Raw genomic sequence first — 226,819 nt, 5'->3', positions numbered from 1 at the left:
CTCATGAGGGAACGGTCATCGAAGCCCTTCTGCAGGTTCTTCGCCTCGATCACGACGCCGCCCAGACGCGGACCCGGCGGAATGGAGATCTCATCGAAATCAAGCTTGCGCGTGCGGTCGGCCTCTGAAGCCATCTCTTCGTAGCGAGCCAGTCGCGCCTTGGACTTCGCTTGGCGTCCTTTGGAGTTGGAGCGCACCCAGTCGAGTTCTTCAGCCAGTCGCTTTGCGAGCTTGGCGTCCTTCTTTCCCTGTACGGCCAGACGCTCCGACTTCTTCTCGAGGTATGTCGAGTAGTTTCCCTCGTAGCCAATCAAACGACCGCGGTCGACTTCGGCGATCCATTCGGCGACGTTGTCAAGGAAGTACCGGTCGTGTGTGATCGCGATAACAGCGCCGGGATACTTTTGCAGATGCTGCTCAAGCCAGAGCACGCTCTCAGCGTCAAGGTGGTTGGTGGGCTCGTCAAGAAGCAGCAGATCAGGTTTCTGCAGAAGCAGCTTGGTCAGCGCTACACGACGCTTCTCACCACCTGATAGCGGCGCGATGGCTGCGTCGGCCGGGGGTGTGCGGAGCGCATCCATGGCCTGTTCGAGCTGCGAGTCGAGGTCCCAGGCGTCGGCCGCATCGATCTCTTCTTGAAGCGTTCCCATCTCTGCCAGGAGCGCATCGAAGTCTGCATCGGGGTCTGCCATCAGGGCGGAGATCTCATTGAATCGATTGAGCTTCGCCTTGATCGCGATCCCGTCTTGAATGTTCTCCAAGACAGTCTTGGATTCATCCAACTCCGGCTCCTGCAGGAGGATCCCGACGGTGAACCCGGGGCTCAGCTTCGCTTCGCCGTTGGACGGTGTGTCCATGCCTGCCATGATCTTCAGGATCGTCGACTTGCCGGCGCCGTTGGGTCCGACCATGCCGATCTTCGCACCAGGCAAGAACGCCATGGTGACATCATCGAGGATCAGCTTTTCTCCCACAGCTTTGCGGGCACGGACCATGGAGTAGATGTATTCAGCCATACGGTTTCTGCTCTCCTTGCGCTAGCGATGTCAGCGTCTCAGCCTACCGGGCTTGAGGCATGCGCGCCCTCGGTGTACTTCGCGCTACCAGTCGATGGAGCGCGTATCGCCGACCAGACACGTACCTTCATCGAGCCCTGGGAGAACCGCGGCGACTGGATCTCCAGTGGCGGGGCCCACCTGGCCGACCAGGCACTGGTCGCCCCACTTCACAGAGAACTGGATGCTCTCAGCGGGGTTGCCGACTGTCGAATAGTCCTCTGTCACTTCCATGTCGGCTTTCGCGAAGCCGACGGCAACGAGGGCGTCAACATACGCACGACCCGAGGCTTTGTCGGCGGAAGCCCACACCTCTTCTACGGTGAGCGCGAATACAGCCAGGTTCTGCTCGGCCGTACCATCCGCATCAAACGCGGGCACGGTCACCGTGGGCGTCGGTGTAGCTGCCGAGGTCACCGTGGCGCTCGCTGTGGGCGTTGGGGTTTCAATCGGTTCAGCCGGCGCACAACTAGCCAACGCGCACGCAAGCACAAGCGTGCCCAGGGAGCCAGACCACCGGCCACGGGTCGTAGCGGTCAGGGCAAACGCGGGTCGCTCGGGACGTCGATGCACCCAGCGATTCTAAGGGCAGACATCCCGAGCACCCCCTGTGAGTCAGACCGGCGCGTGAATACTCTCCTGTTCTGAAGCCGCGGTCGCTGCCGGCTCGTCGAGCACCCGCGCCTCGCCCGGAACCACTGTTGCCCAGGCCGATCCCGCCGACGCGTCTGCTGCCCATGCATCGCCATTCGGCTGTTCGGTGCCGGCATCGTCTCGCGCCGCGCGCGTGTAGACAGTGCTCCCCCACCGCAGATCGTGACCGACGGCATCGGCTTCGATATCCGCGGACATGCCTTTGCCTGTGGAAGACTCCCACGTTCGGAGCCGAAGGCGGCCGCTCACGATAACGGGATGTCCTTTGCGCAACGAAGCGAACACGTGCTCGCCCAATGTTCGAAACGCCGACACCTGGTACCAGTTGGTCTCGTCGTCAGTCCACTCGCCAGTCGCTTTGTCGCGGCGGCGTGCGGTCGTACCGACGCGAAAGCTCGTGACTGTGTCGCCGGTCGAGATCCGCCGTTGCTCGGGATCTGCGGCCAAGTTGCCCCTGATCGTGATGGTGTCTTGCATGCTGTGCTCCTTTCGCACCCGGGAAGGTCCGCGGGTCCGCCGGCGCCGCGTGCCCGTCGAGCGCCGGCGGTCAGATCAGAGTGCCGCACGCAGCGTTCTCGAGTGGCGCATGTTTGGGGGTGTGGGAACAACAGCGATGCCGCTCGCACTGGGGAGGATGAGTGAAACCCTCAGCGTGTGCGAGCGCTCACCACCCTTTAATGCTCTCGGAACGACGGCCAGTCGCTTCCGGGCGGCATGTGCGCATGGAGCGCACTCTTCGCGATCTCCATCGTTTCGTATGTGCCTGTAGCCGCATCGGCACCGGCGATCGTGACGGTGTAGCCGCTGCCGTCCTTGCGGATGCTCCCCGCAACTCCCGAGGCGCCGTACGCGATCCACAGAGCGTGGTGTGTGTCGGTGGTGCTCATCATCGAACTCCTTTCGAATACCGCTTTCTTGGAACGGTACGCCGGGTTCGCTCGCGGCGCTAGGGTTCGTTTGTGCGTGTCGCAACGCTGTAACCTAGAGTCACCTCTCCCTCCGTAGCTCAGGGGATAGAGCGAGCGGTTTCTACCCGCAAGGTCGGGGGTTCGATTCCTCCCGGGGGGGCAAAAAGTTCGAGTTCGTCATGGTTCACTGCATTGTCGGCGTTCGCCAATAGGCTGGAACCATGGCGGCAGGCTCAAAGAACGACCGACTCGTATGGATCGACTGCGAGATGACCGGTCTTGACCCCGATCTCGACGAACTCGTCGAGATCGCGGTGGTCATCACTGACTTCGATCTCAACGTGCTCGATGACGGCTTTCAGATTGTCATCAAGCCTGACGCGTCAGCACTCGAGAACATGAGTGACTTCGTCACGAAGATGCACGAAAAGTCAGGGCTGCTCAAGGAGATCCCCGACGGTGTGAGCCTAGGAGACGCAGAGTTTCAAGTGCTTGAGTACTTGCAGCGCTTCGTGCTGGAGGGCAAGTCGCCGATTGCAGGAAATACGATCGGCACCGATCGGATGTTCCTGGCTAAGTACATGCCCAGGGTGGACCGCTGGTTGCACTATCGCAGCATCGATGTGTCGAGCATCAAGGAGCTCTCGCAGCGTTGGTATCCGCGCAGCTACATCCACGCCCCTGTGAAAGACGGAGGCCATCGCGCCCTCGCCGACATCCTCGAGTCGATTCGCGAGCTCGCCTACTACCGCCAGGCTGTGTTCGTGGCAGAGCCGGGCCCGACAAGCGATGACGCAAAAGCTGCTGCGGCGGCAGCCGTGTCATCATTTGCCTCTCGAATGTGAGAGAATATTTCGGTTGCCCATTCCGGTGGGAAACATGGTGGGTATAGCTCAGTTGGTAGAGCGCGGCCTTGTGGTGGCCGATGTCGCGGGTTCGAGCCCCGTTACTCACCCCAAATGTCGGAGTTGCTGATGGAAATGGATGCAGCAGCTTTCGAACGACTGGTGATCGATGAGTTGGATCTTCTGCCCGACGATATGGTCGAAGGCTTGGACAACGTAATTTTCGTCGTCGAAGATCTCGCCGAAGACGGCAGCACTGATCTGTTGGGCCTGTACGACGGATGGGCGCTGACCGAGCGTGATCGCTATGGCATTGGCGAGCTTCCGGATCGGATCATCGTGTACCGTCAGGCACACCTAGCCGTCTGCGACGACGAGACCTCACTGCGCGACGAAGTGCACACGACGCTCGTGCATGAGATCGCTCACTTCTACGGGATTGATGACGCTCGCTTGCACGAACTGGGCTGGGCATAATGAATTCGCTCACCGCCCCCAACATCGCTGAAGAGTCTGATCTTCGCTCCGCGCGCGAACCACAGCGTCCCTGGCAAACGCTCGTCTGGGATGACCCCGTGAATCTGATGAACTATGTGACGCACGTATTTCGTACATACTTTGGCTACCCCAAGCCCGTGGCAGAGAAGCTGATGCTGGCCGTGCACAACGATGGTCACGCGATAGTCGCCGAGGGCGCCCGTGAGCAGATGGAGCTGCATGCCCAGGCGATGCATGACTACGGACTTTGGGCCACCGTGAGGCAGGCGCCGCAGTGACAAAGAAGATTGTGCTGGAATTTGCACGGATCGAAGCTGCCCACATCGCCGCGCTGACCGCTCAGTTCGCTGATTTGCTCTCCGAGCACCCCGAATCGCCACGGGATCCTGCCATCGCGCGCTTAGTGCCTGACGCGTATCGCGAAGATCCCGAAGCTGCACGAGAGTTTCGTGGACTCACCGAAGCAGATCTGCTCGACAGGCGCCGGGATGAAGCCGCCATCGTTCTGGCATCGCTCGAGAGTCTTGTCGGAACGAACACTCTCGCGACTCGGGACGATGACCCGGCGCTGCGGGAGACGGTCGCAGTGACTCTCAGCGCGACCGAAGCAGACGCGTGGTTGCGCACGCTCGCAGCTGTTCGTCTCGTTCTCGCTACCAGGCTGGGAGTCGCCATCAGCGACGAAGAGCGTGACGAAACTGACGCTCGCTTCGGGATCTATGACTGGGTGGGCTATCGGTTGCACGTCCTCGTGGATGCGATAGACGGATTGTCCGATCCCGAGCCTGAGTAGCGCGTTCGCTATGGCACGCGAACCACATGGGTGGCGAGGGACTCGGGGGCATCTACCGAGAGATGGAGCGCTTCTTGCCGCGCCCACCGCTCCCAATGCGGTCGGTAAAGCTCGCCATCACGTGCGAGCGCCCGCGCCCGCCTTGATGGCAACGGCGATTCAACCCACACGCGGATGTCGCCGAGCGACGCCGACTTCTCAGTCAGTAAGCCAGAGCCTTCGACGATGAGCGGAAGAGACGGATCCACAGCGTGTGCTTCGGCCGGTTCGGACCGCTCCCAGTCCCAGCGCTGCCAGACGCCGATCAGTCCCCGTGCATGCGGGCGAAGGACTTCTTCGGTGGCTGTCGACACACCATCGGCAAGTCCGTCCCACCCCGGATAGATGGAATCGAGCGCGACGAGTTGCACGCGTCCGGCTCGAGGCCATTGGGCAACGAGCGCTTCTGCGAGAGTGGATTTGCCGGCTCCACTGCGCCCATCGATCAAGATCGCGGGGTTGCTCGCGTCGACTGCCACGACGGCGATGAGAATCTGCTCAACGCCGTGCTGAATGGAACGTGCGAGAGCGTCCGGCCTACTTCTTGAGGATGCGGATGACACGAGTGAGCGAGTGACCTGCCACAAGAATGAGCGGAATGGCAACTACAGCGATCATCACAAGGTTCGGCTCGAAACGAAGATCGTCTCCGCGCCGAATGTACGCGCCGATGGGCACGGCGTATCCGCCACCGCCACCGCCACCATTGCCCGAGGAGTCCTCTCCCCCGCCAAACCCCGTCCAGGTGAGGGCAACGGGGATCATACGCACGCCCGCGACGTCCTGCTGCTCGCCATAGATGCTGCTGACGCCGAAAGTTGCCGACTGCTTGCCGAGTTCAAGTGCGATGTTAGGCATGAGGCTACGCTACCGCCACGAGGGCCAACTGCCCAGTCAAATCTGTCTATTTTTGCTCTGGCAATCGCGGATGCGACGGCACAGCGCCGCCACCGCGCGACTCGCCGAGCAGGGTGGCGCGAGTGATGGCTCCGCGACCAAAGCGCGCTGTGGCAGAATCCACGGCCCCCTCCACCCGCCGCCACTCCTCATCGTCGTCCCAGAGCGCGAGCGGTGAGGCGCCTGCCGGCTGAAGGCGTTCCCCCCTCACGCCCAGCAAGCGCACGGGCAGCGGTCGCGAAATCGAGGCGAAAAGTTCGTGGGCGGCATCACCGATTCTCTGCCCGACTGCGGTGGGCTCGGCCAAAGAGCGGGAGCGCGATACCGTGGTGAAGTCTGCGAAGCGCACCTTGATTGCGACTGTCGTCGCTTCCCAGCCGGAAACTCGCAGCCGAGTGCCCACTCGATCGGCCAGCCGGCGCAACTCCGTCCGCAAGATTGCCGGATCGGAGACGTCATCGTGAAACGTCTCTTCGTGCCCCACACTCTTCTCGACACGAGTCGTGTCGACGGAGCGAGGGTCAATACCGCGAGCCAGGTGCCAGAGCCGCTCCGCCATGGCCCCGCCGAGTGTGCGCTCCAAAACACTCGTCGGTGTGTCGAGAATGTCTCGCACAGTGTGGATGCCGCGCCCTGCCAGCGATTCGGCGGCCTTCGGGCCGACTCCCCACAGCGAGCGAGCTGAACGCGTCTGCAGGAATGCCGCTGTATCCGCTTCCGCGATGATGAGCAACCCGTCGGGTTTACTGATCGTCGAGGCCATCTTGGCAACGTGTTTTGTGGCGGCCACACCGATGCTGCACACGAGTCCCGTCTCGGCGCGAACTCGTCTTCGCAGTTCGATCGCGATTTCACCCGGGCTCCCCCAGAGCCGTCTCGCGCCTCGAACGTCGAGAAATGCCTCGTCGATCGACAGCGGCTCGACGAGCGGCGTGACGTCACGAAAGATCGCCATCACATGCGATGACAGCGCCCGGTATCGGTCGAAGTGCGGAGCCACGACAACAGCGCTGGGACACAGCCGCAAGGCTTGACTGACGGGCATCGCCGCCCGCACCCCGTACCTGCGCGCTTCGTACGAAGCGCTTGAGACGACAGACCGTCCTTCGGGCGCGCCGATGATGATCGGCTTGCCGACTAGAGACGGATCGTCCAGCTGTTCGACGGAGGCGTAGAAGGCGTCCATGTCGACGTGAAGAATGCCCGTGCCGGCATCGTTGGCTCCCGCGGGCGACACCACACGGCCCGAGCCGTCACCACGTCCCATGTTGCCTATCCTCTCGTGAGGCTACGACACTGACGTCGAAGCCTCACGAGGGTGCGGCTACTGAGCGGCGCGCTCGATGATGAGCTCACGCACGCGAGCAGCATCCGCCTGGCCCTTCATCGCCTTCATGACCGCACCGATGATCGCTCCCGCAGCTTGGACCTTGCCGTCACGAATCTTAGCGAGCACGTCGGGCTGTGCAGCAAGAGCCTCATCGATCGCCGCCAACAAGGCGGTGTCATCTGACACCACGGCCAAGCCGCGGGCGTCGACGACTTCCTGTGGGGTGCCCTCGCCAGCGACGACCCCCTCGAGCACCTGCCGCGCTAGTTTGTCGGTGAGCGTTCCCGCATCGACGAGCGACTGCAACGCCGCGACATCGGCGGGAGTCGCCAGCTCAGATGCTTCGCGGCCGGCTGCGTTCGCGAGGCGTGTCAGCTCGCCCGTCCACCACTTTCGCGCCGTTGCCGGCGTCGCGCCTGCGGCGACAGTCGCGGCGATCTCGGCGAGCAAACCACCGTTGGCCACGTCTTGGAACTCGAGATCTGTGAAGCCCCACTCCGCCTTGAGCCGTCGTCGACGCGCGGCTGGCGGCTCAGGAAGCGCGTTGCGCAACTCGTCGATCAGCTCAAGTGATGGTGCGACCGGGAGTAGATCCGGCTCGGGGAAGTATCGGTAGTCATCAGCATCGGATTTCGGACGACCGGGCGAGGTGGCGCCCGTGTCTTCGTGCCAGTGGCGCGTTTCTTGGGTGATCGTCCCGCCATCGGCGAGGATCGCCGCTTGGCGCTGAATCTCGTATCGCACGGCACGTTCAACGGAACGCATCGAGTTGACGTTCTTCGTTTCGGTGCGGGTACCGAGCTTCTCTTGCCCACGCGGACGAATCGACACGTTCGCGTCGCAACGCAAGTTTCCGCGCTCAAGCCGAGCCTCCGAGATGCCCAGCGACAGCACGATATCGCGGATCGTCGCGACGTAGGCTTTCGCGATCTCCGGTGCCCGGTGCTCTGCCCCGTAGATCGGCTTTGTGACGATCTCGACCAGCGGGACGCCGGCACGGTTGTAGTCGACGAGCGAGTACTCGGCGCCCTGGATGCGTCCGGTCGCGCCGCCCATGTGGGTGAGCTTTCCGGCGTCTTCTTCCATGTGCGCCCGCTCGATAGGCACCGTCACGACGGTGCCATCAGCGAGCTCGACATCCACCGAGCCTTCGAAGGCGATCGGCTCATCGTACTGGGATATCTGATAGTTTTTGCCCAGATCAGGATAGAAATAGTTCTTTCGAGCGAAACGACTCGAGGGGGCGATTGAGCAGCCAAGAGCCAGACCCAAGCTGATCGAGTACTTGACTGCTTCTGCGTTGACCGTGGGCATCGAGCCAGGCAATCCCATATCCACCGGCGCGACCAGAGTGTTGGGCGCCGCATCGTGGTTGTCGGAATGAGCCGGGTTCGCAGCACCCGAGAACATCTTGGTCTTGGTGTTGAGTTCAACGTGCACTTCGAAACCGAGTACCGGTTCGTACAGTTCCAGAGCTTTGTCGAAGTCCATCAGTTTGGCTTTAGCCATCAGAGCACGCCTCCTTCGCGTGCGAGCAGCTCGGGCGCGCGGTCAAGCAACGGCCCTCCCCATGAATCAACAAGTGTCGCCTCAAGCGCGGCGCCGACACGGTACAGACGTGCGTCCTGACGAGCAGGAGCGAGGAACTGAATACCCACGGGCAGGCCATCTTCTTCAGCGAGCCCCGATGGGATCGAGATTCCTGGAATACCGGCGAGGTTGGCCGGGATTGTCGTCAAGTCGTTGAGATACATCTGAAGCGGGTCGTCGATCTTCTCCCCGATGCGGAATGCTGTTGTCGGCGCCGATGGCGTCGCGATGACGTCAACCGAAGCGAATGCTGCATCGAAATCCTGCTGAATGAGCGTGCGCACTTTCTGTGCGGACCCGTAGTAGGCGTCGTAGTAGCCCGCTGACAGAGCGTAGGTGCCCAGAATGATGCGCCGCTTGACCTCGGGACCGAAACCCGCATCTCGAGTTGCAGCCATGACGTCCTCCACAGTTCCCCCAGGAACGTCCACCCGCATGCCGAAGCGCACCGAGTCGAACTTTGCGAGGTTGCTCGAGGCTTCAGCCGGGAGAATCAGATAGTAGGCGGCAACCGCATACTCGAAGTGCGGCGCACTGATCTCGACGATCTCGGCACCCTGCGCTTGCATGGTCGTCAGCGCGGCGCGGAAAGATGCAGACACGCCAGTCTGAAAGCCCGCATCCGCGAACTCTTTGATGACGCCGACCTTGAGCCCCTTGAGCACGTCGCCTCGCGCGCCCTCGCGGGCAGCGTCGGCGAATGAGGGCCATTTCTCGGAAATGGAGGTGGCATCGTGGGCGTCGTATCCGCCGATAACGTCGTGGAGGAGCCCCGCGTCGAGGACGTTGCGCGTGACGGGTCCGACCTGGTCAAGGCTCGATGCGAGCGCAATCGCTCCGTAGCGGCTTACTCCGCCGTAGGTGGGTTTGATGCCCACGGTGCCCGTGACGTGCGCGGGCTGACGAATTGAACCGCCGGTGTCGGAGCCAAGTGCCAGCGGGGCTTCGAATGCGGCTACGGCGGCAGCTGAGCCGCCCCCGGAGCCGCCGGGGATACGATCCAGATCCCACGGGTTGCGAGTCGGCCCGTAGGCGGAGAATTCCGTCGACGAGCCCATGGCGAACTCGTCCATGTTTGTCTTACCGAGCGGAACGAGACCCGCCGCGCGCGAGCGCGCCACGACCGTGGCATCGTACGGCGACATGTACCCCTCGAGGATCTTCGATCCGCTGGTGGAGGGCATATCGGTGGTGACGAGCACATCCTTGATCGCCAGCGGCACTCCGGCGAGGGCGCCAAGCGCTTCACCAGCCGCCCGGCGTCGGTCGATATCGGCAGCAATGTCGAGAGCGTGGTCGCTCACGTGCAGGAACGCATGAACGTCGCCATCGACTGCTGCGATGCGATCAAGGTGCGCCTGGGTCGCCTCAACGCTCGATACTTCGCGTGCGGCCAGCTTGTCTGCCAGCGCAGCGGCGCTGATCCTGGTCAAATCTGTCAAGGGAATTCCTTACTACTCTTCGCCGAGAATGGCGGTCACCCGGAATCGACCGTCAGCCGAGTCGGGAGCGTTCTGCAGCACCTGGGCGGAGGTGAGCAAGTCACCCACCTCATCGGCGCGAAACACGTTCTGCATCGGGATCGGGTGACTCGTCGCTTCGATGTCGGCAGTTGCGACCTCGGACACCTTCGCGATGTTGTCAACGATCGCGTCGAGCTGACCGGTAAGTTGCTCAACTTCTTCGTCGTTCAGTTGGATGCGGGCGAGCACACCGAGGTGCCGCACAAGTTCTGGGGTGATTTCAGACACCCGACAAGTGTAGGCGGTCACGCTCGCCCTCTCCCGTGGCGACCGACAGCGACAGTTAGGCTGGTCGACGTGACGACGACGTATGACCCGCCAAGACCATGGATCGCCAGCTACGCGGATGGTGTGCCCGCAGATCTGACCCCGGCTACCGGTTCTCTGGTGGATATCGTGAACGCGTCGGCGCGGGACTATCCAGAAGCGCCTGCACTGCAGTTCTTCGGGCGCGAGACGACCTACAGAGCTATGCATGACCAGATAGAGCGGGCTGCCGAAGGTTTGCGCGCGCGTGGCGTGAGCGCGGGAGATCCTGTCGCGTTGGTGCTGCCGAATTGCCCGCAGCACATTATTGCGTTCTACGCCATTCTTCGCGTGGGTGGCGTGGTGATCGAGCACAACCCGCTCTACACGCCTCGCGAGATGCGCAAGCAGTTCGAAGACCACGGCGCCAAACACGCCATCGTGTGGACCAAGGGCGTGAAGATAATTCAGGAGTTTCCCGAAGATCTCGCCGTTGCGAATCTCATCTCCGTCGACGTGACACACGCCATGCCGCTTGGCATGCGTCTTGCTCTTGCTCTCCCTATCCCCAAGATTCGAGAGTCTCGCGAAGCATTGACGGAGCGTGTGAACGGCACGACATCGTGGGAGAGCATTGTCGGCTCCCCTCCCCTATCGAGTGCGCACCCGATGCCTGAAACCGATGACCTCGCACTCATCCAATACACGAGTGGCACCACGGGAACGCCAAAAGGTGCCGCGCTCACCCATCGCAACCTGCTCTCCAACGCCGCCCAGGCTCAGGCTTGGGTGCCATCGATCACGCGCGGCGATGGATGCGTCGTCTACGCCGTATTGCCGATGTTCCACGCCTACGGATTGACGCTGTGTCTGACGTTTGCCATGTCTATGGGCGCGCGACTTGTGCTGTTCCCCAGGTTCGATCCCGACATGGTGCTCGCGGTGCAAAAGAAGCATCCCGCAACATTTTTGCCTCTCGTTCCCCCTATCGCCGATCGTCTGCTCAAAGCAGCTGAGGCGCAGGGCATTTCTCTCCAGGGCACAGAAGTGGCTATCTCGGGTGCGATGGCTCTTCCCCACGAGCTGGTTGTTCCGTTCGAAGAAGCATCGGGGGGCTTCCTCGTCGAGGGCTACGGGCTCAGCGAGTGCTCACCCGTGCTGATGGCAAACCCCGTCGCTGACAACCGAGTGCCTGGAACCGTCGGGCTGCCCCTGCCCGGCACTGAATGTCGGGTCGTCGACCCAGACGATCCCACCATCGACGTGCGCGCGGGTGAACGCGGTGAACTCATCGTGCGCGGCCCGCAGGTGTTCAGCGGGTACTACGGCAAGCCTGAAGAGACCCAGAAGGTGTTCGTTGATGGTTGGTTTCGCACCGGCGACATCGTTCAGATAGACGATGACGGGTTCGTGCGAATTGTCGATCGCATCAAGGAACTGATCATCACCGGCGGGTTCAACGTCGCCCCGACCGAGGTGGAGATCGCGTTGCGCCAGCACCCTCAGGTAGAGGACGCGGCCGTCGTGGGGCTGCCAAGCAGCCATTCCGGCGAAGAGGTCGCCGCGGCGATCGTCATCGCCCCGGGAACTGATATCGATGTCAGTGCGGTGCGTGAGTACGTGCGCAACATTCTCACGCCATACAAGGTTCCCCGGCAGATATTCATCGTGGATGAGCTGCCGAAGTCGCTCATCGGAAAGGTGTTGCGTCGCCAGGTGCGCGAGGAGCTGCTTCAACGCCTCGCAACGGGCTGATCACTCAGCGTCAAGTCCTGCGGGCCCTTGAGTGACCAGAGTGTGAAATTGCTCGGCATTCAGAATCCGCACCCCGAGCGCTTCCGCTTTCGCCAATTTGGATCCTGCCCCGGGTCCTGCTGCAACGAAGTCTGTCTTCTTCGACACGCTCGAACCCGCTTTTCCGCCCGCCTGGACAATCGCCTCTTGGGCCCCCTCTCGGGTGTACCCGTCGAGCGATCCGGTCGCCACAACGGTCATGCCCTCGAGCACACCGCCGCGCTGAGCAGCCGCTCCCGGCCCCGGATGCCCAGGAGTTGCCAGCTGTGCGCCGGCCCGTGACCACCGTTGGACGATCTCGCGGTGCCAATCGACCTCGAACCAGTCCAGCAGTGAGTCCGCGATGATCGCCCCTACTCCTTCGACCGCAGCAAGTTCTTCACGAGTTGCCTCGCGGATCTCCTCAATCGAGCCGAACCATCCTGCAAGCGCACGCGCAGCGACCGGCCCGACATGGCGAATGTTCAACGCAACCAGATAGCGCCAAAGCTCTTTCGTCTTCGCCTTCTCGAGTTCCGATAGAAGCGTGAGCGCTTGAGCTGAGGGGTGCAACACCAGGTGGTCTTTTCGCACGCCCGCGGCTCTCCGCTCAGCAGGGGTGGCGTTCTCCCAACCCGGTGGATAGGTGCGCTCCGTGCGTTGAAAGGGCGCACGCCGCACGGGCTCACCCGTACGGTCATCTATGCGCGGCTCGCCGGTCTCGGCATCACGCACCAGCACTTCGATGGGCACCAGCTGTTCAAGTGTGAGGTCAAACAACCCGGCTTCGGTTTCTAGCGGCGGAGACGTCGGCAGCGAGGGCTGAGTCAGCGCCGCCGCCGTCACTTCTCCGAGCGCTTCGATGTCTAGCGCTCCCCGAGACCCCACGTGCTCCACTCGCCCGCGCACTTGTGCGGGACACGTGCGAGTATTCGGACACCGCAGGTCGATATCGCCCTCTTTCGACGGAGCAAGCTCGGCGCCGCACTCGGGACAATGCGTGGGCATGACAAACGCTCGCTCAGTGCCATCGCGAAGCTCAACGACCGGCCCCAGAACCTCAGGAATCACGTCGCCCGCTTTGCGCAAGACGACGGTGTCGCCGATCAGAACGCCCTTGACCTTCACGACGTCTTGGTTGTGCAGTGTGGCTTGGCGTACGACGCTTCCGGCTACGCGCGCCGGCGCCATCATCGCAAACGGCGTTGCGCGCCCGGTACGCCCGACGGAGACGACGATGTCGAGCAGCTTCGTGTTCACTTGCTCTGGCGGGTACTTGTAGGCAATCGCCCACCGCGGCGCCCGGCTGGTGGCTCCGAGTTCGTCATGCAGCGCAAGTTCGTCGACCTTGACGACGACGCCGTCGATCTCGTGCTCCACATCGTGACGGTGCACTCCGTAGTGCGTCACGAACTCCAACACCCCATCGACCCCATCAGCGGTCTGAAAGTAAGGACTGGCTGGTAGGCCCCAGCCGCTCAGCAGCGCATACACCTCGCTCTGCGAATCGACCGTCGGCTCGGGCCACGCTCCGATGCCATGCACGAACAGCCGCAGCGAATTCACGCGCGCCACACCCGCCTCGTGCTCGAGGCCGGTCTTCTTGTCGAGCTGTTGGCGCAGTCCACCGCTGGCCGCGTTGCGGGGATTCGCGAACGCAGGAAACCGGCGCTCGGCACTGAGGCGTGCTTTGTCTTCGTCAAACGCTCGACTGCGACTACGAGCACGGCTCTCTTCGAACGCGCGATCTCGCATAGTCGCCTGCAGCGCATTGAGTCGCTCGAACTCCGCGACGGGAATGAACACCTCGCCGCGCACCTCAACGATGTCGGGATGACCGCTGCCGGCGAGCTGCTGTGGAATGCCCGCAACCCGCACAGCGTTGGCGGTGACGTCTTCTCCCACTCGCCCGTCGCCGCGGGTCGCCGCAGAGGTCAAAACGCCGTTCTCGTAGCGCAGGCTGATAGCGAGGCCGTCGATCTTCAATTCGTTGAGCCAGCGCACTGGACGACCCGCAGCCGACTGCGTCTTCACGCACCATTCGCGCAGCTCGTCAGCGGAGAACACGTTGTCGAGACTGAGCATCCGTTCCGAGTGCTCGACCGGATCGAAAAGGGTGCTTGTTGCGGCGCCGACACTGCGCGTAGGAGAATCCTGACCCTGCAATTCGGGGTATAGCTGTTCAAGAGAATGCAGGCGCGTCATCCAGCCGTCGTATGTCGCGTCGTCAACAATCTCAGCGTCATCGCCGTAATACGCATCTCGCGCACCGATCACCAGATCGGTGAGCCTGCGAGACTCGTCACGGGCGTCGTCGAGGTTCAGCGCATTGAGGTCGCTGTCGTCCTGCATCTCACGTGCCACCCAGCCAGTCTAGAGACGGCCACCGACATCACGCCGTTGCTGGCACCGCCGACACGGTGTGCGCAATCGTAAATTGGCCGACCACGCGCGTTCCGTCGTAGATAACCGCGGTTTGACCGGGTGCGACGCCCTCAAAAGGAGTGTCGGGAAGAACAGTGATGACGCCGCTATCGACGCGTGCGCGAGCGGGCACGGGGTCAGCGTGAGCCCTGATCTGAACCTCACAGTCGAAAGCGGTCTCGCTGGGCGCACGACCTGCCCAGGAATGCCGATCTCCTGAAATCTCACCGATCGCCAGCGCTTCCTTCGGGCCGACCACAACCGTGTTCGAGACCGGCCGGACTTCAAGCACGAAACGAGGCTTGCCGTCTGCGGCCGGAGTGCCCAGCGAAAGCCCGCGGCGCTGTCCTACCGTGAACGAGTGGGCGCCTTCGTGGCTGCCGACTACAGAACCGGAGCGGTCGACGATCTCGCCTGTGGCGGTCCCTACCTTCTCTGCAAGCCACCCTCGGGTGTCGCCGTCTGGAATGAAACAGATGTCGTGGCTATCTGGCTTCTGTGCAACGGTGAGCCCGCGCTCTGCGGCCTCGGCGCGAACGATCGCTTTCGAAGGGGTCGATCCCAGCGGAAAGTATGTGTGCGCAAGTTGCTCTGCGTTCAACACACCCAGCACGTACGACTGGTCCTTCGCAGCGTCTGACGCTCGGTGAAGCTCAAGCCCTTCAGGTCCGTCGATGAGGGTGGCGTAGTGACCGGTGCACACCGCGTCAAAACCGAGCTCGATCGCCCGCTCGAGCAAGGCCGCGAACTTGATCTTTTCATTGCACCGCATGCACGGGTTGGGCGTTCTGCCGGCGCGATACTCGTTGATGAAATCATCGATCACGTCGTCACGGAAGCGCTCCGAGAAGTCCCACACATAGAAGGGGATTCCCAGAAGATCGCTGGCACGGCGAGCGTCCATCGCGTCTTCGATCGTGCAACAGCCACGGCTTCCCGTGCGCAGCGTGCCACCAGCGCGCGACAGTGCCAAGTGCACACCGACGACTTCATGGCCAGCATCCACCGCCCGGGCCGCAGCAACCGCGGAATCAACTCCACCACTCATCGCCGCTAGAACACGCATTGGTCCAGTTTACGATCGCTCGGCTGTACGTGGGCCGGATGCTGCGCGGGCCCGTTCGACCGCTGCCGGCAAAACTCGCAACAGCGCGTCTATGTCGTCCTGGGTCGAGGTGCGTCCGAGGGTGAAACGGAGCACCTGGCGCGCCTGCACCGCGTCGCGACCAAGAGCGAGCACCACGTGTGACGGCTCTGGAACGCCCGCCTGACAAGCCGAGCCTGTCGACACCGAGACCTGCGCCTGGTCAAGCAAGAAGAGCAAGGTTTCACCGAACGCCCCGGGATACAAGAAGTGGGCGTTTCCGGGAAGCCTGTTCACCGGGTCGCCAAGCAGAGTCGCATCGGCCACCGACCCCAGCACGCCCTGGATCAGGTTGTCACGAAGCGCTTCCAAGCGCACCGCCTCTGCCTCGCGCTCAGCCACAGCAAGCTCGGCCGCGACAGCAAACGCTACCGCGCTCGCGACATCCTGGGTGCCAGCACGCAGGCCTCGTTGCTGCCCACCGCCGTGGAACAAGGGAGATACCTCGGCCTTGCGCGAAACGACGAGGGCGCCGATTCCTGTGGGTCCACCCACCTTGTGCGCTGACACGCTCAGCGCCACCAGCCCGCTACGGCCCTGTGCCCCGCCCCGCCACTGCCGAAACGAAACCGGCAAGTGACCGAACGCTGCGATCGCATCGAGGTGCAGCGGCACACCGGCCTCAGCCGCAACTTCGCTCAGCGCCACGGCGTCATTGACGGTGCCGACTTCATTGTTGGCTGCCAGCGCGGTCGCGAACGCGGCGCCTGGCAGCTGCCCGGCGAACGTCTCCGGCGCGACACGCCCAAGGGGATCGAGTGGCACCTCGCGCATGCCGGCGCCTTGATAGTCACGCAGCCACTGCGCAGCATCCACCGTCGAGTGGTGTTCGCCTTCGGGCATCACGAATCCGGTCGCGGCGGCACCACGGGTCCACCACAGCCCCTTCAACGCGAGGTTGACCGCCTCGGTGCCACCGGAGGTGAAGACGACCTCGATCGGTTCGCAGTCGATCGAGGCAGCCATGCGCTCGCGCGCCTCTTCGAGCACGCGCCGTGCGTTTTGCCCACTGCCATGAATAGACGAGGCGTTTCCGACGATCGCACTGGCCTCGAGCCATGCGTCACGTGCTTCAGGGCGCAACGGCGATGTCGCAGCATGGTCGAAATAGTGCGACACGCGTGATTCTCCGTCCTGTCGTAACGCGCTTGACTCAGGGCCTTACTACTGTAGAGCGCATGCCCCGCCCGAAGGCCATGTCGTCGTCCGATCCTCAGGACACAGCAGACAGCCCATCCTCAGCGCCCGTACCCGAAGCCCCTGCGCCCGCAGGCCTGCTTGACAGCAGCCTCGACAATCTGGGTGTCACGTACCAGGACGATGGCGGCACGATTCGCGTGTGGTCTGCGAACGCCGAAGACATCGAGCTGGTCATCTTCGACGACACGGATCTTGATTGGATCACCGACACCGTGACTTTGTCGCCAGTCGGCGGTGGAGTGTGGCAGGGAACCACGCCTTTGCTTCGGCCGGGGGCGAAGTACGCCCTCCGCGCCGACGGGCCGCACTCGGCCGGCAACACGTTCAACGACAGCTTTCTGCTCATCGACCCATACGCGCGCGGACTCGCTCCGAGCGGACACGGTGAGTGGCGCTCTGTGGCCGTCGATGGCGGGTTCGATTGGGGCGGCGTGCAAAAGCCCGCGATCCCCATGGACCGCACGGTGCTCTACGAAGGCCACATCAAGGGAATGACCAAGCGTCACCCTGATGTGCCAGCGGCCTTGCACGGCACATATGCGGGCCTGGCGCACCCCGCCATGATCGAACACTTCCGGAGCCTCGGTGTCACCAGCATCGAGCTGCTGCCGGTGCACGCGTTTGTGACAGAGCCACGCCTGCTGCAGCACGGACTCTCGAACTACTGGGGCTACAACACCCTCAACTTCTTCACTCCTCACGACCTGTACGCGACCGTGGAATCCCGCCAGAACGGCCCCGACGCGGTGCTTCGGGAGTTCAAGGGCATGGTGAAGCTTCTTCACGAAGCCGGACTCGAAGTAATTCTCGATGTGGTTTACAACCACACCTCGGAAGAAGGCCTGGGCGGCCCACGCACCAGCCTTCGCGGGCTTGACAACCGCTCGTACTACAGACAGCAAGAAGACGGGGCCTATATCGATGTGACGGGATGCGGAAACTCGGTGAACACCTCGACCGATGCCGCGGCGCGATTGATCCTGGACTCGCTGCGCTACTGGGCGAACGAAGTGCAGATCGACGGATTCCGATTCGACCTTGCCGCGACGCTCGGACGTGACGGCGCCCACACCTTCACTCCAGACCACCCGCTGCTGCGCACGATCATGGACGACCCCCAACTCGCAGGTGTCAAGAAGATCTCTGAGCCGTGGGACGTCGGGATGGGTGGCTGGCAGACCGGAAACTTCGGCGAAGGCTGGAGTGAGTGGAACGACCGATACCGCGATCGGGTGCGAAACTTCTGGCTCAGTGACGTGGACTATGCCCGACGCGCATCGACGTCGCCGGTGGGCATTGGCGGACTCGCCACGCGCCTTGCCGGCTCTTCGAATACTTTCAGTGCAGAGCGGGGTCCGATCGCGAGCATCAACTTCGTCACCGCTCACGACGGATTCACGCTGCGAGACCTGGTGTCGTACGACGTCAAGCACAACCTGGGAAACGGCGAGCAGAACCGCGATGGTGCCGACACCAACCGCTCCTTCAACCACGGTGCTGAGGGGCCCACAACCGACGAACGCATTCTGGCTACTCGTCGAAAAGCCATGCGAAATCTGCTCGGCACGCTCATGCTGTCTGCCGGTGTGCCGATGCTCAGCGCGGGCGATGAGTTCGGGCGCACGCAACGAGGCAACAACAACGCGTACTGCCATGACTCCGCATTGACCTGGCTCGCATGGGACCACGCGCCCTGGCAGAAAGAACTGTTCGCGCACGTGCAGACGCTCATTCGCCTGCGCAACGAGAACCCTGCGATCCGGCCAACCCGTTTCGCGCGGCTTGACGAGTTCACGCCTTCTGCGTCGGTGATGGAGTGGTACGACGAGTCCGGCGAAACGATGTCGGCCGAACGGTGGACGTCGCCGGCACACCGCACATTGCAGTACGTCGCGGCATCAACTCCAGAGAACGAGGACTTCAACCGGGTGCTGCTGATGATTCACGGCATCGAGACGCCTATTGACGTCACTCTGCCTGAGATCGAGGGCGTCACGCGGTATGTATCGCTCTGGTCGAGCGCTGATGAGGTTCCCGACGAGGACCACGCTGTTTTCGCCCCGAACGACGTGGTGCCGTTGGCAGGAACGTCGATGCGCTTCTTCCGCGCGGAATGAGATTTGTCACTGCACACGCCCCGACATGCCGCGCGGGAGAATTGATAGCGCGGTAGGTTCAAGACGTGGCCAGCAAAAAGCCTTCAGCGTCCCCCCGTCCATGGCGGAGCAACTCACATGTTCCTCTGCGCCCGGTTGTGCCGTGGCAGCAGAGCACCGATACACGTGCGAGCCGCATCCCCTTCGCCAAACCCGCACCCACGGTGCCGTGGGGCGACTACTCCCCTAGCGCCTTCGTCGGCGAGGTCGTTCCCTTTCGCGTGACCGCGTTTCGGGAGGGGCACGACATCATCGGCGTGCAACTGCGGCTGACCTCTCCTGCTGGGGAGGACTCGTTGCATCGGTTGCGTGCACTCGACAACGGCTTCGACGAGTGGCAAACAGAGGTCGCTCCGCTGGAAAGTGGCGTATGGAGCTATCGATTCGAATCCTTCACCGACGAGTTCGCTACGTGGAAACATGCCGCAGATCTGAAGATCTCTGCCGGCGTAGATGTCTCTCTGATGCGCACGATCGGTGCGTCGCTGTGCGAGAGCGCGGCTCGTGAAAAGGGCCGCCCCGCGGCCGTGCGTCGTTTGCTCACCAACGCGGCCAGCGTCTTGCTTTCTTCTGAGACGAGCGACGAGCAGGTTCTTGAGACCGTGCGAGACGAGAGCCTGGAGGCGGTGTTTCACGCTCGTCCGCTGATGTCGCTCGTGACCGTCGGCGAAACTTTCGAGCTCTTGGTCGAAAGGACGCTAGCGGGCGCAGGGGCGTGGTACGAGTTCTTCCCTCGTTCAGAGGGCGCACGGCAATTGAAGGATGGCTCGATCAAGAGCGGCACATTCCGCACTGCTATGAAGCGTCTGCCAGCAGTTGCGGCGATGGGATTCGACGTGCTCTATCTGCCGCCGATCCATCCCATCGGCACGATCAACCGCAAAGGTCGCAACAACACTCTCGACCCGGGGCCGACCGACCCCGGGTCTCCGTGGGCTATCGGGTCGGCTGCTGGCGGTCACGACGCTGTTCACCCCGACCTCGGCACCCTCGCTGATTTTCGAGCGTTTGTGCGCGCAGCGCGAAAAGAAGGCATCGAAGTGGCTCTGGATCTCGCGCTCCAAGCGGCACCCGATCACCCGTGGGTGGCAGAACACCCCGAGTGGTTCACGACACTGCCCGATGGCACGATCGCGTTTGCCGAGAACCCGCCGAAAAAGTACCAGGACATCTACCCGATCAACTTCGATAACGACCCGGAAGGCATCCGAGTCGAAGTTCTGCGAATCGTGCGCCATTGGATCGCTCAGGGTGTGTCCATCTTTCGCGTCGACAACCCCCACACCAAGCCACTCCAGTTTTGGGAGTGGCTGATCAAGACAGTGAACGCCGAGCATCCTGAAGTGATCTTCCTTGCCGAGGCGTTCACCCGGCCCGCCATCATGCAGTCGCTCGCGGCAGCGGGTTTCCAGCAGAGCTACACCTACTTCACGTGGCGCAATACGAAAGCGCAGCTCGAAGAATTTCTCGGGAGTTTCACCCGGGAAACGGCGGATTTCCTTCGGCCGAATCTCTTTGTGAACACGCCAGACATTCTCACGGAGTATCTGCAGTTCGGCGGTCGTCCTGCGTATCGAATTCGCGCAGCCATCGCCGCAACAGCTGGACCAACGTACGGCGTCTACGCGGGATACGAGCTCTATGAGAATGTTGCTCGACCCGGGGCCGAAGAGAACATCGACAACGAGAAGTACGAGTACAAGACGCGTGACTGGGAGGGGGCAGAAGAGCGTGGCGACTCGCTGGCGCCCTTCTTGCGTCAGCTCAACGAGATTCGCGCCTCGCACCCAGCCCTCGGCCAGCTGCGAAACGTAACGGTGCACTGGAGCGACGACGACGCCATCCTCGTCTACGTCAAGCATCTCGACGCCGCGTTCACACCGACCGGCGAGAGCGACACACTGATCATCGTGGTCAACACCGATCCCCACTCGGTTCGCGAAACGATGGTGCACCTCGACACCCAGGTTTGGGGGGTGACTCCCGGCGACCCGTACCAGGTGCGTGACCTGATCACGGGTGCTGAGTGGACGTGGTCAGACCATAATTTCGTTCGACTCGACGCTTTTCACGAACCGGTACATATCCTTCACGTCAGGGGTCTCGCATGATGCCATCACAACAACTCCTCGACACGGTCGCCACCGGCTCGCACCACGAGCCACACGCTGTGCTGGGGCTGCACCAGGGAGTGACCGATACGGGCGAAAGCGAGTGGGTTGTGCGCGTTCGCCGGCCACTCGCGAAGGGCGTTACTGCGGTGTTCCGCGATGGAAGCCGCACACCGCTGGAACACGTACGTGCGGGCATTTGGGAAGGCACCCACGCGGGCAAACCTGGGGCGTACGCCGTTGTTGCCACCTACGACGATGGTTCCACCCACACGGCAGAGGACCCCTACCGCTTCTCCCCCACGATCGGCGAGCTCGACCTGCATTTGATTGCCGAGGGCCGGCACGAGCAGCTGTGGGACGCGCTAGGAGCCCACGTGCGTGTGATCGATGAAACGCCCGGCGTATCTTTCACCGTATGGGCGCCCAACGCCCGTGCGGTACGCGTGGTCGGCGACTTCAACGGCTGGGACGGCCAAGGCCACGCGATGCGCTCTATGGGTGGCAGCGGCGTCTGGGAACTGTTCGTGCCCGACCTCGGCAGCGGCGCCAACTACAAATTCGAGATCTTGACCAGGTCGAGCCAATGGATCATGAAGGCTGACCCGATGGCACGGTTCGCAGAGATCCCTCCGGGCACGGCCTCGGTCGTCGAAGAGTCTTCCTACGAATGGAACGATGCTGCCTGGATGAAGACACGCGCGAAGACGACACCGACGACGTCGCCGATGTCGGTGTACGAAATCCATTTCGGATCGTGGCGTCAAGGGTTGTCATACCGCGATGCAGCAGATCAGCTCGTCGATTATGTATCGGCGCAGGGGTTCACTCATATCGAGTTCATGCCACTCGCTGAGCACCCGTTCGGTGGTTCTTGGGGTTACCAGGTCTCCGGCTATTACGCCGCCACCAGCCGATACGGAAGCACCGACGACCTTCGCTACCTGATCGACCGACTCCACCAGGCAGATATCGGCGTGATCATGGATTGGGTTCCCGGGCACTTTCCCAAAGACTCCTTCGCGCTAGGCAAGTTCGATGGTGAAGCGCTCTACGAGCACCCAGACCCTCGCCGCGGCGAGCATCGCGACTGGGGTACCTACATTTTCGACTACGGACGCAATGAGGTACGCAACTTCTTGGTTGCAAACGCATTGTTCTGGTTTGAAGAGTTTCATATCGATGGGCTGCGCGTTGACGCGGTCGCCTCGATGCTGTACTTGGATTACTCTCGCGAAGCAGGTGAATGGGAGCCTAATGTTCACGGCGGTCGCGAAAACCTCGAAGCGATTCATTTCTTGCAAGAGGTGAATGCGACCGCGTACAAGCGGTACCCCGGCATCTCGATGATCGCAGAAGAGTCCACAAGCTTTCCCGGCGTCACCGCACCCACCAACCACGCCGGACTCGGGTTCGGCTTCAAGTGGAACATGGGGTGGATGAACGATTCGCTCGAGTACATCAAGCGTGATCCGATGTACCGCGCTCACCACGAGGGCGAACTCTCCTTCTCATTCGTGTACGCGTTCAGCGAGAACTACATGTTGCCGATCAGTCACGACGAGGTCGTGCACGGAAAAGGCAGCCTTATCGGGCGAATGCCGGGTGATCATTGGCAGCAGTTGGCGAACGTGCGCGCCTACTTGGCGTACATGTGGGGCCACCCAGGCAAGCAATTGCTCTTCATGGGGCAGGAGTTCGGCCAGATCGCAGAGTGGTCTGAAAGTCGCTCGCTCGATTGGTGGATGCTTGATCAGCCCCCTCATGCCCAGCTGGCTGGCTTCGTCGCGACGCTCAACAGTGTCTACCGCGAGCAGGCGGCGCTGTGGTCTAGAGATAGCGATTCATCAGCGTTCACTCGTTTGGGTGCACCGCACTGGAACGCCAACGTCTCGGCGTTCGCGCGGCGCGACTGGCACGGCAACACGATCGTGGTCGTGTGCAACTTCGCTGGTACCCCCCAGAACGACTTCACTCTCGTGCTGCCCGAAACTGGTGTCTGGGACGAAATCCTCAACTCGGATGCTGCCGCGTACGGCGGTTCGGGGGTCGGCAATCTCGGCGTGGTCAACACCGACGATGACGGGACAGCTCACTTCACCTTGCCCCCGCTGGGCGTGCTGTGGCTGCGCCACAGCACGCAGAAGCATATTCCCTCGCCCACGCGCGGCTAGGCCCGTCAGCCGTCCGCAGAGGCTGCTAGAACAGCAGTGAGGCTAGTTTCCCGCGCGCGCGCAGGACGCGCGGGTCGTCGTCGCCGATGACACCGAACAGCTCAAGCAGGCGTTCGCGCACCACTGCCCGTTCGTCGTTGGGAAGCTGAGCAAAGAGTTCCAGCAATCGCCCAAAGGAATCCTCGACGTGGCCACCCGCCAGATCCAGGTCGGCAACAGCGAACTGAGCGGATGGGTCGAGCGGGTTGGCAGCAGCGATGGCACGCGCTTCTTGAAGATCGAGGCCCTGCACCCGATTGAGCAAACTCACCTGGGCAAGTCCCGCGCGAGCATCAGCATCGCGCGGATTCTCTGCGAGGGCTTTGGTGTAGGCCGCGATCGCGCGCGGGTAGTCGCCGGCTTCGATTGCGTCGTACGCTTCGGCGTGCAGCGGCGGCAAGGGCGGCGCCGGCGGCTCTTCTGCGGCATCGTCTGTCGAGGGCGCGTCGCTGACCGGAACGGATCCCGTCACCCCGTGCTGCTGCGCAAGCTGCAATAGCTGTGCGAACACGTCGCGGAGTTGTTGCTCGGAAACTGCGCCGTTGAAAAGCGGAACCGGCTGCCCGGCAACCAGGCCGACCACCATGGGGATTGACTGCGCGCGAAACGCTTGAGCCAGCTGCGGGTTGGCGTCGACGTCCACTTTGGCGAGCACCAGTTTGCCAGCGAGCTCGTTGACAACCTTCTCAAGCATCGGACTCAGTTGCTTGCTGGGCTCAGACCATTCCGCCCACAGATCAATGACAACCGGAACCGTGCGTGAAAGCTCGACCACTTCTTGGAAGCCGTCGTCCGTCGCGGTGAATACCAGCGACGGCGATGCAACGCTGCCGTCAGACGCCGTCGCGGCCGAATCAGCTGCTGGCGTCGCTGGTCGATTGCGAAGACTGGAAAGATCGACGGCACCGCGGAGGTTAGCGCCGGTCATGGGGTTGCTCAATTGATCACCTTTGCACCGAGTATGTCTGATCCGTATCCGAGCAAGCGGATCTTCTCTGTCGATCCCTGTCCCGGAACGTAGAAGAATACCTGATCCGAGTAGTCGGTAGAAAAGCCGGTTGCAGACTGATCTTCGCCCGTGAGTTCTTCCACCATCGGATTCCCAGACAGCTTGATGAATGCGTCTTCATTCGTCGGCTTCACCGAATCGTGCTCGGTGATCGTCACTGCGACAATGGCGCCACTTTCAAGCGTAGCGAGGGCGATCGGCTCGTCGGTGCCTGGCGTCGTGCTGAAAGTAAGCTCACCGGTAGTGGAACCAGTCTCGTTGAACGCTGCGAGGCGCTCTTCACGATCTGCTGCGATACTCACCCGGAGCGCGTCAGTCTCTGCGTCAAACAGACCGTAGTACTCGCTGTCTTCGTCATTGTTGATGACGTCGGAATACGCCGTGGCGAGATCTTCTGGCGCGATCAACAAGAACGGAGAGTCTGGTTGCACCTGTGCGGCACCGATATAGTCCGGGGCGAGATCGGGCATCAAAGTGGATGCTTCCAGTCGCGCGACATGCGAGATCTTGTATTCAGCCCACGGGTCAGCCTGGCTCATAACGACGATGGTGGCGAGCTTGCTGGCTTCGTCGTCGACAACAGCCATCACAGACCGAGGCCAGCCATCGTATGCCTGTGGAAGGAGGATCTCGAGGGGTTGGTTGAGGATGGGATCCGGCGTCGCCGTGTCTTCTAAGGCGTCTCGCAACACATAATTCGTCTCGCGTACCGCCAGCGCGGGGCCAGAGAGCCGCGTGGCGGCGAGATCAGCATCCATCGACTCATCTGCCTCAGCAACCGTGGTGGAGATCTCCGCCAAGATTCGCTCGGCCTGTGCTTTGGTCACCGCAGGCGGCTTCTGCCCTTCCGGAGCGACAACGGTCGCGGTGGGTGACGGCGTGCTCGCGGGGGTCAGCTGCGGCCAGGCATCAGCGGCGCAACCAGAGAACAGCAGGGCGGCAACGGCGACACCGGGGACAACGGCAAATGCGCGTCGTGATCCGGAGATCGAACGACGGGTGGGGGTGGAACTGATCACGCCCTTCTCCTCTGCTTCGATAGTGGCGACGTCGATGGGTTCGGTGACGGGTATCGGCAGCCCCTTTCGCCGTGGCCCGCGAGAGCGGCGAACATGGTTGATCCCAAGAATGTAGAGGAACACGCCGACGGTCATGAGAATCGCACCCAGCGCAATCAGCGGTCCTGCCAACGGGGTGCCGTTGCCGATCGGCCACGAGACTGAAATCGCCGACGGAGCTGGCAGCGTTCCATCGGCGGCGACGAGCACACTCATTTCTTCGGGCAACTGCAGTGAAGCAATCAGCAGGTCGCTCTGCTGAAACTCGTCCAACCACAGGTCAGATCCCGCCGGGCTTCTGCCGGCGATCACAACGCCCGTGTCAGGCTCTTGTTCAGGCACATCGGTCGCAACGGCATCTTCGGTGGCTTCCGGGGTCGCTGGCGCGTCGGTCGCTGGGGCGGATGCTTCGTCATCCTCAACAGCGGGCGGCACCGGTTCGACAAGAGAGACGTCGATCTCACCGGCGGCGTCGAGCGTGACGGAGTTGTAGGTGGTGTCGGCGAGCCAGGCTTGCATGTCTGCGGTGCGACCGTAGGCGGCGAAAATCTCGCCCTCCGCGTTGGCACGCAAAGTCTGCGACCCCGGAAGAGCGTTGAACACGGCACCGTCAATCAATACGAACGGAGCGTCTTCGGTGACACTGATCTCCGCTGTTTCGGTCGTCGGCCCTTGGAACACCGTTCGCTGGGCGATACCCGCGACAATCAGCACGGTTGCCAGCACGAATGCCACCACGGCCCAAACGAAACGCACGAAGAACACCTTTCCGGGGTAGTTGCAGAAGGCAACACACCTCCGACTCGACATTTCAGACTAGCGAACTACACCTGAGAGGCGACCCGGAGGTGTCATACACAAGCCTGAGCGTGTGCAGTGCGTATCCTGACCAAGAAGAACAATTGCAGACCTTGAAAGGAGTCCGGTGAAGCTGCACAATCCGTTCCGGACCGCGTTCGTCGCCACTTTGGGCGTTGGCCTCGGGCTCCTGCTCATCGGCAGCGTACAGACGCTGTCGACGATTCTGCTCTACGTTGGCACGGCGCTATTCCTCTCTCTAGGACTTGATCCCATCGTCGCCTGGCTCGAGCGAAGAAAACTGCCACGGTGGGCGGCAGTACTCATCACGATTCTTGGCGTGCTGGCAGCCTTCGCGGGCATCATTCTGATGATCGTGCCGGTGATCGTCGGGCAGATCAGCCAGCTCGTCACCCAGATACAACGACTAGTCGAGAACGGCACGTGGGACCCGATCCCGCAGCTCAAGGACTGGCTGCACACCACCTTTCCCACGCTGCTCGTCGACGATGTCTTCGAGTATCTCGAAGAGTGGCTTGCTGAACTCGATCTCGGTGAGATTGGAGGATCGATCGGTGGCGGCCTCCTCGCGGTGGGTGCAGCTGTCATCGCAGGGCTCGGCGGCGCATTCATCGTGCTGATTCTCACCATCTATTTCACGGCGTCCACCCCGCACCTCAAGAGCGCGGTATACCAAGCCGTCCCGGCCTCGAAGCGCCCGCGGTTTATAGATCTCAGCGAGCAAATCACTGCATCCGTGGGCTTCTACGTCATCGGTCAGCTTTCGCTAGGCGTGATCAACGGCGTTCTCAGCGTGATCTTCTTGAACATCATCGGCGCGCCCTTTCCTGCTGTGCTCGCCGTCATCGCCTTCTTCTTCTCACTAATTCCGCTCGTCGGCACGCTCACCGGCTCGACCATCATCGTGTTGACCTGTCTGATCCCGGGCCTGGGAAGCCCCACGGTCGCGCTCATTGCCGCGATCTACTACCTGATCTACATGCAGGTCGAGGCATACGTGCTCGCCCCCAGGATCATGGGGCGCGCAGTGTCGGTTCCGGGAGCAGTCGTTGTCATCGCGGCACTTGCTGGCGGTTCGCTGCTCGGCTTGCTCGGCGCGCTGGTGGCAATTCCCGTTGCGGCAAGCGTGCTGATCATCTACCGTCAGGTGCTGATCCCCCGCCAGAACGAACGCTAGCCAACCGTTTCGACGCCGTCTACTCGTCGTCGGGCCACTCGGTAGCGAGCGGCAACGCGTCGGGATTGACAGCGCCCACGATTTCGGTCAGCACGCGACGCGTTTGCGTTTCGCCGACCCACAGGTGCTTTCCCCCCTCGACGGCGATGAGGGTCGCCTCGGGCACGGGCGAAAAGCGCTGCACCGCCTCGGCAGGTCGCAGATAGTCGTCAAACTCGGGGATGAGCACGACCAGTGTTCGCGGGTCGCCTTTCCACGCCGCGACGTCTTCTTCCGTGGCGCGGTGCAACGGGGGTGATAGCAGAATCGCACCATTCACATCGTGATCGCGTCCGTACTTCAAAGCGATCTCGGTGCCGAAGGACCAGCCGACCAGCCAAGGATTGGGTAGCTCTCGTTCCCGCACGAAGTCCATTGCCGCGGCGAGATCGAATGCTTCTGCGCCGCCGCCATCGAATGCACCCTCACTGGTGCCGCGCGGTGATGTGGTGCCACGCGTGTTGAACCTCAATACCGCCAGATCGGCCAGTGCCGGCAATCGAGCGGCGGCCTTGCGCAGAATATGTGAATCCATGAACCCACCCGCCGTCGGCAGAGGATGAAGCGTTACCAGCGTGGCCACGGGTGCCCGGTCAACCGGCACGGCCAGTTCGCCGACCAGCGTCAATCCATCCAGCGTTTCGAACTCGATGTTCTCTCGCAGAGCGGGTAGGGCGAATGGCCCACGGATTTCCATCAGTTGATCCTCCAACAGGCTCTGTGCCAGTGTCTACGCGCTTCGAGGTCTGCCCTGTCGCCGAGCACGCCATCAGCACGCCACGCGACGATATGAGCTTCTGCCACCTGAATGCCGCGACCGCAACCCGGGCACGCATAGACTTTCTGCGCATTCTGAGCTGACACCGGCTGCACGGTCCACTCGCCTCCCCGCTTGCTCTCAGTGCGCTTGAATCCCGACAACATTCTCTGGAACGAGTCGTCGTCCCCTGGGTCCGGTCGACGTCGATTAGACCTCGGCATTCGATCAGAACCGGTCCGTCAACGCCGGCGTGCCCTGCAGGGAATGCGGGCTACCGAAATTGATCAGTGGAAGTAGCGAAGTCACAGTGACACAATTCTACCGACCCGCTCAGGAGCGAACGGTAGGGGCCAGCGCACTTATTCGACCGCGAGCATCACTTCGACAACCGCATCAAGCACGGCATCTACTTGAGCCTCACGATAGCCACCGCGTTGCATGCGAAAAGCTACGCCGCGCACCTGCTCAACCGTCACAGACTCGCCTGTCTGCAAGTACGTCGATAGCTTGTCTGCAACCAGGTCCACTTCTTCGACGCGATAGCCGTAGCGCAGCGCGCTGACGCGCGCGAAACGCGATCGCCGAGGGCGGGATAGCCGGTCTAAAACCACCTGGGCGGTTTCTCGGGTTTGGCCGACCCACTCCGAAACCCCACCGCGCGCGACTGCCGCTTCGCGTTCTCGCGCCGCGAAAGCGTCTTCGATGCGACCAAGCGCAGCATCCACTGCAGCGATCGAGTATCCACCTCTAACGAGCGGGAACGCCACCTGTCTGACCTCCGAAGACCCTATGGGCTCCTCCCCCTCTTCGAAGGCCACCCGCGCGCGAGAGATGAACGCGTCTACCTCTGCCGGGGCGTACCCCTTGGTGCGTCCGCGGGTAAGGGGAAAAGCAGACTCTTTGGTCTCTACAGTGGTCACAGCACCGCCAAAGGGGAGAAGAGGTAGTAAAGCCCGAGTGCTGCTGCCGTCGAGGGCAGAACCGAGTCGAGTCGGTCGAGGATTCCGCCGTGCCCTGGAAGCCATGAGCTCATGTCCTTGATCCCCAGATCGCGCTTGATCATTGACTCGCCAAGGTCGCCGAACGTCGCAGTAGCCAATATCACCAAACCGAAGATGAACCCGAACCACCATGGCAGACCGAGCATGAAGATCGAGATGAGCATCGCAATTCCCACGGCTGCGACCACAGCGCCAGCGAAGCCTTCCCAAGTCTTTTTGGGGCTGATCAAGGGCGCCATCGGGTGTTTTCCGAAGGTAAGACCCGCAGCATATGCGCCGGTGTCAGCGGCTACAACCACGCAGACGAAACCGAGAACCCACCATTCTCCGTGCTCTTGACGTACCAAGACCACACAGATGCTCGCCAGGAAGGGGGCGTACAACTGCACGAAACCAGACACCAACGCATCCGACAGCACGTCAGCGTAGGCGCGTCCGTCTCCCGCCGTCATCTGGGCGAAAAGTCGCCAAACGATGACCGTGGCGACCGCTATGAAAACCGCGATCCAGAGCATCCAAGAGTCGAAAAAGTAGCCTGTCAATATGAGCACGCTGCCCGCGACGAGCTGTGGGGCGACGTCGACCCGACGTCCGGAGCCATTCATGGCTCGCGACAGCTCGACGGTTCCGAGGATGCTCGCAGCAAGAGCGAAGATGACGAACAGGCTCTTGAAGAACAGCAGAGACCCGAGCAGCACGCCGCCGATCGCGAGAGCAATGACGATCGCGAGAATGAGGTTGCGACCAGTGCGTTCTTTGATGCGTTCGTTCGCTACTTCGAACTCAGCGCGGGCGTGAGCAACTTGGTTCTCAATCTCGCTGCGCGCGGCCCGAATCTGCGACTGCAGGTGCGCCGAAGAATCAGCGGCTACGCCCTCGCCAGGCGCAGTCGCCCGCCGCGGGTCCGTTCGCTGATTCGCTACCTCGTGAGGGGTGCTCTCGGGTTCCTGTTCCATCTGCCAATTCTCAGACTTCGAGAAGCTCAGCCTCTTTGCGTTTGAGCGACTCGTCAATGGCATCAACGTGCGCGCGCGTGAGCGCATCGAGCTCTTTCTCGGCCCGTACCAACTCGTCTTCGCCTACATCACTCTTCAGCGCGTCCAGGTCGTCCTTCGACTTGCGGCGGATTCCGCGCACGTGCACCTTCGCGTCTTCGGCTTTTCCACGCACGAGCTTGACGTACTCTTTGCGTCGCTCTTCCGTGAGCTCCGGCATCGAGATGCGAACAATGTTCCCATCGTTCGTCGGATTGGCCCCGAGATTCGGCATTTCTCGAATGGCCTGCTCGATCGCCTTGAGCGCCGATTTGTCGTAGGGCGTCACGATAATAGTGCGCGCTTCGGGGCTGTTCAACGAAGCCAACTGGGCCAGGGGCGTCGGGCTGCCGTAGTAGTCAACCAGCACCTTCTGAAACAGTTGGGGGTTCGCACGTCCGGTGCGCACCGTGGCGAAGTCCTCCTTTGCCGACTCAACGGCACGGTCCATGCGTGTTCCCGCATCGGTTAAGACGTCCGCAATCACTGTGTCTCCTTCACTGGGTGGGGCAGGCTAAGTCTACTGGGGGTGTCGGCTTTACGCCGTGACCCTGGTGCCTATCGGCTCGCCCAACAGCGCACGGGTGACGTTGCCAGCGGGCTCCATACCGAAGACTCGCATGTTCATCTTGTTGTCCATACAGAGGCTGAACGCGGTCGAATCCACCACTTTGAGGCCGCGTTGGAGCGCATCGAGGTACGTGATCTGATCGATCTTCGTCGCGGTGGCGTCCACCTTGGGGTCAGCGGTGTAGACACCGTCAACACCGTTCTTCGCCACCAGCACCTCAACGGCGTCAATCTCGAGCGCGCGCTGCGCTGCCACGGTGTCCGTAGAGAAATAGGGCAGCCCAGCGCCAGCACCGAAGATAACCACACGCCCCTTCTCGAGGTGTCGCTCGGCGCGGCGCGGGATGTACGGCTCCGCGACCTGGGTCATCTCGATCGCAGACTGAACACGAGTCGCTGCGCCAGCTTGCTCGAGAAAGTCTTGAAGCGCGAGGGCGTTCATCACCGTTCCCAGCATGCCCATGTAGTCAGCGCGTCCTCGATCCATTCCGCGCTGGCTCAGCTCTGCACCTCGGAAGAAGTTGCCGCCGCCTACCACGATGGCAATCTCAACACGATCTACCGCCTCTGCGATTTCACGGGCAATCTGGCCGACCACGTCGGGATTGACACCCAACTGGCCTCCGCCGAACGCTTCTCCAGAGAGCTTCAAAAGGACGCGTCGGCGTCCGCTCACTTCATTGATCACGGGGATCCTCTCGTTGACGACAACCTACAGAAGGGCATGAGAAAAGGCCCGCATCATGTGGTGATGCGGGCCTTTTCACGATGTTACGCGCCTACCTTGAAGCGGGCGAAGCCCGTCAAGGTGAGTCCGGCGTCCTGTGCCACCTTTGCAACGGACTGTTTGTTGTCCTTTGCATAGTCCTGGTCCAGAAGTGAAACCTGCTTGAAGAAGGCGTTGACGCGACCCTCGACAATCTTGGGAAGCGCCGCTTCGGGCTTTCCTTCGTTGCGCGAGATCTCAGTGACGATCTCACGCTCCTTGTCGACGTCAGCCGCGGGCACCTCGTCGCGCGAAAGGTACGACGGGTTGGCAAACGAGATGTGCTGAGCGATGCTGCGAGCCGTCTCGGTGTCGGTGCCCGTGTACGCAAGAACTACGCCCACCTGCGGAGGGAGGTCTTTGTTCGTGCGGTGAAGGTAGACCTCGAAGTTGTCGCCAACGAGAGTGCGCACGCGACGCAGCTCGACCTTTTCGCCAATGATCGCGGCTTCGTCGTCGATCAGCTGAGCAACGGTCTGCGAGCCAGCAGGAGCAGCAAGGGCTGCCTCGAGCGAGTCCGAAACGGCGGTCGCTGCGGCGTCTGCAACTTTGTCAGCCAGCGAGATGAAGCGGTCATTCTTTGCAACGAAGTCGGTCTCGCATGCGAGCTCGATCAGCGTAACCTTGCCATCCAACTCGCGAGCTGCAATCAAGCCCTCGCTCGTGGAACGGTCTGCACGCTTCGCGTTGCCCTTTGCGCCCTTGAGGCGCAGGATCTCTACTGCCTTCTCGACATCGCCGTCGGCCTCTTCGAGCGCCTTCTTCGTGTCGACCATTCCCGTGCCGAGCTGCTCGCGCAGCGCCTTGATGTCGGCGATCGTGAAGTTTGCCATGGGTAGTGGCTCCTTGGTTGTCGTGAGTGTGTGGATGCCTCGGCGAAGACAGCCATTTGGTTGTCTTCGCCGAGGTGGAATCTAAATGGGGCGCCGAATTACTCGGCAGCTACCTCTTCAGCCTTGGCCTCTTCGGCAGCCTCGGCAGGCGCTTCAGTAACCTCGGCAGCGGACTCAGCCGGGGCCTCAGCCTCTGCAGCGGCCTCGTCGGGAGATTCAGCTTCTGCAGTAGCCGGTGCTTCAGCAGTTTCTGTCGCAGCGGCGCCGTCTTCTGCAGGCTGCTCGAGCAGCGCGCGCTCCCAGTCGGCCAGTGGCTCAGCGTCAGCAGCTTCCTCGCTCGGCTGGTGGCGCTGGATCAGACCTTCAGCGGCCGCGTCGGCGATGATGCGCGTCAGCAGGCTGACCGAACGAATTGCGTCGTCGTTGCCCGGGATCGGGAACTGGAACTCGTCAGGGTCTGCGTTGGTGTCGAGGATGCCGATGACGGGGATGCCAAGCTTTGCTGCCTCGCTGATCGCAAGGTGCTCACGCTTTGCGTCGATGACCCAGATCGCCGAGGGGGTCTTCGACATGTTGCGAATTCCACCGAGTGACTTGTGAAGCTTGTCCAGCTCACGCTTCTTCAGCAAGAGCTCCTTCTTCGTGAAGCCACTTGCAGCGGGGTTCTCGTAGTCGAGCTCTTCGAGTTCCTTCATGCGAGCGAGACGCTTGGAAACGGTCTGGAAGTTGGTGAGCAGACCGCCGAGCCAGCGCTGGTTCACGTATGGCTGACCAACACGCGTGGCCTGTTCAGCGAGGACTTCCTGTGCCTGCTTCTTGGTGCCAACGAAGAGCACCGTGCCGCCGTGCGCGACGGTCTCCTTGACGAACTCGTACGCCTTGTCGATGTACGACAGCGACTGCTGGAGGTCGATGATGTGGATGCCCGAGCGCTCGGTAAGAATAAAGCGCTTCACCTTCGGGTTCCACCGGCGGGTCTGGTGTCCGAAGTGGACGCCGCTGTCGAGCAGCTGGCGAATGGTTACGACGGCCATGGCCGTCCTCCTGTTCTGGCGCACTGAGGCGCCTCTTGCGGTTGTGTGTTTCACCGATGGTGACCGGTGAGCCTAGTGCCCGGCACACGCCCGCTCACGGAAGATTCCGTGAGACCGTTGGGAGTAGTTGCCACGCGGCCCCCTCGCAGAGGGGCCGTTGCGCTGTGGGCACGCGTAGTCACCCTGACAAGCAAGGTGCTCGTTCAGTGTACCAGCACCGGCTCCTCCCCCGTGCGGCGCGGCGCGTGCTGCGAATAGAGTTTCACCTCGGTTCGCAGTGAGCTCGCCGCGAGGACGAATGATGTTCATGTGCACAACGATGAAGATCGCCACGTCGCTCCACATTCCTCACATTCCCCGAGTGCCGGACATCCCCGACGTTCGCGACGCTCGCGACGTTCGCGAAGAAGAGTTCGCTGGGCGCTCAGCCTGGCCATCGGTGTTCTGATGACACCGATATTGGCGGCGCCAGCAACTGCCTCCGCGCCATCCGCGCCAGAGCCGTCGTACGCGAACCGCTCCGCCAACGCTGTTTCTGACTCTGCCCCACGCGTGGAGTGGAATTGGCCGTTGGCCAGTTTCGAAGTCACGCGGCCGTTCGTTGCACCCTCCCACGAATACGCGGCCGGTCACCGCGGTGTCGACCTGCGCGCACTGGCGGACAACACCGTCTTAGCACCAGCAGATGGAAGGGTGGCGTTCGTGGGACACGTGGTCGACCGGGCCATCATCACGATTGACCACGGCGGGGGTTTGGTGACCACGCTAGAACCGGTGGCTTCAGACCTCAGTGCGGGCACCGACGTAGCTCGGCAAGAAGCTGTCGGCGAGCTCGCCGTCGGCGGGCACGCCGATCAGGGAGATCTGCACGTCGGTGTGAGATTGCATGGGCACTACATCAATCCCGCGGTGCTGGTCGGCGAAGTTCCACTCGCGGTGCTGCTTCCTTGCTGCTGAGAAATCCACGAATCGCGTGACTAGTCACGACGCATCTCGTTGCGTGAGCCGGAATCGTTCACATTCCCGATCTCTCGGCCGTCGACGTTGTTGTCGTCACCATTGATGACCACGGAGCCAACTATTCCGTCGATATCGACCTCGTTTCTTGAACCCGCGATATCGAGGCTGCCTAAGCTGGCCGCATCCACGCTGTTGGATTGGCCACTGATCGACACGGAACTGACGTCACCTGCATCCACATCGATCCGATCGCCGCGCATGACGATGGCCCTCGTTTCGGCTCCTTCGAGTTCGACCTCGAGGTCGTTGCCCTCGATCGTGATCTGAGGACATACTCCACGCAATTCGTACTCAGCTGCACTGTCGGCAACCGTTACCGCAGCACCAGCACAGTCCACCCGTTCGCGAACCGCGCGATCATCACCGTCGGTATCTGCGGAGTCATCGAGATCGTCGGTTTTGTCTCGGCCCGTGTAGGACTCTTCTTGACTACTGCCGTCGCCACTGTTCGGCGCAACTGGCGACTGTGTCGATGGTGCACACGCGACGAGACTCGTGACAGCAACGGTCAGAAAGATTGCGCCCAGTGGTGAACGTAGTTTCGGCATGCGCCCGACGCTAACGCACGCTTCAGCTGTCATGCACGGGGGTGTGCCAGCCGATAGCTTTCTGCTAAGCGCTCACTGGACACATGAGTGTATATCTGAGTCGTGCCCAGACTTGCGTGCCCGAGTATTTCTTGCACACTCCGTAGATCCGCTCCGCCATCGAGCAGATGGGTTGCCGCCGAATGACGCAGGGAGTGCGGTCCTGCCGCACCACCGACGTGCTCGCCAAGCGCACGTGACACCACGTCGTACATGGCCCTAGTCCCCATGCGTCCACCGCGAGCTCCTAAGAACAGCGCAGTCTCCGTGGGCGATCCCGCAGCTCGTGCGACGAGTGCAGGCCGGCCCCGCACAAGGTAGCTATCCACCGCACGCGCGGCCGCGCCGCCGTAAGGCACTACCCGCTCTTTGGAGCCCTTCCCCATTGCTCGAGCCGTGCGCTGGGTGCGGTCCAAGTCGCTTAGGTCAAGACGACACACCTCGGAGACACGCAGAGCTGCGCCGTAGAGCATTTCAACCAGGGCATGGTCGCGCAGCGCAATCGCGTCTCCCGACGACGCAGCGACCTGCATAGCGCTGAGTAACGTCGCCAGCGCATCTTGGGTCGCGATGCGCGGCAGCGAGCGACCGCGCTTGGGCGCTACCAACCGCAGACTCGGATCTCTCTCGATCAGTCCTTGCTCAACAGTCCAGGCAAAGAAACTCCGTGCTGCTGCTGTGCGGCGCGCGATGGTTGCCTTTGCATCGCCTCGTTTGGTCGCGACCCACAGCCACTCGCGAAGGGACTCAAGTTCGATCTCATTCAGCGAGCAATCGCCACTTGAGCGTGCGAGGTCTAGCAGATCCGATCGGTACGCTCGCGCGGTCGCGGGCGAGAGCCGTCGCACCTTGAGCAGATGCTCCACGAAAGCATCGGCCGCCTCGTTGAACTCCATCACTCAAGCATGCCCTCTGTCAGGTGCGCCCAGCCTGCTGCCTCACCGTGTCCTTCATCTTTCGCTGTTGCGTCGCCAACCGCGCGGGGATCGCTCCGCTTTTGCGTCGAGCGTCAGCATCCCGAGCGCGGCCTCGACTTCTTCGGGAATCATGCCCGCGCGCCTGGCGACGTCGGCTGTTTCACGCCAGACTCGCGCGCTGAGCGCGTCGAGAACTCTTGTGGTGTCGTCCGTACCAGCCAGGTCAAGCACTGCCGTCGCGTCGTCTGAAGCGCTCATACCAAGAAGTTCTCGAACATCGGAGGCACTTGTTACACACTGCGCACCGAACTCTCGAAACAGGCGGTGACATCCGGCCGAAGTCGCCGAAGTGATGGGGCCAGGAACCGCACCCAACGGGCGACACAGCTGCGCTGCATGGCCGGCCGTATTCAACGAACCGCTGCGCCATCCTGCTTCCACCACGACCGTGGCCGAAGCCAGCGCCGCAATTATGCGATTTCGCTGCAAGAATCGCCATTTTGTCGGCGCGGATCCCGGAGGCGTTTCGCTCGCGACCACGCCGGTTTCGGCAATTCGATCCAACAGCTGGGTGTGTCCCGCCGGGTACGACCGATCGACGCCACCCGCCATCAGCGCAATTGTGGTTCCGCCAGCGATCAGAGCTGCTCGATGCGCGGCGCCATCAATCCCATATGCGGCACCAGAAACGATGGCTACTCCCGACGCGGCAAGCTCCGAGGCAAGCTCCATCGCAACATGTTCGCCATAGGCTGTCGCAGCACGCGCGCCGACGATGGCGGCCTGCGGGACGGAAGAACGCAGCAGCGAGGGGGTGCCGCGCACCCAGAGGCAGATCGGAGCGTGCACGCCGAGGTCACCCAACTCGAGTGGCCATCCATCATCGCCAGGGACAACAAGCGCAATTCCCCTGCGTCGAGCCAGCGCGACGGTGTCGCTCACTGCCTGCTGTGACAGTCGCGGCAGCCATCGTCGCAACGCATCGCTGTGCGTCTTCTGGTCCAGCAGCGGCGAAAGGGCGTCATAACCGCCGCGCGCATCGGCAACGAGTCTGTCAAGGCCATCTGCCGCACCATAGGCATCGACGATGAGCCCGGCGATACCGTCGCCGGGCTCAGTGAGATGGTTCCACACGATCCGGGCCGCGTTCTCCCGCACCGAGTAGTCATCTTTGAGCTGGGTTCCCAGTCCCGCAACACTCTGATGTGCCAGATCAATGTCGAGGCAGAAGTCAGTCACAGCGCCATCCCCTTCTTCAGAAACAGAGCGCGGCCAATGTGATCGAGGCCGAGTTGCGCTTTGCCGTCGAGATCTGCCAACGTCCATGCCAAGCGCAACACCCGGTCAAACCCGCGAAGCGTGATGGCTCCCTTACGCAAAGCGACGTCTAGTGGCCGTCTCACTGTTGGCGACGGTGACCGTGGGCCGTCGCGAAGCCAGCTGCCGGGAATCTCAGCGTTGAGCTGCCACCGAGTGTCGATCAGCCGCTGCGCAGCCCGTGCCCGCGCTTCCGCGACACGAAGCCGCGCCTCTGACGTTGACACCGCGACGACTTCAGACCGTCGCTGAGCAACCGAGACACGAGCGAGCGTCAACTCGATATCGATGCGGTCGAGTAGCGGGCCCGAGAGCCGACCTAGATATCGTCGGATCGCGGCTGGCGGACAAGTGCAGTTTCCCCCGCGGATGCCATAGTCGCCACAGGGGCAGGGGTTCGTTGCCAACACGAGCTGAAACTTCGCGGGAAACTCGGCGCTCAAACCCGCTCGGTTGATTGTGATCGTTCCCGATTCCAACGGCTGGCGCAACGCGTCGAGCGCGCTTGCTTGAAACTCCCCCGCCTCATCGAGGAACAAGATGCCTTCGGTTGCCCGCGCGATCGCACCCGGGCGCACAATCCTCGAACCACCACCCACGAGCGCGGCGACACTCGCGCTATGGTGCGGAGCTTCAAAGGGCGCGTTCCTGTCGAGGTCGACGACCCGGGTGCCCGAGAGACTGCGAATGGAAGCAACTGCCAAGGCCGCTCGATCCCCGAGCGGCGGCAGGATCCCCGGCAGCCGGCGAGCCAGCATCGTCTTTCCCGCGCCCGGCGGTCCACACATCAGCAGGTGATGTCCACCGGCCGCCGCCGCGATAAGGGCGTTGACCGCATCGCGCTGACCGACGACATCCGTCAGGTCAGGGATCGTGTCCGTCGCAGCGGTGGAGTCAGACGCCGCAGCCAGTGTGATCGGCTCTTCGTCCGGCACGCAGACGTCGGCACCGTGCCATGACGCAACCTGAGCCAGGTTGATGGCCCCCAGAATCTCAACACCATCGACCAGTTGTGCTTCTTGCGTGTTCGCAAACGGTACGACGATGCGCTTGTGTCCAGCGCGCGCTGCCGCAAGAACCGCGGGCAGAATCCCTGGTATCGGACGCAATCTGCCATCCAAACCAAGCTCGCCCAAGTGCACGGTCGAAGCGACAGAGTCAGCATTCATCGCAATCTCGGTCGCCACAGCGACGGTGGCGATCGCCACATCGAAGCCGGAGCCGTGCTTCGGAAGACTGGCAGGCGACAGGTTGATTGTCAGCCGACGTCGTGGCAAAGCGAGATCACTGTTGGCACACGCGTTGTGAACTCTTTGCACCGCTTCAGCAAGCGCCTTGTCTGGCAACCCGATGATCTTGAAATCCGGGGTCTGGTTGGACAGGTCGGCCTCGATTTCGACTATCTCACCTTCGGCACCGACGAGGGCGACTGAGAGCGTACGCGCAACCTTCATACGACGTCCACGTCCTCAAGGTGTTCGAGGATCGCGGTCTCGGGGTTGGCTCCCGTGACCCCGATAGCGTCGATCCGCACATGCCTTCCTCGTGCCTGTTTTCGATGTTGGGCGGTCCAGGCGACGCTCAAACGCCACAGCCGAACGCGTTTCGCCGCATCAATCGCCTCGAAAGGGTGCCCGAATCGCTCGCTGCGACGGGTCTTCACCTCGACGATGACCAGCTCGTTCGCCCGAGCGACAACGAGATCAATCTCACCGGCCGCACAGCGCCAGTTGCGATCGAGTACGACGTAGCCGAGGCTCTGAAGATAGCGGGCGGCGCGGTCTTCGCCTGCACGCCCGAGGAGATCCTTTTCTGCCATAGGCAGATAATGGGCTCATCCGGAGGCTACGCTCCGACGAACGCTCCACGCCGTGCAGACGCGGCTGTCCCCGAACACTGGGGAGGAGCGCGTCAGATCAGTTGTCGAGCGAAAGTTCCTCAGGAAGCTGGAAGTCACGCCGCGTGAGCTCTTCAACATTGACATCTTTGAACGTCAGCACCCGCACCGCTTTCACAAAGCGATCGGCTCGGTAGATATCCCAGACCCACACATCTGACATCGAAATCTCGAAGTAGAAGTCGTGCTCGGTATCCTGGCGCACAACATTCACCTCGTTGGCGAGATAGAAGCGTCGCTCCGTCTCGATCACGTAAGCGAACTGCGCCACCACATCTCGGTACTCACGGTAGAGCGCAAGCTCAAGCTCACGGTCGTAGTCTTCGAATACCTCATCGTCCATGGTGCTTCTATCCTATGGCTCTCTTAGAACAACGTCGGCGCATCGCGAATCGACCACGATGCACGATGATGTCGGCTGAGTCCGTGCTCGCGAATTGCAGCGCGGTGGGCAAGGCTCGCATAGCCCTTGTTGCGGGCCCACACATAGGCGGGCGTTTCGTCATGCAATTCGATCATGAGGGCATCACGTTGAACTTTGGCGAGAACAGACGCTGCCGCCGCGGATGCGCAATCGCGATCTGCTTTGACAACGGGCTGGACGTGCAACCCCGCGCCGCCAGCCGGCGTGATGTAGTCGTAGTTGCCGTCGAGCAGCACAATCGCCTCTTCGGGCACAACACCGACCGTGCGCAGATCATCGAGTGCCCGCAGCGCGGCAAGACCCAGAGCGCGCATGATGCCGATCTGATCGATGTCAGCTGCGCTCGCCCATCCCACCGCACTCGCAGCGACCCAAGCCTCGGCTCGCGCAGCGACTTCGCCGCGGCGTGCTTCAGGAACCAGCTTCGAGTCCCTAAGGCCCTGCGGCACGCGTTTGCGTGAGCGAGGGGCATCGAGCACGACCGCGCCGACGGCGACCGGCCCGGCTAGTGCGCCTCTACCCACTTCATCACAGGCGATGACAAGGGAGTGCTCCTTGAGCAGCCGGCGTTCCATAGTGAGTCGAGGATCAATCACCGTCACTGAGCAGGTTCTCCGGTGTCCGTGGTGGCAGGGTTCTGCGGGTCGGCCACTCCGGCGAACTGTTCATGATGAAAGTCCAGCAGGCCAAATCGATCGAATGGCCAGGTAACCAGGAACGCACGCCCCACGACGTTGTCTACGGGCACGAAGCCCTTGCCTGGCTGATCAGTGTTGTACCTGGAGTCCTTCGAGCGGTAACGGTTGTCGCCGAGCACCCACAGGCTGTCGTCGGGAACGATCACATCAAACTCGTCACCCGACGCGGCAGCATCCACCGTCGGAGTCTTGATGTAGGCCGACTCGTCAATCGCCGTGCCGTTGACCGTGATCTGACCGACGCTGTTGCAGCAGACCACGTGATCGCCGGGAAGCCCGATCAATCGCTTCACCAGATGATCGTCGCTGTCTGGAGACGACAATCCGACGAGCGAAAGCATCCAATCGACGCCTTCGATGATCGGCGGTCGGGCGGCTTGCGTCGTCACAGGCAACCAGCCACCGGGATCTTCAAAGACCACGATATCGCCCCTTGAGTAGCCCGCGAATCGCGGTGTGATCTCATCTACCAAAATGCGGTCATTGACCTGCAGGGTGTTCTCCATCGACCCCGAAGGAATATAGAAAGAACGCACCACGAAGGTCTTGACTAGGAAAGAAACCAGAACAGCGATCAGGACGATGACGACCACATCACGAGCGAAAGTGAGCCAACCCCGCCGCCGCCGTCGCGACGAAATCTCAGCCCGCGAAGATTCGCCCACCGGGGTCGGCGCGGTCTTCTCGGTGGTCATCGCATTTTCCTTCGCCTCGCTCCGCCCATCGGAGCATCTGTCAAGGTTGCCACACTCCGTTGCGCGCGCAGGCATATATGCGACAAACAGAAAATACCCCGCACCGAAGGTGCGGGGTATTTATCAGAGAGCGAGTCAGCGAGAGAAACGCTTCTCCTTGATCTTCGCCTTCTTGCCGCGCAGGTCGCGCAGGTAGTACAGCTTCGCGCGGCGCACGTCGCCGAAGGTCACGACTTCAATGTGGTCGATGACGGGGCTGTGCACCGGGAAGGTACGCTCGACGCCAACCTGGAAGCTGATCTTGCGAACGGTGAAGGTCTCGCGAACGCCGTCACCCGAGCGACCGATAACAACGCCCTGGAAAACCTGGATACGTGAACGGTTGCCTTCGGTGATGTTTACGTGAACCTTGACAGTGTCGCCGGCGTTGAAGGTGGGGATGTCGGTACGCAGCGATGCTGCGTCGACCGAATCGAGGATCTGCATGATCGTATCTCTCTGCAGCCGCCACAGGTCGACTACGGGAAGGAATGGAAAGGAGTGCGGTGCCCCGAAGCCGCCGGTGTATCCAGGCGGCTTTGTTCCCCTGAGGCAGAAGCTGGTCAGGGCACGAAGATCTATTCTGCCATGGATACGGGTGCGGGCAAAACTAGCGTGATGCGGGCGGGTGCTCGTTTATGACGAACACCGCTTCGTCGGTGGACGCAGACTCGCGAGTCGGCTGAGCGGCCGGTCGTAGATAGGCAACGCCCTCCTCGGTGCGCAACACCATTCGCGCCGGCTGCGCTTCGCGCCACAACTGCCAAAGTTCGAGCCAGAAGAGCCCCACTGCGACGAAGATCGTGAGCACGAACACGGGTGCCCACCAAGCCTGCGCGTAGAAGCCAAGTGAAATGGTGAGGAGGTGCCAAATGGAGAACCCGAGCACATCCCACCATGACACCGCGTGTTGCGCTCTCACGGTGCCGCGGGCGCGGACCAGGAGAGTGAGAAGCAACTGGCCGACGAACACGGACGGTACTGCGATCAACAGAACCCACAGAAATGCCCAGCCTCCCGCGTTGAACACGCCCCAACCCACGAAGAGCCAAAGCGGCAACAAAAAGGCAGCGGGGATCAACCAGCTATAGAACGCCCTGCGCAACCACATAGGTCGATGGTACGCCCGCGCACCCGCGAGGCGCTATGCACCTATGCGGTCTGGGGCACTCTCCCAGCCATGACGCAATGCGTCCGACAGAATGGAAAAGACGAGAGGAGACGCAATGATCGAATTGCGCACGCCCACCGAGATCGATGCGATGCGGCCAGCAGGCAGGTTTGTGGCTGAAACGCTCGCAACCCTGCGCGAAGAAATCACGGTGGGAATGAATCTTCTTGCCATCGACCGACGCGCGCACGAGTTGATTCGCAAAGCAGGTGCAGAATCTTGCTACATCGACTACCACCCGTCCTTCGGCGCGAGCCCTTTTGGCAAGGTGATCTGCACATCGATCAACGACGCGGTCTTGCACGGACTGCCCTTCGACTACGCACTGCGCGACGGGGATCTTGTCTCCGTGGACTTTGCGGTGTCGGTCAACGGCTGGGTTGCCGATTCCGCACTTTCGTTCGTCGTGGGCACACCAAGGGATGAAGACCTCGCGCTGATCGACACCACCGAGCGCGCGCTTGATGCAGCGATTTCTGCCGCCATTGTCGGCAACCGCATCGGCGACATCTCAGCGGCGATCGCAGAAACTGCCCACGCCGACGGGTACTCGATCAACACCGACTTTGGTGGGCACGGTGTCGGCCGAGTCATGCACGGCGACCCTCACGTGCCCAATGACGGCCGCGCTGGTCGCGGATTCCCCTTGCGCGACGGGCTCGTTTTGGCGCTTGAGCCGTGGTTCCTGCAAACCACAGACAAGCTGGTCACTGATCCAGATGGCTGGACGCTTCGAAGCGCGGACGGAAGCCGCGGCGCACACTCTGAACACACCGTTGCCATCACTGACGCGGGTCCGATCGTCCTGACAGATCGCTCTGGCTTGGGCACGAACTGAACCAGGCCCCTCCCAGGAGCTACTCCCCGAGTAGGTCGGGACGGTTCTGAACCGTGCGCTGCATGCTCTGCTCGTGTCGCCATGTTGCGATTGCGCCGTGGTTGCCACTGAGCAGTACGGGTGGAACGTGCAAATCGCGCCAAACCGCGGGCTTGGTGTAGCTCGGATACTCGAGCAACCCGTCCGCCTCGTGCGACTCCTCGACGAGCGACATCGGATTTCCCACCACGCCCGGAATGAGTCGCGAGACTGCTTCGATGATGGCCATCGCCGCCACTTCCCCGCCGTTGAGAACGTAGTCGCCCAAGCTCACCAGACGTACGCGTCCCCGGGCGGCAAAGTGGTCGACAACGCGCTGGTCGATGCCCTCGTAGCGACCGCAGGCGAACACCAAATGGTCTTCGCCAGCCAGTTCACGAGCAAGGGGTTGAGAAAAGCGTTCACCCGCCGGCGATGGGACAAGCAAAACGGCCTCGGGCGAGAGCAATGAGTCGAGGGCCTCGCCCCACGGCTCGGGCTTCATCACCATCCCCGCGCCGCCCCCATAGGGGGTGTCATCGACAGTGTGATGGCGATCCTGAGTCCACTCACGAAGGTCGTGGACGTTTAGATTGAGGATGCCGCGATCGCGCGCCTTCCCGATGAGAGAAACGTTCAGAACATCGAAGAACGCCGGGAATATGGTGACGATATCAACGCGCATGATTCACGTCTCAGCTCTGGTCAGCTGGCGTCTCGGCTTCTTCGGAGCCCGAGTCGTCACTATCGACCAATTCTTCGAGCAAACCGGCTGGCGGAGTCAAGATGACACGTCCCTGCGAGACGTCCACCTCGGGAACGATCGCCCTGACGAACGGCACAAGGACCTCATCGTCACTCTCTGTGCGGATCACAAGAAGGTCCTGCGCGGGAAAGTGCTCTACGCGAATGACGCGGCCGATGATCTGACCGTCGCGAACTGCGTCGAGACCGACAAGCTGGTGGTCAAACCATGCGTCTTCCTCGACCGGCACGACCGCCGGGTCTTGATCGATCCACAAGATCGCCCTAATCAGCTCCTCGGCAGCGTCACGATCCTCGACACCTTCGAAGAAGGCGACGGCGTGCGAGTTCATCCAACGGAACTCTCGGACGGTGAGGGGCTTACCGTGCCACGGCGAAGATTCAGGGACCTGCAAAGTGAACACAGCGCCCGGGACGAAGCGTCCTTCAGGGTCATCCGTGTACAGCTCGAGTTTGATGGCGCCTTTGAGCCCGTGCGCCTTTACGAGGCGTCCAACACGCAGTTGAGTCTTTTCCCCGCCAGTCTCGCTGGGTGGGTCGCCTGCCACTTCAGTCATCGGCAACATCAACGCGGACACGCTGTCCGTCGGCGAGTGCGCCAATAAGAGTGCGCAGGGCTTTGGCCGTGCGGCCGCCGCGCCCGATCACGCGACCCCGGTCATCGGGGTGAACGTGTACCTCGAGCACGTCGCCTCGCGGCGAGGTGCTCGAGTCGATACGCACATCGCTCGGGTGATCAACAATCCCCTTGACGATGTGCTCGAGCGCGGCAGCCAGCAACGGAGTACTACTCTGCGTCAGTTGCGTCAGCGGCGGGAGCCTCGGCTTCAGCTTCGGCCGGAGCCTCAGCCTTCTTCTCAGCCTTCGGCTTGATAACTGACTTCTTTGACGCGTCGATGCTGAACTCTGGCTTCGGTTCGCGTGTCTTGACAGTCGACACTGCGTCCTTGTCACCCTTGAACTTGCCCCAGTCGCCGGTCAGCTTGAGCAACGCAGCAACCTGCTCGGTCGGCTGTGCGCCGACGTTGAGCCAGTACTGTGCACGCTCGGAGTCAACCTCGATGAACGAAGGCTCTTCGGTGGGGTGGTACTTGCCGATCTCTTCGATAACACGGCCATCGCGCTTGGTGCGCGAGTCGGCAACGACGATGCGGTAATACGGCGCGCGGATTTTGCCCAAGCGCTTGAGACGGATCTTGACAGCCACGATTCTCCTGAATGTGTCTAAAAGTGAACGAACTGATCGCCTGGAGCGTGGGGTGCACACCCGGCGGAAGCTCTGAGGAGGATCTCCCCTGCTGGATAGAGGGTCGAGCAGGTGATCCGACCCTCTATTCTGCCAGATGACGACGCTAGTCGCGAACTCAGCGTCGACACGCCGCTTCCTGCCGCATGTAGGTCATCCGCTACCGTTGGAACAGCACCACGATCACGCAACCCGTTGTACCCGCCGGGATGCCCAGCACTCGAAAGGCGCGCATGTCCAAATGGCTGTATCTGGTCGCAGCGATCGTGCTTGAAGTATCAGCGACGCTGTCGTTGCATCTGATGACAGAGCATGCCGCCTGGGTGATCGTGGTTGTGATCGGCTACGTGGGCGCGTTCATCAGTTTGGCGATGTTGCTGCGTGCTGGCGCCCCGATCGGACTGACCTACGGCGTATGGGCTGCGAGCGGCGTTGCACTCACCGCGGTGCTCGCCTACGCGCTCTTCGGTGATCCTCTTACGTGGATGATGTCGCTCGGGATCGTCGTCGTTATCGGTGGCGTTCTTCTCGTGGAGCTGGGCGCCGCTAGCTCAAAGCCCATGGAGCGGAGTGAATCACAATGATCTGGCTATTTCTCGCGGGCGCGATCATCTTCGAAGTGGCTGGAACGATGGCGTTGCGTGCTTCTGAGGGCCTACGCAAGCGCGTGTGGATTGCGCCGATCGTCGCGGCATATCTGCTTGCTTTCACGTTGCTCTTTCAATGTCTCAACGCGGGAATGCCCGTCGGCGTTGCTTACGGAATCTGGTCGGCGTGTGGCGTTGCGCTCACGGCTGTGTTGGCTCATTGGCTGTTCAAAGAGCCGTTCACCTGGATCATGGGTTTGGGCATCATCGCAATCGTTGGCGGCGTGCTGCTGATCGAACTCGGATCGCCGTAGCGAAAATCCGTCCCTGCCGTGCGAGGATGTCGCCATGACGGTGCCATTCGCGACATCAGAGCGCGCTTCGGTCGGGCTCGAGTGGGAAGTGATGCTCGCCGACGGCGCGACCGGAGATCTGGTCTCACGGGCGCCAGAGGTGCTTGAATCGCTCGAAGAAGCGAGCGCACTCGAGCGTTACACGGTGACTGGAGAGCTGCTCACCAACACCATCGAAGTCACCAGCGGCATCGGCGACACCGTCGCGGCCGCGGTCGACGACATCGCAGACTCGATCGGATTGGTCCGCACTTTCACCGACACACGGGGCATAGAGCTGCTCTGCGCTGGCAGTCACCCATTCGCCCAGTGGTATGACCAAGAGGTGAGCGATAAGAGTCGCTACCGCTCACTCATCGATAGGACCCAGTGGTGGGGACGAAACATGATGATCTGGGGCATCCACGTTCACGTCGGAGTTGAAGACGTGAACAAGGTGTTCCCCATCATTCGGGCGCTCTCTGCCTATCTTCCCCACTTTCAGGCGCTCTCTGCCTCAAGCCCTTTCTGGGCGGGCGATCGCACCGGATATGCCTCCAACCGCTCCCTCGTATTTCAACAACTGCCCACTGCGGGCTTGCCCTGGCCCCTCGAGAACTGGTCGCAGTTTGAGCACTACCTCGATGACATGGTGAGAACCGGCGTCATGGAGGACTCGACCGAGGTTCGTTGGGACATCCGGCCTGCTCCGCGGTGGGGAACGATCGAAGTTCGCGCGTGCGACGGAATGTCGACCTTGCCCGAGCTCGCCGCCGTCGCCGCGCTGGTGCAGGTTCTCGTCGAATACTTCTCACGGCAGCTCGATGAGGGCCGCACACTGTCGTACTTGCAGCCGTGGTTCGTGCGTGAGAACAAGTGGCGCGCGGCACGTTATGGACTAGACGCGCATGTGATCGTCGGGCAAGACGGGGCACAAATGCCCGTCAGAGAGCACCTTGTACAGATTCTGGACGAGATGGGTGACATCGCGAACGATCTGAAGTGCGCCCGAGAACTGCGGGGCATCGAATCCATCCTGACCAATGGCGCGAGCTACGAGCGTCAGTTGCGCGTGGCGGATGAAGCAGCCGGGGATCTGCGTCAAGTGGTGCAGCATCTCATTCGCGAGTTCCGTGCCGGGCCCACGTTGCGCGACCACCTGGCTTCTACCAACTAGGTATTCGCGCCAGTCGCGCGACTCCGGTTGCGCGGAGATGCTTGGCGGACCCGCCGAGTTCGTGGGACGAGCCTCAACCCTTGCCAAGCATCTTCTGGAGTTCTGCGAGATCAGCCTCGCTGGGCGCTGCTGACTTGCCGCCGAGGCCAAACCCCGTGCCTGTCGGCGACGCCGATGCGCTGGCAGCAATCCCGGCATTCTCAGCCGCGCGTTTTGCAGGATTCCCCGAGCGCGAGCCCTTCGCCTTCTGCTGCTTGCCGCGCTTTGCGGAAGCACCCGGGCGTGAACCAGGAACTGGGCCCATCCCGGGAATATTGGGCATGCCGCCCTTGGCGACGGTCTTCATCATTTTCGCCGCTTGATCAAAGCGCTGCACAAGCTGATTCACATCCGTGACGGTCATGCCAGAACCACGTGCGATGCGAAGGCGTCGCGACCCGTTGAGCACTTTGGGGTTTCGCCGCTCAACCACAGTCATCGAACGAATAATCGCCTCAGTGCGATCAATCTCACGTTCGTCAAAGTTGTCGAGCTGATCCTTCATGCCCCCCATGCCCGGGAGCATCCCGAGCATCTTCTTCATAGAGCCCATCTTCTTCATCTGCTGCATCTGCTCGAGAAAGTCTTCGAGAGTGAACGTCTCGCTGGCGAGCTTTTCGGCGACTTTCATCGCCTCGGCCTCATCGAACGTCTGCTGCGCCTGTTCGATCAGCGTGAGGATGTCACCAAGATCGAGGATGCGCGACGCCATACGGTCAGGGTGGAACGCCTCGACATCGTCGAGCCCTTCACCGTTCGAGGCGAAGATGATCGGCCGGCCAGTAACGGACGCTACGGAAAGTGCTGCGCCACCGCGAGCATCGCCATCGAGCTTGGATAGCACGACGCCCGTGAAGTCGACGCCATCCTGGAAGGCTTTGGCGGTACTGACGGCATCTTGGCCGATCATGGCATCGATGACGAACAAGACTTCGTCAGGATTGGTCGCCTTGCGGATATCGGCGGCTTGCTTCATGAGTTCCGCATCGACGCCGAGCCGTCCGGCGGTGTCGATGATCACGGTGTCGTACTGCTTCTGACGGGCGTACTCAACGCCCTCTTTTGACACGCGCACCGGGTCGCCGACACCGTTGCCGGGTTGCGGGGCGAAGATCGCCGCCCCAGCGCGTTCTGCGACAACCTGGAGCTGGTTTACCGCGTTGGGTCGCTGAAGGTCAGCTGCCACCAAGAGCGGCGTGTGGCCGTCCTTCTTCAGCATGCGAGCAAGCTTGCCGGCGAACGTGGTCTTTCCCGAGCCCTGGAGACCGGCGAGCATGATCACCGTCGGAGGTGTCTTGGCGAACTCGAGGCGGCGCTGTTGGCCACCGAGAATCGCAACAAGCTCTTCGTTGACGATCTGCACGACCTGCTGTGCTGGGTTCAAAGCCTTGCTGACTTCGTCGCCAAGTGCGCGTTCGCGAACCCTGGACGTGAAATCCTTCACAACGACCAAGGCGACGTCTGCATCGAGCAGGGCGCGACGGATCTCACGTACGGTTCCGTCGACGTCTGCGGGCGAGAGCTTGCCCTTCGTCCGCAGATTACGGAAGGTCTCGGTAAGACGGTCAGAAAGCGTGCCGAAAGTTGCCATGATTCGCCAATTCTACGCGAGCATGCGGGCTACCTCCGCTCATGTCATCCGTTGAGCGATATTGACGAGGCAGTATCGGCCGCGAGCATCATGAAGGCTGTGAGATCGCCGCGACCGGCACCGCCGCGGGCCCATGCGCCAATAGCCGCCAGAACTGCACCACCCCATGCTGCACCGACGATGTCGGCGGCGAGGCGGTCGGCTCCCCCGGCCACGAAACGGTCAGCCACCGCACGGGCGATTCGTGAACTGCGCAGCGCAGATTCGCGCTCCAGCTCGTCAGTGAGTTTCATTGCCCCCGAGTTCAAGATTGCCAGAGCAAGGCTGTCAGCAACGAAGTCCGCGCCGAGCACGGCGACCGCTGACCGTACCTGTTGTTCGGCATCCACATCGGATTGCTTTTCAAGCGACGCTTCCAGCACGAGCAACGATTCGTCGAACCCAGCCCACAAGATGTCTGACTTCGACGAGAAGTAGTTGAAGAAGCTCGATCTGCTCACGCCTGCACGCGACGCGACCGCGCCAATAGAGGTCGCCTCAAAGCCTCTTTCCAGGAACAACTCGCAGGCAGCCTCGGCGAGAATCTCACGTGACGAAGCCTTCGGCCTGCCGACGCGTGCGGAATAGGTTGTCACGTGAGCCACGCTAGCGGGGCTACTCCGCGCTTGTCACGGAAAGCACTTCGCCGTCAGATCCAAGATTCACAAGCAGAACGTCGTCGGTGGCGTCGGGGTCGAGCGCGTACTCAAGCACCGCGAACGGATCTGAACCGCCGTGCTCATCAGCGAGAATCGTCATGCTCATAAGCTGCAACGAACGGATCACGTCGATGTGGGTATCACCCGAGATGTCGACGAGAAGTTCTTCAAGCTCATCACCCATCGCATCTTGCTGCTGCAGGATGTACTCGGTGACCTCGCTGGTGCGATCGCTGAGTTCGTTGACCATCGCATTGCGCGCGCTGCGATCGATGTCTTCGATTCCCGAGATCAGCCCGGCGGCGACATCGAGCGCCGCTGCGGAAACATCGTCCTGCTCGGGAGCCGTGAGATCAACCGTCACTGACTGGTCGCCGATCTCGACGTTCTCTGACCAGAAGATGGATCCATCGGGACCGGATTCAAGGAGTCCAAAGTAGTCGTGCTCGATTGCCATAGGTCAATAGAACCAGCCTGCGTCGCCTCGCGGTAGTCCACACCGGGCGCGCCGCGCTTCCGTTTACGAGACTGTGACTCAGTCGACCAATGACGAGACGAACACGTGAGGCGTGAACCCGGTGAGGTCGTTGATGCCTTCGCCCTGCCCTAGAAGCTTTACCGGAATGCCCGTGCGCTCCTGAACGGCGAGAACAAAACCGCCCTTGGCGGATCCGTCGAGCTTGGTGATGGCCAGGCCTGTGACTCCCGCGTGCTCAAGAAAGGCCTCGGCTTGCATCACACCGTTCTGACCTGTGGTGGCGTCCAGCACCAGGATCACTTCGCTGATCGGGGCTTGCTTCTCAATCACACGACGAATCTTGGTGAGCTCATCCATCAGTCCACCCTTGTTATGCAAACGACCCGCCGTGTCGACCAGAACAATCTCCGTTGACGTCTGCTTGGCGTAGTCGATCGTCTGAAAAGCAACGGAGGCAGGGTCTTGACCCTCGTGCTGCGGCCTTACGATCGCCGCTCCCCCTCGCTCGGCCCAGGTAGCAAGCTGGTCAACTGCCGCTGCGCGAAAGGTGTCGGCCGCGCCGACGACAACGGAACGTCCGTAGCGCTGCAAGAACTTGGCGAACTTTCCGATCGTGGTCGTCTTGCCGACGCCGTTCACCCCTACTACCAGCACCACCGCGGGTCGTTCCGTGAGCTTCAGGGTCGAATCGAACTTGGCAAAGTGCTCTTCGAGAGTTTCCTTCAGCATCCGTTGCAGATCCCGCGGGTCAGTTGTGCGGAACTTCTCTACCTTCGCGCGAAGCTCGTCGATTACACGCTCTGAGATGTCAGGACCGAAATCAGCCGTGATGAGCGCTGTTTCGAGATCTTCCCACGTCGTTTCATCGATTGTGGGTTTGACGAACATGCCGCGCAGCGCGCGACCGAGCGACCAAGAACTCTCTGCCATAACTCCAGCCTACGGTGCCGCGATGGCGTGCCTAGGAGGCAGCACGATCAACGATGCGCTGACCGACGACTGCCGACACCCCGTCTTGCCGCATAGAAACGCCGTAGAGTGCGTCGGCGATCTCCATAGTGCGCTTCTGGTGAGTGATGACAATGAGCTGACTCGACTCACGCAACTGCTCGAAGACACCAAGCAGACGACCGAGGTTGGCATCGTCTAGTGCCGCCTCGACCTCGTCGAGAATATAGAACGGGCTCGGGCGAGCTTTGAAGATCGCAGTGAGCAAGGCGACCGCTGCAAGCGAGCGCTCGCCGCCTGAAAGCAGCGAGAGTCTCTCGATCTTCTTGCCCACAGGCCGCACCGATACCTCGATGCCAGTGGTGAGGGGCTCGTCAGGCTTAGTGAGTGAGATGCTTCCAGACCCGCCAGGAAAGAGAATCGGGAACACCTCGCCGAACGCCACCTTGGTGTCTTCGAACGCGGCCAGAAAGATGACCTGCATACGTTCGTCAAGTTCGTCGATGATCGTGACCAGGTCTTTTCGCGTCTGAGTGAGATCCGCGAGTTGCTCCGTCATGAACTTGTGACGCTGTTCAAGAGCGGAGAACTCTTCGAGGGCGAGCGGGTTCACTCGTCCCAAGCGGCCCAGCTTTCGCTCTGCCTCCTGCAGTCGCTTGCGCTGCTGGGCGCGGTCGTACACGATAGGCGCCGCATCAACCGGTTCGCTCTCATTGGCTTCGTGGGCCGTTGCGCTGTCGCTCGTGAGCACGCGGTCGGCGGGGATCAACTGGTCGGGCCCGTATTCCGAGATGAGAATGCTCTCTTCGAGACCAAGCTCGGAGCTCACCCGCTCGAGAAGACCGGTGACGTGGAGCTTCTTCTCATGGATCTGCAGTTCGAGTCCGTGCACGCTCTCAGTAAGCGATGCAAGCCGCTCTCTGAGGCTCGACTCCTGACGACGAAGCTCGGCGAGTTCATCGGTCACAGCTGTGCGTGCCGACTCAGCCGCGACCAGTTCGAGTCGCGCTTGTGCAACAGAGCGATCTACTGAATCGAGCACGGCGGGCAATGCGGCTGCAACACTCGCTGCTACCTCGCGCTGACCGCGTCGGATAATGGCACGTCGCGCAGCTTCCGCAGCCGCCTCACGCTCGCGCTCCCGCTGGCGCACCATGCCCGCCACACGTGCCTCTTCGGCACGGATGCGCTCGCGCAGGGTCTCCACGTCTAGGCGCGCACGCATCTCGGCATCACGGGCTTCTTCCAGAGCAGCGAGCATGGGCTCGCGCGCTGACGCATCGAGAATCGGCCGCGGCGCCTCAAGGGCTGCGTTCAGCTGCGATCGCGTTGAACGAGCTGCTGACTCCGCCTCCTCGACCGCGTTCACCGCCTGCGCCACCCCTGCCGCGAGGCGTTCGCACTCTGCCACGGCCGATTCGTGGCGAATAGTCGCCCGGTTGAGTTGCTCAGTGTGCGCCGCGAGGGCTGCGTCGTGCGAGCGAAGCGTTGCGAGAGCATTCTTGGTCGCTTGGCGAGCGTCGTCGTGTGACTGCGAAGCTTGTTGCAGCTCTGCACGCAAACGATCTGCAATCGCGGTGACTTCGTCCCGGCGTTGTGCAGCAGCATCCCGTTCCGCGGCAAGTTCAAGCCGGGAGCGTGACGCTCCCGCACCCGCTCGCAACGAGTTCGCCGTGTACACCTCGCCCGCACGGGTGACGATGGTCACTGCAGCCTCAGCATCGACTGTCGCGGCGGCAGCCCGTGCGCTCTCGAGATCATCGGCTACGACGACACGAGCGAGCAAACCCATAACGCCAGGCGGCGCCGTGACGACCTCAGCGGCCGCGATCGTCTTGATTACCGTGGGTATGCCCCTGGCCGGGGCCGAAGACTCGGCGATGACGATATCGACCACGCCTACGTCGGTGCCGTTCACTTCGCGGGCGAGAGCAAACGCCGAGTCGCGATCGTCAACGAGCAAGCCTTCAGCAAACGGACCGAGAACTGCTGCGATCGCCGCTTCGTAGCCCGAGCGGATGTGAACCGCGTCACCGACGAGTCCGCGAACACCCTGAGCGCCAGCGGCGATCATGTTCGAAGCGGCATTCTTCACTTCGAGTGCCCGGCCCAGCGCGGCTGTCTGCGCGGTTAGCGACTCACGCTCGCGTTCGGCCTTGTGCAGCTTCTCTCGCAACTCCGCCACCCGCGCTTCTGCATCGGTGGCCTCGCGCTGTGCCCGCTCGTATGCCTCAGCATGCTCGGCAGCCGAGCCTTGTGGCGCTGAGCTTGGGTCGATGTTATCCAGGTCTCGTTGCGCTTCAGTGCGTCTGAGCATCGCGGCGTCGAGAGCACGTTGCTGTCGATCAACGGCGGTCTGCACAGCAGACAAGGCAGAAGACGCGGCATCTGCGCGCCCGCGCAGGGTGGTCAGTTTCATGTCGTGAGCAGACACCATAGAACTCTGCTCGGCGATATCGACGTCGAGCGCATCGAGTTCTGCGCGGGCTCGCACAACCTCTCGCGAAGCTTCGGCCGCAGCATCCTGCGCCCCGCCCAATCCACCCGCGATCTCATCGATCTCTGCGCGGGCGTCATTGATCATCGCCTGCGAGATGGTGGTGAGCTCGTGACGATCGTCGTCTTCGGCCTCGCCGAGCAGAGCAAGACGCTGGCCAGCGAGCGAGTAGAGCCCCCTTAGCCGCTCCTGCACCCGCTCCAGCCCGAATGATACGCTCCGCGCGTTGTCGACGGCCTCGGAGCGTTGATCCGATTCGAGCTGCTCAATGCGACTTCTCGCGTTCTCAAGACGATCCTGCAACACGATCCGCTCCGCGTGACGCTCGTGCTCGCTCGCGGCATGACGGGCAAGCTCGGCACGCAGCGCCACCAGGTCATCCGCGAAAATTCGTGCCTTGGCATCGCGCACAACCGCCGCGATGGTCGCTGCTTCCCGAGCGATCTCGGCTTGCCTACCCAGCGGCTTCAACTGCCGCCGCAACTCACCAGCGAGATCACTCAGCCTGGTGAGATTCGCCTCCATCGCATCGAGTTTGCGCAGCGTCTTTTCTTTGCGGCGGCGGTGCTTCAAGATGCCCGCTGCTTCTTCTATGAAGCCGCGCCGGTCCTCCGGTGTCGCCTGCAGCACACTGTCGAGACGGCCCTGACCCACGATCACGTGCATCTCGCGGCCGAGGCCAGAGTCGCTCAACAGCTCCTGCACATCCAGCAGTCGACACGTGTCGCCGTTGATGGCGTACTCGCTCGAACCATTGCGAAACAGTGTGCGCTTTATCGATACTTCGGAATATTCGATCGGCAAAGCACCATCGCTGTTGTCAATCGTGAGCTGGACTTCTGCGCGACCCAATGGTCCTCGAGTGGAGGTGCCCGCAAAGATGACGTCTTCCATCTTGCCGCCGCGCAGAGTCTTCGCCCCCTGCTCGCCCATCACCCAGGCGAGGGCGTCGACAACGTTGGATTTTCCTGAACCGTTGGGGCCGACGATGCAGGTGACACCGGGCTCCAACGCGAAGGTGGTCGGCTGCGCAAACGACTTGAACCCTTTGAGCGTCAAGCTCTTTAGGTGCATATCGGGGTGCCCTCTCCTGACGATGGAACACGCCTACGGTACCGGACTGCGCCGCCAATGCGCGGCAGGCGTGCTGGTCGGTCGCAGCCCGCTTCGTCCACGACACTGCACCGCACAACTGTGAAGGGAACCTTGACCTACTCAAGGGGTCCGCGCTATTGTCCGAATCGCGTAGCAAGTTGAGCGAAAGGAGGTTCCCGGTGCACACAAACAGCATCTGCGTCGTCCCCACGTGGTTGATCACGCCATGCACTGCCGGAACCGGCTCCTTCGCGCGCGTGCAAAACAGGCGTAGTCACACCTCCAGCTGATCGAGCACAGGAGAACTCTGCCCTAAAAGGGGCATCGGCAGTTCCTTGTGCCGGTGGCTATCGTCGTTGCCTCACATCGGCGCGAAGCCAGTGCAAGCGATCTGCGCAAAGCCGTCGCAAGCACCCTCCCCCTCCTCCACACCGCATTTCGCGTCATTGCCGACGCACAAAGTAGAAGAAGGACTCATCATGCACAGCGCTCCCGGTGACATGCGTGTCACCTCAATCCCCGGGCCAAGTTTCCGGCCCCTTCACATTCCTCATGATCTAGCCAGCAGCGAAGCAAGCGACTTCATCGCGATGGTGCGCGTAAGGAACGCGATCTACCGTGAGAACTCAGGGCACGACGATGAAGCCGTCACCCCTGAACAATTGCTTCCGCACTATCGGCCAAACCCATACGAACTCATGAAGGCATGGGTGATCGTCGTCGGCGACGAGATAGTGGGGCGCGTCGGGATCGACCTACCGCTTGAAGAAGGCTCGGTTGTCGCGTTCTGGCTCATTGAAATTCTGCGCGCGCACTGGGGCCGCGGCATCGGTTCGGCCGCCCTCGTTCTCCTAGAGCAATACGCGCGCAGTCACGGACGAACAACGCTTCAATCCTGGGCAACTCACCCGCCCTGCGACGGCGCGACGCTGACGCCTCGAACAGGGTTCGGAACAATCCCCGAAGACCATGTCGCACGCTTCTACGCTCGACACGGCTATGCCCTCGAACAGGTGGAGCGCAACAGCGCTTTCGATATGACCGAACCGCTTGATCAGGTTGAGCGCCTTCTCACGCAATCACGAGCGGCAGCAAGCGACTACCGCGTGCTGCAATGGGACGCCCCTACCCCAGCCGATTGCATCGAAGGCTACGCGTGGATGAAGTCGCGCATGTCGACTGACATTCCGGCGGGCGCACTCGACTTCGACGAGGAGCGTTGGGATGCCGTGCGCATCACACAACACGACGAGCGCTACACGGCGGCTGGTAGCACGCTTCAGGTGACCGCCGCTCAGCACATTCGCACGGGCGAACTGTGCGCGTTCAACGAACTGATGATTCCCGAGGATCGCACGCTCGCCAGCCACCAAGAAGACACGCTCGTTCTCAAGGAGCATCGCGGGCACAAGCTCGGCACCCTGGTGAAGTGTGCGGGTTTGATTGAGTGGCGAGCACGAATGCCCCACTCTCCTCGCGTACTCACCTACAACGCCGAAGAGAATCGTCCGATGCTCGATATCAACGAAGCGATCGGATTCATACCGATCGCCTACGTGGGGGCCTGGAAGAAGGTGCTCGTTGGCAGTGCGGACAGTAGTGGCTCGAACGATTCGTGAAAGAGACTCTGACGATGGGTGTGCCGCAGCGCGGGCACGCCGCTCCGGTGCGGCCATAGGCGTTGAGCGAGTGCGCGAAGTAGCCAGCCTGTCCATTGACATTCACGTACTGGGCGTCGAAGCTCGTACCCCCTTCAACCAGAGCCCTTTCGAGCACTGATCTGACTTCCGCCAGCAGCGTGGTCACAGCGTGCTCCGACAGCGTCGAGGCGGGTTGCTCGGGATGAATCTCAGCGGCCCAGAGCGATTCATCGGCATAGATGTTTCCAATGCCGCTCACCACCCTCTGATCAAGCAGCACACGCTTGATCGCAGACTTCTTGCGCGAAAGAGAATCGCGAAACAGCGAGTCCGAGAACGCTGGATCGAGCGGATCCCGTGCGATGTGCAGAACCTGTTGCGGAATGGATGCTGCGGGCCAGCCGTATCCGCCGGCGGCCGAGTCGGGTGCTGCGACGAGTTCGTCGACGGCCAACGAGCCGAAGGTGCGTTGGTCGCAGAAGATCATGGCGAGCTCACCGTGCTCGGGATGCTCGAGGTTGAAGCGAACTCGTTCGTGCCGTTCTTGTGGGCTGCCGGCCGCACGAAGCAGAATCTGACCGCTCATACCCAAATGGCCGATGATCGCTTCATCGGGCACACGCCCAATTTCTGCAAGCGGAAACCATAGGAACTTCCCGCGCCGCACGGCAGCCGAGATCACGCGGTGGGTGATTGCACGTTCGAAATCGCTACCGCTACCCGTGTGACGGGTCAGTGCACGCTCGTCGAGCACATTCACGCCCGAAATCGTCGCGCCTGAAATCGCCGGAGCAAGACCGGCGCGAACGACTTCAACCTCGGGTAGCTCAGGCACGTGCGCTGAGCTCGCGCCATGCCCTTAGCGCCGCGGACATCTCTGCCTGCTTCTTGCTCGAACCGGTGCCTCGAGCTATGACCTCGCCAACCTCAACGGTGGCGGTGAAGCGGCGATCATGGTCGGGGCCCTGAGCTGCTACTGAGTAGACGGGGGCGCCACAAGCAGTACGCGCCGCAAGCTCCTGCAAACTCGTTTTCGGATCCATCGCAGCGCCATAGCGTTCCGGGTCAGCCAGCAACGGCTCGACGAGACGAAGCACAAGAGCAGTCGCCGCCTCAGCGCCCGCTGACAAATAGGCGGCGCCGAGGATTGCCTCGGTGGTATCGGCCAGAATCGAGTCCTTATCGCGACCGCCGGTCTGATCTTCGCCGCGTCCGAGCCTCAAGTACGCGCCGAGTCCAATACCTCGAGCGATCTCCGCCAGAGCGACCGTTGACACGACGCTCGCACGTCTCTTCGCGAGCGCACCCTCGTCGAGTTCCGGGTGTGCCGTGTACAGGCGCACCGTCACTGCTTGGCCGAGTACTGAGTCGCCAAGAAACTCCAGTCGCTCGTTATGAGGGGACTGGCCATTCTCGTAGGCCCAGGAACGGTGTGTCAGAGACAGCAACAGAAGCTCGGGGTCGATAACGACCCCGAGCTTCTGTGTGAGTTCTGCGAGCGACGAACGCTCGACCGCGACGTCAGTCACGTCTGTACGCCGAGCGGCGCTCAGACGTCGGCGACCTTGCGGCCCTTGTACTCGAGGAACAATTCCGTTCCCTGCGAGTCGGTGACGACCTTGGCCTGGTGCGGACGGCCGTAGACAACCTGTCCGTTTTCAACGGTCTTGGTCAGCGTGATGGGCGCCGCCTTCCACTGTGCGCGACGCGAACGAGTGTTGGAGCGGGAGACCTTCCGCTTCGGGGGGTTACCTGCCATGGCTAGCTCTCTTCTGTGTGATCAACGCCAGAGCGCGATGCTTTGTCGTCGTGGTCTTTGGAGTAGTCCTGGAGCGCGGCCCAACGAGGATCGAGGGGCTCACGCTGCTCTGTTTCGGTGCTAATGGTCAGTCGCTCGCCCGTATTCGGATCAAGTCCGGGGCAATCCGGCTGACACACCGGTTGAAACGGAAGCGACAGGACCATCGCATCCCTGACTAGAATTTCAAGATCCACGTGGTCGTCTTGAACCTCAAAGTCAGTTGCTTCATCTCCAGGGTACGCGAAAAGCTCCTGAAACTCGACTTCAACATGCTCTGCGATGTCTGTGAGACACCGACCACACTCTCCGACCGACTGCGCATCGGCAGTTCCGGTGACGAGAATCCCCTCGTGGACAGACTCTAAACGGCCGTCGACACGGACGATTTCTCCCTTAGGAAAGGAGACAAGCCCCTCACCCCACTGGGCCTCTGCGGGAACCTCCAGAGTGAAAACCCGCATCTCGCCGGGTTGATTGGTGATGTCGCGAACAGATAGCGCAAACGGGCCGGGACGATGTCTTCTCACGATCACCAATCGTAGCGGTGCACGACGAGCGACGACTGTGAACGCTCAGATGTTGCGGGCTCCAGTGTCGAGAAAGGCCGCGACCGCCGGCGGCACGAAAGGAGAGACGTCGCCACCGAGCGATGCAACCTGTCTGACCAGTGAACTCGAGACCATCGCGTGTGCCGGGTCGGGGAGCAGAAACACCGTCTCGATGTGCGCGAGATGCCTGTTGACGATGGCCATCGGCGTTTCGTATGCGACATCGACCTGCGAACGGATGCCCTTCACCAGCACACTTGCCCCGACGTCTGTCGCGTAATCAACGAGCAGCCCCATGCTCCACGAGGCGACAACCACCTTCGACTCAACGTCGCTGTCGGCAATCGACTGCTCAAGCAAAGACAGTCGCTGGGCGATCGGCAACATTGCTTCCTTGGCGGGATTGTGAACGACCAGCACGTGCAGTTCGTCATAGAGCGCGGCTGCGCGACGAATCACATCGAGGTGTCCGAGCGTCGGCGGGTCGAACGATCCGGGGACGACGGCAATCCGGCTGCTCATGCAGCCCAGCCTAGGTCAGTTCTTGGCGAGGGCTGCACGCTCTTCGGTACTCACCCGACGCTCGATGGCGGCAGCCAAGCCTGGATTCCGCACCAACGCAGGGTCGTCTAGCAGAAGCTGTTCGGCCAGGATTCGTGCTTGCGCGATGAGATCTGCATCTTTCGCGACACGCAGTAGACGCAGCGACGAGCGCGCCCCCGACTGGGTGCCTCCCAGCACGTCGCCTTCCCCGCGCAACTCGAGGTCTACTTCAGCGAGCAGGAAGCCATCGAGAGTCTCCGCGACCGCCTCGACGCGCTCTCTGGCGAGCGACCCCCGTGCGGACTCAGTGACGAGCAGGCAGAGACCCGGTACGCCGCCTCGACCAACACGCCCGCGCAGCTGATGCAGCTGCGACACACCAAATCTGTCGGCTTCGAGAATCACCATCGTGGAGGCATTCGCGACATCGACACCGACTTCAACCACCGTTGTTGCCACGACGACATCGATGTCGCCGCGCGCGAAAGCCTGCATGACGGCATCCTTCTCGTCGCTCGGCATCTTTCCGTGCAGGATCTGCACGCGAATGCTGCTGAACGCCGGATGCCGCGAAAGTAATTCCCCCACCTGCACGACACCCCAGCGTGTGCGAGGCGCCTGGCCACCGTCGTCAACAGGCCCTTCGGCGGGCTCCTCTTCGTCCGCGCGAGAGAGTGCCTCAGCATCGATCGCCGCGCACACAACGAACGCCTGGTGTCCTTTCCCGACTTCTTCGGCGATGCGCTCCCACACCCGTGCGAACCAGGCAGGCTTTTCGCCGATTGGCGCGACGTATGTATCGATGCCCGCCCGCCCCGGTGGCATTGTGCGGATCGTCGAGACGTCTAAATCTCCAAACACCGTCATCGCCACCGTTCTAGGGATGGGCGTCGCCGTCAGCACGAGCGCGTGCGGTGCCGTGCCCTTCGCACGCAACGCCTCGCGCTGGTCAACACCAAAACGGTGCTGTTCGTCAACGACCACCAGGCCAAGATCGGCGAACGTTGTCGATGCACTCAGTAGCGCGTGAGTACCTACCACGATGCGCGCCTGACCAGAAGCGACGCGGAGTGCGGCCTTTCGCCGCTCCGCAGCGGGCATTTGCCCTGTCAGCAGTGTGGGCATGAGCTCTGGCGCCAAACGAGTGCCGAGCATTCGCGCAATTGATCGCAGGTGCTGTGCAGCAAGCACCTCGGTCGGTGCGATCAAAGCTGACTGCCCGCCACTTTCAGCAACCTGCAGCATCGCGCGCAGTGCAACCAGCGTTTTTCCTGAACCGACCTCGCCTTGAACGAGCCGGTTCATCGGCCACGGCGCTTGAAGATCGTCGGCGATCGAATCACCCACCGCCACCTGATCGGGAGTACGTTCGAAAGGAAGCGCAGCGTCGAAATCTTCTAGTAAGGCGCCAGGTGCGCGGCTGGTCGCCGACATTGATCGAACGAACGCACGTTGCTGTAGCAGCGCCGTCTGCAGCACGAATGCCTCATGCATGCGCAGAGTCTCGAGAGCCGGCGCGATTTGCTCCTCGAAGTCTGGGCGATGGATGCGTTCGATCGCGGTGCGCGCGTCGAGGTAGCCTCCTCTTGCACGCACGTGCTCGGGCAACGGGTCGGCGATGTCACCGAGCCCATCAAGCACGAGCGCGACGATCTTGGCGATCTGCCACGAGGCGAGTGCGCTAGTCGCTGGATAGATGGGGATCGGCAGATGGGCGTTGGCCTCGGCAGTCATGCGCGCCGTCTCTTCGTCGTCGAAGAGCTCGTAGTCGGGGTGCGCGAGCTGTTTCGCCCCTCTGTACTCCCCCACCTTGCCGGCGAAGATTCCGCGGCGCCCCGGTGTCAGATTGTTCTTACGCCAACCCTGATTGAAGAAGGTCAGCGCGAGGTTTCCCTGTCCGTCGCTGATGATGACCTCGAGAATCGAGCCCTTGCGGTTTTGCATGCGGCGTTCACTGACCGTGCGCACCTCAGCAACGATAGTGACGGGCTCGCCAAGCGGCAGTAGAGCGATCTCGGTCAATTCACCGCGCTTCGCATAGCGCCGAGGGTAGTGCGCGAGCAAGTCTCCGACAGTGTGCATGGCGAACGCCCGCTCAAGCGCCTTCGCGGTCTTGCCTCCTAGCGCACCGTCAAGGCGCGAAGCAAGGCTCAAAGAAGACATGCCACGAGTCTATGAGCGAGCACTGACTGTGCACACACAGCCGGACGGCGTACGGTGGTCTGCGTGTTCCGATCCTTCATCGCCCGCGTTTACTGGGCTTGCAGCAGGTGGACGCTCTCCACCAATCCCGCCCCGACACAGCCGTCGATCTTGATCGGTGCACCGCATACCTCGAACTGGGACTTCGTCGTCATGTTGGCCATCACCTGGCGATTGAAGATTCGAACCCATTGGCTCGGCAAGGACAGTCTGTTCCGCGGTTGGCGCGGGCCCATCATGCGTGCGCTGGGCGGCATTCCGGTAGACAGAAGCAACCCACAGGGACTGGTCGCCGATATTGTTGCACGTCGCAAAGCGGGCGAGGTATTCAGCTTGGTGGTCACCCCCGAGGGAACACGTGGTGCGGGAAAGTACTGGAAGTCGGGCTTCTATCGGATCGCCCGCGAAGCCGATATGCCCGTCGTGCTTGGCTACGTCGATCGCACCACAATGACGAGCGGGCTCGGAGTTACCGTGAAACTCACGGGCGATGTCGTCGCCGACATGACGCGCGTGCGCGATTTCTACGCCGACAAGGCGGGAATGCGCCCGCAATTTCGCACCGAGCCGCGCCTCCGCGAAGAGGACATCGCGGCGCCGACCGCTGGCTAGGTGAGCCAGGTGACACGAATCATCGCCGGCCGCGCTGGCTCTTTATCGCTCGACGTTCCCGATGCCGGCACCCGGCCGACGAGCGACCGTGTGCGTGAGTCGCTGTTCGGTTCGCTCGAATCGTCTGATCTGCTGCGCTCGGCAACCGTTCTCGATTTGTATGCAGGATCGGGTGCTCTCGCGCTTGAAGCTCTGAGCCGCGGCGCCAGATCAGCAGTGCTGGTGGAGAAGGCGCCAAAGGCCGCCACCGTCGTTCAACGCAATGTCGATCGTGTACTCAAGTCGTTGGGTCAACATTCGACGGCGGTCGTTCATCGGCAATCCGCCGACATGTACCTACGCGGTGCCCAGGGGCCCTTCAGCCTCGTATTCGTTGATCCACCGTACGATCTTTCAGACGACGAACTCGGCGCGACGCTCGAGCTTCTTGTTCCGGCACTGACCGCCGACGCTTGCATCATCGTCGAGCGAGCATCCCGAAGCTCTCAGCCGAAGTGGCCTGCCGGCCTCGTCGCGACGCGCCATAAGCGCTACGGTGACACGACCATGTGGTGGGCCGTCACAGCCTGATCAGCCGCGTGTCGCGTCCCAGTCATTGTAGGGATCCCACCCGCCACGGCCAGTGAACGCTGCCCCGTCTACCAGCACCGCCGACGACGCGCGCGCGCAGACCACCCCAATGGCACGAAAGCCCTCAGGCAGCTCACTCCCATGCGCGAACGTCGCTAGCAATGCATGGTCTTCACCGCCAGTGAGCGCACTTGAGGCGTCGAGACCGAGCGAATCGCTTTGGATCGAAACCGACACGCCCGATGCCTCGGCCATCCGCGAAGCGTCCAGCACCAATCCGTCGGAAACATCCATCATGGCGGTGGCGCCGGCAGCGGCGGCGACCGGACCAAGGCTGACGGGTGGCTCGGGACGAAGTTGCGCGCTCAGATCCGCAGCCTCGGCATCGGAAAGCGAAGTCAGATCAACAGCGCACGGCACGCCCTCAGCATCCCGAAATCGATCGAACAACAGCGCCAGGCCACGACCTGCCGCGCCCAAGGTGCCCGCCACGGCGACAACATCGCCCACACGTGCTCCAGAACGCAAAACCGGCGGTTGCCCCTGCAACGAGCCGAGAGCAGTCACAGCGACAGTCAAAGTGTCTGACACGGTGAGGTCACCCCCTTCAACCGCGCATCCGGGCGCCACCGAGTCGCACGCCGCACGCAGCCCCGCCGCGAACTCCTCGATGAACGACATGGCCGTCTGCTCAGGCATGGCAAGAGCGACGAGCAACGCGGTGGGGGCGGCTCCCATGGCTGCAACATCAGAGAGGTTGACGACCGCTGACTTCCAGCCAAGGTCGAATCCGCTCGTCCACGCCAGACGAAAGTCAGGCCCGTGCACGAGCGTGTCGGTGGTGGCGACCACTCGCCCGTCTGGCATAGCCAGCACTGCTGCGTCATCTCCGGGACCAACAATTGCCCGCGAAGGGGGCAGCGCCGCGAGGATACGAGAGAGGATCTTCCCTTCGCTCATCTCGCCCACTGTCGGGTCAGCCGCACTCACCTCTCAACGGTAGCCTGGAGTTGTGTCTGGAGTTCGCCGTTTTTCCGCTGTAGCCGTATTGGGTATAGCGCTAGCACTCGCCACGGGATGCACAACCACGGTGCCGATGCAGCCTGCGGCGGATTCGAATAATCCCGCATGCGCCGAAGTGATGGTGCGACTTCCGGATTCGGTCGACAGCCAATCTCGCCGCTGGACCGACGCTCAAGCCACCGCTGCGTGGGGCGACCCGAGCAGCGTGCTCATGACGTGTGGTGTGACTCCCCCGGGCCCGTCGACGTTGCCGTGCCAGACCGTTGACGGCGTTGATTGGATCATCGACGACTCGGAAGCACCGCGCTACCGCGTGACCACTTTCGGCCGGACGCCAGCCGTCGAGGTCTACCTCGACAACGAAGTCGTCTCCAGCGCCACCGTGCTCGAACGGCTCTCAGGTGCGGTCGCGCAAATACCAAGCGAAGGCACGGGCTGCCTCGAGCGCGCTGAAGCCGGTAGCTGAGCGAGCTTGACTACGCCCGCGCCAGGGCCGTGTCGATCAGCTCAGAGATCAACTCGCGGTATGACAGCCCCGATGCAATCCAGCACTTGGGGAACATCGAGATCGGCGTGAATCCCGGCATCGTGTTGAGCTCATTCACATACAGGCCATCAGCCGCCAGAAAGAAGTCGACCCGGGCGAGTCCTCGCCCGTCCACCGCCTCGAACGCTTTGATGCCAAGCTGCTGCAATGAGCTGATCTCATCGTCAGTCAGATCAGCGGGGCACACCACCTGTGCACCGTCGCCGCCGAGATACTTTCCCTCGAAGTCGTAGAACTCCCGTGTGGTGAGCACGATCTCTCCCGGTAGCGACGCCTTGGCGGGTGCCCCGGCGCGACCTTCGAGAATGGCCACCTCGATTTCACGACCGACAATCGCAGACTCGATGAGTACCTTCTCGTCTTCGGCAAAAGCCTTCGAAAGCGCCTCATCGAGCTCGGACGGGTCATGCACCTTGGACACGCCCACGCTCGAACCCGCGCGAGCTGGCTTAACGAACGTCAGCTCCCCAAGCCGGGCCGCGTCAACGCGCACCTGATCGGGGTCTCGTTGCCACTGCCGCTTCGTGACGGTCACCCATGGCGAAACGGGCACACCCTCGGCTTCGAGCACGATCTTCATGAAGTGCTTATCCATGCAAAGCGCAGAATCGAGCACGCCGCCGCCCGCGTACGGGATTGACAGTGTGTCGAGGAAGCCTTGAACCGTGCCATCTTCACCATGAAGTCCGTGCAGAATCGGCAGCACGACGTCCACAGTGCCGACTTCCTCGAGTTCTCCGCTAGGGAGGCGCACGCGCAACGTTCGATCTGATCCGCCCTCGGGCCACACGACGCGCGTGCCATTATCGAGAACCTCAGGCAAATGGTCGGCATCGAGCGCGAACTTCTCGGGGTCGTCGTCTTCGAGAACGAAGACTCCTTCGCGCGTGATGCCAATCGGGATCACACGGAATCGATCACGGTCAATCGCTCGAAGCACTCCGCTCGCTGTTGCGGAACTGATCGAATGCTCGCTGGAGCGACCTCCAAAGAGCACCGCCACCGCCGGCCTGTCCATTCTGAGTCCTCTCGCCCGCGGGGGTGTCATCGTCAGTTGTAAGGTGAGGCGCGATATCGCGCGGGTTCATTGTTCCGTCGAGCACCATCTTGACCTGCTCGACGATCGGCATCTGTACGCCAACTTCACGGGCAAGTTGAAGAACGGGCGCGACCGAGGCGAGCCCCTCCGCCGTCTGATTCATCTGCTTGACGACGTCTTGAAAAGAGTAGCCTTGCCCGAGCAGACGCCCTGCCGTGTTGTTGCGACTGAGCGGCGATTGACACGTTGCGATCAAGTCGCCAAGACCAGCTAAACCCTGAAGAGTCTCTTGCTCTGCGCCCTGAGCAACCGCAAAGTCGGTCATCTCGACAAGGCCTCGAGTGATAATCGATGCCTTCGTATTCTCGCCGTAGCCGACGCCATCCACAATCCCGATGGCGACAGCGATGAGGTTCTTCAGCACTCCGCCAAACTCGGTGCCGATCACGTCGGTGTTCACGAACGTACGAAAGTACTTGTTGCGAGCACGTCGCGCGACCGCTTCTGCCGTCTCTTGACTGACCGAAGAAATCACGGCCGCGGTGGGCTGTTCGCGCGCGATCTCAAGCGCCAGGTTGGGCCCGGACGCTACCGCAATTCGTGCCGGATCGCAGTGCAGCTCCTGTTCAATGACTTGGCTCATCCGCAGGCCAGAACGGCGCTCAACGCCCTTCATCAGCGAGACCACCGGCACGCCAGTGCGAGACAGCAGCGGTCTGACCGCCTTCAAGTTCTCTCGCAGCGCTTGGCTGGGAACCGACAGATACACCTGTTCGGCACCATCAAGGGCCTCCGAGAGGTGATGTGTAGCCGACATCGCTCTGGGCAGGTTGATGCCAGGAAGGTATTGGCTATTGCGCTTCGCTTCTTGAATCTCGGTTGCCAGCTCTGGGCGCCGTGACCACATCACCACGTCTGCCCCACCGTCGGCGAGAATCTTTCCGAACGTGGTGCCCCAACTGCCGGCGCCAATCACCGCAATGCGGGGGCGCACAACCTCAGATCTACGACTCAAGGCGGCCCGTTTCCTGCTGACCGTGGGCGGCAGGGTTCCACCGCTGCGCGGGGGCTGGTTCTCCGCGAAGGCCGGAGAGCAGTTGCGCGACGTCGGCCATGATTGCGTCTGTCGCCGCACTCAGCTTGGCAGGCGTAGCGTCACCGCTGCGGTACTCACTGAGATCGACCGGGTCACCGATGACAACTTGAATTCTCCGACGCAATGGCCACAGGCGCAATTTGCCATACCGAGGCAGGATTTGCTGCGCCCCCCACTGCGCCATAGGAATCACGGGGATATCGCCGTCGAGTGCGAGTCGAGCTGCGCCCGTCTTGCCCCGCATAGGCCACAACTCGGGGTCTCGAGTAAGCGTGCCTTCGGGGTACACCACGACCCCGCGACCATGCCGAACTAGCATCTCCGTCGCGTCCAGTGTGTTGCGGGCTGACGCAGATGACGAATTGCGCGCGACCGGCACCATACCCGTCACGCTCAGTGCCCAACCCAAAACCGGAACCCGAAACAGACTCTCTTTGGCGAGAAACCTCGGCTCTCGGCCGACACGCCACACGGCAACGGCCACTGCGAGCGGATCGATCTCGGAGTAATGGTTGGGCGCGAGCACATAAGCACCCGTGCGCGGCATTTTGTGGCCGTCGATCACCTCGATCTTCATGATCACCCCGACGAGCGGCACGACGACGGCAGCGAGCGGCCAGAAGATGCTGAAGCGAAACTTCTCACCACGAGCGCGCTTGGGCGATTTGGAGACCATTGCCACCTCAGCCGATGACGTCGAAATCGGCGCCAAGCGTTTCGAGCTTGGTGAGAAACTTCTCGTACCCTCGACGGATGATGCCGACGTTGCGAACAACCGACTCACCCTCGGCAGCCAAGGCGGCGATCACGTAGCTGTAGCCGCCGCGAAGGTCAGGCACCTCGACATCGGCCGCGTGCAACGGCGTAGGACCGTTGATAACCGCCGCCTGCTCAAGTGCGCGTCGTGGAACACGTCGATCGGGGCTCGCGATGCCCTGGGGGTGGACAACGATATCGGCCCCCATCTGCACGAGCGCCTGAGTGAAGCCGAGACGGTTCTCGTACACCGTCTCGTGCACGATCGAAGTTCCGTGAGCCTGTGTCAGGGCGACGATGAGCGGCTGTTGCCAGTCGGTCATGAACCCGGGGTGCACGTCAGTCTCCACCACGACCGGCTTGATGTCGCCGTCACGACAGAACCGAATGCCATCTTCGTGAACGTCGAACCAGCCGCCGGCCTTGCGGAAAACATTCAAGAACGTGAGCATCTCTTGCTGTTTTGCACCGCCAACGAAAATGTCGCCATCTGTGGCGAGGGCAGCGCAGGCCCAGGATGCCGCTTCATTCCGATCGAATATGCAACGGTGATCGTAGCCTCGAAGAGAATCCACGCCCTCGATGAGGATGACGCGGTTGGGCTCGTACGAGATGATCGCACCCATCTTCTGCAACAGCGCGATCAGATCCATGATCTCTGGCTCGATTGCCGCATTGCGCAGTTCTGTGATGCCCTTCGCGCGAACTGCAGTGAGCAACACCTGCTCCGTCGCGCCGACGCTCGGGTAGGGAAGCTCAATTGACGCGCCCGTGAGACCGTTCGGAGCGGTGATGCGGATGCCCTCGTACGTCTTGTCTACGACAGCACCGAATGCGCGCAGCGCATCCATGTGGAAGTTGATCGGGCGGTCTCCGATTCGGCAACCGCCGAGGTCTGGAATGAGCGCTTCGCCGAGCAGATGAAGCAATGGTCCGCAGAAGAGGATGGGAATCCTTGAGGCACCCGCGTGCGCATCGATAGCTTCGAAGTGCGCCGAAACTGCGCCGGACGTATCGAAGTGAAGGGTGCCATCGTCGTTGGCATCGTCGTTGACTGTGACGCCGTGAACCTCGAGAAGAGATCGAACAACCTGAACGTCGCTGATGTCGGGAACGTCTCGCAGCGTGCTGGGCGTCTCGCCCAAGAGCGCGGCGACCATCGCCTTGGTAGCAAGATTCTTGGCGCCCTTGACTTCGACGCGCCCAGTCAGTGGTCGACCGCCGCGAATCGCGAGCACGTCGCCGGAGGCTTCTTTCTTCTCTCCTGCGGGAGTTTCTCCCTTAACGCTAAGAAGCGGCTTCATCCGGTGGACCTCACTTGTGTGTCTAGAGGGGTGGCTGGTGATCTATCGCTCTTGTAGAACGAGAGACCACAGGGTTAGCGAACGGGAAGTGTCCGCGGCCGCCACGCCTCGCGGCGCGCCTCAAACTGCGTGATCTTTTCTTGATTGCGCAGGGTGAGCCCGATGTCATCGAGCCCCTCGAGGAGCCGCCACCTAGTGTAATCATCGATCTCGAAAGACACGTGAAGATCGCCGATCGATGCTGTACGCGCTTCAAGATCCACTGTCATGCTGACGCCAGGGTTCGCGTCGATCGCAGCCCAGATGGCCTCGACCTCATCTTCGGTGATCACCCCGGTCACGAGCCCTTGCTTTCCCGAGTTTCCACGAAAAATGTCAGCGAATTTGGGACTGAGAACCACCTTGAAGCCGAAGTCACGCAGCGCCCACACTGCGTGTTCACGACTCGAACCGGTTCCGAAGTCCTGTCCAGCCACCAAGATACTGGCGCCCTTGAACACCTCTTGGTTCAGGACGAAATCGGGATCCTGTCTCCAGTTTGCAAACAGCGCGTCTTCAAAACCGGTCTTCGTGACCCGCTTGAGGTACACAGCCGGAATGATCTGATCGGTGTCAACGGCGCTGCGTCGCAACGGCGCTGCGATGCCGGTATGGGTGACGAACTTCTCCATCTCAAGCCTCCACTCGTGTGGGCAGATCACTCGGACTCGACAGCGTGCCGCGCACCGCAGTCGCTGCCGCGACCAGCGGTGATACCAGATGTGTGCGCCCGCCCTTGCCCTGACGGCCTTCAAAATTTCGATTGCTCGTAGATGCGCATCTCTCACCCGGTGCCAGCTGGTCGGGGTTCATGCCCAGACACATCGAGCATCCTGCAAAGCGCCACTCCGCGCCGAACGCAATGATGATCTTGTCCAGGCCCTCAGCTTCAGCCTCGAGCCGCACTCGTGCAGAGCCGGGGACGACCATTACTCGAACGCCCTCGGCTTTCGATCGGCCCTCAATGACAGAGGCGAAGGCGCGAAGATCCTCGATGCGGCTGTTGGTACATGACCCCATGAAGACCGCGTCTACGGGAACTTCCTTGAGCGGTGTGCCCGCCTCAAGCGCCATGTACTCGAGCGCTCGCTCGGCCGCCGCGCGCTCGTTGGGATCAGCAATCTCACTCGGAGTAGGCACGACGTCGCTGAGCGAAACGCCCTGACCGGGATTGGTGCCCCAAGTGACGAATGGCTCAAGTTCGGCTGCGTCGAAGAACACTTCAGCGTCATACACGGCGCCTTCGTCGCTGGGAAGGGTGCGCCAGTAAGAAACCGCATCGTCCCAGTCCTGGCCGACGGGCGCGTGCGGGCGACCCTTGACGTACTCGAAGGTGGTGTCGTCGGGAGCGACCATGCCCGCACGTGCGCCAGCCTCGATCGACATGTTGCACATGGTCATGCGCCCCTCCATCGAGAGCGAGCGAATGGCACTGCCACGAAACTCAAGCACATAGCCTTGACCGCCGTTGGCACCCAACCGTGCGATGATCGCGAGCACTACGTCTTTGGCCGTAACACCCGGCTTCAACTCGCCCTCGACAGTGATCGCCATGGTCTTGAACGGCTTGAGCGGCAGCGTCTGGGTAGCGAGAACATGCTCGACCTCACTCGTGCCGATACCGAACGCCATCGCGCCGAACGCGCCGTGAGTCGAGGTGTGCGAGTCGCCGCACACGACAGTCACTCCCGGCATCGTGAGGCCGAGTTGCGGGCCGACCACGTGTACGATCCCCTGCTCTTTGTCGCCCAGCGAGTGAAGGCGAACGCCGAACTCTTCCGCGTTGTTTCGCAGCGTATGGATCTGCGTTCGGCTGGTGAGATCAGCGATCGGCTTATCGATGTTCAGAGTCGGAGTGTTGTGGTCTTCAGTCGCGATCGTGAGATCGAGACGGCGCACGGGTCGGCCTTCCGCGCGCAACCCGTCGAACGCCTGCGGACTGGTGACTTCGTGCACCAGATGCAGGTCAATGTAGATGAGATCAGGTTGCCCGTTCTCGCCCTTCACGACCAGATGGTCGTCCCACACCTTCTCGGCGAGGGTACGGGGGCGATCTACCACGGCAGACGCATCAGAAATTGTCATTGCTCTATCTCCTCGGAAAGCGAATCAAGCCCGCGACGACACTCCGCGACGAGAGAGGCCTGGACTAGGACTCGTCGCGGCCGCTAAGGAGAAGTCGAGCGATCCGCACCCAGACAGGCTACCACCGCTCACACACCATCGATCGTGGGCGGCGTGCCCTTCTCTTCGACAACCGCGCCGGCGGCATCTTCCGGACTTGCTGCCCTGCTCTCGCGCGAAGCAGCGATGAGGCTCGCGATCGTTGCCACACCCATCGCGAGCACGATCACCACGAGCGACAGCCAGGTAGAGATCTCGGGAGCCCACGCGATCGGCTGCCCGCCATTGATGAACGGAAGCTCGTTGACGTGCATCGCGTGCAGCACCAACTTGACTCCGATAAAGGCCAGGATGAAAGCGATTCCATAGTGGAGGTAGCGCAGACGATCGAGCAGGTCGCCGAGCAGGAAATACAACTGGCGCAAGCCCATCAGCGCGAAGAGGTTTGCGGTGAAGACGATGAACGCACTTTGCGTTATTCCGAAAATCGCCGGGATCGAGTCGATGGCGAACAGCAGGTCAGTCACGCCGATCGCCACGAAGACGATGATCATCGGCGTCCACATCTTCTTTCCGCCTACGACCGTGCGGATCTTCGCACCGTCGTAGTGGTCACTGATGTCGATTGTGCGTCGAAGCGTGCGAACAATGAAGCTCTCGCGCTGCACATCGTCATCGTGGTCTCCGCCGGGAAATGCCTGACGGTACGCCGTCCAGACGAGAAACGCTCCGAAAATGTAGAAGACCCAACTGAACTCTTCAATGATTGCGGCGCCGGCCAGAATGAACAGCCCGCGCAGTATGAGCGCGATGATGATTCCCACCATCAGCACTTCTTGCTGGTACCGCCTCGGAACGGCGAACTGAGTCATGATCAGCACGAAGACGAACAGGTTGTCGATCGACAGGCTGTACTCCGTCAACCAGCCCGCGACGAACTGTCCCGCGAACTCAGCACCCGCAAAGATCCACATCAACCCCGCGAAGACGAGCGCGAGCACGATGTAGAAGACCACCCACAGGGTCGATTCCTTCGTCGACGGAATGTGGGGACGCTTGAGAATGAGCAGCAGATCGGCGATCAAGATCAGCGTGAGCACGATCAGCGAGCCAACTTCAAACCAAAGCGGAAGTTCCAGGTCCATACCGGGCCTTTCAAGAATGAGAGCGGGGGCGACAGAACGTCGAAAGTCTCTCCCCCGCACAGTTTCTGTGCGGTACGCGCCCGGGAAGCCAGAGCTCCCGTGATGACGAACGCGCGATTTCGGGATACTCCCTCTCGCTCGACCAGAATACAGGTCACCAGAACGAACTCTGACGTTTTGAGACGTTCGCTGGCAGCGCGACACTGAGAAGCTAAGAGACAATCAGGTGCAGCAGAGCTGCTCGCAGCCAGACGATGGGATGACATGACGGATCGGGCGGTGACAGACGACGCGACGCTCGTGGCGCAGGCCGCAGGTGGGAGCGATCTCGCCTTTCGGGCGCTCTATCGCGCCTACGTGCGACCCGTCTACTGGCTGGCACACCGCCTTCTGGGCGATACTGCCGATGCTGAAGATGTCACTCAGGAGACATTCCTGGTCGCGTGGCGCAAGCTGCCCGGCCTCGATCTTGCCAGTGATTCACTGTTGCCCTGGCTCGTGACAATCTGTCGCTTCCAAGCCGCAAATCGGATGCGACGCCAGCAGCGCGATCGACTTCACACCGCCGCGATGGTCGATGAGAGCCTTGCTGCCACGGTGAACATCGAACAGCAGGTCATCGATGCCGACTTCGCCTCACGGATCATGCGCGAAGTTGCGGACCTCAACCAGCTCGACCAAGACATCTTTCGGCTCTGTGCGACAGAGGGCCATTCGTATGAAGCAGCCGCCGCAGAGCTGGGTGTGACGCACGGTGTGGTGCGCAACCGTCTCTCCCGCCTCCGCACGCGTTTGCGAACCTCGATCGAGGAGACATCATGACCGACAAGCAAGATCGCGATACCTCGTCTGGAGCGAACGCCGACAGCCTGCCTGAACTCGGCGAGGAGCGCATCGACGCCATAGAACGAAACGTGTTCGCCGAGATCTCGCGGGCGCGCGTCGCTCAGCGTTCGCGCCGGAGCAAGTGGTGGATAGGTGGGGCGGCAGCAGCTGCTGTGGTAGTGGTAGCTGCCGTCATCGCGCCTAGCCTCGCGCCATTCGTCGGGGGCTCCTCGGACGACAGCACAGACAGTTCAACGATCGTGAGCGAGGGCCCCGCCCTCGAGTCGCGGGTTGAGGGCGCCGAGGTCGTGTCAGAAGATGCAGGCGGGCTCAGCAGCGAGATGAGCGATGAAGCACTAGCCCTGGAGAACGACACAGTCGGTGGATCAGCCGAGCGTGACATCATCACCTTCGCCTCCGCGACGGTCGTGGTCGAAGACGTGCCTGCTGGCGCCGCGGCTATCGCAGATGCTGCGAACGTGCGAGACGGCTATGTCGAGTCGATGAGTATCGGCCGCTCGGGCGATGCGTACACCGTTGACGAGAGCGGCATTGCGAACGAGTCCATGCCGTACCCATACGCCCCAGACGGGGCATGGATCACCGTGCGCGTGCCATCCGATGAGCTCGACGATCTCATCGGTGAGCTGTCTGAACTGGGCGAGGTGACCAGCTCAACCATCAATCGTCAGGACGTGACGAACCAAACGATCGATCTTCGCGCACGCATAGACGCCGCTCAGGCCTCGGTGGATCGGCTTGTCGAGTTGATGTCGGAAACGACAGACATCGCGGATCTCATTGCGGCCGAGAGCGCCTTGTCTGAACGCCAAGCGATGGTCGAGTCCTACCAACAGCAGCTGGAGTCAGTGGAGGGACAGATCGCGATGTCGACGCTCACCGTCACACTTCACTCAGAGTCGCAGCCCGTCGAGGCAGACCCTGCTGGCTTCACCGATGGAGTGACCGCCGGTTGGAATGGGCTCATCGCTACGCTCAACGGCATCGTGCTCGCGCTCGGTTTTCTGCTCCCTTGGTTGCTCGTGCTTGCGGCGCTCGGACTGATTATCTGGGCGACAGTCAGAACCTCGCGTGCCGCTCGGAGAAAGTCCAAATCAACGAGCGAATAGCCTCCGGCCTCTTGTGCGGAGTTGCTCCACCCTCTAGCGAAGCGCCGCGGCATCCCACCATTCGAGAACTCTCATGGCATAGAAGGTAAGCCATTTGGAGGGCTCACCTTCAGCAACATCCATCTCGAACCAAACACGACCCTTTTGGGTGCGCTCCTGTAGCCAAACTCCGTCGGGCCTTCGCCTGCTGCGAACGAGCTCAATCGCCTCAGTCATGCGTGGATCAGGCGCCGTAGCATCAAATAGTGCCGCTTTGCGGAAGTAGTCAGCCGCGTTCAGCACGCTATAGACCCAGAGGAACGGGTGAACGAGACGTGTGGCCCAGGGCCCAACCTGCTCCCCAGTAGAGAGACGTTTGAAGAGCGCCCGTTCGAGAAGGTATTCCTCGCCACCGCGACGGGCAGCTCGGGTTGCCGCTGTGCCGCCCGTTGCGATGTCGTAGGCGAGCAGACCCCGCAACGAACTGATCGTGGAGTGAAAAGAAGATCGCGTCGAGCCGTCGATCCATTCGCAGTTCCAACCACCGTCAGCAAGGCGATGCTCGACTAACCAATCGACAATTCCACCGATCTCTGCACCGAGCCAGACACCGTTTTCTATGGTGTACGCGTTGATGCAACAGTCGACTTCGCCGCCCCAATAGGGCAACTGTTCGTATTCCCATCGGCTGTTGGCCGCGAGTTTTTCTGCGGTGCCAGCAAGAACCACTGGGTCGAGGCCCCACTCACGCAGAAAGTTGAGCGACCATGTCGTGGCGGTCCAAGGCTGGCCTTCTTCGGCTTCAGCGGATGCTTCGTCAAAATCGGCATGGAAATACGCGCCGCCAGCCCATTGGCCGTCCTCATCTTGATGAGCGAGCATTCGAGCGCCAAATCCCTCGGTCGCGACTCGGTCTCGAGTCGCGTGCCATTCGTCCGGTGGCGATCGCACGAGATCTCGCTGAACTTGCCATTTGAGCGCTGGGTCAGAGTCCAGCAGCCATTCGAGAGTTTGCGTCTCGGTCATACTCGGCAGGCTACTCCCGGCTTCCGACGCTGGCCAGATGCCTGGGGTGCGATACCCGACTTCAGCTAAGAGGCGGCTTCAGCTCTTTTCGGCAATACCCACCCCGCTCGCGGAAAGTGGCAGGTGTACCCATTGGGGTACCTGAGCAAGTAGTCCTGGTGTTCGGGCTCCGCTTGCCAGAACTTTCCTGCGGGTTCGAGCGTCGTCACAGCCTTTGACGGCCACAGCCCCGAAGCATCGACATCGGCGATGGTCTCGCGCGCAATGCGTTCTTGTTCAGGCATCAGCGGGAAGATGGCAGAACGATAGCTTGAGCCGATGTCGTTGCCTTGCCGGTTGAGCGTCGAGGGATCGTGGATCTGAAAAAAGAAGGCCAGCACATCGCGATAGCTGGTCTTCGCAGGATCGAACACGATCTCCACCGCTTCGGCGTGTCCCGGGTGGTTGCGGTATGTGGCGTGATCGTTCTCGCCGCCGGTGTAGCCGACCCGCGTTTGCAAGATGCCGGGCTGTCGACGAATCAGGTCTTCCATGCCCCAGAAACAGCCGCCGGCAAGCACAGCAGTTTCTGTGCCCGGTATGCGCGTGATGGTTCCGTCGTCGGTCATGAGTCACTCCTGAGTGATCGTGGTGTTCGCGAACAATCGTATGTTCTGCGCTTACAAGATGAGAGAACGGATGCTACCGGGCTGGTGTTCCCGATGCAGCCGCGTTGGTGAGCAAACTCACAGCCGGCAGATCGGGCTCAGCCCAGCGACGGCCCGAGAGTCGACCGGGAGCGAGCCACTCCAGCGCATCGTGGTCGGTGCTCGCCACAGGAACGGCGTCGTTCAAGGCGGCACGCAGACATGTGAGGCGGATCGTGCGGCCAGACACCACGGTGTCGTTGGTGGTGAGATGACCAGAGATCGTGATGCCAACACCCAGTTCTTCACGAATTTCGCGAATCAGCGCCTGAGCTGGCGTCTCACCTTGCTCGATCTTGCCGCCAGGAAACTCCCATCTTCCGGCGGCAGAGCGCCCTTCTGCGCGACGGCAGACCAGTAGCATCCCCTCATGCTCAATCACGGCCGCGACGACCTCGAGAACGGGCAATGAGTCAGTCACACGGTCAGCTGCGCCAGGCTTCAGCCTGACAGCCCTACGAGTTCTGCGCTGCGCTCCCACAGCTGACGTGCGAGCTGATCATCTCGACTCAGGCGGTGCGAAGCCATCGGTCGATCGCGCTCGTAGTACTCCCCCGAGATCCAATCCTGCCCGGGGGTTCCCGTGGCAAGGAATGTGAGGCGCGACCCGCCGTCTTCAGTAGTTGTCATGAACCGGCGGGTGAGCGGATTGGTGTAGATAAAGCCGAAGAGTCCGCCTGATGACGATGCGAAGCTGGTGGCTACAACGCCGGGATGAAACGCCGCCGTCGACAAGCCGTCCTCAGCAGCTCGACGATCAAGTTCGCGGGTGAAGAGAATGTTGGCGAGCTTTGCGTTGCCATAGGCGACTCGACCTGAGTAATCGTGGTCTCCCTGCAGATCGTCGATGTCAAACTTCGAAAAGCGTTTGGCTGCGACGCTCGAGGTCTGAATCACACTGGCATTGCTCGCGATCAAATTCTCAAGCAAGAGGTTGGTGAGCAGGAATCCCGCGAGGTGATTGACCTGAAAGGTCTGCTCGAACCCGTCTTGGGTGAGCTTGCGGTCGCCGAAGATCCCCCCGGCATTGTTCGCCAGCACATCGATGCGCGGATAGGTCGTCGCCAAGTCCGCAGCGAGTTCACGCACCTGCTCAAGCTCTGCGTAGTCGGCGATATGAAACGGAGCGTTGATTTCACGCGCTATCGCTTCGGTCTTATTGCGAGAGCGCCCGACCAGCACGACTCGCTCGCCGTTGCCTGCAAGCTGTCGAGCGGCGGCCGCGCCGATACCGTCACTCGCGCCGGTGATGACAATCGTCTTTCGTTCGTCGCTCACGCGTGCACCGCTGACGCTAGTCGTGAGAGTTCCGCGCCGACCAGGCGCTGCGTCGTCCACTCGCTCATCGGCGCGGCGCCGATCGACCGATAGAACGCCACGGCTGGCTCGTTCCAGTCCAGCACAGTCCACTCCAATCGCGGATAGCCGCGTTCTTCGCATACTGCGGCGAGCGAGGCGATGAGCGACTTTCCGTAGCCGCGCCCTCGCTGGTTTTCATCAACATAGAGGTCTTCGAGCCAGATGCCATGCTTGCCGGTCCATGTTGAGTAGGTGAGGAACCAGATCGCGATTCCGACGATGACTTCTTCGCGCTCAATGACGTGGGCGAACGCTTTCGGCTCAGCCCCAAACAAGGTTTCGGTGAGGGCCGCTGCGGTGTTCTCGACCGCATCAGGCTCGCGTTCGTAGACAGCGAGGGCGGCGATGCACGCCAGAATTCCGGCTTCGTCACCAGCACGCGCTTCGCGCAAGACCGAACCATCAGTGAGAGTAATAGAAATCACACCATCGAGGCTATCCGTCAATTCGGCAGCGCGGCTCGTGGCCGTGCGAGACTCTACGCGCGAAAGATGTGTTCCGTCAGCGCGCGGCGAACCTCGTCGGCATGCTCAAGATGGGGACTGTGACCACAATTCTCTAGCGCGAGCTCAGTCACTTCTCCGCCGTTCTGGCGATAGACGTCAAGCACGTTCCTGGTTTGGGTCTTCATCTGCTGAGGTGGCGCGACCGCGTCACCGGGCCAGCCCGGGATGATGCCGGCCGCACCCAACTGATTCAGATCGAAGAACGAGCCGTCAGCGACGATCGCGTCATTCTCGCCGTGAATCCAGAGCACTGGAGGCTTCGAGTTCAGATCAACGATGCCCGATGTGTTGAAGACAGTCGGAGCCATTGTGTTGAGCACGCCCCTTGCGCCTGGTGCAAAGCCCGGCCAATTCTCCGAGGCTGTCGAATCACCCGGATAGTTGTCTTCCCCGGTCACGGTGGTGAGCATGGACTCGACCCACAGCTCTTCGTGCTGCGACTCGAATCCCGGGGCCACGTAGCTTGATCGGTAGACCGCGAGCGGCGAGGTGGGTTCGGATTCGGTACGGTCGCCGGCCGCAAGCCGTTCGACGAAGTCGGGGTTGGCACCGCCCCCGCCTGTGCCTGCGCCGTCGGCAGCCAGCAGCGTGCCGTCAAGCGCAGTGCCACCGAAACCAAAAGGCGAGACCGGTGCAATAAGTGTGACGCTCGCGACAAGGTCTGGGCGGTCAAGCATGAGTTGGGTGACAACGCCGCCTCCCATGCTCCAGCCGACGAGGTGCGCCGACGGAATGCCGAGCGCAGCCAGAACTGCAATCACGTCGTCAGAGAAGTCGCGCACTCCCCTAGACGCATCTACGGGGAGAGTTTCGCTCTCTCCAAAACCCCGAAGGTCGACAGCGAGCGCGCGCAGATCGTCGGGCAGTGAGAGCATCAACGGCTGCCAAAACAACGACGATGACACGTTGCCGTGTACGAACACCACAGTGCACTGTGGATCTTTACTCGTTGCTGGCCGTTCGAGCACATTCGCCGTGATTCTCGGAGTGGTCACGCGCGCCGCTTGGATTCCGGGCAGAAGGGTCTGGGTCATCTGTTGCTGCCGTTCTGTTGGTAGACATGACTACGGTGTCGGGTGTCGTTGTGTCCCCACTCAGTCCTTGAGACAGGTACCGCACCAGGCTACTGCGTGTGCAACGAAAAACGCCCAGCCAAAATGGCCGGGCGTTCTTCAATATTGGTGACCCCAGCGGGATTCGAACCCGCGTTACCGCCGTGAGAGGGCGGCGTACTAGGCCGCTATACGATGGGGCCGTACTTTACCGTGTCGCCTTTTCGGCAACCGTTCGATTATGCCATGTCTTTGGCGCGCCCTCCAAATCGAACTAGGCCTCGTTTCGTCATTTGCTCAACGAGCCTCCGAAGAGTTGACTCTCAGCATGCGAGTGACCAAGCACGAACACGCCACCCTGACTCTCGAGGCCGGTGGAAAGACGCTTGTTGTCGACCCCGGCAGTTTCACGTCTCCCCTGCTTGACCTCGATCACGTCATTGGAATCATCATCACCCATGAGCATCCGGATCATTGGACGCCCGAGCATCTGTCTCGAATCCTCACCGCATTCCCCCACATTCCAATCTTCGGTCCCGAAGGGGTCACACGAGCAGCCAGTGACTTCTCAATCACCACCGTGCACCCGGGCGATGTCATCGAAGTCGGTCCGTTCTCCCTCGAGTTCTTCGGTGGCAGGCACGCCGTCATCCATGAGTCGATACCGGTCATCGATAACGTCGGCGTGCTGGTGAACGATGAGTTCTACTACCCGGGTGATTCGTACGCCGTCCCCGTCGACAAGAAGGTGCAGTTGCTCGCGGCACCAGTCGGTGCTCCTTGGCTGAAGATCGGCGAAGCGATGGATTTCGTTCTTGCCGTTGCGCCGCGCCGCGCCTTTGCCACACACGATTGGACGCTCTCCGTCATCGGCAAGCAAATGGGCCGCACCCGGTTGAAGTGGGCCGCCGAACAAAACGGTGGGGAATTCATCACTCTTGAGCCGCTCGATAGTGCCGAGGCGTGACGCACCACGAATCACCACCTCGTTAGGGTCAGAAAGTGCCTGATAAGCCGCTCGCCGAGGTTGCAATAGATGTGCAGCTGGTGCGTTCGCTCGTAGCAAGTCAAACACAATCACAGATCCCAGGTTCGGCGACACTCCCCCTGCGCAAGGTGAGCGAGGGTTGGGATAACGACATCTGGAAGCTGGGCCACCATCTCGCCGTACGACTGCCGCGCCGCGCTCTCGCCGCACCACTGATCGAGCACGAGCACTTCGCCTTGCCACTCATTGCGCCAGCCCTCAACGCCGCGGGGTTAAGCACACCCCTCCCCCTGCACCGCGGCACGCCGTCAGCCGAGTACCCCTGGCCTTGGTCGGTTGTTCCGTGGCTCGCGGGAAGCTGCGCCCTCGACCAACCGCGATCCGCGCGCACCTCTTGGGCACCGCAGCTATCAAGAGCGCTGGTCGCGCTACACACGACTGCGCCTGCCCAGTGCCCTGCCAATCCGTTCCGCGGCGTGCCACTCACCAATCGCGATGACGCGGTAGCTTCCAGATTGGCAATGCTCGAAGCAACCGGAACGCTCACCGCTCGCGAGGCGACAGCAACCAAAATGATCTGGCAAAGCGGAAGGGATGCTGCACAGTGGCACGCGGCTCCGGTATGGGTGCATGGTGATTTGCATCCCGGAAATCTGCTCACGCTGAACGGCTCTCTGCACGCCATCATCGATTTCGGCGATGTCACCTCGGGCGATCCTGCGTATGATCTCGCGGCTGCCTGGCTCACCTTTGATCCGGTCGGACGCACTGCGTTCGTGGCTGCCACGAACGGTCGATACGACGCCGCGGCCTGGACGCGCGCCCGCGCCTGGGCAGTCGCAGTCGCCCTCATGTTGCTCGCCCACAGCGACGATAACCCTGCTTATGCCCGACTCGGTAGGGCTTCGCTAAGCCAGGCGCTCGCCGGTTAGCTCGACGAATGCCGCTTCGCCTCCCTGTTTCGAGAGTGGCGAAGCGGCATCGGTAGTTGAGCTACTCAGCGTCTAGATCTGTTTCAAGAAGTGCCACGAGGTCATCGAGTGCCTTTTCGGCGCCCTCACCCTCTGCCTTGAGCGTCACGACGGTGCCGTGAGACGCGCCAAGACCCATAAGCGAGAGGATGCTGCCCGCGTTGAGGTCGGGTCCCCCCTCTACGGCGATGGTCACCGGCACACCGGACTCTTGCACGGCCTTGACGAAAAGCTTGGCCGGTCGGGCGTGAAGCCCAGAACTACTTGCAATGGTTGCCTGACGTTGTGCCATTTGATTCTCCTTAGTTCAGACTGCCGCGACGGTCAGAGCCGGCTCGGTTTCGTTTACGGGCCGACGCACGGCCCACTTCTTGAGCGCGACGACAGCGAACGCACTCACCACAGTGCCAGCAATGATCGCAACAATGAAGCCCCAGAAGGGGTTGATTGCGAACCAAACGAACAAGCCACCGTGTGGTGCGAGCGACTGCACACCGAATGCCATGCTGAGCGCTCCGGTCACCGCACCGCCGAGCATTGAGGCTGGGATGACGCGAAGCGGATCAGCTGCTGCGAACGGAATAGCTCCCTCGCTGATGAACGCGGCACCTAACAGCCAGGCTGCCTTGCCATTCTCGCGCTCCACTTGCGGAAACAGCGGCCGAGCGAGAACTGTCGACGCGAGCGCCATCGCGAGCGGTGGCACCATCCCTGCGGCCATGACGGCCCCCATGATCAGATAAGGGGTGGTGTTCTGTGCGGATGCCTCTGCGAGGCCGGCAACAGCGAAGGCGTACGCAACCTTGTTAATCGGCCCACCCAGGTCGAAGCACATCATGAGGCCCAGCACCACACCCACCGCGATGATTCCAGAGGTACCGGCGAGGTTGTTCAGCCAGAGAGTGACCCACTCCATCAGGGTTGAGATCGGCCGGCCGAGGAACAAAATCATCAAGCCTGATGCGACGATCGACGCGAGCAACGGAATAATTACCACCGGCATGAGCCCTCGCAACCAACGCGGAACGCTCCAGGTGCCGATCCACCATGCCGTCACACCGGCGAGCAATCCGCCAACGATGCCACCGATAAAGCCGGCGTTCATCAGCACGGCAACAGCACCCGCAACGAAGCCGGGCGCAAGTCCAGGACGGTCAGCGATCGCGAAGGCGATGTAGCCGGCAAGCGCCGATACGAGGAAGCCCATCGACGTTGCGCCGATCATGAACATCACCGAGCCGAGGTACTGCCCCAGACCACCGTAGTCAGAGGTGATGTTCTCAGTCGGAAGATCCCACAGCGAGTTCTGCACGATCACGTTCGCGGCATTGTCGGTCACCTGATAGCCGCCGAGCAAGAACCCCAGCGCGATCAGAAGCCCGCCACCGGCTACGAACGGAATCATGTAACTCACCCCGGTGAGCAAAATTCGCTGGATCCGCAAGCCCCACGAGAGTGATTCGGCGGATGCTGTTTCAGACTGCGCATCGGCGGTGCCACTGACCCGTGCTGCGTTCGGATTATTGGCGGCTGCCACTGCCTCAGCGATCATCTCTTTCGGGTGTTCAATGCCGCGCTTCACTCCGGCACGAATCACAGGCTTTCCTGCGAAGCGCGCAAGACCTCTCACGTCGACGTCGGTGGCGAAAATGACCGCGTCCGCTGCGTCGATCTGATCTTGCGGGAGCGGCTGGTAGCCGCTGGAACCCTGTGGTTCAACGACAAGGTCAACACCCCCTTGCTTTCCCGCCGCTGTCAGCGCGTCGGCAGCCATAAAGGTGTGCGCAATTCCGGTGGCGCACGCAGTGACGGCAATAATGCGAGCAGGTCGAGAATCCACCATGAGACTCGAATCCGCCACGGATGCTGTCTCGCCATCGACGTGTGCGGCAGTGGCGGGCGCCGCTTCTGCGTCCATCTCGCCGATCGCAACACGAACGATCTGGACGACATCTTCGTTTGTCGTCGCAGCACGTAAGCCACTCGTGAACTCGTCTTGCATGAGGCTTCGAGCCAGCTTGGAAAGAACTGCTAAGTGCGCTTCAGCCGCATCAGCGGGGGCAGCGATCAGAAAAACAAGGTCAGCAGGTCCGTCGTCGGCACCAAACTCGATTCCTGGTTTGAGCCGAGCGAAGGCGAGCGACGCTTCGATGACGGCAGCACTCTTCGCGTGCGGAATAGCAATGCCGCCGGGAAGACCCGTTTCATCCTTCTGCTCACGAGTCCATGCGTCGGCGAACAGCGCCTCGGCATCATTCGCTCGGCCTTGCTCGGTCACGCGAGCTGCGAGAGCACGAATAACGGCAGCTTTGTCGTCTCCGAGGTTCTCGTCCAAGCTCACAAGCCCGGTAGTGATGGTGTGCGACACGGTGTCCTCCAGTTGTCGGCGGGGTTTTGGGTAGTTCAGGAATGGGTGGTGACGAATACGTCACCGGCGGGAAGGTCTGCGGGCGTCGGCGCCTGGGTACCGGGAAGGGATGCTGCCGCAGCGCCATAGCGAATGGCACTGCGCACGCAATCGTCGGGCGCAAGCCCCTGAGCGTGTGCAAGCACGTAGCCTGCAAGAGAGCTGTCCCCCGCACCGACTGTGCTGGCGACCCGGATGCGTGGAGCTTCGCCTACAAGGGCGCTCTCTCCGGTAACCAGCACGGCTCCACGCGAGCCAAGAGTTACCAGGGCGCTGGCCGCCCGAGCCGGCACCAGCTGTCTAGCGACGGCGATGACAGCATCGATGGAATCGTCATCAGCAAGTTCGATGCCGACGAGTTCTGCCAGCTCTTCATCGTTGGGTTTGATCAGATCGGGGGCTCCATGCTCGACAACCGTTCGGAGCGCGACTCCCGAAGTGTCAACGGCGATCAACGGCGAAGATTCGCCATGCGCCGCCCGCACGGCATTAATGACGACGACGTAAAAGTCGTCACCGACACCGGGTGGTAGCGAGCCTGCGAGCACCAGCCAGCTCGCACCCGCTGATGCTTCTACGACCGCTGCAATAATTGCTCGGGCATCGCTCGGCGAAAGAGCAGGGCCGGGGAGGTTTAGTTTCGTTGTGATCCCAGCGGGATCGGCAATAGTGATATTCGCCCGGGAGTGACCGACAATCGGAACCTCACAGACTGGCAAGGCCGATGCTCGAAGGATCGCACGATACGGATCGTCGATAGCGAGCGGTAGAACTGCACGAGTGGCGGCACCTGCAGCCGCAATCGAGCGCGCAACATTGATGCCCTTGCCTGCGGCGTCTTCTCGGGAAGAGAGAGCCGACTGCACCTCACCAGGTTGCAGTGCCCGTTCGAGAGTGATCGTCCGGTCAAGAGAGGGGTTTACCGTCAATGTCACGATCATGAGATCCAGACCTCCACGTCTGCGTCCGTCAGCGCTTGAGCAAGCGCAGCGCTGGGCACTGCGTCGGTCACCAGTACGTCGATGTCTTGTAGCCCCGCAAACCCCACCAACAGCTCGACGTCGAGCTTGTCGCGGTCTGCGACGACAACCACACGACGAGCCGCGCGAACAATAGCGCTCTTGACGGCAGCTTCATCGGGGTCTGGCGTGCTGAGTCCGAAGCCTGCAGAAATTCCGTTGGTGCCGATAAAGGCAATATCGGGCCGAAGCGACTCAATGGAGCGCACAGTGTCTGCACCAACGGCCGCACCCGTGACACCACGCACTCGACCGCCGATCAGTGTGAGTGCTGCGGACGGCGCCGTCGAGATTTCGTACGCGAGCGAGATTGCGTGGGTGACAACTTCAACAGACGGCGTGGCGAGTCGAGGTGCCAGTTGAGCCGCTACGGCAGCGGTCGTCGTGCCCGCGTCGAAGAAGACAGAGCCGCGAAACCCGTCACTGACGGCGTCTGCTGCGCGGCGACCAATCGCGAGCTTCGCTCCCGAGTGCCGATCACGACGTTCGCCGAGCGTCGGTTCTGCAGTGCTGACGCGATCAATCGCTACAGCTCCACCGTGTACTCGGCGCAGCGTGCCCGCTGATTCAAGTTGATCAAGATCACGGCGAATCGTCTCAGTGGTGACATCGAATCGAGCTGCCAGCTCGACGACGCTCACACTGCCGTCATCTTCGAGCAGTTGCCCGATCTGTTCTTGGCGCTCCGTTGCGTACACGTGAAACCCTTCTTTGGATTCCCACAGAGTACAACACGTTCCAACACAAAACAACAGATACAAAGAAACCGGTGCTTGGCGCCACAAGCTACCGACTACGTCTGTTCGTCCGAGGGTGACGTTGGCTCGACGCTCGGCCGCGCCTGTTTCACCCACACTGCAACTCCGTCGTCGTCCGCGAGCAGCCGGAGTGCAGAGCCGTCCGGAATCTCCGGCCCTGGGACCGGGACATCACGGCCCACCACCACATCAACGCTCGGGTCCAATCCTCCGGGGGCGCACGCTACCGCTTGAATACTCGATCGCGCGACGAGAATCATGCAGCTCTCACCCGTCGCGCTCATGGCAGTCCAGGCAGTCAGCTCACCCAGAGGCTCGTGACCCTGAATGCCAGACTCGCCCACACCCCAATCCATAATTTGGCGTGATAGTTCTTCAGGCAGCCGGTCATTGGTGGTTTCGAGAACAAGGTTCGCTCGAGGAACGGATGCTGAAACCAAGGCTCCGCCCGCGATACCGCCGAGCACTAACGACGCCAAGGCCACCAGCCAAAGTCGGCGAGCTCGTGGTGCCAGCACTGCGTCAGTTGGCGCATCGATCTCCGGCGGCCCTTGCGAGAGCGTCGGCGGTGACGGCTCCGGGACTGAACCACTTAGCCAAGCGGGTTCTCCTCCAGCAACAGCCCGATCGCTCGGTCGTTCTTGCTGCTCAAGTTCGCGTAAACGGTGTTGCGCATCGTCGTCGCCCCAGATGTCGGCGTCGGGACCATATGCGCGGCGCCGTAACGCTGCGAGGTCGCTCGCGTCCGTGGACGCGCGTGGGCCACCATCCATTCAGCCATTATGCGCACACACGGCGCGCACAAGGGGCGCGGGTCCGCGCGCGAGCAGAAGGCGGCGGCGGGGCTGGTCGCCGCGTAGCTTCCATCGACCAAACGAAAAACCCCCGCTGAGCGGGGGTTTTCTCGTGGCTGGGGTACCTGGACTCGAACCAAGAACAACGGTACCAGAAACCGCCGTGTTGCCAATTACACCATACCCCAAGGCTCTAACGCCGAGGTCTTGCCGAAGATCGAGTCTAGACGATTGTGGCGCTGCGAACAAACTGAGCCGGTTCGGTCATGACCGGTGGGCGACCAGCGCACCGAGCCGACGCAGAGTCTCTGCCTTGCCGAGCAACTCCATCGACTCAAACAACGGCGGCGAGATGCGGCGCCCGCTCAACGCAACACGCAACGGCCCGAACGCGATCCTCGGCTTCAGCTCTAGCCCCTCGATAAGAGCGGCAGACAGAGCAGATTGAACTGCGGCGGTCGTAAACTCGGTCTCGGGCACGAGCTCAAGCGCGCCTACCGATGCAACGAGCACCTCCCCCGCGTTGGCGGGCAGCGTCGCTAGCGCGTCCTCCGCGTAGGTGATGTCGCTCGTGAACAGGAAGCCTAGCAATCCTGGTGCGTCACCTAGCAGCTGCATTCGCTCCTGCACGAGCGGCGCAGCAGCCTGCAGCATCTCTTGCTGAGCAGCGGTCATCGGCTCGTCAACGACTCCGGCAGCGAGCAGATACGGCACTAACCGCGAAGCGAAGTCTGCCGGCTGAAGCATCCGAATGTGATCCCCGTTGATTGACTCGGCCTTCTTCTGATCGAATCGTGCGGGGTTGGGGTTGACGTCAACGATGTCAAATGACTCGATCAACTCTTCGAGCGAGAAAATGTCGCGGTCGGGCCCAATTGACCAGCCCAGTAGCGACAGGTAGTTCAACAGACCCTCGTGAATGAATCCCTTCTCGCGTTGCAGAAAAAGATCAGCCTTCGGGTCGCGCTTTGAGAGCTTTTTGTTTCCGACCTCGCCCAGTACCAGTGGCATGTGCGCGAAGCGGGGAATGAATGTGGTCACTCCCGCATCGACGAGTGCGCCATACAGCGCAAGTTGGCGAGCGGTGGAAGGCATCAGATCTTCGCCGCGAATGACGTGGGTGATACCCATAAGCGCGTCGTCGACCGGGTTTACGAACGGATAGAGCGGCACTCCGCCTGCTCGCACCAAGACGAAGTCGGGGAACGATCCGGCAGGAAAGGTCACTTCACCGCGAATCAAATCGTCGTAGGTCAGGTCTTCGTCGGGCACCTTGAGACGCCAAGCAGGTTCGCGCCCCTCAGCGCGGAACGCGGCCTTCTGCTCTTCGGTGAGCGTGCGGTCAAAGTTGTCGTACCCCAGCTGTTTTGCTCGACCAGCAGCCTCGTTGCGCGCGTCGATCTCGGCGGCTGTCGAATAGCTCTCGTAGACGGTCCCCGCAGCGACGAGCTTCTCGAGAACATCGCGGTAGAGGTCGTGGCGCTGCGACTGTCGATAGGGCTCGTGAGGGCCCCCCACTTCGACGCCTTCGTCCCAGTCGATCTTCAACCAGCGCAGCGCCTCAAGCAGCTGGTGGTAGCTCTCCTCGCTGTCGCGAGCAGCGTCGGTGTCTTCAATCCGAAAGACAAGCTTGCCGCCATTGTGCCTGGCAAAAGCCCAGTTGAAAAGCACCGTACGGATCAAGCCGACGTGCGGCAACCCCGTCGGTGACGGGCAGAAACGAACACGAATGTCGGCTCCGGCGGCGGTTGTCGTTCGGGTATCAGGTGTAGAAGACATCACCGCCTACTCTAGTTGTCCTCAGCCCCTGTTCCCTGGTCTTCCACGAGACGCGCAATGGCTTCAAGTGCCACGCGCACAGCGGGTACGCGATCGGCACCATGCGCTGTAACCACATGAATGGTTCGAGACTCTGCGGCTGGCAGCGGCCGAGTCACCACACCCGGCAACAGCGGAAACGACGCCACGGCCATGCGGGGCAGCGTCGCAACGCCAATGCCCTGCGCCACCAGCCCTTCGACGGCCACAGCGTTATCCGTCTCAAAAGCAATGGCGGGGCCGAAGCCTGCCCGTGCGCACAACTGAAGAAGATGGCCGCGGCATCGCGGACAACCGGCGATCCACCGTTCTGTCGACAGCGATGCGACGTCGACGCGCGCACGACGCGCCGCCGGGTGGCCTTGCGGGAGCACCGCCAGCAGTTCGTCCGAGCCAACCGTGCGCACCGAGAGGCCCCGTGCACTTGAGCCGTGCGGATCATCGCGGTCGCCTGGGTAACTGAAAGTCAGCGCGACGTCTGCGCGATCGTCTCGTACAGCGTCGACAGCCTCGGGTGGCTCGGCTTCGATGTAGGTGACGCTCACGCCCGCGTGCGAAGTCTCGAGCTCGGCGAGAAGGCGTGGCACGATCGTCGGCGAAGCCGAAGGGAAGCCAACGAGTCTCACACGACCGGATCGCAGGCCGCGAAGCTCTGCGATCTCTCCTGCCGCCGCATCCAATGCTGTGGTCACGGCGGGTGCGTGGCGGGCCAGAATTCGACCCGCTTCGGTGAGCCGCACGCTACGACCCACCCGCTCTACTATCGGCACCTCGAGGCGTTGCTCCAAACGCTTGAGTTGCTGACTGATGGCGGGCTGACTGTATCCGAGAGCGACCGCCGCGCCCGTGATCGAGCCCTCATCTGCGACCGCTTTGATCACGCGCAGCGCCTGAGCATCAAAATCGGGATCGTCGATGTTCACCATAGGCACACACTATGCCCGCGTTCATGCGCTTGGTCACATGACGCGAGGTTATTGATTACATGCAATACCTCCCGTAGACACGCAGTGTAGTTCGCGAGCACTGTAAGAGCATGAACTTCTCGACTGCGCAAACTGATACCGCTCAGCACGCGCGTCCGCTGTCGGTAGCAGATGCCCGCCGTCACTTCACGGGCGGTCGCGGCTATCTTGCAGCGTGCACGTCGGGGCTGCCGTCGCTAGGCACGCGGGCGGCTGTGATCGCTGATCTGGACGCTGCTTCCGGTGGCCACGTTGATCTCGGCGGATACTGCGCAACGGTTGAGAACTCACGGGCACTGTTCGGCAGACTGGTCGGCGTCGAAGCGAGTCGCGTCGCGATTGGCTCGCAGGTTTCGGTGACCACTGCCTTGCTGGCGGCCTCGTTGCCCGCGGGCGCCGAAGTGCTGGTCGCCGAAGGTGACTTCTCGTCGGTCGTGTTGCCTTTCGTGCACTCTCCGCACGTCCTGATCGTGCGCACCGCACCCCTGGAGTTGCTGGCCGAGGCAATTACTGACAACACCGCACTCGTCGTGTTCTCGGTCGTGCAGTCGTCTACCGGCGAAGTCGCCGACACGACCGCGATCGTTGCGGCCGCACGCGCCCACAACGCGCGCACCTTCTGCGACGCAACACAGGCGATCGGGTGGCTCAGGCTCGACGCCACGCAGTTCGATGCGCTGGTGTGCCACGCCTACAAATGGCTTTGCTCACCGCGCGGAGTGTCGTTTCTGACGGTCTCGCCAAGACTCGCTGCCGATATTCCCGCACTTTTTGCGGGTTGGTATGCGGGCGGTGACCCATGGTCGACATGCTACGGCGGCGAAGGTGACCTTGCTGACGACGCTAGCCGGTTCGATGTGTCACCAGCATGGCAAGCGTTCGTCGGCGCCGAGCCCGCACTCGAGCTATTCGCGTCGATCGATCCCGCCGAACTGTATGACTACACAACCGATCTCGCAGCAGCCTTTCGCCGACGCATGGCGCTGCCTGCGCCGGAGCGCCCGAGCGCAATCGTCACCTGGAGTGATCCGGACGGGGAGCAACTGAGCCAGCTGAATGCTGCTGGAATCACTGCCTCAGGCCGCGCCGGCCGCGCTCGCGTCGCCTTTCATGTGTTCAACGACATGACTGACGTCGCACTCGCTGCATCCGCGCTCGGTCGATAAGCAGCAACGATCGCCGGGCGCAGAGCGCCCTGAGCTTTGACCTGTCACGAGGTGGCTCATTCGGCAGTTTCGCGAAAACCGTGCTTGACTTTGTTTTCAAATCCCTGATATAAAACTAATCACATATGTGATTGTGCACATATCAACGGAGACAACAATGAAGTTTGAGAACGTATTACTCGGCCTACTCGGCACCAAGCCGTTCACCGGCTACGAGCTGATGAAGTGGCTAGACACTGAAGGTCAGTTCGTGCGCTCTAACACGCACCACAGCCAGATCTATCGCGAGCTCGGCAAAATGGTGCGCCATGGCTTGATCGAGTTTGAGGTTGACCCGCGTCCCGGACGCCCAGATGCCAAGGTCTATCGGATTACCGAGATCGGCCGCGAGGCGCTGCTCGAGTGGGCCCGCTCCCCTTACCTCCCCACGAGCCGGTTTCAGGATCCCGATTTTGTCGCGCGCTTCATGTTCACCGTCGCGCTCGATCTCGATGCGGCAATCGCCCAAATCGACGCCGAACTGATCTACCGGCGCAACCAGGTCGTCGTCGGCCGGGATCGGCCGCGCGGTTTGGTCGGAATCGCCCCGATTCCGGAATTCGACGCCGCAGTGTCGATGTGGGCCGGAGATCGAATGCACGGCTACGGCGCCGATTCGGTCGATCGATGGATGGACTGGCTCGAACAGATGCGCGTTGACCTGATCGCCCGCCGCGATTCGACCAGAGCCAGCACAGGGAAAAGGTCCGCATGAGCATCCTTGCTGAGCGCGGCGCCAGATCGTTCGTCCCCTAAACCCGCCAACAAATCTCCGACACCCGAAACCAATTCACGAAGGAGTGGAACATGACCACCGAACAACAGCCAGCGAGCGCGTCACCGCCCGCGCCGCCCACCCTTACCGCCGCCATCCGGCACGGTGACCTCGACAAGAAGGGCGGTGTACCGCGTCGCAAGACCAACCTGGTCGTGCTCGGCGGATCCATGGTCGTCGACGGCGGCGAAGGTTCCATGGCGACGACGCTATTTCCCGTCATCGCCGCAGCTCTCGGCCTTGCCACGAGCGCGCTCGGTGTACTCGCGGCGGTCGGCCGCATTGTCGGCGTCGTCGCCGGACCCGCATGGGTATTTCTCGCGAAGCGGTATGGCCGCAAGCTGATCCTCGCGATCGCTACCGGTTTCTGGGGCATCTGGGCGATCGCCGCTGGCCTCTCGCAGGACTTCACCCAGCTACTGATCCTCTACGGAATCATGGCCGCCGGGACAGCAGCAGCACACGCGATCGTGCCCGAGGTCATTGGTGACTCGTTCGAAGACAAGAAGCGCGGACAGGTCGTTGGGTGGCTTTACGGCGGCACCGCTGCGCTGGCTTCGCTTATGGCGCCACTGATCGGTCAGCTCGCAAATGTCGAAGACGGGTGGCGATACGGCTTCTTCGTCTTCGGAGCAATCAACGTTCTCTTCGGGGTTCTGATCCTGGTCTTCTACAAAGATCCGGGCACCGGAGGTGGCGAGGCGCAGCTGAAGACATTCACGCAGCAGGAGCGTGAGGCCGCATCCAAGATCACCTGGGCCAAAGTTCGCTCCCTCGTCACGATTCCCAGCTATCTGGTGCTGCTGGGCAGCCGGCTTCTTTCGAGCCACCTGCTCGTCGCCACTTTCGGCGTGGTGCTGCTGGTCAACGAGTACGGTTTTGACACGGCGCTTGCCGCAACCATCATGGCGCCCTTTGGTCTTGGCTACCTGCTCGGCACCTTCGTCGGCGGATTCGTCTCTGACGCACTCAACAAGCTGAGCCCCAACTACGGCCGGGTAGCAATGCTGCAGGTCGCGCAGGCGCTCTTCGCCGTCGCAGCGTTCTTCGCGACCCAGTTCGCCTACGGCGGCATCCTGCCGTACCTCGTGCTGTTCGCGGTCGTGGGGCTCATGCAGGGCTTGAACCCCGGCGTCAACCGTCCGCTTGTGATGGCCGTTGTGCCGCCGGAATTGCGCGCCGCCGCGTTCGCCATCTATGTCTCAGTGGTCGAGTCGCTCGGCTTTGCAGTGTGGACATTGACCGCGGGCTTCCTCGCCGACGAGGTAGGGCTTCAAGCTGTGCTGCTCTGGCTGGTCTGTGGCGTCATGCTCGTCAATGCCGTATTCCTTACGCTGCTGTACAAGCCATTCAAAAACGACAGGCTGGCACTCATCGCTGAGCTCGATGCTCGTCGCGACTCCATCCTCGAAGCCGAGGCACGCGGAACCTCGCCGAGCGTGTAACTGCGCTCGTAGATCAATACACGACGGTGGGCTCGGTCGATAGACCGGGCCCACCGTCGTGGTGGCTTTCGGATGCTGACGTCTACGCTGGCTGATACCCCTCAGGAGTCTCGATCATTACCTCGATTTCATCGACAGCAGGCCACCTGCCCAGTTCGTGCAGACCGTGGTCGGCATCCAACCATGACTCCAGGTCTTCGGCCGTCCAGTCGCGTGCTTCGCTCACGGCCAAGGTGCCGAGCCGGCCGTCTTGTACCACTAGGTAAAGGTCGAACGTGCGGCCTTCGAGCGCGCGGTAACGCCCGATGACGGGGAACGTCGCGTCGCCAGGCACCGCGACCGGCAGATCTGCAGGAACCTGGAACCCGACTCCTGGCCAGAAGTCGCCTAGCTGCGAACCCTCATAGACCGACGCGCGCGCAACGGCAAGCTGTGCGCGCAACTCGTGCGCGCCGAACCCGCTACTTGCCGAGAGCAGATGCGAAACGAGCGCGCGAACCTCGTCTGGCACAGCGACAAACTGTTCCGCTGCTGCGTCATCAATGCTCCCCTGCGGCACTGTTGCCGGCTGTGTGCGACCCATCCACCACGAAATGAGCGAGATCGTTGCGGCGCCGACGGCCAGTATCGCGCGTGGCCGTGAGGCGCCTGCGCGCACGAGACTGTCGCTCAGGCGAGCGTCCAGAGCTTCCCCTGCTTCGGCAATCCCGAGCGTCGCGCCTGCCGCGCCCACAGTGACGCCAACGCGCGCGGAGCCAGTCAGTGTGCTGTCGTCGTCGGCTTTCAACACCACCCACACGCCCCACGCGGTGAACGCCGCCATCGTCGAACGATAAATCAGCCTGCGAGCAGTGGTGAGTCGGCGGGGGTCGATCAGCGTCATCGCAGCCATGAGCGACGCCGACACCACACCATTGGTGACACTGCGTGAATTGTTGAGCTGCGCGAGCGCAGAGCGAAGTGAAACGGGCATGCACACGAGGCTACCTTTGCGCCCACCTCCCGCTAGCGCTGCAGACGCACCACCGCAACAGAAAGCACTACCGTCGCGACGACAGCGACACTCACAACCATCGCCAAGCCGCCGTAGCCGATCCACGCCAAGACAACGCCAGCCAGGATTGCCCCGATCGCGGCCACGAGGCTCATCGTCAGATCGCTCACACCTTGCCGCCGCGTGCGCTGTTGTTCAGACGATGCCTCGGTCAGCAGGGCGGATCCGGCAACGGTGGCCGCGCTCCACCCCAGGCCGAGCAGCACGAGTGCGATCGTCACTGCCAATGTGGAATCTTCGCCGAACGAAGCCGTGACCAGAGCCGCCGCCAGCAAGCCCTGCCCGAGCAGAATTGTCGGTATGCGGCCCATGCGGTCGGCAAGAATCCCGAATATCGGTGAGAGCGCGTACATTCCTGCGATGTGGAGGCTGATAGTGAAGCCGATGACGCTGAGTGACGCGCCATGGTGCAGCAGGTGAACGGGCGTCATTGCCATCACCGAGACCATTACGCCGTGCGCCGCCGCAATCGCGAAGATCGCGTAACGGGCAAGAGCAGGTGCGTCGGCCTTAGCGATGCGAGCGCCCGAAGCGCCTGTTGCGTGCGCCGTCACCCGGACGGCCAACAGCAGCGGGTCTGGGCGCAGCAACGTCAGATAGAGCGCAATCGCCAGTACCTGTGCCACAACGGTGAATAGGTACGGTCCGGTCAGTGGCGGCATACCGGCGGCACCACCGAGCATCTCGCCTGGGCCGGTGAGATTCGGTCCGAGCACCGCACCAACAGTTGTAGCCCAAACAACAAGAGAAAGGTCACGGCCACGGGATCGATCGGTTGCCAGGTCGGCGGCGGCGAACCGCGACTGCAGATTGGCCGCCTGTCCCGCCCCGACGAGCGCGAACGACACGAGCAAGAGCGGAAACGAGCGCCACGCCGCGGCCGCGATCACCAGCACCACTCCGCAGAGGGCGACCAGCATGCCGGTAGCCAACGCGGGTCGACGCCCACCGCGCCTCGCCAATGCCGCTAGGGGAACCGCGATCGCGGCGGTGCCCAAGGTCACCGCCGCAGTAGCAAGCCCCGAGAACGCGTCGTCACCCGAGATATCGGCGGCCAACACGGCACCGAGCGAGATTGTCGCGCCGAACGCAACACCGCCAAGCACCTGGCCGAGGGAAAGCACCGCAACGGTGCGCCGCTGAACGCGGGCAACGTCATCGGGGAAGAGCGACATACCGCCCACAGTGGACGCCACGGCCGCGTGCGCTAGGCGTCTCGTGCGATATTGCGCAGTCGACCGAGACCAGTGATCTCGACATCGATGATGTCGCCAGCCTCGAACGGACCGACACCAGCGGGTGTGCCGGTGAGAACGACGTCTCCGGGCAACAGCGTGAAAGCAGCCGAGGCATACTCGATGATCTCGGCAACCGAGAAGATCATGTCGCTGATCGGGCCATCCTGCTTGACCTCTCCGTTGACGGTAGTAGTGATGCGAGCGCCGTCGAACGAGAACTCCGTCTCGATCGCGGGTCCGAGCGGGCAGAATGTATCAAAGCCCTTCGCGCGTGCCCACTGGCCGTCGGTTTTCTGCAGATCACGAGCCGTGATGTCGTTGGCGATCGTGTATCCGAACACGTAGTCCATCGCAGATTCTGCGGGAACATTCTTCGCAATGCGACCGATCACGACAGCGAGCTCACCCTCGAAGCTCGTCAGCGAGGTCTGCTTCGGCCGCACAATGGCATCGCCTGGACCGATGACCGCCGTATTCGGCTTGAAGAAGAGCATCGGCTCGGCGGGAAGCTCGTTGCCCAGCTCTGCCGCATGATCTGCATAGTTGCGGCCCACACACACAACCTTCGAGCGTGGGATCACCGGCGCCAGCAGGGCTGCGTCGGCAAGCGGAACCCGTTCCCCCGTCGGTTCGAATCCCGCGAACATCGGATCGCCAGAGAGCACGACCAGATCGGTCTCGTCGACGATTCCGTATTTGATACCTTCTTGGTGGCTAAAGCGCGCGATTCTCACGTAACCAGCTTAGAGCCGACGGCAGCGCCGCCGGCTCCACGCCGTAGCTTCAGTGCAGATCAAGCATCAAGGCGCACGAGCCAGCCGTGCTTGTCTTCGCGGCGACCGTACTGGATGTCGGTCAGCTCTTCGCGTAGCGACAGCGCGAGCTCGCCGATGGGCTGTTCATCGATGAACTCGGCACTCTTGAGTGCGCCGATAGGGGTAACCACTGCGGCGGTGCCGCACGCGAACACCTCAACGATGTCTCCGGATGCCACGCCGTCGCGCCACTCCTGCAGTGAAACCTCGCGTGCTTCCACTTTGTGACCACGATCTTTGGCCAGCTGCAGGATCGAATCGCGAGTGATGCCCTCAAGGATCGAGGGTGATTGCGGCGTCACGATCGTTCCGTCTTTGTAGACGAACACGACGTTCATGCCACCAAGCTCTTCGACGTTGCGATCCGCGTCAAGGAAGACGACCTGGTCGCAGCCGTTCTCGTAGGCCTCTGACTGAGGCAGCAGGCTCGCCGCGTAGTTGCCGCCCGTCTTGGCCGCGCCCGTGCCGCCCTTGCCTGCGCGGGCATAGTCCTCACTGAGCCAGATGGTGACGGGTTTCACGCCACCGCTGAAATATGCACCGGCAGGGCTAGCGATGAGGTAATAGCCAACCTTTTGCGCGGGCCGAACCCCGAGGAACGCCTCTTTTGCAAACATAAACGGCCGCAGATAGAGGCTCTGGTCATCGCCAGATGGCACCCAGCTCCCGTCGACGGCGATCAGCTCGCGCAATGACTGGATGAAGTACTGCACGGGCAGCTCCGGCAACGCGAGGCGGCGGGCTGAGCGCTGCAGTCGCCTGCCGTTCTGGTCGGGGCGGAAGGTATGCACCGAGCCATCCGCGTGACGATAGGCCTTGATGCCTTCGAAGATCTCTTGGCCGTAGTGCAGCACTGCCGCAGCAGGATCGAGCGCAATGGGACCGTAGGGTTGCACCCGGGGGCGGTGCCAGCCGCCACGGATCGACCAGCAGATGTCGACCATATGATCGGTGAACTTCTGACCGAATCCGGGGTTCGCGAGTATCTCTTCGCGTTCGGCGGCATTCTTGGCGGCAAGGTTGCGGGTGACGGCGAACTCGAGCGGGGCGAGATCGGTGTCGGGGTCGAGGAGAGTCATTTCTTCACATCCTGGGTGGTTGTTGGGGCGTCGCTGCCGTGTCTCAGATTACGCCTGTAGGCGTGCAGAGATCGCGTCGCCGATCTGCGCAGTTGCGCGGGAGCCGCCGTCTCGTGCCGCGATGTCCTCTTCCACTGCGCGGGTGACGCGCTGTGCTTCGTCTGCCAGCCCAAGGTGATCGAGCAGTAGAGCCGTTGATAGGATCGCGGCCGTGGGGTCGGCCTTTTGCTGTCCTGCAATGTCGGGCGCTGATCCGTGAACCGGCTCGAACATCGAGGGGAAAGCGCCGTCGGGGTTGATGTTTCCCGAAGCAGCGAGGCCGATGCCACCGGTGACGGCGCCAGCCAGGTCAGTGAGGATGTCACCGAAAAGGTTGTCAGTGACGATCACGTCGAAACGGCCCGGGTTCGTGACCAGGAAAATCGTCGCCGCGTCGACGTGAAGGTAGTCTACGACCACGTCAGGGTGCTCGGCCGCCACCGTATTCACGATGCGCTGCCACATTCCTCCAGCGTGCACGAGCACATTGGTCTTGTGCACGAGCGTCAGCTTCTTGTTGCGACGTTCGGCCAGATCGAACGCATAGCGCACGACTCGCTCGATGCCGTATGCCGTGTTCACACTCGTCTCGTTCGCGACCTCGTGTGCGGTTCCGGTGCGAATCGACCCACCGTTGCCCACGTAGGGGCCCTCCGTCCCCTCTCGCACGACGACGAAGTCAATGTCGCCCGGCTGCGCGAGCGGGCCTGGAACCCCCGGATAGAGCTTCGAAGGTCGCAGGTTCACGTAGTGATCAAGCGCGAACCGCAGTCTTAGCAACAGACCGCGCTCGATGTTCGCATTCTTCAGTCTTTCGTCTCCGGGCACTCCCCCGACAGCGCCGAGCAGAATCGCATCGTGAGCACCGATCGAAGTGAGATCGTCGTCGGTAAGAGTGTCACCTGTCTCAAGAAAGCGCGCGGCGCCCAGCGAGAATCGGGTCTTGTCGAACCGGATGCTGCTGTCCGCGGTCGCGACTTCGAGCACCTTCTCGGCTTCCGCAATCACTTCAGGGCCAATGCCGTCACCGGGAATGACGGCGAGTTTGATGACACGGGATTCAGGGACGCGCGACATCGCTCTCCTTGTAGTTCAGGGATCTGCCCCGCTGAAGGATCAATGCTCCACGGCCGGTGCCGAGCGGGTCCCTCCCAGGGTAGTCGCCCCGATGCCCGCCGCGAGAACAACCAGGCCCGCCCCGATCAGCGCCGTTACGCTCACGCCGGCATCGAATGCGTGAGTCGACGCCTCGCGAAGTGCATCGCCAACCGGTCCACCGAGTTCGCTCGCCGCGTGAGTCGCACCCGCCAGCGTCTCGCGCGCGTCAAATGCGTATTCACTCGGCACACCGGCGGGCACCAAGAAACTGTTGCGATAGATCGCGGTCAGGATGCCGCCCAGCATCGCGGTGCCGAGTACCGCACCGACCTCGTACGCCGTCTCCGAGACCGCACTCGCGGCGCCAGCCTTCGCTGGCGGCGCGCTCGCGAGAACAAGTTCGTTCGACACCGTCTCGGCCGCGCCGATTCCAATACCCAACGAGACGAATGACGCAACCAGCATCCATAGGTTCTCGGTTGACATCGCCACCCCGAGATAGCCGATCAGCGAGAAGGTCAGCGCCACTGGCACAACGATCCGGGGGGCGTAACGCTTGGCGACGGGCACCACGGTGAGGCCCGAGAGAATCATCGCCAGCAGCCCTGGTACGAGAGCCAGCCCAGCGGCAAAGGGACTGAGCCCGACCACCAGCTGCAAATGCTGGGTCACGAAAAACAGAAAGCCCACGAGCGAAATGACGCTCAACAAGTTGACCAACAGCGCGCCGCTGAACGCGCCGTTCTTGAACAGCGCCATATCGAGCATTGGCGTCGACACTCGCACCTGCCGACGCACGAAAAGTGCAGCGAAGATCGCGCCGGTCACGATGAGCGGAATGCCGAGGCTTTCTAACCCATGAACGGCGAGTTCTTTGATTCCCCAGACAAACGGGACCATGGCCGCCATCGACAAGCCGATGCTGGCGGGGTCGAGGGGGCCGGGCTGTGGGTCACGGCTCTCTGGAACCAACATGGGCGCGAGCACCAACAACGGAATAAGCACGGGCACAGACATCAGAAAGACCGACCCCCAGGCGAAGTGCTCGAGCAGCACTCCCCCAACGATCGGGCCCAGCGCCGCGCCGGCGCTGAAGGCAGCGGCCCACACCGCAATGGCGAAGCGCCGCTGATCACGATTCGTGAAGATGCTGCGCAACAGCGAGAGCGTGGAGGGCATCAGCATTGCGCCAAACACACCCATCAGGGCACGAGCACCAATCAGCAACGCGGCAGTGGGTGCAAGCGCGGCAAGCACAGAGACCGCGGCGAACCCCGAGGCACCGATGAGCAGCATGCGTCTGCGACCGAAGCGATCGCCGAGTGAGCCCATCGTGACCAGCAGTCCCGCCAGCACGAGTGGGTATGCGTCGATAATCCAGAGCTGTTGCGCGCTGCTGGGTTCCAGGTCGAGAGCAATGGCGGGCAAAGCGAAACTGAGCACCGTGTTGTCGACCGACACCAGCAACACGGGCAACATCAGCACCACCAGGGCAGCCCAACCACGCCATCCCACCCGTTCGCCCTCAGCGACGCGGGGCTGCCTCAGTGTGGCCGTGATCATCTCGTCCTCAGTTTCTATACCGTCCAGCCGGTATAGTATCAGAGCATGCGATCCGACGTCGATACGATCGAGTCATGAGTCGCCCTCCCCTCGCACGCGAGAAAGTCCTCGATGCGTTCGAGCAGATCATGATCGATGACGGAGAGCGCGCGGCCACACTGGAGGCCACTGCCCGCGCGGCCGGAGTTTCCAAGGGCGGCCTGCTCTATCATTTCGGCACGAAGGAAGCCCTCGAGCTCGCGCTGGTCGCACGCTTGAGCGTGCTCGTCGACGAAGACATCGCCGCCATCATTACTGCCGACGAAGGGCCCGTGGCGTACTTCATGCGCTCATCGGCCATGGAAAGCAGCGCCCTTGATCGCGTGTTGATTGCGGTGTCACGTCTCGCGCAGGGAGGAAACACGCACGCCGTATCTGCCCTACACGATGTGCGAGAACGATGGAGCAACGCGATTCGCCCGCATGTGGCAGATGAGACCGCCCACGACCTGGTGATGCTCGTCAGCGACGGCCTGTACTACAACAACGCGCTCGCAGGTTCTGCTGTCGCGGGCCCCGTGCCCACCGGGCCAGCGATGGACGCGCTGATCAAACTCGTCGAGCGCGCCACTCGCACCTAGGCTCTACGCCTCGGTGAGCTCAATCTGCTGGAACAGGTCCGCCTCAACGGCCGCACGCATCTCGTCGAGCAGCGCATCAGGAACCGGCGAGTCGACTGTCAGCACCGAGAGTGCGCGCCCGGTCGAGTCAGGAGCAGCAACCTGCAGTCCTGCGATGTTGATTCCCGCCCCGCCGAGCTTCTGGCCGTAGATCGCCACGATTCCCGGGCGATCCGCATAGCGCATCACGACGTGGTGGCGCTCGATGGGCACTTCGATCTCGTAGCCGTTAATGCCCACGACCTTTGGAATCATTCGCGTTCCAGCGAGAGTGCCCGCCACGCTGAGTACGCTGCCATCAGCAAGTGTGCCGTGCAGGATCGTGATGTTGCGATACTGCGGACTCTCTTCTTCAACAATGAGTCGCGTCTCGATGCCCCGCTGCTCGGCGAACAGGGGCGCGTTGACGTACGAGACGTTCTCGCTCACGACATTTGCGAGAATGCCCTTGAGCGCTGCGAGGCGGTAGACGCTGACGTCGTACTTGGCGAGCTCACCCCGAACTTCGATGTCGAGACTGGTGAGCGCGCTCTGAGCGAGGCCGGTGAAGAACTGACCCAACTGCTCGACGAGCGCGATTCCCGGGCGTACAAATGGATCAATCACACCGCCGGCAACGTTTACGGCGTCTGGCACGAGGTCGCCCTCGAGCGCGAGCTTGACCGACTTTGCCACCGAGACGCCAGCCTTCTCTTGTGCTTCGTCGGTGGATGCTCCCAGGTGAGGCGTCACAACGACGTTTGGCAGGCTCAGCAGCGGGAATGCCGTGCCCTCGGGCTTCGGAGGCTCGCTTGTGAAGACGTCGAGGCCTGCACCGGCGATCTCGTTCGTGGTGAGGGCCGTGTAGAGCGCCTCTTCGTCAATGAGCCCCCCACGAGCAACGTTCACGACGTAGGCGGTCGGCTTCATGATGCGGAACTGCTCCGCACCGATCATGCCCGTCGTCTCGGGCGTTTTCGGCATGTGAATCGTGACGAAGTCGCTCTGGGCGAGCAGCTCGTCGAGGCCGACGAGCGTCACACCAAGCTGCTGCGCGCGCGCCGGCGTGACGTAGGGGTCATACGCGACAACGCTGACCCCGAAAGCCTGCAGGCGTGCGGTGATGAGGGCTCCGATACGCCCGAGGCCAATGATGCCGACAGTCTTTTCAAAAAGTTCGACACCGGTATAAGAACTGCGCTTCCACAGCCCCTCGGCCAGCGAAGCGTGCGCGGCGGGAATGCGGCGCGCAAGCGACAGAATGTGTCCGACGGTGAGCTCGGCGGCCGAGATGATGTTCGATGTCGGCGCATTCACCACCATGACGCCTGCGGTGGTAGCGGACTTGATGTCCACGTTGTCGAGGCCGACGCCGGCACGGGCGATCACCTTGAGCACGGGCGCCGCCGCAATCGCTTCAGCATCCATCTTGGTCGCCGACCGAATCAGCACGGCATGGGCGTCTGCCAGAGCTGGCAACAGCGCGGCGCGATCGGCTCCATCGATTTGGCGAACGTCAAAATCGGGGCCAAGGGCCTCGATCGTCGCAGGAGAGAGTTCTTCGGCAATGAGCACAACAGGCTTCGTCACGAGGTGATTCCTTTGGGGCAGTGCGCGACGGCAGAGCGAAACGACTGGATTACACGCCACACGGCACCGGGGCGATCTCGAATCCAGCCTATCGCGCCCGCACGCGCGCGGCGCACCTTGTGACGCTGCGGGTCAGCCCACCAGCAGCGACGTGTTGAGCGTTGAATAGGCGATAACGTTCAGCCAGAACACCGCGACCAGCGCGAGACCTGCGAGCATGATGAGCAAAAGCTCGTGCCCCTTGCGCCGCGACCCCAGCGCAAATGCCGCGCCCCAAATGAGCAGCGGGAAAGCTGTTGCGAAGATCCACAGGAACCAACCGAGCGCATTGAGGCTCAAGCCGAGATCGCCCGCAACCTGAACCGTTTGGACGAGATTGCCGATCGCGTTCCACATTGCGTAGACGTAGAAGAGTCCGAAGAAACCTGAAATTGTCGCCACAAGCCAAGTAGGAGACCTTCGTGACGCCGTAGGCGCAGCATCCATCGCTTCAGTACTCACTGTCCCACCGTCCCTGTCATCACAAAGGGCCACGGCACGAGAAGAATCAACCCGGCAAAGAGCCAGGCGATACGCACCCAGGTCTTTGAGTGACGCGTGAGAAGAAACGTCGTGCCAAACCAGATGACGGGTGCGAGCGCCGCCAACCAGAAGCTCGCGAGAAACATGAAATCGGTGACGAGATACTGCGCGAGACCTTGCAACCGCAGTCCCCCGATAACCCAGCCGACTACGTACAAGGCATACGCTCCACCGACAACACCGATGGTCACCAGCGCAGCGTTGCCCATCGGCCTCACCGCAGTGCGCTCCTCGGCTTCGCGCAGCGCCGTCGAATCGGATTCGTCGGTGGCGGGCACAGCCTTCGAAGCATCATGGAGACTTTCGCTCCCCTTGCCCACCGCGGAGTAGCCCTTGGGCAGCGACGGAGACGCTGTTGGCGCTGGCGCCGGCGCAACATCGAGCGTCGGGTCGTCATCGCCGTCCCAGCTGAGGGCATCGTCTCGGTGTGAACTCACACCTCCAGGGTAGCCCTGCCCGCCTATCGTGCACCGATCGAACACTATTCGGGCGCCTGTGATAAGACCGGCCGCCACGCTCCGGGTTAGGAGCGTGACGGCCGGTCAAGAGCCGTGCCGGATGGGACGGCGGTCTAAGAGGAGATCAGCGCGCTGCGCTGCCTTCGGTGTAATCCTCGTCGGTCTGCTTCCACGCGAAGAGCCCGCGAAGCTCCTTGCCTGTCGCCTCGATCGGGTGGTCTGCGCCCTTGGCACGCAACTCGAGGAATTCGGGAGCGCCAGCATCCTGATCGTCAATGAAACGCTTGGCGAATGCACCCGACTGAATGTCTGCCAGCACCGCCTTCATGTTCTCCTTGACGCTCGGGTCGATCACGCGAGGGCCTGACACGTAGTCGCCGTATTCAGCGGTGTCAGAGATCGACCAGCGCTGCTTGGCAATGCCGCCCTCCCACATGAGGTCGACGATGAGCTTGAGCTCGTGAAGCACCTCGAAATATGCGATCTCAGGCTGGTAGCCCGCCTCGGTCAGCGTCTCGAAGCCGTACTGGACCAGCTGCGAGGTGCCGCCGCAAAGCACGGACTGCTCGCCGAACAGGTCGGTCTCGGTCTCTTCGGTGAAGGTGGTCTTGATAACGCCAGCGCGCGTGCCGCCAATGGCCTTCGCGTACGAAAGCGCAGTTGCCCACGCGGTGCCCGAAGCGTCGCGCTCGACGGCGATGATGTCGGGGATGCCACGACCTGCAACGAACTCGCGGCGCACAGTGTGCCCGGGAGCCTTCGGTGCGACGAGAATCACGTCAACGCCCTCGGGCGCGTCGATGTAGCCGAAGCGGATGTTGAAGCCGTGCGCGAAGGCAAGTGTCTTGCCCTCGGTCAGGTTCGCCTTGATGCTGTCGGTGAAGATGGAGCGCTGGTGCTGGTCGGGAGCCAGGATCATGATGATGTCAGCCCACTCGGTCGCGTCAGCAACGCTCTTGACTTCGAAGCCCTCGTCGGTGGCCTTGGCAGCCGACTTCGAGCCATCCTTGAGCGCGATTGCGACCTCGACACCGGAGTCGCGAAGGTTGAGCGCGTGGGCGTGACCCTGCGAGCCGTAGCCGACGATTGCGACCTTCTTGTTCTGAACGATGCTCAGGTCAGCGTCGGCGTCGTAGAAAATCTCAGCCATGGGGGTATTTCTCCTTGTTTGTGGTCTTGTAATTGATGTCAGCCGCGCAGAACGCGCTCTGTGATGCTCTTGCCACCGCGTCCGATGGCCAGCAAGCCACTCTGGGCGAGCTCTTTGATGCCGAACGGCTCGAGTGCGCGAAGGAAGGCGTCGATCTTGCCTTTGTCGCCGGTCACCTCGGCGACGATTGCCTCGGGCGCGTAGTCGACGACGGATGCACGGAACAGACTCACTACTTCGAGCACGTTCGAGCGGTTGGTGTTGTCTGCTCGAACCTTGACGAGCACGTGCTCGCGCTGCACAGAGGTGGAGTAGTCCAACTCCACGATCTTGAGCACATTGACGAGCTTGTTGAGCTGTTTGGTTACCTGTTCCAGCGGCAACTGATCAACATCGACAACCACCGTGATGCGTGAGAGGCCAGGCACCTCGGTCACGCCCACGGCGAGAGACTCGATGTTGAAACCGCGACGGGCAAAGAGTCCCGCGACGCGAGTAAGCAGACCGGGCTTGTCTTCCACCAGAAGACTCAGCACGTGGGTAGTCATGGCTCAGTCCTCCTGATCGAATGATGGTGCGTGATCGCGCGCATACTGGACGTAGCTGTTGCTGACTCCCTGCGGCACCATCGGCCAGACCATCGAATCGGCGCTCACCACGAAATCGATCACGACCGGGCGATCGTTGGTGTCGAGCGCGAGCTGAATCGCAGCATCGACGTCTTCTTCCTTCTCGACGCGGATCGCGAGACACCCGTAGGCCTCGGAGAGCTTCACGAAATCGGGAATGCGCGCGGTACCGTGACCGGTGTTCAAGTTGGTGTGCGAGTAGCGGCCGTCGTAGAAGAGCGTCTGCCATTGGCGGACCATCCCCAACGAAGAGTTGTTGATGATGGCGACCTTGATCGGGATGTTGTTGATCGCGCACGTGGCGAGTTCCTGATTGGTCATCTGGAAACAGCCGTCGCCGTCGATCGCCCACACGTGACGGTCGGGTTCGGCCACCTTGGCGCCCATCGCCGCGGGGACCGAGTAGCCCATCGTGCCGGCACCACCGGAGTTCAGCCAGGCGTTCGGGCGTTCGTACTTGATGAACTGCGCCGCCCACATCTGGTGCTGACCCACGCCAGAGGCAAAGACACCCTCAGGCCCGGTCAGCTCGCCGATGCGCGAGATCACATACTGCGGCGACATCAGACCGTCAGTGGGCTGTGTGTAGCCGAGAGGGAATTCGTCGCGGAGACCATCGAGAAACGACCACCACTCGGTCGTATCGGCTTTACCCTCGGCCGATGCCGCACGGTAGGCGCCCTCGAGGTCGACAAGCACATCTTTGAGGTCTCCGACAATCGGCACTTCTGCTGCGCGGATCTTGCCGATCTCGGCCGGATCGATATCGACGTGGATCACCTTCGCATTCGGCGCGAAGAGCGCCGCCTTGCCTGTCACCCGGTCATCGAAGCGCGCTCCCAGCGAGACAAGCAGGTCAGCTTCTTGCAGCGCCAGCACCGCGGGAACCGTGCCGTGCATGCCGGGCATTCCAAGGTGCTGCTGATGAGAATCAGGAAAAGCACCGCGCGCCATGAGGGTGGTCACGACGGGGGCACCGGTGATCTCGGCCAGTGCGCGCAACTCTTCAGACGCACGGGCACGAATCACGCCGCCACCGACATAGAGCACGGGCTTGCTCGCCTCAGCGATGAGCTGTGCCGCCGCCTGAATCTGCTTGCCATGTGCTTTGGTCACCGGTCGGTAGCCAGGCAGGTCGATTTTCGGCGGCCAGATGAATGGGGCCTCAGCCTGCTGGGCATCCTTGGTGATGTCAACGAGAACCGGACCCGGACGACCGGTGCCCGCGACCTCGAAAGCCGCCGCAATGGCACCGGGAATCTCAGACGCGTCTTTCACGAGGAACGAGTGCTTCGTGATTGGCATCGTGATGCCGACGATGTCGGCCTCCTGGAACGCGTCGGTTCCCATCAGGTTCGAGAACACCTGACCGGTGATGCACACGAGCGGTACCGAGTCCATATAGGCATCGGCAATCGCAGTTACCAGGTTGGTAGCGCCGGGCCCCGAAGTCGCAATCGCGACTCCGACCTTGTTGGATGCTGCGGCGTAACCTTCAGCAGCGTGGCCGGCGCCCTGCTCGTGGCGAACCAGGATGTGGCGCAACTCGGTGGAGTCCATGAGCGGGTCGTATACGGGCAGGATGGCGCCGCCCGGCAGGCCGAACACGTCGGTGACACCGAGCAGTTCCAGCGAGCGGACGACCGCCTGCGCTCCCGTGAGCACAGGCGCTGACGCGGTGCGTGCGGGCGGCCGTGGAACGGCCGTTGCAGATTCGGCGGGCATGATGATGATCCTTGATCAGTCGAGTGAGATGTCTGCGGCGAAGCTCAACCGGTCGTCGCGCCCTGCGCAGCAGAGCGAACGAGTCGGGAGTACTTGGCCAGGACGCCACGGGTATAGCGCGGGGGAAGTGGCTCCCAGCCTTCGCGGCGGGAGCTCAGCTCTGCGTCATCGACGAGTAGGTCGAGAGTGCGAGCCGCGATATCGACCCGTATCAGATCACCATCGCGCACGAAGGCAATTGGACCTGCGTCCACTGCTTCGGGTGCTATGTGGCCGATACACAGTCCGGTTGTGCCGCCTGAGAATCTGCCGTCCGTCAAGAGTAGTACATCTTTTCCGAGTCCCGCGCCCTTGATGGCCGCGGTGATCGCGAGCATCTCGCGCATTCCCGGTCCGCCCTTGGGTCCCTCGTACCGGATCACGACGACATCGCCCGCAGCGATCTCGCCAGCTTCGAGCGCGTCCATTGCGCCGCGCTCACGCTCGAACACGCGAGCGGGGCCTTCGAACACATCCGCGTCGAACCCGGCCGACTTCACGACTGCGCCCTCAGGAGCCATCGAACCGTGCAGAATCGTGATGCCGCCGCTTGCGTGAATCACGTTGTCAAACGTGTGGATGACATTCCCGTCGACAGGGTCAGGGTTGAGGTCAGCCAAGTTCTCAGCGAGCGTTTTTCCTGTGACAGTCAGAGCGTCGCCGTGGAGCAGGCCCTCGTCGAGCATCGCCTTCATGATCACCGGGATTCCGCCGTGACGATCGACGTCGTTCATCACGTACTGACCGAACGGCTTCATATCGGCGATGTGTGGAGTCTTGTCTCCGATGCGGTTGAAGTCATGCAGGTCAAGATCAACCTGAGCTTCGCGCGCAATCGCGAGAAGGTGCAGAACCACGTTCGTGGAGCCCCCGAGTGCCATCGCGAGTGCGATCGCGTTCTCGAACGCTTCTTTGGTGAGAATATCTCCGGTGGTGATTCCCAGACGTAGCAAGTTCACGACGGCCTCGCCGGAGCGATGCGCGTAGAAGTCACGGCGACGGTCAGCCGCCGCGGGCGCAGCCGAGCCCGGCAGGCTGAGACCGAGTGCCTCACCCACCGACGCCATCGTGTTGGCGGTGTACATGCCACCGCAGGCACCCTCGCCCGGGGCGAACGCACACTCGATGCGCTTGAGGTCGGCTTCGCTCATGCGACCCGCCATGCACGCGCCGACGCCCTCGAAGGAGTCGATGATCGTGATGTCTTTCTCGGTGCCATCGCTGAGCTTGACCCAGCCAGGTGCGATCGACCCGGCGTAGAGGAATACGCTCGAAAGGTTCAATCGCGCCGCCGACATCAGCATGCCGGGAATCGACTTATCGCAGCCGGCGAGAAGCACGGAGCCATCGAGGCGCTCGGCCATCATCACGGTCTCGACAGAATCAGCGATGACCTCCCGCGATACGAGGGAGAAGTGCATGCCTTCGTGGCCCATCGAGATGCCGTCAGACACCGAAATGGTGCCGAACTGCAGCGGATAGCCGCCGCCGGAGTGCACACCTTCTTTGGCTCCCTGCGCGAGGCGATCGAGGCTGAGGTTGCAAGGGGTGATTTCATTCCAGCTCGAAGCGATGCCGATCTGGGGCTTGTCCCAGTCGTCATCACCCATTCCTACCGCGCGGAGCATTCCGCGGGAAGTCGTGGCTTCGATGCCGTCGGTGACCACGCGGCTGCGAGGCTTGATGTCGATGTCGTTCTGCTGCTCGGGCATTATCGAAGTCTATTGCCGTGAGGCGCTGCGTTCGGTACTCAACACCGTCAATAGTGTGGACAGCTCGGCAATATCGGCCACACAGACGGTGGCGGCCGTGGGAGGCGTGCCAACGCGGATTCCCAGATCGCCCTCCCCCATCGTTTTCAGAGCATCTTCGTCGGTGACATCATCGCCTGCGAAGAGCACCGCGGTGGCGCCGACGTGCTCGCGCAGTTCGGCGATCGCAGTGTCTTTGCCTTCGTGCCTGAACGCGTACTCGGTGATGTTGTGCCCGGTGCGTCTGCGCCAGTGTGGGGCCTGCGCAGCGACGAGTTGATCCACCCTCCGCTGCACCTCTGGCGCCACTGCTGGATCAACCAGCCGAGTGTGCAAACCGAACCCGAAGGTCTTGGGTTCGACCCACACTCCATCGACTTCTGCGGTCGCTGCTTCGGCATGCGCGCGTAGTTCGTCGCGCAGTCTGGCGTCATCGGCGTGGTCTTCGTGGGAAACCAACCCGGTGTCGGGGTACCAGAATTCGGCGCCGTGCGAACCAGCCAGCAAGATCTGCGAAGCATCGTCGTGCTCAGCGATCACGCGAAGGTCTACCAGGCTGCGCCCCGAAACGAGCGCGACGATCGTCTCTGGCGCATCGATCAGGGCGTTTACGGCAGCTCTGGTCGCGGGAAACATGCGTGCCTGCATCGGCTCGTCGACGAGCGGTGAAAGAGTGCCGTCGAAGTCGAGCGCGACCAGCAGCCGATCCGTCGTGGCGAGCTTGCGCACTGGGTTCAGATAGTTACTCATCGGCGTGCCACCCGCGCAGCCTTCACCGTTCGGGCGTCAGCGAGCGCCGTGAGAAATGACTCGGACCACTTGGCGACATCACTGTCAAGCACCTTCTTCCGAAGTGCACGCATGCGCTTGCCCTGCTCGGCCGGTGGCATCTGGATTGCTCTCATAATCGCGTCCTTCATACCGTCGATGTCGTGCGGGTTGATGCGCACCGCACTTGCCAGTTCGTCAGCCGCCCCGGCAAACTCGCTCAGCACCAGGGTGCCGCGATTGTCGATGCGCGCCGCCACGTACTCTTTCGCCACCAAATTCATGCCATCTCGCAAGGCGGTGACGAGCATGACGTCGGCGGCGAGGAAGAGCGCAACCATCTCTTCGCGTGGGTACGAATTGTGCAGGTAGCGAATCGCCGTGTGACCGGTCGTATCGAAGTCACCGTTTACTCGCCCGACCGCGAGTTCGATTTCATCACGCAGCTGCATGTACGCCTCGACGCGCTCCCGGCTAGGGCTGGCCACCTGCACGAGCGTCACATCTTCAACCCCGACGTGTCCGTCTTCGAGAAGCTCGCCGAAGGCTTTGAGCCGATGGCGGATGCCCTTGGTGTAATCAAGGCGATCCACGCCCAGAAGAATCTTGCGAGGGTTGCCCAGCTCTTGGCGGATCTCTAGCGCCCTCGCCTGCACCTTCGGGTCTTTTGCAAGCTCGACATACGACGACGCATCGATGGAGATCGGGAACGCTTTTGCGAGTGCGTTTCGGGTCGTGCCGTTTTCGAGCGGAACCGCGATGCCGGTTGCCTTGGTCGTGTAGTGAAACAGTCGCCGCACGGCGCGAGCGAAGTTTCCGGCATCAGCTACCCGCTGGAAGCCGATGACATCTGCGCCAAGCAAACCCTCGAGTACTTGCTTGCGCCAGGGCAGCTGCGAGTAGAGACCGTATGCAGGAAACGGAATGTGGTGGAAATAGCCGATGGTCAAGTCTGGGCGCGCTTCGCGAAGCATCTTCGGGACCAGCTGCAGCTGATAGTCCTGCACCCACACCGTGCCACCCGGGGCGGCTGCCTCGGCGGCCGCTTCAGCAAATCGTTTGTTGACGCGCACGTAGGCGTCCCACCAGATCCGGCGATAGCGCGGCGCGGCGATCACGTCGTGGTACAGCGGCCAGAACGTATCGTTCGACATGCCTTCGTAGTAGAGCTCGATCTCTTCGGCGCTGAGCTTGACCGGAACAAGAAGAGTTCCATCGAACTCAAACGGCTCCACTTCGAGGTCGGCGCCTCCAGCCCACCCCACCCAGGCGCCATCTTCCTTCTTCATGACAGGCTCGAGCGCGGTGACCAGACCGCCCGGTGAACGACGCCACGACAATTCGCCGTCAGCATCCACCACGCGATCTACGGGCAGTCGGTTTGCAACAACAACAAATTCGGCTTGTGACACAGGCCCTCCCGGGTCGGCAGTATGCAGTCAGGCTAACAGTCGCAGGTGCCACATTGCCTTCGGGGCGGGTAGCGTGTAAGCATGCGCTCGTATGTCTTCGGAACTGGTCTTCTTTCAGCTCTCACCGGCGGGCTCACGCTCGTGCGCGGACTTCGCGAAGGTGGCCCGTTCACCTGGCGTCAGGCGCTCGCCTGGGCGAGCTGGGGCATCACGGTTGCGCTTGTCGTAGGTGCGATCGTCGATACGCGCCGCGCCGAGAAAGGCAAGCTCGCTCCGGTCGATTCGCCGGTTCACGGCAAAGAGTCCAAGCTCGCCTACCAGAACCTGAATCGCTGAGACCTCAGACCGGCAGCTCGTAGTGCACGAACCCCGTGTGCTCGGCAACTTTGTCGTAGAGGTGGCGAGCTGTCGTGTTGTCTTCGGCTGTGAGCCAATAGACCTTGTCTGATCCGGCAGCAGCAGCCCACGCGCGAACGTGCTCGATCAGTTCGCGGCCCGTTCCCCCACCACGGGAGCGCGGACTGACGAACAAGTCTTCGAGATAGCAGAACGTCGCCGTCGTCCAGGTTCCAGCGTGCGTCAGCCAGTGCACGAATCCGATCGCGACACCTTCATCGTCGCGGGCTATCGCTCCGTGCAGTTCTCGATCCGCAACCATGCGCGCGAAAGTCGCCTGTGACACGTCACGAGCTACCTCGGATTTGTAGAACGTCAGGTAGCTCTGCCAAAGCGTGCCCCACTCGTCGAAGTCAGCGGAGGTCAGCGCGGCGATGGTGGTCATGGTGTCGAAGCTAGCGCGCGCCGAGCGGTCGCGTAAGTGCTGGCCCTACCGGGTGAGAATCAACGCATCACCCTGACCACCGCCACCGCACAGCGCGACCGCCGCCGTGCCGCCGCCGCGGCGCACCAATTCATGCACGGCATGCACCACGAGTCGGTTGCCCGACGCACCGATCGGATGGCCCAAGGCGATGCCGCCTCCGTCTGGGTTGACCACTTCGTCGCGCAGGGACAGTTCCCGTTGCGATTGCGCAACCACCGCTCCGAACGCTTCGTTGATCTCGACAACGTCGAGGTGACTCGGGGCAATGCCCTGCTTCTCGCATGCCTTCTCGATCGCACGGGCAGGCTGAGCCTGAAGCGAGTTGTCGGGTCCGGCGACTTGGCCCGATGCCCCGACGACAGCGAGCACACTCCAGCCATTCTCGGCGGCATGGGCACGCGTCGTCAGCACCACCGCAGAGGCGCCGTCCGATATCGGCGACGAGTTGCCCGCAGTGATGGAGCCGCCCTCAGCGAACGCTGCTCGCAAGCCAGCGAGCGTCTCGACGGTCGTGTTGGGCCGGATGCCTTCGTCTGTGTTGACCACGATGGGGTCACCCTTGCGCTGCGGCACTTCGACGGGAACGATTTCGGCCTTGAAGCGTCCCTCTGCCTGCGCGGCAGCCGCTCGTTGGTGGGACCGGGCGGCGACCGCATCTTGAGCCTCGCGGGTCATGTTCAGTCGCTCGTTGTGGCGCTCAGTCGAGGCGCCCATGCTCTCGTTGTCGTACGCGTCGGTGAGTCCGTCAAAGGCCATGTGGTCGAGCGCCTCGATGGAACCGTAAGCCCAGCCGTTTCGAGAGCCCATGAGCAGATGAGGTGCCCGGGTCATGGACTCCATCCCCGCTGCGACGACAACTGTTGCGTCGCCTGTCGCGATCATGCGGGCGGCATCGATGACGGCGGTCAGCCCCGACAGGCACACCTTGTTCACTGAAGAGGCGTGCACGTTCCATGGAATGCCCGCCCCGACGGCAGCCTGCCGTGCGGGATTCTGGCCTGCGCCAGCCGCCAGCACCTGGCCGACAAGCACAGCGTCGACCGCGTCTGCAGCGATGGATGCCTGCGCCAGCGCCCCGCGGATGGCCGTGCTGCCCAGTTGCACCGCAGTAAGCGAACCGAGCTGACCTTTGAGGCGACCTTGCGGAGTGCGCGCCGCCGCAATGATCACGATGTCGTTGTTTGTCATTGTTCACACCTTCAATTCATCGGCGATAGCGAGATGAGGCTCGGTTGCCACGACTACTTCAGCGACGCTGACGCCCGGCGCGACCTCGACGAGCACGAGTCCATTGTCGGCCACATCGATTACCGCGAGGTCGGTGATGATGCGGTCCACGACCGCGCGGCCGGTAAGCGGCAGCGAGCACTGATTCACGATCTTGGGGGATCCATCGCGCGCAACATGTTCCATCAGCACGATGACGCGGGTCGCACCGTGAACGAGATCCATCGCTCCCCCGGGCCCCTTGACCATCTTGCCGGGAATCATCCAGTTGGCGAGATCGCCCGATGCTGACACCTGCATCGCCCCGAGGATTGCTGCGTCAATCTTGCCGCCGCGGATCATGCCGAAACTCGTGGCCGAATCGAAGAATGACGATCCCGGTTGCACCGTGACTGTCTCTTTGCCGGCATTGATGAGGTCGGGATCAACCTGGGTCTCTGTGGGATAAGCGCCAACACCCAATATGCCGTTCTCCGATTGCAGCACCACTGAGATTTCCTCAGGCAGGTTGCTGGGCACCAACGTAGGAATTCCGATACCAAGATTCACGTATGAGCCATCGGCAAGTTCAGCCGCTGCACGCGCGGCCATCTCGTGTCGCGTAAGTGCCATGTCAGTTCTCTCCCGTCGACGCAGCCACAGTGCGGCGCTCGATTCGTTTCTCGATCTCAGTGCCAACCTCGATGATGCGGTGCACGTAGATGCCCGGCAGGTGGATTGAATCAGGGTCCAATTCCCCCGGCTCTACGAGTTCTTCGACCTGCGCAATGCACACCCGGCCGGCCATCGCGGCGAGCGGGTTGAAATTTCTCGCGGCCTTGTTGAAGACCAGGTTGCCGTGACGGTCGCCCTTGAGCGCATGCACAAGCGCATAGTCCGTGACGATGGCTTCCTCCAGCACATACTCGCCGCTGACCCCAGCGATCTCGAACGTGCGCACATCCTTGACTGGAGATGCTTCTGCGACACCGCCCACGCCGTCGTAACGCCGGGGCAACCCTCCTTCGGCAACCTGCGTGCCAACACCGGTCTGCGTGAAGAAGGCGGCTATTCCCGACCCCCCGGCACGCAGTTTTTCCGCCAGCGTGCCCTGTGGTGTGAGCTCGAGCTCGAGCTCTCCCGAGAGAAACTGTCGTTCGAACTCTTTGTTCTCGCCGACGTACGAAGACGTCATCTTGCTGATCCGCCCTGCGTTCAACAACACCCCCAGCCCCCAGTCATCCACACCGCAGTTGTTGCTGACCACGCTGAGGCCACTCGTGCCCTGGGCGAGCAGCGCAGTGATGAGCGCGATCGGGTTGCCTGAAAGCCCGAATCCACCCACCGCGAGCGAAGCGCCGTGCGGGATGTCTGCGACTGCCTGCTCGGCAGATGCCCATGTCTTGTCGATCACGCGATGACTCCTTTGTGTCGTGATAGCTCGATCCTCGCGGCCGCGCTGACGAACGCATGCACAAAGTGTTGCCATGTGGAGCATTCATCCTTTACTGTCCATATCATGGACAGTAAGCCGTTTCGAAGCACGCCTGTGCCTGGCGCGCAGTCTGTCGCCCGGGCAGCTCAGCTGCTTCGAATCGTGACCTCTGCAGGCGCCGAGGGCGTGAGCTTGGTAGACATCTCGCGTCGTTCAGAGCTGACTCGCCCTACCACCCATCGCCTACTTGCCGCGTTGCGCCAAGAAGGTCTCGTTGACCAAGATGGCCCTTCCGGTAGGTGGATCCCAGGTCCAGAGCTGTACCTCATGGGCACGGTCGCTGCGGCGCGATACGACATCACGGCGACTGCGCGCGACATCGTGCGCTCGCTCGCTGTGCGCACAGAAGAAAGCGCATTCTTATCCGTACGACGCGGCGACGAGACCGTTTGCCTGTTGCGCGAGGAGGGAAGCTTTCCCATCCGCTCGTTCGTGCTCTCTGAGGGGGTGCGTTTTCCACTCGGCGTGGCTTCAGCAGGGCTGGCAATTCTGTCTTTTCTGCCCACCCACGATGTGGACGCATACCTAGAGCGTCACAGTGAGTTGTCCACACAGTGGGGAGCTCCACACAGCGAACCTCGCCTGCGCGCCCGCGTCAAGGAGACGAAGGCGCGCGGTTACGCGGTGAACCCAGGGCTGATCGTCGAGGGCAGTTGGGGCATGGGGGCCGCCGTGTTCACGGCCGCCGGGCATCCGCAGTGGGCGCTCAGCTTGACGGGTGTTGAGTTCCGCTTCGGTCCCGAGCGGATCACCGAACTCGGGCGCACTCTGCTCGCACACGCCCATCAGCTTTCAACACGGATCGCAGCCGCACCGCGCTGACCTCGCCGTTCGTCTGGGCGGCGCTACCTGGCCGCATCCATCTGCACCGAGAGTTCCTGTTGCACCACTGCAGCGACGCGGGCTGCACCACCGGGAGACATCACGATCGTGTAGTGGTTGAACTCTTTCAGTCGCTCATGCTGTACCGCGGGCAGATTCTGCAACACGCGCGCGAGGTGCTCGGGTGCGTAGAGACCGGGGGGCTCGTTCTGCAGTCCCAGCTCAACAGTGAGCAGACGGGTGGGGTGAGCCAGCTGTGTAATCGCGTCAGAAAGCGCGTTGCCGGCGTTCATATCGACGGTGTCATCCGCCGTCGTCTCGTAGCTTGTCGCCGGACGCAGACTGCCACTACCGTCGGCGACCAGATCGTATTCGAGATACGCCTCGAGTTCGGGGGTCCATGCATCGGTGAACGCCGGGTGCCGACGCCAGAAGTCGAAGTATTCAGCAGTGGTAGCGAACCGCATCGACAACCGCGCCGCAGTCGGGCCGAGTATCGACGCGACCATTTCGTCGGTGTCCATCCCAACGGGAACGTCGAGAGGCAAACCACCATCGACGAGAACAAGCCGAGAAACACGATCGGGATGCAGATGGGCGAACGTCACTGCGACAAAACCACCCATCGAATGACCGACTACGAGAGCCTGATCGATGTGCAGAGCATCCAGCGTCGCTTCCAGATCGCTCGCGTGCGCTTTCATGCCCGCAGCGCCGACGAGCGAGTTACTCGCGCCCCGACCGCGAAGGTCGGGAGCGATCACACGCACTCCCGGCAACAGATCGACCACGAATGGCCACGCCAGGTGTGACGCCGTCACTCCATGAATAAGGACGACATCACTCACATGCGGATCGCCCTCGAGTTGTGTGCTGTTGAGCGGTTCCCACACCGCGACGCGAAGTTTGCCGCCGTCAACTTCAATGTCAAGCGTGCGGTAATGATGAGTGTTCATCGGGCCGTCCACCCGCCATCCATGGCGTAGGAAGAACCTGTCACCATGCCAGCATGATCCGATGCCAACCAGGTCACCAGGGAGGCGACCTCGTCGACTTCAATGAGCCGCTTCACTGCCATTTCGGTCAGCATGATCTTCTCGATGACCTCAGTCTCGTCGATGCCATGAACTTTGGCCTGATCAGCGATCTGCTTTTCCACCAGAGGCGTGCGCACGTAGGCAGGATTCACGCAGTTACTGGTCACCCCGTAGGGTGCTCCTTCCAATGCCGTCACCTTCGATAGACCTTCAAGGGCATGCTTGGCCACCACGTAGGCCGACTTGAACGCGCTGGCGCGTAGTCCGTGAACACTTGAGATATTGACGATGCGCCCCCAACCGCGCTCATACATTCCCGGCAGCGCCGCCCGGACCAGCAAGAAGGGCGACTCGACCATGAGCCGCTGCATGAGTCGAAACGCGTCGGGGTCGAAGTCGACAAGGGGGCTCACACGCTGAATACCGGCATTGTTCACAAGGATGTCGACGTCGACAGCGGCATTCTGCACCTCGGCCGTCTCTGAGAGATCAACAACCCACGCTTCGCCGTTCACCGCCCGTGCCGCCATCGACGCTGCATCCGCGTCGCGATCAGCGATGATCACATGGGCGCCGCGTGCCGCGAACGAATGTGCACAGGCAAGCCCGATCCCGCTCGCTCCCCCTGTCACAAGGGCGCGGCGTCCGCGCAGGTCTTCGTCGGCCATCAGTGACCTCCTTCGTTCTCGGGTCGAGGTGCCAGAGCATTGTCGATGAATCGAGCCATGCCGTCGAAGACCTTCGGGGCAAGAGTCGCCGGCGGTCAACCCTGCTCGTCTGTCTCCCACAGCAAGAACCGCATGCCGATCAGCTCCCCCATACCCATCAGGGCCCAGGCGGTGGTCTCGGGGTCGAGCTGACGATCGACATCCCCGGTGAGCTGGGCAGCCCGCAGACCCTCTTCGTAGCCTTCGACGATGCGCGTGTAGTGCAGACGGAGGACCGCCGGAGAAACGAACTCGGCTTCGCGAACGACCCGGTAAAGCGCGGGGTGTTCCGCTGTGAAACGAAAGAATCCAGCAAAACCTGCCCGCTCGGCCTCGAGCCGGCTCTGGGTGTCGACCATCGCTTCAGACATTGCCTGGCGCACACGCCTGTTGAGATCGATCACCAGGGCTTCGAAGATGGTCTGTTTGCTGTCGAAATACAGGTAGAACGTGCCGAGTCCGATGCCTGCACGGTCGGTGATCTTGACGATGGATGCCTCGTGGTACCCCTGGTCAGCAAAAACTTCCTCTGCAGCCTCGAGAAGCTTTCTGCGCGTCGCCTCACCTCGTTTGGTCAGTGGCCGACCGGTAACCGACGAGACCAATTCGCTGGTGTCATCAGCAAGCTCGCCGTACGCCGTCATGACTGTGCCCTCTCACTCAGTTCGGTCGCGGCATCGCGCAGACGAGAACGCGCAAGTTTTTCAATAGCCGTGCGCGGAAGATCACTCACGATGTCTACTCGTACGGGCACCTTGAACGAAGCGAGGTTGCTGCGGGCGTGCGCGAGCACCTCGTCGGCCGACAGAGTGGCGCCCGCGACGGGCACGACGAACGCGACTCCACGTTCACCCCAGACCGCATCGGCGACGCCAATCACCGCGGCGTCCTCGATCAGTGGATGCAGCGTGAGAGCATACTCAACCTCGCTCGGCGCGACGTTCTCTCCGCCCGAAATGAAGATGTCTTTAAGCCGGTCGACCACGCGAAAGACGCCTTCGCCGTCGCGCGCAACGAGGTCGCCCGTGCGCAACCACCCATCGGTTTTCGCACGCTCTGTAGCCTCCGGATCGCCAAGGTATCCCGCAAAGATGCTCGGACCCCGCACCCACAATTCACCCGTCGCTTCACCTTCGAGCGCGAGGCCCGAATCTACGTCTACCAGAAGCACGGACACATGTGGATAGGGCCGACCCACGGCACCGCGATGTGCACTCGATTCGGCGGCGGGCAGGTGGAGGACATTCGGCGAGGCCTCGGTCAGGCCATACCCCTGGGTGAGCGGAATGCCTCGATCAGTCCACACCTGCTGAAGCGAGGTGGGCATCGTGGAGCCTCCTACCAGCGCTAATCTGAGCGACGAAAGGTTCGCGTGTTCCCATTGGCTATCAGCGACCATCAGCGAGTAGAGCGTCGGAACACCCATCATCGCGGTGACGCCCCGCTCCTCGATGAGGCTGAGCGCTCGCGACGGCTGGAACGATCTTTCGAGAACGACGGTAGCGCCGACCCACCAGGCCAACAGCGGCTGGCAATTCCACGCCGCGATATGAAACTGCGGCAGCACAGCCAGCACCACGTCGTCGTGCATTAGCGGCAGCGCTTGCGCGAGCGCGAGGTTGTTCCAGAAGCAGTTTGCGTGAGTGAGCACGACGCCCTTGGGCGAAGATTCCGTGCCAGATGTAAAAATCACGAGCAACGGATCATCGTCATGAACAGGACGGTGCGCAACAGGCTGCGACGCCATCGGCACCTCTCGCTCAATTCCTGTCGTACCCATCTCTGCGGCAGCAGGTTGTTCACGCAGCGCTTGAAGCGCCTCTCGCGCCAGAGCCGCATGTTCGTCATCAATGAGCACGAGCGTCGGCGCCGAGCGAAGCATCACGTCTGAAAGCTCGCGTGGCGTGAGGCGCCACGACAACGGCACCAGCGCGACTCCCGCGAGTGCGCACGCGAAGAAGACGACAACTTGGTCGGTCGAGTTTCCCGATACGGTCGCAATCCTGTGACCCGAACCGTATCCGCTCTCCCGAAGCTTGGTTGCCAAATCGCCTGCTCGTCGTGCGAGCGTCTGATAGTCGGTGATCACTCCCCTGTCGTTGATCGCCGCGCGCCGCGGTGACCTGCTGGCGCGATCGATCAGCCACCTTCCGATCGTGTGGGCGCCGTCGTCGATCTCGGCCGTCCAGCTCATCAGCGCACCTGCGCCGACGTCTCGAGTTCATCGTCTGCGTCATCGAGGCGATGCAGTGAGTCGCGCACGCGGTCACCCTTGCGACGTCGCACCGCTGCGTCAACAGTGCCTGCAATACCACCGGGCAAGAACATCACCACCAAGATGAATAGCGCGCCCAGAATGAACAGCGGCTCTGACAACGGTACCCGCAGCACATCCGGCAGCGAGGCAATAGCGTCCGAACCGGCCAGCACGGTGAGTCGCTGATCGAGCAAGGTGTAGAGCACGCCGCCAAGAATGGCGCCCCAGCGGAAGCCAACACCGCCGAGCACAACCATGACGAGAACGGTGATCGTGAAGTCTGCCGAGACAGCCCGCGGCACCGTGCCTGACTGGAGCAGCATGTACGCGACGCCTGCGAGGCTCGCGAGCCCGGCGGCGATGACGAAGATGAGCAGTCTGACTCGGTACGGGCTCAGTCCCAGCACCCGAACGCGCTGCTCATTCTCTCGAGTGGCTCGCGCGAGGTGCCCCAGCCGCGAAGTATCGACCCACAGCGTGACGAGGTACACCACGACGAGAACCGCGAGAGTGAACCAATAGAGATTGCGGGTATTCACGACACCGATGAGGAAATCAGGCACCAACTCGGTATTCAAGCTGAGCCCTTCCTCACCGCCGGTGATCTGGGAGTTGCGGCGCACGAGAACCGAGCCTGCTTGCGCGAAGGCGAGCGTGACCATCGCGAACGGAATGCCCGACACCCGCATTGAGACGGCACCGGTCACGAGAGCGATGACCATGCCACCGATGAGCGCAATGAAGATGCCAGGCCACAGCGGCACACCGAAGTGCTCGAGGGCGACACCCAGGCCATAGGCGCCAGCACCGAAATAGAGCGCGTGGCCAAACGACAGCATCCCGCCACTGCCCAACAGCAAGTTGTACGACAGCGCCAGTGCAGCGAACACCATGCAGAGTGAGAGCAAGGCAAGAGTTCCCGGCAAGTACGTCGGGGTGGGCAAGATTCCGGGAAGCGACAGGTTGAGCATTGGGAGCAATGCCATGAATCCGATCAGCACGATTCCCACGCCAATAGGCGCGTACCGGCGAAGGGATCGCGAAGCAGTGTTGTTCATCGTCATGCCTTCTTTCCCAGTAGTCCGGCCGGTCGCAGCAAAAGCACGGCCGCCAGCAAGATGACGACGATGAAGTCGCCCGTTCCCCCGAGATAGAAGTTCGCGAACTGCTGCAGCACTGCGACGAGCACAGACGCCACGGCGGCACCGGTGAGTGAGCCGAGCCCGCCCACCACGGTGACGATGAAGGCGAAGATGAGCAACGTCGATCCAAGATGTGCAGACACAAACGTGGAGTAGTGCATCGCCAGCACCCCGCCGATGCCGGCTGCCGCACCTCCGATCGCGAACACGAGCGTGAACGATTTGCGCACGTCGATGCCGAGCGCTGTCACCATGCTGCGGTTCTCAACACCCGCGCGAATGATCATGCCGTACCTCGTCTTCTTCAAGAAGATCACTAGCGCGAGAAGCACCAGGATCGCGGCAATCATGAGTACCCAGTAGGTGTTCGGAATGCGGGCCCCGAGTACGTCGGTGGTCTGCTTGAGCCACGGCGGCCCCGAGATGTGAATGGCATCTGTTCCCCAGATGCCTTCGAACAGTGCGACCGCGGCAAACGACAATCCCACGGTTACCAAGACCTGTTCAATATGGCGCTCATAGAGCGGACGTATCAGCACAAGTTCGGTCAGCGCGGCGAAGATCGCGCCCACCACCGCCCCGACCGCTATCGAGACGAGAAATGACCACCACGACTCGGTGCCGAGCGCCTGCGCGACCATCCAGCCGACGAAGGCGCTCAACGTGAGAAACGCACCATGCGCGAAGTTCAGCACGTGCATCAGCCCGTAGATGAGGCTCAGCCCGCTCGCGACGAGAAAATATAGCGCGCCTAGCCCAACGCCAGTGATGAGAGTAAGGATGAGGGTGCTCATGCGTGCGCCTCCGTGTGGACTCCCAGCAACCGACGGGTGAGTTCTTGGTCGGCAAGAATCTCTCGCGCATTGCCGGTGTGGACGACACGGCCGCCACCGATCACAATGGCACCGTCGGCCAGTTGCTTCACCACTTCGAGATTCTGTTCCACGAGCAGGATGGGAACCACTTTGGAGGCTTCGAGCAAGGCGTCGGCGACTTCGCCAACGATCATCGGAGCCAAACCTTTCGTAGGTTCATCAACGAGGAGCAGCTGATTGTCGTTCAGCAGCGCACGGGCGACCGACACCATCTGCTGCTGGCCGCCTGAAAGCGTGCCGGCCAGCTGATCACGCCGTTCAACGAGGTCTGGAAACAACTCTGCAACGAACTCTCGTCGCGGCGCGCGCTGGCGTTCTGCGAGAGCGAGGTTTTCAGCCACGGTGAGCTTCGAGAAGATCTCGCGGTCTTCGGGCACATAACCCACTCCGCGCTGCACGATGCGGTGGGTGGCGAGTCCGCTGATGCGCTCGCCCGCGAGCACCACCTCACCCCGGCGATGAATGAGTCCGAGAATGCCGCGCAACGTGGATGTCTTACCCACGCCATTGCGGCCCAACACCGCGGTGATGCCGGTCGCGGGAACGTCGAAAGTGACATCTTCGACGACCTGCTGTCCGCCGATCGAGCACCGCAACTGGCTCACCTGCAGAATCGGCGTCGAGGCGCTCATGCGGCTGTCCCCAGATATGCCTTCTGCACGAGAGGGTTATCCATCACATTCTGGGGGGTGTCATAGGCGATGATGCTGCCGAAGTACATCACGGCGACCTTGTCCACAAGGTCCATCAGCACGTCGATGTGGTGTTCCACCATCAGCACGGTGCAACCTTTCTGATGCTGCATTTCTCGAATGTTTTCCACGAGCCCTTTTACATCTCCCGACGCGACTCCGGCCATCGGCTCATCCAGCAGCACGAGGTTGGCGTCAGTCGCTAGCAGCACTGCGATTTCGAGCTTGCGCTTGTCGCCATGCGAGATGTCTCCCGCCGCGGAATTCTGCATGTGGGTGAGCCCGACCGCTGCAAGCTTGTCGAGGGCGAGCTCGGTCGCAGCATCCGACCGCTTGGGAAAACGCAGCAGAGACGTCGACCCGCCCAGAGAAACCTGGGCCGCGAGCCGCACGTTCTCGAGCACCGATAGTCGCGGAAAGTTACTCGATGTTTGAAAAGTGCGCCCCAGTCCCGCCCGTGCGCGTGCTGGCACCGACGTCTTCGTGACGTCGTGGCCATCAACGAGCAGGCGTCCCGCCGTTGGCTTCATCAGCCCAGAAACCACGTTGAAGAATGTGGTTTTTCCGGCACCGTTCGGCCCGATCACACCCACGATCGAGCCTGCTGACACGTCGATGTCGACGTCTTTCAAGATCGTCGCACCGCCGATCTGCAATCCGAGTTTCTCGACGGTGAGGGCTGCCCCTCGGGGCGGGTTGTCCGAAGTTCGCTCGGACGGAACTGGGGTGCTCATCTTTTTGAAGCGCTCCCGATCACTGGGCTTCAGCAGGCGCGACTGCGTCTGCGGCGGCGGTGTCAACCAGCTCGGCGACGTATCCGTCGCCGTCAGCGACGAGTCGCACCTGATACATCTCCTGGATCAGGGCGTGGTCGCTTTCTCGCACCGTCATCGTGCCCTTGGGCCCTTCGAATGAGAAGCCCTCGAGTGCTGCGATCATCGCGTCGACGTCGTCCTGGCCCTCTGCGATGGCTTGCACGATCATGATCGCCGCGTTGAATCCATCGGGGCTGAAGAGGTCGGGAGTACCGCCGTCCGCTTCGATCGCCTCAATCATCGCTGTGTTCACGTCGTTGTCATTGGCACCAGCGAAGTAGTGATTGAGAAAGCTGATCTGCTCGGATGCTTCGCCGTACGCACCGAATGTCGCGAGGTCGCCGAGACCCGTAACCACGGGCACCTCGTCGAGAACACCCTGCTGGCTCATGGCCTGCCACATCGCGCCGGAGGTAGCACCCGCCCATGCGACGAATACCAGGTCGGGCGAGCTGGCAAGAACCTGCTGCGCGAAGGGTGTGAACTCCGTCACATCTTCTGCAACGAGCACTGACTCGACGCTCGCCCCTTGCGCACCGAGAATCTGCTCGACCGCGGCGAGGTTTCCCTGGCCGAAAGCGCTGTCTTGCGCGAAGACTGTGACAGTCCTTCCGTCGATGTCGTCGAGGAACGTTCCTGCCGTCGCCACATCCTGCGCACTCTGGCGGCCAGAGCGGAAGGTGTAGTCGTTGATGCCAGTGATGGCGTCGGCAGCTGCCGGGCCCGAGATGTAGAGCACCTGGTTCTGCGAAGCTTGTTCAGCAACGGCCAGAGCGACGCCACTCGATGCCGTACCGGCGATGATGTTCACTCCCTCTCCGATGAGCTCCTTCACCGCGGTGACAGCTTTGTCGGGATCGCCGGCATCGTCGCGGTACTCGACGTTGATCGTCGTGTCGCCGACCATGCCGGTGCCATCGGTCGCATATTCAAGACCGGCGTTGAAGCCGTCCAGATACTGTGTGCCGTAGGTAGCGAGTGCGCCGCTCTCGCTGGTCACAATGCCGACCGTGACCTCGGAGGCCTCTGCAGCATCGGTTGTGTCGCTGTCGGTCGTCGCCTGTGGCGCGCAGGCCGCCAGAGCGATTGCGGCCGTGGCGACCACGGAGCCTAGGAGCAACTTTTTCGTAACGCTCATTTGCGTGCCTTTCACCATTGAAGTGCGAATAACCTGAAACCTGATTCAGGTACCGGCAATACTAGGTTCGGCCAGCGCCCGGGTCAAGCGCGCACAGGCGGTTCTGCCTCAGCGTTATGCAATCGCGACACAGGCAACACCTCACACTGCGAGTCGAGAACCAATCCGATTGTCGTTTCGAACCGAACAACCCCTGAGGCTGGGAGACCCTGGCGATTGGAGGCCAGGCAATGGCGAAGACGACAACACGTGCCGTGTTCTGGCTCTGGAGCGCGCTGGCAGGAGTCGTCAGCGCAGCTGTCTTTCTCGCCGTCGCCGAGGCACTCGCGCTGATCACTGACCGAAACGGCAGTCCGATACTCGCGGTGGGTGGATTCGTGATCGACATCGTGCCGCAGCCCTTCAAAGAGTTCGCGATCGCCACATTCGGGGAGTACGACAAGATCGCACTGCTCGTGGGCCTCGGCCTTGCGGTGCTCATCGCTTCGGCGATCGCCGGTGTGCTGCAGTTTCTCAAACCGCCGCTCGGCGTCATCGCCCTTGTCATCGCTGGGGTACTGTCGGTCGCCGCGATCGTGACGCGCGCCGGGGCCAGCGCGATCTCGGCTATTCCGGCCGTCGCTGGCACTGTCGCGAGCTGCCTCTTGCTGTGGTTTCTGATCTTTCGTTTGCGCCGCTGGGCTGCCGTCGACCTCGAAGCGAACGGCTCGGCCGATCAAAACGATTCGGCTAAGAACGTCGACCGGCGCACTTTCTTCGCGGTGTCGGCGATCGCAGGCGCCTCAGCCGTGTTGGTCGGTGTCGGTGCTCGCGTCGTAAACGTTGCCACTTCGTCGATTGACTCGGTGCGTAAAGCTCTGAAACTCCCCGCGCCGAGAAGCACTGTCTCTATTCCAGCTGGTGCGGAACTCGACATCGAGGGCGTTTCGTCGCTCGTCACTTCGAATGAAGACTTTTACCGCGTCGACACCGCGCTCACGGTGCCCTCGATCGATCCAGCAAGCTGGCGTCTGAAGATCACAGGAATGGTCGACGAAGACGTTGAACTCAGCTTCGACGATCTGACTGCAATGGGACTCGACGAGTTCGCGATCACGCTCACCTGCGTATCGAATGAAGTAGGCGGAGATCTTCTTGGCAACGCGATCTGGCTGGGAGTCCCGGTGCGCGACGTGTTGAGAAAGGCCGGGGTGAAGTCGGGTGCAGATATGGTGCTCTCCCGAAGCGTCGATGGATACACCGCGTCGACACCCTTGGAATCGCTCACCGACGATGGTCTCGACGCCATTCTCGCCGTAGGCATGAACGGTGAACCGTTGCCGCTCGAACATGGTTTTCCGGTGCGCATGGTCGTGCCCGGACTGTACGGCTACGTATCTGCGACGAAGTGGCTGACTGAGCTGAAGGTGACGACCTTCGCCGAAGACGAGGCGTACTGGACGCCGCGCGGCTACAGCGCGAAAGCGCCGATCAAGTTCTCTTCGCGCATCGACACGCCACGCCCAGGCACTCCGATCACCGCCGGACGCACAGCAATCGCCGGCATGGCGTGGGCACAGACCGTGGGCATCGAGCGGGTCGAGGTGAAGATCGACGACGGCGACTGGCAGAACGCGACCACCTCGGAGCCCATCAACAACGACACCTGGGTGCAGTGGTATTTGGACTGGGATGCTGAACCCGGCACCCACTACGTCTCGGTTCGCGCTGTGAATAAGAACGGCGACCTGCAAGTAGTGGAGCGCGCTCCGATCGCGCCTGACGGATCGGCAGGATGGCAGCGCACGCTCGTCACCGTGTCGTGATGGCGATCCAGCTCGACTGCATAAGCGTGTAGACGCAAAAATAGCCCCGCGACCTGGCGAGAGGTCAAAGGGCTATTTTCGTGCACCCCCTCGGACTTGAACCGAGAACCCACTGATTAAGAGTCAGTTGCTCTGCCGATTGAGCTAGAGGTGCGTGATTCGAACTTTCCGAACCGAGGGTCAACATTAGCATCACGATGGGGCGGCACGGAAATCGAGCCAGCAAACGCCCAGTAATCTTGGAACGTGACCTCCCCCGCCGCGCCTTCGCGCTTCGCAGAGCCGTACGACGGCGATCTGACTGACGACCTCGAACTCGCCCTGCGCATTGCTGACGCGGCCGATTCAGCATCCATGAGCCGCTTCGATTCGGAGGATCTCGAGGTCAGCAAGAAAGCCGACGCGACTCATGTCACCGAAGCTGACCTCGCCACCGAACGCGTGATCCGCGATCTCATCGAGGCGGAACGCCCCAGCGACGGCATTTTCGGTGAAGAGTTCGGCGTGACCGGCGACTCAGCGCGCCAGTGGATCATCGACCCGATCGATGGCACCGCGAACTATCTCAAAGGCATTCCGATGTGGTCGACACTGATCTCGCTCGCCATCGATGGAATACCGCGCGTCGGGATCGTGAGCCAACCCAGCATCGGTCGGCGATGGTGGGGCGCGACAGGCTTAGGATCGTGGACCAACACGCCCAGCGGCAGCATCCGGCGCTTAGCAGTTTCGGCTATCAACTCGCTCGCAGAGTCGAGTGTTAGCTTTCAGAGCATCGAGCAGTGGCGGGATGCTGATGAGTTGCCTGCCCTCGAGCGTCTCACCTCTGCGGTGTGGCGTGATCGTGGGTACGGCGACGCATGGCCCTATATGTTGCTCGCTGAAGGCCGGTTGGAGTTTGTGGCGGAATTCGGAGTGAAGGAGTACGACATCGCTTCGCACGTTCCGATCATTCTCGAAGCTGGTGGACGCTTTACATCGTTCACGGGCAACGACTCGCTTAGCGAGCGATCGTCACTTGCCACCAACGGTGTTCTGCACGACGACTACCTGATGTTGCTCCACCGTTCTTGACCACGATCCCCTCCCCCGGAGACCGCCTCATGTTCACGTCCCGTACTCGCTTCGGCGCGATCACCGCCCTCGCCCTCACAACCGCCATGCTCGCCACAGGTTGCGCGTCAGCCGACGACGCCGCCGAGAGCACCCCAAGCGCTGAAGCCAGTTCCGGAGCAACTCCGACCGCCGGCGAAGTTGACGCGGACAGCACCGCGGACCCCGAGGTGCCCGTGGTGCTTGTCACTCCCACCTGTGAAGAGATGATCGGTGAAAACGTCGTTGATGACTTCATGAGCATCGGATGGACGCCGAAAGCAGAGACGTTCTACCTCGGCAATATCGAGGTAGAAGATGGCGTGCAGTGCATTTGGGCGGACTATTCGGGTGCCCAGAGCGACCAACTGCAGAAGTTCGGCTGGGCGCAGATCGCAGACGAAGACGCCGCTGCAGGCCAGGCCGCGCTCGTGCAGGAGGGCTGGGTGCGCGAAGAAGCACCCGAGGGCATCTACATCACCGAGAACCCAGAGACAGCGTTCGCGCCGGTAGACGGCTATGGCGTCACGTATCTGTTCACCGACGGCATCGTCATTCTCTCTGACACGAAGCAGGGCCTGCTGCTCATCGAATGGCCAAAGAGCTAGTCCTAGTCGGCACCGCGTGCCGAAGGCAGCACATCGCTTCTATTCAGCAGAAATCCCTCGTGCACGGCCCCCACGGGCGCTAGCGTCAGATTGTTGCGGGCGATATCCGTGGCGAGATGAGGGGTGAGCATGCAGAGCGTCGACACGATTGTGGTGGGTGCCGGGGTTGCAGGACTGACCGCCGCGCGGCTTCTCACCGGCGCCGGCAAGCGAGTCGTCGTGCTTGAAGCTCGCGACCGTGTCGGCGGACGCGTCTGGACCGATCGACGCGATGGGCTCATCACCGACCTCGGCGCCTCATGGATTCATGGAACCGTCGACGAGCCGGTGGCGGCAGCCGCAACCGCCTTCGACATGGCGACAATGGAGTTCACGGTCGGCGGCTACCAGCCAGACAGTCGCCCGATTGCCTACTACGGCGTCTCGGGGCAGCGGCTTTCAGATGCTGACGCGCGCCAGTTCGCGTCAGACATTCATGCGGTTGACGCCACGCTTGCAGAGGTGGTGGCCGGCTCTGCGGCGCATGATTCCTACCGCCACGTGACCGACGCTGCGATCACCGCGCAGAACTGGGATGACGAACGAGCGCTGCGCGTGCGCGAGTACATGGAACACCGCTCCGAAGAGCAGTACGGCGCATCGATCGAAGACCTGGCAGCGCACGGGCTCGACGACGATTACATCGAAGGTGACGAGGTGGTGTTTCCCGACGGCTACGATCGCCTGGCGCAACACCTCGCCGAGGGCCTCGACGTGCGTCTCGAACACGTGGTGTTGAAGGTGCATTGGTCGGCGGCTGGAGTCGTCATCTCAACAGATCACGGCACGTTTACAGCGGCCAACTCAGTGATCACCGTGCCCGTCGGTGTGCTGCAGTCCGATGACTTTGTCATAGAACCGGCGCTGCCACAGCCAAACGCTGGGGCGCTTTCGCGCTTGCAGATGAACGCATTCGAAAAGATCATCTTGCGCTTCGAGCACAAGTTCTGGGACTCAGATGTCTATGCGATTCGCCAGCAGGGCCCCGAGGGCCGCCGATGGCACTCGTGGTACGACCTCACCTCGTTGCACGGTGAGCCCACGTTGCTAACTTTCGCTGCCGGCGCCACCGCGCGTGAGATTCGTGGTTGGAGCGAAGCACGGGTAGTTCGATCGATACTCGATCAGCTGCGCCGCCTGTATGCAGACGCTGTCGCCGAACCACGGAACGTGCGCATCACTCACTGGCAAGACGATCCCTTCGCTCGAGGCTCTTACGCCTTCATGAGGGTTGGCTCGACGACGGCAGATCACGATGATCTCGCAACTCCCGTCGGCGGCGTGCTTCACCTCGCGGGCGAGGCCACCTGGACCGATGATCCCGCCACCGTGCCTGCCGCCCTTGCGTCCGGACACCGCGCCGCGTGCAACATCCTTGGCGAACAAGTACCTGTTCGAGAGGTCTGGGGCGGCTGACGTCAAAAAAAAGGGGCGAGTTTCGTACTGAAACTCGCCCCTTCTCTGGTGACAACGGCTGGTGGAGATGGGGGGAATCGAACCCCCGTCCACTGCTGCAAGACTGCGTCTTCTCCGGGCGCATTCTGTGAGAACGTTCTGCTCGGCTCCTACTTTTGTCACAGACACCTAAGTAGACGAGCCCAGTCTGGGAAGAGTCCCGCGTGACGTCCAGACGCCGTCACGCAGCAAGTTCCCTAGATGACGCTGGGATCCGTAGCGGGAACGCCTACGGTCCAACGGAGTTCAGGCTCGCTTATGCAGCGAGGGCGAACTCAGTGCGCTTTGCATCGGCACTTATAGTTTTGCAGAGATCGTTTACGAGATAACCCTGCATCCTCGACCCGCTTCCCGCAGATTCACAGGCAATGTCGAAACCGATCATCCCCGTGACCTCAATTGAGGTGTCCTTCTCTCGAAGGGGCCGTTGTCACGCTGTTGAATTACCAAGGTTGAACTGCTGCGCATGGTTGCCGAAGCATCCAAGCATTTCAGAATACACCCCTTCAGAGACAACGTCGAGTTCTCGCCATAACCTCACGTGTGCAGACCAGACAATCGGGTAGCCTCGGCGAGTGAGCAAGCGAACCATCTGGATAGTCGTGGCCGTCGTCGCCGTGATCGCTGGCATCGTCATCGGCCTTCTCGTTTTCGCAGGCAATGCTGATGACACTGCCACAGCATCACCGACCGCCTCCGCGATGGCAACAGAAACGCGGCTCGCCGCGGAGTCACCCACCCCGACCCTCAGCGCGACACCCACTCCGACACCGACGGCGGTGACGTGCGACACCATCTCTACCGATGACTTTCGCGACATGATGAATGAGAACGGATTCGTGTCGTGGGAGACCACCGGCGAGCAGATAGGTGCCCGGCCGTTCGACGCATTTCCCGACGGCCCGCCGGCCGACCAGATCGTTTGCAGGTGGGGCGACGGGCCAGAGGTCGCCACCGACAACGTCATCGATCTCGCGTGGGCGCCGCTCCCCAGCGCTGATCAAAGCGGCACCCAGGACTATCTGATCAGCCAGGGCTACACGCGCTCACACGACGACGCGACAGTGCTCATCAGCGTTGAAGGCGGCGACGGGTATCTGTTCACCGCCTCCGATGTTCGTTGGGCACCACGGGCGGATTATCTGCAGTACATTCAGTCCCCGGATGCTGCTCAGTAGTGGCCGGAAAAGCTATGGTCGAACCATGAGCGATGTGGTCATCACTGTCAGGGGCGAGCATGAGGCCCGCATCCCACCTGAACTCGCAACAGCGCGTCTCTCCGTGCGTGCCGAGGGCCCAGAACGCGGCCCCCTCGTTGAAAAGATCACTTCACTGACAAAGCCCGTGCGTGACGACCTCGAAGCACGCGATGCCAACGACAGCCTCGTCGAGTGGTCGAGCCAGCGCGTCGCGATGTGGTCAGATCGGCCCTGGTCGGGCGACGGACAACGGCTCGCGCCGGTGCACTACGCGTCAGTGGATTTTGCCGTCGTCTTCTCTGATTTCGCGGCTCTCTCATGGTGGGCGACGGCTGTCATCGAACGTGAGGGCGTCGAATTGCACACCATCGACTGGCGCCTCACCCCGCAGATGCACGCCGCGACCGAGAAAGTCGTTGCATCTTCGGCTGTGCGGCATGCCGTTGAGCGCGCAACTGCATATGCCGAAGCTGTCGGGCTCACCACCGTGAGGCCCGTTGAGATCGCCGACGTGGGTCTGCTCACGCGCAGCGCCGACCCCTCACCCGGCGACGGGCGCCTGATGGCAGCCTCGCTCGATGGCGTGCAGATGGCGGGCGGGCAAGGTCTCAGCCTGCAACCCGCTGACATCGTCGTAGCAGCGAGCGTAGAGGCACGCTTCAGCGCGAACTGACGAAACCCCGGTCAGTCGCCCATGCGGTTTCGGCCGCGCATCGCCCGTTCGGCTTCACGTTTGTCTTCGCGCTCGCGAATCGTCTGGCGCTTCTCAAATTCACGCTTGCCCTTCGCAACGGCGATCTCCACCTTCGCGCGACCGTCAGAGAAGTAGAGCTTCAGCGGCACCAGCGTGTACCCGCCCGCCGAAACAGCGTGCGAGATCTTGACGATCTCCTCTTTATGCAGCAGGAGCTTGCGAATGCGCTTCGAGGAGTGATTCGTCCAGTGCCCCTGCGAATACTCGGGAATATGCACGGCGTCGAGAAAGACCTCGCCGCCGTCTACATAGGCGTAGCCGTCCGAGAGGTTTGCTCGCCCCTGGCGAAGCGACTTCACCTCGGTGCCGGTGAGCACCATGCCCGCTTCGTACGTCTTTTCAATGGCATAGTCATGGCGAGCACGACGATTGGTCGCAATGACCTTTTCCCCGCGTTCCCTGGGCATGCCGACTCCTTGACGTAGTTGAACTGTTTTCGCGCCCCCGCGCGACAGCCCTCCAGCATAGCAAGAGCGCGGGCTCGCGGCGCAGTGGAACTGCTACGCGCGAAGCCAGCGTCTGATCGCAAAGCCTGCCGAAAGCCCTGCCAGCACAACACCGAGCACGATCAGTACAGGAATGACCAGCCAGGCGTCTTCCATGCGTATCCAGGTCGTCACGAAATCGATGCGATTGCGCAAGTACTCATTGACGCCGAAATGCACACCAGCAAGCACGGCAGCACTCGCCAGTATCGAACCGATCAATGCGGCAAAAACCCCTTCAAGAACGAACGGGAGCTGAATAAAGCGATTGGATGCGCCGACGAGCCGCATGATCCCCAGCTCACGCCTTCGCGCATAGGCGGAGAGTCGGATCGTGGTCGCGATGAGCAACACCGCAGCTACCAGCATCAGAACTGCGATGCCTACGGCGATGTAGGTGGCGACCGTGAGCGCGGAGAATAGCGGCTCTAGATATTGCAGCTGATCCAGCACTTCTTCGACCCCAGCGGTGCCCGTAAAAGCTTCGAGAATGATGTCGGAGTCACGCTGATCGATCAGGTTGATCCAGAACGTCTCGTTCATCTGCTCTGGCGCGATCACGCTCGCGTAGTCGTCGCCGAGCAGTTCAATGACGTTGTCGTACGCTTCTTCACGCGTTTCGAAGCGCACGTCACCAATCAGGCTCGAAAGCGCTGCGCCGTCGAGTGTGCTCTGCACCTCATCGATCTGGTCTTGATTGGCAGCACCATCGGCACACGTGGAGGCTTGCGAGATATCGGTGCACATGTAAATGGCGACTTGAGCGCGATCGACCCAGAAGTCTCGCATAGTGCCGATCTGCATTTGCATCAGCATGGCAACGCCAACAAAGGTCAAGGAAACGAACGTCACCAAAACGACCGAGATAACCATCGATACGTTGCGACGCAAACCCGAGAACGCCTCGGACAGCACCAAACCAAACCTCACGACGTCGGCCCCACTTCGCTCTGGTCATCGTCGTGGCCAAGACCGAGCTTGTCGGCCAGGCCCAACTCCGCGACGTCGTACGCGCCGGTGTCATTCTCGGCGGCAAGATCCGCGAGCGAGATCGGGCCCGTCGCAGTCTGTGCCGGCGCTGCCGCATCGACGACCGGACGCGTGGTGCCCCCCGCATCGATCGACGGCTCGGGCTGCGCGTGCTGCGTCGTTGACGCCATGGGTTCGGCTTCGTCTCCAGCGGGTCTGGGCTCGGCGGTCTCGGGCGCAGTCTGGAGCAGCGCGGCCTCAGCCACTTCGCGCTGCACTTCGAGCACGGCAGTGAGCGCAGCCACTGCTGCCGCTCCCCTTTCGGGCAGCGGTGCCAGCGAGGGCAGACCCGATCTGTCGCCGTAGCCGCCGTGGCGCTCATCGCGCATGATCACGCCATGGCGCAGCTCGATGACGCGTCGTTGCATCTGGTCAACGAAGCCTGCTTCGTGTGTCGCCATCACAACGGTCGTACCGCCCGCGTTGATGCGGGCGAGCAGCTGCATGATGTCGACCGAAGTTGCAGGATCAAGGTTTCCGGTTGGCTCGTCAGCGAGTAGCACCTGAGGGCGATTCGCCAACGCACGAGCGATCGCGACGCGCTGCTGCTCGCCGCCAGAGAGTTCGTGCGGAAAGCGCTTCTCCTTGCCTGCCAGCCCCACCAAGGCAAGCACCTCGGGCACCGCCTGTTGAATGAAACCCCGCGACGAGCCGATCACTTGCAACGTGAACGCCACGTTCTGAAACACCGTCTTGTTCGGCAAGAGTCGAAAATCCTGGAACACGGCGCCGATGTGACGACGGAAGTAAGGCACCTTGCGGTTCGACAGGGTCTTCAAGTCGCGACCGAGCACCACAACTCGCCCCTCCGAAGGGACATCTTCACGCAGGATGAGTCGCAGGCAGCTGGACTTTCCCGAACCCGACGCGCCGACGAGAAAGACGAACTCGCCGCGGAGCACTTCGAAGTCGACGTTGTGTAGAGCCGGCTTCGCCGTGCCGCGATATTTCTTGGTGACGTTCTCGAACCGGATCATGGCCTAACGAGCCTAAGCCGCTGTGTGGCTGAGCGCCTGCGCGACACGGAGCTAGCGGATCAATCCTCGATCTTGCGCTTGCGCCAGCGGATTCCCGCGGCGATGAAACCGTCAAGATCGCCATCAAACACCGCAGACGGGTTGTTGACCTCGTGGTCGGTGCGCAGATCCTTGACCATTTGGTAGGGCGCGAGCACGTACGAGCGCATCTGGTCGCCCCAGCTCGCGGTGATGTTGCCGGCCAGCTCCTTTTTCGTCGCCGCTTCTTGCTCTTTTTGAAGCAGCAACAGGCGGGACTGCAGCACACGCATGGCCGCGGCGCGGTTCTGAATCTGTGACTTCTCGTTCTGCATAGACACGACCGTGCCAGTCGGAAGGTGCGTCAGCCGCACGGCGGAGTCTGTCGTGTTCACCGACTGTCCGCCCGGACCTGAGGAGCGAAAAACGTCTACCCGAAGATCGGCTTCGGGAATATCGACCTCGACGGCCTCTTCCATGAGCGGAATCACTTCGACGGCGGCAAAGCTCGTCTGGCGCTTGCCTGCCGAGTTGAACGGGCTCATGCGAACGAGTCGGTGGGTACCCGCTTCAACGCTCAGCGTGCCGAAAGCATAGGGAGCGTCGACCTCGAACGTGGCCGACTTGATGCCGGCCTCTTCTGCGTACGACGAGTCCATCACCGTGACCTTGTAGTTGTGCTGCTCTGACCAACGCAGGTACATGCGCAGCAGCATCTCGGCGAAGTCTGACGCGTCAACGCCACCGGCGCCCGCGCGGATGGTGACCACGGCCGGTCGCTCGTCGTACTCGCCGTCGAGGAGGGTCTGCACCTCGAGTTGGCCCATCACTGCGGTCAGATCAGCCAGCTCTTTGCGCGCTTCATCAGCCGACTCTTCGTCGTCCATCTCGTTTGCGAGCTCGACGAGCACTTCGAGGTCGTCGAGGCGTTGCTGGATCTCGTTGATGCGTTTGAGCTCGCTCTGGCGATGACTCAGTGCGCTCGTGACCTTCTGCGCAGCATCCGGATCGTCCCAGAGATCGGGCACGCCCGCAGCCTCGCTGAGGCGTGCGATTTCAGCGGTGAGTGCGTCGACGTCGACCACGGCGCGGATATCACCGAAGGTCGAGCGCAGCGCCTGGATTTCAGTGGAAAGATCGAAGTCAAGCATGACAGTCCAGACTAACGTGGAAAGCGTGCCAGACCATCGCCAACCCGTGACGGCGCGCGAAGTCCTCTGGGGATTCGGTCCGATGATCTATGGGCCAACGCTGCTATTCGCCCTCGGCGAAGGCGCCATCATCCCGCTGATCCCCGTGATTGCCGCCAAGCTGGGCGCCGATGTCGCGACCGCCGCGCTGGTCGCTTCGGCCCTGGTGATCGGACAGTTGGCAGGAAATCTCCCCGCGGGATGGGCTGTGGCACGCCTCGGTGAACGCATCACAATGGCGATCGCCGGCACTATCGCAATTGTTGGTGCGGTCGCAATGGCGCTCGCACCATCGCTGGGCGTGTTCGCGCTGTCGGTGTTGTTGATCGGTTTCTGCGCCGCGGCGTTCGGACTGGCCCGCCATTCGTTCATGACAACGCGAGTGCCGCTCGCCTATCGTGCTCGGGCCCTGTCACTACTCGGCGGCACTTTTCGTCTGGGCATGTTCGTCGGCCCGTTCGTGGCAGCGGCGCTGCTTGCGATCTTCGGAGACGAGCGCGCCGCGATGTGGTTCTTCGCTGCCTGTCTCGTCGCGACGATCTCGCTGGTACTATTCGGGCCCGACCCAGAGGCAGAGTTCGCAGCGCCGCCGCGACTCGCCCTCCCCTCGAACGATGTCGAGGACACCGGCGAGGTCGTCACGGGGTCCATCCCGACGATGGAGCGCGTCGGGGTCTTTCGAACGATGTGGCGGTACCGCCGACTGCTCTCACGGCTGGGGCTCGCGGCCGCTTCGCTATCGGCTGTTCGCTCTGCGCGCCAAGTCGTGCTGCCGCTCTGGGGCGTGTCGATCGGCTTGGATGCGCAGACCATTGCGCTCGTCGTTGGCATCTCGGGCGCTATCGACTTCGCGCTATTCTATGCCAGCGGTCAGGTGATGGACCGCTTCGGTCGGCTGTGGGCTGCGCTGCCTGCCATGCTGCTGATGAGCGGTGGGTTCATAGCCCTGGCGTTCACGCACGACCTTGACCAGTCAGCGATGTGGTTCGCCATGTTTGCTGCGGTACTGGGCGTCGGCAACGGACTGTCGAGCGGAATCTTGCTGACCCTGGGCGCCGATGTCGCCCCCGCGCAGAACCCCGCCCCCTTTCTTGGCTCGTGGCGCACCCTCACAGACGCGGGCGGAGCGTTCGCACCGCTGCTTGTCTCAGCCATCGCGGCGTTATCGACGCTCGCGGTCGCAACCGGCGCAATGGGAGCAATCGGCGTGCTCGGGGCATTCGCGTTCGCCCGCTGGGTGCCACGCTTCGTGCCACGAGGTCCGGCTGGCGGTGCAAACAAGTGAGCGATGTCATGCAGTTCTGCCAAAGCCGCAATGCATCGCGTCGGTGCACTCGCCCACTGGGCCACCCCGGTCTGCACAAGCATCGAATGGTCATGTGGGTGGATGCTGCCGCCGACCCGCCGCGGTGTCCGGGCTCAGCCGCGCTGGGCACCCCGGTGCCCAGCAGCACGGATGGCTACCCGAACGGCCGGGGGCTATGCATGATCTGCCACCGGTTCGTTGAGATCACCGGTGCCGTGCTCGCCGAACACCGCACGTTCGATCCGGCAGAGACCGCAGATGAGTATGAACGCCGCCGCGAATGGTTCAACACAAATGGCTTCTGAGCATGGCCGAAGTCACTGTCACTGAGGCATGATGGAAGCTGGCGCGAAAGGAACCACAATGACAAACAAGAAAGTCCGCACACCCGCTGGACGCCTGGGATTCGGCGTTCTCACGATCGCACAGCTGGCATTCGCGTTTCTCGCTCTTTGGGATCTTCGCATGCGTCGGGACCGCGACGTGAAGGGCCCCAAGTGGATGTGGGTGCCCGCCATCATGGTGAACTGGATCGGCCCCGCCAGCTACTTCCTCTTCGGCGTCAAGCGCTAGTGCGGTAGTTCCCGCTCAGCGCAGTGCGGTACGACTGGTGGCGGTGGATTCCAGGCCCATACCGTCAGGCACGAACAGTGTCATCACTGGCGGCCGCCAGGTCTGAGCCACGGTGACCCGCGCCGAAATCCCGTCGGGCGATGACGCCTCGACCACGTTGGCCCCCTGACCGACAGCATCCACGAGCACCTGTGCCTCCGCGAGCACGGCCTCCGAACTCAGCTCAGCGATCGCTGCGCCGTCTCGCACCGTCAGTGTGAAGCCATCAGCCGCTGCGATCGCGGCTGCGTCAGCCACCGCGTCCAGACGCTTCTGCGCGATATAGAGACTCGTGGCATCGACGCACACGAGAATCAGCACGATGGCAAGGACGGCATACCCCAGAGTGAGGATCAGGATGCTGCCCTCATCATCGCGCTTGCGTGAGCGCGAGCTCTTCGCGGCGTTCCCCGTCATCTCATCGTGCCCCGTCATCTCGTGGTTCCCCAGAAGCGCGACATTTTCTGTGCCGCCGTCGCTTCGACGGGCACGCTCGCCATCTCATCGAGGCCAAAGATCGACGGCATCATCGGCAGCGTGACCGTGGTGTTCAGCGTGACGATCACCGTTGCGCCCGCTGAAGGGCACGCCGCTGCGACGGGGCGACAATCGAGGGAAAAAACGACCCTGCTCGGCTCCATTCCATACGATTCTGCGACCGATGCGAGTACAAGATTTGCGCTCGTGCGCGCTTCATCGATGTTCGAACTGGTCGCGATCGTGCGCGCGATATGGCGCGCACCTGCTTCGGCACCCAATGTTTGGCCCTGAATCTGCCCGAGCGCAACAATCAGGTAGACCAACGGCACCAGCAGAACGACGCCGACGAGAATGAACTCCAACGCCGCCGAGCCGCCCTCATCATCGAGCAGAGGATCGCTGCGGAGGTCAGTCGAAGGACTCGGCGGGTGCACTCGCCACCACCTCCAGAGAGTGCGGCGCGCCGAAAAGCCCCACAAGCGGAAGGCTCGCCGTGACACGGATCTCTACGGCAGCGTGCCCGAGCGCAGTGGTGGTTCGCACGGTGACATCAGTGGCGTAGTCAGACCCCACCGTACGCGCGACGATCGCACGTGTGCGGCTTGCTCCTTCGCTCAGCGTCGTGTCGGCGAGCGCCGCGTGATAGGCACCTTCCACCGCCGCATCGTGCACGACGTTGCGCACATAGATCGCAAGTCCAAGCTGAAGTACACCGAGCGTGAGCACCGTGAGCAACGCGCCCACGAGCACGAACTCCACTGGGCTCGACCCGCGATCATCATCCGAGACTCCAGCGAATCGGTCGCCCCTGATCAGCACCGATCAGAAGCCTGAAACGCTGGAGATAGCCTGCTCAAAGAGGCCCGCGAGGGCCGGTCCGGCGAGCGCCCAGATCACGACGACCAGCCCGGCAGTCATCAACGTGATCAGCACCCAGCCTGGTACGTCCCCTTGCTCGTCGTCATGCAGGCCTACCGAAGCGCGATAGAGGCGTTCGGCAAGTTTGGTCGAATAGCGATGGATCATTTCTCTCCTTTGGGTTTGGGGGCAGATGCGTTGGTCATCCGATTCCCAGTCGAAGCATGAAGATGCCGGGAAAAACCGCGAACAGCACGCTGAGGGGCAGTATGAGAAACACGAGAGGGACAAGCATGTAGATCTCTTTCTTGCCAGCCCGCTCGATGAGACCGCGTTTCGCCTCTTCACGAGCGTCGAGCGCTTGCGAGTGCAGAACCTGCGCGAGCGGTGCGCCTCTATCGATTGCCGAGACGAGCTGGTTGATTGCGCGCGACGCAGAAGGAATCTCGAGGGAACGCGACAGCGACCCAAGCGAATCTGACAGCGATGACCCCGTCCCCACAGAAACCACGACACCTCTGAGTTCGGCGGTGAACTCGCCAGATCCCACCCCGCTCACGCGACGCAAGGCGTCAAGGATCCCCTCACCAGCGGCCAGGCAAAGAGCGAGAAACTCGAGCACAGTCGGCAACTCATCTTCGATGCGGGCCACTCTCGCGCTCGCCAGCCGACTCAGCCACAGGTCGCACGCGAAAAACCCACCGATCGCGGCCGCCACCGGAATGAGCCCCACGCCCGGATTTCCACGCCCCGCGACAACAACAACCACCGTGATGAGTGATCCTGCAAGTAGGCCCAACACCGCCCAAGTGAGCTGACGACCGCGATACCCGGCAGCATCGACTCGCAGATCCGCCTGTCTCAGCCGGCGAGCAACAGAGGCATCTCCGCCGGCGACACGCGCCAAACGTGCCTTGAGCATGTCCCACAGCTCGCTGAGCTGTCTGCCCCCTGCCGGCCTTGGCGGAGCAATTCCGAGCGGGTCGGTGATGTCGCGGAGGTATGGACCTATGCGTCGAGACAGAGATTGCGCACCCCATCGCGGTGCAATAGACGCCAGCAGGCAGACCCCGATCCCCAGCGCCGATCCTAGGACGATGGCGAAAGCCACGTCGTTCACGAGGACGGGGTTCATCCGAACCACCGCCTGGGTTCCGGCAGCCGCCCGATCCCGATCATCGCCCGGTAGGCAACGAAAGAAACGGCGGCACCCGCGACGATAAGCACCATGCCTTCGGCGCTACCGTACGCACTTTGCCCTTCGGGCCGCGACGCGAGCAAGATGAGGATGACCCACGGCGCGGTGACCCCAAGCACCGCTGCACCGCGAATCCACGATTGCCGCGCCTCGACCTCTGCTCGTAGCCCAGCATCTGCCCGCACTGACTCGGCGAGCGCACGCAACACCGATGTGAGCTCGGTGCCGCCGACCTGGCGCGCCATTCGCAGCGTTTCGACGATGCGGTCCGCAGCTGGATCGGCGAGCGCGACCTTGAGGCTTGCTGCACTGGAGTCAAAGTGCCCCGAAGCCATGATGTCGCGCCGAAACCCCGAGAACGCTGGACGCAGCTCGCTGGGGGCGGAATGCGCTAGTGACGCAACCGCATCGGGAAGGGACATCCCCGCACGCACAGAGGCAATCAGCAGGTCGCAAACGTCGGACCAGAGTGCACGGCGCGATCGCACCAGAGATCCTCGCCGGGCGCGCAACCACGCGAACGGCGCAACGGCACCGACGATCAGCGCGACAGCCGCCAGCGCCAGCACCTGGGTGGTCAGCCAAGCCGTCGCCGCCACCACCGCGGCAAGCGCGATAGCAACCATCACGATTAGCGCTGGCGCCACCCGAGCGAGCCCTGCGTCTTCAAGCAAACGCGAGAGACGTTGCCCTCCGAGGGAGGGCACACTTTCACCGGTAGCAGGCCACATCCAGGGTGAGAACACCAACAGCACCCCGGCGGCCAGCACTGCGCCCCACACGAAGGTCACGTCGCAGCCAATTGGTAGAGAGTTGTCGCTTCGATGACGCCATGGTCCGAATGGGAGGGCGCGATGATCTCGACAACGCGTCTTCTTCCCGACGAGTCCCGATGGCAATGCGCAACCAGGTCTACGCACGAGGCAACTGCGGGAATCACGAAAGCTGAGTCAATGTTGCGTCCCGCAAGCAGCGGGAGAGACGCCAGCTTGATGAGCGCTTCGCGGGCGGAGTTTGCGTGAATCGTGGCAGCCCCGGGCACGCCCGCCGTACTATTGGCACATGTCACCTCGTGCCCAGAAGCCGAAGCGGCGCACCGCCGCGCTCTATCTCCGCCTCAGCGATGCCCGCGACGAGGCAAGCACTTCCATCGATCGCCAGCGCGCCGACCTCACCGCAGAGGCTGAGCGCCGCGGCCTGTCTATTGTCGACGAGCTCGTCGACGACGGCGTAAGCGGTCGCAAGAGCCGCGCCCATGCCGACGAGGCACTCCGCATGCTCCGCGACGCCGAGGCCGACGTGCTTCTCGTATGGAAGTTCGATCGCTGGAGCCGCCAGGGCCTCGGCGCCGTTGCCTCACTCATCGAAGCGCTCGACGCGCGCCCGTCGGCGCTCTTCGTGGCCGTTCACGACGGGCTCAACTCCGATCAGCCCGCCTGGCGCATCATCGCGTCGGTGCTTGCCGAGGTCGCTCGCATGGAGGCCGACTCGACAAGCCTCCGCGTCTCTAGCACCGTGCGCCACCTCAAAGGCGAGGGGCGCTGGCACGGAGGGCGTCCGCCCGTCGGCTACCGCTCCGTGCCGCACCCGAGCGGCGTTGGCCGCGCGCTGGAGCCCGACCCGCACGCGGTCGAGCTCTTCACCGATGCCGCGCGCCGCATCGTCGCCGGAGAGGCGCTTTACGGCGTTACGCGACGTCTCAACGCCAGCGAGCTCAAGCCACCCTCGGCGCCCGCGTGGTCGGTTCAGACTGTGCGCCGTGCCCTCCTCGGTCAATCCATCGTGGGCCGCGTGTCGGTGCGTGTTCCTGGCACCGCCCGCGAGGCACGCAAGTTCGACGTGCTCCGCGACGACGAGGGCAACCCTCGCCAGGTGTGGGAGCCCGTGCTCCCGCTCGACCTCTGGCGCGCTTGCCGTGACGTACTGGAGGAGCGGAACGCCGCTTCACCGATGGCAGGCCGCGAGCGCGCGCCGAGTACCCGCTCTCGGCTCCTGGCAGGTCTCGCCGTGTGCGCACATTGCGACGGTCCGATGCACGTCGGCGTCACGAGCGAAGGCCGCTCCCGGTATGTATGCGCCAAGCGATCCCGTGGCCAGGCGTGCCTCGGCCCGGCCGTCACAGCCGCGCCGCTGGAGGAATGGGTCGAGGCCCGCTTCCTCGCCGCGACGGCGCATATGCCGGTGACCATGCGTGTCACGCACGAGGGGCCAGCCGTCGAGCTCGCCGAGGCCGAGGAGGCCCTCGCGGCCGTCTCGGCGCGCCTCGGCGACCCGGACACCGACGACGACGAGGCCGACCGGCTCGTCGTGCAACAGCGCAAGCTACGGCGCCGCGTGCGCGAGCTCGCCGCCGAGGGACCGCCGCCCGCCGAGGTGGAGCTCGTGGAGACCGGCGAGGCCTTCGGCGACGTGTGGGCCGCCGCCGACGTGGCGCGGCGGCGCGAGCTCCTCGCCGCGGGCATCGACCATGTCGCGGTGCGCGCTGGCAAGCGTGGCGGGCGTCGGTTCGACGAGTCACGCTTCGATATTGTCTGGCGCCCCTCCCCTGCCGAGCTCGGCCTGGTTGCTGACCTAGACGACGACGGCCCCTCACTCGGCCCGGCGTCTCTCCGCGACTAACCCTCCAGCCCCGTGCCTACTTCGGCGCGGGGGCTTCTCTCTTGCTTCGGCTACGATCACGGGCGCGCCTCCCACTGACGAACCCCTCACCAGCGCTGACGTCATGCGCGAAATGAAGAAGCAAGCGCTCGACGTGTTCGGGACACGCGCCAAGTTCGCGGAGCGTCCCGGCGAACGTGACGACACCGTCGGCCGCTACTTCCGCAACGAACGCCAGATGCCGACCGACGTGCTTATCAGCGCCATCGCCGCGTTGGGGGTCACTCCAATGGACTTCTTCGCCAGGGCGTTCGCGACGCGAGCGGTCCCGCCCACCAGGGACTGAGCTTCACAGCCCCGCGTGTAAACGCCGCGAGGAGGCGCCGGGGGCAGGGCGGCGGCCCCGACTGGCGCCGAAGTGGGGCCGTGTGTGTCAGTTCTGTGTAACGTTTCCACAGTTCCGTCCCTTCTCTATTCCCCTTACTAGAGAGAGTCGCCTAGTACCCGGAATAGGTAAGGGACGCAAACGGGCAAACGTTACGCGAAACTGACACGCCCCCGCCAACGGCCCGCCCGCGCCGCCAGTCGGCCGCCCCACCCACGGCGCCCGCTCCCGGCATTGAGCATCCGAGCCTCTGCTGGCGGTCTCTCTTCCTGTCGGGCACCTCCCCGCCCCGCGTGAGCAGGGTGGCGGTCTATAGTGTGCACCCCAAAATACCCGCCGCCGGGCGCTCCCAGCCCGCCCCTCGCCCGCCCCCTTTCAGGCGGGCACTTTCACTAGCCCTTTGCCCGTGACAACACCCGCCCCCGAGAGGAGCGCCATGACCACGCTCTACACCCTGACTTGCGACTCGTGCGGGGGACGCTTTGAAGCCACCCGCGCCGACGCGGTGACATGCGGCTCCACTTGCCGCCAGCGTCGTCACCGGGAGCAGATCGCGGCCCGCGCCGCAACGGCCGCCGCCGCCCTCCTCCACCGGCAGACGGCCGCCGTGGTCGGCCTCACCGCCCCCGGCGTCACCGACGCCGACCGCGCGCACTACCGCCGTGAGCTCGACGCGATTGCCGCCGAAGCTGAGCGCGTCCTACCGCGCGCCGCCTGACGTCTGCCCATAGACCGCGCTCTCTAGCGCACCTCGCCCCGGACTGAGCCCCCGGCGCGAGTGAAAGCCAAGTGGCCCGCCCTCGTTTTGTCCGGTGCGAGGGTCGGGCCGCTTGGTGTATCTGCCTCACGCTCCGCACCCGCGACCGGACCGCCCATGCTCAGGGCGCGCAGAATCTCGGACCCATGACCTCCCGCATTCCCGACGCCGTAAGGCTCTACGCCCGGGCGCAGACCGACCGCTCAGCACGCCCTACGGCGTCCCTCCGCGAGCTCTACGATGCCGCGGCCGAGTGGACGCTCCACGCCCGCGTGCCGAGCGCTCAGCACGTCGCCGAGTACCTTGTCGCGCGCCACCTCACCGACGTCGGCCCCGCCTTCCGCGGCGAGACCGGCCTCGTCATCCGCCGCGACGGCGCCCTCGTGCACCTCCCGGCCGTCGAGCTCCGCGGCATCGTCGCCGACCTTCTCGGCGCCCTGCCCGAGCGTGTGACCGGCCTGCGTGAGCACGGCCGCGCGGACGTCTACCGCGGTCTCCGCGACTTCCTCCGCCTCGCCGACGAGGCCGAGGTCGCCGAGTACCTCGGCGCCGTGACCGCGGCCGTCGGCCCGGCGCTCAAGCCCGCCCCGGTCGCCAAGCCCAAGCGCGAGCGCCCGGCGCCAAAGTCGACCGCCGAGCGCGTCTCGGCGCACCGCGTCCGCCGCGCCGAGTGGGAGCGCGAGACGGTCACCGCCTTCCTCGCCGACCGCATTACATGGGGCGACGCTGAGCCCATCGTCCGCACCGACCTCCTCACCGAGCTCGCCGAGTTCACCGAGGCCGCTCTCGACGCCTACGAGAGCGAGCGCGAGGCCCTCCAGGCTCGCCGTGACGCCCGCGATATGGAGCTCGACGCTTACGAGACCGAGCTCCAGCGCTGGCGCGACGAGCGCGACTTCGGCGACGGCTTCCTCGCCCCGCGTCCCGAGCGCCCCGACCTCGACGCGCCGGTCGACGAGTGGCCCGAAGTTGCTGAGGAGGAGGGCTACCCGCTCCGCCCCGTCGAGGTCGGCCGTAACCGCGCGCTGGCGCTCTTCGCCGAGCTCGGCGTCGACACGCACCGCACCCGCGAAGGCCGCTTCCACATACTCCCCGAGTCCATCCGCACGGCACCACGAGAGGACACCGCCGCCATGCAAGAGACATCCGAGGTCATCCGCGACCGTGCCGACGCCTACCGCGAGGAGGCTGACGCCATGGCCTACCGCAACACCGAGACCGAGCGCGAGCTCGACCTCTTCGAGCGCCGCCTCGCGCTCCTCCGCTCCGGCGACCGCGTCGGCGCTCTCACGCTCCAGCGCGAGACCCTCGCGGCGACGGGCACCGAGGGCCGCGTCATCGACGCCGCCGACCGCTTCCGACGAAAGGCCACGCCATGACCGACGCCCAGCGCAAGCGCATCGCCCGTGCGGCCTCCGCCTTCCACGTGCCGCGCCAGATCGCGCGCGAGCTCCTGGCCCTGCCGACGCCGACCCGTAACGAGCTCCTCGCCGAGCTCGTCCGCGTCGGCCCCGGCGCCGTGTTGGCGTACACCCGCACTCAGCCGAGCCTCCCGACGCACCAGCTCACGCGCCTCCGCGGCGTGTAAACGTGCCCGCCGCCGTCCCCAATCCAGTTGCGCGGATGCCGCGGCGGCGGGCACCCCTCTGCCCTAGTTCCCGGCCGAGGCACCCCCACATTGAAAGCGCCCGCACCATGACCGATAACCCCGTCGAGCTCCTCGACAAAGGCACCCGCGAGCTCCTCCAACAGCGCTTCGCTGAGTGTCGCCGTCGCACTGAGCACGGCCACCGCTCAATCGAGGCGTGCGCCAATGACGTCCTCCGCGTACGCCGCCGCGCTCCCGAAAGCCTCAAGCTCCCGCCGCACGTCTGGCGAGCCAGCTTCTGGGCCTGACCGCCCACCCGCCGCGTCTCTACTGGGCGACGGCACGCTCCGACGATCGGAACCTCCCTATGATCTCGCTTCCCATCGACCCGCTGAACCCTGCCCGGCCGCCCGCGCCCGAGTGGCTCCTCAACGTCACCTCTGAGACCAAGGCCGCCAGCAAGGCGCATGCCCAAGCCAAGGACACCGCCGAGGCCGCCCGAAAGGCGCACTCCGCCGCTATCGGCGACTTCCGCGAAGCCTCGCGCCGCGCCGCTGACGGTGACTGGACCCCTCTCCCCTCTGTCGCGTACGATCACTGGCGCCAGCTTCAGAACGTGGTGCACGACACCGAAAGGGCTAGCAAGGCCGCCGAGCGCGACCTCAAGCACGCTTGGATCGCCGTCCGCTCGACGCTCGTCGACGCGCCCGAGGTCACCGAGAAGGCCGAGGCGGTCACGCACGAGCGTCACGCGGCGCTTGTCGCGAAGCTCGACGAAATCGACAAGCTCCTCGTGAGCTTCGCCGAGGCCTCGACGCTCACACCGAGCCTGTACGCCCGCAAGGAAGGCATGATGCGATACGCCCTCGACGCTGACCTCAAGCGCGCGCTCGGCGAGGTGCGCACCATCGTCGCGCCGCGCAAGGGCTGGACCTCGGGAGGTGCCAAGTGACCGCCGACGTAGCGGCAATCGTTGCCGACGCCCTCGCCAGTATGCCCGCGCTCCCGGCCACGGTCGCCGAGCTCAAAGGCGCCGACCGCACCCGCGTCGAGCGCCATGCTCACCACCGGAACGTAGGTATGTCTGAGGCCCTCGCCGAGCTCCGCCAGCGCCACGCCGCGCAAAGCGAGGCCCGTACAGACGACGCCTTGCTCGTTCGCATCGTCGAGGAGTCGCGCCGCAGATGAGATCGCCCCAGCAATCCGATTCGCCGCTACGCATCGCACAGCTTGCGGGCGAACCCAGGTGGGGTTCGACCCGCGCGTAGTCGGCCTACGTAGTGGACGACTCGGCAACAGCCTGCGGGACCGTAAAACGTCCCGCCAACTCCACGGCCTTCTTTGCACCACCGGCGGCAATGGTCTCGTCGTTGCGTCGCCAGAACACCTCGTCGCCATAGTAGGAAAGTTGCTCCTGCCGAGGGATCCGGATCAGCAGTACCCCGAGGCCGTAGTAATCGTTGAACGCAATCGACGAGAGTACATCTGACTTGAGCGGCTCACTTAGCGGCGAGTGCTCAATCGCATGCCTCCAACGTGCCACGTACTGTTCGACGCTCTCGTTCAGAGCGCGGGCTTCGCGAGAAACCCCAACGACGTCGCGCATGCCGACTCGCCTGGTTTCGACGTTATCGAGCTCGACAATCCTCGCGGTGTGAGCTGGGCGATCGGATACTCCGACGACTATCAACCCGCTGCGGTCGCGACCGTTGTTCGCGATAGCGCAGATCGTCCGCATGACGCGCTTTACCGCGTCGTCGTCAAGCGAACGCGTTTCGTCGAGCCGTAACATGCCCTGCTTGAGTTCATAGTGCGCCAACTCGATCATCGACAGCTTGAGCATGTCGTCAATGGCCGTGATCCCGTGGTCGTCATAGAGATCCTCCCTCTCGACATCCACAAGATGCTGGCCGATCAACCCTTTGACTACGTCTACATTCTTTCGTCGCTCATCTGGGGAGGTGGACCGTCGGCTGGTCTCCAATCGGTCGTCGAGACCGGTAAGGGCACCGCGAACACCGGCGTAGTTTGCGATCTGTTTCGAGCCGCCAATGAGCGCCTCGTGTAGCGCAATCATCAGTACCGCGAACACTGCCGGGAACGGGTTGGTGTTGGACTTCGAGAATATTATCGACCGCAACTTTTTGCTTTGATCGAGCGCGCATATCTTCTTGATCTCGTCAATGCAGAAGCGGAACTCTGCTGAGAACTTGTCGGCTCCGTGCGTGTCGAGGGCAGTGGCAATTCGCGCGTTCTCCGTTGAACCGTTCTCATAGACCGCGTCGAGCGCGTCCTTCGATCGATCGAGGATCTGTCCTCCAACGATGCTCGCAGCGATGTCCGCGATGCACTGCTCGTCCATACTGTCCCGTAGGTCGGTCGAACGTAGGATTCCCTGCTCGACCCAGAAGACCTCGGCCGCTACGACGTCGTACCCTTGGCGCGTCATCGGCAGGTCGATGCTGATGGCAGGCATAGCGCCCAGATCGAGAATCTGCGGCGAGACGTCGCCCCTCACACTGGACGCGAGATCACGAACCATCTCCGCGAATTTGTCTTCGACGCCTGCTTGGCGTCTCTCCTGGTCCGATAGCCGGTGGCCGTAGGTGTTGATGCGCGCGAATACCTCGTCAATTTCGGTCTCGGATGCACCTTTCATCACAGACACTGGCATGTTGTAGTCGAGGAAGGTACTAACTTCCCGCGCTGTGAGGACCTGGTCACGCCCCTGGACCTCGAAAATGCTTTCCTCCGCGCGAGCTTGAGCAGTCGGGAAACGTGACACATCAAACCGCGCACCGCCGAGCGTGACGAATGCAGTCTCGATGAAAGACATCAAGGTATGGAGCCGCTGCAAGCCGTCGATAATCTCGTATCCCTCGTCTTCCTTGGCGGCTAAGAGAATCGCCGGCACCGGGTACTGCTTCAGCACCGACTCCACCAATTTCTGTTTCTCGTCGAGCGTCCAGACGAGCTTTCGCTGATAACGGCGATTGACGGACAGCTTTCCATCGGCGAACCACGAGTACAGCGTTTGCAACGATCTAGAGCCCGAGTCAAGTTCAGTCATGAATCGACCTTGGCATGAAATGGGGACATCGCGAATCGCGACGCGGAGAGTATGGGGTGCTTTGGGCAGACCGGGACGAATCGACGTACCCCGCGCGGTACGAGTCCCCGACAGCACACACCGACGGGCTGCGGTCAATCATGCCCCGCCCATACCTCGCCCCTTGACCTCAGACTAGGAACCACAATGTCCCAAGCTCGCTGCTTCCTAGGCGCCGCTGCCGCTGCCGAGGACGGCGCCGCACGCCTCCCCGCGACCTGCGTTGAGCTCGTGCCTGGCGTCGGCTATGTGGCCGCCGCCGAAGTCCCCGTTCCCCTGCCAACATTGCTCGGTTGTCGCGCGGACGCGACACGCGTGTTCGGCGGCGCACTGTGAGCCGCCGACTCCCCCCGAACTGGCGCGCGATCCGCGCCGCGGTCCTCGCCCGCGACGGCCAACAGTGCACCTGGGACGCCGATGGCAACGCGCCCGACCACGCTCTCGGCTCCCGATGTACCGAGACCGGCACCGGCCCGGGCGGTCGGCTAGAGGTGGACCACATCGTCCCGCGCTACCGTGGCGGCACCGACGAGCCCGACAACCTTCGCACACTGTGCGCGTTCCACCACCGTGAGCGATCCGCTCGCCAGAAGGTCGCCAACCGCGCGAGCTACGGCTCCCGCCGCGCCGCGGGTGAGGCGCACCCTTCCGGCGTCTCGACCTCTGATCTCTTCGACGAGCGCTTCCCCGGCGTGCGTCGCGAGCGTGATCGCCGCCGTTCCCGCGCAGGCAACTCACTCGCCACCTACTGAGCCCGGCTTCAAGTAGGCGGGGGTCTCGCCCCACCCTTGGCGGCGTAGCGAGGCTGGCCGCGTACGTAGCCCGGCTGAATCTACGCACACCTACGTATCCCCGTTTTTCTCGTGAGGAGCTCACGCATGACCGACACCGCAGACCGCTACGCGGGCCTTCCTGATTGGAGCGACTCCACCAAGGAGACCTACTGCCAGATCGAGGACGACAACCCCCGCCTCACCGCCGCCCAGCGCGCCGCGCTCTTCGAGGCGTGCTCACTCCTAGCGCTCGCCGACGACCTCGCCGCGACGATCCCCGACGTCGGCCTCATGACCACCGGCTCCCAGGGCCAGCACATCGTGAACCCCGCGGTGGCCGAGATTCGCGCGCTCCGCCGCGACGCAATGGCCGCACTCCGCGCGCTCGACCTCTCAGGCGTGCGCGACGCGACCGCCGCCAGCAAGGCGGGGGCCTCGCTCGTCGGCGCACGGTGGAACCGATGAGGGCCGCCCACCTCCGCCCGCCGCCCCGCGCCGAGCTCCGGCCGCACATCGACCGCACGACCCGATACTCCGACCTCCCACTCTGGACACCGACCGCGCCGCGCGGCGGGTGGACGCCAGCTACAGCCCGGGAGGCCGCACGGGCCTACGCCGACCGAGTCGCCCCCTCCACGCCCTACACCGCGTGCCGCGTCTATACGGCCGCGCACCACGCGCTACTCGCCGTATTCCCTGGCCTCTACGGCGCCGACCTCGTCGAGCGCCTCCAGGCCGCACGCGCCGCAGTGGCCGCCGAGGAGGCCGCCACCGACGCCGCAGACCTCGCCGCCGATCCCGCCCCCTTCTGACAGGAGCCGCCATGCCGCCTACCCTCGACCATCCCGAGCTCGTCCCGCCCGCCATCGGCGCGGTTTGCCCGGCCCCCGAGCTCGTCGACAAGCCCGCATGCCAGTGGGACGCATGAGCCCTGCCGACCTCGCCGACCGAATCGCCGCCGCCCTCGTACCCTCGCCTATCCCGGTGACCGTCCGCGGCGTCTCGGCGTACCTCATCCCGCGTCGCGCGAACTCGCCCGAGGCACTCGCACGCCTCCGCGACTCTCCCGCCGAGTGGGCACGGCGTTCGCTCGACCGCCCCCTCGACCTCGACGTCGACGACGCCCGCGACCTCCTGATCGAGCACTCACGCGACCTCCTCGCCGAGCCCAAGCCGCTGAGGGTCGACCTCGACGGCGAGCTCGTCGACGTCCCGCATGCTATGGCCCGCTCCCCGCGCCATCTCGCAACCCTCGCCGACGGCAATGTCATCGCGTGGGCACGGACAGTCACCGGTCGCCGCGACCTTCCAGCCGCGCACGCGCGGCGCCTCGCGCCCTCTCTGGCCGAGGCGGCCGAAGCCGAAGCCGCTACTCGCTAGAACTTCCGGTGCGCTTCTGAAAGTCGCGCGCGCTCTAGCAACTCCTCCCACGACATTTCGAGAGCATCGAGCATCCTGTCGACCGTGATGAGGCGCATCTGAGTATTGCCGAGCAGGTTGTCCCGGAGCGAGTGGTAGTTCATTCCGATCTGCGCCGCTACCTTCGGCACGCTCGACTGCCGCTTCACCGCGGCGTGCAACTCCTCAACAAGCGCCTCTGGCGACACATTCTTCATGCCGCCTGATGCTAGCGCTCCCATGGCCCCCGCCACTCGCCACACGCGAGCTCGGCGGGGGCGTTTCGTCGTTTCGTGCCGGTACGCTCGCGGGCTCACGCTACGCTGGCCCCGTGACCGACGCTGAACTCGACTTGCCTGACGATCTGCCCGAGTGGGGCCTGACGGGACTCGGCACGCTCGGCATTCTGTGGATAGTAGCCCCCTCGATCCGTGCCCTTGGGCGCAATCTCGGCAAGTGGACGGACTATCACACGACGAACCTTCTCAGGCTTTCCGAGAAGGTCGAGCGCCGACTAGAGCAAGCGCCTGAGGACGCCGTCAAGGGAGACGTTCACCCCCGCGTTGCGAAGGAAGTCATCGACGCGGCGGCATGGATCGACGACGACATCCACCAGGAGTACCTCGCCGCGCTCCTCGTTGCGGCGCGTAGCCCGGAAGGTGGCGACGACTCGGCCATGTATGACGTCGGCCTGCTGAAGTCACTGCCGAAGTCGGCTGTGCGCCTTCACTATGCGATCTACAACAGCTATTGGGGCACGGTGCCCTCCCTCGGCGAACGTAAGGGCCGCACTTTCCTGCGCGTCGACGGTCTGTCCAGGCTCACATTGGCGGCACCAATCAAGTCTTACTCAAGCGTTTGCGGTGGTGGCCTCGGCGGGATCGACCGCGCAACGGATGTCCTATACCGCGAGCGACTGATCCAGGACAAAGGACCCGATGGCCAAGGTGGCTACCAAGTGGTGCCATCCTCGCTGGGCGCGTCCTTGTTCGTTCGCGCATTCGTCGGCGGCAACCTCAACACCGACCTTCTCCTGGTTCCTCAGCCGAGTCTCACATCTCGCTCGCTGAGCTTCTCCGCTCCGCCAGACCAGCCGACCTTGTCGGGCGCGCGCGTCGCCAGCCTTCGTCTTCCCCCGGCTATCACCTAGCGGGAGCCTCACACCAAATCGTGGCCACGCACGAGCGCCGCGAGGTCATTACACCCGAGCCCCCCTAGCGCCGGTCCAGCGAGCGCCAGGTCGAGCACCCCGTCGGCCCCATCGGCCGCGAGGGCGCTCTCGAACGTGTCGGCGAGCGCGAGCGCCTCGGCGGAGCCGCACTTCTCGCCAGCCGTGCGCAAGCGAGTCGCCCAGCGCCACGCCACCCTCTCTACTGCCGCGTGGTCGGCGCTCACTCGCTCTGTCAATACTTGCGTGGCATCCATCGTGGTTCGGCCTCTCCGGCGCCCCGACTCTCGCGGCGTCTGGGAATGACGCTAACAGAAGAAACCTCCCGGTCAGACCACGAAAGTCGCCTTACGCGTCCGACCTCCGCTAAATGTGCGGTTACCGCCGTCCGGCACGCCGGTGTTCAAAGCGAGGACAAGATCGAGCGCTTCTGCGTCTCTCACTTCACCGACGACGAGTCGATCGGGTCGCATGCGCAGTGCTTCTTTGACTAGCCGCCGAAGGGTGACCTCGCCGCTGCCTTCCAAGCTCGGTTGACGGCCTTGAAGCGAAACTAGGTCTGGTGCGGCGACGGCGAGTTCAAAGGTCTCCTCGACGGTCACAATTCGCGTGTCGGCCGGACACTCCGCAATCAACGCACCCAAGAGAGTGGTCTTGCCCGCATGAGTTGCACCCGAGACCAAGACTGATTTTCCCGCCACCATCGCCGTACGCAGCAGGTCTGCTGCCGCTGGCTCGATAGACCCGGACAGCTCGAGGCGAGCCAGATCACGAAACTGTGGCAAGAACTTCCGAATGTTCACCGCCCAGTGCTGTTTCGTGATGTCAGGAATCACCACGTGCAGTCGGCTTCCATCTGGCAACGACGCATCAACAAATGGCTGGCTCAGATCCACCCGGCGGCCGCTGGACTGCAGCATTCGCTCGACAAGATCGCGAACCGCCGTGTCGGTGAGCGTTAGCGCGACCGGCTCAGCGACTCCCCCGCGAGCAATGAAGATTCGATCAGGGGCGTTGATCCACAGCTCTTCAACGGTTGGATCATCCAGGTATGGCTGCAGTGGCCCGAACCCGGCAACATTGGCGAGAACCTCCCGCACACACGACGCCTCGTCATCGACGAGTGACAGCCCTCGCGCGAGCGCGAAATCGTTGTGGCGCCTCACCTCAGACCAAGCGACGCGAGCGGCGAACTCGGGATCGGTGGTCGGATCCGTTCTTTCTTCGCGCAAGCGCTGCCGCACTCGCTCTGCAACCAGAGCACTTGGGGGCGAAGCGACGAGGGTCATTGGAGAATCCTCGCAAGATCTGCAAAACCGACCCCGAGGTTATCCACAGCCCGAAAGATACGTGTGCGACGAACGCGCACAGGCACGCTCGAAGAAACTCAATACGCAAACCCGCATTAGACTGTTCTCACTCGCGGGAGTGGTGAAATTGGCAGACACGCAGGATTTAGGTTCCTGTGCCTCCGGGCGTGTGGGTTCAAGTCCCACCTTCCGCACGAGCACGATGACGACACCTTGCCACAGCAAATGGCATCCACCGCCGAAGAAGACGACGGGACGCACCCAGTGCACCACATCGCACTAATTCCCTGGCTAGACCCCGAGACCATCATCGCGGCCGCTGGCCCGTGGGCGTTGGTGGTGGTCTGCTTCATTGTCTTCGCCGAAACCGGGTTGCTGGTGGGCTTTCTCCTTCCCGGTGACACCTTGCTGATCATCGCCGGACTTCTCACCCACACCAGCATGGTGTTCGGGCTCAACATCTGGTGGGTGTCATTGCTGATCGGCCTGGCCGCCTTTCTTGGCGGCGAGGTGGGCTACCTCATTGGGCACAAAGCCGGGCCAGCAATCTTCGAGCGCAAAGAATCCGGACTGTTCAGCGTCAGAAACGTGCAGCGCACCAACGCCTTCTTCGAGCGTTTCGGCGGCCTCACGATCATTCTCGCCCGGTTCGTGCCGGTGGTGCGCACCTTCGCCCCAGTAGCGGCAGGTGTCGGTCACATGCACCGGGGCACGTACACGCTGTACAACCTCATCGGTGCGGTGCTTTGGGGCTTCGGCCTCACCATGGCGGGCTATCTACTCGGGTACATTCCCCCCGTCGCACGCTTCGTGCAGGAATACATCGACCTTATTCTTCTCGTCGCTGTCGGCGGCACCGCCGTGGTGACGCTTTGGCACTACTTCAACGAGCGCCGCAAAGCCCAGAAAGAAGCGGCCGCGGGCGAAGACATCGTTACCGACGAAGACGAGGCAGAGGCACTGGTGCTCGAAGCCGATGTCTTCGATCGTTCTCCTGAACCGGTCCGTCGCCCCTCATCACCCGAAGACGATCAGCGGCCAGACGAGTAAACCGCTAGGCGCTGGCGCTCTTCTTGCTGTCGCGGGCCGCGCGTGACTTTTCCACGCTCGCACGCAACGCGTCCATGAGATCGATCACCTCTGCGCCGGATTCAGATTCGTCGTGCTCTCCGAAGGTCTCGCTGGTGTCAAGGCTGTCACCCTTCTCGAGCTTCGCGTCGATCAGAGTGCGCAGTTCCTGCTGATACTCATCCGTGAACTCCGACGGATCGAAGTCACTCGAGAAGCTCTCAACGAGGGATGCTGACAGCTCAAGTTCTTTCGCCGAGATACGCACCGACTCGTCGAGGGCAGGAAACGCGGCTTCGCGCACTTCATCAGCCCACAGCAACGTTTGCAGCACCAGCACATCGTCACGCACGCGCAGGGCGGCGAGACGCGTTTTCTGTCGTAGCGAGAACCGCACGATCGCGGTGCGGTCGGTCTGTTCGAGTGTCTTTCGCAACAGCACGTAGGCCTTGGGCGAAGTGGAATCAGGCTCGAGGTAGTAGGCCTTATCGAGGGTCAGCAGGTCAACCTGCTCGCTGGGCACGAACTCAACCACATCGATCTCTCTGCTGCGCTCAGCGGGAAGCGAAGCAAAGTCAGCTTTCGTCAAGATCACGGTGCGCTCGCCGTCATCGAATGCTTTATCGATATCAGCGTACGGAACAACTTCGCCGTCGATCTCGCACACGCGCTGGTAACGGATGCGGCCGCCGTCGCTCGCGTGCACCTGGTGAAGTGACACGTCATGATCTTCTGTCGCCGAATACACCTTGACCGGCACGTTCACCAGTCCGAATGTCAGCGCGCCCTTCCAGATAGCCCTCATCACACCAGTACACACCTGCAACACCCACTCTGCATAGTCACTAGCACCAGCAATCCCGCTCGGCGCTAATCTGGGCGCATGACGTTGTCAGGCCGTGCGGCAGAGCATCTCGTGCGAGTCGACGGTCACCGCCTGCGCCTGACCAACCTCGAAAAGGTGCTGTACCCCAATACGGGAACCACCAAGGGCGAGGTAATCGACTACTACTCGCGCGTCGCGGGGGTTCTCCTGCCCCATCTCGCTGGCCGGCCTGTGACGCGCAAGCGCTGGCCAGAGGGAGTCGGAACCGAGACCGAGCCAGGACCGTCTTTCTTCGCGAAGCATCTCGAGACGGGAGCACCTGGGTGGTTGAAGCGCGTCGGCATTTCACATTCGACCGGCAGCAAAGATTATCCGCTTGTCGATGAAACTGCCGCGCTGGTCTATCTCGCGCAGGTGGCAAGTCTTGAGTTGCACGTGCCGCAGTGGCGGTTCTCGGCAGACGGCGGCAAGAACAACCCCGATCGCTTGGTGCTTGATCTCGATCCAGGTCCTGGAACCGGTCTGCTGGAGTGCGCGGAAGTGGCCCGATTGGCCAGAGAGATTCTGGTGGGCATGGGCCTGGAGCCAGTGCCTGTCACCAGCGGAAGCAAGGGAATCCACCTGTACGCAGCGCTATCTGGCGCGCAGACCGCTGATCAGATTTCGGGCATTGCGAAAGAGTTGGCGCGTGCGATCGAAGCCGACCATCCAGATTTGGCCGTGAGCCAGATGGCGAAGGCTCAGCGCGATGGCCGCGTCTTCATCGACTGGAGCCAGAACAACGGGTCCAAAACGACCATTGCCCCCTACTCGCTGCGCGGACGATCCCTCCCCACCGTCGCTGCACCGCGCACATGGGATGAGCTCGCTGCCCCTGGGCTCGACCACCTCACCTTCGAGCAAGTACTGCAGCGGGTAGAGAGCAGCGACGATCCGCTTGCCGCGCTCGGATTTCACGCGGGAGCCAGACAAGACGCTCACGGACCGCTGAGCGCATACATTGCCAAGCGCGCCGCCGGCAGAACACCAGAGCCGGTGCCCACAAACGCGCTCGGGCACACAGCCTCGTCGAGTCAGCTGCCGCGTTTCGTCATTCAGGAACATCACGCATCGCGCCTGCACTGGGACCTTCGACTTGAGCACGACGGAGTGCTCGTGAGCTGGGCGGTGCCGCGAGGCATCCCCCATTCAGTTGCGCGCAACTCGTTGGCGGTGAGGACCGAGGATCATCCACTGGAGTACCTCGATTTCTCGGGCACGATTCCCAAGGGCGAGTACGGCGCGGGCGATATGACGATCTGGGATACCGGCCGCTATGAGCTTGAGAAGTGGCGGGATGACGAGATCATCTTCACCGCCGAAGGATCACCAGGCGGACCCCTAGGACGTGTGCGTCTCGCGCTCATTCGCACCCAAGGCGACGGCGAGAAGTCATCTTGGTTGCTGCATCGAATGAAAACGGATGCGGCTGGAGCAGTCCAGCGCGATGTCGTGCCCGTGAACGCAGGGCCGGCACCCGCGCCCAGCGCCAGCACCAGCACCAGCACCGCGGATCTTCGACCGATGCTCTCGACGATCACCACGCCGGGCCTTGCTCGCGCCGCCGTAAAGCGGTGGGCCGAGCAGCCATGGGTCGAGATCAAATGGGACGGTGTTCGCGCGCTGGGCGTGTGGGACGGGGAGCGACTGCGGCTTCGCGCTCGCAGCGGAAACGACATCACGGCCAAATACCCCGAGCTCACTGCGCAAGATCTGGGCCTCGGCTCAGAACCCGCGATATTCGACGGCGAGATCGTCGCCCTCGACAAGGATGGTCAACCAAGCTTTTCTCGACTTCAATCCCGAATGAACCTCTCACAGACTCGCGAGATCGAACGGGAGGTGCCGCAAACACCGGTGCACTACTACCTGTTCGATCTGCTGGCGGTAGGTGACAACGATGCGACAGCACTGCCGTTAGCATCCCGACGAGAACTGCTCGAGTCGCTCACCCCCCGCACTGCGTCGAGCATCACCGTTCCTCCGGTGTTCGATGATGTGGATGCTGCACTGAGCGCCGCTCGCGAATTCGCTCTTGAAGGCGTCGTGGTGAAGAACCCAAACTCGCCTTACCAGCACGGAACGCGCAGCGAGGATTGGCTGAAGGTGAAACTGACCCGCACGCAAGAGGTCGTCGTGGGCGGTATTCGGCCCGGAAAGGCGCACGTCATCGGCTCGTTGCTAGTGGGGATTCCCGATGGTGACATCCTGCAGTACGCCGGGCGCGTGGGCTCAGGGTTCTCCGATGCCACTCTGAAGCTATTGGAGAGCGAGCTCAATCCTCTTCGCACGGACGCCAATCCGTTCCACGGCGTACCGGCAGCCGATGCCGCTGACGCGCTCTGGCTCTCGCCTGAAGTGGTCGCCGAGGTCGAGTTCGCTGAGTTCACCCCCGGCGGCATGCTTCGTCACGCTCGCTGGCGCGGACTTCGTGCCGACAAGGCGACGACCGAGGTGAAGCGCGAAGCGTGAAGCGACTCACGCGTGGGCGTCGTGCTCGACGTGTCCGGCGGGCTCCAACTGAAAGGTCGAATGCTCCACGTCGAAGTGCTCTGCAAGGCAGACTTGCAGCCGGCTGAGAATTCTCACAGACTCCGCCCCGCTCATCGCGCCATCCTCAACCACGACGTGGGCGCTGAACACGGGGGCGCCGCGGGTGAGTTGCCACACGTGCACATCGTGACAATCGACGACACCCGGGGTAGCAAGAATGTGCTCACGAATCTCTTGCACGTGGGTGCCCACCGGAGCCGATTCGGTAAGAACTGACAACACTTCGCGTAGCAAGCCGATCGCTCGCGGCACGATCATCGCGGCGATCGCCAAGGACGCAAGCGCGTCTGCCTGCACCCACCCAGTCGTCACGATCACGACGGCGGCAACGATGACCGCTGCCGAACCGATCAGGTCGCCGAGCACTTCGAGGTAGGCACCACGCACATTGATGCTCCGCCGTTGCGCTGCGCTCAACAACCACATGGCGATGCCATTGGCAAACAACCCAACGACGGCCACGATCAACATGAATCCGCCTGCGACTTCGGCGTCGTCGGGGGCCAGCAGTCGTGCAACGCCTTCTACCGCTACCCACACAGAGAGTGCAATCAAGATGATCGCGTTGATCAGCGCTCCGAGCACTTCGGCTCGTTGAAACCCGAAGGTGTTTCGATCGGTTGCGGGTCTAGCTGCCACCGCGCTAGCGACTAGCGCGATCACCAGTGCAGCAGCATCGGTGAACATATGCACCGCGTCGGCCAGCAACGCGAGCGAACCCGATAGCGCCGCGCCGACGATCTGAATCACCATCACGGTCGCGGTGATGGTCAATGACACCGCCAGCAGTCGGCGATTGCTCGCGCCTCTGATCCCGGCGGTGCCGTGCGCGTGGTCGTGCATTCATCCAGGCTAGGCCGGGGCAGCCGGGCGCGCGCGCTGCACCGCCTAGTCGGGAATGAATGTGATTCTCAGTGTCGCGTAGCGGTGAGCCCGATCACAGCGTCGCGAGCAACGGGCCGAGCGCTGCGAAGGCGCGTGCCCGGTGCGACACCGCATTCTTCTCGGTGGGGCTGAATTCGCCCACCGAGCGCTCAGTCCCAGCGGGCTGGCCGTCTGGCACGAAGATCGGATCATAACCGAAGCCCCCCTCGCCCGCTGCTGCGGTGGCGAGTCGTCCTGGCCATACTCCTTCAACTACGTGCTCATCGCCGTCAGGATCGACGAGCGCAATCGTCGAGACAAACTGAGCGGCACGGTGCGGGTCGGCGATATCGCTCAGCTGATCGAGCAGCAATCTCAGATTCGCGGTGCCATCTTTCGCGTGTCCAGCCCAGTAGGCCGAAAACACTCCCGGTGAGCCGCCGAGCACATCGACGCAGATGCCCGAATCGTCTGCCAACGCGGGCAATCCGGTGTGTGCGGCCGCGGCACGCGCCTTGATCAGCGCGTTTGCGGCGAACGTCACACCGTCTTCGACCGGTTCAGGCCCGTCGTACGACACCACCGTGAGATCAGGACGAGTCGCTGCCACGATCGCCTGAAATTCCTCCACCTTGTGAGCGTTGTGGGTTGCCAAGACAATCCGCGCCACGCGTCACTCCCCCGCAGGCTGCAGCGACGCGAGCTGGTGCGTGCGCAGATCGGCGCATCCCGCGACGCCCAGTTCAAGCAGCGCGTCGAGCTCGCGCTTGTCGAAAGGGGCGCCTTCGGCGGTGCCCTGCACCTCGACGAACAGACCACGGCCGGTCACAACGACATTCATGTCGGTCTCAGCCCGCACGTCCTCGACGTAGGCGAGGTCAAGCATCGGCTCACCGTCGATGATGCCCACTGACACAGCCGCGACAGTGTCGATGAGCGGCGTGGACTTCTGACCGATGAACTTCTTCTTTCGTCCCCACTCGATTGCATCGGCTAGGGCCACGTATGCACCGGTGATAGCCGCGGTGCGTGTGCCTCCGTCGGCTTGCAGTACATCGCAATCGATGACGATGGTGTTTTCGCCCAGTGCCTTCATATCGACAACCGCGCGCAGCGACCGCCCAATCAGCCGTGAAATCTCGTGCGTGCGCCCGCCGATCTTGCCTTTGACGCTCTCGCGGTCGTTGCGCGAGTTCGTCGCGCGAGGCAACATCGCGTACTCCGCCGTCACCCATCCCTTGCCCTTGCCCGTGAGCCAGCGCGGCACACCGTTGGTGAACGACGCGGTACACAGCACCTTGGTTCCTCCGAACGAGATCAGCGCTGAGCCTTCGGCGTGCGCGCTCCAGCCCCGCTCGATGGTGATGGTGCGCAGCTCGTCAACAGCGCGGCCATCCGCGCGAACGATGTCAGTCATTGCTCTCCTTCTGGAAACCCGCGAGATGTGGGTCTCAGGGTCTGGTCGGTGGTAGTTCGATGGCGCCGGTCTGCACCAGCTGCACGTTGCGGATCTCACGGCCCATCAGGCGGTGTGCGAGGTTTACGAACTCGTCAGCAGACGCGCCGGTCGCTTCGTACACGTGTTGGGGTGAAGCATCCACCCCTGCGAGCAGGTCGCGCGAAACCAACTGGCGGTAGACGTCTTTAGCCGTCTCATTGTCGCTCGACACCAAGCTCACGTCGGGGCCCATGACGTAGCTGATGACCCCCTCAAGAAACGGGTAGTGGGTGCACCCAAGCACCAGAGTATCGACGCCCGCGTGACGCAGCGGTGAAAGATACTCCTCTGCGACCGCGAGCACTTCAGGCGAGCCGGTAACTCCCGCCTCGACAAACTCGACGAACCGCGGACACGCTTGGGCGAACACCGTCAACCGCTCATTGACTTCGAGCATGTCTTGGTACGCGCGCGAACCAATCGTGCCGGTGGTGCCGATGACGCCCACTCGACCGTTGCGCGTCGTCGACATCGCGGTGCGCACCGCTGGGCCTATCACCTCGATGACAGGCACGTCATAGCGTTCACGAGCATCTCGAAGCATTGCGGCAGAAGCGGTGTTGCAGGCGATCACCAGCATTTTCACGCCCTGATCCACCAGTGTGTCGAGGATCTCAAGCGAGTATCGGCGCACGTCAGCGATCGGTTTCGGGCCGTAGGGCGAGTGCGCGGTATCGCCGATGTAAACAAGCGATTCACGCGGCAGCTGCGCAGAAATCGCCCGGGCGACGGTGAGCCCACCGACCCCGGAGTCGAAGATTCCGATCGGCGCCTCATTCACGATCATTCAGCCTACGCCAGCACGTCAGTAGGCTGGCGTCATGAGCGCCTCGACCCTTGTCAGCACCGCCCTGCACACAGACCGCTACGAGCTCACCATGCTCGGCGCGGCGCTACGCGATGGCACGGCCGCGCGCCGCTGCGTGTTCGAGCTCTTCGGGCGTCGCCTGCCGGGCGGGCGTCGCTTCGGTGTGGTGGCGGGAACGGGGCGATTGCTGAGCCTGTTGCGAGAGTTTCGATTCGGCGATGACGAGCTGCGGTACTTGAGAGACCAGAAAGTGGTGGATGCTGCCACGCTCACATACCTCGAGAACTACCGCTTCACGGGGTCGATCGTCGGATACCGCGAGGGCGAGGTCTACTTTCCCGGCTCGCCGATCATGACGGTGGAAGGCACTTTCGCAGAGGCTGTAGTGCTCGAGACGCTCGCGCTCAGTGTTCTCGACCACGACTCGGCGATCGCCACAGCCGCCGCGCGCATGAGCATCGCCGCGGGCGATCGCCCACTTGCAGAGATGGGTTCGCGCCGCGCTGGTGAGGAATCGGCGGTCGCCGCAGCCCGCGCAGCGTACATCGCGGGCTTTGCCGCCACATCGAATCTTGAGGCGGGCCGGCGGTGGGGCGTTCCCACGATGGGAACCGCCGCCCACGCGTGGACGCTGCTGCACGATAGTGAGGAAGATGCTTTCCGCTCGCAGATCGACGCGCTCGGCGCGGGCACCACACTGCTGGTTGACACCTATGACATTCGTCAGGGAGTCGAGACAGCGGTGCGAGTTGCTGGCACCTCGTTGGGCGGTGTGCGCATCGATTCGGGCGACCTGCCAACAGTCGCAGCGTCGGTGCGCGCCCAGCTCGACGATCTTGGCGCGACGAAAACCAAGATCACTGTGACCAGCGACCTCGACGAATTCGCAATCGCCTCATTGGCGGCATCGCCTATCGACTCATACGGGGTGGGCACGTCGCTTGTCACCGGATCTGGAACGCCCACAGCGGGAATGGTCTACAAACTCGTCGCCCGCCAGGATTCGACTGGCGCGTGGGTCTCCGTAGCCAAGGCATCCACGGACAAAGGCTCCATGGGCGGCTGTAAGGCGGCTTTCCGTTCACTGAGAGACGGCACCGCCACCCACGAGCTCGTGAGTGTATCTGACGGGTTCGAACAGCTCAGCGCTGCGGCGCAGCATCCTGAAGCCCGAGCGCTGCAAGTACCTCTCGTAACGAGCGGCGACTTCGACAGCTCAGCCGAGGGAAGCACGGGAGTCGAGTCCGCGCGATCACACCACGCGTTCGTTCGTGATGAGCTGCCAGTGCGTTCGCTGGCGTTGAGCAGGTCTGACCCTGCTATTCCCACCGTTTACGTTGACGCCACCGAGCAACGCGCTACTTGACGAGCGACTCGTAGATCTCTTTGCATGCCGGGCACACCGGAAACTTCTCGGGATCGCGCCCAGGAGTCCACTTTTTTCCGCAGAGCGCACGTACCGGTTTTCCCGTCATCGCTGACTCGAGAATCTTGTCTTTCTTCACATAGTGCGAGAAGCGTTCGTGGTCACCAGGTTCAATGCTTTCTTCGCGGATGAGCTCTTCGAGCTCTCGGTCGAGGATAGCCGTACCACCCTGATCCGGGTTGTCGAGAGGAGTGCTCATGGTCAGTCAGTGTACCGGGGCGCACGCGGCACCGGGGTCAAATCCGGCACTCAGGTCGACTCAGCAAACTCCATCAAACGGCTCGTGCGGCGCTCAAACACGGCGGCGCCGACGCCCAGACCGATAAGCAGCACCCCAGCGCCGATTCCGATTCCGCCCCACATCGCGGTCGTGATCGCGTCGTCATCGCCTGACAGTCCTTGCCAGGCCCACCAGAGGGCTGGGGCGCTGAGAATCAGCACCCCGAGCAACACGGCCCCCTGCGACACCACGCTTTCGGCTCCAGTACGCGAGGGCTGACGAAAGGGACTGTCGCCGGGCCGCGACACAGCGTACGGTGCAACAACAGACGCGATACTCGACAACCCGAGACCGCACAGAAAGAGCGAGGCGCACACGCCGATCATCGCTGGCAGTATCGACCACCGACCGTGCAGTGAAACGGCGATCGGAATCGCCACAGCGAGAAACAAGGTGCCGACCAAGAGCACGGGAACAAGCCGCCCCACCCGGTCGGAGAGGCCACGCACGCCTGCAGCGAAGTGCATCCACACTGCCGTGGAGTCGTAGGCAAGATCGTTGTGCACCAACCATCCCAAGAAGAGCGCCGCGAACGGCACCGGCACCAAGGCGACCATCTCGGGCGAAACACCGGCGACCAACAGCGGCACGGTGGTCGCGGCCGCAGCCACCGGAATCACCATCACGTTGACGAGGTAGCGGCGATCGTTGAGCCAATAGAGCAGGCTGCGCCCCGCGATCGCACCCGCCGGCGTACCGGGCGCGACAGCAAGCCAGCCGAGCCCACCGCGTTCTCGAGCCGCCACGGGGCGTTCTGTCGTCGTCAACAGCCGATTCACGAGCCATAGCCATAGCGCTGCGAGCAGCAAAGCCGTGCCGACAGCCACCCCAACAGCCAGTGCAGCTTGAGAGTCACCGGCCTCGATCAGCGCGGGGAACGCCCATGCGGCGCCGACCGGCGTCAACGCAAGGACGTCGATGATCTCCGAGAGCTGCGTCGGTACGACGCCGTCCCACTTCAGCGAAGAGAGGAAAACAGCGGTGGGCACGACCACCACGATCATCACCAAGAGAAACACACCGGTCAGTTCGCGTGACTGCCGCCCTTTGAGAAAAAGCGACGCGAGGGCCATGCACACACGCGCCAACAATGCGCATGTGACGATGCCGAGAGCGACGCCTGATGCGGCCACCAGCGCCGAGACCCCGAACCCGATCCAGAGCACAGCCAGGCAGACAGCGATCGTGATCAACGCCAAAATCGGCAGGCTGATGAGGCCTGCAACCGCAAGAACCGCTGCCAGCGGCCGCGGGGCCATTCCAAGAACGGCGAACCGACGCGGATCAAGCGGGTCACTTGTCGCGCCGATGAGCGGCGACAAGGCGAAACCCAGGGTGATGGCAGATCCGCCCAACACCGTCACCGCTAGGGCTACTTCTACGTTGGTACTGGCAAGAGACAGCAACGCCCAGCACGCCGCAGCGGTCGCGGCGGCTACCGCGAGCAGCTGAACTGCGGCGCGGACGATGTCGGTGACGTCTCCTCGAAACGAACCGAACAGCAGCGCGATTCTCAGTCGGAGAACGTGTGCAGCCATTCGAGGCCCTCCACGTCGCTGAGGCCACCGGCCAGCTCGACGAAGCGCTGTTCGAGGGTCAGCTCACCGCGCACCTCTTCCACCGTGCCCTCAGCGAGCACCTGACCCGCCACGATCACAGCGACGCGAGTGCACATACGCTCGACCAGTTCCATACCGTGGCTCGAAAGAACCACCGTTCCGCCGTGAGCCACGTACGTGGTCAGAATGTCGATGATCACCGCGCTCGACACCGGATCGACCGCTTCAAAAGGTTCATCGAGAACGAGAAGGCGCGGTGAGTGGATCAGCGCACCGGCGAGCATGACCTTCTTCAGCATGCCTGCCGAGTAGTCAGACACCACCCGGCCGAGTGCGTCGGTGAGATCGAATGCGCGTGCAAGGTCTGTCGTGCGACTCTCGGCCACTGAGGGCTTCAGCCCTCGCAGCACTCCGTAGTAGTAGAGCAGTTGACGCCCGGTCAGCCGATCAAACGTGCGCAAGCGATCGGGCAACACGCCCATGAGGCGCTTTGCGCCTCTCGGGTCGGATGCAGCGTCGATTCCGCCCACATGAACCGTGCCCTTGTCGGGTGTCAACAGCCCCGCGATCATCGAGAGCGTGGTGGTTTTTCCGGCACCGTTCGGTCCGACCAGGCCATAGAAAGTTCCTGCCGGGATGGTCAGATCGATGCCGTCGACCGCAGCGACCTCACCGAACCGTTTCGTCACGCCCCGCATGACGAGCACATCGCTTGCTGATTCGACGCCGACATCTTGCACGCCGAGAAACTTCTCGTCGACGATGCTGCTCGGGCCTGCCATCTGCGTGAGCGGCGCGGCGGCGTCATCGACTTCAGACTCGAAGTGCTCTGGTGCGTCTTCGTCGACAAGAGTCCCGCTCTCGAGGAAGGCGGCAGAATCGCTGGGCGACTCAGCCTGTTCCGGCTCAGCGTCCTCGGCGTCCTCGGGCTCAGCCTGTTCCGGCTCAGCGCTTTCGGGCTCAGCCTGCACTGGCGCCGCTTCTTCCGGCTGAGCTTCTTCAGTCTCCGCCTCTTCGGGCTCAGGCTGTTCCGGCTCAGCCTCTGCTGGCTCAGGCTGTAGCAGCTCGGCTTCTGCAGGCCCGGCGTCGACGTTGTCAGCTTCAGGCTCTTCAATAGCCGAACCTTCACCCGGAGCAGCGTCGCCGGCGGTCACATCCGTCACCGCACCCGCGGCAGCGGCCTGAACGTGCGCCGGAAGCGGCGGTTTGGGCGGAATCTCAATGCCGTCGAGCGCAGCAGTGTCGAGCGAAGCAGGCCTGCCCACGAGATCGGTGGGAAGCGGCGGGGGCGGGCCGGGCCATACCGAGTCTTCAACGCTTGTGCCGATCGCAGGCCCGTTCGCGATGACGTCTGGCTCCCCGATAGGTTCGCTGCTTCGCACGGGCTTCTTGCGCGGCTTCGTTTTGCTTGTCCCCACACGAGCGCCCGCTTTCTTAGCTCGCGGGCTGACCGACTTCAGCTGAAAAACGGGCGTACTGCTGCCATTTTCCGCGTCGTCTGGACCAAAGTCGTTCGGTGCCGGCAGTGAGGCTGTCACCAATCAAACCTACCAAGCGAACCATCAAGTCCGGTACGCATGACCTACTAAAACGCCCAACGGCCAAAGTCACGAATTCGCAACAGCCAGCCAAATCTCTGCACACTCACAGGCCCCATCGCTAGCATAGGTTTGGCACGAAGGGGTGTCCTGTCGGTTAACCGACGATGAATCGCCACTTTCAGGAGAAGACTTTGACCCTTCAGACCGTAATCCTCGCCGCTGGCATGGGTTCGCGACTTGGCCGTTCGTTGCCCAAGCCCCTTACCCAGCTCAGCGATGGACGCAGCATCATGCGTCAGCAGCATGACAATATTCGAGCCGCCTTCGGTAAGACCGCAAAGATCACCACGGTCGTCGGCTACCGCGCAGAAACGATCGTTGAAGCTTTTCCCGAGGCTGACTATGTCTACAACGACCGGTACGACCAAACCAACACTTCTAAGAGCCTGTTGCGGGCGCTTTCCAAAACAGGGCGCGGCGGAGTGCTCTGGATGAACGGTGACGTCGTGTTCGACCCGCGAGTCCTCGGGCGCGCCATCGAACTGATCGAGCGTGACCAGTCCTTCGTGACGGTGAACACCTCGAAGGTGAGTGACGAAGAAGTCAAGTACACCGTCACCGCCGCGGGGCACATCAATGAACTGTCCAAAACCGTCAAGGGCGGTATTGGCGAGGCAGTTGGCATCAACTACATCTCCAGCCGTGACAAGCGCGCATTCATGCATCACCTCACGCGCGTCGATGACCAGGACTACTTTGAGCGCGGCCTCGAGCTGGCAATAGCCGAAGACGGCATCTTGGTCGAACCGCTCGATATCTCAGACTTGTACGCTGTCGAGGTCGACTTCGCCGAGGACCTCGAGCGCGCAAACCTCTTCGTCTGATCCACGCCGAGCCTTGAGCAAATCTTCAGGGTAGACGTGGTTTGATCGGCTCGATGGCTGAGCAGGTGCACCGCATTCACTCACTGCCAGGCGATGCGCCTTGGCAGGGAGGAATTCCGCCTGTCGGCTCCCCCGAGCACCCAAGATCGATACGCATGCTCGACACCGTGCTGTCATTGCAGCGCCCGCTCGTACTCGCGCATCTTCGCAGCATCAGGCTTCGCCACCCCGACGCTACGCCAACCGAGATCGTGCGGGTGCTCGAGCGACGCTATCTCTCCGCCGTCACGAGCGGCGGCGCCGCGGTTGGAGCGACCGCGGTCGTGCCTGGAATCGGCACTGGGGTGACTCTCGCGCTGAGCGGCGTCGAGACCGTCGCTTTTCTCGAGGCGACGACACTTTTTGCCCAATCGGTCACCGAGGTGCACGGCATTCCCGTCTCAGACCCCGATCGCGCCCGGGCGCTGGTGCTCACCCTCATGCTCGGCAAAGAAGGCATCGACTTGGTCGCCCAGCTCGCGAAGCAGGCGACGGGACGAGGTCCTGGTCGTGACAAGTACTGGGGCGAGATCGTTACCAAGAGCCTGCCGCGTGCAGCGATGGGACCGCTGGTTGACAGGTTGAAGACTTCATTCATTCGACAGTTCGCCGCGCGCGGCGGTGCTTCGTGGATCGGCAAGGCGTTGCCGTTTGGGGTCGGCGCGGTGATCGGCGGTGCGGGCAACAACATTCTGGGCCGCCGCGTGCTCGTGAACTCGCGACGCGCCTTCGGCGTACCTCCTGAGATCCTCCCCGAAGAGCTCGAGCCGCGCCCTGGCGCTTTCAGAGCGGAACGGATGGCCACTGGTGGTGTTCGGCGCGCTGGGGGCGCAGTAATCGGGGGCGTCACCAAGAGCGTTGCAGCAATCGGCAACACCGCGCGACGACTTCCAGGAGTGCGACGTGCATCTATCGCAGACGGCACGACTGGTACCGGCGCCCAGCAACCACCCGCGGGGTGAAGAGCGCAAGGAGATGAGCCTCAGGCGCCGAGAACAACTTCGTCGTCGCCCGCTCCTTCGTCTTCGACGTCGTCTATGCCTTCGTCGTCGTCAGCATCACCGGCGTGCCAGCGCTCCCACTGAAGCATCAGTTCTGCCACGGCATCACCGAATCGCTGCGTAGCGGCGCCCGGGGAGGTGTCGCCGAAATAGTGAGCCACCCATTGGTGCAGCTTTGCTCTGGCTTCGTCATCTGCCATCACCCGCGATGCCTGAGACACGATGTCTGCGGCGTCCTCAGCATCCAACCACTCGCACGCCGATAGATAGCCATGCGTGTCGATTGCCGCCGCAGGGTCAGCGGGTCTGGCAATCAACAACGGCTTGTCTGCAGCCAGCCTGTCGTAAACCATGGCTGAAATGTCAACAACCGCAACATCAGCCGCTGCGAGTTGCCACCCGAGCTCGGGGCCCTGGTCGAAGACATGCTGAGCCGAGGGGTCTGCGACATTGGCGGCCGCAATCGCCGCGATGATTCGCGCGTTCGCCGCTCCGTATGCAGCGTTTGCCACCCCGGATCGCGGATGAGGGCGATAGATCACGCGGTGGTTTGAACTCGCGAGTAGCGCACCGACGAGCACTTCTCCATGGGTGGCGATAGACCCGTAGTGGGCCGAAGGACGATCCCCCTCCCACGTCGGTGCGTACAGCACAACGGTGCGAGCGTCTGGCGCATATGGCAGCGCGCCCGAATAGTGATCCGCCTGGGGTCGGCCGATTGCGATCGCTCGCTTATCGAAGTCATAGTCCCAAAGAACCCGGGTGAGCCGCTCACGGGCGGCGTCGCCTGCGATGAAGGAGTAGTCGTAGGCCTTGTACTGATTGGTGGTCATGTACATCTTGTCGGACTCGCCATGGTTGATGAATACGTGCCAACGCCGCGCATACCGGAACATCTGAAAGTTGCGAGTGTTCTGGTTCACGTACAGGACGACGCGAATGTCTTGCTCCGAGATGAACTTCTCGAGGTCGCGCACGGTCGGTACGAATGCCACGGGCGGCGCTCCAGCGTCTGCGAGCATCACCTGCGCACCGGTAGCTGAACGGCTGAGCACCACCACCGGCCATTTCGCGGCCAAATCGGCGAGCGGTTTGTACCACTGGCGAATCTGATACATATTCACAGCGCCATCGGCGAAGTACACCGCTACGCGATAGTGCGACTGCGGATGAGCCGGTCGCGAAGCAAGCGTTCGACGCACATCAATCACCGCTGCTCGAGATGACACCGCCTGCCCGACCAGTGAAAGTGCCTTCTTGCCATCCGAGACGATACCCACCGCTCCAGCCTACCTAGCCCTGCTCGTGACATGATCGACGCGTGCATGTCGAGCAACGCGGTCGCAAAGACCCCCCGAGACCGCCATCCGGCGCGGGGGTTACTTTTGTGATGCCGGTGCTGAACGAGCGCGATTACCTTGAGCGAGCTGTTGCCACCGTGCTTGCGCAGCGCATCGATGAGCCCTTGGAGCTCATCCTCGCCCTTGGACCCTCCACCGATGGCACAACTGAGCTGGCACATCATCTTGCGCAGCTCGACAGCCGGGTGCGCATCGTCGAAAACCCTGCGGCAGACATACCTATTGGCTTGAACCTCGCGATCACGGCAGGGCGCTACCCGACAGTCGTTCGTGTCGACGCGCACTCCGAGCTTCAAGAGGGTTACGCAATGCGTGCTCTGGCGACGCTCGACCGCGTTCGCGCTGCGAACGTCGGCGGGGTGATGCGCGCCGACGGCCGCACACCGTTTCAACGAGCGGTCGCGCGCGCGTACAACTCCCCCATCGGCTTGGGTGGTGGGGCCTACCATGGTGGTACGCAAGAGGGCGAGGCGGAATCCGCCTACCTCGGCGTGATGCGCCGGTCGGTCCTCGAAGAAGTTGGACTGTTCGACGAGACGATCCGCCGCGGCGAAGACTGGGAGCTAAATCTTCGCATTCGCCGAGCTGGCTACCGCGTGTGGTTTGATCCGAGCCTTTCGGTCACCTACTGGCCGCGCGAAAGCTGGGTGCAGCTCGCACGTCAGTTCACAGCAACTGGTCGCTGGCGAGGCGAACTCGTCCGGCGCTTCGGGCGCGGGAATTCGCTTCGCTTCTTCGCGCCGCCGCTGCTCGTGATCTCGCTTCTGGTAGCGATGATCGTAGCGGTACTGCAGGCGACCAGCGTGATCGCCGGCTGGTGGTCTCTAGCAGCATCCATCATCTATCTGCCCGCACTCGTGTACACCATCATGATCATCGTCGTATCCATAGGCCCCGGCGGTGGCAAAGGCTGGCGCGACAAGCTGTGGACCGCTGCGGTTCTGCCTACAATGCACCTGTCGTGGGGCTACGGTTTTCTGGTCGGGATGCTGCGCGGCGCCCACGACACTGTTGACACGTCTCGTCTCGGAACACGCAACACTCCCCTGCCGTAAGGGCTTCAGCTCAGTCGGAAACCGGTCCGATCAAGTTTTGGTCAAGCATTCGAGATACGACGCGCTCTGCGGCGTGACCGTCATCCCGCGAATTGAACTTGGCCTGCCAGCGCTCGTACTTGGAAGCGAAGGCGGCCGCATTGTTCTCAGCGATCGCCGCAATCAGCTCCGCTTGCGTACTGACCACAGGGCCAGGCGCATGGTTGCCGAGATCGAAGTAGAAGCCTCGCAGCTCCCCTCGATAGTGCTCGATGTCTGGCACAAAGAAGTACAGCGGTTTTCCTGTTACCGAGTAGTCGAACATGACCGACGAATAGTCGGTGATGAGAGCGTCGGCGGCGAGCAGCAGCTGAGCAGTATCGGGGAACGTTGTGACGTCGATCACGCGCGAACCCTCGGCGTCTCGCCCAGGCTTCAGAGTTCGCGAGTGTCCGCGTACGAGCACGACCGAGTCTGTCGCAGCGGCCAAGGTTGCCGGATCGACGTAGTCGACGATCTCGTCGCGGTCATCACGCCACGTGGGTGCGTAGAGCAGCACATTCTCGTGTGGCTCGATGCCGAGCAGAGCACGCGTGTGCGCTCCGTCTCCGGTGAGGAGGACGTCGTTGCGCGGGTGCCCTTCGACCCAGATCGGCCGGCGCAGAAAGGCATACGCCTTGCCCATGATGCGTTCGGCATAGGCGTTCTGTGCGAGCAGGACGTTCCAACGCCACGACTCGCGCAAGACGGCGATTGCGCGACGAGGATCGAAGCCGCGGCGGTGAAGCGCGAGCCGTTTGAGGGGGGTGCCATGCCAGGTCTGCAACACCGCTTGCCCGGAGCGGCGAACAAAGCGTCGACGCAGCCAGTCGTTCACCACCAGCAGTCGAGCAGATCCGCGCGCCCGCCACCATTCAGGACTGCCCTCTACCACCGGGATTGCACCCTCTGGAACGGCTACGGACAAATCCACCACGCTCCAGTAGCGTGTCAGGCCGGGGACACGGCGCACGAGCTCACGGTCGATCGCGAGTGGGTTGCAACTGGCGTTTCGCCCATAGAAGCTCTCGAAGAACACCGCGTTCTCGAAGTTCGCAGGACGTGTCGCGTAGCGCCTTTCCAGCGCATCCTGACCCTCGCCCGAATCATAGGCCGGATCGATAGGCGGTCCTACACGAAGAACACCTGCTGAGAGTTCCGCACGCAGGGTTCCTAGCTGGGCAAGCGGCAGCGCCGAAGGCGTGTCAATCTCGGGAGACGTGCGAAAGCGATACTCCCCCGCTGGCAGCGGGAGCACGGGTCCGCCCCAGCGGGATGCGACGAGCGGCACATGTGCTGACCACGCGCCATCATTCGCGGTGATGGTTGCAGTCACCCGAGCACGTGCGCCGACGAGCTCGAGCAACTCGGGAGCGGGTCCGTCCCCGGCAAGCAGCAGCGCAACACCATCGTCGTCGGAGGTGAAACTGGCCTGAGTCATCGGGTACCTTTCGGGCTCTTGTCGGTAGCGGACGGCGTCAACCTCACGGCGGCCAGGATCGCACGGTATACCCGTTCGGTGTTGCGACCGTCATCGTATAGGTGCACTCTTTCGCTGAGTTTCTGCGCCAGCGCGACGCGTCGATCGCGCTCCGCAGCATCGCTCAAGAGCGCATCAAGCTGCGCGGCGGCTTCGACCCAGGTTGTTGCCCAGTTGTCACCCGCGACGTCACGATACCGGCCGTAGAAGCCCCGTCGACCCTCGTACTCTTCGAGGTCGGGGGCAAAGAACAACGTGGCCACCGGCACGAGCGACGCATCGTAGGCGAGCGACGAGTAATCAGTAATGAGAGCATCGAGGCCGGAGAGCAAGGGGGTGATGTCGACAACCATGTCTGCACCAAGACTTCGCACCCTGCTCGTTGAAAAGCTCGGCGTGTAGTCGCCTGCCCCCAGGGGATGAGAACGCACCAGCAGAATCGCGTCTCGCTGTTCGAGCACGGCGTGAATCCGTTGCCAGTCCTCACGGGTGGGTACGGCGGGATCGACCTCACCGTCGCGCCACGTCGGCGCGTACAGCACCAGGCGGGCCCCGCCTACCGCGCCGACGATGGACTCGATCTGAGCGATCGCGCGCTCCCGCCGTTGCGAGGGCGTACCTCGTGAGAGCACGTCAACGCGCGGCTCGCCCGTCACGGGCACCGCCGAGTCGCGCAACGAGAATGCAGATTCCAATCGCCCTCGCACGTAGTGCGATGCTGCCGGAATCAAGTCGATACGGGCCGTCGCGCGCCGATACATGAACGACAGCACAGCCTGAGGCATTGCGGCCCCCGGCAACCCACTCAGCGCGCTGGGAAGCCGCGTGGTCTCGGCCGAATCAATGCCGATCCGCTTCAGCGGAATGCCGTGCCACAGCTGCACAACGAACGCTCCAGACACCGCGTAGCGGTTCACGTCGCCAAAGCCATGGGTGACCACGACAACTCTCGCGCGAGCGGTGCGCCAGAAGCCCCTCATCGAGTGCTTGCCGACCGCGGGAATGCCCAGCGCGCGGGCTTGGGCGGCATGGGCTGCGGACCCGACGAGCCAAACGGCCTTATGGCGATTGGCTGCCGCGGCATTCCACATCTCAAGGGCGCCGTCTGCGATTCCGACTCCACATCCGAAGGCCCACTCATCGCGCGCACGGGGAATCAGTGCGGTGGCAAGTCGTCCCAACGCATACAGCGGAATGGTGAGAAGCTTTCGGGCATTCCCCGCACCGAACGAGAAGGACGCCACCCCGCGAGCCTATCGCGGAGTGGCGTCCTTCTGCGGATCAGACTGGCAGTTCTCCCAGAGTCACGGTGGCCTGCTCGGTCTGGCCATCGCGAACGTAGGTGACGGTCGCTTCGCTGCCAGCAGCAGCCGCGCGCACCTGCGCCGTGAGGTCGACCGAATCGGTGATTGGAACCCCGTTGAAGCCCGTCACCACGTCTCCGGCCTGCAGGCCGCCCGCGGCGGCCGCGCCGCCTTCGACGACCTCATCAATGTAGGCCCCGGTTATCGTGGCACCTTCGACCAGAGAAGCTGACAGCACGTTCGCACCCAAGAGGCCGTGGCTCGCTGAGCCGCTGGCGATGATCTCGCTTGATACGCGCTCGACGACGTCCGAGGGAATTGAGAAGCCCACACCGATCGATCCTGCCGTGCTCGACGAGGTTCCCGCCGAGGCGATTGCCACGTTGATGCCGATCAGGTTGCCCTCGGAGTCAACGAGCGCGCCGCCCGAGTTTCCGGGGTTGATGGCTGCGTCTGTCTGGATGACGGCGATCTTGATGGTCTCGCTCACCTGCTGCTGGGTCTCGCCCTCGCCGAAGTCAAAGAAGAATGGGCTGTCCTGCTCACCCTGCCGCTCGTCCTCGGAGTCGTCTTGGGTGCCTCCCCGACCGGTGCCGTCGGTCTCGTCTGATCCCGAGGTGTCGGGCGCGGCCGACGACGCGATCTCGATCGATCGGTTCAGCGCGCTGACGATTCCCTCGGTGACGGTGTTCGACAGGCCGAGAGGCGCTCCCACGGCGACAGTTACGTCGCCGACGTTGAGGTCAGAAGACGAGCCGAACTCGATGGGAGTGAGATCGCTGGCTCCCACGAGCTTGATCACCGCGAGGTCATAGGTCGGGTCGGTGCCAACGATCTCAGCATCAAAGACCCTGCCGTCTGAGGTCGTGACGCTGATCGTGGCGTCAGCCGTCGCGCCATCGAGGGTAACCACGTGGGTGTTAGTGACGACGTAGCCGTCTTCACTCAACACCACACCCGAACCGGTTCCGCCACCGGTCGAACTCGAAGCAGAGATGGTGACAACGCTCGGAACTACCTTCGCGGCGATCGCCGTGGTCGCTGTCACGGAGTCGGTGTCATTGACGGTGACCGTCGAGGGGCCTGCGGCAGGAATGCTGCTGCTCGGCTCGAAGAGCTGGCTTCCCGCGTAGGCGGATCCCAAACCGGCGGCACCGCCGACGATGGCAGCAGCGACCAGAAGGCCCACGAGCTTGCCCGCGCCTGAGGACTTTTTCGGGGTGGTTGCGGCGGGAGCCGATCCCGCGTTCACTGGCTGCGAAGGGCCGTCGATGGGCAACGTCGGATAGGCGTCTTGCGCTGCTGTTCCGAATGATGCGCCCGTCTGCCCGGCATACGTCGGCGGCACGGAGTGTCCCTGCGGTGGTGCGTAGCTGCGAGGCGGAGCGACCGGCGCTGGTTGGCTGGCTGCGTGAGTCGCGGCGAGCGGCGGCAGCGGAGGCGTCGGAGCCTCAGTCTGCGAAGCCGGTGCTGCCGGTGCTGCCGGTGCTGCCGGCTGGGATGGAACAGCTGGCACGTCAACCGTTGGCGGGGGCGTCTTCGCCTCCGGTGACACTGTCATGTCGCGCTCGGTTGCATCAGCGGCAGGGTTCTGCTCGTCAGGGATGTTGCCCGTGTTCTCGCTCATTGCTACTCCTTCTCGGTGTAAATCCACCATGCCCAGCGATTCTGTGTGTTTTCTATGTCGCGAGTGAGTCTCTGCTATGCGTAGGGAATGAGCCTGTCGAGTAGCGTAAACACGATGAACGAGATATCTGGAGCCTGGCGCCGCACCGCAGCCGGCGCTGGGCTGATTGACGCTGATGGCGCGGCCCGTGAAACCATCTTCGCTGAGATGTCAGCACTTGCGGCCGAAACGGGCGCAATCAATCTCGGTCAAGGTTTTCCTGACGAGAATCCACCCAACGAGGTGCTGGCGGCCGCTCACTCGGCCATGGCATCAGGCGCAAACCAATACCCACCGGGTAGGGGCATACCGCAGCTGCGCGAGGCGATCGCTTCGCATCAGCAACGTTTCTATGACCTCAAGGTAGATCCTGACACCGAGGTGCTCGTCACCGCCGGGGCCACCGAGGCGCTCGCAGCGAGTCTGCTCGCTCTCATCGAGGGCGAAGACGACGAAGTAGTCGTCTTCGAGCCGTACTACGACTCGTATGCGGCAGTGGTGGCTCTCGCGGGAGCGCGTCTGGTCACGGTGCCACTGCGCTGGCCCACCTTCCAACCCGACCTTGATGAGTTGCGCAGCGCCGTCACCGCCAAGACACGTGTGATCTTGGTCAACGATCCGCACAACCCCACCGGATCGGTCTTCGACGCCGACGTCCGCGCCGAGATCGTCCGGCTCGCCGAACGGCACGACACATGGATCATCACCGACGAGGTTTACGAACACCTGATCTTCGATGCCGCGCACGTGCCGCTCGCCACCGCGCACGACGCGCGCAAGCGGACGCTGAGCATCTCTTCTGCCGGTAAGACGTTCTCGGCAACGGGGTGGAAGATCGGGTGGATCTGTGGCCCCGCCGCTTTGATTGACGCGGTGATGGCGGTGAAGCAGTACCTCACCTACTCGAACGGCGCGCCGTTTCAGCCCGCGATTGCGGTGGGACTGAGTCTTCCCGACTCATACTTCGCCGGCATTCGACAGTCACTTCGTCAAAAGCGCGACCTGCTCGGCGCGGGTTTGGCCGCGGCGGGGTTTGAAGTCTCGGCTCCGGCTGGCTCGTATTTTACGGTGGCGGATGCCACCGGTCTGGGCGTCATCGACGGAGCAGCATTCTGTCGCGAACTGCCAGAGCGCGCTGGTGTCGTCGCGATTCCGCTCACTGCATTCACCACCTCCGCGCGCAGCCATGAGTACCGCACACTCATTCGCTTTGCCGCTTGCAAGCGCCTTGATGTGATCGAGACCGCCACCCAACGCCTCGCGGCGGCGTTCTGACGCTCAGTCCAACGGGAGCACGGTATAGCGCCGCAGAGCGAGCGCCGGGTTCACCCGGCGCACTCGCTCGATCGCACCACGATCGAGATGGGCGACGGCCACCCCGGTCGCGATGCCCGCGGCCGCAATCTCGACGCCTTGCGGATCCACAATCATCGAGTGGCCGACTCCGAGTGGTGGCGGATGATCGGACGCCGCGATGAAGATCGTGTTCTCGATCGCGCGTGCGTGCAGCAAGGTGCGCCAGTGATGCTCTTTCAGAGGACCGCGCACCCACTCCGCAGGAACCAGCACGAGCTCGGCGCCAGCGTCTACGAGAGTGCGGGCAACTTCGGGAAACCGCAGGTCGTAGCAGGTCATCAGCGCACAGGGTATTCCAGCGACGTCGAACACCTGAGGCATATCGATGTCACCACGTTCGATCCAGTCTGATTCCCGCTGCCCGAACGCATCGTAGAGATGTAGTTTTCGGTAAGTCGCCAAGACACCATGCTCGTTCACCGCGACCACGGTATTGTGCACGTGCGCGTTGTCTGCGGCACTCTCCACCAGCCCGGCGGCGATAACGATCCCGTACTGCTCAGCCATTCGCACCAGCGCGGTGGTGAATGGACCGTCGATGGGTTCTGCATTCGCGGCGAGGGATTCGTCGAACGGGTCGATGAAATAGCTGGAGTACTCAGGAAAGAGCACCAGCTCGGCGCCTCGTGAGGCAGCCTCCGCCACCAGGTCTGCCACTGCCGAGAGGTTTGCACCTCGATCTGCGATGGGAGAGAACTGTGCCACGGCAACGGCAGGCGAAGGCGTTTGGCGGTTGTGGGACATAGCGACATCCTCGCGGGTGCCCCTGGGATCGGCAAGTGAGCTGCCGCTACCGGCCCCGTTTAGACGTGCTCCAGATTCCGTGATAGAGTCTCTTCTTGTGCCGCGGGGTGGAGCAGTTCGGTAGCTCGCTGGGCTCATAACCCAGAGGTCGCAGGTTCAAATCCTGTCCCCGCAACAAAAAGAAGAAGGCGTCCCGTCACGGGGCGCCTTTTTCGTTGCTCTCAGGCGGGATCGATCGCTTCGCTGAGCTCCCCCATGAACTGGCTGATGACCTGGAGTTCTTGTTCGGAGTACGGGGTAGCAACATCACGCATCACCCGCAGATACTCCCCGAAATGCGTGAAGAACTCCTGGCGAGAGCGGTCAGTCAGTTCGACCACGCGCGAGCGTCGATCGCTTGGATGCGGTTGGCGGGTAACGTACCCGGATGCCACAAGTCGATCGAGAAGCTTCGTCGTCGACGCCGAAGAGATTCGCAAGTGTTCGGCGATGTCGTGAGGGCTGACCGCCTGTTCGCGCTGCTCGCGGATGATCAGCATGCGAAGGGTCGCAAGGTCGGTGATATTCATGTCCATCTCGCCCTTCATGCCGCCATGCATGCGGTCCATGGCATCGCTCAGCGCCCTAATGGCGTGTAGCGTGCGCATCACGACCATGTCGTGATCAGACGCAGGCATCCAGCGTTCGGCCATGTGGACAGGTCACCCATTTCCCTTGTACGATCAAGTTCACTAGATAAACTAGCAAAATACCGTGGAGGACGGAATGACCGAAGTTGATCACGTTGTACTCCTCGACGCAGAGCGGCGACAGATCGGCACCGCGCTCAAGAGCAGCGTTCACGGCACCGACACAGCCTTGCATCTCGCGTTCTCCTGTCACGTGCTGAACGAAAAGGGGCAGCTGCTCGTCACCCGGCGAGCACTCGGAAAGAAGGCCTGGCCGGGAGTATGGACCAACTCCTTCTGCGGGCACCCTCGACCGGCAGAGCCGGTGCTCTCCGGCGTTCACAGACACGCGGAGAACGAGCTCGGACTCGAACTGACCGACGTGCAGCTTGCTCTGCCCCTGTTTCAGTACCGGGCAACGGATGCGAATGGCATCGTCGAGAACGAGTTGTGTCCTGTCTACACCGCTCGCGCCACGAACGAGCCCACGCCAAACCCCAATGAAGTGCTAGAGATGCGCTGGGTTGCCCCGGAAGATCTGGCCTCTTCGCTGGCGTCAACTCCGTGGGCGTTTAGTCCCTGGCTCGTTCTGCAGGCACAGCAATTACATCTGTTCGGAAACGGACCCGCGTCGGATCTCGCCCGAGCATCATGAACGCCCTTCCGCGTGATGCCAGCGTAGACGCGGCCATCGATGAATCGATATCGCGGATACTGATTCGAACTGCATCCCTCGGGCCCGCATTCGCACTGCTTGGCGGCGCTCTTTCTCGTGCGGCGTCAGGCGGCAAGCGACTTCGGCCCGCCCTGGTCGCTGCCACGTACCGAGCCTTCAGCACCCAGTCAGAGCTACCGCCCGCCGCGTGCGCGGCCGCAGCCGCTTTCGAATTGCTGCACACGGCGTTCGTCGTACACGACGATGTGATCGATCACGATATCGAGCGACGTGGTACACCGAATGTGAGTGGTGAGTTCCGAGCGCGCGGCGAGGCACTGGGGGCTGACAGCGCCGGAGCTGCCACGCTCGGAGATGCGGCGGCCATCCTCGCGGGCGACCTGCTTCTGCACGAGGCGACGCGATTGATCGCCTTCAGCGACACCAGCGTAGAAAACCGCGAGTCGCTGTTCGCGCTCCTCGACGATGCCATTTACATATCTGCTGCAGGCGAGCTCGCCGACGTCGAAAACAGCGTGAGTGATCGCTTAGACGATCCCGACGCCGTACTCACGGCCACATTCAACAAGACCGCGGTGTATACCTTCAGCGCGCCATTGCGTGCCGGTGCGCTGCTCGCGGGGGCGTCATCCGAAGCCCTCGAGGTGCTCGACGCGGCTGGTGGTCGGCTAGGTCTCGCATTCCAACTGGTTGACGACCTCATCGGAGCGTTCGGCACCGCCGCCCAAGCTGGCCGAGAAGCAGGCAGCGACCTCAGAGAAGCCAAGCGCACCCCGCTGGTGGCGCTCGCGCGTGAAAGTACGTCATGGCCACGCGTAGACGAAGCGCTGAGCCAGGCCTACACCGGGCCTGTCGCGGTGAGAGCTGCGCAGGTTGCGTTGGAAGCGAGCGGCGCACGAGAAGATGTCAGCGCCTTGCTCAACGACGCGCTGCGCGCGGCGCGCGAGCTCTCGCAGCATCCTGCGTTGAATAATGAGACAGGCGCTCTGATCCGCCAGCTCGCAGACGATATTGCAAGGCGTACCCCGTGAATGATTCGATCGCCGCCGCTCACGACGGTCTTGAGCTCTACAACCATGTCGCCGAATCCGCTTCGGCAACGGTCATCTCTCAGTACTCGACGTCGTTTGCTCTCGCCTGTCGCTTGCTGGGTCCGAGGGCGCGCCACCACGTGAGAAACATCTATGCGCTCGTTCGAGTCGCCGACGAAGTCGTAGATGGGCCCTGCGCTGCCGCCGGGGTGCCAAGCGACACGATTCGGGTGATCTTGGACGAGCTCGAGGCCGACACACTGCGAGCGGTCGAGCACGGTTTCAGCGCGAATCTTGTCGTGCACGCTTTCGCTGCCACCGCACGCGAGTGCGGGATCGGCGCAAACCTGATCACCCCGTTCTTCGCGTCGATGCGCACTGACCTCGACGTCTCATCGCACGATGCCGCATCCCACGACGACTATGTCTACGGTTCTGCGGAAGTGGTCGGGTTGATGTGCTTGCAGGTCTTCACCAACGCTGGCAAGTCTCACCCCTCTCCCCCAGCGCCACACCTTGTCGACGGTGCGCGCCGCCTGGGAGCAGCATTTCAAGACGTCAACTTCTTGCGGGATCTCGAACATGACTCAGCCGACCTCGGGCGCGACTACTTGGGCGTCGATGCGCGCACAGTCAGCCGCACGGCAGTTCTTGATCGCATCGACGATGATCTCAGGGCCGCGGCTGCGACGATTCCGCAGCTTCCGAGGGATTGCCGGCGTGCCGTGACGGCTGCCCACGACTTGTTCGCCGAGCTTTCGGCTCGGCTGCGTGCCAACGACGGCGCCGACGCACGAGTAAGAGTGCCCAACCCAGTCAAGGCGGCACTGGCCGGCCGCGCGTGGCTCGGCATGCCCCCAAAGGAGGTTCGCTCATGAGCAACGAACGAATTCGCACGCCGCGCACGGCTGTGGTCATCGGTGGGGGCATCTCGGGTCTGGCAACAGCCGCCCTGCTCGCCGCAGAGGGGCTGTCTGTGCGACTCGTCGAAGCTCTCGACGACGTCGGTGGACGAGCCGGTTCATGGGACAGCGATGGCTTTCGGTTCGACACCGGCCCTAGCTGGTATCTGATGCCTGAGGTCTTCGAGCATTTCTTCACACTGCTCGGCACCAGCGCAGCTGCCGAACTGGACTTGATCCCGCTTGATCCTGCCTACCGCGTGTACTCCGACCCTGCAACCGAGCTCAAGCCGCTCGATGTGCGCTCGGGCAGAGAGGCTGCCACAGCGCTGTTCGAGAGCGTTGAGCCGGGCGCTGGTGACCTCCTGAACACGTACCTCGACTCGGCGCAAGATGCCTACCAGCTCTCTGTGTCGCAATTCTTGTATGACACGTACGAAGGCACCGCCGGTCTGCGCGATCCTGTGATCCTGCGGCGGCTGCCACAGCTGACGGGGTTGCTGACTCGCTCACTGGCATCACGCGTCGAGCGAGACTTCCACGACCCACGCCTGCGACAGATTCTTGAGTATCCAGCCGTTTTTCTTGGCGGCTCGCCGTACGATCTGCCGAGTCTTTATCACCTGATGAGCCACCTCGATCTCAATGAGGGTGTGCTATACCCGCGCGGCGGTTTCATCGAGGTCATCCGCGCCATCGAACGGCTCGCGTGCGCACAGGGAGTGGAAATCCAGACCGGCTCGCGGGTTGCGCGCATCGCAACCGCTGGGGGTCGCGCAACCGGAGTCGTGCTTGAGAACGGCACCACGATCGCGGCTGATCTGGTGGTGTCAACAGCAGACCTGCATCACTCTGAAACCGAGCTGCTGCCGCCCCACCAGCAGACCTACCCTGAAAAGTGGTGGGCGAAGAAGACTCCGAGCCCGGGAGCACTCTTGCTCATGCTCGGCGTCGAGGGTGAGCTGCCAGAGCTGGCACACCACACCCTTCTCTTCGCAGACGCGTGGCGCAGCAATTTCGACGACATCTTTGGTGCGAACGCCAAAATCCCTGACCCCGCGTCGCTTTACATCTGCAAGCCGAGCGCAACCGACGAAGGCGTAGCTCCTGCTGGCCATGAGAATCTCTTCGTGCTCGTTCCGATCCCCGCTGATCCCGAGATCGGCCACGGCGGTGTCGACGGCGAGGGAGATCCACGCGTGGAAGCTGCCGGTGATGCCGTGATCGACCAAATCAGCGAGTGGTGCAATATCCCGGATCTGAAGGACCGGGTGGTGCTGCGACGCACGGTTGCCCCCGGAGACTTTGCCTCGAACTTGAATTCGTGGCGGGGCAACTCGCTGGGGCTGGCTCACACTCTCGGACAGAGCGCGATCTTCCGACCTCGAAACGCCTCGCGCAAGCTTCAAGGACTCAGTTTCGCCGGCGGATCAGCTCTTCCCGGTATTGGACTGCCCATGTGCCTGATCTCTGCCGAACTCGTCGTCAAGCGACTGCGCGGTGACCGCACCGCTGGTCCCGTTGCCGAGCCCACCCGGGTCTAGCAATGCCTGGACTGTACATGGCGGCCATCCTCATATCAGCGACGGGCATCGCCATCTTGGACGCGAGGTTTCGCCTGGCGCTGTGGCGCGACGCGGTCGCAACGCTCGCTGCGGTTGCGGTCGGTGTCGCGTTCTTTCTCAGCTGGGATGCGGTGGGTATCGTGACTGGGGTGTTTGTAAAGGGCGACAGCCCCCTGTTCCTAGGTCTCGATCTCGCCCCGCACCTTCCGCTCGAAGAGGTCTTCTTTCTTACGTTCTTGAGTTACCTCAGCCTCGTGGTGTGGTCCGCCACGATGCGCTTGCTCGACCGCCCCGCAGCTCGCGGCCCGCAAGTCCGGCAAGGCGGAGCGAAGAGCCCGTGACCTACCCGCTGATCATCGTGCCGTTCGCTGTGATTACGATCATGGTGACGCTATTGAGCGCGATCAGGCCGAACTTTCGCAAGCGCATGCTCGCTTCGGCTCTGGCGGCTGCGTTCATATGTGTGCTCACTGCGATCTTCGACAATCTCATGATCGCCTCCGACCTGGTGGTTTATCCCGCCCAACACTTGAGTGGGATTTTCATAGGCCTGGCACCCATCGAAGACTTCTCATACTCTGTGTGCGCCGCGTTTCTCGTGCCAGCTGTATTTGTGCTGCTGCGGCGATCCCCTGCCGAAAGGATGCCGGAATGACAGCGCCCGTGCGCATGAGCACCGCCACCGTCGTCAACCAGCTCTTTGTGTCATCTCGACCGGTGAGTTGGATAAACACCGCGTATCCCTTCGCGGCCGCGTACCTTCTCACGACGCGCGAGATCGATCTCACGTTTATTGTTGGAACCCTGTTCTTTCTCGTGCCCTACAACCTCGCGATGTACGGCATCAACGATGTCTTCGACTACGAATCCGATTTGCGCAATCCGCGCAAGGGCGGAGCGCACGGCGCCGTGCTCGATACTCGGATGCACAGCATCACACTGTGGACAGCGGGACTGCTGTGTGCGCCCTTCCTGATCTACCTGGTCTGGGCGGGCTCCCCTGCCTCCTGGCTGGTACTGGCCGCCAGCATGTTCTTCGTCGTGTTCTACAGCGCGCCACCGCTGCGGTTGAAGGAGCGGCCGTTCGCCGATTCCGTGACCAGCAGCATCCACTTCTTCTCACCGGCCGTCTATGCCCTCGTGCTGACGGGTGCGACATGGACATGGCAGCTGACGGTGATCATCGCCGCGTTCGGGTTGTGGGGCGTGGCCTCGCACGCTTTCGGTGCAGTACAAGACGTGATGGCCGACCGCGAAGCCGATATCGCATCGATCGCTACGGCACGCGGCGCACGGTGGACGGTGCGGTTCGCGCTCGCATGCTACGCCGGCGCGGGGGTCCTGATGCTGGCCACCTCGTGGCCCGGACCACTTGCAGCACTGGTCGCCTTGCCCTACCTGGCTGCGGTGTGGCCGTATCGCGACATCACCGACGCCACCGCACATTCCGCCACACGTGGGTGGGGCCGGTTCTTGTGGATCAATCAGTTTGCCGGGTTCATCGTCACGCTGTTGCTGATCTGGTATTGGATGCTGACCGCTTAGGCACATATACAGAACGGCCCGGTTCTTTCGAACCGGGCCGTTCTCTTGTGTCAGTTACTGCTGCACACCCAGTCGAATGAGGTCTTCGACAGCTGCCGAGAGGCGCTCATCGGCCTCCGCGAATGCGGTGAGATCGCCAGCTGACAGCGCTGCGTCTCGATCAAGCATTGCCTGCTGAGCGTCATCGAGCGCTGACTGATATTCGTCAGTCAGGACTACGCCACCTGAAGAATCGTCGGGTTCAGCCGTGTCAGGCTCCGGATCAACTTCACTGCCATCGACGTCAGGCTCGGGCTGCACATCACCGTCACCCGCGTCGGCGCCCGAATCGCCACCGAAGAGCGCGTCGAGACCCTCGCTGAGGGTGTTCTCGAACGCGATGTCGGTGCCGAACGAGACCAGCACCTTCTGAAGAGTCGGAAGCTTGGTCGCACCCGACGACTGAACGAATACTGGCTGCACATAGAGCAGACCGCCACCCACCGGAAGCGTGAGCAGGTTTCCGTTCAGCACGTCAGACTGGCCCTGCTTGAGCAGGTTGATCTGTGACGAGACGAACGGGTCAGCGTCGAATGTGTTCTGAACCTGACCCGGGCCGGGAACCGTGGTGTCGGCATCGATGACCAGCATTCGCAGCTTTCCGTAGTCATCGCCCTTCTCACCTGCCACCGCGCCCGCATTTGAGTCAACCGCGAGGTAGCCCATGAGCACGTTTCGCGCATCGCCGCTCGTGGTCGCCGGGATGAACGACGTGAACATCGAGTACGTCGGCTCCTCCTGACCAGGCATTTGCATCGTCAGGTAGTACGGCGGCTGCAGCTGCGTGTCGACCTGTGGGTCGTTGGGCGTCTCCCACCGGTTGTCGCTCTGATAGAACGAACGCGCGTCATCAACGTGATAGGTGCCAAGCACGCTGCGCTGAACCTTGAAGAGGTCTGTGGGGTAGCGAACGTGGCTGATCAGATCAGCAGACATCTCACTGATGGGCTCGATCGTGGTCGGGTAGACGTTCTGCCAAGTCTGAAGAACAGGATCTTCGTCGTCCCACGCATACAGCGTCACCGAGCCGTCATACGCATCAACGGTCGCCTTCACCGAGTTGCGGATGTAGTTGATGTCGTCCAAGGCGAAGCTCGGCGACGGGTTCGATGAATCCGAGATTGCGGCGGCCAAGCTCACCGTTGACGAATACGGGTAGTTCGCACTGAGGGTGTAGCCGTCGACGATCCACACGATACGACCATCCACCACGCTGGGATAGGGGTCATTGTCGAGCGTCAGGTACGGCGCAACCTTCTGCACGCGCAGGCTCGGGTCGCGGTCATAGAGAATCTGTGAGTCTTCGTTCACCGAGTCTGAGAACAGAATCTGCTCGGCCTGGAACTTCAGTGCGTAGATGAGTCGGTTGAAGACTCCCCCAAGGCTCGGGCCACCATCACCCTCAAAGGTGGTCTTGGTCTCGCCGGCACCATCTTCACCCGACGGATAGTCGAGCTCCGCGGGCTCGGATCCCTCTGGCGCACCGACGATCGAGTACTCGGGCGAGTACTCGCCGAAGTACACGCGCGGCTGGAAGTCTTCAGAATCTGACAAGAAGCCCTGCGCTGGGATACCGCGCTCGAGGAACACGGGGTCTCCCTCGGTAGTGCGGTCGTTGCCTTTCGCCGCAACGAGGCCGTAGCCGTGGGTGTAAACCGTGGCCGAGTTGAGCCAGTCAGCGGCGGTTCCAAGCTGCTCGAGGTTCAACTCGCGTACCGACACGACGGTGTCTTGCGACTGACCATCGATCTCGTAGCGGTCCACATCGAGCGGGTCCTGGAACTGGTAGTAGGAACGGTACTGCTCGAGCTGGCGCACGGTCGGCGAGATGATTGCCGGGTCCATGATGCGGATCTGCGCCGTCGTTGCGGCGTCTTCACGCAGCTGGCCCGCGGCAGCATCCGTCTCAGCTTGGAAGTCGGCCTTTTCTAGCCCATCCACGCCGTACGCTTCCTGCGTCATGTCGACGTTGCGCTGGTAGTACTCCTGCTCAAGCGTGAATCGGTTCGGCTGCACCTGGAAGGTGTTGACCACCCAGGGGTAGCCGAGGCCGATCACGAGCGAAGCGACAACGAGCAGCGCTGTCGCCACGAGCGGATAGCGCCAGCGTCCGATCACGGCGGTCACAAAGAAGAGAATGGCAACGATGATCGCGATGACCGCGAGAATCTCTTGACCGGGGATGATCGCATTGACGCCGGTATAGCCCGGACCGGTGATGCGGTCGCCGGGTTCGGTGAGCGTCTTGTAGCGGTCAAGCCAGAGGCTGACAGCCTGCACCAGCAGGTAGAGACCCGCGATGATGGCCAGCTGAATACGCGCAGCCTTCGAAATACGCAGTTCGCGCTGCCCGACTCGTACCGAGCCATAGAGGTAAGCGACGAGCACCGTGACAAGCAGGGAGATCATCAGCACAGCGGAGATGAACGCGACAAGCGCCGAGTAGAACGGCAGGGCGAACAGGTAGAAACCCGTGTCGAGGTTGAATTGCGGATCGGTTGTCGTCGTCGCGACACCGTTGAGCCAAAGCCACGTGGTTTCCCACTGGGCAGAGGCTGCGAAGCCGGCGAAGAACCCGAAGAACACCGGAATGCCCCACATGCCCAGGCGGCGCAGCGGTTCGACGACCTCTTGGTAGCGGTCGAGTTGTGAGCTCAGTCGGGCGTATACCGGCCGCAGGCGATAGGCAAGCTGGATCGCCAGCCACACGGGCACAGCCATGCCGACGAAGCCGATGACGAACATCAGCGATCGCGCGATCCACTGGGTGATGAGAACGGAGTCGAAACCAAGCTGGTCGTACCAGAGCCACTCGGCGTAGAAGTTGGCGAACGTAAAGAACGCCACCACTAGTCCGGAGAGGATCGCAAGGGAAATACCGACTACACGTCGAGAGCGGGAAGGTGTGGCCGGTGCCGGCGCTGAGGTCGTGGTCACTATGCCATCCTAAGCATTCATCGGTAACGGGAAGGTCGCGGTCACCTGGACAACGGCCGTGACTCTCGTCACTCGCACGTGGGCAGCGCTGCGTCGTCGCCTCCGCTGGTGACCGTCTCGAGCGCTGTCAGCGCGTCGTCTAGCGTCTCCACCGAAAACACCTGCAGTCCGTCGGGCACATGGTCAACCACTTCATCGCAGTTGTCGATGGGTGCCAGAAAGTAAGACGCCCCGGCATCGAGAGCGCCCCAGAGCTTCTGGCGGATCCCGCCGATGGGTCCCACCTCGCCTGCTGCCGTAATCGTGCCTGTTCCCGCCACGATCTCGCCACCGGTGAGCTCTTCGGAGCTCAGCACATCGATGATGCCGAGCGCGAACATCATTCCCGCACTCGGTCCGCCGACGTTGTTGAGTTGGATCGTCACGTCGATCGGAAAGTCGTAGGCCGTGGTGAGAGTGACGCCGATCAGCCAGGTCGACTCGCCATCGATCTCGGTCTCCTTCGGCGTGATCTCGACACTCTGCTGCTCGCCGTCCCGCTCGATCAGAAGGCTCACCGCAGCGCCCTCGGCTGCGTTGATGACCGCCCGCAGCGATGTGGCATCGGTCACCACGGTGCCATCGCCCTCGAGAATGACGTCGCCGACCTCAAGCACACCTTCGGCCGCTGATCCGTCGACGAACGAGTGCACAGTCAGTGCAGCGCCGACGTCGAAACCGAGCTCGCTGAGCGCAGCCGCCGTCGCTTCCTGCTGCGAATCGACCATCATCGCGGCACTCTCTTCGTTGCGCTCCTCGGTGGTGGTGCCCTCTGGAAAGACACTGTCGATGGGCAATACCGCTTTGGTCTCGTCCGCCCACGCGAAGGCAAGCTCCACCCACGACGGTGTGCGCTCCCGATTTCCGACGACTTGCACAGTGAGCAGATCGAGCGCGCCGTCCGTCGGATAGGTGTCGGCCCCCTCGACAGAGATCAAGGGAACTTCCTCGCCGTCCGCGGAAGTCGCTGTTCCCAGAGTGTTGTACACCGGCCCCGGGCGCTGGATCACATACGAGGTGGGAAGAAAAGTGATGATCAAGAGCACGACCAGCGCAATCGCCAATGCCCAGATACCGGCTTGGGTTGCCCGCGACACGCGTCGCCGTGGCAAGACTATTGGCGTATCGTCCTCGTGGAACAGGGTCACTGCGGACCTCTCTCATGCTGGGAGTTCGCGATCGGCGTAAGGAGATCGCGCTCTCAGCCGGGTAGTGCGATGGATGCTGCGACTAGCGTAGGACCTGACGAGATCGACCAGCTGAAAGGCGACTGAAGTGGCACAGGACGATCAGAACCCAGAAGACGAATTTCAAGAGCTCATGCGGCAGCTTCTGGGCGGTGAAGGCGGTGGTCTGAGCGCCGAGCAACTCGAGCAGCTTTCCCAGATCACCGGTCAAAACGTTGACCCTGCCATGATGCAGAACATCATGGGGCACCTCAAGAGCGCTTTCGCCAGCAGCGGCGAGATCGACTGGGAGCAGACACGCCGAGGTGCGCTTCATATTGCCAATCAAGACGGACTGGCCATCACCACGGGTCAGCGCGGCAACCTCGATCAGGCGTACGCCCTCGCCACGCTCTGGTTGAGCGAAGCGACGGCCATCTCGCAACTGGCCGCGCCGCCGCGAGCGATCACACGCGGCGAGTGGGTTGAAGCCACGCTTCCGGTGTGGCAAGAGCTCGCCGAACCGATGGCGACGAGCATTGCCGATGCACTGACGACCGCGCTCAGCGATCAGGCTCCCGACGACATGCAGAACCTCGTGCAGGGAGCAGGCAAGCTCATGCGCGGTGTGGGTGGCGCGCTGTTCGCTGGTCAGCTCGGCCAGGTTGTCGGCAACCTGTCGAAGGAGGTTCTCAGCGGAGGTGACGTCGGGATTCCACTGATGCCCGATGGCGATTCCGCCGTACTCCCCCAGAATTTCGCTGATTTGGGCGCCTCGCTGGAGATTCCCGATGACCAGGTGGCGCTGTATATCGCGACACGCGAACTGGCGCACGCCCGGCTCTTCCGGCACGCACGGTGGTTGCGTCTGCACGTTATTTCGCAGGTCACCGAGTACGCACACGGCGTGCGAGTCGACACCGACGCTCTCGAAGACCTCGCGAGCCGGTTCGACCCCTCTGAGCCTGAAGAGCTGCGCAGCGCGCTCGAAAGTGGCGCGCTGCTGCCCCCTCGCTCCGAGACTCAGAACGCAGCGTTGGCCCGCCTGGAGAACCTCCTGGCCACCATTGAGGGCTGGGTCGATGTCGTGACAGCCGACGCTACGGCCCGACTGCCTGCCGCCGACAAGATCGCCGAAGCGGTGCGGCGACGTCGCGCCGTCGGTGGCCCCGCTGAACGTGCCCTCAACTCACTGGTTGGTCTTGAGCTGCGCCCACGCCGCATGCGCGAAGCAGCAGCCATGTGGCGCACCCTCACCTCCGCCGTTGGTGCCGCGGGGCGCGACTCTTTGTGGGACTACCCCGACTTGATGCCCACCTCTGCCGACATCGACGACCCCGCGGGCTTGGTCGCGCGACTTGAGGCGACCGCTCGAGGGGATGAGCCGGCGACGGACGACATCGATGATGCCTTCGCCCGTTTGCTCGCCGGCGACATGCCATCTGCGGCGACGGGCGGCGAAACGCCCGACGGCGGTGCTGATCCTGACGATGAGCCAGGTAGCCCAGACGACCACCGTCCGGTGTAGCGCCCTCCTCCCCAGGTTTCTGTTTCTCGCGGATCCGTCCCCAGGGCTCCCGTTCCGTCCTACGGGCTGGCTTCGAACGACACAATCGGCACATGCTGATGATCGACCCCGCGTACCCACCGCTGTGGCGCGATGAAACCACGCTGCAGTTCGGATTGCCGGCCGTAGTGACGGTTCGTGATCCGTCGCCGTGGCAACAGCGACTCATCAGAGCACTCGAAGGCGGTGTGGCACAGGAAGCACTTGAACCGATGGCAAACGTGATCGGAGCTCCGGCACACAGCGCGCGTGACTTTGTGACCACGATCTCAGCGGCACTAGCGCCGTCGACGCCTCCCGCCCCCGCTCAGGTTGCCGTGCTGTCGAGCGTGAGTCTCACCCACGACGAACTGTCGATCATGGCGTCGCACTTGAGCACGGCCCGCACTCACCTCAGCTCGTTGGGCACCGACGGTCTCCGGCAAACCCCCGAGGTCGACATTGTCGTCGTGGTCGCTGCCCACATCATGGACCCGCGCCTAACCGCCGAGCTCATGGCGGGCGATGTCGTTCATCTGCCGATCGTTCTCAGCGGTTCCGGCGCTCACGTGGGACCGGTGATCGTTCCTGGAAAAAGTGCGTGCATGATGTGCATCGGGTTGCACAACACCGACGCCGACCCTGCTTGGCCTGTGCTCGCCGCTCAGCTCACCGCTCGCTCACTCAGAAACGCCGAACCTTCTGTGCTCGCAGAAGCGGCGACAACCGCCGCCCGCATGCTCAGCGCTCACTTCGCCGAAGCGGCGCCCCCGTCGTCCGTCGCGATTCGGGTCGACTCTGTCCAGCGACGCGCCTACTCGCACCACCCTCACGCAATGTGCCAGTGCCAATCTCTTTCAGAAAACGTGACGGCTGGCGATCTCTGGAACCGCGCGCCCATGTCAGAGCGAGACTACGCGCGGCCCGCGTGATGCCGACGTATGCGAGCCTGCGCTCTTCATCGATGTCGTCGAAGGTCGTGGCATACGAGATCGGCAGAAGCCCCTCGGCGAAGCCGATCAGATGCACGTGATCCCATTCCAGGCCTTTAGCGGCGTGGAGCGTCGCGAGCGTCACCGTGCGAAGCGAAGGCTCGTCATTCGACTTCGCACGCGCGACAAGTTCATCGGTGAAGGTACGCAGGGTCGTGCCCGGCGGCGCTTCTTCGGCAAGACGCAGCAATGAAGCGCGAGCCTCCCACGTATCACGCAGCGCTCCGCCGGCCTCAGGCGGATCGTTCGTGAGCCCGAGGGAACGCAGAACATCGCGGACGGTGTCGACGAACCCATGTTGCATCGGCGCGACCGAAGCGCCACGCAAGGCCAGCACCGCCTGTCGCACCTCGGGAAGATCGAAGAACTTCCGACCCCCGAGAACGCTCGACGCCGTGCCGTTCTTGGCAAGCGCAGCGGCGATCTCAACCGACTGAGCGTGAGATCGATAGAGAACCGCAATCGCTCGCGGGTCGATCCCATTGGCGATCTGCGCGCGAATTCTGCTCGCCACTTCGCGCGCCTCGCCCGCTTCATCGTCGAAGGCCGTCACTGTAGGCATTGTTGTCGCTGCCACCGCATCGCTGGACTGATCACCGGCCGCCGTGAGATGCAGCGCTCCGGGGCGACCCTTCATCAGTTCGTTCGCGACGGCCAGCACAGCAGCATCCGACCGATAGTTCGTCTCAAGGCGAACGACTTTTGCGTTCTCATGGGTCTTGTCAAAGTCGAGCAAGTACCGCGCGTCCGCGCCAGCGAATGAGTAGATCGTCTGGCTCGCGTCTCCGACCACGCAGATGTCTCGACGCTCTCCCAGCCACAACTCGAGCAGTCGATTCTGCAACGGCGAGACATCCTGAAACTCGTCGACGGTGAAGTGTCGATACTGCTCCCGCACTGATCGGGCAACATGAGGCTCAGCCTCCAGCATTCCCGCGCACGCGAGAAGCACGTCTTCAAAATCCAACTGCCGACGTTCATCTTTGAGCTTCTCGTAGGCACGTTGGAGGTCGACCACTCGCTCAACCGACAGCCGCCCGATCCCATTGGGATGACCAGCGGCATACTGCTCGATGCTTCGCATTTTTACTTTGCGCCATTCGATGGCGCTGGCAACGTCGCGCAGAGTCGGGGTATCGAGACTGATGCCGATGCTGTCAGATGCATGCGCGAGCATACGCACCTTGTTGTCGATGATGCTCGGCGCGGTATCACCCGCGAGGGTGGGCCAGAAGAAGTTCAACTGCGCCAGCGCAGTGGCGTGAAACGTTCGTGCGGATACGCCTGACACGCCCAAAGCACGAAGTCTGCCCCGCATCTCACCGGCCGCCTTCGCGGTGAAGGTCAAGGCCATCACCCTGCCTGGTGAATAGGCACCCGTGTCTACGCCATGGGCGATGCGGTGTGTGATTACGCGGGTCTTGCCGGTGCCTGCGCCAGCGAGTACCGCCACCGGGCCTCGCAACGTTGCTGCTGCCTCACGCTGTCGCTCGTCGAGGCCGCTGAGAGCCGCCGCGTTCATGGAGCACCCTCGCACCAGTCGCGAATCAGCGCGTGCGCGATCGAAGCGCCACCCGGCAACAGCAGCTCGCTCGTTCCGGCCAAGCCCGCGCGAATCTCATCGCGGGTGAACCATCGCACCGAGAGAATTTCCTCACCGTCAGCGAGCGCGTCGGCATCGTCTGCGGCCACGGCAACGTAGCCGAGCATGAGCGAACGCGGATACGGCCAGGGCTGTGAGCCGCGGTACGTCAACGAGGCGACGCGGATGCCTGATTCCTCGAAGACCTCTCGGTGCACCGCAGCTTCAGCGGACTCTCCCGCTTCAACGAAACCCGCAAAGCAGGAAAAACGGTTGGGCTCCCACAGTGCGTTGTTTCCCAGCAGCAGACGGTCAGGGTCAACGCTACTGGTCACCGCGACGATCACGGCCGGGTCTGTGCGCGGAAAATGCTGCCGCCCGCACGACAGGCAGCGTCGCGACCAGCCCCCGTCGCGTACTTCGGTCTCGGCACCGCAACCAGCGCAGAAAGGCGCATCCCACAGCCAGCGGCCTACACTCAGCGCTGTCACGAAGGCGTCAACGTCGTCGGCGTCAAGCGCCCCTGCGATACGTCTCAGGCTCACCCAACCGCCTGCTGCGGTGAAAGGCGGTTCGCTTCCCTCGGCGAGCACGGCGGTCAGCGCCGCATCCCCCGTCGACGTGCGACCAAGGAAAGCCCACTTCGCATCGTCGAGAGCGATATCGTCGCTGCACCAGATGAGACGTCGCTCACTGTCGAGCGGAGCAGTGTCTCCTACGAGAACCAGCACGCGCGTGGTGGCTGCCGAGCGCATTTCGGCGAAGTCACCCACGCTCGCACGGTCGGCTTCAGCGCGAGAGAGCATCGAGGTGTGCACTGGCCGCAGCCACGAAGTCTCGGATGTTGTCATCGCAATAACTCTCTCCTGCAAAGCTCACCCGTGCACCCTTGGATTCGCGCAAACAGGGTGTGACTGCATACGCCAGGGCGTGGCGCAATGGTTGTCACCGGCACCCGACCTACCCTTGGCACATGGCACGATCACCACTCACTCTAGCCGCGTCCGTGACATCGGCACTTCCCCTCGCAGGCGTAGTACGAGTCGGTGCTCTGACCGAGGGCGAAGGCGCCCGTTTCGACTCCGCAATCGCGGAACTCGACGATGGCCGCAGCGTTGTGATCCGAGTTCCGAACGATGAGTCTGCCGCTGTCGAGCTGAGCGCCGAGGTGGCGGCTCTACGTGCGCTCACGGCCGGCGTGCGCAGCTTGTTGCCCTTCCGTGCACCCGAACTGCTTGGCGAGACGACTCTTGACGGCGCACGTGCCGTGGTTGTCGACTATCTGCCTGGATATCGGGTTGACGCCGCAGAGCTGCCTCCCGGACGCGGCGTATCAACCTCGCTTGGCGAGGCTCTCGCCGCCGTTCACGCTTTGCCTGTCTCGATCGTGCGCGCTGAGGGGCTCCCGGTGCGAATGCCACAGCAGGTGCGCACCGATGTCTCGCGCCTGCTCGACCGCGCCGAGACCACTGCACGCGTTCCAGACGGCTTGCTCGCGCGTTGGCGGCGAGCGTTGCGCGCAGAATCAGTGTGGCGTTTCGAGTCCGCCGTCGTGATCGGGGGCGGCGGGGCGGCCTCGTTCATATTTGACGACGTCGACGAGGTTCCTGAAGTGACGGCCTTGCTCGACTGGCACGCTCTGGCGGTCGGCGACCCCGCGGCTGATCTGCACTGGCTTGCATCTGCGCCAGATGCGGCAGAAGACGTCTTTGCTGCGTACGTTGCCGGCAGCGACCGAGCACCTGACGCACTGTTTCGCGCCCGCACCCGCCTTTACGCCGAACTCGAGTTCGCCAAGTGGCTGGTGCACGGCTACGACACCGGAAGCGACGAAATCATGAGCGATGCTCAGTCGTTGCTCGAAGCGCTCGACGCCAGCACGACGGGCGATGAGATCGTGCCGAACGTCGCAGCAGACGTCGACGGAACGCTCGCTTTTCTCGACAACATGCCCTCAGCCCAAGGCGGGGTCGACACGTCGATGCAGACCGACGCGTATGACGCCGAGGAACTCGCTCAGTGGGTGGCTCGCGAAAACAGCGAGTCATCGCACGCTGACGACGCCCATGAAGAACCAAGCGTGCTCGACGACACTGAGACCTCAGATCACTCAGCGACGGCGCCCATCGATGTCGATGAGATGCTTCGCGAGCATCGCGCATCAATGGAAGCCAGCGACGATCTCGCCGCGCGCAACGAGCAACAGGCAACGCATGCGGCTCCCGCTGAGGCGCCGCGGACTGATCCAGAGAATGACGATGCGCACGCGGCCGAAGCTGAGCGCGCCTCTGACGCAGCTCTTCGCCGCTGGCTCTCCGAGTAGGCGCACCCCGGCAGTCGCGCCTCTTCAGTTGCGTACTATGACTCCGTCCGCGACGTAGTAGAGCGCAACGTCGATCTGCTCGATGGGTACGCCGTGCTTGGCGTGGTACGCACGTCGGTACAGCTCGAGTTGCAGCATCCGTTCCTCACGTTCTTGCTCTGACTTCGGTGAGCGGCCCGTCTTCCAATCGACGATTTCAATTCGATTTTCGCGGTCGACGCGGCGATACACCGCGTCAAGCTTGCAGATCACGACGTGTGGGGTGCCGTCGAGATCGGTCTCTGTGAAATTGATCTCGGTCTCTACTTCAATCGGCGTCAGCGATGCCCATTCTGACGCCAAGAAGTTCGCGCGCAGAGCATCAAGCGCGGCAGCATCTTCGACGGATGCGTCACTGTCGACGGTGTCTTCGTCGCTCTCCCACAGGGCATCGTCAATGGAGCCGCCCAGGCCCGACCGACCCGAGCGATGTTCGACCCAGGCATGAAAGAGCGTGCCCAAACGGGTCTGTCGAAACGGCCGCTCGGGCAAAGGCCGTGCGAGTCTGGCCAATGTTCCCTCATAGTCCGCGACGAAATCCTTGTATCGTGAGGCCGCAATTCGTGCCGGGGCGATTCGACGAGTCTCCGCTCTGCGAGACTCACGCTCGGCAAGCAGCAGCGCAACATCTTCGTCGGGGACCGGTCGATCGCGCTGCATCGCATCAGAGACCTTCTGTGCTGCAGCCAGCACTCGCGTTCTGCGCTCGCCCAACGGGTCGATTGGCCACTCCAGCAGGCGACGCTCACCGGAATATGGGTTCTCGCCAGGCGCCTGATCAGATACCTCGACGTCGAGCGAGCCGGCAACTTCGGTGAAGAACGTGCTGGGTGCCCGCGCTGTCTTGGTGCCAGACCAGAACGATCCGCTCAACATGAGGTGATCGCGCGCACGAGTGATCGCGACGTACGCAAGGCGGCGATCTTCCTCGAGTTGACGCGAGCGGTTCTGCGCCACGAAGTCGTCGATAGCGGTCTTCAACTCCTGTTGCGTGGGCGCGTCAGCGGCGCTCCACTGCAGCCGTGGAAGCCAGGGAGCATCGCCACGAAACTCATAGGGCAGTACGCCGAAACTCAACCATGCCTTGGTGTCTCGCGGTGCACTCGGCAGTTCGTCTTTGACCAGTCGCACGACGGCGACCGCGTCCCACTCCAAACCCTTTGAGCCGTGGATTGTCAGCAGTTGAACGACATCGTCTTCGGGCGGCTCGGTGCGCGGAGCAAACTCATCCAGCTGCTCGGCATGATCGAGCCAGGCGAGCAGGCTCGGCAGCGATCCAGACTCATCGGCCGCGAGAAAACCATGAAGCTCATCGACGAATGCGCGCAGCTGTGCCGAAGCGATCCTCGCCGGGCCGCGCGCCGAGTTCGCCGCAAGCTCGATGTCGAGCCGCAACTCACTCTCAATAGTGCGTACGAGTTCCGGAATTGGCGCGCCGACCGCCTGACGCAGTCCTGCGAACACTGCGCCCGCCTCGCGCAGTCGCTCACGTGCCGCCTCAGTGAATCCCGCCAGCCAGCCGTGGTCACTCTTGTGACGCACGATGAACTCCAGCGCGTCGGCGAGTGACCCGCCCTCGTCTCCCGCGCTCGATCTGATTCGCTCCAGAACCTCAGGCGCGAGAAGCTGCAACGCGGCGTCGTGGCGAGCGATGCGGCTACTCAGCGCGGCTAGTTCACGCAGATCTGGCAAGCCAATCGACCAGCGTGGCCCGGCAAGCAGACGGATCAGGGCTGAGCCTGCGGTGGGGTCGCTGATGACACGAAGCGCGCTCACGACGTCAACGACCTCGGGGGTCGAAAGCAACCCGCCAAGTCCGAGAATGCGATGGGGGATGCCACGGCGGCCCAGGGCGTCGCCGAACCTGACCATGTGTTTCTTGCTGCGAAACAGGATGGCGCCCGTTGTGGCACGGCCACCAGCAGCTCGCTCGCGACGCACCTGGGCGAACCAGTCTGCAACTCGCGATGCTTCGGCATCGATGTCGTCGTCGAAGGCGAGCTCGATGACGCCTGCTGGCGCGCCCGGCCGTGGCAGAAGCTCGTGAACCGGCACCGCGGCCGTCGCAGCGAGCGGCTCAAGCACCGCATTCGCGGCGGTGAGCACCTGAGCGCTGTTTCGCCAGCTGGTTCGCAGCGCGAAGTGGGTGCATGCGCTTCCGGGCGAGAACGCGGATGCAAAGCCACCCAGGTTGCCCGCGCTCGCACCGCGCCATCCATAAATGGCCTGGTGTGGGTCTCCGACCGCCATCACCGCGGTGCCGGCGAACAACGACGCAAGCAGGTCTGTCTGAACGACCGAGGTGTCTTGGTATTCGTCGAGCAGCACCACCTTGAACCGATCACGAAGTTCAGCGGCGACCGCTTCATGACTGCCGACGACCTCGAGTGCGCCCGCGACCTGATCTGAGAAGTCGATGACACCGAGGCGACGCTTCTGTGAAGCGTACTCCTGAGCGAGATCCGCGAGCAGACTCAGCGCCGACACACGCTCGGCAGCGAGCGAAACTTCGGCGTAGACGACGGTGCGCTTGTTCGTCGAAGGGCGCTCCACGACCGACGCGAACTGCTCCGGAAATTCTCGCAGCCTGTCGAGGTCAACGAGATTATCCACACCGTCGCGCGCGATGCGCAGCGCAGCATCAACGATACTGCGCACGGCCTCGCCGCGCTGTTCCAAGCGTGGGTCGTCAGAAGCGAAAACTACGCGCCGCATCAACAGCCACGCCGCGGATTCCGACAAGATAGCGACTTCGGCGTCTCTGCCGATTCGCACTGCGTGTTCTCTGACTATCTGATCGGCGAAGCTGTTGTAGGTGGCAACGGTCGGTCGGTGTAGCAAAGCGTCGCTCGATGCCTCTTTCGCGATCGACCCCGTCTCAGCTGCGAGCCCGTCCATCGCGGCATGCCGCTGTTTCGTGGCGTCGGCCACAGTCATGCTTTCCCGCTCAAGCATGCCGAAGATGTCGAGCCGTCCCGCCTCGTGCAACTCAGGCAGCTGAGCGAGCAAGCCCATCGATTCGAACTCTGCTAGCCGGTGCAGCCGCCGCTGGATTCGTTCTGCTAGTTCGCCAGCCGCTTTGCGGGTGAACGTGAGCCCCAACACCTCGTCGCGCCGAACCAAGCCGTTTGCCACCAACCAGACCACACGCGCCGCCATAGTCTCGGTCTTGCCGCTGCCAGCGCCCGCAACCACCAAGGCTGGCGAAAGCGGCGCTTCGATCACTGCTATCTGTTCATCAGTCGGCGGAAACTGCCCGAGCGCAGCAGAGATCACCCGTGCAGAAAGCAGCGGTGACACCGTTGAGATGGTCATGATGCGCTCACCGAACCGATCGTGTGAATGCGGCAGAGCCCGTATGAGTGGTCGTCTCTGCAGTGTTCTTCGTACGGCGCACGAAACGACGTGCCGCGCATTACCCCGGCCGCGTTGCGCACGCGGGTGAGAAACTGCTCACGACGCTCATCATCAAAGGGCGGTTGCCACGGTTCGGCGAAATCCGCCTTCTTCGCGCTCGGCCGCAGCACCAGCAGTTTGGCGCCACCCGATGGCAAATCATCAACTCCCGCAATGGCCCCAGCATCGAAAGCCAACTGGTAGGCGGCGAGTTGCGGGTTGTCCATCACTTTGGCATCGGTCTGCGGTTCGCGCTTACCCGTCTTCAGATCAATGATCACAACGCTGCCCTCGGGCGTGAGCTCGACGCGATCGATGTATCCCGACAAGATCACGCCATGTTCGAAAGAACCCAAGTCTTCGAGAGCAATCGCCACCTCAAAGTGCGGCTCGGCAGTGAGCAATCTGCCACCCGAAGCGTCAAAGCGTCGAAGATACAGGTGAAGCCGCCGCACAAGGTCTTTGGCGCGTGTCTGCTCAGCACGATCTCGCCACGCAGCTTCAAAGTCGAGTTCGCCCCACCGAGCCACGACTTCTGACCATAGGCTCGCTTCGTCGATGCCCTTGGCGTGTTCGAGCGCCGCGTGAATGATCGTGCCAAGACCGGCCGTGGCGCCGCCTGGATCGCCACCCAGGTCGCCGATAACCCAGTTGAGTTCGCACTCTTCGAGAGTATGCAGACGCGACGGTGAGACCCGAATGTCTTCGCGGTTCAGATCGCGCAGCGGGCCTGTAGAGCTCACCGGGGCCACGCCGTACCACTGCTCGGGTGCCGCGCCGGCTACTCGAGCGTCAGCCAACAATGCCAGCTGACCGGCGGCATGTTCTGCTCGTGTCGGTGACAAGGCGTCGACCGCCGCTCTGCGATGCTGCGCGACTACGCCCCGAAGTGAAAGCGGATGATCGACGGTGAAGTGCTCGGCGTCGGGAAGGAACTCAAAAAACACACTCGGCCCGGTGTCGTCATCATCGACGGCAGTCACCACAACCCGCGAGCTCGCTCGAGACATCGCTCGTGCGAGCAAGCGCAATTCGTCGTGCATGGCTTCGCGACGCCGGTCGAGTGTGTCAACCGGGTTTGCCTCGTCTGCGCCCGTGGCAAGCGCTGCGCTCAAGCGCCACGTCTCGAGCACGCTGCCACGAAGCCGCGTGTTCGGCCACACGCCATCTTGAACACCTGCCACGACTACCGTGTCAAACTCCAGCCCGAGCGCACCCGCGGGGGTGAGTACCCTCACTGCGTCGTCACGCGCCGGAGCATCGAGGCGATCCTCGGCGACGTCGCTGTCGAGCAGACCGCGCACGAAGACCCTGGGGTCAGCGTCAAGCGAGCGTTCAACGAAACGCTTCGCTGCCTGAAACGCCGCCACGACGGCGTCGAGGTCGCGATGTGCTTGCTCGGCGAGCGGACCGTTTCCGCGTGCGGCCTCGGCCCACGGCCGTTCGAGGCCGCTGCGCTCCCAGGCTGTCCACATGAGCTCATGGGCTGTCGCGCCCTTGTTCAGGTCGTGACGCAGAACCTCGAGCGTGCGGGCCAGCACCGCTGCGCGCCGGGCCTCCCGCATGTCGATCAGGTCGAACTCGATCGGATTTCGCATCGCCGAAAGCAACAGTTCACGGCCCGATCGCTCCGAGCCTTCCGCGAGCGCGGCATGACGCAGTGCGGCGCGCAACCTTCGCAGGTCGATGGGATCGAGTTGGCCGTAGGCACTCAGCAGCGACTCTGTCGCGTCGTCGTAGCTCCAGTCATCGCGCGCCGCGAGTTCGATCAGTCGCAGCAGATCACGCACAGGGCGCAGTATGCCGAGCGCTCGACCCGGTCCGCTCGCTCGAGCGGGCACGTCTCGAGCTGTGAGTTCTGATTCGAGGGCCGCCACCTGTCGCGAGTCGTGCGCAATCACCGCGCATCGTCCCCACTCGATGCCATCGTGCACGTGGCGTTCGCGCAGCAATCGTGCAATGGCGTCAAACTCCTCGGCAGACGAGCGAAGCAGCAGGGCACGCACCGTGGAATCTGGTGCAGCACCGACGGTTGGCGTGCGGTGCGCCACGACGCCGACCGCACCGATGCGCTGCGTGATCCGCCGCGCCACGTCGTTGTTCCATGCACCGCCGCGGTGCACGTCAGAGAGCACGAACATCTGTCCGAGCAGACCGGTCAGTCTCGCGAAGTTCGCGGGCGTAGCTCCGCGGAACGTTCCTGACCCCACATCAGGGTCGCCGAAAGCGATCACGGCGATGCCGCGCTCACGCGCCGCCGCAATCAGTTCCACTCCCCCGAGCGTCAGTTCTTGGGCATCGTCGATCAGAATCACCTGCAGACGATCGATCGCTTCGATTCCAGCGCCGGCAGTGCGAAGAACTTGCACTGCTTCGCGCACCAGTCCGGCAGCATCGCGATGCGCACCGCGCATTTCGGCGCGCACCTGAAGGTATTCGCCGAAGAACGATGCCAACGACACCCACACCGGCTGATCGTTGGCCACGCCAAGCGCGCGCAATCGTCGCGGATCGATTCCGAGGGTCGTGCACTCCGCGAAGAACGCACGCACCTCTGCCCTGAATCCCGGTGTCGATCGAATCGGTGCGCTCAACCATTCAGGCCAACGGCTCGAAGCATCGTTCTCGTCTTCGGCATCGCCCTCGAGCAGGTCGGCAATGATCTGGTCTTCGTCTCCCCCTGTCAGCAACTGGGGTGGCGCATCGCCCGACGCGACGCTGGCTGCCCGCACCAGCTGGAATGCGAACGAGGTGAGCGAGCGAGCAAGCGGACCCGAAGTGGCGCGCCCCACAGCGAGCGCGAGCTCGTCTCGCAGCGCGGTCGCGGTCTGCCGCGACGGTGTGAGCACGAGCACCGAATCGGGATCAAGCGCGTCATCTTGTTGCGACGTCAGAGCGGCGACCCGTGCGACGAGCGTCGTGGTCTTGCCTGATCCTGGGGCGCCGACCACCACCGCTGAGGTGAACCGATCAAGCTCAGCCACGGCGGTCTGATGTGCGTCCAGATTCTTCTGCCGTCCCCCGGCGCTGCCATTGCCCACACGTCGACCGTAGCCGTCACGTCTGACACGACCGCACCGCCACGCACCGCGCGCGCGTTCGCCCAGAGCGTTCGTATCCACGGGCAGTGCGCGCGTCGGGGTGTCGTAGAGTTGCCATGCGCGCGGGAACCACCAGCGCACCGGCACGAAAGAGGACAGTCACGTGGAGATCCGCATCGGCATCGCAAACACCGGACGCGAGCTCAGCTTCGAGACCAATGAAACGGCAGCGGACGTCAAGAAGTCCGTCGCGAGCGCCCTCGACGCAGGAGCGACGCACGTGTCGTTCACCGACGTCAAGGGAAACTCTTACATCGTTCCGTCTGCGGGACTGGCTTTTGTCGAGATCGGCACTGAAGAGTCACGCCGCGTCGGCTTCGTAGCCTAGGCAGCCCTGCAATGCAGATCATTCTTGCGCTCGTTGTAGGCGCGAGCATTGGTGCTGGCATCCACTTTCTGGTGGGCGATCGATACACCCGTGGCGTCGCAGTTGCGCCCGTACTCGGTGCGGTATCAGCAGTGGTCGCTTGGACGATCCTCACCTGGGCCGGGGTGGGCACTGACAACCTGTGGCTCTGGCTTTCCATGATCGTCGTGCCCGCAGCAGTGACCTACCCAGCGATCGTCGTGCTGGCGAAGCGACGTGTCACCCACGACGCACGACAGCAAGTCACACTTCGGCTCGGCTGATCACGCGACAAAAGAGCCGCTCATGCGGCGAGGCCCATCGCATCCATACGACGCGAGTGCGCCGCCATCAGCTGTGTGAAGACCGGTTCGACCTTTTCTACGTCGGCCGCGCCCAGCGCGCCGGGCCGCAGTGCTGAGCGTGCGATCAGCAGCGTGTCTCCGACGAGCCGCCGACCCCACATAGCCAGAAGGGATCGCCACTCTTCGTCGCTGGCAATGGCGCGACCGATGATCTCGACGATCGCGCCCCGGTCATCGTCTGCCCGCAGAATCTTTGACACACGCGTGCCAGTGTCGCCGTAGCTGGCCGATAGCGACAGGTAGAAGTCGTCGAGCATTCCCGCGGTGATGTGCACCGAGAGCATCGTCTCGAACGCGCGAACTCCGTGCGTGGCGCGACGAAACGCGTCGAGCGATTCGCGGAACGGCAGCATCAGCGCTGTCGGGTCAGTGCCTCGGTGCCTGATCAATGCGACAAGCGCCTCATGCTTCGTCAGCGCGGCTCCGGCAGCTCGTGACAGCGACTCTTTGTCTGCGAGCTCAGGGGTGTGAGCGATCAATTCGCTCAACGTCTCGAAGAAGCCCAATTGCAAGTAAGCGGCCTGCCCTAGAAAGGTATCGACGTCGGGAGCGAGCTCTTCAAAGTCGACGCGAAGCGCGCCATCCTGATCATCTCGCGAGCGCAGTTGAAGCTTTCGTCCCACCTCGCGCCGCTTCCAAAACCAATTCACCACGCCGTTCAGCATACGGCGCGGCGTCCATTCAGCACTCCTCCGCTATTCTGGGGTTCGTCCCGGCGTTGGATCGGGGCCCCCGCGCCTGTGGCAAGAGAGAAGGCGTGGATCGCACTTCCGCCCGCGTGGAACTGACCGCGCCAGGGCATCGACCAGGCAGCATCTCACTGCCGGACAGGCTCACATTGTGACCACCTTCGCCGAACTCGGCGTCGACCAGGACATCCTCGACGCACTCGCTGACAAAGGCATCGTCGACGCTTTCCCCATCCAAGAACAGACCATCCCCCTTGGCCTTCCCGGGCAAGACATCATCGGCCAGGCCAAGACCGGAACCGGCAAGACCTTCGGCTTCGGCATCCCCGTCGTGCAGCGCCTCGGCCTCAACCCAGAGCCCGGCGTCAAAGCACTCATCGTGGTACCTACCCGCGAGCTGTGTGTTCAGGTGTTCGAAGACATCGACATGCTCACAAAGAACCGCGGCACGAGCGTCGTGGCGATCTACGGCGGCAAGGCCTATGAGGGTCAGATCGACCAGCTCAAGGCTGGAGCGCAGATCGTGGTCGGAACCCCTGGGCGTCTCATCGACTTGAACAATCAGCGCCTTCTCGACCTCTCCAACGCCACCGAGGTTGTGCTCGACGAGGCGGACAAGATGCTTGACCTCGGCTTCCTCGCCGACATCGAGAAGATCTTCACCAAGGTCGCGCCCGTGCGTCACACGCAGCTGTTCTCGGCGACCATGCCAGGACCGATCGTTGCCCTGGCCCGCCGGTTCATGTCGAACCCGATCCACATTCGTGCGAGCGACCCCGATGAGGGCCTCACGCAAGCCAACATCGAGCACCTCGTGTACCGCGCTCACTCACTCGACAAAGACGAGGTGATTGCCCGCATTCTGCAGGCAGAAGGGCGCGGCAAGACCGTGATCTTCACGCGAACCAAGCGCGCCGCGCAGCGCCTCGTCGACGAATTGGGCGACCGCGGCTTCAATGCTGGCGCCGTGCACGGCGATATGAGCCAAGAGGCGCGTGAGCGTTCAATGGCAGCGTTCAAGGCGGGTAAGAAAGACCTGCTGATCGCAACCGACGTCGCCGCACGCGGTATTGACGTTGACGACGTGACGCACGTCATCAACCACACCATTCCCGACGATGAGAAGACCTATCTTCACCGTGCCGGCCGAACCGGTCGCGCCGGCAAGACCGGTATCGCGGTCACGTTCGTCGACTGGGAAGACCTGCACAAGTGGGCGCTGATCAACCGTGCGCTTGAGTTCGGCCAGCCCGACCCCGTTGAGACGTACTCGTCGAGCCCTCACTTGTTCAGCGATCTGAATATCCCTGCGGGCACCAAGGGTCGCATCGTGACCGCTCCTCGCGCGCAATCCCCCAAGTCGAACGATTCTTCCTCGTCGAGCCGACCCCCGCGCCGCCGCGGCCGGGGAGGATCGTCGTCGAACCCGACATCCGCCGAAGGCCACGCCTCCGCGACCACCGCGGAGCGCGCCGCAGAGGGTGCAGGCACTCACGATGGCGGCGGCGTCGAGCACCACGATGGCAAGTCAGCACCACGCCGCCGGCGTCGTCGTCGCGGCGGCGGATCGACCGGCACACCGAGCGCCCCAGCAAGCGCGTAGTTCACAGAAACCTCCCAGGCAAGCTAAGGTTGCAACGAGGCGCCGCAGGCGGTGCCGCACGCTTGCATGTAGAAAGGCACAACCGTGCGATTTATTGAAGCTGTCACCACGGGGTACGAGTATCAGGGGTTTTGGGGCTCCTTCTGGGACATCATCTGGTGGTTCCTGCTCATCTTCGTTTTCATGGCGTACCTGTTCGCGCTGTTCGCCGTCATCGGCGACCTGTTCCGCGATCACAAGCTGAGCGGCTGGTGGAAGGCAATCTGGATCATCTTCTTGATCTTCGTGCCGTTCCTCACCTTGCTCGTATACCTGATCGCTCGCGGCAACGGCATGGCCCGTCGCAGTGCGAGTGCTGCGAGCGAGATGAAGGCTGCGCAGGACGAGTACATCAAGTCGGTCGCTGGTGCAACCGGCAGCAGCCCTTCAGAAGAGATCGCCAAGGCGAAGGCTCTTCTCGACGCCGGCACAATCACGCAGGCCGAGTACGACGCGATCAAGTCGAAGGCACTCGCCTGATCTGACGCGCCATAGGTGCAAGCGCCCTCGTCTCCTACGGGTAGACGGGGGCGCTTCCTGTTGCACGGTCGATGATTCGCGCCACCATCTCGTCAGCCGTCGTGTTCTCCCCGGGAAGGTTCGGCTTGCCGAGGCCGTGGTAGTCGCTCGACCCGGTGACGATCAGATCGCGCTCGTCACAGAGTTTTCGAAGTGCGCGCGTCGGAGCGGGGAGATTCTCCCGATGCTCTAACTCGAACCCTCCCAGACCGGCATCGAGCATGGCGTCAACCAACGCGTCGGGCAGCGGGCGCTCGCGCGCCGCGGGGTGAGCGATAATCGGCACTCCCCCCGCAGCCACAATCAACTGCGTCGCAGACAACGGGTCAGGCGCGTAGAGCGAAACGTAGTAGTCGCCACGTGGATGCAGAATGCGGGCGAATGCCTCGGTGCGGTCCTTCACGAAGCCCCGAGAGACCAGCGCGTCCGCGATATGGGGCCTGCCCACCGTTGCTCCGGCGGTGGTGTGCGCAAGAATGTCGTCCCACGTCAGATCCATGTCTCGAGCGATACGTTCAGCCATGTTGCGAGCGCGGTCGAGTCGCGACGAACGGATCATCTCGATGAGCTTTTTCATTGCCGCATCTTCGGGATCGAAAAGATAGGCGAGTATATGCACACTCTGCCATTCGTGCTTCGCCGATAACTCCATGCCAGGAATGAAGGTCATGTCGAGGGATGCTGCCGCTTGCGAAGCTTCAGCCCAGCCCGACGTAGTGTCGTGATCGGTCAACGCCGCCGTACGGAGGCCGTGTCGGTGCGCAGCCGCCATCACTTCCGCCGGAGGCTGCGTGCCATCCGATTGCGCCGAGTGCAGATGCAGGTCGCTCGGACCGTCAAACCGTTGCATTCGGGGCATCTTTCGACAGTAGCGCGCAACCGGCTCCTCTCTGCCTACTCACGCGCGCCACGGACCGATCTCACAGGCTGCTCACGTAGAGTCGCGACGTGCTTCGCCTGCTCGGAATCCTCATCACCGTGGTGTGTGCGATTGCCGTAGCGGTTCTCACCTGGCCGTCGTTCTTTCGTGTCGATCGCATCTACCCGATCGCGCAGATCATCTCGTTTCGCAGCGTGCTTCTCGCTGCTTTCATCGCGCTGACACTGCTGATGCTGCTGGTGGCATTTGTTCGGCCGATGCGTGCCTTCGCCCTCTCCGTCGCGCTTGTCTTCGGTCTCGCATCCGTGGCAAGCGGTGCCATCTTGCTCACACGAGGCGTGAGCGGCACTGATGCACTTCCTGAGCAAACCGACACGAGTATTCGCGTGATGACATGGAATACAGCAGGAGACGCCACGCCGCCCGAGACGGTAGCGAAGATCGCCGTGGCGATGGACGCCGACATCGTCGCCCTACCCGAGACCACCATTGAAACGGGCGAAGCTGTCGCCATCGCGATGCGCGCACTCGATCACCCCATGTGGGCACACCACACTGAGTACGGTGACGATGGGTGGGATGCCAGTTCGACCACCCTGCTCATCTCGCCCGCGCTCGGCGACTACGCCATCATCGAGTCGTCGCTTGAAGGCACCAGCAACACCTCGACCCTCCCCAGTGCCGTCGCGATGCCCACAGATGGTTCCGGTCCGACAGTCGTGGTCGCTCACGCGGTAGCGCCGCGCGAGGCCTATATGGATAGCTGGCGCTCAGATCTGCAGTGGTTGGCAGATCAATGCGCCGACTCCAATGTCATCATGGCCGGCGACTTCAACGCCACCGTCGATCACTTCGGTGGTTTAGGCACCAACGGCGGCACGTTAGGCGATTGCCACGACAGTGCCGTCGACACCGGCAGCGGTGCAGTCGGAACGTGGCCCTCGTCGATCAGGGCTCTCGCCGGAGCACCGATCGATCACGTCATGGCGTCGTCGCACTGGGTGGCCACCGGCTCAGTCGTATTGCGCACGCTCGACGGCTCAGGGTCTGACCATCGTCCGCTGATCGTGCAGCTTGAACCGGCTGAATAGTCCCTGCCTGCGATGCGGTTTGCGTGCGAGACTTGAAGAATGAGCACGACAGGCAACACCAGCACCGAGGCCGCTACTTCCACGACCAGCACCAACCGTCGCCAGCCTTACGGCCAGGGGTTTCTCGACACGATCTCGTCAGGTTGGGCTCAGCGCCCCGCTCACGCCTCCCCTCCGCGCGAGCAGGCTCCCTTCGCTGCCGCCCGTCGCGAATCGCTCTCACGCATGTTTCCCGGTCAGCGCCTCATCGTTCCCGCAGGCGAGCTCAAACAACGAAGCAACGACACCGACTACCCGTTCCGCGCGCATTCTGCTTTCTCGCATCTCACGGGTTGGGCCCGCGACGCAGAACCGGGAGCCGTTCTGGTGTTCGAGCCCACCGGCGAGCGGGGCCACGAGGCCACTCTCTACTTTCGGGAGCGAGCGGATCGCACGACGGCAGAGTTCTACTCAGATGCTTCGATCGGCGAGTTCTGGATCGGCCCTCGCCCTGCACTCGAAGGCGTCGCGTCTGATCTCGCGATCGCGACTGCGCATATCGACGAGATCGAGTATTTCGACGCAGACCTCGTCGTCGACGAGGATTCCACTCTCACTCGCGCGGTGTCTGAGTTGCGGCTCGTGAAAGACGAATACGAAGTCGCCCAACTGCGACTCGCTGTCGATGTGACCGCACGAGGTTTCGATGACATCGTCTCGAATATTCCCGCGATCATCGCGCACGCACGCGGGGAGCGCGTCGTCGAGGGAGTGTTTCACACCAGGGCACGCAGCGACGGCAACACGGTCGGCTACGACACGATCGCCGCATCCGGCCCACACGCGTGCTACTTGCATTGGACGCGCAATGACGGGGCCGTGATGCCCGGCGACCTGATGCTCGTCGACGCCGGGGTGGAAGTTGACAGCCTGTACACCGCCGACATCACACGCACCTTTCCGGTGAACGGCACTTTCACCGACGTGCAGCGCAAGGTATACGAGGCGGTGCGTGAAGCTGCAGACTTCGCCTTCGCCTCGGCACGCCCCGGTGTCACGTTTCGGTCGGTGCACGATGCGGCTATGACAGTTATAGCGGCCCGTGTCGCGGAGTGGGGACTTCTTCCGGTGACGGCTGAGGAAGCGCTCGAACCCGATAGCGGTGGTCATCACCGCCGATACATGGTGCACGGCACCAGCCACCATCTGGGTATCGACGTGCACGATTGCGCGCAAGCCCGACGAGATCTCTACTATGACGGCGTGCTCGAACCTGGAATGGTGTTCACCATCGAGCCAGGGCTGTATTTCCAAATCGATGACGTCACGGTGCCTGAGGAGTATCGCGGGATCGGCGTGCGCATCGAAGACGATATCTTGATGACCGTCGATGGCCCCGTCAATCTGTCTGCGGCGATGCCACGTACCGCCGACGAAATCGAGGCGTGGATCGCGCGCCTCACGTGAGTTTCACCGCTCCGTCGCCGTTCACCACCCGCCCGACCCTGTCGGGCACGTTCGGCATGGCCGCATCTACGCACTGGCTTGCCAGCGCGACGGCTCAAGCTGTTCTGGAACGCGGTGGCAACGCCTTCGATGCGGCGACGGCTGCGGCCTTCGTCTTGCACGTGGTCGAGCCCCATCTCAACGGTCCCGGGGGCGATCTGGTCGGAATCATTCAGAAAGCGGACGCTGACGAACCTCGTGTGCTGATGGGACAGGGCCCGGCCCCGGCCGCTGCCACAATCGAGCACTATCGCACTGAGGGCCTTGACCTTGTTCCGGGAGCTGGTGGCCTTGCCGCCGCTGTTCCTGGCGCCGTCGACGCGTGGCTGCTGCTCCTGCGCGACCACGGCACGTGGGAACTGCGTGACGTGCTGGCGTACGCAATCGGCTACGCCCGCGACGGGCATCCGATCTTGGCGGGCGCCGCGGCAACAGTCGCACGCGTGGCCGACCTGTTTCGCAACCACTGGACCACGTCTGCTGACCTGTGGTTGCCGAACGGTGTGCCGCCTCGACCCGGCGAGATGGTCTTCAACCGAGCGTACGCAGACGTGCTCGATTCGCTCAGCACCGCGGCGTGCACGGTGAGCGACGAAGGACCGATCGGGCGAGCCGCACGAATTGACGCGGCACGCGACGAGTGGAAGACCGGTCTCGTCGCTCGTGAAGCATCGACGTTTCTTGCGACGCCGCACCGACACTCTGCGGGCAGCCATCACGCTGGCGTCATCGCTCCTGCGGACTTCGCCGCCTTCGATGCCAGCTTCGAGCCCGCGATCACGATGCCGTTTCGCGGCTACGACATCGCCAAGCCCGGCGCCTGGTCTCAAGGGCCAGCTCTGTTGCAGACTCTCGCAATGCTCGACCCGCTGAATGACGATTCGCTCGATCCCTCGCAAGAGCGCGGTGCGCACACGGTCCTCGAGGCGCAAAAGCTTGCTCTCGCAGATCGCGACGCATGGTTTGGTGACGCCGAGGTTCCGGTCGACGCTTTGTTCGACGCCGACTATCTCGACTCGAGGCGCAGCCTGATCAACGAAGCGGCCTCACACGAGTTTCGGCCTGGATCGCCGAGCGGTCGTGCGGGATTCGCTCCCCCACTGCGCACCTCTGACGAGTTCGCGGCCGACGTTGCAACCGGCGAGCCTACCGTGGCGCGAAACGGCGACACGCGTGGCGACACCTGCCACCTTGACGTGATCGATCGTTGGGGGAACATCATCTCTGCCACTCCCTCCGGGGGCTGGCTGCAGTCCTCTCCCACTATCCCCGCTCTCGGCTTCTGCTTGGGCACGCGACTGCAGATGACATGGCTCACGCCGGGCTACGCGTCGTCGCTGATGCCAGGGCGACGGCCGCGAACGACGCTCACCCCGACGCTGGTTTCGCGCAACGGCGCGCCCGCGTTCGCAATCGGCACGCCGGGTGGCGACCAGCAGGATCAGTGGCAGCTGTTGGCCCTGCTGCGAATGATCGTCGGTGAGTACTCGCCGCAGGAAGCCATCGATGCTCCCGCTTTGCACACCACCGCAATGCCAGAGTCATTCTGGCCGCGAACCTGGACTCCCGCAGGGGCCGTGGTTGAAGATCGCCTCGGCGACGCATTGATCGCGGGACTCGAGCGCCGTGGTCACCGTGTCACGAGAGCGGGCGACTGGTCGTTGGGGAGGCTGTCTGCTGTCGGGCGCGATGCTGCTTCTGGACTGCTCTGGGCTGCTGCTAATCCCCGTGGAATGCAGGGCTACGCGACGGGCCGATAGCCCGCATCCACGGCTCAATCAGCGCAACGAGGCCCGCGGCGATCTCGTCGGGGGAACGCTTGGCGCCCTTGACCTCGAACGAATGCCCGCCGCCTGCGATCCACTCGAGCCGCGCGTTCTGGCATGACGCCACTGCTGTCTCGAGCTGCTCGGGAGGATCAACGAACGGATCGGCTGTGCCCGAAACGAACAGCTGCGGTTGGGCTACACCCGCCAGATGTGCCGTTCGCAGTTTCGAGGGTTCGCCCGGCGGGTGCAGCGGATAGCCCAGATACACCAGGCCCGCCGGATCGATCATGCTCTCGGCGGCGGCCATCGACGCCATGCGGCCACCGTATGACTTGCCAGATGCGAAGAGGGGCAACTCGCCCGTCGGCGTGAACTCGGCGATAGCAGCCCAGGTGGCTAAGGCGTGCGAGGCGGGGCCTGGCAAGCGGCGCCCTGCCTGCGAGTAGGGAAAGTTGAATCGCACGGTCGCGATCCCGGCAGCATGGGCGGCGGCGATGAGGCCGTCGAAGAATGGATGCTGCGCGTTGCCACCTGCTCCGTGTGCGACAGCGAGCCAGGCCCATGCATTCTCTGGTGCGGCGTGCCATGCCGTCACCGACGCAGTGCCCTTCGGAAGTGAGACCGCGACGAGAGATTCGATCTCCGCTATCGGGGCGTCGTGCGTCATGCGCGATCCGCGTCGTGCTCCGTCGGCTTGTCGTGCGTCGGAGCAGCATCTGAAGTTGGATCAGTGGGCCCGGTGATGCGCTCACCATAGCGAGGTGGCTCTTCACTCTGAGGTCGCGCCTGCGGAGCAGGCCGAGGCTCGGAGACTGGCGGTGTCGGGGCCGTTTCAGGCGCCGACTCTTTCTTGGCGCGCGAACGCTTTTGAGGCGCCGGCGCGTTCACCTCTGTAGCAGCGACTCCCCCAGCCAGGGCTTGCCGTGCTTTCTGAAAGCTGGCCGCCGCGACGGTGATCTCGTATTTGTCGGCCACGACGGTGGTCACCGACGCAAATGGTCGGCGACGCCGCACGAATGCGAAGGTGACCAGGCTGAGCATCATGCCGATCGCGACGCCGACAAAGAGCACCCCGACGAGCGCCTGTACGGGAACGTCGGTGGTGCCGAGCAGCAGAATCGCTGAGAAGAGCACACCGAGCAAAACCCCGTTGATAGCGCCCGATCGCGCCGCGGTGGCATAGCCGAGCCGCCCTGTGATGCGTTCCACTGAGCGCAGGCCGAGCCCGACGATGGCGATGTCACGCGCCGGCACCTCCGCAGCGATCAGGGTGGAGACCGCCTTCTGGGCTCGCTCGTAGGTGGGAAACGTCACGAGTGTCTGGCCGACCTCGTCGACTCCCTGGGGAAAGCGTCCGCCGATCATGGTCATGTCTCTATCCTCCCATGCGGGCACGACTACGCTGGGTTCGTGAGCACGCAAAGGGTATTCGTTGCGCGTCTGTCAGGTTGCGCCGTCTTCGACCCCGTTGGCGACCGCCTCGGCAAGGTGCGTGATGTCGTCGTCATCTATCGCAAGGACGATCCCCCACGCGTCACCGGCCTGGTCGTTGAGATTCCTGGCCGTCGTCACGTGTTCGTTTCCATCGGCCGCGTGATCTCGATCGAGACCGGGCAGGTGATCACCACCGGACTCATCAATGTGCGTCGTTTCGAGCAGCGCGGCGGCGAGGTTCGAGTGATGGTCGAGTTGCTGGGCCGCAAGGTGTACTTCGGAGATGGCAGCGGCACCGGAATCATCGAAGATGTCGCGATCGAGCGCAACCGTCTCGGCGAGTGGGATGTGGGCCAGCTCTTCCTTCGCCTTCCCAAGACGAGCGCATCGCCGTTTGCGAAGGGGCCGACAACCTTCGCGCAGTGGGATGACGTGCGCGAGCAGAGCAACCCCGGCGAAGCGCAGTCGGCAGAGCAGCTGGTAGCTACCTATTCAGAACTGAAGCCTGCCGATCTCGCCAATACCCTGCTCGATCTTCCCGAAGAGCGTCTCATCGAAGTAGCCGAAGAGATGACCGACAGCAGGCTCGCTGACGCTCTCGAAGAGATGCCCGAAGAAGAGCAGGTGCACATTCTCGAGGCGCTTGGCGATGAGCGCGCGGCTGACATCCTCGACGCAATGGAGCCCGATGATGCTGCCGATGTTCTTGCGCAATTGCCGGAAGAGCGCCTCGAAGAGCTCCTCGACCTCATGGAGCCCGAAGAAGCAGAGGATGTGCGCGCCCTGCTCAAGTACGGCTCCGACACAGCGGGCGGCCTGATGACCAGCGAGCCCATCGTGCTTTCCGCTGATGCCACTGTCGCGGAAGCGCTTGCGCTCATCCGCCGTCACGAATTGCACCCGGCACTGGCCGCCGCCGTCTTCGTCACACTGCCGCCATACGAAACCCCCACCGGACGACTCCTGGGCACGGTGCACTTTCAGCGCATGTTGCGTTATCCCCCGCACGAACGACTAGGCGCGATCATCGACGACAGCGTCGATCCCGTGCCTTCGAGCGCTTCAGCTGCCGAAGTGGCACGTCTGCTGGCGAGCTACAACCTCGTCTCGGTCCCCGTCATCGACCCTGCACGACGCTTGGTCGGAGCGGTGAGTATTGATGACGTTCTGGACTATCTGCTACCCGACGACTGGCGCTCGCACGATGGCAACGAACATCGACGGCAGCCCGTGAGCACCAACACTGCGAGCATCCCGAGGAGGCACTGACATGGCCCGTTCGAACCGCGTTCCCGCACTCGACGCTCCCCGAGGCCGCTCGGGCGTTCTCCAACGAGCCCCGCACCCCTCGCGCGACCGTTTCGGACGGTTCACTGAATGGATCGCTCGCGCAATGGGCACCCCCGCCTTCCTGATGAGTCTCACCCTGTTCTGCGTGGCGTGGCTGGCGTGGAACACGCTCATGCCGGTCGAGCTTCGATTCGATTCAGCAGCGAACGGGTTCACCGCTCTCACACTCGTGCTTTCGCTGCAGGCGTCGTACGCGGCGCCGCTGATCCTGCTTGCCCAGAACCGGCAAGACGACCGCGACCGCGTGCAGATCGAACAGGATCGCCAGCGTGCCGAACGCAACCTCGCCGACACCGAATATCTCGCTCGCGAAGTCGTCGCATTGCGCATGACCGTGGCCGATCTGTCGAACGAGCTCCTCACAAAAGATGTCTTGCGGGCCGAACTGCGCAGTCTGGTAGAGAAGGTTGGGTCTGGTTCCGAGCACGAAGAAGATCGCGGTCAGAACTGATGGATGCCACACACCCACGTGCAGCAGCCGTGCGCTCCGCGGTCGGGGCAGTCACAGATCCCGAACTTCGCATGCCCATCGGCGATCTCAATATGGTGCGGGAGATCACCGTCGACGGACCGCACGCCGACGTGAGCATTGTGTTGACCATCGTTGGCTGCCCAGCGGCAGAGCGCATCTCGGCTGAAGTGCGCGCCGCCGCTGCATCCGTTCCCGGAATCGCGTCAGTGTCGCTTGAGGTTGGCGTCATGACCCCCGCCGAACGCAAAGCGCTGACCGAACAGCTCAAGGGCGGACGCGCGACGCGTGAGATGCCGTTCACCGCTGACTCTTTGACACGAGTGATCGCCGTGACGAGCGGCAAAGGCGGCGTCGGCAAATCCACCATGACCGCGAACCTTGCCGTCGCCCTCGCACAGCGAGGGCTCGCGGTAGGTCTCATCGACGCGGACGTCCACGGGTTTTCCATCCCCTCGCTCATGGGGCTGACCGATTCTACGGGCAGAGCCGCACAGCCCACGCGAATCGACGACCTCATGCTTCCTCCTGTCGCGCACGGGGTGAAGGTGATTTCGATCGGAATGTTTCTGCGCAAAGGCGGCGACGAGTCCCCGCTTGGCGCCATCGCTTGGCGGGGGCCGATGCTGCACCGCACGATTCAGCAGTTTCTCACCGATGTGTTCTTCGGCGATCTCGACATTTTGCTCATCGACATGCCACCGGGGACGGGTGATATCGCGATCTCAGTGGGCCAGATTCTTCCGCACGCCGAAGTGCTCGTCGTGACGACGCCGCAGTCTGCGGCATCTGACGTTGCGGTGCGCAGCGGATTGCTGGCACGACAGACCGGGCAGCAAGTGACCGGCGTCATAGAGAACATGTCAGCCATGGTGCTTGCCGATGGAACCATCGTCGATGTGTTCGGCTCCGGCGGCGGGCTGGCCGTCGCCGATGCCTTGGGCCAGGATGACCAGCAGGTGCCCCTGTTGGCATCGGTGCCGCTCAGTCCGACGCTTCGCGCCGACGCCGACGCGAGCGCACCGACAGTGCTCGCGCACCCCGACGATCCCGCCGCCGAGGCAATCGGCGATATCGCCGATGCGCTCGCCCATTCGCGCCGGGGGCTGTCGGGCAGATCGCTGCCTATGCGCGTGCGCTGAGCTACGTGGCTTCGTTGTCGAACGGCGGCGGTACCTCATCGCCAGCGGCGAACGGCGACTTGGAGGGCGGAGTCGGCACGGGAGCACTCGCGTTCGCCGCGGCCGCCCCCATCGACGCTCGAACGGGTTTGGTCGGAGTGACCGGAGCATCGTCGAGTAGCGCTTCGCGAATGATGCGTCGCGGGTCGTACTGTCGCGGGTCCAGCGTGCGCCAGTCGACCTCGTCGAACTCCTCGCCCATCTCCTCCTTCACGCGAGTTCGCGCGGTAGAGGTCCACTCTTTTGCCTTCTTGACGAAGCGTGCGAGGGCTTCGGCATAGCCAGGTAGTCGCTCAGGGCCGACAAGGAGCGCTGCGATCACTCCGATCAGCAGCAACTTCTCAATGGTGATACCCGAGAACATGAGTCAAGGTTACGCCGTGGCGAGCCGTGTGCGGCACCATACGCGCGTAGGCTGGCGGCGGAGGATTCCTATGGGAGAACACAGTGCGAATCACAGATTCGCCAGCGAAGTGACGAGCGAACCCGATCACATCACTCGCGCTCGAGCGCACGCGCTTGAGATCGGCGCGGCTCCTATCAGCGCGACAGTAGGAGCGCAGTGTGCGGTGCTGGCCGCAGCTTCACGCGCACTCAATATCGTCGAGATCGGCACGGGCGCCGGCGTATCGGGTCTCTGGTTGCTGCACGGCGCTCCACGCGCCACGTTGACCACGATCGACAAAGAGCCCGAACACCTCGGAGTCGCGCGTCAATCGTTCGCTGAGGCGAAAATTCCAGCCGCGCGCGCGCGATTCATCACCGGAAGAGCATCTGAAGTGCTCCCGCGCATGAACGAAGCGTCATACGACATCGTGCTGGTCGATGCAGATCCTGAGGGTGTCATCGACTACGTCGAGCATGGGCTTCGGTTGGTGAGGGCGGGCGGAACCGTCTTGATTCCGCGTGTGCTGGCGAATGGTGGAGTGTCCGACCCCGTGCGCCGCGACGCCGTCACGACAGCATTTCGCACTCTCATCCAAGAGACGCAGGCTTCGCCCGCCGTCATCGGCGCACTCTCGATTGTGGGCGAGGGGCTGCTGCAGCTCACGACGGTGCCTACCGAATAGCGCGTCCCCCAGCAACGAAGAACGGCCGGTCAACTGACCGGCCGTTCTTGAATTTGCAGCTGCGACCTATGCGGGGGTGACCACGCCACCCAAGACGTCGTAGAGCTCCTTGGCTTCCGCGTCGTTTACCGAAACAACGAGACGTCCGCCGCCTTCAAGCGGAACACGCACAATGATGAGGCGCCCTTCCTTGACGGCCTCCATTGGTCCGTCTCCGGTTCTCGGCTTCATGGCTGCCATAGTGGCTCCCTTTCGTCGGTGATCTATGTGGTAGTTTACCGTGCCTGGGAACTGCCTCTGACCGCACTGAGAGGGCTGTTTGCTACGGGATCTGCCACACCGTGTTGCCTAGTCCAAACATGTTGTAGATCCACCACCACTGGCCGATCAGGCACGCGGCGAGAACGCTCAGTCGCCACGGTGTGGAACGCGGCGCCGCGAAGGCTCCCCACATCGGTGAGAGCGGAACCAGCAAACGAAAAATGCTCGACTGCGGAAAGAAGACCAGAAGTAGATACACCAAGTAGCTCGCGCTCCAGAGCCGGAGCTCGACACCCAGTTTCTTGACCGCAGGAACGACTAGCAACGCCGCAGCAATTGCCGCTACCCCGAGGCCCAGAACGACATAGCCAACCTCGGCGCTCAGCCCCCACATCGCACCGAACCAGAACGACGTGGCTGCCAGAAAACCGTCAAACGGTGCGAACGCCGCATCGCCGGCAATCCAATTGCGACGCCAGGCAAGCTCTGTCGACAGGTAGGCTCCAGCATCCCCCGTGACGATGCCCGCAATCACTTGCCATGAGAACCCGACGACCACCGCCCAGAAGCCGAGGGCCACGATATGGACGATCTCGATTGCTCCGAGCTGCTCTCGCTCGCGCTGAAACCAGCGCCAGATGCCGAATAGAGCAAGAAACAGCGCGAAGGCAAGGACGCCGGGCCTGGTATATCCCATAAGCGGAATGAGCAGATACAGCCACCCGAAGCGTCGGCGCACGATGCACAGCAAAGCCAGGAACAGCCAGAGCAAGAACAGCGACTCGGCATAGCCGATCTGGAACAGGCCCGCCAGTGGGCCGCATGCGAAAAACACCACCGACCACATGGCCGCAGACTCGGCGAGCTTCTCTCGCATCAGCAAATACAGCACATACGACGCGGCAAAGCCTGCGGCGATCGACACGAGGAACGCACCGACCGCCCACTGGCCGAACGGAAACGACACCAACTTCGCCAGATACGGAAATATCGGCATGAAAGCCCACTGATTCTCTGCGATCGCCCCACTGTCAGTCATGGGAAGATCTGCGGGATATCCCGTCTCCGCCACGATCCAGTACCAGCGTGAGTCCCAGGCCAGCACCAGATCGGTGATGCTCGGGTCGACGCCGAACCGAGATTCAGCCCCTGACAGCTGAGCGGCAAGCAGGAAGAACACTGCGGTGACCACCCGCGCAGCAAAGTAGACGATTGCGACACGCGCCACGACGGGTAGCTGTCGCCAGCGTTGCCGAGCGCCAGCGGCGTTCAGCGCTGAGTCAGCCATGCCCGAAGGCCGCGCTCAACCGATTCGATCTGGGCGACGGAAACACGCTCCTCATCGTGGTGCGCCAGATGAGGATCACCGGGGCCGTAATTCACAGCGGGAACACCCATTGCGCTGAATCGTGCAACATCGGTCCAACCGTATTTCGGCCTGGGTTCAGATCCCACGGCGGCCACGAAGTCCTGCGCCAGGGGTGCATCAAGACCCGGTCGAGCGCCCTCGGCGAGGTCGGTGACCTCGACCTCGAACCCCTCGAACACTGAGCGTACGTGCGCCTCGGCCTCGGCGCCGTTGAGATGGGGTGCGAACCGATAATTCACTTCGACCTCGCAGACGTCGGGAATGACGTTGCCGGCGATACCGCCGCTGATACGCACCGCGTTCAAGCCTTCGCGGTAGTCGAGACCGTCGACATTCACTTCGGCCGCGCGATAGTGGGTGAGGCGTTGCAGCACCGCGCTTGCGCCGTGGATGGCGTTCTCGCCAATCCAAGAGCGTGCGCTGTGCGAGCGCACTCCCTTCGTGCGCACGATCGCACGAAGGTTGCCGTTGCAGCCGCCCTCGACGCCAGCGAGTGACGGCTCCCCCAGGATTGCGAAATCAGCGGCAAAGAGGTCAGGACGGGTGCGGGCAAGGCGGGTCAACCCGTTCAGATCAGCATCCACTTCTTCGTGGTCGTACCAAAGCCAGGTGACGTCTACACGCGGGTCGGTGAGTTCGACCGCAAGCTTGAGCTGCACGGCCAGCCCTGACTTCATATCAACGGTGCCGCGCCCCCAGATGAAGGGTTCGCCCTCGATCTCGATATCCCGGGTCGGCAGGTTGTCGTTGATCGGCACCGTGTCGATGTGCCCCGCGATTGCGACGCGTTGCGCGCGGCCAAGCTCGGTGCGAGCGACGATCGTGTCGCCATCGCGATAGACCTGCAGGTGCGGTTGCGCGAGCATCACTTCGTAGATCGCGTCGGCAAGTGCCGTCTCGTCATCTGAAACGCTCGGGATATCGCAGATTGCGCGTGTGATGTCAGGCGACGAGGCAGCAAGGTCAAGCGTAGGCATGTGCCGAGTCTATCGACGCCCCGTCATCGCGATAGCGTTGTGATCATGACTGAACGATGGGTATGGGGCACTGGACTGGCAACAACCGCAGAGGACGGAACGGTTCTCGACACGTGGTTTCCGTCGCCGGCACTTGGGCGAGTCCCCTCGAGTGATACCACCGACGCCGCGCACGATTTGAAAGCTCTTTCGGGCGTCGATGCTCGCCGCGCAGTGACGATTAGCGTTGTCACGATAGAGATCGACCTCGACGCCGCACCGGCCTCGACCTCAGACGCATATCTGCGCCTGCACGCGCTGTCGCACCGTTTGGCCCAGCCGAACACGCTGAACCTCGATGGCATCTTCGCCCACCTCGCGAACGTCGCGTGGACCAACGCCGGACCAATGCACCCTGACGCGCTGACCGCACAACGGCCGCACCTGCTGCGAGCAGGAATTCAGGTGCAGAGCCTCGACAAGTTTCCCCGGTTGCTCGACTACGTCGTGCCCCCCGGCGTGCGCATCGCCGACGCGTCTCGCGCACGACTCGGCGCCTATCTGTCACCGGGCACGACCGTGATGCACGCAGGATTCGTCAACTTCAACGCTGGCACTCTCGGCCAGAGCATGGTCGAAGGCCGAATCTCGCAGGGTGTCGTCGTCGGCGACGGCAGCGACATCGGCGGCGGAGCCTCGATCATGGGAACCCTCTCGGGCGGCGGCGCACACAAGGTCTCGATCGGCGCACGCACGCTTCTCGGCGCAAACGCTGGCGTCGGGATTTCGCTGGGCGATGATTGCGTCGTCGAAGCAGGTCTGTACGTCACCGCGGGAACAAAGATTCTGCTCGCCGACCAGCCTTCACTCCCCGACGGCAACAAGCCTGCGGTCAAGGGCGCAGAACTCTCAGGACGCAACGGCCTGTTGTTCCGACGCAACTCACTCAGCGGCGCCGTTGAAGCGGTGCAGCGCGCTGGCGTCGGCGTCACGTTGAACGAGGCCCTGCACGCCTGAGGCCCCCTGCGCACCTCTGCGGCTAAGGTCGAGGAAAAGTCAGGGAGATCACATGGGCAAGCGACTGTCGAAGAAGCTGTACAAGCGCGAACTGAAGAACTTGCAAGCGAGCTTGGTCGAGATGCAAGCCTGGGTGCAAGCCACCGGCGCGCGGATTGTCGTGTTGTTCGAGGGACGGGATGCTGCTGGCAAAGGCTCGACCATCAGCAGGGTGTCGCAGTACCTGAACCCTCGGGTTGCACGCGTCGTCGCCCTGCCCACACCTACCGAGCGCGAGAAGACGCAGTGGTACTTCCAACGCTATGTCGCCCACTTGCCGGCAGCCGGCGAGATCGTGCTGATGGACCGCTCTTGGTACAACCGAGCCGGCGTCGAGCACGTCATGGGCTATTGCACCAACGATGAATATCATCGCTTTCTTCACCAGGTGCCCATCTTTGAGCGGCTGCTCGTCGAAGAGGGCATTCTGGTGCTCAAGTACTGGTTCAGCGTCTCGGATGTCGAACAGGAGAACCGCTTCAAGTCACGCAATGACGACCCGATGCGCCGCTGGAAACTGAGCCCCAACGACGTTCTATCGATCACAAAGTGGGAAGACTATTCGCGAGCGAAAGACACGCTCTTCGTGCACAGCGACATTCCTGAGGCGCGCTGGTTCGAGGTCGACAACGAAGACAAGCGGCGTGGGCGAATCAATATGATCGCCCATCTGCTCTCACAGGTGCCGTACCACCGAATCGAAAAAGAACCGATCGACATCCCGCCGCGGCCCGCTTCGGGCGGCTACGAAAGGCCGCCCCGCGAGCCGGACACGCTCGTTCCTGACCATGCTGAAGAACTTGAAGCCGCAGCACACGCCGAGAAGAAGTAGCGTATCTCGCTACCCGGGTCTCAGCTGACGCCCGGGTAGTTTCGCTCGCCCGCGCCCACATAGAGCTGCTGCGGACGGCCGATCTTCGCCTGCGGGTCTTGGGATGCTTCGCGCCAGTGCGCGAGCCAGCCGGGAAGACGCCCGATCGCGAAAAGCACCGTGAACATGCGCGTGGGGAAGCCCATCGCCTTGTAGATCACGCCGGTGTAGAAGTCGACGTTCGGGTACAAACGACGCTCACGGAAGTAGTCGTCGTTCAGTGCTATCTCTTCGAGCTCTTTCGCGAGGTCGAGCAGGGGATCGCTGACGCCGAGCGCCTGCAGAACTTCGTCGGCAGATTCCTTCACCAGCTTGGCGCGCGGGTCGTAATTCTTGTAGACACGGTGCCCGAAGCCCATGAGCTTCACACCGTCCTCTTTGTTCTTGACCCGCTCCACGAAGCGCTGAACGCCTTCGCCCGAATCGCGGATGCGGCCCAGCATCTCGAGAACAGCTTCGTTGGCTCCGCCGTGAAGGGGCCCGTAGAGCGCGTTGATGCCGGCGGAGATCGATGAGAACTGGTTAGCTCCGGTAGAGCCGACCAGCCGCACCGTCGAGGTCGACGCATTCTGCTCATGGTCTTCGTGCAGAATGAGCAAGCGCTCCAACGCGCGAGACATCACAGGGTCTACCTCGTAGGGCTCTGACATGACACCGAAGTTGAGCTTCAAGAAGTTGTCAACGAAGCCGAGATTGTTGTCTGGGTAGAGGAACGCCTGCCCAATGCTCTTCTTGTGCGCGTATGCCGCAATGACAGGAAGCTTGGCGAGCATGCGAATGGTGTTCAATTCGACAAACTCAGGGTTATTGGGATCGGTCTCGCTCTCGTAGTACGTCGAGAGCGCAGAGACTGCCGATGAGAGCACCGACATCGGGTGCGCCGTGTGCGGCAGCGCCGAGAAGATTCGCTTGAGGTCTTCGTGTACGAGCGTGTGGCGCCGAATCCGCTCGTCGAACTCACCGAGCTGATCAGCGGTGGGAAGCTCGCCGTAGATCAGCAACCACGCGACTTCAAGGTAGGTGCTGTTCGTCGCGATCTGATCGATCGGGTAGCCACGATAGCGAAGGACGCCTTGATCGCCGTCGATGTAGGTGACCGCAGAACGCGTGGCCGCGGTATTCACGAACCCGTAGTCGAGCGCGGTGTAGCCCGTTTGCCTCGTGAAGGTTGACACGTCGACGCTGGGAGCGCCATCGGTGCCGTGCAATAGGGGGAATTTTGCAGTCTTGTCACCGATGGTGAGGGTGGCTTGTTCCTGCTGGGTGCCCGCTACTTCGCTCACGGCGCCTCCTCGCGATTTCTGGTCGGACCGGGGGTGTCGGCCGGATTCAGCATCACCACGGAATGGAGATGAGCTGCTCCGGCACGGAAGCTAGGTCGTACCGAGCCGCCGCCGTCTACAGCCTACTGGTCGCGTGAGACTACTGCCGACACGGCCAAAGGCTGACGGCATCTGGTAGAGGATTCCTCTAGAGTCGCGCGTTGCGCAACCGCGCCGCACCCGCGGCGATTCGCTCGTCGCTGGCGGTGAGCGACAGCCGAATGTGCTCTGGAAAGTGCTCTCCGTAGAAATAGCCAGGACCCGCAAGGATTCCCAGCTCGGCGAGGCGCGCCATGCTCTCCCAGGCGTCGCGACCCTCGGTCGCCCACAGGTAAAGGCCCGCTTCGCTCGAGTCGATGCGGAACCCCGCGCGTTCCACCGCTGGCTTCAATAGCTCGCGCCGCGTGCGATAGAGGCTCTTTTGGTGAACGACATGCGCATCGTCGCCCAGCGCAGCCACCATCGCTGCTTGAACGGGCGCGGGCAGCATTAGCCCGAGGTGCTTGCGCGCGGTGGTCAATCGAGCGACGAGATCTGAATCACCAGCCAAGAATGCTGCTCGATAGCCAGCCAAGTTTGATTGCTTGCTCAGCGAGTAGACCGCGAGCATCCCCGCAAGTTGGCCGCCGGTAGCGCCAGGGTCTAGCACCGAGGGAATCGGCGTCGCATCCCACGGCTCATCCCAACCGAGCTCGGCGTAGCACTCGTCTGACGCCAGCACGGCGCCCAGCTCGCGGGCTCGTTCAACCGCGACTCGAAGTTCTTCCACCGTGAGCACACCACCATTGGGATTGCCCGGTGAGTTGACCCAGATCAGCCGCGCGCCTTCTGGCCATTGTGCGGGGTCGTCGGCGGCCACGGGGGTTGCGCCGACGAGCCTCGCGCCGACTTCGTAGGTGGGGTATGCGGCGCGCGGATGAACGACGACGTCGCCGGGGCCGAGCCCCAGCAACAGCGGCAAGAGTGCAACAAGCTCTTTAGAGCCAACCGTGGGGAGCACATTCTCGGCACTCAGGCCGTGCACTCCGCGCCGCCGGGCGAACCACGCCGCGATCGCCTCACGCAATGCGGGCGTGCCAACCGTCTGCGGATAGGCATGCGCGTCCGTCGCTCGCGACAAGGCGGCCGCTACGACCTCCGGGGTCGCGTCGACGGGCGATCCGATCGAGAGATCCACGATTCCGTCAGCATGCTCGCGGGCGCGAGCGGCGTACGGTGCAACGGCATCCCAAGGGTAATCGGCGAGGTCGGCGACACCCATCTCAGCGCACTCGCGGGGTAACTGCAGTCACGACTCGTCTTGCGGCGGGAGGGCTTCGATCACGGGGTGATCCTTATGAATCACACCGACCTTGGCAGCGCCGCCGGGCGAGCCCACGTCATCGAAGAACTCGACATTGGCCTTGTAGTAGTCCTGCCATTCGTCGGGCAGATCATCTTCGTAGTAGATCGCCTCAACCGGGCACACCGGCTCACACGCGCCACAGTCCACGCACTCATCGGGGTGGATGTAGAGAGATCTGTCGCCTTCGTAGATGCAGTCCACCGGGCATTCGTCGATGCAGGCGCGGTCTTTTACATCGACACAGGGAAGAGCGATCACATACGTCACGGCTACAGTCTACGACTCTCTCGTCGCACGGACTCGCTCCGGCCACGCAATGACGACGGCAACAAGCAACGGCACGGTTATCGTCCAGACCACGCCCGCCGAGGTCTCGGGCACGATCACCGATCCACCGGGACCCGTTCCCGAGAAGATGAGGGTGGCGAGCATCATTCCCAGGCCGGTGCTCAGAGCAGCCCAGCGATCCATCGTGAGCAGACGGACTGCCGCAAGAAATGCCGCGCAGCCGATAATCGCCAGCACGAGGCCAAGCGGAAACCAGCCGAGAAAATACGTGTGCGCGATCGTGCCAGCGAGGCCATAAACGGCGCCCACGACAAACGCGATGAGCCAGGTACCGAGTCGTGCCAGGCGGAGGGAGCGCATGTATCGACTCTACTTGCCCGCACCCTGCTGACCTGACGAAAAAGCGCACGCAAAAGGTGGAATCAAGTCTCACACGATTTGAGCCTTCGTTTCATTACGGATAGATAACCGACCGCGCGGTTTGTTTCTTTTCCTGTTAGGTTCACACCAATCGCAGCGGCGCGAGCCGAGGGGAAGCTATGACGCTTGGCGTACACAACATCGAAGTTGTCTATGAGGACGTGATGCTCGTCGTCAAAGGCGCGAGCATGAAGGTGCCTCGAGACGGCATCGTCGCATTGCTCGGTGCCAATGGCGCTGGCAAGACATCGCTCCTGCGCGCGATGACAGGGCTACTCGACGTGCATCGTGGCCGCATCACTCGCGGCCATGTCTCGATCGACGAAACGCCTCTCGACACGCGGCGCGCCCCCAACGTCGTGAAGGCTGGCGTCAGCCAGGTGATGGAGGGGCGACGCGTCTTCGTAGAGTTCACGGTGGAAGAGAACCTTCGCGTTGGTGCATACACGCGAAGCCGCACCGACATCGCCGCGAAGCTTGACCGGATTTATGGCATGTTTCCGATTCTCGGGAAACGCCGTAGCCAACGTGCCGGCTATCTGTCAGGCGGCGAGCAGCAGATGCTTGCGATCGGACGAGCGCTGATGGCTGAGCCTTCGTACATACTGCTCGACGAGCCGAGCCTCGGCCTTGCGCCCCAGATCGTCGAACAGATCCGCGACCTGATCGTCGGCATCCGCGATTCAGGCACGGGCGTGCTGCTGGTCGAGCAAAACGCTGCAATGGCGTTGTCGATCGCTGACCACGGGTATGTCATGGAGAACGGGAAGATTGTGATGGATGCCCCCGCGCAGGCGCTGCGCGACGACGACGACATTCGCGAGTTCTATTTGGGCACCGGTGCGGCGGGCGCAAGTCTGCGAGATGTCAAACACTACAAGCGGCGGAAGCGGTGGCTCTCGTGAGCCTGCTCGAGGTATCTGAGCTCACTCTTCGCTTCGGCGGCGCGACCACTCTCGATGCCGTTTCCTTCGACGTGAACGAAGGCGAGCTCTTCGCCATCATCGGTCCCAACGGGGCGGGCAAGACCTCGACCTTCAACTGCATCTCTGGCGTCTATCGGCCGCAGGGCGGTGCGATCACCCTGAACGGCGACAGCTTGCTCGGGCTCGCACCCGACGTGATCGCGGGGCGCGGGATCGCGCGCAGCTTTCAGAACGTCGAGCTGTTCGACAATCTGTCGGTGCTCGACAACCTCATGCTCGGTCGCCATCAAGCATCGAGCTACGGCTGGCTCGAGGGGATGATCTGGCTCGGGCGTTCGCGCAGTCAAGAACTGGCCACGCGCCGGCGCATCGAAGACCTCATCGACTTTCTCGATCTCGCGAGTGTGCGCCATCTGCCGGTCGGCATATTGCCATACGGAATCCGCAAGCGAGTAGAGCTCGGGCGCGCCCTGGCAATGGAGCCGAAGCTGCTCTTGCTGGATGAGCCCGTCGCCGGTATGAACTCGGAAGAGACCGAAGACATGGCACGGTTCATTCTCGACATCCGCAGCGAGTTGGGCACCTCGATGATCATGGTCGAGCACGACATGCGCCTCGTGATGGATCTCGCAGACCGTGTGATGGTCATCGATTTCGGTCGCCGTATCGCTCTCGGCACGCCGAAGGCTGTGCAGAAGAATCCCGCCGTCATTGCCGCCTACCTTGGCGGGGCATCGGAAGATCTGGCCGAGAACGTCATCGACACCGGGGCGGTCAACCCGGAAGCAGACAGCCCCTCGCGACAGCGAGCACCATGAGCATGGTCGCCGAAACCTCTTCTGCGGAGCCGCGGGTCACCTACCTTCCGCGCCTATTGACCGAGGCTGCCAGCACGATCCCACACCACACCGCTCTGCGCGTGAAGAGGGCTGGTATCTGGCAGGACATCACATGGTCTGACTACCGCGATGCCGTCGAGAGCATCGCGTTCGGACTCGCCGACCTCGGTGTCGGCGAAGGAGACCGCGTCGCGATTCAGTCTGAGAACCGTCCCGAATGGCTATTCGCTGATGTGGCGGCAGCAGCCCTTCGCGCGGTGATTGTCGGTTTCTATCCCACCAACCCAGTTGCCGAAGTCACTTACCTTCTGCAAGACAGCGGTGCGCGCGTGCTAGTGGCAGAGGATCAAGAGCAAGTCGACAAGGCTCTCGCTGCCGAAGCGGAGTGCCCGAGCTTGGAGTGGATCGTCTACCTCGACGGGCGCGGACTCGCCACCTATGAACACCCGAAACTGCTCTCAATCGACGCCCTGATCGCCCGTGGCGACTCCAGGCGCGCGGCCCAACCGCAACTGCTCAAAGAAGCTGATGCACTGCGCACACCCGACGACATCGCGACGCTCATCTACACCTCGGGAACCACCGGCCCACCCAAAGGTGCAATGTTGACAGCACGCAACATATCGTTCGCGAGCTACGTCTTCACCCTCGACGGCGGCTTGCTGGGCAAACAGATCGGGCCAGACGACACGCTGCTGTCGTACCTGCCGCTCTCGCACGTCGTGGAGCGGGGCATCTCGGTGTGGGCGAATCTGCGTGCACACACGGTGGTGCATTTCGCGGAGTCCATCGACACGGTCACCGCAGACCTTGCCGAAGTGCAGCCGACTGTGCTGTTTGCCGTGCCGCGCATCTGGGAGAAGATCCAGTCGGCCGTCGCGATTCGCATGGCCAACGCCAGCCGTGCAAAACGCGCGGTCTACTCGATCGGCGCCCGGTGGAGCCAAACGATCGCCAATGATCGCATGGCCAACTCAGGCGCCTTCACCTGGCGCGCGCGCGTGCGCTACGCCGTCGGCTACTGGCCGCTCTATCGGCCGCTGCGCAAACGACTCGGGCTGCTGCGTGTTCGACACGCGATCTCGGGCGCTGCCCCGATCGCTCCCGACGTGCTCAGCTTTTTCCTCGGTCTCGGCGTTCCTCTCTTCGAGGCCTACGGCATGACCGAGAACGCTGCCGTCGCCACCTCGAACTTCGCGGGTCGCATGCGCGTGGGCACCGTCGGTGAAGCCCAACCGCATACGGAGGTGCGGCTAGATGAGCAGACGGGCGAGATTCTCACCCGTCACCCTGGCACCTTCGCCGGATACTGGGGACGGCCCGATGCGACCGCCGAAACCATCGATGTGGATGGCTGGTTGCACACCGGTGACGTGGGCGAATGGGTCGACGGCACGCACTTGCGCGTCGTTGATCGCATCAAAGACATCATCATCACCGCTGGGGGAAAGAACATTGCCCCCAGCGAAATAGAGAACGCCCTCAAGTCTTCGCCGTATATCAAAGAAGCGGTCGTCATTGGCGATCGCAGGCCGTATCTGGCCGCGCTGATCGGCATCGAGTACGACTCCGTCGCCGACTGGGCCTCACGGCGCCGACTGGAGTTCACCACCTATCGCGATCTGTCGAGCAAGCCCGAAGTGGTCGAGCTCATAGCCGGAGTGATACGCGAAGCGAACAAGAAGCTCGCCCGTGTGGAAGCAGTGCGCAAGTTTCGGATGCTGACCAAAGAACTCGACCACGAAGACGGCGAACTCACCGCCACGCAGAAGCTCAAACGTCAAGCCTTTGCGAAGACCGTCCCCCACTTGGTCGACGACATGTACGCAGATTCCAGTGCTTACCCCGGCGGCGACCTAGGGAGAAACGGATGAATACGCTGCTCTCCTCGTTGGCTACCGGCCTCGGACAGGGCGCTGTCTACGCGCTCATCGCGGTCAGTTTCGTGATTATCTACCGCGCCACAGGCGTGTTGAACTTCGCACAACCCGCGCTTCTCATCCTCGGCACCTTCGCCACGAGCGTGTTCGCAACACAGATGGGCGTGCCGTTCTTCGTGGCCGTACCGATCGCGATGCTGGTGGTCGCTGCGCTCTCGGCTGGAATCGAGCGCGTCGCAATCCGTCCGATGGTCGGTCGCCCCGCGTTCTCTGCGGCCATCGTGACCGTGGGCCTGTTCATCGTGCTGTTGGTCGTTGCCTTCCGGCTTTTCGATTCGAAGCCGCGCACCGTCGGTGACCCGTGGCAACTCAGTTCGGTATGCATTGGGGGCGAGACAACCGAGTCGTTCGGGGTCACCGGGTGCACCGGAGGCGTGCAGATCTACGAGAACGCCATCGCTCGCTTCGTGATCTCGTTGGTCGTCATCGGGGTGCTCGGATGGTGGCTCACCCGTTCCCGCATCGGGTTGGCGATGCGTGCAACCTCGCTCGACCAAGAGACGGCGCTCGCACAGGGCATTTCGGTGGGGCGCATGTTCTCGATCTCGTGGGCGATCGGAGGCGGATTGGCCGCTCTCGCGGGCGCGCTGCTTGCCGCCAACGGATCAGTCGTGCAGGCCACCGACGCTCTGTTCGCCCTCGTTGCCTTGCCCGCAATCATCTTGGGCGGCATCGACTCGTTGAAGGGAGCGGTCGTTGGTGGCCTCATCGTTGGGCTCGCCATGGCGTTGACCAAGACCTACCAGCCGATGTTCGCCCCCTGGCTCGGCACCAACTTCGACAATGTGGTGCCGTACCTGATCATGATCGTGGTGCTGCTCGTCAGACCGTACGGCATCTACGGCACGAAGGAGGTGCAGCGAGTATGACCTTCCACGACTCACTCGCCGCGGCGTCGCATCGCCTCACCGGCTCCTCCACCCGTCTCGACTTCGAAAGCTCGCGCGGCAAAGTAGCTCCGCGGGTGCGCCGCGGGCGGCCGACGCTTTACACGAGCTACGCCGCCGACCAAGGCCTGCTCAATACGCCGGCCAAGCGATTCTGGACTGCGGTGCTCCTCGTGATCGCCCTGGCAGCACCGTTCATGATCGCGGCCGATCTGATCTACCTGCTCACGCTCGCGGTCGTCTACGCCATCGGCGGCATCGGTTTGAACCTGCTGACCGGGTATGCCGGACAGGTATCACTGGGACACGCGTTCTTCTTGGGAGTGGGCGCCTATACGGCTGCGGTGTTGGGCGGCGCCCCTGGAACGACAACGTGGGGACTTCAGCTCGACCTTGCGATCGTGTTGCCCGCAGCCGCGATCGTCACGGGCCTGATCGGTGCAGTGGTGGCGCCGCTCGCTACGCGAGTGCGTGGCCTTTACCTCGCGGTGCTCACCCTCGGACTGCTGATTCTGGGCGAGCACCTTTTCAAGATCATGACGTCGGTGACGGGTGGCCAAGGCGTCGGTCGGGGCGTTGCCGAGCGCCAGCTCTTCGGCGTCGATCTCGATGCCACCTACGCCCTCGGGCCGTTGCTGCTGACTCCGGCGGTTTCGCTGTACCTGCTTGCGCTCGTACTGCTGATCGTGCTGGGGGTTGCGGCACGCAACCTCATGCGCGGGAGATATGGACGGGCGTTCGCGGCGGTGCGCGATCGCGATATCGCTGCCGAGATCATGGGAGTGAACCTGCTTCGCACCAAGACGCTCGCGTTCACGCTCTCATCCGCGTACGCCGGTGTGTCCGGTGCCCTGTTCTCGATCCTGGTGGGACGCATTGCCCCAGAGCAATGGAATCTCTTCTTGTCGATCGATTTTCTCGCGGTGGTCGTGATCGGGGGGATCGCGACCATCTCGGGCACGATAATCGGCGCGGCTTTTGTCGTGCTCGTCCCCCGCCTGCTTGAAGAACTGACCTCGATCATCCGTTGGATCACCGTCTCGGGGGGCGGCGTGGTCAACGTGTTCCAGCTGCAGACCATCGTGTTTGGTGTGCTCATCATCTTGTTCATCACTCTGGAACCGCGTGGTCTGTTCGGCCTTTGGATTCGGGTGCGCAACTACTTCAAGGCTTGGCCGTTCTCGTATTAGCGAGTTTCTTGCTAGTCACAACCGAATACCGATCACAACACAAAGGAGCACAGCATGACCAAGCGTCAAAGAAGCCGCGCGGCGCTCGCCCTCGTCGCGGCGGGCGTTCTCACTCTCTCTGCCTGCACACAGGTGACACCCGACGATGGATCAAGTGGTGACGCAGACAGCGTCTCAGATGGAACCATCACTACGGGGGCGGGAATCACCGAAGAGGCGTGCCCAGACGGCGTGAACGCCGACAATGGCTGCATCTATCTGGGCGTCCTCTCCGACCTCACCGAGGGCCCTTTCGCAGCCCTCGCCGTGCCGATCACCGACGCGCAGCGCGCATTCTGGGCGCAGGTCAACGCGGACGGCGGTATCGGCGGCTACGACATCGACATCGACACCTATACGCGCGATACGAAGTACCAGGCTGCGGAGCATGCGGCGCAGTACCAGCAGATTGCTGACGGCGTACTGGGCATCGCACAGTCACTCGGCACCGTGAACACCGAGGCGGTGCTGCCAGATATGGTCGAGCGCAGCCTCGTCACCGTGCCCACGTCGTGGTGGTCGGGCTACGCCTTCGAAGAGAACGACAGCGGCATCATTCTCGAGACCGGCTACTCGTACTGCACTGAAGCGCTGGTGGGACTGGACTGGTTCGCCGAAGAGAACGGCTCGCCTGCCACCGTGCAGGCGGTTGGGTACCCCGGCGACTACGGCGGCGACTCAGCTGAGGGCGTCAACCGGTGGGCTGAAGTGAACGGCGCAACAGCGCTCGACCCGATCGGCACCGGACCGAACCAGGTTGTCGGCAACCAAGACGCCGTAGTGGCTGCGGTGCTCGACGGTGGCGCCGATGTCGTTGTGTTGGCTGTCGGCCCAGCCGAAACTGCCGAGATTGTCGGCAAGCTCGCTGCCAGTGGCTTCTCAGGTCGCTTCCTCGGCGCGCTCCCGACGTGGAATCCTGCGTTGCTCGAATCGGCTGCGGCTCCCGCGCTCGAAGCGCTCTACAACCATCTCACCCCCTATGAGAACTGGGATGGTTCGAGTGCATCGATCGAGGCCGCAAAGGCATCACTGAATGGCGAGCTGCCGGCGAACGGTGGATACATCATCGGCTGGGGAATCGGCTACCCGATGAAGGCAGCTCTCGAAACAGCCGCCGACGCTGGCGATCTCACCCCCGAGGGACTCGCTTCGGTGATCGACGGCCTCACCGTCGACTTCGATGGCCTCATGCAGCCCCACACGTACGGTGGCGACCCACAGTCGAACGCGAATCAGGCGGTGAACGTTGGCGTGCCCGACCCTGATGTCGAACTTGGACTTCGCACGGTTGCGAGCTTCTATGAGGGAACCTCCTTCGACGAGACGGACTACTCGGCCGCGTGCGTCGCATCTAGTTGAGCCATGACAACGGGGATGCTCCGAAAGGAGCATCCCCGTTGTCATGCACTCACCCATGGCGATCCATTCACGCTGCCCATCCCCATAGGCGCAACAGGGCGGCGGTGACAGCTGCCGCGGCGACCACCACCAAGAACGGTGCACGCAACAGCAGCAGAACAGCCGCAACGAGAACCGCGGGCAAGCGCGCATCAAGCACGATCGCCTGACCGCTCCCCAGCGTCTGCACTGCGACCAGCGCTGAGAGAAGTGCCACCGTCAGCAGATCAGAGATTCGGGCGGGTCGCGGCGCGTCGAGCCAGCGCGCGGGAACAAGGTACCCCAGCGCTTTGAGCGCAACACAGATGATGGATGCGACAAGAATTCCGTCCCACATGGTCATGGCAGACCCCCTCGTTCCGCCACGTCATCTGGCTCGTCCCATGGCGCCGCGTTCGCGGCGCCGG

At 62.7% G+C, this 226,819-nt stretch carries 232 protein-coding genes, 7 tRNA genes and 1 other RNA gene (2 of these 240 cut by a window edge); 90 read left to right on the top strand and 150 right to left on the bottom strand.

Going from position 1 to position 226,819, the window contains the following annotated elements; genetic code table 11:
* The 4 genes from ettA to SJY18_RS01970 all read right to left on the bottom strand — a co-directional run.
* On the bottom strand, positions 1–1,016 hold the 5' portion of the coding sequence (gene ettA / locus SJY18_RS01985; RefSeq protein ID WP_396668222.1) for an energy-dependent translational throttle protein EttA. It extends 664 nt beyond the left edge of the window; the window shows 1,016 of its 1,680 coding nt (coding positions 1–1,016); its start codon is at positions 1,014–1,016; the stop codon falls past the left edge of the window.
* Between the two features lie 84 nt (positions 1,017–1,100).
* Positions 1,101–1,472, bottom strand: coding sequence for a DUF6993 domain-containing protein (locus SJY18_RS01980; RefSeq protein WP_396668221.1), 372 nt, complete (start codon positions 1,470–1,472; stop codon positions 1,101–1,103).
* 198 nt (positions 1,473–1,670) lie between these two features.
* Positions 1,671–2,186 (bottom strand): single-stranded DNA-binding protein, encoded by a 516-nt coding sequence (locus tag SJY18_RS01975; RefSeq protein WP_337338063.1) that lies wholly within the window; start codon positions 2,184–2,186, stop codon positions 1,671–1,673.
* Between the two features lie 197 nt (positions 2,187–2,383).
* Positions 2,384–2,596: a methyltransferase gene (locus SJY18_RS01970; RefSeq protein WP_337338064.1), complete on the bottom strand. Its 213-nt coding sequence runs from the start codon at positions 2,594–2,596 to the stop codon at positions 2,384–2,386.
* A 108-nt stretch (positions 2,597–2,704) separates the two neighbouring features.
* On the opposite strand from SJY18_RS01970, the gene SJY18_RS01965 reads away from it, so the two are divergent.
* The 6 genes from SJY18_RS01965 (at position 2,705) to SJY18_RS01940 (ending at position 4,753) form a co-directional block, all read left to right on the top strand.
* Positions 2,705–2,777: transfer RNA gene (locus tag SJY18_RS01965), tRNA-Arg, on the top strand.
* Between the two features lie 61 nt (positions 2,778–2,838).
* On the top strand, positions 2,839–3,462 hold the full coding sequence (orn, locus tag SJY18_RS01960) for an oligoribonuclease (RefSeq protein WP_396668220.1): 624 nt from the start codon (positions 2,839–2,841) through the stop codon (positions 3,460–3,462).
* A 37-nt stretch (positions 3,463–3,499) separates the two neighbouring features.
* Positions 3,500–3,575: transfer RNA gene (locus tag SJY18_RS01955), tRNA-His, on the top strand.
* 1 nt (position 3,576) lies between these two features.
* On the top strand, positions 3,577–3,939 hold the full coding sequence (locus SJY18_RS01950; protein WP_337338066.1) for a metallopeptidase family protein: 363 nt from the start codon (positions 3,577–3,579) through the stop codon (positions 3,937–3,939).
* Positions 3,939–4,238 carry an ATP-dependent Clp protease adapter ClpS gene (gene clpS, locus SJY18_RS01945; protein WP_396668219.1) on the top strand — a complete coding sequence of 100 codons (300 nt, stop codon included), beginning with the start codon at positions 3,939–3,941 and terminating at the stop codon, positions 4,236–4,238. Before SJY18_RS01950 ends, clpS begins: the two co-directional genes overlap by 1 nt.
* The gene (locus SJY18_RS01940) at positions 4,235–4,753 is read left to right on the top strand and encodes a DUF2017 family protein (protein WP_337338067.1); all 519 of its coding nucleotides are present in this window, start codon (positions 4,235–4,237) and stop codon (positions 4,751–4,753) included. Before clpS ends, SJY18_RS01940 begins: the two co-directional genes overlap by 4 nt.
* Positions 4,754–4,761: 8 nt before the next feature.
* Here the strand turns inward: SJY18_RS01940 and SJY18_RS01935 are convergent, their stop codons facing one another.
* The 6 genes from SJY18_RS01935 to gatC are packed head-to-tail and all read right to left on the bottom strand — an operon-like array spanning position 4,762 to position 10,360.
* Positions 4,762–5,355 (bottom strand): hypothetical protein, encoded by a 594-nt coding sequence (locus SJY18_RS01935; RefSeq protein ID WP_396668218.1) that lies wholly within the window; start codon positions 5,353–5,355, stop codon positions 4,762–4,764.
* Entirely contained in the window at positions 5,330–5,650 is a 321-nt protein-coding gene (locus SJY18_RS01930) for a hypothetical protein (protein ID WP_337338069.1), read from the bottom strand. Before SJY18_RS01930 ends, SJY18_RS01935 begins: the two co-directional genes overlap by 26 nt.
* Before the next feature lie 46 nt (positions 5,651–5,696).
* A complete protein-coding gene (dinB, locus tag SJY18_RS01925; protein WP_396668217.1) occupies positions 5,697–6,956 on the bottom strand; it encodes a DNA polymerase IV in 1,260 nt (419 codons plus the stop codon).
* Positions 6,957–7,013: 57 nt separating this feature from the next.
* Positions 7,014–8,528 carry an Asp-tRNA(Asn)/Glu-tRNA(Gln) amidotransferase subunit GatB gene (gene gatB, locus SJY18_RS01920; protein ID WP_337338071.1) on the bottom strand — a complete coding sequence of 505 codons (1,515 nt, stop codon included), beginning with the start codon at positions 8,526–8,528 and terminating at the stop codon, positions 7,014–7,016.
* A complete protein-coding gene (gatA, locus tag SJY18_RS01915; protein WP_337338072.1) occupies positions 8,528–10,051 on the bottom strand; it encodes an Asp-tRNA(Asn)/Glu-tRNA(Gln) amidotransferase subunit GatA in 1,524 nt (507 codons plus the stop codon). Before gatA ends, gatB begins: the two co-directional genes overlap by 1 nt.
* 12 nt (positions 10,052–10,063) lie before the next feature.
* Positions 10,064–10,360 carry an Asp-tRNA(Asn)/Glu-tRNA(Gln) amidotransferase subunit GatC gene (gatC, locus tag SJY18_RS01910; protein ID WP_396668216.1) on the bottom strand — a complete coding sequence of 99 codons (297 nt, stop codon included), beginning with the start codon at positions 10,358–10,360 and terminating at the stop codon, positions 10,064–10,066.
* A 69-nt stretch (positions 10,361–10,429) separates the two neighbouring features.
* Here gatC and SJY18_RS01905 point away from each other — a divergent pair, with 69 nt between their 5' ends.
* On the top strand, positions 10,430–12,133 hold the full coding sequence (locus SJY18_RS01905) for a long-chain-fatty-acid--CoA ligase (RefSeq protein ID WP_396668215.1): 1,704 nt from the start codon (positions 10,430–10,432) through the stop codon (positions 12,131–12,133).
* Here the strand turns inward: SJY18_RS01905 and ligA are convergent, their stop codons facing one another.
* Genes ligA through SJY18_RS01890 form a run of 3 tightly spaced genes read right to left on the bottom strand, consistent with a single transcriptional unit; the run spans position 12,134 to position 16,838 of the window.
* Positions 12,134–14,503, bottom strand: coding sequence for an NAD-dependent DNA ligase LigA (ligA, locus tag SJY18_RS01900; protein WP_396668867.1), 2,370 nt, complete (start codon positions 14,501–14,503; stop codon positions 12,134–12,136).
* A 40-nt stretch (positions 14,504–14,543) separates the two neighbouring features.
* Positions 14,544–15,641 carry a tRNA 2-thiouridine(34) synthase MnmA gene (gene mnmA / locus SJY18_RS01895; RefSeq protein WP_337338075.1) on the bottom strand — a complete coding sequence of 366 codons (1,098 nt, stop codon included), beginning with the start codon at positions 15,639–15,641 and terminating at the stop codon, positions 14,544–14,546.
* 9 nt (positions 15,642–15,650) lie between these two features.
* Positions 15,651–16,838, bottom strand: a complete 1,188-nt coding sequence (locus SJY18_RS01890; protein WP_396668214.1) for a cysteine desulfurase family protein — start codon at positions 16,836–16,838, stop codon at positions 15,651–15,653.
* A gap of 59 nt (positions 16,839–16,897) precedes the next feature.
* Here SJY18_RS01890 and glgX point away from each other — a divergent pair, with 59 nt between their 5' ends.
* From glgX to glgB, 3 genes are all read left to right on the top strand, one after another.
* On the top strand, positions 16,898–19,036 hold the full coding sequence (gene glgX, locus SJY18_RS01885; protein WP_337338077.1) for a glycogen debranching protein GlgX: 2,139 nt from the start codon (positions 16,898–16,900) through the stop codon (positions 19,034–19,036).
* A 65-nt stretch (positions 19,037–19,101) separates the two neighbouring features.
* Complete coding sequence (locus tag SJY18_RS01880; protein ID WP_396668213.1) at positions 19,102–21,186, top strand: maltotransferase domain-containing protein; 2,085 nt, start codon at positions 19,102–19,104, stop codon at positions 21,184–21,186.
* The gene (gene glgB, locus SJY18_RS01875) at positions 21,183–23,360 is read left to right on the top strand and encodes a 1,4-alpha-glucan branching protein GlgB (protein WP_396668212.1); all 2,178 of its coding nucleotides are present in this window, start codon (positions 21,183–21,185) and stop codon (positions 23,358–23,360) included. The genes SJY18_RS01880 and glgB overlap by 4 nt, the downstream gene beginning before the upstream one ends.
* 25 nt (positions 23,361–23,385) lie before the next feature.
* Here glgB and SJY18_RS01870 read toward each other — a convergent pair whose 3' ends face one another.
* Entirely contained in the window at positions 23,386–24,339 is a 954-nt protein-coding gene (locus tag SJY18_RS01870; RefSeq protein ID WP_396668211.1) for a tetratricopeptide repeat protein, read from the bottom strand.
* A complete protein-coding gene (locus SJY18_RS01865; RefSeq protein ID WP_337338080.1) occupies positions 24,336–26,222 on the bottom strand; it encodes a glycosyl transferase in 1,887 nt (628 codons plus the stop codon). Before SJY18_RS01865 ends, SJY18_RS01870 begins: the two co-directional genes overlap by 4 nt.
* Before the next feature lie 169 nt (positions 26,223–26,391).
* Here SJY18_RS01865 and SJY18_RS01860 point away from each other — a divergent pair, with 169 nt between their 5' ends.
* Positions 26,392–27,462 carry an AI-2E family transporter gene (locus SJY18_RS01860; RefSeq protein WP_337338081.1) on the top strand — a complete coding sequence of 357 codons (1,071 nt, stop codon included), beginning with the start codon at positions 26,392–26,394 and terminating at the stop codon, positions 27,460–27,462.
* Positions 27,463–27,481: 19 nt separating this feature from the next.
* On the opposite strand, the gene SJY18_RS01855 is transcribed toward SJY18_RS01860, so the two are convergent.
* The 8 genes from SJY18_RS01855 to rpsB form a co-directional block, all read right to left on the bottom strand.
* Positions 27,482–28,198, bottom strand: coding sequence for an alpha/beta hydrolase (locus SJY18_RS01855; RefSeq protein ID WP_337338082.1), 717 nt, complete (start codon positions 28,196–28,198; stop codon positions 27,482–27,484).
* The gene (locus tag SJY18_RS01850) at positions 28,198–28,482 is read right to left on the bottom strand and encodes a hypothetical protein (RefSeq protein ID WP_396668210.1); all 285 of its coding nucleotides are present in this window, start codon (positions 28,480–28,482) and stop codon (positions 28,198–28,200) included. Before SJY18_RS01850 ends, SJY18_RS01855 begins: the two co-directional genes overlap by 1 nt.
* 138 nt (positions 28,483–28,620) lie before the next feature.
* Positions 28,621–29,181 carry a DivIVA domain-containing protein gene (locus SJY18_RS01845; protein ID WP_337338084.1) on the bottom strand — a complete coding sequence of 187 codons (561 nt, stop codon included), beginning with the start codon at positions 29,179–29,181 and terminating at the stop codon, positions 28,621–28,623.
* The gene (locus SJY18_RS01840) at positions 29,178–30,218 is read right to left on the bottom strand and encodes a phosphatidate cytidylyltransferase (RefSeq protein WP_337338085.1); all 1,041 of its coding nucleotides are present in this window, start codon (positions 30,216–30,218) and stop codon (positions 29,178–29,180) included. Before SJY18_RS01840 ends, SJY18_RS01845 begins: the two co-directional genes overlap by 4 nt.
* 10 nt (positions 30,219–30,228) lie before the next feature.
* A complete protein-coding gene (frr, locus tag SJY18_RS01835) occupies positions 30,229–30,783 on the bottom strand; it encodes a ribosome recycling factor (protein WP_337338086.1) in 555 nt (184 codons plus the stop codon).
* Positions 30,784–30,834: 51 nt separating this feature from the next.
* Positions 30,835–31,554: a UMP kinase gene (pyrH, locus tag SJY18_RS01830; protein ID WP_337338087.1), complete on the bottom strand. Its 720-nt coding sequence runs from the start codon at positions 31,552–31,554 to the stop codon at positions 30,835–30,837.
* A gap of 83 nt (positions 31,555–31,637) precedes the next feature.
* Positions 31,638–32,465 carry a translation elongation factor Ts gene (tsf, locus tag SJY18_RS01825; protein WP_337338088.1) on the bottom strand — a complete coding sequence of 276 codons (828 nt, stop codon included), beginning with the start codon at positions 32,463–32,465 and terminating at the stop codon, positions 31,638–31,640.
* A gap of 98 nt (positions 32,466–32,563) precedes the next feature.
* Positions 32,564–33,499: a 30S ribosomal protein S2 gene (rpsB, locus tag SJY18_RS01820; protein ID WP_396668209.1), complete on the bottom strand. Its 936-nt coding sequence runs from the start codon at positions 33,497–33,499 to the stop codon at positions 32,564–32,566.
* Positions 33,500–33,800: 301 nt separating this feature from the next.
* Here rpsB and SJY18_RS01815 point away from each other — a divergent pair, with 301 nt between their 5' ends.
* Together SJY18_RS01815 and SJY18_RS01810 are read left to right on the top strand one after the other, a co-directional pair.
* Complete coding sequence (locus SJY18_RS01815) at positions 33,801–33,947, top strand: hypothetical protein (protein WP_337338090.1); 147 nt, start codon at positions 33,801–33,803, stop codon at positions 33,945–33,947.
* Positions 33,947–34,456 (top strand): peptidoglycan DD-metalloendopeptidase family protein, encoded by a 510-nt coding sequence (locus tag SJY18_RS01810; RefSeq protein ID WP_396668208.1) that lies wholly within the window; start codon positions 33,947–33,949, stop codon positions 34,454–34,456. The genes SJY18_RS01815 and SJY18_RS01810 overlap by 1 nt, the downstream gene beginning before the upstream one ends.
* Before the next feature lie 20 nt (positions 34,457–34,476).
* Here SJY18_RS01810 and SJY18_RS01805 read toward each other — a convergent pair whose 3' ends face one another.
* The 10 genes from SJY18_RS01805 to SJY18_RS01760 form a co-directional block, all read right to left on the bottom strand.
* Positions 34,477–35,067: a hypothetical protein gene (locus SJY18_RS01805; protein ID WP_396668207.1), complete on the bottom strand. Its 591-nt coding sequence runs from the start codon at positions 35,065–35,067 to the stop codon at positions 34,477–34,479.
* Between the two features lie 29 nt (positions 35,068–35,096).
* A complete protein-coding gene (locus SJY18_RS01800; RefSeq protein WP_396668206.1) occupies positions 35,097–36,002 on the bottom strand; it encodes a tyrosine-type recombinase/integrase in 906 nt (301 codons plus the stop codon).
* Between the two features lie 54 nt (positions 36,003–36,056).
* On the bottom strand, positions 36,057–37,262 hold the full coding sequence (gene dprA / locus SJY18_RS01795) for a DNA-processing protein DprA (protein WP_396668205.1): 1,206 nt from the start codon (positions 37,260–37,262) through the stop codon (positions 36,057–36,059).
* The gene (locus tag SJY18_RS01790; RefSeq protein ID WP_337338095.1) at positions 37,259–38,794 is read right to left on the bottom strand and encodes a YifB family Mg chelatase-like AAA ATPase; all 1,536 of its coding nucleotides are present in this window, start codon (positions 38,792–38,794) and stop codon (positions 37,259–37,261) included. The genes dprA and SJY18_RS01790 overlap by 4 nt, the downstream gene beginning before the upstream one ends.
* Positions 38,791–39,159 (bottom strand): YraN family protein, encoded by a 369-nt coding sequence (locus SJY18_RS01785; RefSeq protein ID WP_396668204.1) that lies wholly within the window; start codon positions 39,157–39,159, stop codon positions 38,791–38,793. Before SJY18_RS01785 ends, SJY18_RS01790 begins: the two co-directional genes overlap by 4 nt.
* A gap of 97 nt (positions 39,160–39,256) precedes the next feature.
* Positions 39,257–39,580 carry a DUF2469 family protein gene (locus tag SJY18_RS01780; protein WP_337338097.1) on the bottom strand — a complete coding sequence of 108 codons (324 nt, stop codon included), beginning with the start codon at positions 39,578–39,580 and terminating at the stop codon, positions 39,257–39,259.
* Between the two features lie 23 nt (positions 39,581–39,603).
* Entirely contained in the window at positions 39,604–40,263 is a 660-nt protein-coding gene (locus tag SJY18_RS01775; protein WP_337338098.1) for a ribonuclease HII, read from the bottom strand.
* Positions 40,260–41,054, bottom strand: coding sequence for a signal peptidase I (gene lepB, locus SJY18_RS01770; protein WP_337338099.1), 795 nt, complete (start codon positions 41,052–41,054; stop codon positions 40,260–40,262). The genes SJY18_RS01775 and lepB overlap by 4 nt, the downstream gene beginning before the upstream one ends.
* 135 nt (positions 41,055–41,189) lie before the next feature.
* Positions 41,190–41,540 (bottom strand): 50S ribosomal protein L19, encoded by a 351-nt coding sequence (rplS, locus tag SJY18_RS01765; RefSeq protein ID WP_337338100.1) that lies wholly within the window; start codon positions 41,538–41,540, stop codon positions 41,190–41,192.
* 163 nt (positions 41,541–41,703) lie between these two features.
* Complete coding sequence (locus SJY18_RS01760; protein WP_337338101.1) at positions 41,704–42,204, bottom strand: MFS transporter permease; 501 nt, start codon at positions 42,202–42,204, stop codon at positions 41,704–41,706.
* A gap of 115 nt (positions 42,205–42,319) precedes the next feature.
* Between SJY18_RS01760 and map the strand changes: the two genes are divergently transcribed.
* On the top strand, positions 42,320–43,102 hold the full coding sequence (gene map / locus SJY18_RS01755; protein ID WP_396668203.1) for a type I methionyl aminopeptidase: 783 nt from the start codon (positions 42,320–42,322) through the stop codon (positions 43,100–43,102).
* Between the two features lie 19 nt (positions 43,103–43,121).
* Here map and trmD read toward each other — a convergent pair whose 3' ends face one another.
* Genes trmD through rpsP form a run of 4 tightly spaced genes read right to left on the bottom strand, consistent with a single transcriptional unit; the run spans position 43,122 to position 45,092 of the window.
* A complete protein-coding gene (gene trmD / locus SJY18_RS01750) occupies positions 43,122–43,805 on the bottom strand; it encodes a tRNA (guanosine(37)-N1)-methyltransferase TrmD (RefSeq protein WP_396668202.1) in 684 nt (227 codons plus the stop codon).
* 10 nt (positions 43,806–43,815) lie between these two features.
* On the bottom strand, positions 43,816–44,442 hold the full coding sequence (gene rimM / locus SJY18_RS01745; protein WP_396668201.1) for a ribosome maturation factor RimM: 627 nt from the start codon (positions 44,440–44,442) through the stop codon (positions 43,816–43,818).
* Positions 44,435–44,665 (bottom strand): RNA-binding protein, encoded by a 231-nt coding sequence (locus SJY18_RS01740; protein WP_337338105.1) that lies wholly within the window; start codon positions 44,663–44,665, stop codon positions 44,435–44,437. Before SJY18_RS01740 ends, rimM begins: the two co-directional genes overlap by 8 nt.
* 7 nt (positions 44,666–44,672) lie before the next feature.
* Positions 44,673–45,092: a 30S ribosomal protein S16 gene (gene rpsP / locus SJY18_RS01735; protein ID WP_337338106.1), complete on the bottom strand. Its 420-nt coding sequence runs from the start codon at positions 45,090–45,092 to the stop codon at positions 44,673–44,675.
* Positions 45,093–45,364: 272 nt separating this feature from the next.
* On the opposite strand from rpsP, the gene SJY18_RS01730 reads away from it, so the two are divergent.
* Genes SJY18_RS01730 through SJY18_RS01720 form a run of 3 tightly spaced genes read left to right on the top strand, consistent with a single transcriptional unit; the run spans position 45,365 to position 47,227 of the window.
* Positions 45,365–45,715 (top strand): SMR family transporter, encoded by a 351-nt coding sequence (locus SJY18_RS01730; protein WP_337338107.1) that lies wholly within the window; start codon positions 45,365–45,367, stop codon positions 45,713–45,715.
* Positions 45,712–46,032, top strand: coding sequence for an SMR family transporter (locus SJY18_RS01725; RefSeq protein WP_337338108.1), 321 nt, complete (start codon positions 45,712–45,714; stop codon positions 46,030–46,032). The genes SJY18_RS01730 and SJY18_RS01725 overlap by 4 nt, the downstream gene beginning before the upstream one ends.
* 34 nt (positions 46,033–46,066) lie before the next feature.
* Positions 46,067–47,227 (top strand): glutamate--cysteine ligase, encoded by a 1,161-nt coding sequence (locus SJY18_RS01720; RefSeq protein WP_337338109.1) that lies wholly within the window; start codon positions 46,067–46,069, stop codon positions 47,225–47,227.
* 73 nt (positions 47,228–47,300) lie between these two features.
* Here the strand turns inward: SJY18_RS01720 and ffh are convergent, their stop codons facing one another.
* The 5 genes from ffh to smc all read right to left on the bottom strand — a co-directional run bounded on the left by ffh (position 47,301) and on the right by smc (position 54,552).
* Positions 47,301–48,857, bottom strand: a complete 1,557-nt coding sequence (gene ffh, locus SJY18_RS01715; protein ID WP_396668200.1) for a signal recognition particle protein — start codon at positions 48,855–48,857, stop codon at positions 47,301–47,303.
* A gap of 44 nt (positions 48,858–48,901) precedes the next feature.
* Positions 48,902–49,492, bottom strand: coding sequence for a TetR/AcrR family transcriptional regulator (locus SJY18_RS01710; protein WP_337338111.1), 591 nt, complete (start codon positions 49,490–49,492; stop codon positions 48,902–48,904).
* 19 nt (positions 49,493–49,511) lie between these two features.
* Positions 49,512–50,012 (bottom strand): DUF2004 domain-containing protein, encoded by a 501-nt coding sequence (locus SJY18_RS01705; protein ID WP_337338112.1) that lies wholly within the window; start codon positions 50,010–50,012, stop codon positions 49,512–49,514.
* A gap of 78 nt (positions 50,013–50,090) precedes the next feature.
* Positions 50,091–50,963 (bottom strand): signal recognition particle-docking protein FtsY, encoded by an 873-nt coding sequence (gene ftsY, locus SJY18_RS01700; RefSeq protein WP_337338113.1) that lies wholly within the window; start codon positions 50,961–50,963, stop codon positions 50,091–50,093.
* 31 nt (positions 50,964–50,994) lie between these two features.
* Positions 50,995–54,552: a chromosome segregation protein SMC gene (gene smc, locus SJY18_RS01695; RefSeq protein ID WP_396668199.1), complete on the bottom strand. Its 3,558-nt coding sequence runs from the start codon at positions 54,550–54,552 to the stop codon at positions 50,995–50,997.
* Positions 54,553–55,052: 500 nt separating this feature from the next.
* Between smc and SJY18_RS01690 the strand changes: the two genes are divergently transcribed.
* Positions 55,053–56,192, top strand: a complete 1,140-nt coding sequence (locus SJY18_RS01690; RefSeq protein ID WP_396668198.1) for a GNAT family N-acetyltransferase — start codon at positions 55,053–55,055, stop codon at positions 56,190–56,192.
* Here the strand turns inward: SJY18_RS01690 and mutM are convergent.
* From mutM to SJY18_RS01660, 6 genes are all read right to left on the bottom strand, one after another.
* Positions 56,113–57,048, bottom strand: coding sequence for a bifunctional DNA-formamidopyrimidine glycosylase/DNA-(apurinic or apyrimidinic site) lyase (gene mutM / locus SJY18_RS01685; protein ID WP_396668197.1), 936 nt, complete (start codon positions 57,046–57,048; stop codon positions 56,113–56,115). The two genes, SJY18_RS01690 and mutM, sit on opposite strands and share 80 nt — an antisense overlap.
* Positions 57,041–57,742, bottom strand: a complete 702-nt coding sequence (rnc, locus tag SJY18_RS01680; RefSeq protein ID WP_337338117.1) for a ribonuclease III — start codon at positions 57,740–57,742, stop codon at positions 57,041–57,043. Before rnc ends, mutM begins: the two co-directional genes overlap by 8 nt.
* 20 nt (positions 57,743–57,762) lie before the next feature.
* Positions 57,763–57,972 (bottom strand): 50S ribosomal protein L32, encoded by a 210-nt coding sequence (gene rpmF, locus SJY18_RS01675; protein ID WP_337338118.1) that lies wholly within the window; start codon positions 57,970–57,972, stop codon positions 57,763–57,765.
* A 2-nt stretch (positions 57,973–57,974) separates the two neighbouring features.
* Positions 57,975–58,475, bottom strand: a complete 501-nt coding sequence (locus SJY18_RS01670) for a YceD family protein (protein ID WP_337338423.1) — start codon at positions 58,473–58,475, stop codon at positions 57,975–57,977.
* Between the two features lie 111 nt (positions 58,476–58,586).
* A complete protein-coding gene (gene coaD / locus SJY18_RS01665; RefSeq protein ID WP_337338119.1) occupies positions 58,587–59,084 on the bottom strand; it encodes a pantetheine-phosphate adenylyltransferase in 498 nt (165 codons plus the stop codon).
* A 15-nt stretch (positions 59,085–59,099) separates the two neighbouring features.
* Complete coding sequence (locus SJY18_RS01660; protein WP_396668196.1) at positions 59,100–61,268, bottom strand: ATP-dependent DNA helicase RecG; 2,169 nt, start codon at positions 61,266–61,268, stop codon at positions 59,100–59,102.
* Positions 61,269–61,331: 63 nt separating this feature from the next.
* Here SJY18_RS01660 and SJY18_RS01655 point away from each other — a divergent pair, with 63 nt between their 5' ends.
* A complete protein-coding gene (locus SJY18_RS01655; protein WP_337338121.1) occupies positions 61,332–61,919 on the top strand; it encodes a 1-acyl-sn-glycerol-3-phosphate acyltransferase in 588 nt (195 codons plus the stop codon).
* Positions 61,920–61,928: 9 nt separating this feature from the next.
* Positions 61,929–62,489, top strand: a complete 561-nt coding sequence (gene rsmD / locus SJY18_RS01650) for a 16S rRNA (guanine(966)-N(2))-methyltransferase RsmD (protein ID WP_396668195.1) — start codon at positions 61,929–61,931, stop codon at positions 62,487–62,489.
* On the opposite strand, the gene thiL is transcribed toward rsmD, so the two are convergent.
* The gene (gene thiL, locus SJY18_RS01645) at positions 62,490–63,449 is read right to left on the bottom strand and encodes a thiamine-phosphate kinase (protein ID WP_396668866.1); all 960 of its coding nucleotides are present in this window, start codon (positions 63,447–63,449) and stop codon (positions 62,490–62,492) included.
* Positions 63,450–63,501: 52 nt separating this feature from the next.
* Here thiL and SJY18_RS01640 point away from each other — a divergent pair, with 52 nt between their 5' ends.
* Positions 63,502–63,978, top strand: a complete 477-nt coding sequence (locus SJY18_RS01640) for a DUF3515 family protein (RefSeq protein WP_396668194.1) — start codon at positions 63,502–63,504, stop codon at positions 63,976–63,978.
* 10 nt (positions 63,979–63,988) lie between these two features.
* Here SJY18_RS01640 and SJY18_RS01635 read toward each other — a convergent pair whose 3' ends face one another.
* The 7 genes from SJY18_RS01635 to SJY18_RS01605 all read right to left on the bottom strand — a co-directional run bounded on the left by SJY18_RS01635 (position 63,989) and on the right by SJY18_RS01605 (position 71,562).
* Positions 63,989–65,077, bottom strand: coding sequence for a D-alanine--D-alanine ligase family protein (locus SJY18_RS01635; protein WP_337338124.1), 1,089 nt, complete (start codon positions 65,075–65,077; stop codon positions 63,989–63,991).
* On the bottom strand, positions 64,983–66,092 hold the full coding sequence (locus SJY18_RS01630; RefSeq protein WP_396668193.1) for an NAD(P)H-dependent glycerol-3-phosphate dehydrogenase: 1,110 nt from the start codon (positions 66,090–66,092) through the stop codon (positions 64,983–64,985). The genes SJY18_RS01635 and SJY18_RS01630 overlap by 95 nt, the downstream gene beginning before the upstream one ends.
* A gap of 10 nt (positions 66,093–66,102) precedes the next feature.
* Entirely contained in the window at positions 66,103–66,870 is a 768-nt protein-coding gene (locus SJY18_RS01625) for a lysophospholipid acyltransferase family protein (RefSeq protein WP_396668192.1), read from the bottom strand.
* Between the two features lie 7 nt (positions 66,871–66,877).
* A complete protein-coding gene (murA, locus tag SJY18_RS01620; RefSeq protein WP_396668191.1) occupies positions 66,878–68,254 on the bottom strand; it encodes a UDP-N-acetylglucosamine 1-carboxyvinyltransferase in 1,377 nt (458 codons plus the stop codon).
* Positions 68,255–68,328: 74 nt separating this feature from the next.
* Positions 68,329–68,925, bottom strand: a complete 597-nt coding sequence (leuD, locus tag SJY18_RS01615) for a 3-isopropylmalate dehydratase small subunit (RefSeq protein ID WP_337338128.1) — start codon at positions 68,923–68,925, stop codon at positions 68,329–68,331.
* 1 nt (position 68,926) lies between these two features.
* Positions 68,927–70,378 carry a 3-isopropylmalate dehydratase large subunit gene (gene leuC / locus SJY18_RS01610; RefSeq protein WP_363580538.1) on the bottom strand — a complete coding sequence of 484 codons (1,452 nt, stop codon included), beginning with the start codon at positions 70,376–70,378 and terminating at the stop codon, positions 68,927–68,929.
* 128 nt (positions 70,379–70,506) lie between these two features.
* Positions 70,507–71,562 carry a TerC family protein gene (locus tag SJY18_RS01605; protein WP_396668190.1) on the bottom strand — a complete coding sequence of 352 codons (1,056 nt, stop codon included), beginning with the start codon at positions 71,560–71,562 and terminating at the stop codon, positions 70,507–70,509.
* A gap of 264 nt (positions 71,563–71,826) precedes the next feature.
* On the opposite strand from SJY18_RS01605, the gene SJY18_RS01600 reads away from it, so the two are divergent.
* Both SJY18_RS01600 and SJY18_RS01595 read left to right on the top strand, forming a co-directional pair.
* Positions 71,827–72,384, top strand: coding sequence for a sigma-70 family RNA polymerase sigma factor (locus tag SJY18_RS01600; RefSeq protein ID WP_337338131.1), 558 nt, complete (start codon positions 71,827–71,829; stop codon positions 72,382–72,384).
* Entirely contained in the window at positions 72,381–73,517 is a 1,137-nt protein-coding gene (locus tag SJY18_RS01595; RefSeq protein ID WP_396668189.1) for a DUF4349 domain-containing protein, read from the top strand. The genes SJY18_RS01600 and SJY18_RS01595 overlap by 4 nt, the downstream gene beginning before the upstream one ends.
* Before the next feature lie 33 nt (positions 73,518–73,550).
* Here the strand turns inward: SJY18_RS01595 and SJY18_RS01590 are convergent, their stop codons facing one another.
* The 7 genes from SJY18_RS01590 to SJY18_RS01560 form a co-directional block, all read right to left on the bottom strand.
* On the bottom strand, positions 73,551–74,522 hold the full coding sequence (locus SJY18_RS01590; RefSeq protein ID WP_396668188.1) for a squalene cyclase: 972 nt from the start codon (positions 74,520–74,522) through the stop codon (positions 73,551–73,553).
* Positions 74,523–74,587: 65 nt separating this feature from the next.
* Positions 74,588–75,130, bottom strand: a complete 543-nt coding sequence (msrA, locus tag SJY18_RS01585; RefSeq protein WP_396668187.1) for a peptide-methionine (S)-S-oxide reductase MsrA — start codon at positions 75,128–75,130, stop codon at positions 74,588–74,590.
* Between the two features lie 73 nt (positions 75,131–75,203).
* Entirely contained in the window at positions 75,204–75,629 is a 426-nt protein-coding gene (locus SJY18_RS01580; protein ID WP_337338135.1) for a (deoxy)nucleoside triphosphate pyrophosphohydrolase, read from the bottom strand.
* A 20-nt stretch (positions 75,630–75,649) separates the two neighbouring features.
* Positions 75,650–76,486 carry an SDR family NAD(P)-dependent oxidoreductase gene (locus tag SJY18_RS01575; protein WP_396668186.1) on the bottom strand — a complete coding sequence of 279 codons (837 nt, stop codon included), beginning with the start codon at positions 76,484–76,486 and terminating at the stop codon, positions 75,650–75,652.
* The gene (locus SJY18_RS01570; RefSeq protein WP_396668185.1) at positions 76,483–76,992 is read right to left on the bottom strand and encodes a GNAT family N-acetyltransferase; all 510 of its coding nucleotides are present in this window, start codon (positions 76,990–76,992) and stop codon (positions 76,483–76,485) included. Before SJY18_RS01570 ends, SJY18_RS01575 begins: the two co-directional genes overlap by 4 nt.
* A gap of 53 nt (positions 76,993–77,045) precedes the next feature.
* Positions 77,046–78,107 carry an alpha/beta hydrolase gene (locus SJY18_RS01565; protein ID WP_396668184.1) on the bottom strand — a complete coding sequence of 354 codons (1,062 nt, stop codon included), beginning with the start codon at positions 78,105–78,107 and terminating at the stop codon, positions 77,046–77,048.
* Between the two features lie 145 nt (positions 78,108–78,252).
* Positions 78,253–78,328, bottom strand: a tRNA-Glu gene (locus SJY18_RS01560).
* A 125-nt stretch (positions 78,329–78,453) separates the two neighbouring features.
* Here SJY18_RS01560 and SJY18_RS01555 point away from each other — a divergent pair.
* Both SJY18_RS01555 and SJY18_RS01550 read left to right on the top strand, forming a co-directional pair.
* Entirely contained in the window at positions 78,454–79,092 is a 639-nt protein-coding gene (locus SJY18_RS01555; RefSeq protein WP_396668183.1) for an MBL fold metallo-hydrolase, read from the top strand.
* A 35-nt stretch (positions 79,093–79,127) separates the two neighbouring features.
* Complete coding sequence (locus tag SJY18_RS01550; RefSeq protein ID WP_396668182.1) at positions 79,128–80,045, top strand: aminoglycoside phosphotransferase family protein; 918 nt, start codon at positions 79,128–79,130, stop codon at positions 80,043–80,045.
* 61 nt (positions 80,046–80,106) lie between these two features.
* Here SJY18_RS01550 and SJY18_RS01545 read toward each other — a convergent pair whose 3' ends face one another.
* From SJY18_RS01545 to SJY18_RS01510, 8 genes are all read right to left on the bottom strand, one after another.
* Positions 80,107–80,376, bottom strand: a complete 270-nt coding sequence (locus SJY18_RS01545) for an HPr family phosphocarrier protein (protein WP_337338139.1) — start codon at positions 80,374–80,376, stop codon at positions 80,107–80,109.
* Positions 80,377–80,391: 15 nt separating this feature from the next.
* Positions 80,392–82,452 carry a fructose-specific PTS transporter subunit EIIC gene (locus SJY18_RS01540; protein ID WP_396668181.1) on the bottom strand — a complete coding sequence of 687 codons (2,061 nt, stop codon included), beginning with the start codon at positions 82,450–82,452 and terminating at the stop codon, positions 80,392–80,394.
* Between the two features lie 35 nt (positions 82,453–82,487).
* The gene (locus tag SJY18_RS01535) at positions 82,488–83,432 is read right to left on the bottom strand and encodes a 1-phosphofructokinase (protein ID WP_396668180.1); all 945 of its coding nucleotides are present in this window, start codon (positions 83,430–83,432) and stop codon (positions 82,488–82,490) included.
* Positions 83,429–84,208, bottom strand: coding sequence for a DeoR/GlpR family DNA-binding transcription regulator (locus SJY18_RS01530; RefSeq protein WP_396668179.1), 780 nt, complete (start codon positions 84,206–84,208; stop codon positions 83,429–83,431). The genes SJY18_RS01535 and SJY18_RS01530 overlap by 4 nt, the downstream gene beginning before the upstream one ends.
* 95 nt (positions 84,209–84,303) lie before the next feature.
* Positions 84,304–85,041, bottom strand: a complete 738-nt coding sequence (locus SJY18_RS01525; RefSeq protein ID WP_396668178.1) for a hypothetical protein — start codon at positions 85,039–85,041, stop codon at positions 84,304–84,306.
* 134 nt (positions 85,042–85,175) lie between these two features.
* Positions 85,176–85,250: transfer RNA gene (locus tag SJY18_RS01520), tRNA-Gln, on the bottom strand.
* 76 nt (positions 85,251–85,326) lie between these two features.
* The gene (gltX, locus tag SJY18_RS01515; RefSeq protein WP_396668177.1) at positions 85,327–86,841 is read right to left on the bottom strand and encodes a glutamate--tRNA ligase; all 1,515 of its coding nucleotides are present in this window, start codon (positions 86,839–86,841) and stop codon (positions 85,327–85,329) included.
* A gap of 11 nt (positions 86,842–86,852) precedes the next feature.
* Positions 86,853–87,806, bottom strand: a complete 954-nt coding sequence (locus SJY18_RS01510) for a LysR family transcriptional regulator (RefSeq protein ID WP_396668176.1) — start codon at positions 87,804–87,806, stop codon at positions 86,853–86,855.
* 110 nt (positions 87,807–87,916) lie between these two features.
* Between SJY18_RS01510 and SJY18_RS01505 the strand changes: the two genes are divergently transcribed.
* From SJY18_RS01505 to SJY18_RS01495, 3 genes are all read left to right on the top strand, one after another.
* Entirely contained in the window at positions 87,917–89,011 is a 1,095-nt protein-coding gene (locus SJY18_RS01505; protein WP_396668175.1) for an aminotransferase class V-fold PLP-dependent enzyme, read from the top strand.
* A gap of 157 nt (positions 89,012–89,168) precedes the next feature.
* Positions 89,169–89,765 carry a PadR family transcriptional regulator gene (locus SJY18_RS01500; protein ID WP_396668174.1) on the top strand — a complete coding sequence of 199 codons (597 nt, stop codon included), beginning with the start codon at positions 89,169–89,171 and terminating at the stop codon, positions 89,763–89,765.
* A gap of 92 nt (positions 89,766–89,857) precedes the next feature.
* Positions 89,858–91,270, top strand: coding sequence for an MFS transporter (locus SJY18_RS01495; RefSeq protein WP_396668173.1), 1,413 nt, complete (start codon positions 89,858–89,860; stop codon positions 91,268–91,270).
* 82 nt (positions 91,271–91,352) lie between these two features.
* Here the strand turns inward: SJY18_RS01495 and SJY18_RS01490 are convergent, their stop codons facing one another.
* Genes SJY18_RS01490 through SJY18_RS01465 form a run of 6 tightly spaced genes read right to left on the bottom strand, consistent with a single transcriptional unit; the run spans position 91,353 to position 98,156 of the window.
* A complete protein-coding gene (locus SJY18_RS01490) occupies positions 91,353–92,243 on the bottom strand; it encodes a hypothetical protein (protein ID WP_337338149.1) in 891 nt (296 codons plus the stop codon).
* A gap of 32 nt (positions 92,244–92,275) precedes the next feature.
* Positions 92,276–93,499, bottom strand: a complete 1,224-nt coding sequence (locus SJY18_RS01485) for an MFS transporter (protein ID WP_396668172.1) — start codon at positions 93,497–93,499, stop codon at positions 92,276–92,278.
* A 32-nt stretch (positions 93,500–93,531) separates the two neighbouring features.
* On the bottom strand, positions 93,532–94,296 hold the full coding sequence (locus SJY18_RS01480; protein WP_337338151.1) for a fumarylacetoacetate hydrolase family protein: 765 nt from the start codon (positions 94,294–94,296) through the stop codon (positions 93,532–93,534).
* A 59-nt stretch (positions 94,297–94,355) separates the two neighbouring features.
* Complete coding sequence (locus SJY18_RS01475; RefSeq protein WP_337338152.1) at positions 94,356–95,456, bottom strand: branched-chain amino acid aminotransferase; 1,101 nt, start codon at positions 95,454–95,456, stop codon at positions 94,356–94,358.
* A gap of 48 nt (positions 95,457–95,504) precedes the next feature.
* Positions 95,505–96,572 carry a 3-isopropylmalate dehydrogenase gene (locus SJY18_RS01470; RefSeq protein WP_396668171.1) on the bottom strand — a complete coding sequence of 356 codons (1,068 nt, stop codon included), beginning with the start codon at positions 96,570–96,572 and terminating at the stop codon, positions 95,505–95,507.
* Between the two features lie 39 nt (positions 96,573–96,611).
* Entirely contained in the window at positions 96,612–98,156 is a 1,545-nt protein-coding gene (locus tag SJY18_RS01465; RefSeq protein ID WP_396668170.1) for an MFS transporter, read from the bottom strand.
* 74 nt (positions 98,157–98,230) lie between these two features.
* Between SJY18_RS01465 and SJY18_RS01460 the strand changes: the two genes are divergently transcribed.
* A complete protein-coding gene (locus SJY18_RS01460) occupies positions 98,231–98,776 on the top strand; it encodes a helix-turn-helix domain-containing protein (protein ID WP_337338155.1) in 546 nt (181 codons plus the stop codon).
* 3 nt (positions 98,777–98,779) lie between these two features.
* Here the strand turns inward: SJY18_RS01460 and serA are convergent, their stop codons facing one another.
* The 9 genes from serA to SJY18_RS01415 all read right to left on the bottom strand — a co-directional run bounded on the left by serA (position 98,780) and on the right by SJY18_RS01415 (position 108,898).
* The gene (gene serA, locus SJY18_RS01455; protein ID WP_337338156.1) at positions 98,780–100,384 is read right to left on the bottom strand and encodes a phosphoglycerate dehydrogenase; all 1,605 of its coding nucleotides are present in this window, start codon (positions 100,382–100,384) and stop codon (positions 98,780–98,782) included.
* 132 nt (positions 100,385–100,516) lie between these two features.
* The gene (locus SJY18_RS01450; RefSeq protein ID WP_337338157.1) at positions 100,517–100,885 is read right to left on the bottom strand and encodes a bacitracin resistance protein; all 369 of its coding nucleotides are present in this window, start codon (positions 100,883–100,885) and stop codon (positions 100,517–100,519) included.
* Positions 100,882–101,403, bottom strand: coding sequence for a DNA polymerase III subunit gamma/tau (locus tag SJY18_RS01445; RefSeq protein ID WP_396668169.1), 522 nt, complete (start codon positions 101,401–101,403; stop codon positions 100,882–100,884). The genes SJY18_RS01450 and SJY18_RS01445 overlap by 4 nt, the downstream gene beginning before the upstream one ends.
* Before the next feature lie 145 nt (positions 101,404–101,548).
* Positions 101,549–102,574, bottom strand: coding sequence for a ketol-acid reductoisomerase (ilvC, locus tag SJY18_RS01440; RefSeq protein ID WP_337338159.1), 1,026 nt, complete (start codon positions 102,572–102,574; stop codon positions 101,549–101,551).
* A 38-nt stretch (positions 102,575–102,612) separates the two neighbouring features.
* Positions 102,613–103,122: an acetolactate synthase small subunit gene (gene ilvN, locus SJY18_RS01435; protein WP_337338160.1), complete on the bottom strand. Its 510-nt coding sequence runs from the start codon at positions 103,120–103,122 to the stop codon at positions 102,613–102,615.
* A gap of 3 nt (positions 103,123–103,125) precedes the next feature.
* On the bottom strand, positions 103,126–104,928 hold the full coding sequence (locus tag SJY18_RS01430) for an acetolactate synthase large subunit (RefSeq protein WP_337338161.1): 1,803 nt from the start codon (positions 104,926–104,928) through the stop codon (positions 103,126–103,128).
* Between the two features lie 44 nt (positions 104,929–104,972).
* Complete coding sequence (gene ilvD / locus SJY18_RS01425) at positions 104,973–106,679, bottom strand: dihydroxy-acid dehydratase (protein WP_396668168.1); 1,707 nt, start codon at positions 106,677–106,679, stop codon at positions 104,973–104,975.
* Positions 106,680–106,688: 9 nt separating this feature from the next.
* The gene (otsB, locus tag SJY18_RS01420; RefSeq protein WP_396668167.1) at positions 106,689–107,468 is read right to left on the bottom strand and encodes a trehalose-phosphatase; all 780 of its coding nucleotides are present in this window, start codon (positions 107,466–107,468) and stop codon (positions 106,689–106,691) included.
* Positions 107,465–108,898, bottom strand: a complete 1,434-nt coding sequence (locus tag SJY18_RS01415) for a trehalose-6-phosphate synthase (RefSeq protein ID WP_337338164.1) — start codon at positions 108,896–108,898, stop codon at positions 107,465–107,467. The genes otsB and SJY18_RS01415 overlap by 4 nt, the downstream gene beginning before the upstream one ends.
* An 81-nt stretch (positions 108,899–108,979) precedes the next feature.
* Here SJY18_RS01415 and SJY18_RS01410 point away from each other — a divergent pair, with 81 nt between their 5' ends.
* Positions 108,980–109,234: a hypothetical protein gene (locus tag SJY18_RS01410; protein WP_337338165.1), complete on the top strand. Its 255-nt coding sequence runs from the start codon at positions 108,980–108,982 to the stop codon at positions 109,232–109,234.
* A gap of 4 nt (positions 109,235–109,238) precedes the next feature.
* On the opposite strand, the gene SJY18_RS01405 is transcribed toward SJY18_RS01410, so the two are convergent.
* From SJY18_RS01405 to SJY18_RS01390, 4 genes are read right to left on the bottom strand one after another with little or no spacing between them, the layout of a single operon-like run.
* Positions 109,239–109,679, bottom strand: a complete 441-nt coding sequence (locus SJY18_RS01405; RefSeq protein WP_396668166.1) for a GNAT family N-acetyltransferase — start codon at positions 109,677–109,679, stop codon at positions 109,239–109,241.
* Positions 109,680–109,724: 45 nt separating this feature from the next.
* Positions 109,725–110,909, bottom strand: coding sequence for an acetyl-CoA C-acetyltransferase (locus SJY18_RS01400; RefSeq protein WP_396668165.1), 1,185 nt, complete (start codon positions 110,907–110,909; stop codon positions 109,725–109,727).
* A gap of 3 nt (positions 110,910–110,912) precedes the next feature.
* The gene (locus SJY18_RS01395) at positions 110,913–111,560 is read right to left on the bottom strand and encodes a 3-oxoacid CoA-transferase subunit B (RefSeq protein WP_396668164.1); all 648 of its coding nucleotides are present in this window, start codon (positions 111,558–111,560) and stop codon (positions 110,913–110,915) included.
* A gap of 1 nt (position 111,561) precedes the next feature.
* Entirely contained in the window at positions 111,562–112,341 is a 780-nt protein-coding gene (locus SJY18_RS01390) for a CoA transferase subunit A (RefSeq protein WP_337338169.1), read from the bottom strand.
* A 105-nt stretch (positions 112,342–112,446) separates the two neighbouring features.
* Here SJY18_RS01390 and SJY18_RS01385 point away from each other — a divergent pair, with 105 nt between their 5' ends.
* Positions 112,447–113,244, top strand: coding sequence for an IclR family transcriptional regulator (locus SJY18_RS01385; RefSeq protein ID WP_396668163.1), 798 nt, complete (start codon positions 112,447–112,449; stop codon positions 113,242–113,244).
* 23 nt (positions 113,245–113,267) lie between these two features.
* Here the strand turns inward: SJY18_RS01385 and SJY18_RS01380 are convergent, their stop codons facing one another.
* The 9 genes from SJY18_RS01380 to SJY18_RS01340 form a co-directional block, all read right to left on the bottom strand.
* Positions 113,268–114,200, bottom strand: a complete 933-nt coding sequence (locus SJY18_RS01380) for an alpha/beta hydrolase (protein WP_396668162.1) — start codon at positions 114,198–114,200, stop codon at positions 113,268–113,270.
* The gene (locus tag SJY18_RS01375; RefSeq protein WP_396668161.1) at positions 114,197–114,949 is read right to left on the bottom strand and encodes a 3-hydroxybutyrate dehydrogenase; all 753 of its coding nucleotides are present in this window, start codon (positions 114,947–114,949) and stop codon (positions 114,197–114,199) included. The genes SJY18_RS01380 and SJY18_RS01375 overlap by 4 nt, the downstream gene beginning before the upstream one ends.
* Before the next feature lie 95 nt (positions 114,950–115,044).
* On the bottom strand, positions 115,045–115,632 hold the full coding sequence (locus SJY18_RS01370; RefSeq protein WP_396668160.1) for a TetR/AcrR family transcriptional regulator: 588 nt from the start codon (positions 115,630–115,632) through the stop codon (positions 115,045–115,047).
* Positions 115,629–117,182, bottom strand: a complete 1,554-nt coding sequence (locus SJY18_RS01365) for a class I adenylate-forming enzyme family protein (protein ID WP_396668159.1) — start codon at positions 117,180–117,182, stop codon at positions 115,629–115,631. Before SJY18_RS01365 ends, SJY18_RS01370 begins: the two co-directional genes overlap by 4 nt.
* Positions 117,182–118,309 carry a branched-chain amino acid ABC transporter permease gene (locus tag SJY18_RS01360; RefSeq protein ID WP_396668158.1) on the bottom strand — a complete coding sequence of 376 codons (1,128 nt, stop codon included), beginning with the start codon at positions 118,307–118,309 and terminating at the stop codon, positions 117,182–117,184. The genes SJY18_RS01365 and SJY18_RS01360 overlap by 1 nt, the downstream gene beginning before the upstream one ends.
* Positions 118,306–119,181 carry a branched-chain amino acid ABC transporter permease gene (locus tag SJY18_RS01355; RefSeq protein WP_337338175.1) on the bottom strand — a complete coding sequence of 292 codons (876 nt, stop codon included), beginning with the start codon at positions 119,179–119,181 and terminating at the stop codon, positions 118,306–118,308. The genes SJY18_RS01360 and SJY18_RS01355 overlap by 4 nt, the downstream gene beginning before the upstream one ends.
* Positions 119,178–119,894 (bottom strand): ABC transporter ATP-binding protein, encoded by a 717-nt coding sequence (locus SJY18_RS01350; RefSeq protein ID WP_337338176.1) that lies wholly within the window; start codon positions 119,892–119,894, stop codon positions 119,178–119,180. The genes SJY18_RS01355 and SJY18_RS01350 overlap by 4 nt, the downstream gene beginning before the upstream one ends.
* Positions 119,891–120,688 (bottom strand): ABC transporter ATP-binding protein, encoded by a 798-nt coding sequence (locus SJY18_RS01345; protein WP_337338177.1) that lies wholly within the window; start codon positions 120,686–120,688, stop codon positions 119,891–119,893. The genes SJY18_RS01350 and SJY18_RS01345 overlap by 4 nt, the downstream gene beginning before the upstream one ends.
* Before the next feature lie 19 nt (positions 120,689–120,707).
* Positions 120,708–121,907 carry a substrate-binding domain-containing protein gene (locus SJY18_RS01340; protein ID WP_396668157.1) on the bottom strand — a complete coding sequence of 400 codons (1,200 nt, stop codon included), beginning with the start codon at positions 121,905–121,907 and terminating at the stop codon, positions 120,708–120,710.
* Between the two features lie 230 nt (positions 121,908–122,137).
* On the opposite strand from SJY18_RS01340, the gene SJY18_RS01335 reads away from it, so the two are divergent.
* Entirely contained in the window at positions 122,138–123,712 is a 1,575-nt protein-coding gene (locus tag SJY18_RS01335; protein WP_396668156.1) for a molybdopterin-dependent oxidoreductase, read from the top strand.
* A gap of 81 nt (positions 123,713–123,793) precedes the next feature.
* On the opposite strand, the gene SJY18_RS01330 is transcribed toward SJY18_RS01335, so the two are convergent.
* Positions 123,794–123,866: transfer RNA gene (locus SJY18_RS01330), tRNA-Lys, on the bottom strand.
* A gap of 92 nt (positions 123,867–123,958) precedes the next feature.
* Between SJY18_RS01330 and SJY18_RS01325 the strand changes: the two genes are divergently transcribed.
* The 3 genes from SJY18_RS01325 (at position 123,959) to SJY18_RS01315 (ending at position 126,867) form a co-directional block, all read left to right on the top strand.
* On the top strand, positions 123,959–124,786 hold the full coding sequence (locus SJY18_RS01325; RefSeq protein ID WP_396668155.1) for an inositol monophosphatase family protein: 828 nt from the start codon (positions 123,959–123,961) through the stop codon (positions 124,784–124,786).
* 29 nt (positions 124,787–124,815) lie between these two features.
* Positions 124,816–125,412: a hypothetical protein gene (locus tag SJY18_RS01320; RefSeq protein WP_396668154.1), complete on the top strand. Its 597-nt coding sequence runs from the start codon at positions 124,816–124,818 to the stop codon at positions 125,410–125,412.
* 129 nt (positions 125,413–125,541) lie between these two features.
* The gene (locus tag SJY18_RS01315; RefSeq protein ID WP_396668153.1) at positions 125,542–126,867 is read left to right on the top strand and encodes a flavin monoamine oxidase family protein; all 1,326 of its coding nucleotides are present in this window, start codon (positions 125,542–125,544) and stop codon (positions 126,865–126,867) included.
* Positions 126,868–126,926: 59 nt separating this feature from the next.
* Here SJY18_RS01315 and ssrA read toward each other — a convergent pair.
* Positions 126,927–127,295, bottom strand: a transfer-messenger RNA (tmRNA) gene (gene ssrA / locus SJY18_RS01310).
* 186 nt (positions 127,296–127,481) lie between these two features.
* Between ssrA and SJY18_RS01305 the strand changes: the two genes are divergently transcribed.
* Both SJY18_RS01305 and SJY18_RS01300 read left to right on the top strand, forming a co-directional pair.
* Positions 127,482–128,084: a hypothetical protein gene (locus SJY18_RS01305; protein WP_396668152.1), complete on the top strand. Its 603-nt coding sequence runs from the start codon at positions 127,482–127,484 to the stop codon at positions 128,082–128,084.
* A gap of 25 nt (positions 128,085–128,109) precedes the next feature.
* A complete protein-coding gene (locus SJY18_RS01300) occupies positions 128,110–128,778 on the top strand; it encodes an SIMPL domain-containing protein (protein WP_396668151.1) in 669 nt (222 codons plus the stop codon).
* A gap of 11 nt (positions 128,779–128,789) precedes the next feature.
* On the opposite strand, the gene smpB is transcribed toward SJY18_RS01300, so the two are convergent.
* From smpB to prfB, 4 genes are all read right to left on the bottom strand, one after another.
* Complete coding sequence (gene smpB / locus SJY18_RS01295) at positions 128,790–129,266, bottom strand: SsrA-binding protein SmpB (RefSeq protein ID WP_337338184.1); 477 nt, start codon at positions 129,264–129,266, stop codon at positions 128,790–128,792.
* A gap of 93 nt (positions 129,267–129,359) precedes the next feature.
* Complete coding sequence (gene ftsX, locus SJY18_RS01290; protein ID WP_337338185.1) at positions 129,360–130,274, bottom strand: permease-like cell division protein FtsX; 915 nt, start codon at positions 130,272–130,274, stop codon at positions 129,360–129,362.
* The gene (gene ftsE / locus SJY18_RS01285) at positions 130,271–131,350 is read right to left on the bottom strand and encodes a cell division ATP-binding protein FtsE (RefSeq protein WP_396668150.1); all 1,080 of its coding nucleotides are present in this window, start codon (positions 131,348–131,350) and stop codon (positions 130,271–130,273) included. The genes ftsX and ftsE overlap by 4 nt, the downstream gene beginning before the upstream one ends.
* 59 nt (positions 131,351–131,409) lie before the next feature.
* The gene (gene prfB, locus SJY18_RS01280) at positions 131,410–132,519 is read right to left on the bottom strand and encodes a peptide chain release factor 2 (RefSeq protein WP_337338187.1); all 1,110 of its coding nucleotides are present in this window, start codon (positions 132,517–132,519) and stop codon (positions 131,410–131,412) included.
* Positions 132,520–132,601: 82 nt separating this feature from the next.
* On the opposite strand from prfB, the gene SJY18_RS01275 reads away from it, so the two are divergent.
* The 3 genes from SJY18_RS01275 (at position 132,602) to SJY18_RS01265 (ending at position 134,437) form a co-directional block, all read left to right on the top strand.
* Positions 132,602–133,843: an MFS transporter gene (locus SJY18_RS01275; RefSeq protein WP_396668865.1), complete on the top strand. Its 1,242-nt coding sequence runs from the start codon at positions 132,602–132,604 to the stop codon at positions 133,841–133,843.
* 86 nt (positions 133,844–133,929) lie between these two features.
* Positions 133,930–134,169, top strand: a complete 240-nt coding sequence (locus tag SJY18_RS01270) for a hypothetical protein (protein WP_396668149.1) — start codon at positions 133,930–133,932, stop codon at positions 134,167–134,169.
* 58 nt (positions 134,170–134,227) lie between these two features.
* Positions 134,228–134,437: a PLDc N-terminal domain-containing protein gene (locus SJY18_RS01265; protein ID WP_396668148.1), complete on the top strand. Its 210-nt coding sequence runs from the start codon at positions 134,228–134,230 to the stop codon at positions 134,435–134,437.
* A gap of 15 nt (positions 134,438–134,452) precedes the next feature.
* On the opposite strand, the gene SJY18_RS01260 is transcribed toward SJY18_RS01265, so the two are convergent.
* From SJY18_RS01260 to SJY18_RS01230, 7 genes are read right to left on the bottom strand one after another with little or no spacing between them, the layout of a single operon-like run.
* The gene (locus SJY18_RS01260) at positions 134,453–134,911 is read right to left on the bottom strand and encodes a pilus assembly protein TadG-related protein (protein ID WP_396668147.1); all 459 of its coding nucleotides are present in this window, start codon (positions 134,909–134,911) and stop codon (positions 134,453–134,455) included.
* Entirely contained in the window at positions 134,908–135,390 is a 483-nt protein-coding gene (locus SJY18_RS01255) for a TadE family protein (protein WP_396668146.1), read from the bottom strand. The genes SJY18_RS01260 and SJY18_RS01255 overlap by 4 nt, the downstream gene beginning before the upstream one ends.
* Complete coding sequence (locus SJY18_RS01250) at positions 135,365–135,775, bottom strand: TadE/TadG family type IV pilus assembly protein (protein WP_396668145.1); 411 nt, start codon at positions 135,773–135,775, stop codon at positions 135,365–135,367. The genes SJY18_RS01255 and SJY18_RS01250 overlap by 26 nt, the downstream gene beginning before the upstream one ends.
* Before the next feature lie 3 nt (positions 135,776–135,778).
* Positions 135,779–135,982, bottom strand: coding sequence for a hypothetical protein (locus SJY18_RS01245; protein WP_337338193.1), 204 nt, complete (start codon positions 135,980–135,982; stop codon positions 135,779–135,781).
* 34 nt (positions 135,983–136,016) lie between these two features.
* A complete protein-coding gene (locus SJY18_RS01240; protein ID WP_396668144.1) occupies positions 136,017–136,949 on the bottom strand; it encodes a type II secretion system F family protein in 933 nt (310 codons plus the stop codon).
* The gene (locus SJY18_RS01235; protein ID WP_396668143.1) at positions 136,946–137,803 is read right to left on the bottom strand and encodes a type II secretion system F family protein; all 858 of its coding nucleotides are present in this window, start codon (positions 137,801–137,803) and stop codon (positions 136,946–136,948) included. The genes SJY18_RS01240 and SJY18_RS01235 overlap by 4 nt, the downstream gene beginning before the upstream one ends.
* Positions 137,800–138,054, bottom strand: coding sequence for a hypothetical protein (locus SJY18_RS01230; protein ID WP_396668142.1), 255 nt, complete (start codon positions 138,052–138,054; stop codon positions 137,800–137,802). Before SJY18_RS01230 ends, SJY18_RS01235 begins: the two co-directional genes overlap by 4 nt.
* Positions 138,055–138,074: 20 nt before the next feature.
* Here SJY18_RS01230 and SJY18_RS01225 point away from each other — a divergent pair, with 20 nt between their 5' ends.
* From SJY18_RS01225 to SJY18_RS01190, 8 genes are all read left to right on the top strand, one after another.
* The gene (locus SJY18_RS01225; RefSeq protein WP_396668141.1) at positions 138,075–139,631 is read left to right on the top strand and encodes a recombinase family protein; all 1,557 of its coding nucleotides are present in this window, start codon (positions 138,075–138,077) and stop codon (positions 139,629–139,631) included.
* A 103-nt stretch (positions 139,632–139,734) separates the two neighbouring features.
* Entirely contained in the window at positions 139,735–139,956 is a 222-nt protein-coding gene (locus SJY18_RS01220; RefSeq protein ID WP_396668140.1) for a hypothetical protein, read from the top strand.
* Between the two features lie 475 nt (positions 139,957–140,431).
* Positions 140,432–140,713, top strand: a complete 282-nt coding sequence (locus SJY18_RS01215) for a hypothetical protein (RefSeq protein ID WP_396668139.1) — start codon at positions 140,432–140,434, stop codon at positions 140,711–140,713.
* A 185-nt stretch (positions 140,714–140,898) separates the two neighbouring features.
* Positions 140,899–142,131: a hypothetical protein gene (locus tag SJY18_RS01210; protein ID WP_396668138.1), complete on the top strand. Its 1,233-nt coding sequence runs from the start codon at positions 140,899–140,901 to the stop codon at positions 142,129–142,131.
* Complete coding sequence (locus tag SJY18_RS01205; protein WP_396668137.1) at positions 142,128–142,340, top strand: hypothetical protein; 213 nt, start codon at positions 142,128–142,130, stop codon at positions 142,338–142,340. Before SJY18_RS01210 ends, SJY18_RS01205 begins: the two co-directional genes overlap by 4 nt.
* 107 nt (positions 142,341–142,447) lie before the next feature.
* Positions 142,448–142,648 carry a hypothetical protein gene (locus SJY18_RS01200; RefSeq protein WP_396668136.1) on the top strand — a complete coding sequence of 67 codons (201 nt, stop codon included), beginning with the start codon at positions 142,448–142,450 and terminating at the stop codon, positions 142,646–142,648.
* A gap of 59 nt (positions 142,649–142,707) precedes the next feature.
* Entirely contained in the window at positions 142,708–143,292 is a 585-nt protein-coding gene (locus SJY18_RS01195; protein WP_396668135.1) for a hypothetical protein, read from the top strand.
* Entirely contained in the window at positions 143,289–143,528 is a 240-nt protein-coding gene (locus tag SJY18_RS01190; protein ID WP_396668134.1) for a hypothetical protein, read from the top strand. Before SJY18_RS01195 ends, SJY18_RS01190 begins: the two co-directional genes overlap by 4 nt.
* Before the next feature lie 85 nt (positions 143,529–143,613).
* Here SJY18_RS01190 and SJY18_RS01185 read toward each other — a convergent pair whose 3' ends face one another.
* Complete coding sequence (locus SJY18_RS01185) at positions 143,614–145,410, bottom strand: DUF262 domain-containing protein (protein ID WP_396668133.1); 1,797 nt, start codon at positions 145,408–145,410, stop codon at positions 143,614–143,616.
* A 186-nt stretch (positions 145,411–145,596) separates the two neighbouring features.
* On the opposite strand from SJY18_RS01185, the gene SJY18_RS01180 reads away from it, so the two are divergent.
* From SJY18_RS01180 to SJY18_RS01165, 4 genes are all read left to right on the top strand, one after another.
* Positions 145,597–145,785, top strand: a complete 189-nt coding sequence (locus tag SJY18_RS01180) for a hypothetical protein (protein WP_396668132.1) — start codon at positions 145,597–145,599, stop codon at positions 145,783–145,785.
* On the top strand, positions 145,782–146,201 hold the full coding sequence (locus SJY18_RS01175; RefSeq protein ID WP_396668131.1) for an HNH endonuclease: 420 nt from the start codon (positions 145,782–145,784) through the stop codon (positions 146,199–146,201). The genes SJY18_RS01180 and SJY18_RS01175 overlap by 4 nt, the downstream gene beginning before the upstream one ends.
* Positions 146,202–146,327: 126 nt before the next feature.
* Complete coding sequence (locus SJY18_RS01170) at positions 146,328–146,687, top strand: hypothetical protein (RefSeq protein WP_396668130.1); 360 nt, start codon at positions 146,328–146,330, stop codon at positions 146,685–146,687.
* 459 nt (positions 146,688–147,146) lie between these two features.
* Positions 147,147–147,602, top strand: a complete 456-nt coding sequence (locus SJY18_RS01165; protein WP_396668129.1) for a hypothetical protein — start codon at positions 147,147–147,149, stop codon at positions 147,600–147,602.
* Here the strand turns inward: SJY18_RS01165 and SJY18_RS01160 are convergent.
* Positions 147,599–147,838: a hypothetical protein gene (locus tag SJY18_RS01160; RefSeq protein ID WP_396668128.1), complete on the bottom strand. Its 240-nt coding sequence runs from the start codon at positions 147,836–147,838 to the stop codon at positions 147,599–147,601. The two genes, SJY18_RS01165 and SJY18_RS01160, sit on opposite strands and share 4 nt — an antisense overlap.
* Before the next feature lie 113 nt (positions 147,839–147,951).
* Between SJY18_RS01160 and SJY18_RS01155 the strand changes: the two genes are divergently transcribed.
* Complete coding sequence (locus SJY18_RS01155) at positions 147,952–148,770, top strand: hypothetical protein (RefSeq protein WP_396668127.1); 819 nt, start codon at positions 147,952–147,954, stop codon at positions 148,768–148,770.
* Positions 148,771–148,778: 8 nt separating this feature from the next.
* Here the strand turns inward: SJY18_RS01155 and SJY18_RS01150 are convergent, their stop codons facing one another.
* Positions 148,779–149,045, bottom strand: coding sequence for a hypothetical protein (locus SJY18_RS01150; RefSeq protein WP_396668126.1), 267 nt, complete (start codon positions 149,043–149,045; stop codon positions 148,779–148,781).
* Between the two features lie 72 nt (positions 149,046–149,117).
* A complete protein-coding gene (locus tag SJY18_RS01145; RefSeq protein WP_396668125.1) occupies positions 149,118–150,077 on the bottom strand; it encodes a CpaF family protein in 960 nt (319 codons plus the stop codon).
* Positions 150,078–150,210: 133 nt separating this feature from the next.
* On the opposite strand from SJY18_RS01145, the gene SJY18_RS01140 reads away from it, so the two are divergent.
* Both SJY18_RS01140 and SJY18_RS01135 read left to right on the top strand, forming a co-directional pair.
* Positions 150,211–150,292 (top strand) — tRNA-Leu (locus SJY18_RS01140).
* 31 nt (positions 150,293–150,323) lie between these two features.
* A complete protein-coding gene (locus SJY18_RS01135; RefSeq protein ID WP_396668124.1) occupies positions 150,324–151,148 on the top strand; it encodes a DedA family protein in 825 nt (274 codons plus the stop codon).
* Between the two features lie 4 nt (positions 151,149–151,152).
* Here SJY18_RS01135 and SJY18_RS01130 read toward each other — a convergent pair whose 3' ends face one another.
* Positions 151,153–151,971, bottom strand: coding sequence for a Ku protein (locus SJY18_RS01130; RefSeq protein WP_337338198.1), 819 nt, complete (start codon positions 151,969–151,971; stop codon positions 151,153–151,155).
* A 78-nt stretch (positions 151,972–152,049) separates the two neighbouring features.
* Between SJY18_RS01130 and SJY18_RS01125 the strand changes: the two genes are divergently transcribed.
* Positions 152,050–154,503, top strand: a complete 2,454-nt coding sequence (locus tag SJY18_RS01125; RefSeq protein ID WP_396668123.1) for an ATP-dependent DNA ligase — start codon at positions 152,050–152,052, stop codon at positions 154,501–154,503.
* A 6-nt stretch (positions 154,504–154,509) separates the two neighbouring features.
* Here SJY18_RS01125 and SJY18_RS01120 read toward each other — a convergent pair whose 3' ends face one another.
* The 4 genes from SJY18_RS01120 to murI form a co-directional block, all read right to left on the bottom strand.
* Complete coding sequence (locus SJY18_RS01120; protein ID WP_396668122.1) at positions 154,510–155,427, bottom strand: cation diffusion facilitator family transporter; 918 nt, start codon at positions 155,425–155,427, stop codon at positions 154,510–154,512.
* A gap of 94 nt (positions 155,428–155,521) precedes the next feature.
* Positions 155,522–156,118 carry an RdgB/HAM1 family non-canonical purine NTP pyrophosphatase gene (gene rdgB, locus SJY18_RS01115; RefSeq protein ID WP_337338201.1) on the bottom strand — a complete coding sequence of 199 codons (597 nt, stop codon included), beginning with the start codon at positions 156,116–156,118 and terminating at the stop codon, positions 155,522–155,524.
* Between the two features lie 3 nt (positions 156,119–156,121).
* A complete protein-coding gene (rph, locus tag SJY18_RS01110; protein ID WP_337338202.1) occupies positions 156,122–156,865 on the bottom strand; it encodes a ribonuclease PH in 744 nt (247 codons plus the stop codon).
* A gap of 34 nt (positions 156,866–156,899) precedes the next feature.
* Positions 156,900–157,727, bottom strand: a complete 828-nt coding sequence (gene murI / locus SJY18_RS01105) for a glutamate racemase (RefSeq protein ID WP_396668121.1) — start codon at positions 157,725–157,727, stop codon at positions 156,900–156,902.
* Positions 157,728–157,767: 40 nt separating this feature from the next.
* Between murI and SJY18_RS01100 the strand changes: the two genes are divergently transcribed.
* Positions 157,768–159,120: a nicotinate phosphoribosyltransferase gene (locus SJY18_RS01100; RefSeq protein WP_396668120.1), complete on the top strand. Its 1,353-nt coding sequence runs from the start codon at positions 157,768–157,770 to the stop codon at positions 159,118–159,120.
* Here SJY18_RS01100 and SJY18_RS01095 read toward each other — a convergent pair.
* From SJY18_RS01095 to SJY18_RS01085, 3 genes are read right to left on the bottom strand one after another with little or no spacing between them, the layout of a single operon-like run.
* Positions 159,113–159,379, bottom strand: coding sequence for a DUF3039 domain-containing protein (locus SJY18_RS01095; RefSeq protein WP_337338205.1), 267 nt, complete (start codon positions 159,377–159,379; stop codon positions 159,113–159,115). The two genes, SJY18_RS01100 and SJY18_RS01095, sit on opposite strands and share 8 nt — an antisense overlap.
* Before the next feature lie 50 nt (positions 159,380–159,429).
* On the bottom strand, positions 159,430–160,998 hold the full coding sequence (locus tag SJY18_RS01090) for a hypothetical protein (protein WP_396668119.1): 1,569 nt from the start codon (positions 160,996–160,998) through the stop codon (positions 159,430–159,432).
* The gene (locus SJY18_RS01085; protein WP_396668118.1) at positions 160,974–162,557 is read right to left on the bottom strand and encodes an ABC transporter ATP-binding protein; all 1,584 of its coding nucleotides are present in this window, start codon (positions 162,555–162,557) and stop codon (positions 160,974–160,976) included. Before SJY18_RS01085 ends, SJY18_RS01090 begins: the two co-directional genes overlap by 25 nt.
* A gap of 194 nt (positions 162,558–162,751) precedes the next feature.
* Between SJY18_RS01085 and SJY18_RS01080 the strand changes: the two genes are divergently transcribed.
* Both SJY18_RS01080 and SJY18_RS01075 read left to right on the top strand, forming a co-directional pair.
* Positions 162,752–163,444, top strand: coding sequence for an NTP transferase domain-containing protein (locus SJY18_RS01080; RefSeq protein WP_396668117.1), 693 nt, complete (start codon positions 162,752–162,754; stop codon positions 163,442–163,444).
* A gap of 53 nt (positions 163,445–163,497) precedes the next feature.
* On the top strand, positions 163,498–164,445 hold the full coding sequence (locus tag SJY18_RS01075; RefSeq protein WP_396668116.1) for a hypothetical protein: 948 nt from the start codon (positions 163,498–163,500) through the stop codon (positions 164,443–164,445).
* A 20-nt stretch (positions 164,446–164,465) separates the two neighbouring features.
* On the opposite strand, the gene SJY18_RS01070 is transcribed toward SJY18_RS01075, so the two are convergent.
* Positions 164,466–165,764, bottom strand: a complete 1,299-nt coding sequence (locus SJY18_RS01070; RefSeq protein ID WP_396668115.1) for a CDP-glycerol glycerophosphotransferase family protein — start codon at positions 165,762–165,764, stop codon at positions 164,466–164,468.
* Positions 165,765–165,874: 110 nt separating this feature from the next.
* Between SJY18_RS01070 and SJY18_RS01065 the strand changes: the two genes are divergently transcribed.
* Positions 165,875–166,900, top strand: coding sequence for a glycosyltransferase (locus tag SJY18_RS01065; RefSeq protein ID WP_396668114.1), 1,026 nt, complete (start codon positions 165,875–165,877; stop codon positions 166,898–166,900).
* A 10-nt stretch (positions 166,901–166,910) separates the two neighbouring features.
* On the opposite strand, the gene SJY18_RS01060 is transcribed toward SJY18_RS01065, so the two are convergent.
* Genes SJY18_RS01060 through SJY18_RS01050 form a run of 3 tightly spaced genes read right to left on the bottom strand, consistent with a single transcriptional unit; the run spans position 166,911 to position 171,329 of the window.
* Positions 166,911–168,359 (bottom strand): CDP-glycerol glycerophosphotransferase family protein, encoded by a 1,449-nt coding sequence (locus SJY18_RS01060; protein ID WP_396668113.1) that lies wholly within the window; start codon positions 168,357–168,359, stop codon positions 166,911–166,913.
* Positions 168,356–169,642, bottom strand: a complete 1,287-nt coding sequence (locus SJY18_RS01055) for a CDP-glycerol glycerophosphotransferase family protein (protein WP_396668112.1) — start codon at positions 169,640–169,642, stop codon at positions 168,356–168,358. Before SJY18_RS01055 ends, SJY18_RS01060 begins: the two co-directional genes overlap by 4 nt.
* 37 nt (positions 169,643–169,679) lie before the next feature.
* Positions 169,680–171,329 (bottom strand): S1C family serine protease, encoded by a 1,650-nt coding sequence (locus SJY18_RS01050; RefSeq protein ID WP_396668111.1) that lies wholly within the window; start codon positions 171,327–171,329, stop codon positions 169,680–169,682.
* Positions 171,330–171,443: 114 nt separating this feature from the next.
* Between SJY18_RS01050 and SJY18_RS01045 the strand changes: the two genes are divergently transcribed.
* The gene (locus SJY18_RS01045; RefSeq protein WP_396668110.1) at positions 171,444–172,643 is read left to right on the top strand and encodes an aminotransferase class I/II-fold pyridoxal phosphate-dependent enzyme; all 1,200 of its coding nucleotides are present in this window, start codon (positions 171,444–171,446) and stop codon (positions 172,641–172,643) included.
* Positions 172,644–172,646: 3 nt separating this feature from the next.
* Here SJY18_RS01045 and SJY18_RS01040 read toward each other — a convergent pair whose 3' ends face one another.
* Positions 172,647–173,468 carry a carbon-nitrogen hydrolase family protein gene (locus tag SJY18_RS01040; RefSeq protein WP_396668109.1) on the bottom strand — a complete coding sequence of 274 codons (822 nt, stop codon included), beginning with the start codon at positions 173,466–173,468 and terminating at the stop codon, positions 172,647–172,649.
* 101 nt (positions 173,469–173,569) lie between these two features.
* Between SJY18_RS01040 and SJY18_RS01035 the strand changes: the two genes are divergently transcribed.
* Positions 173,570–173,643, top strand: a tRNA-Met gene (locus tag SJY18_RS01035).
* Between the two features lie 46 nt (positions 173,644–173,689).
* Here the strand turns inward: SJY18_RS01035 and SJY18_RS01030 are convergent.
* Positions 173,690–174,160: a MarR family winged helix-turn-helix transcriptional regulator gene (locus tag SJY18_RS01030; RefSeq protein ID WP_396668108.1), complete on the bottom strand. Its 471-nt coding sequence runs from the start codon at positions 174,158–174,160 to the stop codon at positions 173,690–173,692.
* Between the two features lie 73 nt (positions 174,161–174,233).
* On the opposite strand from SJY18_RS01030, the gene idi reads away from it, so the two are divergent.
* The 7 genes from idi to SJY18_RS00995 are packed head-to-tail and all read left to right on the top strand — an operon-like array spanning position 174,234 to position 179,855.
* Entirely contained in the window at positions 174,234–174,791 is a 558-nt protein-coding gene (idi, locus tag SJY18_RS01025) for an isopentenyl-diphosphate Delta-isomerase (protein WP_396668107.1), read from the top strand.
* Positions 174,788–175,843 (top strand): polyprenyl synthetase family protein, encoded by a 1,056-nt coding sequence (locus SJY18_RS01020; RefSeq protein WP_396668106.1) that lies wholly within the window; start codon positions 174,788–174,790, stop codon positions 175,841–175,843. The genes idi and SJY18_RS01020 overlap by 4 nt, the downstream gene beginning before the upstream one ends.
* Positions 175,840–176,721: a phytoene/squalene synthase family protein gene (locus tag SJY18_RS01015; RefSeq protein WP_396668105.1), complete on the top strand. Its 882-nt coding sequence runs from the start codon at positions 175,840–175,842 to the stop codon at positions 176,719–176,721. The genes SJY18_RS01020 and SJY18_RS01015 overlap by 4 nt, the downstream gene beginning before the upstream one ends.
* A complete protein-coding gene (gene crtI / locus SJY18_RS01010) occupies positions 176,718–178,289 on the top strand; it encodes a phytoene desaturase family protein (protein WP_337338221.1) in 1,572 nt (523 codons plus the stop codon). The genes SJY18_RS01015 and crtI overlap by 4 nt, the downstream gene beginning before the upstream one ends.
* Before the next feature lie 2 nt (positions 178,290–178,291).
* Positions 178,292–178,651 (top strand): lycopene cyclase domain-containing protein, encoded by a 360-nt coding sequence (locus SJY18_RS01005; RefSeq protein ID WP_396668104.1) that lies wholly within the window; start codon positions 178,292–178,294, stop codon positions 178,649–178,651.
* Complete coding sequence (locus SJY18_RS01000) at positions 178,648–178,965, top strand: lycopene cyclase domain-containing protein (RefSeq protein WP_396668103.1); 318 nt, start codon at positions 178,648–178,650, stop codon at positions 178,963–178,965. The genes SJY18_RS01005 and SJY18_RS01000 overlap by 4 nt, the downstream gene beginning before the upstream one ends.
* Complete coding sequence (locus SJY18_RS00995; RefSeq protein WP_396668102.1) at positions 178,962–179,855, top strand: prenyltransferase; 894 nt, start codon at positions 178,962–178,964, stop codon at positions 179,853–179,855. The genes SJY18_RS01000 and SJY18_RS00995 overlap by 4 nt, the downstream gene beginning before the upstream one ends.
* Positions 179,856–179,909: 54 nt before the next feature.
* On the opposite strand, the gene SJY18_RS00990 is transcribed toward SJY18_RS00995, so the two are convergent.
* Together SJY18_RS00990 and SJY18_RS00985 are read right to left on the bottom strand one after the other, a co-directional pair.
* Positions 179,910–182,831, bottom strand: coding sequence for a UPF0182 family protein (locus SJY18_RS00990; RefSeq protein ID WP_396668101.1), 2,922 nt, complete (start codon positions 182,829–182,831; stop codon positions 179,910–179,912).
* A 68-nt stretch (positions 182,832–182,899) separates the two neighbouring features.
* Entirely contained in the window at positions 182,900–184,018 is a 1,119-nt protein-coding gene (locus tag SJY18_RS00985) for a PDZ domain-containing protein (protein WP_396668100.1), read from the bottom strand.
* 172 nt (positions 184,019–184,190) lie between these two features.
* On the opposite strand from SJY18_RS00985, the gene SJY18_RS00980 reads away from it, so the two are divergent.
* On the top strand, positions 184,191–185,564 hold the full coding sequence (locus SJY18_RS00980) for a zinc-dependent metalloprotease (RefSeq protein ID WP_337338429.1): 1,374 nt from the start codon (positions 184,191–184,193) through the stop codon (positions 185,562–185,564).
* A gap of 759 nt (positions 185,565–186,323) precedes the next feature.
* On the opposite strand, the gene SJY18_RS00975 is transcribed toward SJY18_RS00980, so the two are convergent.
* Positions 186,324–188,096, bottom strand: a complete 1,773-nt coding sequence (locus SJY18_RS00975; RefSeq protein ID WP_337338227.1) for an ATP-dependent helicase — start codon at positions 188,094–188,096, stop codon at positions 186,324–186,326.
* Entirely contained in the window at positions 188,093–189,007 is a 915-nt protein-coding gene (gene nudC, locus SJY18_RS00970) for an NAD(+) diphosphatase (RefSeq protein WP_396668099.1), read from the bottom strand. The genes SJY18_RS00975 and nudC overlap by 4 nt, the downstream gene beginning before the upstream one ends.
* A gap of 122 nt (positions 189,008–189,129) precedes the next feature.
* Here nudC and SJY18_RS00965 point away from each other — a divergent pair, with 122 nt between their 5' ends.
* Positions 189,130–190,479, top strand: coding sequence for a phosphotransferase (locus SJY18_RS00965; protein WP_396668098.1), 1,350 nt, complete (start codon positions 189,130–189,132; stop codon positions 190,477–190,479).
* A gap of 24 nt (positions 190,480–190,503) precedes the next feature.
* On the opposite strand, the gene SJY18_RS00960 is transcribed toward SJY18_RS00965, so the two are convergent.
* Together SJY18_RS00960 and SJY18_RS00955 are read right to left on the bottom strand one after the other, a co-directional pair.
* Positions 190,504–193,833 (bottom strand): ATP-dependent DNA helicase, encoded by a 3,330-nt coding sequence (locus tag SJY18_RS00960; protein ID WP_396668097.1) that lies wholly within the window; start codon positions 193,831–193,833, stop codon positions 190,504–190,506.
* Positions 193,830–196,955, bottom strand: a complete 3,126-nt coding sequence (locus SJY18_RS00955; RefSeq protein WP_396668096.1) for an ATP-dependent helicase — start codon at positions 196,953–196,955, stop codon at positions 193,830–193,832. Before SJY18_RS00955 ends, SJY18_RS00960 begins: the two co-directional genes overlap by 4 nt.
* A 163-nt stretch (positions 196,956–197,118) precedes the next feature.
* On the opposite strand from SJY18_RS00955, the gene SJY18_RS00950 reads away from it, so the two are divergent.
* Positions 197,119–197,343: a DUF3107 domain-containing protein gene (locus SJY18_RS00950; protein WP_337338232.1), complete on the top strand. Its 225-nt coding sequence runs from the start codon at positions 197,119–197,121 to the stop codon at positions 197,341–197,343.
* Positions 197,344–197,354: 11 nt separating this feature from the next.
* Positions 197,355–197,645, top strand: coding sequence for a hypothetical protein (locus SJY18_RS00945; protein WP_337338233.1), 291 nt, complete (start codon positions 197,355–197,357; stop codon positions 197,643–197,645).
* A 20-nt stretch (positions 197,646–197,665) separates the two neighbouring features.
* Here SJY18_RS00945 and SJY18_RS00940 read toward each other — a convergent pair whose 3' ends face one another.
* Positions 197,666–198,379 (bottom strand): ferritin-like fold-containing protein, encoded by a 714-nt coding sequence (locus tag SJY18_RS00940; RefSeq protein WP_337338234.1) that lies wholly within the window; start codon positions 198,377–198,379, stop codon positions 197,666–197,668.
* Between the two features lie 187 nt (positions 198,380–198,566).
* On the opposite strand from SJY18_RS00940, the gene SJY18_RS00935 reads away from it, so the two are divergent.
* Entirely contained in the window at positions 198,567–200,018 is a 1,452-nt protein-coding gene (locus SJY18_RS00935; protein WP_396668095.1) for a DEAD/DEAH box helicase, read from the top strand.
* Positions 200,019–200,102: 84 nt separating this feature from the next.
* Positions 200,103–200,537: an SHOCT domain-containing protein gene (locus tag SJY18_RS00930; RefSeq protein WP_337338236.1), complete on the top strand. Its 435-nt coding sequence runs from the start codon at positions 200,103–200,105 to the stop codon at positions 200,535–200,537.
* 34 nt (positions 200,538–200,571) lie between these two features.
* Here SJY18_RS00930 and SJY18_RS00925 read toward each other — a convergent pair whose 3' ends face one another.
* On the bottom strand, positions 200,572–201,435 hold the full coding sequence (locus SJY18_RS00925; protein ID WP_337338237.1) for a PHP domain-containing protein: 864 nt from the start codon (positions 201,433–201,435) through the stop codon (positions 200,572–200,574).
* Positions 201,436–201,524: 89 nt separating this feature from the next.
* On the opposite strand from SJY18_RS00925, the gene SJY18_RS00920 reads away from it, so the two are divergent.
* The 3 genes from SJY18_RS00920 to SJY18_RS00910 are packed head-to-tail and all read left to right on the top strand — an operon-like array spanning position 201,525 to position 205,792.
* A complete protein-coding gene (locus SJY18_RS00920; RefSeq protein WP_337338238.1) occupies positions 201,525–202,547 on the top strand; it encodes an endonuclease/exonuclease/phosphatase family protein in 1,023 nt (340 codons plus the stop codon).
* 39 nt (positions 202,548–202,586) lie between these two features.
* Complete coding sequence (locus tag SJY18_RS00915; RefSeq protein WP_396668094.1) at positions 202,587–203,993, top strand: aminopeptidase P family protein; 1,407 nt, start codon at positions 202,587–202,589, stop codon at positions 203,991–203,993.
* A complete protein-coding gene (locus SJY18_RS00910; protein ID WP_396668093.1) occupies positions 203,990–205,792 on the top strand; it encodes a gamma-glutamyltransferase family protein in 1,803 nt (600 codons plus the stop codon). The genes SJY18_RS00915 and SJY18_RS00910 overlap by 4 nt, the downstream gene beginning before the upstream one ends.
* Here the strand turns inward: SJY18_RS00910 and SJY18_RS00905 are convergent.
* Both SJY18_RS00905 and SJY18_RS00900 read right to left on the bottom strand, forming a co-directional pair.
* Positions 205,752–206,468 carry an alpha/beta family hydrolase gene (locus SJY18_RS00905; protein WP_396668092.1) on the bottom strand — a complete coding sequence of 239 codons (717 nt, stop codon included), beginning with the start codon at positions 206,466–206,468 and terminating at the stop codon, positions 205,752–205,754. The two genes, SJY18_RS00910 and SJY18_RS00905, sit on opposite strands and share 41 nt — an antisense overlap.
* Positions 206,465–207,172, bottom strand: a complete 708-nt coding sequence (locus tag SJY18_RS00900; RefSeq protein WP_396668091.1) for a general stress protein — start codon at positions 207,170–207,172, stop codon at positions 206,465–206,467. The genes SJY18_RS00905 and SJY18_RS00900 overlap by 4 nt, the downstream gene beginning before the upstream one ends.
* Before the next feature lie 39 nt (positions 207,173–207,211).
* On the opposite strand from SJY18_RS00900, the gene SJY18_RS00895 reads away from it, so the two are divergent.
* Genes SJY18_RS00895 through SJY18_RS00885 form a run of 3 tightly spaced genes read left to right on the top strand, consistent with a single transcriptional unit; the run spans position 207,212 to position 210,196 of the window.
* The gene (locus SJY18_RS00895) at positions 207,212–208,504 is read left to right on the top strand and encodes a magnesium transporter MgtE N-terminal domain-containing protein (protein WP_337338242.1); all 1,293 of its coding nucleotides are present in this window, start codon (positions 207,212–207,214) and stop codon (positions 208,502–208,504) included.
* A 1-nt stretch (position 208,505) separates the two neighbouring features.
* On the top strand, positions 208,506–209,036 hold the full coding sequence (locus tag SJY18_RS00890) for a DUF1003 domain-containing protein (RefSeq protein ID WP_337338243.1): 531 nt from the start codon (positions 208,506–208,508) through the stop codon (positions 209,034–209,036).
* Complete coding sequence (locus SJY18_RS00885) at positions 209,036–210,196, top strand: Mrp/NBP35 family ATP-binding protein (protein ID WP_337338244.1); 1,161 nt, start codon at positions 209,036–209,038, stop codon at positions 210,194–210,196. The genes SJY18_RS00890 and SJY18_RS00885 overlap by 1 nt, the downstream gene beginning before the upstream one ends.
* Before the next feature lies 1 nt (position 210,197).
* On the opposite strand, the gene SJY18_RS00880 is transcribed toward SJY18_RS00885, so the two are convergent.
* Positions 210,198–210,599, bottom strand: a complete 402-nt coding sequence (locus SJY18_RS00880) for a Sec-independent protein translocase TatB (protein ID WP_337338245.1) — start codon at positions 210,597–210,599, stop codon at positions 210,198–210,200.
* Between the two features lie 70 nt (positions 210,600–210,669).
* Between SJY18_RS00880 and SJY18_RS00875 the strand changes: the two genes are divergently transcribed.
* Positions 210,670–211,305: an O-methyltransferase gene (locus SJY18_RS00875; protein ID WP_396668090.1), complete on the top strand. Its 636-nt coding sequence runs from the start codon at positions 210,670–210,672 to the stop codon at positions 211,303–211,305.
* A gap of 66 nt (positions 211,306–211,371) precedes the next feature.
* Here SJY18_RS00875 and SJY18_RS00870 read toward each other — a convergent pair whose 3' ends face one another.
* The 3 genes from SJY18_RS00870 to dapE all read right to left on the bottom strand — a co-directional run bounded on the left by SJY18_RS00870 (position 211,372) and on the right by dapE (position 213,912).
* Complete coding sequence (locus SJY18_RS00870) at positions 211,372–211,545, bottom strand: DUF3117 domain-containing protein (RefSeq protein WP_276179034.1); 174 nt, start codon at positions 211,543–211,545, stop codon at positions 211,372–211,374.
* 82 nt (positions 211,546–211,627) lie between these two features.
* Complete coding sequence (locus SJY18_RS00865) at positions 211,628–212,854, bottom strand: hypothetical protein (protein WP_396668089.1); 1,227 nt, start codon at positions 212,852–212,854, stop codon at positions 211,628–211,630.
* Entirely contained in the window at positions 212,836–213,912 is a 1,077-nt protein-coding gene (gene dapE / locus SJY18_RS00860) for a succinyl-diaminopimelate desuccinylase (RefSeq protein WP_337338248.1), read from the bottom strand. Before dapE ends, SJY18_RS00865 begins: the two co-directional genes overlap by 19 nt.
* A gap of 45 nt (positions 213,913–213,957) precedes the next feature.
* Here dapE and dapD point away from each other — a divergent pair, with 45 nt between their 5' ends.
* Complete coding sequence (gene dapD / locus SJY18_RS00855) at positions 213,958–214,908, top strand: 2,3,4,5-tetrahydropyridine-2,6-dicarboxylate N-succinyltransferase (RefSeq protein WP_396668088.1); 951 nt, start codon at positions 213,958–213,960, stop codon at positions 214,906–214,908.
* Between the two features lie 52 nt (positions 214,909–214,960).
* On the top strand, positions 214,961–215,779 hold the full coding sequence (gene ppk2, locus SJY18_RS00850; protein WP_337338249.1) for a polyphosphate kinase 2: 819 nt from the start codon (positions 214,961–214,963) through the stop codon (positions 215,777–215,779).
* A 20-nt stretch (positions 215,780–215,799) separates the two neighbouring features.
* Here the strand turns inward: ppk2 and SJY18_RS00845 are convergent, their stop codons facing one another.
* The 4 genes from SJY18_RS00845 to SJY18_RS00830 form a co-directional block, all read right to left on the bottom strand.
* Positions 215,800–217,101 (bottom strand): citrate synthase, encoded by a 1,302-nt coding sequence (locus tag SJY18_RS00845; protein ID WP_337338250.1) that lies wholly within the window; start codon positions 217,099–217,101, stop codon positions 215,800–215,802.
* Positions 217,102–217,288: 187 nt separating this feature from the next.
* Positions 217,289–218,401 (bottom strand): succinyldiaminopimelate transaminase, encoded by a 1,113-nt coding sequence (gene dapC / locus SJY18_RS00840; protein ID WP_396668087.1) that lies wholly within the window; start codon positions 218,399–218,401, stop codon positions 217,289–217,291.
* 27 nt (positions 218,402–218,428) lie between these two features.
* Positions 218,429–218,752, bottom strand: coding sequence for a ferredoxin (gene fdxA, locus SJY18_RS00835; RefSeq protein WP_337338252.1), 324 nt, complete (start codon positions 218,750–218,752; stop codon positions 218,429–218,431).
* A gap of 9 nt (positions 218,753–218,761) precedes the next feature.
* On the bottom strand, positions 218,762–219,133 hold the full coding sequence (locus SJY18_RS00830) for a DUF6113 family protein (protein ID WP_337338253.1): 372 nt from the start codon (positions 219,131–219,133) through the stop codon (positions 218,762–218,764).
* 179 nt (positions 219,134–219,312) lie between these two features.
* Between SJY18_RS00830 and SJY18_RS00825 the strand changes: the two genes are divergently transcribed.
* The 6 genes from SJY18_RS00825 to SJY18_RS00800 are packed head-to-tail and all read left to right on the top strand — an operon-like array spanning position 219,313 to position 226,373.
* Entirely contained in the window at positions 219,313–220,098 is a 786-nt protein-coding gene (locus SJY18_RS00825; RefSeq protein ID WP_337338254.1) for an ABC transporter ATP-binding protein, read from the top strand.
* Positions 220,086–220,937, top strand: coding sequence for an ABC transporter ATP-binding protein (locus SJY18_RS00820; protein WP_396668086.1), 852 nt, complete (start codon positions 220,086–220,088; stop codon positions 220,935–220,937). Before SJY18_RS00825 ends, SJY18_RS00820 begins: the two co-directional genes overlap by 13 nt.
* Positions 220,934–222,832, top strand: coding sequence for an AMP-dependent synthetase/ligase (locus SJY18_RS00815; protein WP_396668085.1), 1,899 nt, complete (start codon positions 220,934–220,936; stop codon positions 222,830–222,832). The genes SJY18_RS00820 and SJY18_RS00815 overlap by 4 nt, the downstream gene beginning before the upstream one ends.
* Entirely contained in the window at positions 222,829–223,767 is a 939-nt protein-coding gene (locus tag SJY18_RS00810; RefSeq protein WP_396668084.1) for a branched-chain amino acid ABC transporter permease, read from the top strand. Before SJY18_RS00815 ends, SJY18_RS00810 begins: the two co-directional genes overlap by 4 nt.
* Entirely contained in the window at positions 223,764–224,975 is a 1,212-nt protein-coding gene (locus SJY18_RS00805; protein ID WP_396668083.1) for a branched-chain amino acid ABC transporter permease, read from the top strand. Before SJY18_RS00810 ends, SJY18_RS00805 begins: the two co-directional genes overlap by 4 nt.
* A 54-nt stretch (positions 224,976–225,029) precedes the next feature.
* The gene (locus tag SJY18_RS00800) at positions 225,030–226,373 is read left to right on the top strand and encodes an ABC transporter substrate-binding protein (protein WP_396668082.1); all 1,344 of its coding nucleotides are present in this window, start codon (positions 225,030–225,032) and stop codon (positions 226,371–226,373) included.
* A gap of 67 nt (positions 226,374–226,440) precedes the next feature.
* Here the strand turns inward: SJY18_RS00800 and SJY18_RS00795 are convergent, their stop codons facing one another.
* Positions 226,441–226,755 (bottom strand): AzlD domain-containing protein, encoded by a 315-nt coding sequence (locus tag SJY18_RS00795; RefSeq protein ID WP_396668081.1) that lies wholly within the window; start codon positions 226,753–226,755, stop codon positions 226,441–226,443.
* A protein-coding gene (locus tag SJY18_RS00790) for an AzlC family ABC transporter permease (RefSeq protein WP_337338261.1) crosses the window boundary here: on the bottom strand, positions 226,752–226,819 show its 3' portion. It continues 703 nt past the right edge of the window; only the last 68 of its 771 coding nucleotides appear in the window; the start codon falls outside the window, past its right edge — the gene reads right to left on this strand; its stop codon occupies positions 226,752–226,754. Before SJY18_RS00790 ends, SJY18_RS00795 begins: the two co-directional genes overlap by 4 nt.

Origin of the sequence: Microbacterium sp. R86528, assembly GCF_044596335.1 — a bacterium.
Lineage (GTDB): Bacteria > Actinomycetota > Actinomycetes > Actinomycetales > Microbacteriaceae > Microbacterium > Microbacterium marmarense.
This window is presented reverse-complemented; position numbering and strand designations above follow the sequence as displayed.

Bases quoted from the DNA above. Each gene is read 5' to 3' on its own strand.
- SJY18_RS00830 (WP_337338253.1), bottom strand. From the start codon at position 219,133: ATGCGCTCCCTCCGCCTGGCACGACTCGGTACCTGGCTCATCGCGTTT.
- SJY18_RS01215 (WP_396668139.1), top strand. From the start codon at position 140,432: ATGACCACGCTCTACACCCTGACTTGCGACTCGTGCGGGGGACGCTTT.
- SJY18_RS01975 (WP_337338063.1), bottom strand. From the start codon at position 2,186: ATGCAAGACACCATCACGATCAGGGGCAACTTGGCCGCAGATCCCGAG.
- SJY18_RS01050 (WP_396668111.1), bottom strand. From the start codon at position 171,329: ATGAGCGAGAACACGGGCAACATCCCTGACGAGCAGAACCCTGCCGCT.
- trmD (WP_396668202.1), bottom strand. From the start codon at position 43,805: ATGCGCGTTGATATCGTCACCATATTCCCGGCGTTCTTCGATGTTCTG.
- SJY18_RS01185 (WP_396668133.1), bottom strand. From the start codon at position 145,410: ATGACTGAACTTGACTCGGGCTCTAGATCGTTGCAAACGCTGTACTCG.
- SJY18_RS01790 (WP_337338095.1), bottom strand. From the start codon at position 38,794: ATGAAGGTTGCGCGTACGCTCTCAGTCGCCCTCGTCGGTGCCGAAGGT.
- SJY18_RS01810 (WP_396668208.1), top strand. From the start codon at position 33,947: ATGACACCGATATTGGCGGCGCCAGCAACTGCCTCCGCGCCATCCGCG.
- rpmF (WP_337338118.1), bottom strand. From the start codon at position 57,972: ATGGCAGGTAACCCCCCGAAGCGGAAGGTCTCCCGCTCCAACACTCGT.
- SJY18_RS01265 (WP_396668148.1), top strand. From the start codon at position 134,228: ATGACAAACAAGAAAGTCCGCACACCCGCTGGACGCCTGGGATTCGGC.
- SJY18_RS01485 (WP_396668172.1), bottom strand. From the start codon at position 93,499: ATGTCGCTCTTCCCCGATGACGTTGCCCGCGTTCAGCGGCGCACCGTT.
- glgB (WP_396668212.1), top strand. From the start codon at position 21,183: ATGATGCCATCACAACAACTCCTCGACACGGTCGCCACCGGCTCGCAC.
- SJY18_RS01260 (WP_396668147.1), bottom strand. From the start codon at position 134,911: ATGACGGGGCACGATGAGATGACGGGGAACGCCGCGAAGAGCTCGCGC.
- SJY18_RS01350 (WP_337338176.1), bottom strand. From the start codon at position 119,894: ATGAGCGCCTCGACGCCGATTCTGCAGGTGAGCCAGTTGCGGTGCTCG.
- glgX (WP_337338077.1), top strand. From the start codon at position 16,898: ATGCCCCGCCCGAAGGCCATGTCGTCGTCCGATCCTCAGGACACAGCA.
- SJY18_RS01170 (WP_396668130.1), top strand. From the start codon at position 146,328: ATGACCGACACCGCAGACCGCTACGCGGGCCTTCCTGATTGGAGCGAC.
- SJY18_RS01355 (WP_337338175.1), bottom strand. From the start codon at position 119,181: ATGAGCACCCTCATCCTTACTCTCATCACTGGCGTTGGGCTAGGCGCG.
- SJY18_RS01565 (WP_396668184.1), bottom strand. From the start codon at position 78,107: ATGACCCAGACCCTTCTGCCCGGAATCCAAGCGGCGCGCGTGACCACT.
- SJY18_RS01195 (WP_396668135.1), top strand. From the start codon at position 142,708: ATGATCTCGCTTCCCATCGACCCGCTGAACCCTGCCCGGCCGCCCGCG.
- ilvD (WP_396668168.1), bottom strand. From the start codon at position 106,679: ATGCCCGAGCAGCAGAACGACATCGACATCAAGCCTCGCAGCCGCGTG.
- SJY18_RS01220 (WP_396668140.1), top strand. From the start codon at position 139,735: ATGCGCGAAATGAAGAAGCAAGCGCTCGACGTGTTCGGGACACGCGCC.
- dapD (WP_396668088.1), top strand. From the start codon at position 213,958: ATGACTGAACGATGGGTATGGGGCACTGGACTGGCAACAACCGCAGAG.
- msrA (WP_396668187.1), bottom strand. From the start codon at position 75,130: ATGACCGACGACGGAACCATCACGCGCATACCGGGCACAGAAACTGCT.
- SJY18_RS01095 (WP_337338205.1), bottom strand. From the start codon at position 159,379: ATGAGCACTCCTCTCGACAACCCGGATCAGGGTGGTACGGCTATCCTC.
- SJY18_RS01475 (WP_337338152.1), bottom strand. From the start codon at position 95,456: ATGACTCTCCTCGACCCCGACACCGATCTCGCCCCGCTCGAGTTCGCC.
- SJY18_RS01430 (WP_337338161.1), bottom strand. From the start codon at position 104,928: ATGCCCGCCGAATCTGCAACGGCCGTTCCACGGCCGCCCGCACGCACC.
- SJY18_RS01120 (WP_396668122.1), bottom strand. From the start codon at position 155,427: ATGCACGACCACGCGCACGGCACCGCCGGGATCAGAGGCGCGAGCAAT.
- SJY18_RS01805 (WP_396668207.1), bottom strand. From the start codon at position 35,067: ATGCCGAAACTACGTTCACCACTGGGCGCAATCTTTCTGACCGTTGCT.
- SJY18_RS01545 (WP_337338139.1), bottom strand. From the start codon at position 80,376: ATGGCACAACGTCAGGCAACCATTGCAAGTAGTTCTGGGCTTCACGCC.
- SJY18_RS00805 (WP_396668083.1), top strand. From the start codon at position 223,764: ATGACCTTCCACGACTCACTCGCCGCGGCGTCGCATCGCCTCACCGGC.
- SJY18_RS01850 (WP_396668210.1), bottom strand. From the start codon at position 28,482: ATGCCGAGGTCTAATCGACGTCGACCGGACCCAGGGGACGACGACTCG.
- SJY18_RS01045 (WP_396668110.1), top strand. From the start codon at position 171,444: ATGAACGAGATATCTGGAGCCTGGCGCCGCACCGCAGCCGGCGCTGGG.
- ppk2 (WP_337338249.1), top strand. From the start codon at position 214,961: ATGGGCAAGCGACTGTCGAAGAAGCTGTACAAGCGCGAACTGAAGAAC.
- SJY18_RS01100 (WP_396668120.1), top strand. From the start codon at position 157,768: ATGAGCGCCTCGACCCTTGTCAGCACCGCCCTGCACACAGACCGCTAC.
- SJY18_RS01505 (WP_396668175.1), top strand. From the start codon at position 87,917: ATGAACTTCTCGACTGCGCAAACTGATACCGCTCAGCACGCGCGTCCG.
- SJY18_RS01270 (WP_396668149.1), top strand. From the start codon at position 133,930: ATGGTCATGTGGGTGGATGCTGCCGCCGACCCGCCGCGGTGTCCGGGC.
- SJY18_RS01815 (WP_337338090.1), top strand. From the start codon at position 33,801: ATGTTCATGTGCACAACGATGAAGATCGCCACGTCGCTCCACATTCCT.
- SJY18_RS01150 (WP_396668126.1), bottom strand. From the start codon at position 149,045: ATGGATGCCACGCAAGTATTGACAGAGCGAGTGAGCGCCGACCACGCG.
- SJY18_RS01405 (WP_396668166.1), bottom strand. From the start codon at position 109,679: ATGACCACCATCGCCGCGCTGACCTCCGCTGACTTCGACGAGTGGGGC.
- SJY18_RS01970 (WP_337338064.1), bottom strand. From the start codon at position 2,596: ATGAGCACCACCGACACACACCACGCTCTGTGGATCGCGTACGGCGCC.
- SJY18_RS00810 (WP_396668084.1), top strand. From the start codon at position 222,829: ATGAATACGCTGCTCTCCTCGTTGGCTACCGGCCTCGGACAGGGCGCT.
- SJY18_RS01605 (WP_396668190.1), bottom strand. From the start codon at position 71,562: ATGGACCTGGAACTTCCGCTTTGGTTTGAAGTTGGCTCGCTGATCGTG.
- orn (WP_396668220.1), top strand. From the start codon at position 2,839: ATGGCGGCAGGCTCAAAGAACGACCGACTCGTATGGATCGACTGCGAG.
- SJY18_RS01725 (WP_337338108.1), top strand. From the start codon at position 45,712: ATGATCTGGCTATTTCTCGCGGGCGCGATCATCTTCGAAGTGGCTGGA.
- SJY18_RS01225 (WP_396668141.1), top strand. From the start codon at position 138,075: ATGTCACCTCGTGCCCAGAAGCCGAAGCGGCGCACCGCCGCGCTCTAT.
- thiL (WP_396668866.1), bottom strand. From the start codon at position 63,449: ATGAGCGAAGGGAAGATCCTCTCTCGTATCCTCGCGGCGCTGCCCCCT.
- tsf (WP_337338088.1), bottom strand. From the start codon at position 32,465: ATGGCAAACTTCACGATCGCCGACATCAAGGCGCTGCGCGAGCAGCTC.
- SJY18_RS01525 (WP_396668178.1), bottom strand. From the start codon at position 85,041: ATGGATGGTGGCCCACGCGCGTCCACGGACGCGAGCGACCTCGCAGCG.
- SJY18_RS01345 (WP_337338177.1), bottom strand. From the start codon at position 120,688: ATGAGCACCCCAGTTCCGTCCGAGCGAACTTCGGACAACCCGCCCCGA.
- SJY18_RS00865 (WP_396668089.1), bottom strand. From the start codon at position 212,854: ATGGCTGACTCAGCGCTGAACGCCGCTGGCGCTCGGCAACGCTGGCGA.
- SJY18_RS01930 (WP_337338069.1), bottom strand. From the start codon at position 5,650: ATGCCTAACATCGCACTTGAACTCGGCAAGCAGTCGGCAACTTTCGGC.
- SJY18_RS01800 (WP_396668206.1), bottom strand. From the start codon at position 36,002: ATGGAGTTCAACGAGGCGGCCGATGCTTTCGTGGAGCATCTGCTCAAG.
- ffh (WP_396668200.1), bottom strand. From the start codon at position 48,857: ATGGCAACTTTCGGCACGCTTTCTGACCGTCTTACCGAGACCTTCCGT.
- SJY18_RS01705 (WP_337338112.1), bottom strand. From the start codon at position 50,012: ATGGCAATCGAGCACGACTACTTTGGACTCCTTGAATCCGGTCCCGAT.
- SJY18_RS01590 (WP_396668188.1), bottom strand. From the start codon at position 74,522: ATGACCGAGACGCAAACTCTCGAATGGCTGCTGGACTCTGACCCAGCG.
- SJY18_RS01125 (WP_396668123.1), top strand. From the start codon at position 152,050: ATGACGTTGTCAGGCCGTGCGGCAGAGCATCTCGTGCGAGTCGACGGT.
- SJY18_RS00815 (WP_396668085.1), top strand. From the start codon at position 220,934: ATGAGCATGGTCGCCGAAACCTCTTCTGCGGAGCCGCGGGTCACCTAC.
- SJY18_RS01335 (WP_396668156.1), top strand. From the start codon at position 122,138: ATGGCGAAGACGACAACACGTGCCGTGTTCTGGCTCTGGAGCGCGCTG.
- SJY18_RS01360 (WP_396668158.1), bottom strand. From the start codon at position 118,309: ATGACGATGAACAACACTGCTTCGCGATCCCTTCGCCGGTACGCGCCT.
- SJY18_RS01315 (WP_396668153.1), top strand. From the start codon at position 125,542: ATGCAGAGCGTCGACACGATTGTGGTGGGTGCCGGGGTTGCAGGACTG.
- SJY18_RS01465 (WP_396668170.1), bottom strand. From the start codon at position 98,156: ATGATCACGGCCACACTGAGGCAGCCCCGCGTCGCTGAGGGCGAACGG.
- gatB (WP_337338071.1), bottom strand. From the start codon at position 8,528: ATGGCTAAAGCCAAACTGATGGACTTCGACAAAGCTCTGGAACTGTAC.
- clpS (WP_396668219.1), top strand. From the start codon at position 3,939: ATGAATTCGCTCACCGCCCCCAACATCGCTGAAGAGTCTGATCTTCGC.
- rpsB (WP_396668209.1), bottom strand. From the start codon at position 33,499: ATGGCCGTCGTAACCATTCGCCAGCTGCTCGACAGCGGCGTCCACTTC.
- SJY18_RS01385 (WP_396668163.1), top strand. From the start codon at position 112,447: ATGGACAGTAAGCCGTTTCGAAGCACGCCTGTGCCTGGCGCGCAGTCT.
- SJY18_RS01340 (WP_396668157.1), bottom strand. From the start codon at position 121,907: ATGAGCGTTACGAAAAAGTTGCTCCTAGGCTCCGTGGTCGCCACGGCC.
- map (WP_396668203.1), top strand. From the start codon at position 42,320: ATGATCGAATTGCGCACGCCCACCGAGATCGATGCGATGCGGCCAGCA.
- SJY18_RS01205 (WP_396668137.1), top strand. From the start codon at position 142,128: ATGACCGACGCCCAGCGCAAGCGCATCGCCCGTGCGGCCTCCGCCTTC.
- SJY18_RS01380 (WP_396668162.1), bottom strand. From the start codon at position 114,200: ATGAACACTCATCATTACCGCACGCTTGACATTGAAGTTGACGGCGGC.
- dapC (WP_396668087.1), bottom strand. From the start codon at position 218,401: ATGGGTGTCGCCGACCTCGCCGATTACCCTTGGGATGCCGTTGCACCG.
- SJY18_RS01950 (WP_337338066.1), top strand. From the start codon at position 3,577: ATGTCGGAGTTGCTGATGGAAATGGATGCAGCAGCTTTCGAACGACTG.
- SJY18_RS01780 (WP_337338097.1), bottom strand. From the start codon at position 39,580: ATGGACGATGAGGTATTCGAAGACTACGACCGTGAGCTTGAGCTTGCG.
- SJY18_RS00800 (WP_396668082.1), top strand. From the start codon at position 225,030: ATGACCAAGCGTCAAAGAAGCCGCGCGGCGCTCGCCCTCGTCGCGGCG.
- SJY18_RS00900 (WP_396668091.1), bottom strand. From the start codon at position 207,172: ATGACCATGATCGGCGGACGCTTTCCCCAGGGAGTCGACGAGGTCGGC.
- lepB (WP_337338099.1), bottom strand. From the start codon at position 41,054: ATGACCACCGAGAAGACCGCGCCGACCCCGGTGGGCGAATCTTCGCGG.
- SJY18_RS01555 (WP_396668183.1), top strand. From the start codon at position 78,454: ATGCGAGTGACCAAGCACGAACACGCCACCCTGACTCTCGAGGCCGGT.
- SJY18_RS01130 (WP_337338198.1), bottom strand. From the start codon at position 151,971: ATGAGGGCTATCTGGAAGGGCGCGCTGACATTCGGACTGGTGAACGTG.
- SJY18_RS01200 (WP_396668136.1), top strand. From the start codon at position 142,448: ATGACCGATAACCCCGTCGAGCTCCTCGACAAAGGCACCCGCGAGCTC.
- SJY18_RS01490 (WP_337338149.1), bottom strand. From the start codon at position 92,243: ATGCCCGTTTCACTTCGCTCTGCGCTCGCGCAGCTCAACAATTCACGC.
- dinB (WP_396668217.1), bottom strand. From the start codon at position 6,956: ATGGGACGTGGTGACGGCTCGGGCCGTGTGGTGTCGCCCGCGGGAGCC.
- gltX (WP_396668177.1), bottom strand. From the start codon at position 86,841: ATGTCTTCTACACCTGATACCCGAACGACAACCGCCGCCGGAGCCGAC.
- SJY18_RS01365 (WP_396668159.1), bottom strand. From the start codon at position 117,182: ATGAGCTGGACGGCCGAGATCGACGACGGCGCCCACACGATCGGAAGG.
- ftsY (WP_337338113.1), bottom strand. From the start codon at position 50,963: ATGGCAGAGAGTTCTTGGTCGCTCGGTCGCGCGCTGCGCGGCATGTTC.
- SJY18_RS00875 (WP_396668090.1), top strand. From the start codon at position 210,670: ATGGGAGAACACAGTGCGAATCACAGATTCGCCAGCGAAGTGACGAGC.
- SJY18_RS01535 (WP_396668180.1), bottom strand. From the start codon at position 83,432: ATGATCGTGACATTGACGGTAAACCCCTCTCTTGACCGGACGATCACT.
- SJY18_RS00905 (WP_396668092.1), bottom strand. From the start codon at position 206,468: ATGACGCACGACGCCCCGATAGCGGAGATCGAATCTCTCGTCGCGGTC.
- SJY18_RS00995 (WP_396668102.1), top strand. From the start codon at position 178,962: ATGACAGCGCCCGTGCGCATGAGCACCGCCACCGTCGTCAACCAGCTC.
- ilvC (WP_337338159.1), bottom strand. From the start codon at position 102,574: ATGGCTGAGATTTTCTACGACGCCGACGCTGACCTGAGCATCGTTCAG.
- coaD (WP_337338119.1), bottom strand. From the start codon at position 59,084: ATGAGCAGCCGGATTGCCGTCGTCCCCGGATCGTTCGACCCGCCGACG.
- SJY18_RS01060 (WP_396668113.1), bottom strand. From the start codon at position 168,359: ATGACTCAGGCCAGTTTCACCTCCGACGACGATGGTGTTGCGCTGCTG.
- SJY18_RS01410 (WP_337338165.1), top strand. From the start codon at position 108,980: ATGCGCTCGTATGTCTTCGGAACTGGTCTTCTTTCAGCTCTCACCGGC.
- SJY18_RS01660 (WP_396668196.1), bottom strand. From the start codon at position 61,268: ATGTCTTCTTTGAGCCTTGCTTCGCGCCTTGACGGTGCGCTAGGAGGC.
- SJY18_RS01510 (WP_396668176.1), bottom strand. From the start codon at position 87,806: ATGGTGAACATCGACGATCCCGATTTTGATGCTCAGGCGCTGCGCGTG.
- SJY18_RS01460 (WP_337338155.1), top strand. From the start codon at position 98,231: ATGAGTCGCCCTCCCCTCGCACGCGAGAAAGTCCTCGATGCGTTCGAG.
- SJY18_RS01600 (WP_337338131.1), top strand. From the start codon at position 71,827: ATGACGGATCGGGCGGTGACAGACGACGCGACGCTCGTGGCGCAGGCC.
- ligA (WP_396668867.1), bottom strand. From the start codon at position 14,503: ATGCAGGACGACAGCGACCTCAATGCGCTGAACCTCGACGACGCCCGT.
- SJY18_RS01030 (WP_396668108.1), bottom strand. From the start codon at position 174,160: ATGGCCGAACGCTGGATGCCTGCGTCTGATCACGACATGGTCGTGATG.
- idi (WP_396668107.1), top strand. From the start codon at position 174,234: ATGACCGAAGTTGATCACGTTGTACTCCTCGACGCAGAGCGGCGACAG.
- SJY18_RS01670 (WP_337338423.1), bottom strand. From the start codon at position 58,475: ATGCGGGTTTTCACTCTGGAGGTTCCCGCAGAGGCCCAGTGGGGTGAG.
- ilvN (WP_337338160.1), bottom strand. From the start codon at position 103,122: ATGACTACCCACGTGCTGAGTCTTCTGGTGGAAGACAAGCCCGGTCTG.
- SJY18_RS01005 (WP_396668104.1), top strand. From the start codon at position 178,292: ATGCCTGGACTGTACATGGCGGCCATCCTCATATCAGCGACGGGCATC.
- SJY18_RS01180 (WP_396668132.1), top strand. From the start codon at position 145,597: ATGTCCCAAGCTCGCTGCTTCCTAGGCGCCGCTGCCGCTGCCGAGGAC.
- SJY18_RS01065 (WP_396668114.1), top strand. From the start codon at position 165,875: ATGCCGGTGCTGAACGAGCGCGATTACCTTGAGCGAGCTGTTGCCACC.
- rph (WP_337338202.1), bottom strand. From the start codon at position 156,865: ATGACTGACATCGTTCGCGCGGATGGCCGCGCTGTTGACGAGCTGCGC.
- SJY18_RS01470 (WP_396668171.1), bottom strand. From the start codon at position 96,572: ATGTCGCGCGTCCCTGAATCCCGTGTCATCAAACTCGCCGTCATTCCC.
- rplS (WP_337338100.1), bottom strand. From the start codon at position 41,540: ATGCAGATCCTCGATTCGGTCGACGCAGCATCGCTGCGTACCGACATC.
- smc (WP_396668199.1), bottom strand. From the start codon at position 54,552: ATGCACCTAAAGAGCTTGACGCTCAAAGGGTTCAAGTCGTTTGCGCAG.
- SJY18_RS01495 (WP_396668173.1), top strand. From the start codon at position 89,858: ATGACCACCGAACAACAGCCAGCGAGCGCGTCACCGCCCGCGCCGCCC.
- SJY18_RS01245 (WP_337338193.1), bottom strand. From the start codon at position 135,982: ATGATCCATCGCTATTCGACCAAACTTGCCGAACGCCTCTATCGCGCT.
- SJY18_RS01240 (WP_396668144.1), bottom strand. From the start codon at position 136,949: ATGAACCCCGTCCTCGTGAACGACGTGGCTTTCGCCATCGTCCTAGGA.
- SJY18_RS00960 (WP_396668097.1), bottom strand. From the start codon at position 193,833: ATGACCATCTCAACGGTGTCACCGCTGCTTTCTGCACGGGTGATCTCT.
- SJY18_RS01135 (WP_396668124.1), top strand. From the start codon at position 150,324: ATGGCATCCACCGCCGAAGAAGACGACGGGACGCACCCAGTGCACCAC.
- SJY18_RS00965 (WP_396668098.1), top strand. From the start codon at position 189,130: ATGGCACGATCACCACTCACTCTAGCCGCGTCCGTGACATCGGCACTT.
- prfB (WP_337338187.1), bottom strand. From the start codon at position 132,519: ATGCTTGACTTCGATCTTTCCACTGAAATCCAGGCGCTGCGCTCGACC.
- otsB (WP_396668167.1), bottom strand. From the start codon at position 107,468: ATGAGTAACTATCTGAACCCAGTGCGCAAGCTCGCCACGACGGATCGG.
- SJY18_RS01210 (WP_396668138.1), top strand. From the start codon at position 140,899: ATGACCTCCCGCATTCCCGACGCCGTAAGGCTCTACGCCCGGGCGCAG.
- SJY18_RS00945 (WP_337338233.1), top strand. From the start codon at position 197,355: ATGCAGATCATTCTTGCGCTCGTTGTAGGCGCGAGCATTGGTGCTGGC.
- SJY18_RS01370 (WP_396668160.1), bottom strand. From the start codon at position 115,632: ATGACGGCGTACGGCGAGCTTGCTGATGACACCAGCGAATTGGTCTCG.
- smpB (WP_337338184.1), bottom strand. From the start codon at position 129,266: ATGCCCAGGGAACGCGGGGAAAAGGTCATTGCGACCAATCGTCGTGCT.
- dapE (WP_337338248.1), bottom strand. From the start codon at position 213,912: ATGCCTACGCTTGACCTTGCTGCCTCGTCGCCTGACATCACACGCGCA.
- nudC (WP_396668099.1), bottom strand. From the start codon at position 189,007: ATGACAACATCCGAGACTTCGTGGCTGCGGCCAGTGCACACCTCGATG.
- SJY18_RS01090 (WP_396668119.1), bottom strand. From the start codon at position 160,998: ATGGCTGCACACGTTCTCCGACTGAGAATCGCGCTGCTGTTCGGTTCG.
- SJY18_RS00870 (WP_276179034.1), bottom strand. From the start codon at position 211,545: ATGGCAGCCATGAAGCCGAGAACCGGAGACGGACCAATGGAGGCCGTC.
- SJY18_RS01635 (WP_337338124.1), bottom strand. From the start codon at position 65,077: ATGGACAGGCCGGCGGTGGCGGTGCTCTTTGGAGGTCGCTCCAGCGAG.
- SJY18_RS01730 (WP_337338107.1), top strand. From the start codon at position 45,365: ATGTCCAAATGGCTGTATCTGGTCGCAGCGATCGTGCTTGAAGTATCA.
- leuC (WP_363580538.1), bottom strand. From the start codon at position 70,378: ATGACAATTTCTGATGCGTCTGCCGTGGTAGATCGCCCCCGTACCCTC.
- SJY18_RS01320 (WP_396668154.1), top strand. From the start codon at position 124,816: ATGTTCACGTCCCGTACTCGCTTCGGCGCGATCACCGCCCTCGCCCTC.
- leuD (WP_337338128.1), bottom strand. From the start codon at position 68,925: ATGGAGAAGTTCGTCACCCATACCGGCATCGCAGCGCCGTTGCGACGC.
- SJY18_RS01500 (WP_396668174.1), top strand. From the start codon at position 89,169: ATGAAGTTTGAGAACGTATTACTCGGCCTACTCGGCACCAAGCCGTTC.
- SJY18_RS00915 (WP_396668094.1), top strand. From the start codon at position 202,587: ATGAGCACGACAGGCAACACCAGCACCGAGGCCGCTACTTCCACGACC.
- SJY18_RS00885 (WP_337338244.1), top strand. From the start codon at position 209,036: ATGGATGCCACACACCCACGTGCAGCAGCCGTGCGCTCCGCGGTCGGG.
- ftsE (WP_396668150.1), bottom strand. From the start codon at position 131,350: ATGATCCGGTTCGAGAACGTCACCAAGAAATATCGCGGCACGGCGAAG.
- SJY18_RS01375 (WP_396668161.1), bottom strand. From the start codon at position 114,949: ATGGCCGACGAAGACCTGCGCGGACGCCGCGCCCTTGTGACAGGGGGA.
- SJY18_RS01855 (WP_337338082.1), bottom strand. From the start codon at position 28,198: ATGGAAATCCGTGGGCCATTCGCCCTACCCGCTCTGCGAGAGAACATC.
- SJY18_RS01020 (WP_396668106.1), top strand. From the start codon at position 174,788: ATGAACGCCCTTCCGCGTGATGCCAGCGTAGACGCGGCCATCGATGAA.
- SJY18_RS00925 (WP_337338237.1), bottom strand. From the start codon at position 201,435: ATGCCCCGAATGCAACGGTTTGACGGTCCGAGCGACCTGCATCTGCAC.
- SJY18_RS01400 (WP_396668165.1), bottom strand. From the start codon at position 110,909: ATGACAAACAACGACATCGTGATCATTGCGGCGGCGCGCACTCCGCAA.
- SJY18_RS01760 (WP_337338101.1), bottom strand. From the start codon at position 42,204: ATGTGGTTGCGCAGGGCGTTCTATAGCTGGTTGATCCCCGCTGCCTTT.
- SJY18_RS01625 (WP_396668192.1), bottom strand. From the start codon at position 66,870: ATGGTCTCCAAATCGCCCAAGCGCGCTCGTGGTGAGAAGTTTCGCTTC.
- SJY18_RS01040 (WP_396668109.1), bottom strand. From the start codon at position 173,468: ATGTCCCACAACCGCCAAACGCCTTCGCCTGCCGTTGCCGTGGCACAG.
- SJY18_RS01395 (WP_396668164.1), bottom strand. From the start codon at position 111,560: ATGGCACTTACGCGACACGAGATGGCCGCGCGTGCAGCGGCTGAACTT.
- SJY18_RS01300 (WP_396668151.1), top strand. From the start codon at position 128,110: ATGAGCGATGTGGTCATCACTGTCAGGGGCGAGCATGAGGCCCGCATC.
- SJY18_RS01840 (WP_337338085.1), bottom strand. From the start codon at position 30,218: ATGGAACAGGAACCCGAGAGCACCCCTCACGAGGTAGCGAATCAGCGA.
- SJY18_RS00795 (WP_396668081.1), bottom strand. From the start codon at position 226,755: ATGACCATGTGGGACGGAATTCTTGTCGCATCCATCATCTGTGTTGCG.
- SJY18_RS01785 (WP_396668204.1), bottom strand. From the start codon at position 39,159: ATGGCAGAAAAGGATCTCCTCGGGCGTGCAGGCGAAGACCGCGCCGCC.
- SJY18_RS00975 (WP_337338227.1), bottom strand. From the start codon at position 188,096: ATGAACGCGGCGGCTCTCAGCGGCCTCGACGAGCGACAGCGTGAGGCA.
- rimM (WP_396668201.1), bottom strand. From the start codon at position 44,442: ATGACTGAAGTGGCAGGCGACCCACCCAGCGAGACTGGCGGGGAAAAG.
- mnmA (WP_337338075.1), bottom strand. From the start codon at position 15,641: ATGCGTGTTCTAGCGGCGATGAGTGGTGGAGTTGATTCCGCGGTTGCT.
- SJY18_RS00825 (WP_337338254.1), top strand. From the start codon at position 219,313: ATGACGCTTGGCGTACACAACATCGAAGTTGTCTATGAGGACGTGATG.
- SJY18_RS01160 (WP_396668128.1), bottom strand. From the start codon at position 147,838: ATGAAGAATGTGTCGCCAGAGGCGCTTGTTGAGGAGTTGCACGCCGCG.
- SJY18_RS01690 (WP_396668198.1), top strand. From the start codon at position 55,053: ATGCACAGCGCTCCCGGTGACATGCGTGTCACCTCAATCCCCGGGCCA.
- SJY18_RS01720 (WP_337338109.1), top strand. From the start codon at position 46,067: ATGACGGTGCCATTCGCGACATCAGAGCGCGCTTCGGTCGGGCTCGAG.
- murA (WP_396668191.1), bottom strand. From the start codon at position 68,254: ATGAAGCCGCTTCTTAGCGTTAAGGGAGAAACTCCCGCAGGAGAGAAG.
- SJY18_RS01075 (WP_396668116.1), top strand. From the start codon at position 163,498: ATGGCTGAGCAGGTGCACCGCATTCACTCACTGCCAGGCGATGCGCCT.
- SJY18_RS01165 (WP_396668129.1), top strand. From the start codon at position 147,147: ATGAGCCCTGCCGACCTCGCCGACCGAATCGCCGCCGCCCTCGTACCC.
- SJY18_RS01275 (WP_396668865.1), top strand. From the start codon at position 132,602: ATGATCTATGGGCCAACGCTGCTATTCGCCCTCGGCGAAGGCGCCATC.
- SJY18_RS00980 (WP_337338429.1), top strand. From the start codon at position 184,191: ATGCGGCAGCTTCTGGGCGGTGAAGGCGGTGGTCTGAGCGCCGAGCAA.
- crtI (WP_337338221.1), top strand. From the start codon at position 176,718: ATGAGCAACGAACGAATTCGCACGCCGCGCACGGCTGTGGTCATCGGT.
- SJY18_RS00890 (WP_337338243.1), top strand. From the start codon at position 208,506: ATGGCCCGTTCGAACCGCGTTCCCGCACTCGACGCTCCCCGAGGCCGC.
- SJY18_RS01595 (WP_396668189.1), top strand. From the start codon at position 72,381: ATGACCGACAAGCAAGATCGCGATACCTCGTCTGGAGCGAACGCCGAC.
- SJY18_RS00880 (WP_337338245.1), bottom strand. From the start codon at position 210,599: ATGTTCTCGGGTATCACCATTGAGAAGTTGCTGCTGATCGGAGTGATC.
- SJY18_RS01145 (WP_396668125.1), bottom strand. From the start codon at position 150,077: ATGACCCTCGTCGCTTCGCCCCCAAGTGCTCTGGTTGCAGAGCGAGTG.